The sequence below is a fragment of the Cupriavidus sp. 10L45 genome (assembly GCF_056395225.1).
On record NZ_JBFTJC010000009.1, the window covers coordinates 113,610 to 319,049 of the forward strand.

The 205,440-nt window shown below is 66.2% G+C and carries 198 protein-coding genes, 2 tRNA genes, 1 other RNA gene, 1 pseudogene and 2 riboswitches (1 of these 204 cut by a window edge); of the genes and pseudogenes, 108 read left to right on the plus strand and 94 right to left on the minus strand.

The window, feature by feature from the left end; translation table 11 throughout:
- Positions 1 to 83, minus strand: partial view of a CoA transferase gene (locus AC1DFU_RS17300; RefSeq protein WP_441590596.1) — the 5' end (the start) only. It extends 1,405 nt beyond the left edge of the window; only the first 83 of its 1,488 coding nucleotides appear in the window; it begins with the start codon at positions 81 to 83; the stop codon falls past the left edge of the window.
- A 241-nt stretch (positions 84 to 324) separates the two neighbouring features.
- On the opposite strand from AC1DFU_RS17300, the gene AC1DFU_RS17305 reads away from it, so the two are divergent.
- The 7 genes from AC1DFU_RS17305 to AC1DFU_RS17335 all read left to right on the plus strand — a co-directional run bounded on the left by AC1DFU_RS17305 (position 325) and on the right by AC1DFU_RS17335 (position 4,911).
- Positions 325 to 2,082 carry a glutamine--tRNA ligase/YqeY domain fusion protein gene (locus AC1DFU_RS17305; RefSeq protein WP_441590598.1) on the plus strand — a complete coding sequence of 586 codons (1,758 nt, stop codon included), beginning with the start codon at positions 325 to 327 and terminating at the stop codon, positions 2,080 to 2,082.
- Between the two features lie 2 nt (positions 2,083 to 2,084).
- Positions 2,085 to 2,309 (plus strand): RNA-binding S4 domain-containing protein, encoded by a 225-nt coding sequence (locus tag AC1DFU_RS17310; protein ID WP_092290440.1) that lies wholly within the window; start codon positions 2,085 to 2,087, stop codon positions 2,307 to 2,309.
- Positions 2,310 to 2,347: 38 nt separating this feature from the next.
- A complete protein-coding gene (locus AC1DFU_RS17315) occupies positions 2,348 to 2,734 on the plus strand; it encodes an MAPEG family protein (RefSeq protein WP_092290442.1) in 387 nt (128 codons plus the stop codon).
- A 1-nt stretch (position 2,735) separates the two neighbouring features.
- Positions 2,736 to 3,320: a YceI family protein gene (locus AC1DFU_RS17320; protein ID WP_441590600.1), complete on the plus strand. Its 585-nt coding sequence runs from the start codon at positions 2,736 to 2,738 to the stop codon at positions 3,318 to 3,320.
- Positions 3,321 to 3,497: 177 nt separating this feature from the next.
- Entirely contained in the window at positions 3,498 to 3,806 is a 309-nt protein-coding gene (locus AC1DFU_RS17325; RefSeq protein ID WP_092290446.1) for a hypothetical protein, read from the plus strand.
- A 150-nt stretch (positions 3,807 to 3,956) separates the two neighbouring features.
- Positions 3,957 to 4,505, plus strand: a complete 549-nt coding sequence (locus AC1DFU_RS17330) for a YaeQ family protein (RefSeq protein WP_092290873.1) — start codon at positions 3,957 to 3,959, stop codon at positions 4,503 to 4,505.
- 58 nt (positions 4,506 to 4,563) lie between these two features.
- Positions 4,564 to 4,911 carry an FKBP-type peptidyl-prolyl cis-trans isomerase gene (locus AC1DFU_RS17335; RefSeq protein ID WP_092290448.1) on the plus strand — a complete coding sequence of 116 codons (348 nt, stop codon included), beginning with the start codon at positions 4,564 to 4,566 and terminating at the stop codon, positions 4,909 to 4,911.
- A 78-nt stretch (positions 4,912 to 4,989) separates the two neighbouring features.
- Here the strand turns inward: AC1DFU_RS17335 and AC1DFU_RS17340 are convergent, their stop codons facing one another.
- Positions 4,990 to 5,310, minus strand: coding sequence for a hypothetical protein (locus AC1DFU_RS17340; protein WP_441590603.1), 321 nt, complete (start codon positions 5,308 to 5,310; stop codon positions 4,990 to 4,992).
- 148 nt (positions 5,311 to 5,458) lie between these two features.
- Between AC1DFU_RS17340 and AC1DFU_RS17345 the strand changes: the two genes are divergently transcribed.
- Entirely contained in the window at positions 5,459 to 6,253 is a 795-nt protein-coding gene (locus tag AC1DFU_RS17345) for a gamma-glutamylcyclotransferase (protein ID WP_092290452.1), read from the plus strand.
- A gap of 28 nt (positions 6,254 to 6,281) precedes the next feature.
- A complete protein-coding gene (locus AC1DFU_RS17350; protein WP_092290455.1) occupies positions 6,282 to 7,094 on the plus strand; it encodes an ankyrin repeat domain-containing protein in 813 nt (270 codons plus the stop codon).
- Positions 7,095 to 7,106: 12 nt separating this feature from the next.
- On the opposite strand, the gene AC1DFU_RS17355 is transcribed toward AC1DFU_RS17350, so the two are convergent.
- The gene (locus AC1DFU_RS17355) at positions 7,107 to 8,804 is read right to left on the minus strand and encodes a long-chain fatty acid--CoA ligase (protein ID WP_441590604.1); all 1,698 of its coding nucleotides are present in this window, start codon (positions 8,802 to 8,804) and stop codon (positions 7,107 to 7,109) included.
- Positions 8,805 to 8,995: 191 nt separating this feature from the next.
- Here AC1DFU_RS17355 and trxA point away from each other — a divergent pair, with 191 nt between their 5' ends.
- On the plus strand, positions 8,996 to 9,841 hold the full coding sequence (trxA, locus tag AC1DFU_RS17360) for a thioredoxin (protein ID WP_092290459.1): 846 nt from the start codon (positions 8,996 to 8,998) through the stop codon (positions 9,839 to 9,841).
- Positions 9,842 to 9,859: 18 nt separating this feature from the next.
- Here the strand turns inward: trxA and AC1DFU_RS17365 are convergent, their stop codons facing one another.
- A complete protein-coding gene (locus AC1DFU_RS17365; protein WP_092290461.1) occupies positions 9,860 to 10,318 on the minus strand; it encodes a bacteriohemerythrin in 459 nt (152 codons plus the stop codon).
- Between the two features lie 154 nt (positions 10,319 to 10,472).
- On the opposite strand from AC1DFU_RS17365, the gene AC1DFU_RS17370 reads away from it, so the two are divergent.
- Positions 10,473 to 11,051, plus strand: coding sequence for a P-loop nucleotide/nucleoside kinase family protein (locus tag AC1DFU_RS17370; RefSeq protein WP_092290463.1), 579 nt, complete (start codon positions 10,473 to 10,475; stop codon positions 11,049 to 11,051).
- Positions 11,052 to 11,075: 24 nt separating this feature from the next.
- On the opposite strand, the gene AC1DFU_RS17375 is transcribed toward AC1DFU_RS17370, so the two are convergent.
- Positions 11,076 to 11,960 carry a tRNA threonylcarbamoyladenosine dehydratase gene (locus AC1DFU_RS17375; protein WP_092290465.1) on the minus strand — a complete coding sequence of 295 codons (885 nt, stop codon included), beginning with the start codon at positions 11,958 to 11,960 and terminating at the stop codon, positions 11,076 to 11,078.
- 237 nt (positions 11,961 to 12,197) lie between these two features.
- On the opposite strand from AC1DFU_RS17375, the gene AC1DFU_RS17380 reads away from it, so the two are divergent.
- The 6 genes from AC1DFU_RS17380 to AC1DFU_RS17405 all read left to right on the plus strand — a co-directional run bounded on the left by AC1DFU_RS17380 (position 12,198) and on the right by AC1DFU_RS17405 (position 20,034).
- Positions 12,198 to 14,522, plus strand: a complete 2,325-nt coding sequence (locus AC1DFU_RS17380) for an AsmA family protein (RefSeq protein WP_441590607.1) — start codon at positions 12,198 to 12,200, stop codon at positions 14,520 to 14,522.
- 321 nt (positions 14,523 to 14,843) lie between these two features.
- A complete protein-coding gene (locus tag AC1DFU_RS17385) occupies positions 14,844 to 16,040 on the plus strand; it encodes an MFS transporter (RefSeq protein ID WP_092290470.1) in 1,197 nt (398 codons plus the stop codon).
- A 93-nt stretch (positions 16,041 to 16,133) separates the two neighbouring features.
- On the plus strand, positions 16,134 to 16,772 hold the full coding sequence (pdxH, locus tag AC1DFU_RS17390; protein ID WP_092290875.1) for a pyridoxamine 5'-phosphate oxidase: 639 nt from the start codon (positions 16,134 to 16,136) through the stop codon (positions 16,770 to 16,772).
- Positions 16,773 to 16,920: 148 nt separating this feature from the next.
- A complete protein-coding gene (locus AC1DFU_RS17395; RefSeq protein WP_441590609.1) occupies positions 16,921 to 18,162 on the plus strand; it encodes a class I SAM-dependent methyltransferase in 1,242 nt (413 codons plus the stop codon).
- A gap of 5 nt (positions 18,163 to 18,167) precedes the next feature.
- Positions 18,168 to 19,244, plus strand: a complete 1,077-nt coding sequence (locus AC1DFU_RS17400; RefSeq protein WP_092290474.1) for a DUF72 domain-containing protein — start codon at positions 18,168 to 18,170, stop codon at positions 19,242 to 19,244.
- A gap of 226 nt (positions 19,245 to 19,470) precedes the next feature.
- Positions 19,471 to 20,034: a flavin reductase family protein gene (locus AC1DFU_RS17405; protein WP_092290476.1), complete on the plus strand. Its 564-nt coding sequence runs from the start codon at positions 19,471 to 19,473 to the stop codon at positions 20,032 to 20,034.
- A gap of 19 nt (positions 20,035 to 20,053) precedes the next feature.
- On the opposite strand, the gene AC1DFU_RS17410 is transcribed toward AC1DFU_RS17405, so the two are convergent.
- A complete protein-coding gene (locus tag AC1DFU_RS17410) occupies positions 20,054 to 20,542 on the minus strand; it encodes an Lrp/AsnC family transcriptional regulator (protein WP_092290478.1) in 489 nt (162 codons plus the stop codon).
- Positions 20,543 to 20,699: 157 nt separating this feature from the next.
- Here AC1DFU_RS17410 and kynB point away from each other — a divergent pair, with 157 nt between their 5' ends.
- Genes kynB through kynA form a run of 3 tightly spaced genes read left to right on the plus strand, consistent with a single transcriptional unit; the run spans position 20,700 to position 23,537 of the window.
- Positions 20,700 to 21,356 (plus strand): arylformamidase, encoded by a 657-nt coding sequence (gene kynB / locus AC1DFU_RS17415; protein ID WP_092290480.1) that lies wholly within the window; start codon positions 20,700 to 20,702, stop codon positions 21,354 to 21,356.
- Positions 21,357 to 21,386: 30 nt separating this feature from the next.
- Positions 21,387 to 22,640: a kynureninase gene (gene kynU / locus AC1DFU_RS17420; RefSeq protein ID WP_092290482.1), complete on the plus strand. Its 1,254-nt coding sequence runs from the start codon at positions 21,387 to 21,389 to the stop codon at positions 22,638 to 22,640.
- A gap of 12 nt (positions 22,641 to 22,652) precedes the next feature.
- Positions 22,653 to 23,537 carry a tryptophan 2,3-dioxygenase gene (kynA, locus tag AC1DFU_RS17425; RefSeq protein ID WP_092290484.1) on the plus strand — a complete coding sequence of 295 codons (885 nt, stop codon included), beginning with the start codon at positions 22,653 to 22,655 and terminating at the stop codon, positions 23,535 to 23,537.
- A 12-nt stretch (positions 23,538 to 23,549) separates the two neighbouring features.
- Here the strand turns inward: kynA and AC1DFU_RS17430 are convergent, their stop codons facing one another.
- Positions 23,550 to 24,371, minus strand: coding sequence for an IclR family transcriptional regulator (locus tag AC1DFU_RS17430; protein WP_092290486.1), 822 nt, complete (start codon positions 24,369 to 24,371; stop codon positions 23,550 to 23,552).
- A gap of 190 nt (positions 24,372 to 24,561) precedes the next feature.
- Here AC1DFU_RS17430 and AC1DFU_RS17435 point away from each other — a divergent pair, with 190 nt between their 5' ends.
- Positions 24,562 to 25,755: an acyl-CoA dehydrogenase gene (locus AC1DFU_RS17435; RefSeq protein ID WP_092290488.1), complete on the plus strand. Its 1,194-nt coding sequence runs from the start codon at positions 24,562 to 24,564 to the stop codon at positions 25,753 to 25,755.
- A gap of 79 nt (positions 25,756 to 25,834) precedes the next feature.
- Here the strand turns inward: AC1DFU_RS17435 and AC1DFU_RS17440 are convergent, their stop codons facing one another.
- On the minus strand, positions 25,835 to 26,473 hold the full coding sequence (locus AC1DFU_RS17440) for a peroxiredoxin (RefSeq protein WP_092290490.1): 639 nt from the start codon (positions 26,471 to 26,473) through the stop codon (positions 25,835 to 25,837).
- A 201-nt stretch (positions 26,474 to 26,674) separates the two neighbouring features.
- Here AC1DFU_RS17440 and AC1DFU_RS17445 point away from each other — a divergent pair, with 201 nt between their 5' ends.
- From AC1DFU_RS17445 to AC1DFU_RS17455, 3 genes are all read left to right on the plus strand, one after another.
- Positions 26,675 to 26,992, plus strand: a complete 318-nt coding sequence (locus AC1DFU_RS17445; RefSeq protein WP_313818631.1) for an ElaB/YgaM/YqjD family protein — start codon at positions 26,675 to 26,677, stop codon at positions 26,990 to 26,992.
- Positions 26,993 to 27,137: 145 nt separating this feature from the next.
- Positions 27,138 to 27,515: a phage holin family protein gene (locus tag AC1DFU_RS17450; RefSeq protein ID WP_092290877.1), complete on the plus strand. Its 378-nt coding sequence runs from the start codon at positions 27,138 to 27,140 to the stop codon at positions 27,513 to 27,515.
- Positions 27,512 to 28,027 carry a DUF3318 domain-containing protein gene (locus AC1DFU_RS17455; RefSeq protein ID WP_441590613.1) on the plus strand — a complete coding sequence of 172 codons (516 nt, stop codon included), beginning with the start codon at positions 27,512 to 27,514 and terminating at the stop codon, positions 28,025 to 28,027. Before AC1DFU_RS17450 ends, AC1DFU_RS17455 begins: the two co-directional genes overlap by 4 nt.
- Before the next feature lie 29 nt (positions 28,028 to 28,056).
- Here AC1DFU_RS17455 and AC1DFU_RS17460 read toward each other — a convergent pair whose 3' ends face one another.
- The 12 genes from AC1DFU_RS17460 to ybgC form a co-directional block, all read right to left on the minus strand.
- Positions 28,057 to 30,900, minus strand: a complete 2,844-nt coding sequence (locus AC1DFU_RS17460; protein ID WP_092290498.1) for an EAL domain-containing protein — start codon at positions 30,898 to 30,900, stop codon at positions 28,057 to 28,059.
- 137 nt (positions 30,901 to 31,037) lie between these two features.
- Positions 31,038 to 31,946: a hypothetical protein gene (locus tag AC1DFU_RS17465; RefSeq protein WP_092290500.1), complete on the minus strand. Its 909-nt coding sequence runs from the start codon at positions 31,944 to 31,946 to the stop codon at positions 31,038 to 31,040.
- Between the two features lie 173 nt (positions 31,947 to 32,119).
- A tRNA-Lys gene (locus tag AC1DFU_RS17470) sits at positions 32,120 to 32,195 on the minus strand.
- 50 nt (positions 32,196 to 32,245) lie between these two features.
- Positions 32,246 to 33,361, minus strand: a complete 1,116-nt coding sequence (locus AC1DFU_RS17475) for a YeeE/YedE family protein (RefSeq protein ID WP_441590614.1) — start codon at positions 33,359 to 33,361, stop codon at positions 32,246 to 32,248.
- A gap of 51 nt (positions 33,362 to 33,412) precedes the next feature.
- Positions 33,413 to 34,096, minus strand: coding sequence for a 7-cyano-7-deazaguanine synthase QueC (gene queC, locus AC1DFU_RS17480; RefSeq protein WP_441590616.1), 684 nt, complete (start codon positions 34,094 to 34,096; stop codon positions 33,413 to 33,415).
- Between the two features lie 203 nt (positions 34,097 to 34,299).
- Positions 34,300 to 35,055 (minus strand): tol-pal system protein YbgF, encoded by a 756-nt coding sequence (gene ybgF, locus AC1DFU_RS17485; RefSeq protein WP_092290506.1) that lies wholly within the window; start codon positions 35,053 to 35,055, stop codon positions 34,300 to 34,302.
- Between the two features lie 17 nt (positions 35,056 to 35,072).
- Positions 35,073 to 35,582, minus strand: coding sequence for a peptidoglycan-associated lipoprotein Pal (pal, locus tag AC1DFU_RS17490; protein ID WP_177219835.1), 510 nt, complete (start codon positions 35,580 to 35,582; stop codon positions 35,073 to 35,075).
- A gap of 28 nt (positions 35,583 to 35,610) precedes the next feature.
- Positions 35,611 to 36,978, minus strand: a complete 1,368-nt coding sequence (gene tolB, locus AC1DFU_RS17495; protein WP_092290508.1) for a Tol-Pal system beta propeller repeat protein TolB — start codon at positions 36,976 to 36,978, stop codon at positions 35,611 to 35,613.
- A 205-nt stretch (positions 36,979 to 37,183) separates the two neighbouring features.
- Positions 37,184 to 38,242, minus strand: a complete 1,059-nt coding sequence (gene tolA, locus AC1DFU_RS17500) for a cell envelope integrity protein TolA (protein WP_441590618.1) — start codon at positions 38,240 to 38,242, stop codon at positions 37,184 to 37,186.
- Between the two features lie 15 nt (positions 38,243 to 38,257).
- Positions 38,258 to 38,695, minus strand: coding sequence for a protein TolR (gene tolR / locus AC1DFU_RS17505; protein ID WP_092290512.1), 438 nt, complete (start codon positions 38,693 to 38,695; stop codon positions 38,258 to 38,260).
- Between the two features lie 33 nt (positions 38,696 to 38,728).
- Positions 38,729 to 39,412, minus strand: coding sequence for a protein TolQ (gene tolQ / locus AC1DFU_RS17510; protein WP_177219836.1), 684 nt, complete (start codon positions 39,410 to 39,412; stop codon positions 38,729 to 38,731).
- Positions 39,409 to 39,813, minus strand: coding sequence for a tol-pal system-associated acyl-CoA thioesterase (ybgC, locus tag AC1DFU_RS17515; RefSeq protein ID WP_441590621.1), 405 nt, complete (start codon positions 39,811 to 39,813; stop codon positions 39,409 to 39,411). Before ybgC ends, tolQ begins: the two co-directional genes overlap by 4 nt.
- Positions 39,814 to 40,023: 210 nt before the next feature.
- Positions 40,024 to 40,124: riboswitch (ZMP/ZTP riboswitch) on the plus strand.
- A gap of 182 nt (positions 40,125 to 40,306) precedes the next feature.
- On the opposite strand from ybgC, the gene glyA reads away from it, so the two are divergent.
- From glyA to AC1DFU_RS17595, 16 genes are all read left to right on the plus strand, one after another.
- Positions 40,307 to 41,554 (plus strand): serine hydroxymethyltransferase, encoded by a 1,248-nt coding sequence (gene glyA / locus AC1DFU_RS17520; RefSeq protein ID WP_092290514.1) that lies wholly within the window; start codon positions 40,307 to 40,309, stop codon positions 41,552 to 41,554.
- A gap of 135 nt (positions 41,555 to 41,689) precedes the next feature.
- The gene (nrdR, locus tag AC1DFU_RS17525) at positions 41,690 to 42,157 is read left to right on the plus strand and encodes a transcriptional regulator NrdR (protein WP_092290516.1); all 468 of its coding nucleotides are present in this window, start codon (positions 41,690 to 41,692) and stop codon (positions 42,155 to 42,157) included.
- Between the two features lie 237 nt (positions 42,158 to 42,394).
- A complete protein-coding gene (locus AC1DFU_RS17530; protein WP_441590623.1) occupies positions 42,395 to 42,994 on the plus strand; it encodes a GspH/FimT family pseudopilin in 600 nt (199 codons plus the stop codon).
- A 4-nt stretch (positions 42,995 to 42,998) separates the two neighbouring features.
- Complete coding sequence (gene pilV, locus AC1DFU_RS17535; protein ID WP_092290520.1) at positions 42,999 to 43,550, plus strand: type IV pilus modification protein PilV; 552 nt, start codon at positions 42,999 to 43,001, stop codon at positions 43,548 to 43,550.
- Positions 43,547 to 44,386 (plus strand): PilW family protein, encoded by an 840-nt coding sequence (locus AC1DFU_RS17540; RefSeq protein ID WP_092290885.1) that lies wholly within the window; start codon positions 43,547 to 43,549, stop codon positions 44,384 to 44,386. The genes pilV and AC1DFU_RS17540 overlap by 4 nt, the downstream gene beginning before the upstream one ends.
- A 6-nt stretch (positions 44,387 to 44,392) precedes the next feature.
- Positions 44,393 to 44,986 carry a pilus assembly PilX family protein gene (locus AC1DFU_RS17545; RefSeq protein WP_092290522.1) on the plus strand — a complete coding sequence of 198 codons (594 nt, stop codon included), beginning with the start codon at positions 44,393 to 44,395 and terminating at the stop codon, positions 44,984 to 44,986.
- 46 nt (positions 44,987 to 45,032) lie between these two features.
- Positions 45,033 to 49,754, plus strand: coding sequence for a pilus assembly protein (locus AC1DFU_RS17550; RefSeq protein WP_441590626.1), 4,722 nt, complete (start codon positions 45,033 to 45,035; stop codon positions 49,752 to 49,754).
- Positions 49,755 to 49,789: 35 nt separating this feature from the next.
- The gene (locus AC1DFU_RS17555) at positions 49,790 to 50,236 is read left to right on the plus strand and encodes a type IV pilin protein (protein ID WP_177219838.1); all 447 of its coding nucleotides are present in this window, start codon (positions 49,790 to 49,792) and stop codon (positions 50,234 to 50,236) included.
- A 172-nt stretch (positions 50,237 to 50,408) separates the two neighbouring features.
- Positions 50,409 to 50,813, plus strand: a complete 405-nt coding sequence (locus tag AC1DFU_RS17560) for a type II secretion system protein (protein WP_092290527.1) — start codon at positions 50,409 to 50,411, stop codon at positions 50,811 to 50,813.
- Positions 50,810 to 51,742 (plus strand): PilW family protein, encoded by a 933-nt coding sequence (locus AC1DFU_RS17565; protein ID WP_143093846.1) that lies wholly within the window; start codon positions 50,810 to 50,812, stop codon positions 51,740 to 51,742. Before AC1DFU_RS17560 ends, AC1DFU_RS17565 begins: the two co-directional genes overlap by 4 nt.
- Positions 51,736 to 52,308, plus strand: a complete 573-nt coding sequence (locus tag AC1DFU_RS17570; protein ID WP_441590628.1) for a pilus assembly protein — start codon at positions 51,736 to 51,738, stop codon at positions 52,306 to 52,308. Before AC1DFU_RS17565 ends, AC1DFU_RS17570 begins: the two co-directional genes overlap by 7 nt.
- 29 nt (positions 52,309 to 52,337) lie before the next feature.
- The gene (locus AC1DFU_RS17575) at positions 52,338 to 54,128 is read left to right on the plus strand and encodes a pilus assembly protein (RefSeq protein WP_441590630.1); all 1,791 of its coding nucleotides are present in this window, start codon (positions 52,338 to 52,340) and stop codon (positions 54,126 to 54,128) included.
- Positions 54,125 to 54,601 (plus strand): type IV pilin protein, encoded by a 477-nt coding sequence (locus AC1DFU_RS17580; RefSeq protein WP_441590632.1) that lies wholly within the window; start codon positions 54,125 to 54,127, stop codon positions 54,599 to 54,601. The genes AC1DFU_RS17575 and AC1DFU_RS17580 overlap by 4 nt, the downstream gene beginning before the upstream one ends.
- Position 54,602: 1 nt before the next feature.
- Positions 54,603 to 55,142: a GspH/FimT family pseudopilin gene (locus tag AC1DFU_RS17585; protein WP_441590633.1), complete on the plus strand. Its 540-nt coding sequence runs from the start codon at positions 54,603 to 54,605 to the stop codon at positions 55,140 to 55,142.
- Between the two features lie 40 nt (positions 55,143 to 55,182).
- A complete protein-coding gene (gene ribD / locus AC1DFU_RS17590) occupies positions 55,183 to 56,304 on the plus strand; it encodes a bifunctional diaminohydroxyphosphoribosylaminopyrimidine deaminase/5-amino-6-(5-phosphoribosylamino)uracil reductase RibD (RefSeq protein WP_092290535.1) in 1,122 nt (373 codons plus the stop codon).
- A gap of 42 nt (positions 56,305 to 56,346) precedes the next feature.
- On the plus strand, positions 56,347 to 56,979 hold the full coding sequence (locus tag AC1DFU_RS17595; RefSeq protein WP_092290537.1) for a riboflavin synthase: 633 nt from the start codon (positions 56,347 to 56,349) through the stop codon (positions 56,977 to 56,979).
- On the opposite strand, the gene AC1DFU_RS17600 is transcribed toward AC1DFU_RS17595, so the two are convergent.
- Positions 56,968 to 58,008 (minus strand): CaiB/BaiF CoA transferase family protein, encoded by a 1,041-nt coding sequence (locus tag AC1DFU_RS17600; protein ID WP_441590635.1) that lies wholly within the window; start codon positions 58,006 to 58,008, stop codon positions 56,968 to 56,970. The two genes, AC1DFU_RS17595 and AC1DFU_RS17600, sit on opposite strands and share 12 nt — an antisense overlap.
- Positions 58,009 to 58,252: 244 nt before the next feature.
- On the opposite strand from AC1DFU_RS17600, the gene ribBA reads away from it, so the two are divergent.
- The 4 genes from ribBA (at position 58,253) to AC1DFU_RS17620 (ending at position 61,811) form a co-directional block, all read left to right on the plus strand.
- The gene (gene ribBA, locus AC1DFU_RS17605; protein ID WP_092290541.1) at positions 58,253 to 59,368 is read left to right on the plus strand and encodes a bifunctional 3,4-dihydroxy-2-butanone-4-phosphate synthase/GTP cyclohydrolase II; all 1,116 of its coding nucleotides are present in this window, start codon (positions 58,253 to 58,255) and stop codon (positions 59,366 to 59,368) included.
- An 88-nt stretch (positions 59,369 to 59,456) separates the two neighbouring features.
- Complete coding sequence (gene ribH, locus AC1DFU_RS17610; RefSeq protein WP_092290543.1) at positions 59,457 to 59,960, plus strand: 6,7-dimethyl-8-ribityllumazine synthase; 504 nt, start codon at positions 59,457 to 59,459, stop codon at positions 59,958 to 59,960.
- Positions 59,960 to 60,466, plus strand: a complete 507-nt coding sequence (gene nusB / locus AC1DFU_RS17615) for a transcription antitermination factor NusB (RefSeq protein ID WP_092290545.1) — start codon at positions 59,960 to 59,962, stop codon at positions 60,464 to 60,466. Before ribH ends, nusB begins: the two co-directional genes overlap by 1 nt.
- Positions 60,467 to 60,629: 163 nt before the next feature.
- The gene (locus AC1DFU_RS17620) at positions 60,630 to 61,811 is read left to right on the plus strand and encodes a pyridoxal phosphate-dependent aminotransferase (RefSeq protein WP_441590637.1); all 1,182 of its coding nucleotides are present in this window, start codon (positions 60,630 to 60,632) and stop codon (positions 61,809 to 61,811) included.
- A 91-nt stretch (positions 61,812 to 61,902) separates the two neighbouring features.
- Here AC1DFU_RS17620 and AC1DFU_RS17625 read toward each other — a convergent pair whose 3' ends face one another.
- The gene (locus AC1DFU_RS17625; protein WP_149135414.1) at positions 61,903 to 62,946 is read right to left on the minus strand and encodes a lytic transglycosylase domain-containing protein; all 1,044 of its coding nucleotides are present in this window, start codon (positions 62,944 to 62,946) and stop codon (positions 61,903 to 61,905) included.
- 643 nt (positions 62,947 to 63,589) lie between these two features.
- Here AC1DFU_RS17625 and ubiD point away from each other — a divergent pair.
- Positions 63,590 to 65,140 carry a 4-hydroxy-3-polyprenylbenzoate decarboxylase gene (gene ubiD, locus AC1DFU_RS17630; RefSeq protein ID WP_092290551.1) on the plus strand — a complete coding sequence of 517 codons (1,551 nt, stop codon included), beginning with the start codon at positions 63,590 to 63,592 and terminating at the stop codon, positions 65,138 to 65,140.
- 120 nt (positions 65,141 to 65,260) lie between these two features.
- On the plus strand, positions 65,261 to 67,261 hold the full coding sequence (locus tag AC1DFU_RS17635; RefSeq protein WP_441590640.1) for an acetoacetate--CoA ligase: 2,001 nt from the start codon (positions 65,261 to 65,263) through the stop codon (positions 67,259 to 67,261).
- Between the two features lie 24 nt (positions 67,262 to 67,285).
- On the opposite strand, the gene AC1DFU_RS17640 is transcribed toward AC1DFU_RS17635, so the two are convergent.
- On the minus strand, positions 67,286 to 67,942 hold the full coding sequence (locus AC1DFU_RS17640; RefSeq protein WP_092290555.1) for a glutathione S-transferase family protein: 657 nt from the start codon (positions 67,940 to 67,942) through the stop codon (positions 67,286 to 67,288).
- Positions 67,943 to 68,241: 299 nt separating this feature from the next.
- Here AC1DFU_RS17640 and AC1DFU_RS17645 point away from each other — a divergent pair, with 299 nt between their 5' ends.
- Positions 68,242 to 69,456, plus strand: coding sequence for a polyhydroxyalkanoate depolymerase (locus AC1DFU_RS17645; RefSeq protein WP_092290557.1), 1,215 nt, complete (start codon positions 68,242 to 68,244; stop codon positions 69,454 to 69,456).
- Positions 69,457 to 69,477: 21 nt separating this feature from the next.
- Here AC1DFU_RS17645 and AC1DFU_RS17650 read toward each other — a convergent pair.
- Positions 69,478 to 69,606: pseudogene (locus AC1DFU_RS17650) on the minus strand (cupin domain-containing protein); the annotation flags it as partial.
- 64 nt (positions 69,607 to 69,670) lie between these two features.
- On the opposite strand from AC1DFU_RS17650, the gene AC1DFU_RS17655 reads away from it, so the two are divergent.
- Positions 69,671 to 70,564 (plus strand): aldose epimerase family protein, encoded by an 894-nt coding sequence (locus AC1DFU_RS17655; RefSeq protein ID WP_092290559.1) that lies wholly within the window; start codon positions 69,671 to 69,673, stop codon positions 70,562 to 70,564.
- A gap of 13 nt (positions 70,565 to 70,577) precedes the next feature.
- Here the strand turns inward: AC1DFU_RS17655 and AC1DFU_RS17660 are convergent, their stop codons facing one another.
- A complete protein-coding gene (locus AC1DFU_RS17660) occupies positions 70,578 to 70,967 on the minus strand; it encodes a DUF5594 family protein (RefSeq protein WP_092290561.1) in 390 nt (129 codons plus the stop codon).
- A gap of 155 nt (positions 70,968 to 71,122) precedes the next feature.
- On the opposite strand from AC1DFU_RS17660, the gene AC1DFU_RS17665 reads away from it, so the two are divergent.
- Together AC1DFU_RS17665 and trmB are read left to right on the plus strand one after the other, a co-directional pair.
- Positions 71,123 to 71,197 (plus strand) — tRNA-Gly (locus tag AC1DFU_RS17665).
- Positions 71,198 to 71,273: 76 nt separating this feature from the next.
- A complete protein-coding gene (gene trmB / locus AC1DFU_RS17670) occupies positions 71,274 to 72,041 on the plus strand; it encodes a tRNA (guanosine(46)-N7)-methyltransferase TrmB (protein ID WP_092290563.1) in 768 nt (255 codons plus the stop codon).
- 74 nt (positions 72,042 to 72,115) lie between these two features.
- On the opposite strand, the gene AC1DFU_RS17675 is transcribed toward trmB, so the two are convergent.
- From AC1DFU_RS17675 to AC1DFU_RS17685, 3 genes are all read right to left on the minus strand, one after another.
- Positions 72,116 to 72,997, minus strand: coding sequence for an undecaprenyl-diphosphate phosphatase (locus AC1DFU_RS17675; RefSeq protein ID WP_441590643.1), 882 nt, complete (start codon positions 72,995 to 72,997; stop codon positions 72,116 to 72,118).
- Between the two features lie 80 nt (positions 72,998 to 73,077).
- Positions 73,078 to 73,647 (minus strand): DUF1439 domain-containing protein, encoded by a 570-nt coding sequence (locus AC1DFU_RS17680; RefSeq protein WP_092290567.1) that lies wholly within the window; start codon positions 73,645 to 73,647, stop codon positions 73,078 to 73,080.
- Between the two features lie 39 nt (positions 73,648 to 73,686).
- Positions 73,687 to 73,974 carry a YkgJ family cysteine cluster protein gene (locus AC1DFU_RS17685; protein WP_441590645.1) on the minus strand — a complete coding sequence of 96 codons (288 nt, stop codon included), beginning with the start codon at positions 73,972 to 73,974 and terminating at the stop codon, positions 73,687 to 73,689.
- Between the two features lie 248 nt (positions 73,975 to 74,222).
- On the opposite strand from AC1DFU_RS17685, the gene AC1DFU_RS17690 reads away from it, so the two are divergent.
- The 4 genes from AC1DFU_RS17690 (at position 74,223) to AC1DFU_RS17705 (ending at position 77,735) form a co-directional block, all read left to right on the plus strand.
- The gene (locus AC1DFU_RS17690; protein WP_441590647.1) at positions 74,223 to 74,981 is read left to right on the plus strand and encodes a TetR/AcrR family transcriptional regulator; all 759 of its coding nucleotides are present in this window, start codon (positions 74,223 to 74,225) and stop codon (positions 74,979 to 74,981) included.
- Positions 74,982 to 75,117: 136 nt separating this feature from the next.
- Entirely contained in the window at positions 75,118 to 75,771 is a 654-nt protein-coding gene (locus AC1DFU_RS17695) for a protein-L-isoaspartate O-methyltransferase family protein (RefSeq protein WP_092290573.1), read from the plus strand.
- A 16-nt stretch (positions 75,772 to 75,787) separates the two neighbouring features.
- On the plus strand, positions 75,788 to 76,111 hold the full coding sequence (locus AC1DFU_RS17700; RefSeq protein ID WP_092290575.1) for a rhodanese-like domain-containing protein: 324 nt from the start codon (positions 75,788 to 75,790) through the stop codon (positions 76,109 to 76,111).
- A 136-nt stretch (positions 76,112 to 76,247) separates the two neighbouring features.
- Positions 76,248 to 77,735 (plus strand): TolC family outer membrane protein, encoded by a 1,488-nt coding sequence (locus AC1DFU_RS17705; RefSeq protein WP_441590649.1) that lies wholly within the window; start codon positions 76,248 to 76,250, stop codon positions 77,733 to 77,735.
- Here AC1DFU_RS17705 and AC1DFU_RS17710 read toward each other — a convergent pair.
- The 5 genes from AC1DFU_RS17710 to AC1DFU_RS17730 form a co-directional block, all read right to left on the minus strand.
- Positions 77,719 to 78,843, minus strand: a complete 1,125-nt coding sequence (locus AC1DFU_RS17710; protein WP_441590651.1) for an O-antigen ligase family protein — start codon at positions 78,841 to 78,843, stop codon at positions 77,719 to 77,721. The two genes, AC1DFU_RS17705 and AC1DFU_RS17710, sit on opposite strands and share 17 nt — an antisense overlap.
- 266 nt (positions 78,844 to 79,109) lie before the next feature.
- On the minus strand, positions 79,110 to 79,907 hold the full coding sequence (locus tag AC1DFU_RS17715; RefSeq protein WP_441590753.1) for a DUF4377 domain-containing protein: 798 nt from the start codon (positions 79,905 to 79,907) through the stop codon (positions 79,110 to 79,112).
- Between the two features lie 116 nt (positions 79,908 to 80,023).
- On the minus strand, positions 80,024 to 81,298 hold the full coding sequence (waaA, locus tag AC1DFU_RS17720; protein ID WP_441590653.1) for a lipid IV(A) 3-deoxy-D-manno-octulosonic acid transferase: 1,275 nt from the start codon (positions 81,296 to 81,298) through the stop codon (positions 80,024 to 80,026).
- Positions 81,298 to 82,398 carry a lipopolysaccharide heptosyltransferase I gene (gene waaC, locus AC1DFU_RS17725; RefSeq protein WP_441590655.1) on the minus strand — a complete coding sequence of 367 codons (1,101 nt, stop codon included), beginning with the start codon at positions 82,396 to 82,398 and terminating at the stop codon, positions 81,298 to 81,300. The genes waaA and waaC overlap by 1 nt, the downstream gene beginning before the upstream one ends.
- Positions 82,379 to 83,764: a phosphomannomutase/phosphoglucomutase gene (locus AC1DFU_RS17730; protein ID WP_092290587.1), complete on the minus strand. Its 1,386-nt coding sequence runs from the start codon at positions 83,762 to 83,764 to the stop codon at positions 82,379 to 82,381. Before AC1DFU_RS17730 ends, waaC begins: the two co-directional genes overlap by 20 nt.
- On the opposite strand from AC1DFU_RS17730, the gene AC1DFU_RS17735 reads away from it, so the two are divergent.
- From AC1DFU_RS17735 to AC1DFU_RS17825, 19 genes are all read left to right on the plus strand, one after another.
- Positions 83,763 to 85,106 (plus strand): glycosyltransferase family 4 protein, encoded by a 1,344-nt coding sequence (locus AC1DFU_RS17735; RefSeq protein ID WP_441590657.1) that lies wholly within the window; start codon positions 83,763 to 83,765, stop codon positions 85,104 to 85,106. The genes AC1DFU_RS17730 and AC1DFU_RS17735 overlap by 2 nt on opposite strands.
- Before the next feature lies 1 nt (position 85,107).
- Complete coding sequence (locus AC1DFU_RS17740; RefSeq protein ID WP_441590659.1) at positions 85,108 to 86,436, plus strand: exopolysaccharide biosynthesis polyprenyl glycosylphosphotransferase; 1,329 nt, start codon at positions 85,108 to 85,110, stop codon at positions 86,434 to 86,436.
- Complete coding sequence (locus AC1DFU_RS17745) at positions 86,436 to 87,587, plus strand: glycosyltransferase (protein ID WP_441590661.1); 1,152 nt, start codon at positions 86,436 to 86,438, stop codon at positions 87,585 to 87,587. Before AC1DFU_RS17740 ends, AC1DFU_RS17745 begins: the two co-directional genes overlap by 1 nt.
- Complete coding sequence (locus AC1DFU_RS17750) at positions 87,587 to 88,834, plus strand: lipopolysaccharide biosynthesis protein (RefSeq protein ID WP_092290591.1); 1,248 nt, start codon at positions 87,587 to 87,589, stop codon at positions 88,832 to 88,834. The genes AC1DFU_RS17745 and AC1DFU_RS17750 overlap by 1 nt, the downstream gene beginning before the upstream one ends.
- Positions 88,835 to 88,902: 68 nt before the next feature.
- Entirely contained in the window at positions 88,903 to 89,910 is a 1,008-nt protein-coding gene (locus AC1DFU_RS17755; RefSeq protein ID WP_092290895.1) for a glycosyltransferase family 4 protein, read from the plus strand.
- Positions 89,911 to 90,068: 158 nt separating this feature from the next.
- Positions 90,069 to 90,452: a MarR family EPS-associated transcriptional regulator gene (locus tag AC1DFU_RS17760; RefSeq protein ID WP_092290593.1), complete on the plus strand. Its 384-nt coding sequence runs from the start codon at positions 90,069 to 90,071 to the stop codon at positions 90,450 to 90,452.
- Positions 90,453 to 90,467: 15 nt separating this feature from the next.
- The gene (locus AC1DFU_RS17765) at positions 90,468 to 91,292 is read left to right on the plus strand and encodes a GNAT family N-acetyltransferase (protein WP_092290595.1); all 825 of its coding nucleotides are present in this window, start codon (positions 90,468 to 90,470) and stop codon (positions 91,290 to 91,292) included.
- Between the two features lie 13 nt (positions 91,293 to 91,305).
- A complete protein-coding gene (locus AC1DFU_RS17770) occupies positions 91,306 to 92,391 on the plus strand; it encodes a DegT/DnrJ/EryC1/StrS family aminotransferase (RefSeq protein WP_092290597.1) in 1,086 nt (361 codons plus the stop codon).
- Positions 92,392 to 92,403: 12 nt separating this feature from the next.
- Entirely contained in the window at positions 92,404 to 93,552 is a 1,149-nt protein-coding gene (locus AC1DFU_RS17775; RefSeq protein WP_092290599.1) for a DegT/DnrJ/EryC1/StrS family aminotransferase, read from the plus strand.
- On the plus strand, positions 93,552 to 94,916 hold the full coding sequence (locus tag AC1DFU_RS17780; protein WP_092290601.1) for a lipopolysaccharide biosynthesis protein: 1,365 nt from the start codon (positions 93,552 to 93,554) through the stop codon (positions 94,914 to 94,916). Before AC1DFU_RS17775 ends, AC1DFU_RS17780 begins: the two co-directional genes overlap by 1 nt.
- Positions 94,917 to 94,928: 12 nt before the next feature.
- Positions 94,929 to 95,939 (plus strand): polysaccharide biosynthesis protein, encoded by a 1,011-nt coding sequence (locus tag AC1DFU_RS17785; protein ID WP_092290603.1) that lies wholly within the window; start codon positions 94,929 to 94,931, stop codon positions 95,937 to 95,939.
- Entirely contained in the window at positions 95,939 to 97,117 is a 1,179-nt protein-coding gene (locus AC1DFU_RS17790) for a glycosyltransferase family 2 protein (RefSeq protein WP_092290605.1), read from the plus strand. The genes AC1DFU_RS17785 and AC1DFU_RS17790 overlap by 1 nt, the downstream gene beginning before the upstream one ends.
- Before the next feature lie 64 nt (positions 97,118 to 97,181).
- Entirely contained in the window at positions 97,182 to 98,246 is a 1,065-nt protein-coding gene (locus AC1DFU_RS17795) for an EpsG family protein (protein WP_092290607.1), read from the plus strand.
- A 2-nt stretch (positions 98,247 to 98,248) separates the two neighbouring features.
- Positions 98,249 to 99,058 carry a glycosyltransferase family 2 protein gene (locus AC1DFU_RS17800; protein ID WP_092290609.1) on the plus strand — a complete coding sequence of 270 codons (810 nt, stop codon included), beginning with the start codon at positions 98,249 to 98,251 and terminating at the stop codon, positions 99,056 to 99,058.
- 9 nt (positions 99,059 to 99,067) lie between these two features.
- Positions 99,068 to 100,189, plus strand: a complete 1,122-nt coding sequence (locus AC1DFU_RS17805; RefSeq protein ID WP_441590665.1) for a DUF1972 domain-containing protein — start codon at positions 99,068 to 99,070, stop codon at positions 100,187 to 100,189.
- 24 nt (positions 100,190 to 100,213) lie between these two features.
- Complete coding sequence (locus AC1DFU_RS17810) at positions 100,214 to 101,221, plus strand: glycosyltransferase family 2 protein (protein WP_092290613.1); 1,008 nt, start codon at positions 100,214 to 100,216, stop codon at positions 101,219 to 101,221.
- The gene (locus tag AC1DFU_RS17815; protein ID WP_092290615.1) at positions 101,218 to 101,562 is read left to right on the plus strand and encodes an EamA family transporter; all 345 of its coding nucleotides are present in this window, start codon (positions 101,218 to 101,220) and stop codon (positions 101,560 to 101,562) included. The genes AC1DFU_RS17810 and AC1DFU_RS17815 overlap by 4 nt, the downstream gene beginning before the upstream one ends.
- A complete protein-coding gene (locus tag AC1DFU_RS17820) occupies positions 101,559 to 102,911 on the plus strand; it encodes a hypothetical protein (RefSeq protein WP_441590668.1) in 1,353 nt (450 codons plus the stop codon). Before AC1DFU_RS17815 ends, AC1DFU_RS17820 begins: the two co-directional genes overlap by 4 nt.
- Positions 102,912 to 102,949: 38 nt before the next feature.
- Positions 102,950 to 103,840 carry a methyltransferase domain-containing protein gene (locus AC1DFU_RS17825; RefSeq protein WP_255370679.1) on the plus strand — a complete coding sequence of 297 codons (891 nt, stop codon included), beginning with the start codon at positions 102,950 to 102,952 and terminating at the stop codon, positions 103,838 to 103,840.
- Positions 103,841 to 103,857: 17 nt separating this feature from the next.
- Here the strand turns inward: AC1DFU_RS17825 and AC1DFU_RS17830 are convergent, their stop codons facing one another.
- The 6 genes from AC1DFU_RS17830 to rfbB all read right to left on the minus strand — a co-directional run bounded on the left by AC1DFU_RS17830 (position 103,858) and on the right by rfbB (position 109,374).
- Positions 103,858 to 104,745 carry a GumC domain-containing protein gene (locus AC1DFU_RS17830; RefSeq protein WP_092290621.1) on the minus strand — a complete coding sequence of 296 codons (888 nt, stop codon included), beginning with the start codon at positions 104,743 to 104,745 and terminating at the stop codon, positions 103,858 to 103,860.
- Positions 104,746 to 104,748: 3 nt separating this feature from the next.
- Positions 104,749 to 105,846 carry an MraY family glycosyltransferase gene (locus AC1DFU_RS17835; RefSeq protein ID WP_092290623.1) on the minus strand — a complete coding sequence of 366 codons (1,098 nt, stop codon included), beginning with the start codon at positions 105,844 to 105,846 and terminating at the stop codon, positions 104,749 to 104,751.
- A 121-nt stretch (positions 105,847 to 105,967) separates the two neighbouring features.
- Entirely contained in the window at positions 105,968 to 106,519 is a 552-nt protein-coding gene (gene rfbC / locus AC1DFU_RS17840) for a dTDP-4-dehydrorhamnose 3,5-epimerase (RefSeq protein WP_092290625.1), read from the minus strand.
- Positions 106,516 to 107,394, minus strand: coding sequence for a glucose-1-phosphate thymidylyltransferase RfbA (rfbA, locus tag AC1DFU_RS17845; protein WP_092290627.1), 879 nt, complete (start codon positions 107,392 to 107,394; stop codon positions 106,516 to 106,518). The genes rfbC and rfbA overlap by 4 nt, the downstream gene beginning before the upstream one ends.
- An 8-nt stretch (positions 107,395 to 107,402) precedes the next feature.
- A complete protein-coding gene (gene rfbD / locus AC1DFU_RS17850) occupies positions 107,403 to 108,320 on the minus strand; it encodes a dTDP-4-dehydrorhamnose reductase (protein ID WP_092290629.1) in 918 nt (305 codons plus the stop codon).
- Positions 108,310 to 109,374, minus strand: coding sequence for a dTDP-glucose 4,6-dehydratase (gene rfbB, locus AC1DFU_RS17855; protein ID WP_092290631.1), 1,065 nt, complete (start codon positions 109,372 to 109,374; stop codon positions 108,310 to 108,312). Before rfbB ends, rfbD begins: the two co-directional genes overlap by 11 nt.
- Before the next feature lie 259 nt (positions 109,375 to 109,633).
- Here rfbB and AC1DFU_RS17860 point away from each other — a divergent pair, with 259 nt between their 5' ends.
- Complete coding sequence (locus tag AC1DFU_RS17860; RefSeq protein WP_092290633.1) at positions 109,634 to 110,482, plus strand: symmetrical bis(5'-nucleosyl)-tetraphosphatase; 849 nt, start codon at positions 109,634 to 109,636, stop codon at positions 110,480 to 110,482.
- 65 nt (positions 110,483 to 110,547) lie between these two features.
- Here the strand turns inward: AC1DFU_RS17860 and AC1DFU_RS17865 are convergent, their stop codons facing one another.
- The 9 genes from AC1DFU_RS17865 to AC1DFU_RS17905 form a co-directional block, all read right to left on the minus strand.
- Positions 110,548 to 111,051, minus strand: a complete 504-nt coding sequence (locus AC1DFU_RS17865) for a hypothetical protein (protein ID WP_143093847.1) — start codon at positions 111,049 to 111,051, stop codon at positions 110,548 to 110,550.
- A 66-nt stretch (positions 111,052 to 111,117) separates the two neighbouring features.
- Positions 111,118 to 111,465, minus strand: coding sequence for a hypothetical protein (locus AC1DFU_RS17870; protein ID WP_218158015.1), 348 nt, complete (start codon positions 111,463 to 111,465; stop codon positions 111,118 to 111,120).
- Between the two features lie 246 nt (positions 111,466 to 111,711).
- Entirely contained in the window at positions 111,712 to 112,542 is an 831-nt protein-coding gene (locus AC1DFU_RS17875) for a lysophospholipid acyltransferase family protein (protein WP_092290635.1), read from the minus strand.
- A 45-nt stretch (positions 112,543 to 112,587) separates the two neighbouring features.
- Positions 112,588 to 113,862 carry a dihydroorotase gene (locus AC1DFU_RS17880; RefSeq protein WP_092290637.1) on the minus strand — a complete coding sequence of 425 codons (1,275 nt, stop codon included), beginning with the start codon at positions 113,860 to 113,862 and terminating at the stop codon, positions 112,588 to 112,590.
- Between the two features lie 40 nt (positions 113,863 to 113,902).
- The gene (locus tag AC1DFU_RS17885; RefSeq protein WP_441590672.1) at positions 113,903 to 114,874 is read right to left on the minus strand and encodes an aspartate carbamoyltransferase catalytic subunit; all 972 of its coding nucleotides are present in this window, start codon (positions 114,872 to 114,874) and stop codon (positions 113,903 to 113,905) included.
- A 61-nt stretch (positions 114,875 to 114,935) separates the two neighbouring features.
- The gene (gene pyrR / locus AC1DFU_RS17890) at positions 114,936 to 115,460 is read right to left on the minus strand and encodes a bifunctional pyr operon transcriptional regulator/uracil phosphoribosyltransferase PyrR (RefSeq protein ID WP_092290641.1); all 525 of its coding nucleotides are present in this window, start codon (positions 115,458 to 115,460) and stop codon (positions 114,936 to 114,938) included.
- The gene (gene ruvX / locus AC1DFU_RS17895; RefSeq protein ID WP_092290643.1) at positions 115,457 to 115,894 is read right to left on the minus strand and encodes a Holliday junction resolvase RuvX; all 438 of its coding nucleotides are present in this window, start codon (positions 115,892 to 115,894) and stop codon (positions 115,457 to 115,459) included. Before ruvX ends, pyrR begins: the two co-directional genes overlap by 4 nt.
- Positions 115,887 to 116,459 carry a YqgE/AlgH family protein gene (locus tag AC1DFU_RS17900; RefSeq protein WP_092290645.1) on the minus strand — a complete coding sequence of 191 codons (573 nt, stop codon included), beginning with the start codon at positions 116,457 to 116,459 and terminating at the stop codon, positions 115,887 to 115,889. The genes ruvX and AC1DFU_RS17900 overlap by 8 nt, the downstream gene beginning before the upstream one ends.
- Positions 116,460 to 116,551: 92 nt before the next feature.
- On the minus strand, positions 116,552 to 117,259 hold the full coding sequence (locus AC1DFU_RS17905) for a pseudouridine synthase (protein ID WP_441590675.1): 708 nt from the start codon (positions 117,257 to 117,259) through the stop codon (positions 116,552 to 116,554).
- Positions 117,260 to 117,322: 63 nt separating this feature from the next.
- Between AC1DFU_RS17905 and AC1DFU_RS17910 the strand changes: the two genes are divergently transcribed.
- Positions 117,323 to 118,903, plus strand: coding sequence for a cryptochrome/photolyase family protein (locus tag AC1DFU_RS17910; protein ID WP_441590677.1), 1,581 nt, complete (start codon positions 117,323 to 117,325; stop codon positions 118,901 to 118,903).
- Between the two features lie 9 nt (positions 118,904 to 118,912).
- Here AC1DFU_RS17910 and AC1DFU_RS17915 read toward each other — a convergent pair whose 3' ends face one another.
- From AC1DFU_RS17915 to hemC, 3 genes are read right to left on the minus strand one after another with little or no spacing between them, the layout of a single operon-like run.
- Positions 118,913 to 120,103 (minus strand): heme biosynthesis protein HemY, encoded by a 1,191-nt coding sequence (locus tag AC1DFU_RS17915; RefSeq protein WP_441590679.1) that lies wholly within the window; start codon positions 120,101 to 120,103, stop codon positions 118,913 to 118,915.
- Between the two features lie 2 nt (positions 120,104 to 120,105).
- Complete coding sequence (hemDX, locus tag AC1DFU_RS17920) at positions 120,106 to 122,214, minus strand: fused uroporphyrinogen-III synthase HemD/membrane protein HemX (protein ID WP_441590681.1); 2,109 nt, start codon at positions 122,212 to 122,214, stop codon at positions 120,106 to 120,108.
- A 10-nt stretch (positions 122,215 to 122,224) separates the two neighbouring features.
- Positions 122,225 to 123,220, minus strand: a complete 996-nt coding sequence (gene hemC, locus AC1DFU_RS17925; RefSeq protein ID WP_441590683.1) for a hydroxymethylbilane synthase — start codon at positions 123,218 to 123,220, stop codon at positions 122,225 to 122,227.
- 133 nt (positions 123,221 to 123,353) lie between these two features.
- On the opposite strand from hemC, the gene ppc reads away from it, so the two are divergent.
- A complete protein-coding gene (gene ppc / locus AC1DFU_RS17930) occupies positions 123,354 to 126,380 on the plus strand; it encodes a phosphoenolpyruvate carboxylase (protein ID WP_441590684.1) in 3,027 nt (1,008 codons plus the stop codon).
- Between the two features lie 13 nt (positions 126,381 to 126,393).
- Here the strand turns inward: ppc and AC1DFU_RS17935 are convergent, their stop codons facing one another.
- A complete protein-coding gene (locus tag AC1DFU_RS17935) occupies positions 126,394 to 127,002 on the minus strand; it encodes a ferritin-like domain-containing protein (RefSeq protein WP_092290901.1) in 609 nt (202 codons plus the stop codon).
- Between the two features lie 186 nt (positions 127,003 to 127,188).
- On the opposite strand from AC1DFU_RS17935, the gene AC1DFU_RS17940 reads away from it, so the two are divergent.
- From AC1DFU_RS17940 to AC1DFU_RS17970, 7 genes are all read left to right on the plus strand, one after another.
- Complete coding sequence (locus AC1DFU_RS17940; RefSeq protein ID WP_369823375.1) at positions 127,189 to 127,812, plus strand: sigma-70 family RNA polymerase sigma factor; 624 nt, start codon at positions 127,189 to 127,191, stop codon at positions 127,810 to 127,812.
- A complete protein-coding gene (locus tag AC1DFU_RS17945) occupies positions 127,809 to 128,543 on the plus strand; it encodes an anti-sigma factor (protein WP_092290657.1) in 735 nt (244 codons plus the stop codon). Before AC1DFU_RS17940 ends, AC1DFU_RS17945 begins: the two co-directional genes overlap by 4 nt.
- Before the next feature lie 119 nt (positions 128,544 to 128,662).
- On the plus strand, positions 128,663 to 130,072 hold the full coding sequence (gene argH / locus AC1DFU_RS17950; protein WP_441590686.1) for an argininosuccinate lyase: 1,410 nt from the start codon (positions 128,663 to 128,665) through the stop codon (positions 130,070 to 130,072).
- A 186-nt stretch (positions 130,073 to 130,258) separates the two neighbouring features.
- Positions 130,259 to 130,801, plus strand: a complete 543-nt coding sequence (locus AC1DFU_RS17955) for a TRAP transporter small permease subunit (protein ID WP_092290661.1) — start codon at positions 130,259 to 130,261, stop codon at positions 130,799 to 130,801.
- Positions 130,798 to 132,528 (plus strand): TRAP transporter large permease, encoded by a 1,731-nt coding sequence (locus AC1DFU_RS17960; protein WP_092290663.1) that lies wholly within the window; start codon positions 130,798 to 130,800, stop codon positions 132,526 to 132,528. Before AC1DFU_RS17955 ends, AC1DFU_RS17960 begins: the two co-directional genes overlap by 4 nt.
- Positions 132,529 to 132,805: 277 nt before the next feature.
- A complete protein-coding gene (locus AC1DFU_RS17965) occupies positions 132,806 to 133,396 on the plus strand; it encodes a peptidoglycan recognition protein family protein (RefSeq protein ID WP_092290665.1) in 591 nt (196 codons plus the stop codon).
- Positions 133,390 to 133,794: a hypothetical protein gene (locus AC1DFU_RS17970; RefSeq protein ID WP_092290667.1), complete on the plus strand. Its 405-nt coding sequence runs from the start codon at positions 133,390 to 133,392 to the stop codon at positions 133,792 to 133,794. The genes AC1DFU_RS17965 and AC1DFU_RS17970 overlap by 7 nt, the downstream gene beginning before the upstream one ends.
- Positions 133,795 to 133,877: 83 nt before the next feature.
- On the opposite strand, the gene AC1DFU_RS17975 is transcribed toward AC1DFU_RS17970, so the two are convergent.
- From AC1DFU_RS17975 to apbC, 14 genes are all read right to left on the minus strand, one after another.
- Complete coding sequence (locus AC1DFU_RS17975; RefSeq protein ID WP_092290669.1) at positions 133,878 to 136,142, minus strand: arginine/lysine/ornithine decarboxylase; 2,265 nt, start codon at positions 136,140 to 136,142, stop codon at positions 133,878 to 133,880.
- Between the two features lie 135 nt (positions 136,143 to 136,277).
- Positions 136,278 to 136,844: a dCTP deaminase gene (gene dcd / locus AC1DFU_RS17980; RefSeq protein ID WP_092290905.1), complete on the minus strand. Its 567-nt coding sequence runs from the start codon at positions 136,842 to 136,844 to the stop codon at positions 136,278 to 136,280.
- Positions 136,845 to 136,960: 116 nt separating this feature from the next.
- Positions 136,961 to 137,794, minus strand: coding sequence for a formate dehydrogenase accessory sulfurtransferase FdhD (locus AC1DFU_RS17985; RefSeq protein ID WP_092290671.1), 834 nt, complete (start codon positions 137,792 to 137,794; stop codon positions 136,961 to 136,963).
- Between the two features lie 109 nt (positions 137,795 to 137,903).
- The gene (locus AC1DFU_RS17990; RefSeq protein WP_441590692.1) at positions 137,904 to 138,494 is read right to left on the minus strand and encodes a superoxide dismutase family protein; all 591 of its coding nucleotides are present in this window, start codon (positions 138,492 to 138,494) and stop codon (positions 137,904 to 137,906) included.
- 81 nt (positions 138,495 to 138,575) lie between these two features.
- Positions 138,576 to 139,778, minus strand: a complete 1,203-nt coding sequence (locus AC1DFU_RS17995; RefSeq protein ID WP_092290675.1) for a formate dehydrogenase subunit gamma — start codon at positions 139,776 to 139,778, stop codon at positions 138,576 to 138,578.
- 14 nt (positions 139,779 to 139,792) lie between these two features.
- Positions 139,793 to 140,029, minus strand: a complete 237-nt coding sequence (locus tag AC1DFU_RS18000) for an EexN family lipoprotein (RefSeq protein WP_092290677.1) — start codon at positions 140,027 to 140,029, stop codon at positions 139,793 to 139,795.
- The gene (fdh3B, locus tag AC1DFU_RS18005; RefSeq protein ID WP_092290679.1) at positions 140,026 to 140,703 is read right to left on the minus strand and encodes a formate dehydrogenase FDH3 subunit beta; all 678 of its coding nucleotides are present in this window, start codon (positions 140,701 to 140,703) and stop codon (positions 140,026 to 140,028) included. The genes AC1DFU_RS18000 and fdh3B overlap by 4 nt, the downstream gene beginning before the upstream one ends.
- 21 nt (positions 140,704 to 140,724) lie before the next feature.
- On the minus strand, positions 140,725 to 143,793 hold the full coding sequence (locus AC1DFU_RS18010; protein ID WP_092290681.1) for a molybdopterin-dependent oxidoreductase: 3,069 nt from the start codon (positions 143,791 to 143,793) through the stop codon (positions 140,725 to 140,727).
- Between the two features lie 72 nt (positions 143,794 to 143,865).
- Positions 143,866 to 144,087 (minus strand): formate dehydrogenase, encoded by a 222-nt coding sequence (locus tag AC1DFU_RS18015; protein WP_092290683.1) that lies wholly within the window; start codon positions 144,085 to 144,087, stop codon positions 143,866 to 143,868.
- 174 nt (positions 144,088 to 144,261) lie between these two features.
- The gene (locus AC1DFU_RS18020; protein WP_441590695.1) at positions 144,262 to 144,903 is read right to left on the minus strand and encodes a TorD/DmsD family molecular chaperone; all 642 of its coding nucleotides are present in this window, start codon (positions 144,901 to 144,903) and stop codon (positions 144,262 to 144,264) included.
- Positions 144,904 to 144,947: 44 nt separating this feature from the next.
- Positions 144,948 to 147,089, minus strand: coding sequence for a 4Fe-4S binding protein (locus AC1DFU_RS18025; protein WP_441590697.1), 2,142 nt, complete (start codon positions 147,087 to 147,089; stop codon positions 144,948 to 144,950).
- Positions 147,090 to 147,193: 104 nt separating this feature from the next.
- A complete protein-coding gene (locus AC1DFU_RS18030; RefSeq protein ID WP_441590699.1) occupies positions 147,194 to 147,805 on the minus strand; it encodes a DUF3306 domain-containing protein in 612 nt (203 codons plus the stop codon).
- Between the two features lie 18 nt (positions 147,806 to 147,823).
- Entirely contained in the window at positions 147,824 to 148,369 is a 546-nt protein-coding gene (locus tag AC1DFU_RS18035; RefSeq protein ID WP_092290691.1) for a DUF3305 domain-containing protein, read from the minus strand.
- A gap of 14 nt (positions 148,370 to 148,383) precedes the next feature.
- Entirely contained in the window at positions 148,384 to 149,472 is a 1,089-nt protein-coding gene (gene apbC / locus AC1DFU_RS18040) for an iron-sulfur cluster carrier protein ApbC (protein ID WP_441590701.1), read from the minus strand.
- 375 nt (positions 149,473 to 149,847) lie between these two features.
- Between apbC and AC1DFU_RS18045 the strand changes: the two genes are divergently transcribed.
- Together AC1DFU_RS18045 and metG are read left to right on the plus strand one after the other, a co-directional pair.
- The gene (locus AC1DFU_RS18045; protein WP_092290695.1) at positions 149,848 to 150,483 is read left to right on the plus strand and encodes a YiaD family glycine zipper/OmpA-like lipoprotein; all 636 of its coding nucleotides are present in this window, start codon (positions 149,848 to 149,850) and stop codon (positions 150,481 to 150,483) included.
- 263 nt (positions 150,484 to 150,746) lie between these two features.
- Positions 150,747 to 152,825: a methionine--tRNA ligase gene (gene metG, locus AC1DFU_RS18050; RefSeq protein WP_092290697.1), complete on the plus strand. Its 2,079-nt coding sequence runs from the start codon at positions 150,747 to 150,749 to the stop codon at positions 152,823 to 152,825.
- Positions 152,826 to 152,880: 55 nt separating this feature from the next.
- Here the strand turns inward: metG and bamE are convergent, their stop codons facing one another.
- From bamE to AC1DFU_RS18065, 3 genes are read right to left on the minus strand one after another with little or no spacing between them, the layout of a single operon-like run.
- Positions 152,881 to 153,426, minus strand: a complete 546-nt coding sequence (gene bamE, locus AC1DFU_RS18055) for an outer membrane protein assembly factor BamE domain-containing protein (protein ID WP_092290907.1) — start codon at positions 153,424 to 153,426, stop codon at positions 152,881 to 152,883.
- 44 nt (positions 153,427 to 153,470) lie between these two features.
- Positions 153,471 to 157,619, minus strand: coding sequence for a translocation/assembly module TamB domain-containing protein (locus tag AC1DFU_RS18060; RefSeq protein ID WP_441590703.1), 4,149 nt, complete (start codon positions 157,617 to 157,619; stop codon positions 153,471 to 153,473).
- The gene (locus tag AC1DFU_RS18065) at positions 157,619 to 159,382 is read right to left on the minus strand and encodes an autotransporter assembly complex protein TamA (protein WP_092290699.1); all 1,764 of its coding nucleotides are present in this window, start codon (positions 159,380 to 159,382) and stop codon (positions 157,619 to 157,621) included. The genes AC1DFU_RS18060 and AC1DFU_RS18065 overlap by 1 nt, the downstream gene beginning before the upstream one ends.
- A gap of 342 nt (positions 159,383 to 159,724) precedes the next feature.
- Here AC1DFU_RS18065 and AC1DFU_RS18070 point away from each other — a divergent pair, with 342 nt between their 5' ends.
- From AC1DFU_RS18070 to AC1DFU_RS18090, 5 genes are all read left to right on the plus strand, one after another.
- Positions 159,725 to 159,916 carry a DUF3460 family protein gene (locus AC1DFU_RS18070; protein ID WP_092290701.1) on the plus strand — a complete coding sequence of 64 codons (192 nt, stop codon included), beginning with the start codon at positions 159,725 to 159,727 and terminating at the stop codon, positions 159,914 to 159,916.
- A gap of 53 nt (positions 159,917 to 159,969) precedes the next feature.
- On the plus strand, positions 159,970 to 160,872 hold the full coding sequence (locus tag AC1DFU_RS18075; RefSeq protein WP_092290703.1) for a segregation and condensation protein A: 903 nt from the start codon (positions 159,970 to 159,972) through the stop codon (positions 160,870 to 160,872).
- A gap of 156 nt (positions 160,873 to 161,028) precedes the next feature.
- The gene (gene panC, locus AC1DFU_RS18080; RefSeq protein ID WP_441590705.1) at positions 161,029 to 161,871 is read left to right on the plus strand and encodes a pantoate--beta-alanine ligase; all 843 of its coding nucleotides are present in this window, start codon (positions 161,029 to 161,031) and stop codon (positions 161,869 to 161,871) included.
- Positions 161,872 to 162,000: 129 nt separating this feature from the next.
- A complete protein-coding gene (locus AC1DFU_RS18085) occupies positions 162,001 to 162,354 on the plus strand; it encodes a type II toxin-antitoxin system PrlF family antitoxin (RefSeq protein ID WP_441590707.1) in 354 nt (117 codons plus the stop codon).
- On the plus strand, positions 162,354 to 162,872 hold the full coding sequence (locus AC1DFU_RS18090) for a type II toxin-antitoxin system YhaV family toxin (protein ID WP_092290709.1): 519 nt from the start codon (positions 162,354 to 162,356) through the stop codon (positions 162,870 to 162,872). The genes AC1DFU_RS18085 and AC1DFU_RS18090 overlap by 1 nt, the downstream gene beginning before the upstream one ends.
- An 8-nt stretch (positions 162,873 to 162,880) precedes the next feature.
- On the opposite strand, the gene AC1DFU_RS18095 is transcribed toward AC1DFU_RS18090, so the two are convergent.
- Positions 162,881 to 164,077, minus strand: a complete 1,197-nt coding sequence (locus AC1DFU_RS18095; protein ID WP_441590709.1) for a PepSY-associated TM helix domain-containing protein — start codon at positions 164,075 to 164,077, stop codon at positions 162,881 to 162,883.
- 206 nt (positions 164,078 to 164,283) lie between these two features.
- On the opposite strand from AC1DFU_RS18095, the gene AC1DFU_RS18100 reads away from it, so the two are divergent.
- Positions 164,284 to 164,844 carry a GNAT family N-acetyltransferase gene (locus tag AC1DFU_RS18100; RefSeq protein ID WP_441590711.1) on the plus strand — a complete coding sequence of 187 codons (561 nt, stop codon included), beginning with the start codon at positions 164,284 to 164,286 and terminating at the stop codon, positions 164,842 to 164,844.
- Here the strand turns inward: AC1DFU_RS18100 and AC1DFU_RS18105 are convergent.
- Positions 164,833 to 165,498, minus strand: a complete 666-nt coding sequence (locus AC1DFU_RS18105) for a nucleotide-binding protein (RefSeq protein ID WP_441590713.1) — start codon at positions 165,496 to 165,498, stop codon at positions 164,833 to 164,835. The two genes, AC1DFU_RS18100 and AC1DFU_RS18105, sit on opposite strands and share 12 nt — an antisense overlap.
- 61 nt (positions 165,499 to 165,559) lie before the next feature.
- Positions 165,560 to 167,032 carry a cobyric acid synthase gene (locus AC1DFU_RS18110; RefSeq protein ID WP_441590756.1) on the minus strand — a complete coding sequence of 491 codons (1,473 nt, stop codon included), beginning with the start codon at positions 167,030 to 167,032 and terminating at the stop codon, positions 165,560 to 165,562.
- A 169-nt stretch (positions 167,033 to 167,201) separates the two neighbouring features.
- On the opposite strand from AC1DFU_RS18110, the gene cobU reads away from it, so the two are divergent.
- From cobU to AC1DFU_RS18130, 4 genes are read left to right on the plus strand one after another with little or no spacing between them, the layout of a single operon-like run.
- Complete coding sequence (gene cobU / locus AC1DFU_RS18115) at positions 167,202 to 167,918, plus strand: bifunctional adenosylcobinamide kinase/adenosylcobinamide-phosphate guanylyltransferase (RefSeq protein ID WP_092290717.1); 717 nt, start codon at positions 167,202 to 167,204, stop codon at positions 167,916 to 167,918.
- Between the two features lie 10 nt (positions 167,919 to 167,928).
- Entirely contained in the window at positions 167,929 to 168,897 is a 969-nt protein-coding gene (cbiB, locus tag AC1DFU_RS18120; protein ID WP_441645485.1) for an adenosylcobinamide-phosphate synthase CbiB, read from the plus strand.
- Positions 168,894 to 169,922 carry a threonine-phosphate decarboxylase CobD gene (cobD, locus tag AC1DFU_RS18125; RefSeq protein WP_092290721.1) on the plus strand — a complete coding sequence of 343 codons (1,029 nt, stop codon included), beginning with the start codon at positions 168,894 to 168,896 and terminating at the stop codon, positions 169,920 to 169,922. Before cbiB ends, cobD begins: the two co-directional genes overlap by 4 nt.
- A gap of 1 nt (position 169,923) precedes the next feature.
- The gene (locus tag AC1DFU_RS18130) at positions 169,924 to 170,823 is read left to right on the plus strand and encodes a cobalamin-binding protein (protein WP_144197934.1); all 900 of its coding nucleotides are present in this window, start codon (positions 169,924 to 169,926) and stop codon (positions 170,821 to 170,823) included.
- A gap of 32 nt (positions 170,824 to 170,855) precedes the next feature.
- On the opposite strand, the gene cobC is transcribed toward AC1DFU_RS18130, so the two are convergent.
- From cobC to AC1DFU_RS18165, 7 genes are read right to left on the minus strand one after another with little or no spacing between them, the layout of a single operon-like run.
- Positions 170,856 to 171,452, minus strand: coding sequence for an alpha-ribazole phosphatase family protein (gene cobC / locus AC1DFU_RS18135; protein WP_441590717.1), 597 nt, complete (start codon positions 171,450 to 171,452; stop codon positions 170,856 to 170,858).
- Entirely contained in the window at positions 171,437 to 172,213 is a 777-nt protein-coding gene (locus AC1DFU_RS18140; RefSeq protein ID WP_441590719.1) for an adenosylcobinamide-GDP ribazoletransferase, read from the minus strand. The genes cobC and AC1DFU_RS18140 overlap by 16 nt, the downstream gene beginning before the upstream one ends.
- Positions 172,214 to 172,235: 22 nt before the next feature.
- Positions 172,236 to 173,300, minus strand: a complete 1,065-nt coding sequence (gene cobT, locus AC1DFU_RS18145) for a nicotinate-nucleotide--dimethylbenzimidazole phosphoribosyltransferase (RefSeq protein WP_092290728.1) — start codon at positions 173,298 to 173,300, stop codon at positions 172,236 to 172,238.
- A 19-nt stretch (positions 173,301 to 173,319) separates the two neighbouring features.
- A complete protein-coding gene (gene cobO / locus AC1DFU_RS18150) occupies positions 173,320 to 173,979 on the minus strand; it encodes a cob(I)yrinic acid a,c-diamide adenosyltransferase (protein WP_092290730.1) in 660 nt (219 codons plus the stop codon).
- Positions 173,980 to 174,795 carry an ABC transporter ATP-binding protein gene (locus AC1DFU_RS18155; protein ID WP_441590722.1) on the minus strand — a complete coding sequence of 272 codons (816 nt, stop codon included), beginning with the start codon at positions 174,793 to 174,795 and terminating at the stop codon, positions 173,980 to 173,982.
- Positions 174,792 to 175,799: a FecCD family ABC transporter permease gene (locus tag AC1DFU_RS18160; RefSeq protein WP_092290734.1), complete on the minus strand. Its 1,008-nt coding sequence runs from the start codon at positions 175,797 to 175,799 to the stop codon at positions 174,792 to 174,794. The genes AC1DFU_RS18155 and AC1DFU_RS18160 overlap by 4 nt, the downstream gene beginning before the upstream one ends.
- 36 nt (positions 175,800 to 175,835) lie before the next feature.
- On the minus strand, positions 175,836 to 177,794 hold the full coding sequence (locus AC1DFU_RS18165) for a TonB-dependent receptor plug domain-containing protein (protein ID WP_441590724.1): 1,959 nt from the start codon (positions 177,792 to 177,794) through the stop codon (positions 175,836 to 175,838).
- Positions 177,795 to 177,868: 74 nt separating this feature from the next.
- Positions 177,869 to 178,132, minus strand: a riboswitch (cobalamin riboswitch).
- A 201-nt stretch (positions 178,133 to 178,333) separates the two neighbouring features.
- Here AC1DFU_RS18165 and AC1DFU_RS18170 point away from each other — a divergent pair.
- The 6 genes from AC1DFU_RS18170 (at position 178,334) to AC1DFU_RS18195 (ending at position 181,733) form a co-directional block, all read left to right on the plus strand.
- Positions 178,334 to 178,669, plus strand: a complete 336-nt coding sequence (locus tag AC1DFU_RS18170) for a hypothetical protein (RefSeq protein WP_092290738.1) — start codon at positions 178,334 to 178,336, stop codon at positions 178,667 to 178,669.
- Entirely contained in the window at positions 178,666 to 179,004 is a 339-nt protein-coding gene (locus tag AC1DFU_RS18175) for a cell division protein ZapA (protein ID WP_092290740.1), read from the plus strand. The genes AC1DFU_RS18170 and AC1DFU_RS18175 overlap by 4 nt, the downstream gene beginning before the upstream one ends.
- Positions 179,005 to 179,328: 324 nt before the next feature.
- Positions 179,329 to 179,545, plus strand: a non-coding RNA gene (gene ssrS, locus AC1DFU_RS18180) — 6S RNA.
- Between the two features lie 112 nt (positions 179,546 to 179,657).
- Positions 179,658 to 180,098, plus strand: coding sequence for an EVE domain-containing protein (locus tag AC1DFU_RS18185; protein ID WP_092290742.1), 441 nt, complete (start codon positions 179,658 to 179,660; stop codon positions 180,096 to 180,098).
- Between the two features lie 10 nt (positions 180,099 to 180,108).
- The gene (locus AC1DFU_RS18190; RefSeq protein WP_092290744.1) at positions 180,109 to 180,921 is read left to right on the plus strand and encodes a sulfite exporter TauE/SafE family protein; all 813 of its coding nucleotides are present in this window, start codon (positions 180,109 to 180,111) and stop codon (positions 180,919 to 180,921) included.
- A 119-nt stretch (positions 180,922 to 181,040) separates the two neighbouring features.
- Entirely contained in the window at positions 181,041 to 181,733 is a 693-nt protein-coding gene (locus tag AC1DFU_RS18195) for an SIMPL domain-containing protein (RefSeq protein WP_092290746.1), read from the plus strand.
- Between the two features lie 54 nt (positions 181,734 to 181,787).
- On the opposite strand, the gene AC1DFU_RS18200 is transcribed toward AC1DFU_RS18195, so the two are convergent.
- From AC1DFU_RS18200 to AC1DFU_RS18220, 5 genes are all read right to left on the minus strand, one after another.
- Positions 181,788 to 183,341 carry a malonate--CoA ligase gene (locus tag AC1DFU_RS18200; RefSeq protein ID WP_441590727.1) on the minus strand — a complete coding sequence of 518 codons (1,554 nt, stop codon included), beginning with the start codon at positions 183,339 to 183,341 and terminating at the stop codon, positions 181,788 to 181,790.
- Positions 183,342 to 183,431: 90 nt separating this feature from the next.
- Entirely contained in the window at positions 183,432 to 184,214 is a 783-nt protein-coding gene (locus tag AC1DFU_RS18205) for an enoyl-CoA hydratase/isomerase family protein (RefSeq protein ID WP_441590729.1), read from the minus strand.
- Positions 184,214 to 185,224 (minus strand): Bug family tripartite tricarboxylate transporter substrate binding protein, encoded by a 1,011-nt coding sequence (locus tag AC1DFU_RS18210; protein WP_092290752.1) that lies wholly within the window; start codon positions 185,222 to 185,224, stop codon positions 184,214 to 184,216. The genes AC1DFU_RS18205 and AC1DFU_RS18210 overlap by 1 nt, the downstream gene beginning before the upstream one ends.
- Before the next feature lie 96 nt (positions 185,225 to 185,320).
- A complete protein-coding gene (locus AC1DFU_RS18215) occupies positions 185,321 to 186,772 on the minus strand; it encodes a malonyl-CoA decarboxylase domain-containing protein (protein ID WP_092290754.1) in 1,452 nt (483 codons plus the stop codon).
- Positions 186,769 to 187,494 carry a GntR family transcriptional regulator gene (locus AC1DFU_RS18220; RefSeq protein WP_255370682.1) on the minus strand — a complete coding sequence of 242 codons (726 nt, stop codon included), beginning with the start codon at positions 187,492 to 187,494 and terminating at the stop codon, positions 186,769 to 186,771. Before AC1DFU_RS18220 ends, AC1DFU_RS18215 begins: the two co-directional genes overlap by 4 nt.
- A gap of 770 nt (positions 187,495 to 188,264) precedes the next feature.
- On the opposite strand from AC1DFU_RS18220, the gene AC1DFU_RS18225 reads away from it, so the two are divergent.
- Entirely contained in the window at positions 188,265 to 189,353 is a 1,089-nt protein-coding gene (locus tag AC1DFU_RS18225; RefSeq protein ID WP_441590731.1) for a YjgN family protein, read from the plus strand.
- 20 nt (positions 189,354 to 189,373) lie between these two features.
- A complete protein-coding gene (locus AC1DFU_RS18230) occupies positions 189,374 to 190,393 on the plus strand; it encodes a M48 family metallopeptidase (protein ID WP_441590733.1) in 1,020 nt (339 codons plus the stop codon).
- A 6-nt stretch (positions 190,394 to 190,399) separates the two neighbouring features.
- On the opposite strand, the gene lgt is transcribed toward AC1DFU_RS18230, so the two are convergent.
- Together lgt and AC1DFU_RS18240 are read right to left on the minus strand one after the other, a co-directional pair.
- Positions 190,400 to 191,218 carry a prolipoprotein diacylglyceryl transferase gene (gene lgt / locus AC1DFU_RS18235; RefSeq protein ID WP_441590758.1) on the minus strand — a complete coding sequence of 273 codons (819 nt, stop codon included), beginning with the start codon at positions 191,216 to 191,218 and terminating at the stop codon, positions 190,400 to 190,402.
- A 47-nt stretch (positions 191,219 to 191,265) separates the two neighbouring features.
- Positions 191,266 to 192,243, minus strand: a complete 978-nt coding sequence (locus AC1DFU_RS18240; RefSeq protein ID WP_092290763.1) for a LysR family transcriptional regulator — start codon at positions 192,241 to 192,243, stop codon at positions 191,266 to 191,268.
- Positions 192,244 to 192,408: 165 nt separating this feature from the next.
- Between AC1DFU_RS18240 and ilvD the strand changes: the two genes are divergently transcribed.
- Positions 192,409 to 194,082: a dihydroxy-acid dehydratase gene (ilvD, locus tag AC1DFU_RS18245; RefSeq protein WP_092290765.1), complete on the plus strand. Its 1,674-nt coding sequence runs from the start codon at positions 192,409 to 192,411 to the stop codon at positions 194,080 to 194,082.
- Positions 194,083 to 194,157: 75 nt separating this feature from the next.
- Here ilvD and AC1DFU_RS18250 read toward each other — a convergent pair whose 3' ends face one another.
- From AC1DFU_RS18250 to AC1DFU_RS18260, 3 genes are read right to left on the minus strand one after another with little or no spacing between them, the layout of a single operon-like run.
- Positions 194,158 to 194,667, minus strand: coding sequence for a hypothetical protein (locus AC1DFU_RS18250; protein WP_092290767.1), 510 nt, complete (start codon positions 194,665 to 194,667; stop codon positions 194,158 to 194,160).
- Complete coding sequence (locus AC1DFU_RS18255; RefSeq protein ID WP_092290769.1) at positions 194,664 to 195,101, minus strand: DNA polymerase III subunit chi; 438 nt, start codon at positions 195,099 to 195,101, stop codon at positions 194,664 to 194,666. The genes AC1DFU_RS18250 and AC1DFU_RS18255 overlap by 4 nt, the downstream gene beginning before the upstream one ends.
- Positions 195,102 to 195,122: 21 nt before the next feature.
- A complete protein-coding gene (locus AC1DFU_RS18260; RefSeq protein WP_441590736.1) occupies positions 195,123 to 196,652 on the minus strand; it encodes a leucyl aminopeptidase in 1,530 nt (509 codons plus the stop codon).
- Between the two features lie 163 nt (positions 196,653 to 196,815).
- On the opposite strand from AC1DFU_RS18260, the gene lptF reads away from it, so the two are divergent.
- From lptF to AC1DFU_RS18275, 3 genes are read left to right on the plus strand one after another with little or no spacing between them, the layout of a single operon-like run.
- On the plus strand, positions 196,816 to 197,937 hold the full coding sequence (lptF, locus tag AC1DFU_RS18265; RefSeq protein WP_092290773.1) for an LPS export ABC transporter permease LptF: 1,122 nt from the start codon (positions 196,816 to 196,818) through the stop codon (positions 197,935 to 197,937).
- Positions 197,934 to 199,097: an LPS export ABC transporter permease LptG gene (gene lptG, locus AC1DFU_RS18270; RefSeq protein ID WP_092290775.1), complete on the plus strand. Its 1,164-nt coding sequence runs from the start codon at positions 197,934 to 197,936 to the stop codon at positions 199,095 to 199,097. The genes lptF and lptG overlap by 4 nt, the downstream gene beginning before the upstream one ends.
- A 5-nt stretch (positions 199,098 to 199,102) precedes the next feature.
- On the plus strand, positions 199,103 to 199,507 hold the full coding sequence (locus tag AC1DFU_RS18275; protein WP_369825672.1) for a sirohydrochlorin chelatase: 405 nt from the start codon (positions 199,103 to 199,105) through the stop codon (positions 199,505 to 199,507).
- Between the two features lie 53 nt (positions 199,508 to 199,560).
- Here AC1DFU_RS18275 and cyoD read toward each other — a convergent pair whose 3' ends face one another.
- Genes cyoD through cyoA form a run of 4 tightly spaced genes read right to left on the minus strand, consistent with a single transcriptional unit; the run spans position 199,561 to position 203,559 of the window.
- Entirely contained in the window at positions 199,561 to 199,917 is a 357-nt protein-coding gene (cyoD, locus tag AC1DFU_RS18280; protein ID WP_441590739.1) for a cytochrome o ubiquinol oxidase subunit IV, read from the minus strand.
- Positions 199,917 to 200,582 carry a cytochrome o ubiquinol oxidase subunit III gene (gene cyoC / locus AC1DFU_RS18285; protein WP_092290781.1) on the minus strand — a complete coding sequence of 222 codons (666 nt, stop codon included), beginning with the start codon at positions 200,580 to 200,582 and terminating at the stop codon, positions 199,917 to 199,919. The genes cyoD and cyoC overlap by 1 nt, the downstream gene beginning before the upstream one ends.
- A gap of 2 nt (positions 200,583 to 200,584) precedes the next feature.
- Positions 200,585 to 202,561 (minus strand): cytochrome o ubiquinol oxidase subunit I, encoded by a 1,977-nt coding sequence (gene cyoB, locus AC1DFU_RS18290; RefSeq protein ID WP_092290783.1) that lies wholly within the window; start codon positions 202,559 to 202,561, stop codon positions 200,585 to 200,587.
- 5 nt (positions 202,562 to 202,566) lie between these two features.
- Positions 202,567 to 203,559, minus strand: a complete 993-nt coding sequence (gene cyoA, locus AC1DFU_RS18295) for a ubiquinol oxidase subunit II (RefSeq protein WP_092290785.1) — start codon at positions 203,557 to 203,559, stop codon at positions 202,567 to 202,569.
- 102 nt (positions 203,560 to 203,661) lie between these two features.
- On the opposite strand from cyoA, the gene AC1DFU_RS18300 reads away from it, so the two are divergent.
- Complete coding sequence (locus tag AC1DFU_RS18300; RefSeq protein ID WP_441590742.1) at positions 203,662 to 205,062, plus strand: aminotransferase-like domain-containing protein; 1,401 nt, start codon at positions 203,662 to 203,664, stop codon at positions 205,060 to 205,062.
- 255 nt (positions 205,063 to 205,317) lie between these two features.
- Here AC1DFU_RS18300 and AC1DFU_RS18305 read toward each other — a convergent pair.
- Positions 205,318 to 205,440 (minus strand): IS3 family transposase (locus AC1DFU_RS18305; protein WP_441590760.1); only part of this gene is annotated, 123 nt, incomplete at its 5' end.

Sequence of the window (205,440 nt, forward strand, 5' to 3'; positions counted from 1 at the left end):
GCGTCCGCCGGCAAGGTGGCCGAGGCTGACGAACCGGCCGAAATGGCCGGGACGGACGAATCAGGAGAGGAAGCAGTGTTCATGGGTTGTGTTCCCGCAACATGGCCCAACCTTTTCATGCCACGATGGCGGCATGCGATGACCTGCCGTGGATTCTGCACCACTTGTGGCCACCGCGCTGTGAGCCGATTCTGAAAATAGCGGCGCACCGCCGGGTTGCCCCGCAGGCACGGTAAAATCCCGCCATTCCACCGAACAAGGGGAGCCGGAGCACGTCCCGGGGCCCCACACCATGCCATTGGCCGCGTGCGACGCGGCGCCACCATGAGCCAAGACAACAAGCCTACCGACAAGACCGACAACCCGGCCTCCTCGAACTTCCTGCGCAGCATCATCGACCAGGATCTGGCCGCGGGCACCTACGCCGGGCGGACGGACACCCAGGGCGCCGCGCTGCCGCCGGTCATCACGCGCTTCCCGCCGGAGCCGAACGGCTACCTGCACATCGGCCACGCCAAGAGCATCTGTGTGAACTTCGGCCTGGCGCGCGACTACGCCGGCCAGTGCCACCTGCGCTTCGATGACACCAATCCGGTCAAGGAAGACACCGAGTACGTCGACTCGATCATCGACGCCGTGCACTGGCTCGGCTTCTCGTGGGACGCCAAAGCGCCGGGCGGCAAGCCGCACCTGTACTACGCCAGCGACTACTTCGAGCAACTGTACGCCTTTGCGGAAACGCTGATCGCGCGCGGCGCCGCCTATGTGGACAGCCAGACCGCCGAGCAGATCGCCGCCACGCGTGGCAACTTCTCCGAGCCGGGCAAGCCCTCGCCGTTCCGCGACCGCACGGTGGAAGAGAACCTCGCGCTGTTCCGCGACATGCGCGCCGGCAAGTACGGCGATGGCGAGCACGTACTGCGCGCCAAGATCGACATGACCGCACCGAACATCGTGTTGCGCGACCCGGTGCTCTACCGCATCCGCCACGCCCATCACCACCGTACCGGCGATGCGTGGTGCATCTACCCGATGTACGACTTCACGCACTGCATCTCGGACGCGATCGAGAACATCACGCATTCGCTGTGCACGCTGGAGTTCGAGAACAACCGCCCGCTGTACGACTGGGTGCTCCAGCACCTGCGCGAAGCTGGCGTGTTCCGCGACCCGCTGCCGCACCAGTACGAGTTCGCGCGCCTGAACCTGACCTACGCCATCACCAGCAAGCGCAAGCTCAAGCAGCTGGTGGACGAAAACCGCGTGGACGGCTGGGACGATCCGCGCATGCCCACCATCGTCGGCATCCGCCGCCGGGGCTATACGCCGGAATCGATCCAGCTGTTCTGCGACCGCGTGGGCGTGTCGAAGGCCGATAGCTGGATCGACATGAGCACGCTGGAAGGCGCCGTGCGCGACGACCTTGACGCGCGCGCCCCGCGCAGCGTGGGCGTGCTCGACCCGGTCAAGCTGATCCTGGACAACTACCCGGAAGGCCAGACCGAGGAATGCTCGGCGCCGGTGCACCCCAAGCAGCCCGAACTGGGCCGCCGCGTGTTCCCCATCTCGCGCGAACTGTGGATCGAGCGCGACGACTTTACCGAGACGCCGCCCAAGGGCTACTTCCGGCTGTTCCCGGGTAACAAGGTGCGCCTGCGCTACGGCTACGTGATCGAGTGCACGGGCGTGGACAAGGACGCGGACGGCAATGTGGTGGCCGTGCACGCGAACTACCTGCCGGAAACCAAGAGCGGCACGCCGGGCGCGGACAGCGTCAAGGTCAAGGGCAACATCCACTGGGTCAGCGCGCCGCATGCGGTCGAAGCCGAAGTGCGCCTGTACGACCGCCTGTTCAACGACCCGAACCCCGACGCCGGCGGCAAGAACTTCCTCGAGGCGCTGAACCCGGATTCCAAGAAGGTGGTCAAGGCCTACCTGGAGCCGGGCCTGCGCGACGCCAAGCCGGAAGACCGCTTCCAGTTCGAGCGTCACGGCTACTTCGTGGCAGACCGTACCGATTCGCAGCCGGGCAAGCCCGTCTTCAATCGCACGGTTGGCCTGAAAGATAGCTGGGGCAAGTGACGATGACGACACAAACGATCAAATTTCCGCTCGAGGGCGAGTTCATCGCCCTGAACGACCTGCTGAAGCTGGCCGGCGTCTGTGACAGCGGCGGCGCCGGCAAGGCGCTGGTGGCGGCCGGCGAGGTCTCGGTGGATGGCGCGGCCGAGTCGCGCAAGACCGCCAAGATCCGCGCCGGGCAGGTGGTGACCATGGCCGGCGTGCGCATCAAGGTGGTGGCCGCCTGATATAGAACCCGAGAACCGAAGGGACACAAAGGACCGATATGCCGATTGCGTTCTGGTGTGTGCTGGTGGCGGGATTGCTGCCCGTACTGACGGTGGCCATCGCCAAGGCAGGCGGGCGTGGCGGCTTCGACAACCACGACCCGCGAGGCTGGCTGGAGAAGCAGAGTGGGCGGGCGCGGCGCGCCGACCTCGCCCACCGTAACCACTTCGAGGCCTTCCCGTTCTTCGCGGCCGGCGTGTTGATTGCCACGCACATGAGCGCGCCGCAGGCTCGGATCGACGAACTGGCGGTGGTGTTCGTCGTCGCCCGCATTCTCTATACGGTCTGCTACCTGACCGACCGGGCCACGCTGCGCACGCTGTGCTGGACCATCGGCTTGCTGACGGTGATCGGGCTGTTCCTGCTGCCGGTGTTCGTCCACTGACATGCGGCCCCTGCTGATCGCTGCCCTCGTTGGCGCCCTGGCAGGTGCCAGCCTCCCGGCCTGGGCGGCGCCCGTGAACTACAACGTCGATCCCACCCACACCGCGGTCTACTTCGGCGCGAGCCATTTCGACCGCACCACGGTGCGCGGCCGCTTCAACAAGCTGGATGGCCGCATCGTCTATGACCCGGCCACCGGGGCGGGGTCAATCGACTTCACGGTGGATACCGAGTCGGTCGACACCGGCAATCGCAGCCTCGATGGCGTGCTGCGTTCGCCACAATTCTTCGATGCCCAGAATTTTCCGGTCGCGCGCTTCCAGGGCAACCGGTTCGTCGTGGAAGGCGGCAAGCTCGTGGCCGTGGAGGGTCAGGTGTCGCTGCTGGGCGTGACCCGGCCGCTGCGGCTGGAGGCGGACCGCTTCAGCTGCGGGCGCGTGGTGCTGTTCGGCGTGGGCCGGGACGTCTGCGGCGGAGATTTCCACGCCAGCCTGCCCAGAAGTGCCTTCGGCATGACACGGTTCCTGCCCGACGTCGGCGATACCGTGACGCTCCACATTTCCGTCGAAGCGACGCCCGCGCAGTAGCCCGGGGCGGACGGCAGCGCGCCGCCATCCTGAATAGGGGAAATCGATCGCCGATATCGAGCCCGATGACGACTCCGCGTCACCTTTGCCGGGAAAAATTTCAGTAAAATCAGCGCCTTGCCCGTTCCCATCCTGCCGCGTTCCGCCCCCAGCGTATCCGGCGATTCGCGAGTCGAGATGATCACTATTCACGTCGGAGACGTCGTTGCGGCGTCCCTGGCCGCAGCCGGCGCCTGCCTGGCCTGCAGCGTCCCTGCCCAAACCGTCCGCAAATTCCCGCTCTGGGCCTACCAGACCTATGGCCGTGGCGCCCTGCTGCTGCCGCTGCTAGCCGTCATGGTCGGCACGCTGCTGGTCAGCGTGGCGCTCGAAGGCCAGATCAACAGCAAGGCCGGGCTCGCGCTGGTGGCGGCCGCCGCGTTCCTGGCGCTCGTGCTGGTGTCGGCGGTGCTGCGCTTCTGGGTCAGCCACAAGCGCAAGTCCTGAGCGAAGGCCCGCCCGGGCTCCGCGCGCCAACGCACCTTCGGGCGATGGTTTTCCATCGCCTGCCCACGCGGATCACGTATGATGCGGCCTTCGCGCGCCGTGCCGGATGGCATCCCGTGGCCGGCGCGAGCCCGCATTTCCCGTGATTCCATGGCGCTCAAGTCCACCATCTTCAAGGCCGAACTGTCCGTATCGGACATGGATCGGCCCTACTACGGCAGCCATACGCTGACCATCGCCCAGCATCCGTCCGAGAACGACGCGCGGATGATGGTGCGCCTGCTGGCCTTCGCCTGCGAGGCGTCCGAGTCCCTCACCTTCACGCGCGGCCTCGACGAGCCCGACGAACCCGACCTCTGGGACAAGACGCTGACCGGCGAGATCGCCCACTGGGTGGAACTCGGCCAGCCCGACGAATCCCGGCTGCGGCGCGCCTCGTCCCGCGCGGACCGCGTCACCGTCTATACCTATCAGAGCGCCAGCGCGCGCGAATGGTGGAAGGGCATGGCTGGCAAGGCCAGCAAGCTGCGCAACGTGACCATTTACAATGTGCCGTCGGAAGCCGTGGAGGCACTGGCCGGCATGGCGCAGCGCGCCATGCGCCTGTCCGTGACCATCCAGGACGCCGAGATCTGGGTCAGCGACGACGACCACAACGTGCAGCTGACGCTCGACGTGCTCCAGCGCGCCGCCGGCTGAGCGGGTCGCCGCCCGAGCCCCAGATAACGCTTCATCAACCAAAAACAGGAAGATTGCGATGCAAACCACTCCCTCCGGCCTGCAATTCGAAGACACCGTTGTCGGCGCTGGCGACGAAGCCCGCGCAGGCCAGCACGTGACCGTGCACTACACCGGCTGGCTGTACGAGAACGACCAGGCTGGCCGCAAGTTCGATTCGAGCAAGGACCGCAACGACCCCTTCGTGTTCCCGCTGGGCGCCGGCCACGTGATCCGTGGCTGGGACGAAGGCGTGCAGGGCATGAAGGTGGGTGGCACGCGCCGTCTGGTGATCCCGGCCGACCTGGGCTACGGTGCCCGTGGCGCCGGTGGCGTGATTCCGCCGAACGCCACGCTGCTGTTCGAAGTGGAACTGCTGTCGGTCTGAGCCTCGGCCTGACCTGACCCAATAAAAACGGACGCCTCGGCGTCCGTTTTTACATCGTGGAGTCTGAAACTCGAGGGTTCAGAACCCGATCGCCGCATTCCCCACGTCCACGCGGACCTTGTCGCGGTCCAGCAGCCGGCCGGCGTGCCGTGCGAAGTCCTGTGCCCACTCGGCATTGCCACTGAAACGGTTCTCGCCCGAGAACTTGGCCACGTTCAAGATCTTGTCGATGACGAGCACCTTGCCCACCGGGCTCGAGGCCTGGCAGTCCAGTTCGGCATATTCGCGGTCGAACCAGCGCCACGCGGCCTCCTCGGTCACAGCCGCCAGCTCGGCATCGCCAAGCGCGAAATCGAATTCCTTGCCACTGCCGAACACCACGGTAAGCGTACGCGCCATGACCGGTTCTCCAAGAAGTCAGGCCCTCATTGTAGAGACTTGCCGGCCCGGGGGGCGCATGGCAAACCGTTGCCTGTGACACACACCCCACTCCCCGTCTGTGGCTTCCTTGCGACGGATCAATACGCTTTGGATTATCCTTGCATCCATGGCCATCACCAGACAGGACCTCGAAGCGGACAGGCTGCGCGCATCGCTGTGCAGCACCCCGGTCGCGTCCTCGCTGCTGCCTGAGGCCGATATCGAGCAATCGCTCCATGACACGCTGGCCGCCCGGCCTGACGGCGATGCCATGCACGGCGATGTCTGGCTGTTCGGCTACGGCTCGCTGATCTGGAATCCGATGGTGGTCCACACGGACCGGCGCCTGGCCACCGTGCATGGCTACCATCGCGGCTTCTACCTCTATTCCCGGATCAATCGCGGCACCTGGGACAACCCCGGACTCGTGCTCGGCCTGGACCGGGGCGGCTGCTGCACCGGCATGGTGTTCCGCATCCCGGCCCATGTGATCGAGCAGGAATTCCGCGTGCTCTGGCGCCGCGAGATGCTGACCGGCGCCTATCATCCGCGCTGGCTGCGCGTGAAACTCGACAATGACCCGGACGCCCCGGAGGCCCGCGCGCTGGCCTTTGTGATGAACCGCGAACATCCCGCCTACGCGGGCCGCCTGCCCGATAACCGCGTGGTGGACTGCCTGCGCCACGCCTGCGGCCTGTACGGCCCGGCGCGCGAATATCTCCAGCAGACGCTGCTGGGCCTGGCCACCAACGGCGTGGACGATCCTTACCTGGGCCGCCTCTGGCGCCTGCTGCAGGACAGCGACGTCGCCGATGCCGCGCACCCGGCCGGGGACGACCCGCACCGCCACCGGCCGCCCGTCATGCAGGCCGACGGCACGGACGGCATCGCCGCCGCCGACGCGCCGCACGAAACCGTCTGAGCCACCCAGCGCCCTCGACGCCCTCCCCATGACGCGCTCCCAGACCCGCCCCCGCCGCCAGGCCATCGCCGAAATGCTCGGGTTGTTGGGATTGTTGATGGGCGGCGGCCTGCTCGCCGGCCAGGGCGGCCAGACGCTGGCACGCACCCTGACTGGCATCGGCAACGGCTCCATGCTCGCGCAGGGGCCGCGCTCGCCGCGTCCGGTCGATTCCCCCGCCCTGCCACCGCGCAGCGACGGCATGGCCGCGCTGGACCGCAACCTGATCACCGCCGCCAGCATTGGCGACTCGGAACTCGTCAATCGGCTACTCGCTGCCGGGGCGTCGATGCAGGCCGTGGACGAACGCGGCCGCAGCGCGCTGCTGGCCGCCGTCTACATGCGGCGCAACGAGGTGGCGCGCACGCTGATCATGGCCGGCGCCGATGTGAATCGCAAGGATGGGGAGTCGAACAGCCCGTTCCTGGTGGCGGCTGCCACGGGACAGATCGACATTTTGCGGCTGGCGCTGTCACACGGCGCCGACCCGCGCAGCACCGACCGCTACGACGGCACGGCGCTGATCGCCGCGAGCCAGCACGGCAATGTCGAAATCGTGAAATTGCTACTGAAGGCCGGGCTCAGCGTGGACCACGTGAACCAACTCGGCTGGACTGCGCTGCTCGAGGCCGTGGTGCTCGGCGACGGCAGCGCGCGCTACGAGGAAGTGGTGCAACTGCTGCTCGATGCGGGCGCGGACGCCAACCTCGCCGACCGTGAAGGCGTCACGCCCACCCGCCATGCACGCGAGCGCGGCTACAAGACCATGGTCAGGATGCTGATGCGCGCCCGCGGGCACTGATCGGCAGGCGAATTACGCGCCGGTGCGCGCGTTCTCGCTCTCCTGCAGCTGGCGCCACATCACCTTGCCGGTGCCGGACTTCGGCAATGCATCGACGAACTCGACCACGCGCGGATACTTGTACGCGGCCATGTTCTCCTTCGCCCATTCGATGATGTCTTCCGGCGTGGTATTTCCCTTGGCGGCGGTGCGCAGCACCACTACGGCCTTCACGGTCTCGCCGCGATAGGCGTCGCGCGTGCCGATGATGCACGCCTCCTGCACGGCCGGATGCTTGTAGAGCAGGTTTTCCACCTCGGCCGGCCAGACCTTGAAGCCGGACGCGTTGATCATGCGCTTGAGGCGGTCGGTGATGAAGAAGTAGCCGTCATCGTCCATGCGGCCCAGGTCGCCGGTGCGGAACCAGGTCCGGCCTTCGAACTCGATGAAGGCGTCGCGCGTGGCATCGGGCTTGCCCCAGTAACCCTTGAAGACCTGCGGGCCGCGCACGATGATCTCGCCCACTTCGTTCGGCGGCAGTTCCTGCAGCGTGACGGGGTCGATCACGCGTGCCTCGGTGTTGAAGGTCGGCACGCCCAGGCACTGGAGCTTGGCGCGTTCGGCCGGGTTGCTGTGCGTCGGCGCCATGGTCTCGGAGAGGCCATAGCCCTCCAGGTAGCTGAGGCCGAACTGTTCCTTGAGCCGCTCGGCCACCGCCTGCGGCATGGCCGCGCCGCCGCCGCCGATGTAGCGCAGGCTGGTCATGTCGAAGGCGGCCAGGTTCGGGCTGCCCAGGAAGTCGATCACCATGGTCGGGATGTTGGTCCAGTGCGTGACCTGGTAGCGCGAGATCAGGCGGCCGGCCACTTCGCGGTCCCAGCGCGGCAGCATGACCACGGTGGCGCCGCTGTAGATCGGCCCGTTCATGCCGTACTGCATGCCGGTCACGTGGAACAGCGGCAGGACCGACAGGATCACCGATTCCGCGCCACTGCCCGACCACGTGCCGCCGCCGATCACGTTATGCATGACCGAGCGATGGGTGTGGATGCAGCCCTTGGGGAAGCCCGTGGTGCCCGAGGTGTAGGGCATCACGGCCATGTCGTCCGGGCCGGCGGTGTGCGGGCCCGGCTGCAGGCCGGCGCCGAGCGCCTCGGCCCACGGCGTGGCACCTGCCGGCAGCGGATGCTCGGCGGTGATCCACGCGGGCGGCGCGTCTTCGGGATGTTCGTAGGAGGCCGGCAGCGCGTCCGCGTACTGCGTGGCCAGCACGTGCTGGAGCTGCTGGTCGGCCGGCAGTTCGGCGTTGGCCTGGGCCACGCCGGCGGCGAGATCTGCCGTGCAGATCGCCACGCGCGCCTGGCCATCGCTCACGTAGTGCTTGAACTCCTCGGCACGGTTCATCGGGTTGACGGGCACCACCACCGCGTCGGCACGCAGGATCGCGTAGTAGCTGACGATGAACTGCGGGCAGTTCTGCATATACAGCAGCACGCGGTCGCCCTTCTTCACGCCGGCCTTCTGCTGGAGCCAGCCCGCCAGCGCCGTGGCCTGCGCCTCCAGCGTGCGGAACGTGATGGCATTGCCGAAGTAGCGGATCGCCGGCTTCTCGGCGTAGCGGTGCGCGGAGACTTCGAGGTTGTACCAGAGCGAGGTCTCGGGCAGCACGATCTGCGTGGGCAGACGCTTCGGCCAGAACTGGAAATGCGGGCGCGCGGGCGTGGTGGTCATCTTGTCTCCTGGGTCTTTGCGACCGGCTTTTTGGTTTCGTCAACAGAGGGGCAATATAACTGAACGACCGTTCTATTTTCAAGCGGAGGTTTTCCCGATCGGGGTCGGCCAAAGGTTGCTTTCCGCGGCTTCGCCCTCACAATAGGGAGGTCCGGCCGCTATCCGGCCTCCACCATTCCGAAAGGCAGAACATGAGCGACGTCACCCTGCAGAATTTCGAGGCCGATGTGATCGAACTGTCGCGGCAGGTGCCCGTGCTGGTCGATTTCTGGGCGCCCTGGTGTGGCCCATGCCGCACGCTCGGACCGATGCTGGAGAAGTTGGAAGCCGAATCCGGCGGCAAGTGGAAGCTCGCCAAGGTCAATGTGGACGAGAACCAGGAGCTGGCCGCGCACTTCGGCGTGCGCAGCATTCCCCATGTGGTGGCGATTGCCGATGGGCAGGCCGTAGACCAGTTCGTCGGCGTGCTGCCGGAGTCGGGCCTGCGTGAATTCCTGGACCGCCTGACCCCGAACCCGGGCGAGCARGCGCTGCACGAGGCCCGCGAACTGGTGGCCGCTGGCGATGCCGAGGGGGCGCGCGCCGCCTTCCAGGCCGCGCTGGCCTTCGATCCGGGCGCCGACGATGCACGGCTGGCCTATACCAGCTTCCTGCTCGATCACAACGAGGTCGACGCCGCCGAGGCCGAGTTCTCCCGGCTATCGCCGCGCGCCCCGCAGGAGGAAGGCTACGCCGCCGTGCAGACTCAGTTGGAGGCGCTGCGGCACGTGGACGACCTGCCCGACGCCTCCGCGCTGATCGCCCGCGTGCAGGCCAATCCGGCCGATCTGGGCGCGAAGCTCGACCTGGCGAACGCGCTGATCGCGCGCCGCGAGTACGAGCCCGCCTTGGAACAACTGCTGGAAATCGTGCGCCGCGACCGCGGCTTCGAGGAAGACATCGGACGCAAGACCATGCTGTCGGTGTTCGACCTGCTTGCCGGCCGGCCCGACGTGGTCTCGCGCTGGCGCCGCCAGCTTAGCGCGGCGCTGAACTGAGCTAGGAGCCCCCCGGCTTCAGTCCTGGGGGCCTTCGATCAGCGTGAAGCCGTTGGCCTGCATGTGTTCGACCATCATGGCGTCCATCGACTTCACGTGCTGGTCGAACCAGCCGGACAGCTCACCCACGAGCCGGCGTCCCAGGCTCACCACCCCCTCCTCCGCCACCTTGTCGCGCACGGCCTGCGCAACGGCCAGCACCTGCTGGTGCTCGCCCGCATGGCAATGGCGCGGGCCGAAGCCCATCGCCTCCATCCACTGTTCTTCCTGCGCGAAATGATGGCGCGTATGGTCGATCCACGCGTCATAGGCTTCCAGGAAGCCGGCGTCGTCGGCGCGGGCGGCCGCATCGAGCAATTGGAGGAATTCGGCGTGGGTGGCGTCGGTCACGGGCTCCCCGAGGCGTAGCGCTTCGGGCAGGCCCTCGGACGACAGTCCTTGATAGGGATCTTGCGTGTCGAGTGCGGCGGCGGACATGTGGCGGGCAAGGAGCAAGTCGGTAACGCGGCAAGGATACCGATTTCCCGCCGCGTCGATCTGATTTTCCGCAAATCTACGAGTCGTTATCGGACCGATGCGGGGTATCCTTGCCGTTCGCACCCCCGCTGTGGCCGACGCGCCCCTTCCCGCCATGCCAAGACTGATTTTCTTCTGCGGCCACGCCGGCACCGGCAAGACCTCGCTGTCCCACAAGCTGATCGGCCCGCTGATGCAGGCCACCGGCGAGCCGTTCTGCATCCTCGACAAGGACACGCTCTATGGGCGCTACAGCGCGGCGGCGATGGGCGCCATCACCGGCGACCCGAACGACCGCGACAGCCCAGCCTATCTGGATAACCTGCGCGACCCCGAATACCAGGGCCTGCTCGACACCGCGCGCGAGAACCTGATGCTCGGCATCAGCGTGCTGGTGGTGGGGCCGCTCTCGCGCGAGGTGCGCGCCCACCAGTTGACCGATCCGGATTGGCTGCACATGCCGGCCGGCACGCGCACGGAGGTGGTCTGGGTGCACCTGCCCGAGGACGAGGCGCACGCGCGCATCGTCCGGCGCGGTAATCCCAACGATGCCTACAAGCTCACCCACTGGGAGGCGTATCGGACACGCCGCTTCATGCCGGACCCCGCCGAGTATCCCGAACTGATCTTCTTCGACAACCTGGCCCCGGACGCCGCCGCACTGGACGGCTTGCTGCGCACCCTGGCGAGCTAGCGCTCAGCGCTCAATCCTCAGTCCTCAATCCTCGTCCGCTGCGTCGGTCGCCGGCCGGGCATCGTTGCCGGCCACAATCGCGCCGATCACGGCCGACGCCGCCACGAAGCCGAACACCGCCGTCACCGCCACCGACGAGCCATACCCGGCGCAGGCCAGCCCTTGCGGGGCCTCGCGCGGCGCGGGCGGGGCCTCGTCGATCTCGCAAGCCTGCTGTTCGGGCTCCGGATAGCGCACCGGTTCGTCCGAATACACGGCCAGGATGCCGAACTTCCGCTTCGGGTTGCGCGGGAAGCCGTGCTGGCGGCGCAGGTTGCCGCGCACCTTAGCCAGCAGCGGGTCCTGCACGGTCCGGGAAAGATCCTCGAGCCGCACCCGCGTGGGATCGAGCTGCCCGCCTGCCCCGCCGCACGTGAGGATGCGCGCGCCGCGCCCCGACCCCCGCGTCCAGCCGAGGATGGCGGTCTTGATCTTCACGGCGTCGATGGCGTCGATCACGTAGTCGAAGCCGCTCAGCAGTTCGGCGACGTTCTCCTCAGTCACGAAATCGTCGATCTGCGAGACGCGGCAGCGCGGGTTGATCGCCACGATACGCTCGCCCATCGCCTCCACCTTGGCGCGGCCATAGGCATCGCCCAGCGCATGGATCTGGCGGTTGGTGTTCGACGGGGCGATGTGGTCGAGGTCGATCAGCGTGATGCGGCCCACGGCGTTGCGCGCCAGCGCCTCGGCCGCCCAGCTGCCCACGCCGCCGATGCCGATCACGCAGACGCTGGCCGCCTCCAGCCGGGCCATGCCATCCGGCCCGTATAGCCGCGCCACGCCGCCGAAACGCCGGTGGTAGTCGTCGTCCTCGGGGGTCTCGTGGGTCAGGGGCTCAGGCAGCCCGGAAAGCTCGGCAATGGTCATGACAGGGGGAGGAGCGCGCAAAGCGGAAAAATCGCGAATTTCGCTATTTTATGTCACCCCGGCCGGCCCGGCTGGCGCCAAAAATCGGCGGTCCGGCGACCGCAATGTCAGCGCAAGGCCGACAAGCCGGCGCGGCGCGCTCCCCTAAAATTGGATGTGCAGTGGTTGATCCGCCGCATGGCAGGCCAGGCTTATCCACGCCGGCCCGGCCCTGCGCGCCAACAGGAGTCCGACCTCATGCCCGCCTCGCGCCGACAAAAAATCATTCTCTGGAGCGTGTTCACCCCGCTCGCCCTGATTGCGATCCTGGTCATCGTCATCCTGACTTTCGATTGGAATCGTCTCAAGCCCTGGCTCAACGACAAGGTGTCGCTGGCTATCGGCCGCCCGTTTGCGATCAATGGCGACCTCGTCGTCACCTGGAAGCGCGCGCAGGGCGAGGCCGGCTGGCGCACGCTGGTGCCGTGGCCGCGTCTGTCGGCCCGGGACATTACCGTGGGCAACCCCGACTGGGCCAAAGCGCCCAATATGGCCACCGTGCGGGAGGTCATCTTCATACTGCGCCCGCTGCCGCTGCTGGCGCACCAGATCGCCGTGCCGACCATCGTCGTGGACAGCCCGGCCGTCTGGCTCGAGCGGCTGGCCGACAAGCGCAACAACTGGACCTTCGACACCGGGCCCAAGACCGGCAAGTCGAGCTGGGAACTCGATATTGGCGAGGTCGTGCTGCAGCGCGGCAATCTGGCACTGGCCGATGCCGCCGAGAAGATCGACATGCAGGCCACGCTGGACACCGTGGGCGACCAGGCGCTCTACGACAAGGCCCGCGATGGCGCGCTGGTGCCGCCGACCGATGCATCGGCCGTCGATGCCTCGGCCCCCATCGCCAAGGACAGCAAGGACGCGAAGGACACCAAAGACACCAAGGACACCGCGCCCGACAGCCGCTACGGCATCCGCTGGAAGGCAGTCGGGCATTACAACCAGGCCACCATCAACGCCAGCGGCAAGGCCGGCACGGTACTGAGCCTGCGCGACGTCAACACGCCCTATCCCGTGCAGGCCGATGTGCGCGTGGGCGCCACCCGCGCGGTCATCGAAGGCACGCTGACCAACCCGGCCCACCTGGGCGCGCTCGACGTCAACCTGATGCTGTCCGGCGACAACATGGCCAAGCTCTACGCGCTGACCGGCATCGTGCTGCCCTCCACCCCACCGTATGAAACGCGCGGCCGGCTTGTGGCCACGCTCAAGAAAGGGGCGTCGTCCTATACGTATCGGGACTTCACCGGCAAGGTCGGCGGCAGCGACCTGGGCGGTACGCTCACCTTCGCCCAGCGCTCGCCGCGCCCGCTGCTGTCTGGCGAGCTGGTGTCCAAGCAACTGCTGTTCGCCGACCTCGCGCCGCTGATCGGCGCCGATGCCAAGCCCGGCCAGGCTGCCTCCGAGAGCCCGGTCAAGCAGCCAGCCAACAAGGCGCTGCCGGTGGCGCCGTTCCGCACCGAGCGCTGGGATGAGATCGACGCCGACGTGACGTTCACCGGCAAGCGCATCGTCCGCGACGAAGACCTGCCGATCACCGACCTGAAGACCCACCTGAAGCTGACCGATGGCGTGCTGCTGCTCGACCCGCTCAACTTCGGCGTGGCCGGCGGCAACCTCGTCTCCACGATCCGGCTGGACGGCAAGCGCGAGCCGATGGGCGCCATGGTCGACATGACCGCGCGCCACCTGAAGCTCAAGCAACTGTTCCCGAAGGCGGACTCGATGCGCGCCAGCGTTGGTGAGGTGAATGGCAGCGCCAAGCTGTCCGGCACCGGCAACTCGGTCGCCGCGCTGATGGGTTCGTCGAACGGCGAGGCCAAGCTGCTGGTGGAGAACGGCACGGTCAGCAAGTTCATCCTGGAGGCCATCGGCCTGAACGTGGGCAGCGTGGTGGTTTCCAAGCTGTTCGGCGACAAACCCGTGCAGATCAACTGCGGCGTGAGCGACTTCGCGGTCAAGGACGGCATCGCCCGGGCCCGCACCTTCGTGCTCGACACCCAGGACGCCGTGATCACCACCGATGGCGCGATCGACTTCGGCGAGGAGCGGCTGGCGTTGACCATCCATCCCGATTCCAAGGGCTTGCGGATCATCTCGCTGCGGTCGCCGCTGTATGTGGGCGGCACGTTCAAGAACCCAACGGTGAGCCCGAACATCGCCGTGCTGGCCCTGCGGGCGGGCGGCGCGCTGGCGCTGGCGCTGACCGCGCCGGTGGCGCTGGTGGTGCCCCTGCTGGACCTCTCACCCGGCGGCGACGAAAGCCAGTGCGCCCGCCTGCTGGCCGAGCTGAAGAAGCGCCCGACCGCCCCACCGCCGGGCAAGAGCTATCAGGACCCGGCCACCGGCGGCGCCGGCAAGCAGGCCGCCGGCCCGGCGATTCCCGAGTCGCCGTCGAAGTCGGCCGCCGCGCAGGGCCAGCCGGGCCCGGCGCCGACCGAGCCGCGCAAGCCCACGCCATCGGTCCAGCAGAAGCCGATGCAGCCGTCCAACGACGCGCAGCTTTATCAGGGCGGATAAGGCCCTCCTCACCTCGTCATTCGACGAAATCCGCAACATCCGATCCGTATCTATCGGCCCCGGGTGTTGCGGATTTGCACTTCCCCCCACATGACCATTGTGTCCGGACCCGGGACGGTCGCATAATTAAACGGCCATTTACAAGCAAAGCATTGAACAGAATGGCATGCATCGGTCGTCGCTGCCGGTTCCAGTCCGGTGACGGTGCCCTTGTGAGGTGCGGCCACGGCCGCACTTATTTTTTCTCGCGCACTTTTCGACCCGGACGGAGACCTTGCCGGCGGCGCGATCCACGCAGTTCCCCCCTACCTGCCCCGTCCCATGACGTTGCCTCACGCCGCCGTTCCGCCGATCAGCTGGCTGATCGCCCTGACGGTGTGCAATCACGTGGCGTTCAACGCCAGTCGCGTCGTCGTTTCCCTGTTTGCAATCTCGCTCAAAGCCTCCACGGTCACGCTCGGCATGCTGATGGCGCTCTATGCGCTGCTGCCGATGTTCCTGGCGATCCGCGCCGGGCGCCGTATCGACGAGATCGGCCCACGCCTGCCGATGACGGCGGGCTCGCTGATGGTGGTGGGCGGCACGCTGCTGCCGGCGATCTGGCCGGAAATCGGCGCGCTCTACGTCGCGTGCGCGCTGATCGGCGTCGGCTTCATGCTGGTCCAGGTGGCCATGCAGTTGTTGATCGGGCAGGTCTCCACGCCGGACACGCGGCTGCGCAACTACACCTATCACGCGCTCGGGCTGTCCGTGTCCGGCACGCTCGGCCCGGTGGTGATGGGTTATGTCATCGAACACGCTGGCTTCCGGCCCGCGTTCTGCGTGCTGGTGGTGGTGGCGCTGCTCGGCCAGGCCGGGCTCCAGTACGTGCGGCCGCGCCTGCCGGCCACGGGCGGCAACGCCGGGCGGATCGCGGTGGAGGACGGCAGCCGCCGCTCCACGCTGGACCTGCTCCAGCATCCCGAACTGCGCGCGGTGTTTATCGCCAGCGCGGTGCTCTCGGCCGCGTGGGACCTGCACGCGTTCCTGATCCCGATCCAGGGCTCGCGCATCGGCCTGTCGCCGTCGTCCATCGGCTGGGTGCTCGGCGCGTTCGCCCTCGCCACGCTGGCCATCCGCATTGCCATGCCGCTGGTATCGCGCCATTTGTCTGAATGGAAGATCATTCGGACCGCGCTAATGGTGGGCGCCATGGCCTACCTCGTCTACCCCTTCGTCGCCGAATTCTGGCTGATGTGCGGGCTGGCCTTCGTGCTGGGCCTCGCGCTCGGCAGCGCACAGCCCAATGTGATGAACATCCTCCATACCGCCTCGCCCTCGGGCCGCGCCGGGGAGGCCCTTGGGCTGCGCTCGGCCGTGCTCAACACCAGCCAGGTGGTGTGGCCGCTGACCTTCGGTGTGGTCGGCACGGCGCTCGGCATGTTGCCGATCTTCCTCTCGATGGCGGGCGCGATGGGCATGGCGGGCTATTACTCCCGCAACCAGTCCCGCAAGCCGCGGGTGGCGGAGATCGAATAAAGCTTAAAACAAGCGCGGCGATTTGCGACACCGCAAATGCGCTGCGCGGCGCATTCGCTATACTCGAAGTGCATCTTCCTTCGTGATCGCGACATGACCCAACTAGCCGACCTGCGCCGCAACTACATGCTGAGCGCGCTTTCCGAATCCGACGTGGCCGCCGACCCGATCCGCCAGTTCCAGACCTGGTTCGACGAGGCGCTCCAGGCCAAGCTGCCCGAGCCGAATGCCATGACGCTCGCCACGGTTCACGCCGACGGCCAGCCGTCCGCGCGCATCGTGCTGTTGAAGGGCATGGACGCCAACGGCTTCACGTTCTTCACCAACTACGAGAGCCGCAAGGGGCTCGACCTGCAGGCCAATCCGCGCGCGGCGCTGCTGTTCCACTGGGTACAGCTCGAGCGGCAGGTGCGCGTGGAAGGCATCGTGGAAAAGGTGGATGAGGCCGAGAGCGACGCGTATTACGCCTCGCGCCCGCTTGGCTCCCGGCTGGGCGCGTGGGCGTCCGAGCAAAGCCGCGAGGTGCCCGGCCGCGACGTGCTCGAGGCCCGCGAGGCCGACTTCCGCAGCAAGTTCGGCGAGAACCCGCCGCGCCCCGCGCACTGGGGCGGCTATCGCGTGGCGCCCACCTGGATCGAGTTCTGGCAGGGCCGCCCGTCGCGCCTGCACGACCGCATCGGCTACCGCAAGCAAGACGACGGCAGCTGGAATATCGTGCGGCTGTCGCCCTGAATCCCGCGCCGCGTACTTGTCTGCCTGTTCAGACAAGTACGCGGCAGAAAGCGGCGTCCGGGGACGCGCACTGCACAATCCAAACTTTTGGCGTAAAGTTTTAGGGTCGTACGAGAGGTGTGCCGCAACCAATTCGGGAGGAAGCCGCATGTTTTTCAAACAAGCCCTGGACAAGCAGCTCGACAGCTGGATCGCCGACGTGCGCGAGCACGCCAACCTGCCGGTGAAGCTCCGGCTCTGGAATGGCAAAGAGTACCCGCTCGGCCATTTCGAGAAGCCCGACGTCACCCTGACGGTACGCGAGGCCACCGCCCTGCCGCTGCTGCTGGTACCCAGCCTGGACAACCTCGGCGAGGCGTATGTCCAGGAGAAGATCGACCTCGAAGGCCGCCTGGCCGACATCATCAACGTCGCCTTCGGCTTCTCCGCCGCAGCCGCGCGCAGTGCCGGCGGCGCCCTCGCCCGTGTGGCCGAGCACTTCACCCATACCAAGCAGGAAGACCAGGCGTCGATCCAGTATCACTACGACGTCTCGAACGACTTCTACCGCCTCTGGCTCGATCCGAACATGGTCTATTCGTGCGCGTACTTCGAGCACGGCAATGAAGACCTCGCCACCGCGCAGCTGAAGAAGATCGACCACATCCTGACCAAGATCCGGCTCCAGCCGGACCAGACCCTGCTTGATATCGGCTGCGGCTGGGGCGCGCTGGTGCTGCGCGCCGCGCAGAAGTTCGGCGCGCGCTGCGTGGGCATCACGCTCTCGCAGAACCAGTTCGACCTCGCCACCGAGCGTGTGCGCGCCGCGGGGCTGTCTGACCGCATCGAGATCCGCCTCCAGGACTACCGCGACACCGCCGGCAAGTTCGACCGCATTACCAGCGTCGGCATGTTCGAGCACGTGGGCAAGGCCAACCTGCCGGCCTATTTCGGCCGCATTCGCGACTTGCTGGCGGACGACGGCGTGGCCATGAACCACGGCATCACCTCCACCGACCCGCACAGCGGCGAGGTGCCGATGGACGGCTCGGGCTTCATGGATCGCTACGTGTTCCCGCAGGGGGAGCTGCCGCACATCGGCATGGTGCTCCAGACCCTGCAGCAGGGCGGGCTCGAGGGCTTCGACGTAGAATTGCTGCGCCGGCACTACGCCCAGACGCTGTTCCACTGGGCCAACAACTTCGAGGCCAACGGCGAGACGATCCGGAAGATGGTCGGCGAGAAGAAATACCGCATCTGGCGCATCTACCTGGCCGGTACCGCCCACGCGTTCACGACCGACCAGATGTCGATCTACCAGGTGGTGTGCCACAAGGCGCGCCGCCCGGCCGACACCCTGCCTTGGTCGCGACGCTATATCTATGACGCCACGATCGGCAATGCCGTCTGAATCGATTGAACGATACGCTTGACCTGTTCGGCGATGCACCCGCATCGCCGCTCCCCGCCTCCTCCGAACCCTCGCCAGCCGCCGATCCTGCGGCTGGCGAACTTCCCAAGAAGAAGCCCGCCGGCAAGGTCGTCGCGCCGTGGACGCCCGACGCCGCGCTGGTCGCGCTCGGCCAGCGGCTGCCGCCCAACCTCCATTTCGGCACCTCGTCGTGGTCATATCCGGGCTGGCACGGGCTGGTCTACGATGGCCAGTACACCGAGAGCCTGCTCTCGCGCAAGGGGCTGCGCGCCTGCGGCCAGCATCCGCTGCTGCGCGCGGCGGGGATCGACCGGGGCTTCTACGGGCCGATCCCGCTGACCGACTATATGCAGTATGCGGCACAGGTGCCCGAGGGCTTCCGCTTCCTCGTCAAGGCGCCGGCCAGCGTTTGCGATGCTTGGCTGCGCGGGCCCGATGGCGCCGGGCGGCTGCCGAACGCGGGCTTCCTGAACCCCGAGATCGCGATCCGGGACTGCATCGTGCCGGCCACAGGCGGGCTCGGCCAGCATTGCGGGCCGCTGCTGTTCCAACTGTCGCCGCTGGCGGGCGTGGGCGATGACGGCCCCGCCTTCCTCGCCCGGCTGGACGCCTTCCTGGCCGCGCTGCCGCCGCTGGACCCCACCCTGACCCCGCACGCCTGCTACGCGGTGGAGATCCGCGACGCGGCCCTGCTCACGCCGCGCTACATCCGCCTGCTGCGGGACCGTGGCGTGCGCTTCTGCCTCGCCGCGCGCGACCGCCTGCCGCCCGTGGCCCGCCAGTCCGCCGCGCAGGCGTTGATGGACGAGGGCGCGCCCGGCCCGCTGGTGCTGCGCTGGATGCTGCGCGAAGGCCGCTCCTATGCGATGGCCGAAAAGGCCTACGGCCCGTTCGACAAGATCGTCGAACCTGACCCGGAGACGCGCGACGCCATTGCCGATGTGGTGGCGCGCACGCTGCGCACGGGCCAGCCGGCCTACGTGATCGTCAGCAACAACGCCGAAGGCTGCGCGCCGCTGAGCATCGCGCGGCTGGCCGAGGCCATCGCGGACCGGCTCTGAACGCGTATCGGGCCAGCCGGCGCGAAAGACCCTACCGTCGGGCCAAATGTCCGGACTCCGCTACAATCGGGGGACGATCGGCGCCGGGTTTCGGCCGCCGCGATTCCGGACCGTTTTGTACGAAATCCCACCGACGCGCCCCTGCGCGCGGCGCAAGGTGACATCCGTACAAGGCGTACCGGCTGACGATGCAATGAAAATCATGGATTTGTGTGGAGCCCGAGACATGGGCATGCCTGCCGAGGACGACGACCCCATCACGGGCCGCAAGGCCGCCTCGCCCGACTTCGATTCGCAGCATTTCAAGCGGACGCTGTCGCAGTTCGCCACCGGCGTGACCGTCATCACCACGCGCGCGGCGGGGCATCCGTACGCCAACGGCGCGCCGTTCGTCGGCATCACAGCCAGCTCGTTCAACTCGGTCTCGCTGGACCCGCCGCTGGTGCTCTGGAGCATGGCCAACCGCGCCAACAGCCTGCCGATGTTCCGCGATGGCACGCACTACATCATCAATGTGCTCTGCGCGTCGCAAATGGATCTATGCCAGCGCTTCGCCTCGCTCAAGGGCGACCGCTTCGCCGGCGTGGACTACCGCCTCTCCGAAACCGGCCTGCCGATCCTCGCCAACGCGCTGGCCTGGTTCGAATGCCATAACCGCAGCCGCTACGACGAAGGCGACCACGTGATCTTCGTCGGCGAAGTGGAGCGCTGCGGCCTGCAGGACTGCGGCGGCCAGCCGCTGGTGTTCCAGGGCGGCCAGTTCTCCACGGTCTCGCCACTGGACCGCTAAGCCGGTCCCCTTCCCGTTTCTACGCTTTCCCGCCCTGGTCGGCATGCAACGCCGCCAGCGGCGAGCCATCCGTCTTGATCCGCTGGAGCACAATGTTCGAGCGGATGTCCATCACCCCCGGCGTGCGGTAGAGCCGGTTGACGATGAAGTCCGAGTAGTGCTTCAGGTTGCGCGCCTGCACGCGCAGGATGTAGTTGCTGTCGCCGGTAATCACATAGGCGGTCAGCACTTCCGGCCACGCCTGCACGGCCGCGTTGAAGGTGTCGTGCCAGCCTTCGAGGTCGTGGCGCATCGACACCTGCACGATCGCCTCGATCTCCAGCCCCAGCCGCTCGGCATCGAACCACGCGCGATAGCCGCCAATCACCCCCTGCTCCTCCAGCAAGCGCACGCGCCGCAGGCACGCGGAGGGCGATAACGCCACTTTGTCGGCGAGATCCTGATTACTGATGCGGCCGTTCTCCTGCAGGCAGGTGAGGATGCGCAAATCGATGGGGTCGAGGGTCATTCCGGTCTTTTTCGCAGAATCTGCGAGTTACAGTTAGATCCACACAATTTTATGCGAAACATGCCCGGCCAGACGGGGCATTTCGCAAGCCTCTTCTGGGCGCTTTTGACTATGATGCGGTCATCGAACGACGATCCACACGATCCCGGCCGCCCCCATGCCCCACGCCCCCGATTTTCACGATGCCCGCCGTATTTGGGACATCACCCCGCCCGTCTCACCGGCCACGCCGGTGTGGCCCGGCGACACCCCGTTCCAGCATGATCCCGCCTGGGTGATGGATGGCCAGTGCCCGGTCAATGTCGGCCGGATGACGATGTCGCCCCATACGGGCGCCCATGCGGATGCCCCGCTCCACTACGTGGCCGGTGGCGCGCCGATTGGGGCGGTGCCGCTCGACGCCTACCTCGGCCCGTGCCGCGTGATCGACTGCATCGGCGCCGGCCCGCACGTGTTGCCGCGCCACGTGGAAGCCGCGCTGGCCGGCACGCCGCCGCGCGTGCTGCTGCGCACCTACGCCACGGCGCCGCAGGGCACGTGGGATGCGGGCTTCTGCGCGGTGGCCGCCGAGACGATCGCGCTGCTGGCCCGCCACGGCGTGAAGCTGGTCGGCATCGACACCCCCTCGCTGGACCCCCAGGACTCGAAGACGATGGACGCGCACCACGCCGTGCGCGACCACCGGCTTGCCATTCTCGAAGGCATCGTGCTCGACGACGTGCCGGCGGGTGATTACGAACTGATCGCCCTGCCGCTGCGCCTTGCCACGCTCGATGCCAGCCCGGTACGCGCCATCCTGCGCGCCCTCGCCTGACCTTTTTCAGAATCGTCTGATTTCCAGCCCATGAATTTGACCCGTGAATACTGCGTCGCGCTCGACCGTGACGACCCCCTGCGCGGCCTGCGCGAGCAGTTCGCGCTGCCTGCCGGCGTGATCTATCTCGATGGCAATTCGCTCGGCGCCCGTCCGCGTGCCGCCGCCGCGCGCGCCGCCGAAGTGGTGTCCGCCGAATGGGGCGAGGGCCTGATCCGTAGCTGGAATTCGGCGGGCTGGTTCGATCTGCCGCGCCGGCTCGGCAACCGGCTGGCCCCGCTGATCGGCGCCGGGCACGACGAGGTGGTGGTCACCGACACGACCTCGATCAACCTGTTCAAGGTGCTGGCCGCCGCGCTGCGCGTGCAGCAGCAACGCGACCCGGCACGCCGCGTGATCGTCTCCGAGGCCAGCAACTTCCCGACCGACCTCTACATCGCCCAGGGCTTGGCCGACCTGCTCCAGCAAGGCTACTCGGTGCGCCTGGTGGACAGCCCGGCCGAGATCGAAGCCGCCGTGGGCCCCGACACCGCTGTGCTGATGCTGACGCACGTCAACTACAAGACCGGCGAGATGCTCGACATGGCCGGACTGACCGAACTGGCCCACGCGCGCGGCGCGCTGACGGTGTGGGATCTCGCCCACTCGGCCGGGGCGGTGCCGGTGAACCTGACCGCGGCCGGCGCCGACTACGCCATTGGCTGCACCTACAAGTACCTGAACGGTGGCCCCGGCTCGCCGGCCTTCGTCTGGGTGGCGCCGGCGCTGCGCGACGCGTTCTGGCAGCCGCTGTCCGGCTGGTGGGGCCATCAGGCGCCGTTCGCGATGTCGCCGCAGTACCGCCCCACCGAGGGCATCGGCCGCTTCCTGTGCGGCACGCAGCCGGTGACCTCGCTGGCGATGGTCGAATGCGGGCTGGACATCTTCGCCCAGACCAGCATGACCGCGCTGCGCGCGAAGTCCCTGAAACTGACCGATGCGTTTATCGCGCTAGTGGAGGCGCGTTGCGCCACGCACCCGCTGACCCTGGTCACGCCGCGCGAGCACGCCCGGCGCGGCAGCCAGGTCAGCTTCGCCCATCCGGACGGCTACGCGCTGGTCGCCGCGCTGATCGAACGTGGCGTGATTGGCGACTATCGCGAGCCCGGCATCGCCCGTTTCGGCTTCACGCCGCTCTACACGAGCTTCACGGAAGTCTGGGACGCCGTGGAGATTCTGCGAGACGTGCTCGACAGCGGCGCCTATCGCGACGCGCGCTTCGCCGTGCGGACGGCAGTGACCTGAGCGGAGCGGACCATGAGCGAATTCAAGGGATGTCCGATGGGACACGGCGCATCGGCCAACACCGGCGATGCGGCGGACGACAAGTGGCACGGCGCGCAGATGGACTTCGCGCAGGACATGAGCTACGGCGACTACCTGGGTCTGGACCAGATCCTGAGCGCCCAGCATCCGCGCTCGCCGGACCACAACGAAATGCTGTTCATCGTCCAGCACCAGACCACGGAACTGTGGATGAAGCTGATGCTGCACGAGCTGCGCGCCGCGCGTGATGGCGTGCGCAACGACGAATTGCGCCCGGCCTTCAAGATGCTGGCGCGCGTGTCGCGCATCATGGACCAACTGGTGCAGGCGTGGAACGTGCTGGCGACAATGACGCCGCCCGAGTATTCGGCGATGCGGCCCTACCTGGGCGCGTCATCGGGGTTCCAGTCGTACCAGTATCGCGAGATCGAGTTCATCCTCGGCAACAAGAACGCGGCGCTGCTGCGCCCGCACGCGCACCGGCCCGAGCATCTGGCGCTGGTGGATGCCGCGCTGCACACGCCGTCGATGTATGACGAGGCGATCCGCCTGATGGCGCGGCGCGGGTTCCAGATCGACGCCGAGGTGGTGGAGCGCGACTGGACCCAACCGACGATCTACAACGCGTCCGTGGAGACGGCCTGGCTCGAGGTGTATCGCAATCCGTCCAAATACTGGGAGCTCTACGAGCTGGGCGAGAAGTTCGTCGACCTCGAGGATGCGTTCCGGCAATGGCGTTTCCGCCATGTGACCACGGTGGAGCGCGTGATCGGCTTCAAGCGCGGCACCGGCGGCACCGAGGGCGTCGGCTACCTGCGCAAGATGCTCGACGTGGTGCTGTTCCCGGAACTGTGGAAGCTGCGCACGGACCTTTGAACTTGCGTCCAATCAGCGCGCGCCGGGGTCGGACAGCCGCGCGCCCAGCGCCTGCAGCGCCGGGGCCAGGGTCTCGTGGAACACCTGCTCGGCCACCGTGCCATACGACGCGCTGCAGCTAATCATGTGCAGGTCCTTCTCCCCCACCGGCCGGAACGCCACGGCGCAGGCGTGGATAGCGGGATGCCAGTCCCGGAACGAGGCCGAATAACCCAGCCGCTCAGCCTCGGCCAGCGCGGCGCGCATCGGCGCCTCCTGCTGCTTCCACTGCTCCGGATAGGCCAGTGCGAATTCGCCCAGCACGCGCTCGCGTCGCGCGGCCGGCAGCGCGGCCAGATAGGCGCGCCCCATCGAACTCGACATCAGCGAGAGCCGCGACCCCACGCCGAGGCCGAGCATCACGCCGGCGTCATTTCGTATCGATTCGAGATAGATCACCTCCATCCGCTCGCGCTTGCCGAGCGACACCGACACGCCATACGCCTGCGCGAACGCCAGCATGTGGGGACGCGCCAGCGCCACCACGTCCGAGGCAGATAAATACGAGAAACCGAGCGCCAGCACGCCGGCATCGAGCGCGTATTTACCCAGGCTGTCGTCATAGCGCAGGTAGCCCAGTTGCACCAGCGTGCCGGCCAGCCGGCTGACCGTCGCCTTCGGAAAGCCGGTGCGGCGCACGAAATCCTGATTGCCGAGCATCGCCTCGCCGGTGCGGAAGCAACGGAGCAGTTCCAGGCCGCGCGCCAGCGCCGTCACGAAGTTCGGATCGCTTTCGCGCGCGGGGCGCTCGGTATCGGCGTTTGCCGCCGGGGCGGGCAATGAGGAAGTGGCCAAGGCGTGGCTCCATGAGAAGGATGATCCACCTGGCGTGCGGCAGGGCGGGATCGGGTCCACCCCCTGTTGCACTGCGGATCGGTTCGGCTATACTAGCTCATCGGAACAAGGTTCCGCAATGCGGAACTTCACTACACCTGTTCGAGGGCTGCCCCCGCCCCTCGGCGCGCCACCAAAGAAGGAGACCTCCATGGCTGCCAATGCCGAATTCAACTGGATCGACCCCCTGTTGCTGGATCAGCAACTGACCGACGAAGAACGCATGGTGCGCGATGCCGCCGCCGCGTACTCGCAGGACAAGCTGATGCCGCGTGTGCTCCAGTCCTTCCGCAACGAGAAGACCGACATCGAGATCTTCCGCGAGATGGGCGAACTGGGCCTGCTGGGACCGACCATTCCCGAGCAATACGGCGGCCCGGGCCTGAACTACGTCAGCTACGGCCTGATCGCACGGGAAGTGGAGCGCGTGGATTCCGGCTATCGCTCGATGATGAGCGTGCAGTCGTCGCTGGTGATGGTGCCGATCTATGAATTCGGCACGGAAGCCCAGAAGCAGAAATACCTGCCCAAGCTGGCTACCGGCGAATGGATTGGCTGCTTCGGCCTGACCGAGCCGAATCACGGCTCCGACCCGGGCTCGATGATCACCCGCGCCAAGAAGGTGGACGGCGGCTACGAGCTGTCCGGCGCCAAGATGTGGATCACCAACTCGCCGATCGCCGATGTCTTCGTGGTCTGGGCCAAGCTGGTCGGCGACGACGGCAAGGACGCCATCCGCGGCTTTATCCTCGAAAAAGGCTGGAAGGGCCTGTCCGCGCCGGCCATCCACGGCAAGGTGGGCCTGCGCACGTCGATCACGGGCGAGATCGTGCTCGACCAGGTCTTCGTGCCGGAAGAGAACCTGATGCCGGGCGTGAGCGGCCTCAAGGGCCCGTTCACCTGCCTGAATTCGGCCCGCTACGGCATTGCCTGGGGCGCGCTCGGCGCCGCCGAGTTCTGCTGGCACACCGCCCGCCAGTACACGCTGGACCGCAAGCAGTTCGGCCGCCCGCTGGCCGCCACGCAGCTGGTGCAGAAGAAGCTGGCCGACATGCAGACCGAGATCACGCTGGGCCTGCAAGGCTGCCTGCGCCTGGGCCGCATGAAGGACGAAGGCACGGCCGCCGTGGAAATCACGTCGATCATGAAGCGGAATTCGTGCGGCAAGTCGCTCGACATCGCCCGCGTAGCCCGCGACATGCTCGGCGGCAACGGCATCTCGGACGAATTCGGCGTGATCCGCCATGTGGTCAACCTCGAGGTGGTCAACACCTACGAAGGCACCCACGACATCCACGCGCTGATCCTGGGCCGCGCCCAGACCGGCCTGCAAGCCTTCTTCTGATCGCGTTTTTTCAGCGGAAGACGATGTAAAAAAGCCCGGCAAGCCGGGCTTTTTTACACTTGCCTGCCTGCCGGCCGGCTTACTTGTTCGGCTGGGGCGTCAGGCGCAGGTAGGGGCGAACCGCCTTGTAGCCCTTCGGGAATTTCTGGCGGATGATCTCCTCGTCCTTCAGCGACGGCACGATCACCACGTCGTCGCCGTCCTGCCAGTTGCCCGGCGTGGCCACGCTGTGGTGGTCGGTCAGTTGCAGGGAATCGATGACGCGGAGGATTTCGTTGAAATTTCTACCGGTACTGGCCGGGTAGGTAATGATCAGTCTTACCTTCTTCTTCGGATCGATCACGAACAGCGAACGCACGGTCAGCGTTTCGTTGGCGTTCGGGTGAATCATGTCGTAAAGCTCAGACACTTTGCGGTCCGCATCGGCCAGAATCGGGAAATTCACCGAGGTCGACTGGGTGTCGTTGATATCGCCAATCCAGCCTTTATGGGACTCCACGCTGTCCACGGACAGGGCAATGGCCTTGACATTACGCTTCTCGAACTCGCCTTTCAGCTTGGCGGTCAGCCCCAGCTCGGTGGTGCAGACCGGGGTGTAGTCCGCCGGGTGCGAGAACAGCACGCCCCAGCCGTCGCCCAGCCAATCGTGGAAGCGGATGCGGCCCTCGCTCGATTCTTGCTCGAAGTCCGGGGCGATGTCGCCAAGACGCAGTGCCATTGTTGAAAATCTCCAGGGGGAAGGTTGAAGGAACCAGCTTAGTTGGATTGCGATCCAACCGAAACGAATATAAAGTCACTATAAAATCACTCGAAGTCATAAAGACGGTCGGGTGAGCGGCTTGCCTTGAAACGATGGGTTGCCGCCACATATCCTAAGTGGAAGACAGAAAGCGCCACAAGCGATAGCGAGCAAGGCAAAATGTCACCATTCGAACCAACCGCCCGCAAACAGGAGAAACTGATGAGCGATGTGAAGACCGTTCTGTCCGATGCCGAAGAACTGCTTAAGCAAGCGGCCTCGACCACCGGCGAGAAGGCTGCCGAGTTGCGCGAGCGCGGCATGGGCCTGCTGAAGCAGGCCAAGGAAAAAGCCCAGGATCTGCAGGACGCCGTGGTCACCAAGAGCAAGGCCGCCGCGCGTGCCACCGACGACTACGTGCATGACCACCCGTGGAAGGCCGTGGGCGTGGCGGCCGGCGTGGGCCTGCTGATCGGCCTGCTGCTGAACCGCAAGTAAGACAGGCGCAAGCCGGCCGGCATCCGGGCCCCGCGCCCGCGCCGGCCCGCGCCGAAGGCCCGGGAGGGGCGGCGCCATGCCGCCGCCCGGTCCGCTCATCGAGGATGCCGCCAATCTTGGCGCATCGATTCTTCGCCGGAGCCGCATGAGCGAATCCCCTTCCCCCAAGTTCCTGGACTCCCTGCGCAACCTGACCGGTTCGATGGTGTCGATGGTCCAGACGCGCCTGGAACTTGCCAGCGTGGAACTGGCCGAGGAACGCACCCGGCTGATGAAAGTCGCCCTGCTGGCCTGCTTCGGGCTGGTATTTTTCGGCATGGCGCTAATGACGTTCACGATTCTCGTCGCCATCCTGTTCTGGGAAACCTACCGCTGGCAGGCCATCGGCGCGATCGTCGTGATTTATCTGGTCTGCATGGCCGCCTGCCTGCTTACCGCGCGCCGCATGGTGCGCAACGCCCCGCCGCTGTTCGCGGACACGCTCGCCGAACTCGACAAGGACCGGGAGATGCTGCGCCGATGACCACGCCCGACGACGACTCCATGGAAGAACGCCGCGCCGACCATCCGCGCCCGGTGCGATTCTCACGCGAGGTGCAGCTGCCGCTGGCCGTGCGCAAGGAATTGCTGATCACCCGCGCGGCGCTGGAACGCTACGACGCCGTGCAGGCGCTGCGCCAGGTACGCGGCGGCGCACGCCGCATGACCAACCTGGGCTCCTGGCTGCCACGACTGACCCGGCCCTCGGGCTGGCTCAAGATGCTGGGCGTGACGCGCGAATACCCGATGCTGAGTACCGCCATCACCCTGGCGATGCCGCTGTTGCGCCGGACCGCCATCGGCCGCGTGGCCTGGAAGCTGTCGAAATACGGCATGGTCGCTGGCGCCGGATACTGGGCCTACAAGACCTGGCAGGACACGAAAGCCCCGGCCAGCGCGGCCGAGGTCGTGGCCGCGAAGGCGTTCGATACCGGCTTCCGGGATCCGCTGGTGCCTTCCCCCACGCCGGACGCACCGCCGCCGGCCCAGCCCTGAACCTGCCCTGAACCTGCCCTGAACCTGCCTTAGAGGGTGACGGCGAACCGCTCGGCGCCGTCCACCACCACGGCGTTACCGCGCGCGAAGGGCAGCGGCGCGCCGATCAGCTGCCCCTGGGCGTAGTCCACGCCCAACGCCTGCAGCCGCTCCCGCATGGCTTCCGACTCGACGAATTCGGCGATGGTCTTCTTGCCCATCGCGTGCCCGATCCGCTGGATCACCTCTACCATCACCGCATTGACCGGGTCATCGAGCATCTCGCGTACGAAGCTGCCATCGATCTTCAGGTAAGCCGCTGGAAGGTGTTTCAAATAGGCGAATGACGACATGCCCGCGCCGAAGTCGTCGAGCGCGAAGACGCAGCCCATGCCCTGCAGCTGTTCGATAAAGGCCGCCGCCTGCGCGAGGTTGTTGATCGCCGCCGTTTCCGTGATTTCAAAACAGATGCCAGACAAAGCGATGTCATGGCGGATAGCCTGCTGCCGCACGAAGCCGGGGAAGTGCGCGTCGGCCAGCGAGGCACCGGACATGTTGATGGAGCACATGCCGATCTCGCCAGGCCGCTCGATTTGGAGCCGCGCCAGCGCCGCGAACGCGGTTTCCACGACCCATCGGTCGATCATCGGCATGAGGTTGAAGCGCTCGCACGCTGGCACGAAGGCCATCGGCGGCACCAGCTGGCCCTGCTCGTCCACGAGGCGCAGCAGCACTTCGATATGCCGCCCTGCCGCGCCTGCCGAATCCGATTCGGACGGCTGCAACGGCACGATGTCCTGCGCGTAGAGACAGAAACGCCCCGCGCTCAGCGCCGCGTGCACCCGGCTGACCCACTCCATCTCGCCGTGCCGGGCGCGCACCACACTGTCGTTCGGCAGATACACCTGCACGCGGTTGCGGCCGCCCTCCTTCGCCATGTAGCACGCCGCATCAGCTGCGCTCAGCGCCTCCTCGACCTTGCCGGTACCGGCATCGATTCGTACCAGTCCGATGCTGACACCCAATGAGAAGATTCTCTGCCGATGCGCATAGCGGAACGTGGCGATGGCACGACGCAGGGCCTCGGCCACGCGTTCGCCATCGCCCGCATCGCAGTGTTCCAGCAGCACGCCGAACTCATCGCCGCCAAGCCGCGCCAGCGTATCGCCCTTGCGCAGTTGCTGGCGCATGACGGCGGCCATCTGGCGGATCAGCTCGTCGCCGGCGGCATGGCCGCAGGTGTCATTGACCACCTTGAACTGGTCGAGATCGAGGTACATCAGCGTGTGCGCGGCGCCCTCCTGCCGCACGCGGGCGATGGCGGTGGCCACGCGGCGCTCGAACTCGACGCGGTTGACCAGCCCGGTCAGCGCGTCGTGGCTGGCCTCGTGCGCCAGCTGGGCCGCGTGGGCGCGCTCCATGCTCACGTCGTGCAGCACCAACACCACGCCGATGGCGTGCCCGCCCTTGTCCCGCATCAGCGCCACCGATGGCTTGACCACCACCGGGCCGCCGCCGGCACGCCCCGCCAGCAGCATCACGCACTGGCTCGGCCAGCGGTCTTCCAGCGCGCGCGGCACCAGGTCGGTCACCGGCGTGCAGGTCGATTCGTCCAGCAGCGGGCAAACCTGGGCCAGGAAGCAGCCGGCTGCCTCGGCCTCGGACCAGCCGGTCAGCCCCTCCGCGGCGGGGTTCATCGAATCGATGCGGCCCCAGACATCGGTCGTCACCACCGCCTCGCCGATGGCGCGCAGCGTGACCTGCGCCCGCTCCTTCTCGGCGAACAACTGCGCCTCGAAGCGCTTGCGGTCGGAAATGTCGCTCAGGGAGCCCGCCATCCGCACCGCCTTGCCCACCGGGCTGCGCACCATGCGGCCGCGCGCGCGGACCCACAGGTAGCCGCCCTGCTTGCGGCGCAGGCGGATCTCCACGTCGTACGGCGTGCCCTCGCGCACGTGGCGGGCCAACTGGCGGTCGAACTCGGCGACGTCGGCCGGATGCATCAGGGCCAGCAGGGTTTCGCGTGCGTGCGGCAACTCGTCGGCGCCAAAGCCGAGCATCTCCGCGCAGCGCGGCGAGAAATAGAGTTCGCCATGGTGGGGATGCCAGTCCCAGAGGCCATCGTCGCTGCCCGCCACGGCCAGTTGCAGCCGCTGCTCGCTCTTGGCCAGCGCGGCGCGCAGCTCACGCTCCTTGCGCTGGGTGCGCATCGACAGCCATGAGGCACAGCCCAGCAACAGGATCGTCAGCAGGACGGTGCCGGACAGCAGCACGCCCCGCACACGCCGCGATGCCTGGCCGAGCGTGGCCGAGAACGCAATCTCCATCGGCCCGAGCCGCGCGTCGAGTTCGGCAATCTCGCGTTGAAGCGGCGGCAGGCAGGCCGCTTCGTCCCGCGCGCCGACACATTCTCGCAACTTGTCTGCCACGACGGTCAGACGGGCGATGTCCACGTCGGCGGCGGCCCAGACGGCAATCGCCTGGTCGATTTCGGTCACATTCCGGAAATAGCGGTACAGCCGGATCATCCCGGGGATGTCGTCGGGGTGGTTGCCGCCGACGAGCAGGCCTTCCACGGCGACCTGACGATCGAAATCCGGACGTTTTTCGAGTTCGAGACGCGCCTGCTTGTCGCCGAGGGGCACGGCGATGGCACGCCGGTAGGCGGCGAAGTCGGCAGGGTCGCGCGAGTCGGTGTAGCGCAGCAGATGCATCACCGCATCTTTCTGCCCCTTCGACCACAGGCTCTCGCCCGCCACGAAACCGCGCGCGGCGGACAACATGTCGACGCTGGCCAGACAGAACAATGCGAGCGCCACCACCACGGGCAGGAACGGCCAGATGATGCGCAGAACATGCTCATTGACCGGGAGGGCAGTACCGCCTTGCTGCATAGACACTTCCCGCGCCGGCGTGCGGCGCTCACCCATTGGACGAATGAACCGATGGCCACGCCGGCGTGCAGCGTGCCAAGTGCATTTTCGATGACCGGGAATGGGGCTGTCTCTAACTCAGACTGGTTAATTGGACCCTAGCGGCTGACGAACACCGCCAGCAGCAGGATCGCGTTCAGTACCAGCAGCATGCCGAGCACAATCGCCACGCGGGACATGGCCGGATGATGTCGGGCCACACCGGCCGTGCCCGCGGCTTCCGGCTGGCCCTCCGCCTGCGGCGCCCGTCCGCGGCGCTTCAGGACCCAGTCCAGTCCGACGCTTGCCACCAGCAGCAGCCCTAGCCACAGCAGCCAGGCCCAGGCCATCGCATGCCGGGTGGAGAAGGTGGCGAAAGCGGCGCCGATCTCCTCCTTGGGCAGCGGCGGCCGGGTGTCGTGCACCGATGAAAGCAGCGACGACTGCGGGAGGGCGTCAGGCGCGGTCGCCATCGTCATCGCCAGCACGGGCTCGGCGTCGGGCAACATGGGGGGCGATGCGGCGGCGGAGGGTGCGGCAGGAACGAGGGTCGCCGGCGGAAGCTCCGGGCGGGCCGGGATGGCGAATTCCTGCGCGGGCCGCGCCTGCAGCGGCCTGGCCGGCGGCTGCGCGGGCGGCCGCCCGGCGGACAGCCGGTCGCTGCGGTGGCGCCACCACTCGGCGAACACGGCGTCGAGGCACGGCACGGAAGTACAGGCATCGCGCTTGCGGCGCCACGCCTGCAAGTCGCCCATGCGCAGCGTGCCCGCGCGCAGCTGGCGGCGCTGGTCGTCGTCGATGCGCACGTAGCCCATGTGGAGCATCGCGTATTCGCAGATCATGCGCTGGGCCACGGGGCGGCGGTCCGGCGGGCTGCCGCAGCGCTGGCCGGGCGATACCAGATCGTCGCAGCGCACCGAGGCGGACTGCGGCGCCAGCTGGCAGGCGAAGTCAGACGCCTGCGCGCCGCCCATCGCGACCAGCCCCCACGCCAGTAGCGTGGCCAGGCGAGCCAGAAGCCTGTTCATCGTGTCGTCTCATCGCCATCGAAATGAGGGGTTCGCGCGCTGGCAGAGGCGCGCGGGATGAACCATGGATTGTGGACGCGCGGCGCAGGAGTTCTGTGCGGTGGCGAACGCCGACGGCGGAAAGTCAAAACAAAAAGGGCCTGTGACTTGCGCCACAGGCCCTTCTGCAATGCTGGTGGGTCGTGCGTGACTCGAACACGCGACCAACGGATTAAAAGTCCGCTGCTCTACCGACTGAGCTAACGACCCGCAAAAATCGAATCCGCGATTATAGAGAGCTACCTGTCAGGCGTCAACCCTCAGGCCATGCGCTCCAGTCGCCATATCTGGTACTTGAAGGCCAGCCATGCGCCGACCACGATGCCCGCGAGCGCGATGAACGAGCCCACGGCCAGCGTCGAGACGCCCGAGAGCCCCTGCCCGATCGTGCAGCCCAGTGCCGTCACCCCGCCCGCGCCCATCAGCATGCCGCCCACCATGTGGTTGGCCACATCCTCGGCATTGCCGAAGCCTTCCCAGCGAAACGTGCGCGTGGCCAGCGCGTACACCGCCGCGCCGGCAATCACGCCAATCACACTGACGATGCCGATGGTCAGCACCTTGCTCTTGTCGCTGAACATCATCAGCCAGTCCAGTGTGTAGGCGTACGGCGCCACGAAGCTCAGACTTTCCATCCGGCCGCTATTCGTGCTGACGAACAGTTCCTCGAGCGTGCTCGGGTCTTCCGACACATAGCCAAGATGGCCGGACACGTACCACATGCCGACGATGATCAGCCCCACGCCAAGGCCGCCGAGCACGTTGTCGAAGCTACGGAACCCGCGTCCCGCCAACGCCCACAGCACCAGCACCGCGCCGATCACGCCGCCCAGCACCAGTTGCAGCGTGCCGCGCGCGATGCCACTGCCCTGCGCCACCAGCGACGGCAGGTCCTGCGTGACGGGCAGCGCCACGGCCACCGTGTCGACCGTGTTCACGCGAACCACGCCAAACAGCCCGCGCAGCGTCATATAGGCGGAGAGCCCCAGGAACACAAACACCACCAGCGACTTCAGGTTGCCCGCGCCGATGCGCACCAGCGTCTTGCTGCCGCAGCCGGAGGCCAGCACCATGCCGAAGCCGAACATCAGCCCGCCCACCGCCGCTGACAGCCAGGCCAGCTTCGCGGAGGTGTAGATCGTCTTGGTCGGATCGATCAGGCCGGCCCAGGCCAGCGCGCCGGTGCCGATCATCGCCACGCCGATGGCCATGACCCACATGCGCATGCGGCTCCAGTCGCCGATGTTCACGATGTCCGAGATGGCGCCCATCGTGCAGAAATGCGTGCGCTGGAGAATGGCGCCGAACAGGAAAGTCAGGGCGAACGTGCTCCACAGCACGGTGTGGGAGAGCGCGGGGATGTCGATGTCAGGCATGGTGGACCGGGGGTGACTCGTATTTTTATGATGTGCTGGCGCGGGGATCGATCAGGCAGCGGCCTGGTAGCGCGTGGGGTCGGGCACGCCCGCCGTCTCGAAGCCGGCGCGACGGATGCGGCAGGAGTCGCACACGCCACAGGCGCGGCCTGCGTCGTCGGCCTTGTAGCAGGAGACGGTCAGGCCGTAGTCCACGCCCAGCTTCACGCCCGCGCGGATGATCTCGGCCTTGGTCATGTCGATGATGGGCGCGTGCACGTGGAAGCGGTCGCCCTCCACGCCAGCCTTGGTGGCCAGGTTGGCGAGCGCCTCGTAGGCGGACACATACTCGGGACGGCAGTCAGGATAGCCGGAGTAGTCCACGGCGTTAGCACCGAAGAACAGGTCGCGGCCGCCGATCGCCTCGGCCCAGCCCAGGGCCAGCGACAGCATGATGGTGTTGCGGGCCGGCACGTAGGTAATCGGAATGCCGCCCGTGGCGCCGTCGGTCGGCACGTCGAGGGTATCGTCGGTCAGCGCGGAGCCGCCGAAGCGGCGCAGGTCGAGCTCGATGATCTCGTGACGCTTGGCGCCCAGCGCCGCCGCCACCAGCTTGGCGGCCTCCAGCTCGGACGAATGGCGCTGGCCGTAGCGCATGGACAGCGCGTAGGTTTCAAACCCGGCGGCGTTGGCCATGGCGAGGACGGTGGCGGAGTCGAGTCCGCCGGAAAGCAGGACGATGGCGCGTTTGGTCATGATCGGGGGCGCGGACGGCGCGGAATGGGGGTCGCTGACTGCGAAAGCGCGTATTTTAGCGCGCCGGCGGGCCGCCCCCAATCAGGCTGGACTGATGGCGCCCATCGCCCGGCTTCCTTCCATGGTCGCAAAGCCCCAAAAGAAAAAGCCCGCCAGAATTTCCAGCGGGCTTCCTCCTGCAACGGTACTGCCAGGCAGACCGGTTACTTCAGGGTCTTCAGCCGGTTGCTCGCGGCCTGGGCCCCTTCCGTGCCCGGATACTTGGCCACCACCGTCTCCAGCGTCTTCTTCGCCGCGGCCTTCTGGCCGGACTCGAACTGGTTGTTGGCGATGGCGATCATGGCGTCCGGCGCCTTCGGATGTGAAGGGTTGGCCGACACCATGCTCTGCAGGACCGTCGTCGAGCCCTTGTAGTCACGCTGCGCGTAGAGCGAATTGCCGAGCCAGAACTGCGCCAGCGGCAGGTAGGGGCTTTGCGGATACTTCTTGGCAAACGCCGAGAACGCATTGCCCGCACCCTTGAAATCGCCTGACTGGAACTGCTTCAGCGCCGCGTCGTACTCGGGCTTCTCGGTCGGTTGGGCCATGCCCTCCCGGCCGTCCACGGTCACCTGTTGCGGCTCGAACTTCTTGAGCCGCGCGTCCAGGTCAGCGTAGTAGTCCTTCTGCTGCTTCTGCAGCGTATCCACCGCGTTCTGGAGCACCTCGTTCTGACCGCGCAGGCGGGCCACCTCTTGGCGCAGACCTTCGAGCTGGTTCTGCATGTCGAGCTGGGCCTTGCTGCTCTGGTCGATGCGCTGTGAAGCCGTTGCCTGGAAACCGTTGAACTGGTCCCGCAACGTGATCACGGCGCGGCGCGCCTCGTCGTCGTCGAAGACGCCGGCGTGTGCGGACGTGGCTGCCAGCAAGCCGCCTGAGACGGCTGCCAGCCACAACAGGGTGGATGCGCGAGCATTCATGAAGACTTATCCGTAGATCAGTAGGCGATGTCGGCGCGACGGTTCTCGGCCCACGAGGCTTCGTCGTGACCGGTGGCCTTCGGCTTTTCCTTGCCCAGGCTCACGGCTTCCATCTGCGACTCGGGCACGCCGAGCGACGACAGCGAACGGCGCACGGCCTCGGCACGCTTCTGGCCCAGGGCGAGGTTGTACTCGCTGGTGCCGCGTTCGTCGGTGTTGCCCTGGATCAGGATCTTGCGACCCTTGTTGGCGCCCAGGTACTGCGAGTGGGCCTGCAGCAGGCTCTGGTAGTCGGACTTCACGCTGTAGCTGTCGAAGTCGAAGTACACGCTGCGCTTGGCCAGCGGGCTGTTCGGATCGTTCAGCGGGTCACGCGAGACGTCCACCGGCGCCACGGCGCGCGGGTCGGTGGTCGGCGCAGTGCCGGTACCCGACTTGGCGGTGTCATCCAGCTTCACGCCGGAGCTGCAGGCGCCCAGTGCGAGCAGGGCGGCGAGGGCGAGCGACTTGGTCATCATTTGGGACATGGCAATAACTCCTCTTTTTTCTATTGCACTATTGCATGAAAGGACCCCAGGACGGCTCGCGAACCTCGCCGGACTGGAGAGACAGCACCTGCTTCGTACGGCCATCCGTGGACACCGCCGCCAGCACCGAGCGGCCGCCCACGCGGGTGGCGTAGAGAATGTACTTGCCGTTGGCGGCGAAGCTCGGGGCTTCGTCATTGGACGTATCGGTGAGGGACGTCACGTCACCGTTGGAGAGGTCCTGCAGCTGTAGCTTGAAGCCGCCCGAACGCGAGATGAAGGCCAGGTACTTGCCGTCCGGCGAGAGGCGGGGACTGACGTTGTAGTTGCCCTTGAACGTCACGCGTTGCGCGGCGCCGCCCTCTTCGCCCGAGGCCGGCATGCGGTAGATCTGCGGCGCACCGCCGCGATCGCTCGTGAAGTAGATGCTCCGGCCGTCCGGCGAGAACTGCGGCTCGGTGTCGATGGCGCTGCTGCGCGAGATGCGGCGCAGGCCCGAACCATCGGCATTGACCAGGTACACCTGCGTGTTGCCGTCGCGCGAGAGCGCCAGCGCCAGACGCTGGCCATCCGGCGACCACGACGGCGCGCTGTTGTTGCCCTTCTGGTTCGACACCAGCGTGCGCTTGCCCGTGGCCAGGTCGTGCACGTAGACCACCGGCTTGCGCGCCTCGAAGGAGACGTAGGCCACGCGGCGGCCGTCAGGCGACCATGCCGGCGAGATGATCGGCTCGGTGCTGGTCAGCGCGATCTGCGCGTTCTGGCCGTCCGAATCGGAAATCAGCAGCTGGTAGCGGTTGCCCACCTTCGACACGTACGACAGGCGCGTGGCAAACACGCCGCGCTCGCCGAGCAGCTTCTCGTAGATGTAGTCGGCGATCTTGTGCGCGGTCACGCGCAACTGGTTCTGGCCGACCGTGAAGGCCAGGCCGCCCAGGCTCTGGCCCTTGACCGTGTCGTACAGGCGGAAACGCACCTCGTACTGGCCGTTGCCGGCGGGGGTGACGCTGCCGGCAACGAAGGCATCAGCGCCGCGCGACTTCCAGCTACCCAAATCCACCTGGGCCGATTCGGCCACGGTGGCGCCGCCCGGATCCACGTTGCGGAAGCGGCCGCTGTTGACCAGGTCACTGCGGATGATGGCGGTCAGGTTCTGCGGGGCCTGCGCCTCGCCCTGGAAGTTGGCGGTGGCCACCGGGAACTGGTTCGAGCCAACTCCGGTGATTTCCACATTCAATTGTGCGTGTGCCACGCCGGCCGACATCAGTGCGGCCGCCAGCCAGGCCATCAGCGCGTAGCGGCTTTGCTCACGCGTGGGCTGGGTGGCGGGCGACGATGTGGATTGAGCGTTGTGCCGCCTTGCGGACAGCCAGTTGGGGGCCCAAAGCTTTCGCATGCTGCTCCTCAGTCGATATCAGGATTCATCGGTACGGCGGGCACAGCAACTACAGCAGGACGGGCAACGCGCCGCTTGGCGCATGGCCCGTTCTGCGTGCAATTGCACGCTGCCGGCCGCGTCAGGCAACCGTTCATGGTAGCAATGCGACCTGACGCCATCGATGAAGGTTGCATTATGTTGCAAAACATGGCAGATGAGGTGCCTAGTCCTTCGGCTTGAACGTGATCGTGAAGCTCGAAGGCGCCTTGCCGTTCTCGTCAGTCGGCAGCGGGTCGGAGCGCTGTACCGCACGCAGCACGGCGTTGTCCCAGTCCGCGTTCCCGCTGGACTTGCTCAGGCGGGCGGACAGCAGCGAGCCGTCCGGCGCCAGCGAGACCGACACCACGGCTGCCGGATTGCCGTCCACATCGCCACCGAAGTTGATGTTCGGCTTCACCTTGCGGCGCACGCGGTCGGCGTAGCCCGGCGACGCCTTGCCGCCCGAACCCGCGCCGGAGCCCGCCGCGCTGCCCACGCCACCGCCGCTGGAGGTGGCGTTGCCGCCAGCCAGGGCCTGCAGGCGCGCCAGCTCGCTCTTGCGCTGGGCGTTGGCCGCGGCTTCGCGCTTGGCCTTCGCATCGGCATCCGCCTTCGCACGGGCCTTCTCTTCGGCATCGGCGGCCTTCGCCTTCTGCTCCGCGTCAGCGCGGGCCTTGGCGTCGGACTTGGCCTTCGCGTCGGCGGCTTCCTTGCGGTCGCGCTCGGCTTGCTCCTTGCGATCCAGCTCGGCCTTCTTTTTCGCGTCTTCCTTGCGCTGCGCCTCTTCGCGCTGCTGTTGCTGGCGCAGGTCTTCCTTGCGCTGCTCTTCCTTGCGCTGGACGTCGCGTTTTTCCTGTTCCTTGCGGGCGGCCTCGCGCTCGGCGGCCTCCTCGGCCTGCTTGCGCTTCTGGCGTTCCAGGGCGATGTCCGCGTCTTCCTCTGCCTTGCTGCGTACGGCCGGCTCTGGCTGCGGCGTCGGGCGCGGCAGCTCCACGGGGCGCGGCGGCGGGGCCTGCGTGGTGTCGGGAATTTCGTCCCACAGCTCGGCTTCGGCGCCCACCGGCGTGCTGCTCTGCCAGCGCACGCCGTAGTAGAGCACCAGCCCGAGCAGCAGGTGCATGAACAGGGCCATCACGAACGAGCGCGTGGTGCCGCGCTCCTTCACCGGCTGGTAGGGATAGGCGGCTGCCTGGGCCCGGCGCTGCGGCCGGGCTTGCGGATGACGTGACGAGAGACTGGCCACTGGATGTCGCGGTGCTTACTTGGACTTGACCATCAGGCCCACGCGCTTCACGCCGTCGGCCTTCAGTACGGACATCACGTCGAGCACCGCCTCGTACTTCACGGCACGGTCGGCGGCGATCACCACGGGCTGGTCCGGGTTCTCATTCTGGCGCTGGTGGACGAAATCCAGCAGGCCGCGCTTGTCGAGCTTGCGCTCGAAGGCGTTGCCGGCGTTGTCCTTGCCGCTCGCGGTCAGGGTGCCGTCCTCATGCACGGACACGACGATGGGCGGCGCCTTCTGCTGCGGCGTGGCCTGCGCCACGGAAGGCAGGTCGACCACGGCCGGATTCACGATGGGGGCCGCCACCATGAAGATGACGAGCAGCACGAGCATCACGTCGATGTACGGCACGACGTTGATGTCGGCGCTGGCCCGGCGGCGCGAGCCGCCGCGGCGCTGGATGGCTGCCATGGCTAGTGCTCCGAATGCGATGAATGAGGTGGATTAGCGCGTCTGGCGCTGGAGAATGTTCAGGAACTCTTCCATGAAACTCTCGAAGCGGATGGCCAGACGATCGATCTCCGTTGCATATCGGTTGTAGGCGATCACGGCCGGAATCGCCGCAAACAGACCGATGGCCGTGGCCACAAGGGCTTCGGCAATACCAGGCGCAACGGATGCAAGCGTCGCCTGCTGCACATTCGACAGGCCGCGGAAGGCGTTCATGATCCCCCACACCGTACCGAACAGGCCGATGTACGGRCTGACCGAGCCTACCGATGCCAGGAACGGCAGGTGCGACTCGAGCACATCCATCTCACGCTGGTAGGCGGCGCGCATGGCGCGGCGGGCGGCGTCGAGCAGCGCGCCGGCGTCGTTGCTGCGCTCGCGGGCCTTCAGGAACTCGCCCATGCCGGACTCGAAGATGCGTTCGAGCGCGCCGGTGTTGTGGCGGTTGTTGACGGCGCTGTTATAAAGCGCCTGGAGATCGCCACCGGCCCAGAAGTCGCGCTCGAAGATTTCCGTCTGGCTGCGCGCGGCGCGCAGCGCCAGGTGCTTGCGGAAAATATAGGTCCACGAGAAGAGGGACATCACCAGCAGCAGCGCCATGACGGCCTGTGCCAGCAGGCTGGCGTGCAGCACCAGCGAGATAATCGACAGGTCTTGCGTGACGGTCACCGGATTCATCGAGCGTTTCTTATAGTTGCGAGAACAGGAGCAGGAATCGGGGCCGGACGAAATGTGTCTTTATCGACACATCCCACCCGGATCTTGCCGCTGGCCAGCTGGAGGTCGTCGCGCCACGCTTCTTGGGCGAATTGGACCGAGGCAGGCCCCACCCGTTCAATCACGGTGCGGATTTCCAGCTGGTCGTCCAGCCGGGCGGGCGCATTGTATTCCACAGCAGTACTGCGTACCACGAAGACCACATTGGACGTATCGGCAAGGGCCTGCTGACCGATCCCGAGCGAGCGCAGCCATTCGGTCCGGGCCCGTTCAAAGAATTTCAGGTAGTTGGCGTAGAACACCACGCCGCCRGCATCCGTGTCTTCCCAGTACACGCGCAGCGGCCAGACATAGTTCGGCATGGCCGGCATTGTAACGGACCGCAACGGCCCGCCGCAGGTAAACCCGCAGGAGAAATGCAACAGCAAGTTGCGAGCCAGGCGCCGCGCGGCTTTGCGGGAAGCTGGCCCGATGCACCGCCCGCCACATCCGGCCTGCCCTGCCCCCGCGTTACCCCCTCTGGCACCGCCTTGCGGCGCGGCGCGGCCTCGCGTAAACTCTGCGGCAACCATTCCATCTTGCGCGACTGGCGAAGTCAGTGGGTACTACCACGAGGAAGCGCAAGTTATCTGGCGTGAATCACAAACGCCTGCCGCTCGCCTGGGCAGCGAATGGGAAGCAGGGTGCGCCCTGCACCGGACGACCTCTATATATAGAGGTCACTGGTGCGGGACGCCGATGCCTTCCCCGCGCGCCCTAATCGCGAAGTTCTGCGAAACCCCCGAGATGTATCCCGATTGCCTGTTCGTACCCGAAAAGTGCATCGGCATCCCTTTTTTACAGACGAGTCACGCCATGTTTGAACGCAGCCGTTTCACCATCGAGCAGATCGACCCCGAAGTCTTCGCCGCGATCCAGAAGGAAAACCAGCGCCAGGAAGACCATATCGAGCTGATCGCGTCCGAGAACTACACCTCGCCGGCCGTGATGGCCGCCCAGGGCTCGCAGCTGACCAACAAGTACGCCGAGGGCTATCCCGGCAAGCGCTACTACGGTGGCTGCGAGTACGTGGATGTGGTGGAGCAGCTGGCCATCGACCGCGTGAAGCAGCTCTTCGGCGCTGAAGCCGCCAACGTGCAGCCGAACTCGGGCTCGCAGGCCAACCAGGGCGTGTTCTTCGCCATGCTCAAGCCGGGCGACACCATCATGGGCATGAGCCTGGCCGAAGGCGGTCACCTGACCCACGGCATGGCCCTGAACATGAGCGGCAAGTGGTTCAACGTGGTCAGCTACGGCCTGAACGCCCAGGAAGACATCGACTACGACGCGCTGGAGAAGCTGGCCCACGAGAAGAAGCCGAAGATGATCATCGCCGGCGCCTCGGCCTTCGCCCTGCGCATCGACTTCGAGCGGATCGCCAAGGTGGCCAAGGATGTTGGCGCCTACTTCATGGTGGACATGGCCCACTACGCCGGCCTGATCGCCGCCGGCGTGTACCCGAACCCGGTGCCGCACGCTGACTTCGTGACCACGACCACCCACAAGAGCCTGCGCGGCCCGCGTGGTGGCGTGATCCTGATGAAGGCCGAGCACGAGAAGGCCATCAACTCGGCCATCTTCCCGGGGATCCAGGGCGGCCCGCTGATGCACGTGATCGCTGGCAAGGCCGTCGCCTTCAAGGAAGCGCTGACGCCGGAGTTCAAGGCCTACCAGCAACAGGTGGTGAAGAACGCCGCCGTGCTGGCCGAGACCCTGATCGCGCGCGGCCTGCGCATCGTGTCCGGCAAGACCGAGAGCCACGTGATGCTGGTGGACCTGCGCGCCAAGCAGATCACCGGCAAGGAAGCCGAGAAGATCCTCGGCGACGCCCATATCACGGTGAACAAGAACGCCATCCCGAACGATCCGGAAAAGCCGTTCGTGACCTCGGGCGTGCGCCTGGGCTCGCCGGCCATGACCACGCGCGGCTTCAAGGAAGACGAAGCCCGCCAGGTGGGCAACCTGATCGCCGACGTGCTGGACAACCCGCACGACGAAGCCAATATCGCCAAGGTGCGCGAGCAGGTGTCCGCCCTGACCCGCCGCTTCCCGGTCTACGGCTGATATCCGGCCCACAACCGGCATCGCGCCTATCTATATAGTGCGCGTGACGAACGGCGCTGCCCCGGCAGCGCCGTTTTACCTTTTGCACACCGCGAGCGATAATGCGGCCCGGCATATATCTTCAGGTGGTCCGGCATGAAATGCCCCTTCTGCGGTCATTCCAACACCCAGGTGCTTGACAGTCGCGTCTCCGAGGACGGCGACACGGTGCGCCGCCGCCGGCGTTGCGAAGCCTGCGACCGCCGCTTCACCACCTACGAGCGCATCGAGCTCTTCTTCCCCGCCATCGTCAAGAAGAACGGCTCCCGCGTGGACTACACGCGCGGCAAGCTCAAGGACTCCATGCGGCTGGCCCTGCGCAAGCGGCCGGTGTCCGCCGAGGCCATCGACCAGGCCATTACCCGGATCGAAGAAAAACTGCTGGCGCTGGGCGAGAAAGAGATCGCCAGCAGCCAGGTGGGCGAACTGGTTATGCGCGAATTGCGCAAACTCGACAAAATTGCCTATATCCGCTTTGCTTCCGTTTATCGCAGTTTTGAAGATGTGTCGGAATTTCGCGACGTACTCGACGAGTTTTCCCCGCCTACCCCACGAAAGGGGTAGCTACTTCGTAAAAAAAGCTGTCTAATCTGCACTGACCTCCTTCGGGTAAGGAGGCCGGATGGCGAGCGCGTGCACGGCGTAAACGGGGCCCAACAGAGGCTCCGGCGCAGCAAAACTCCAACGCGCCGCCCGTAGAAAAGCAAAAGAACAGTTCGATTTTTTGGACGGGAGTCACAAATGGGTCAGTCTTTCTGCCTTTGGGCAGTGGGCTCGCTGACGCCTGCTCGGCCTGCGTCCATGCCCGCTGGCATGGGGTCGCCGCAGCATGCCAGACAGCCGCGCAGCCGCGCCCGCATCGGGCATCTCCACCGCTCTCAGACGCGCTTAATCGGCGGTTTCACGCTGATCGAGTTGCTGACTGCCGTGACGATCCTCGGCATCCTCGCGGCGGCGGCCATCCCCAACTTCCGTTCCTTCCTGCATAACAGCCGCATCGCGACGGAATCGTCGAAGTTCTTCACCGAGATCGAAGCGGCCCGCAGCGAAGCGGCACGGCGCAACAGCACCGTCACGATCTGTCCCGTGGGCACTGGCAACGCCTGCTCCGACGACTGGAACCAGCGGCGCGTGATCTTCGCCGATCTCAACGGCGACGGCGTGGTCGATCCTACGGACGACGTGCTGCGTTACAGCGACGAACCGACCCCGACCCTGACCCTGGAAGCCAGCAACCTGGGCGCCACACCCGATTTGGTGCGGTTCCGGTCCTCGGGCGCCTCCACTTCCCCGACGGCCACCTGGCGGTTCTGTGAACGCAACTCCGAACTGCCCGGCCAGACCGTCAGCATGACCGGCAGCGGCCGCCCCCAAACCCAGCAGCAGACGCCCTGCATCTGACGCCATGTCGCCCTCCCCACAGAACGGCCTACCGAGACGTGCCCGCCCGGTTCGACTGCGCACGCCCACGCGCGCGCGCCATGACGGGTTCACGCTGATTGAGTCACTGATCACGATCGTCGTGCTCGCCATCGGCGTATTGGCGCTGGCCATGCTGCAGCTCCGCACGCTGGTCGATGCCCGCACGGCGTCCATGCGCAACATCGCCACCACCATGGCCTACAACATGGCGGACCAGATGCGCAGCAATGAGGTCGCCATGACGGCCGGCGCGTTCGACAAGCCGAATGGCGTACCGAACGCCGATTGCTACGCGGCCAAGGGGTGCACGCCGGCGGCCATGGCCGGGGCCAGCTTCGCGGCCTGGCTGGACGATCTGAAGGAAGCGCTGCCCGCCGCCAGCGGCATGATCTGCATCGACGCTTCCCCCAATGACGGCGACGCCGCGGACCCGCAGTGCCAGAACGTCAACGGTGCGCCCTACGTCATCAAGATCTGGTGGCGCGAGGACGGCCAGGACACCCCCCAACGATTCGTGACCGCCTTCGTGCCATGACTACGTCCATCCGCAAACCGAGGCGCCGCGCGCAGGGTTTCACCCTGGTCGAACTCATGGTCGGCATGGTGATCAGCATGCTGCTGGTCATCGTGGTGATCTCACTCTACCTGGCGCAGCAGCGCTCCTACAACACGCAGGGCGACCTCGCCGAAGTGCAGGAGAACTCGCGCGCCATCGCGCAGTTGCTGCAACGGCAGGGCCGCCAGGCCGGTTATTCCGACTTCACGTTCCTGGACAACAGCTTCGGTGTCAACGAGACGCTCGAAGCCACCAACGATACCGGCGTCAATGCCAGCGACACACTGACCGTGCGCTACTTCGGCTCGTCGCCGCCGGGGGCCGACCCAGCGGCGGTGCCAGGCACGCCCACGGCCCCGACGCCGGACGGCACCATGATCGACTGCGCCGGCAACGATGTGAACGGCAACATCCTGATGACCGAGGTGTTTTCGATCATCAACGACGCGGCCGGCGTGCCCTGGCTCCAGTGCACGGTCAACGGGGCCGCCACGCCGCTGTTCCCCAACGTCGAGGCGTTCCAGATCCTGCTGGGCGAGGATACCGACGGCGACCAGACGGTCAACCGCTTCGTCCGCCCCGGCGCGGCGAACATGGCCAATGTGCGCGCCCTGCGTGTCTCGCTGGTGCTGCGCGGCAAGAGCACCACGAACGCCGCGCCGACCTCGCTGGTCCTGAACCACTTCGGCAAGGCGTATGCCCAGAACGACGCCGCCCCGGCCGGCGATGCCGGCAGCGTCATGAACATGGCCAACGACGGCCGCCTGCGCAAGCACGCCACGTTCTTCATCGCCCTCCGCAACCGCCTGAACTGACACGACATGACGCGAATCCTTCCCCGTCCGCGCGCCCGCCTGCATCGACGCCAGGGGCAGCGCGGCATCTCGCTGGTGCTGGTGCTGCTGTTCCTGATCATCCTCACGCTGGTTGGGCTGGCGGCGAGCATGTCGAGCCTGTCGTCCGAGCGCATGGCGCGCAACACGCGCGACCAGAACATCGCGCTCCAGGCTGCCGAGGCAGCGCTGCGCGATGCCCGCAACGACATCCGCAACATCCGCTTCATCTCCGGCGTCACCGGCGCGGCGCTGACCTGCGACGTCGCCGGCTTCAAGGGCTTCTGCCTGCCCGCCGTGACGGGCAAGCCGGCATGGGACCTGTACCTCGAGGATCCCGCCCGGTCCGTGGAACTCGGCGAAGTGACGCTGCTGACTGCCGACCAGAAGCTGCCGACCGTGGCCGCCGCCGGCTCCAACGGCGTCTCGAGGCAGCCACGCTACCTGATCGAATCGATCCCCGACATCAACGAAGGCAGCCTCGAGGCCGGCAACATCAAGTACGTCTTCCGCGTCAGCGCCATCGGCTACGGGGCCAACCCGAGCACGAAGGTGATGATCCAGGAAGTCGTGCGTTTCTGATACTTCCCGAACCGTGTCGCGCAACCCTCCAACCGCTGGGCGCACCATGAAACCGTTCCTTCTGCACCGACCCGCGAGCCGCCTGCAAGCCGTACTGCTTGCAGCATCGTTCCTGCTCGCCGTGGCCTCCGCCTCGGCGGCACAGCTCAACCTGTCCACCAAGCCCCTCTATGCAGGCGGCGGCGTTTCGCCGATGGTAATGATCGATCTCTCCAAAGATCATTCGCTTCACCAGAAGGCGTACAACGACTACTCCGACCTGGACGGCGACGGCATCCTGGACTCGACGTATAGCTCGCGCATCACCTACGCGGGCTACTTCGACTCCGCCAAGTGCTACAACTACGACAGCAGCAGCATCCAGGGCTTCGTGCCCGCCGCGATGGCTGACAGCGCAAAATACTGCGACGGCACCAAGTGGAGCGGCAACTTCCTGAACTGGGTGTCGATGAGCCGCATCGACGAAGTGCGCAAGATCCTCTACGGCGGCACACGCGCCGTAGACACGGCTACGACCACCGTGCTGGAACGCGCGTTCCTGCCGATGGACGCCCACGCCTGGGCCAAGTACTACGGCGGCACCGACCTGCGCAAACTGGTGCCGGTAGACCTGGAACTGCCTTCCGAGGTGGAGACCCAGACGTCGTCCACCCAGATCACGCTGCGCGCCGACGTGGTGACGCTGACGGTGAGCGACAACTCCAAGATGCAGATCGGCGACCAGATTCGGCTGGTTCCGCGCGGCAGCGCTCCGGCCGGCACATCGCTGACCGGCTGGATCAGCAGCATTGGCAATAGCAACGCCATCACGATGGCAATCTACGCGGACAGCGTGTCCAAGCCGGCCGGCGCAAGCAACAGCTATTCGTCGTGGACCGTGTCCAATCTCACGCGCGGCGGCCTGACCATCTGCAATGTCACCCCGAAAGACAGCAGCAATCTCAACTCACAGGCCAACACGCAGGCCCCGCAATTGCGCGTAGTCAAAGGTAACTATGCCACCTGGGGCGCCAGCGAGAAATGGCAGTGCAACTGGTACAGCGAGGCCAGCAACACCCAAAGCAGCTTTTTGCCTCAGACCAACGGCAAGACTGTCTCCGGCTCCTCGAACGGCAACCGCGCCGCAACATCGGGCATCAACGCGTCGGCCGAGAACCCGTCGCAGTCGGTTCGGGGCACCGGCACGGGGCAGGCGAAGGGCACGTTCAACGCACGCGTGCAGGCCTGCGTAACGGGGATGATTGGTGGCGAATCGTGCAAACAGTACGGCAATGCGTACAAGCCGTACGGGTTGCTGCAGAAGTATGGCGAAACCGGCCAGATGCTGTTCGGGCTGATGACGGGCACCTACGACAAGAACATCTCAGGTGGTGTGCTGCGCCAGAACGTGACGAACTTCTCGACCGAGATCAACCCTGACTCTGGCATCTTTACCTACCGCGCTGCCACCCCGGTCAAGGGCATTGTCTGGAACATCGACAAGCTGCGCCCATACGGCTACAGCTATAGCGATGGGGGTTACACCAGCGCAGACAGCTGCAACTATCAGCAAACCGCCATTCAACCGAGCGGCGGCCAGAACGCCCAGAACAAGCCGGCCAACGAGGGGAATTGCTCCACATGGGGCAATCCGATCTCGGAAATTTATGTCGAGACGCTCCGCTACTTCGCCGGCAAAACTGCGACGACCGATTTCGCGCCGAAGAGCAACGGCAAGGACGCGGCGCTGCAACTGACCACGGCTACGTGGGCCAACCCGATGAACCTGCCGGCGTCGAACCCCAAGCGGGCGCCCTATTGCTCACCGCTCAATGCGCTGGTGTTCAACTCGAGCGTTTCCTCCTACGACAACGACCAATTGGGCGGCCTGAGCGATCTGGCCGGATCGCCGACAATCAGCGACTGGACCAACAAGGTTGGCACCGGGGAAGGCATCGACAACGGCAACTGGTTCGCGGGCGGGGTCAGCGGCGGCATCATCGACAATGTGTGCTCGGCCAAGAAGGTCGGCTCGCTCAGCAACGTGCTCGGGATCTGCCCGGAAGGACCGTCCCAGAAGGGCACGTTCCAGATCGCGGGCGCGGCGCTGTTCGCGCACATGAACCGCATCCGGACGGACCTCGACGTCACTTCCGCCGATGAAACCACTCGCAACGCCGCGCTGAAGGTCTCCACCTACGCCGTGCAGCTGGCGACCAATACGCCCAAGATCAACGTGAACGTCAACGGCAAGACCGTGACGATCATGCCGTCCTACCAGCTGCACCCGACCAACGTTGACCCGAGCACCGGCACGCTGGTTGACTTCAAGGTGATCTCGCAGGACGGCAGCAGCGGCCGCTTCTACGTGAGCTGGGAAGATTCGGTGGCCGGTGGCGACTACGACCAGGACGTCTGGGGTATCTTGAGCTACTCCGTCACCGGCGGCAACATCACGGTGTCGACGAAGGTGGTGTCCGGCTCCTCGAGCAACGGGCAGGGCTTCGGCTACGTAGTGTCCGGCACCGACAAGGACGGCCCGCACTTCCACTCCGGCATCTACGGCTTCAACTACACCGACCCGACCGGCGTCAAAGGCTGCAGCAACTGCAATCTGGGCGATGCGGAAACGAGCGTCACCTACAGCGTAACCGGCAACGCGGGCTCGCAGTTCCTCGACCCGCTCCAGTACGCCGCCAAGTGGGGCGGCTTCAAGGACAGCGACGGCGACAAGACCCCTAACAAACAGACCGAATGGGACGTCCGCCTGTCCAATGGCGACGGCGGCTCGGATGGCCTGCCCGATAACTACTTCTACGCCACCAACCCGGGCGCGCTGAGCGCGGCGCTGGAACGTGCCTTCATCTCGATCCTGGCCACCTCGTCGTCCTCTTCCGTCGCGGCAAGCTCGTCGCGGCTGGACGTCAACACACGGTCCTACCAGGCGCGCTTCAACGGCTCCGACTGGTCAGGCCAGTTGTTCAACTTTGCCTTGAATGCCAAGGGCGAGGCCGTCCTCCCGGCCATCTGGGACGCCGGCCAGACGCTCCGCGGCATCGCACCCACCAACCGCGCGATCCTCACGTACAACAGTGTGGATCCCGATGGCGCGGGCATTCCGTTCCGCTACGACAGCCTGCCCCCCGACTTCCAGACCATCATGAATACGGGCGGCGCGGACGGCACAAAGCGCGTCAACTGGCTGCGCGGAGACAAGAGCAATGAGGGCGATGCCTCGGGCAAGTTCCGCGCCCGCCCCACCACCATCCTGGGCGACATCGTGAACTCCAGCCCGCAGTACGTGGGCCCGCCCAACGCCGGCTACGCGGGTAACGACTACGCCGAGTTCGTGCTGAGCAAGCGGTCCCGCAAGCCAGTACTCTACGTGGGCGCGAACGACGGCATGATGCACGCGTTCTCCGCCAAGGATGAAGACGGCGGCAAGGAGCTGTTCGCCTACGTGCCGTCCCTGGTGTACAGCAAGCTGCCCACCCTGACGAACCTCGACTACGTCCACACCTACACGGTCGACGGGACACCCGCCGTCAAGGATGCGAAGGTCAACAGCAACTGGCGCACCGTGCTGGTCAGCGGCCTCGGCCTCGGCGGCCGTGGGGTGTTCGCGCTCGACGTCACCGATCCGGAGTCGGTCAGCGAGAACACCGCAGGCAGCACCGTGCTGTGGGAGTTCCCGAGCTCGGCCGACGCCGATCTCGGCCACGTGGTGGGCCAGCCGAAAATCGTCAAGATGTCGAATGGCAAGTGGGTGGCGATCTTCGGAAACGGCTACAACAGCACGGCGGGCCGTGGCTCCATCTTCATCGTCTACCTGGACCGCGTGCGGGGCTCGAAGCGCTGGACGCCCGGCACGGACTATCTCAAGCTGACGCTCGACGATGCCACCGCGACGGCGTCCAACGGGATTGCCTCGGTGCTCCCGGCGGACGTCAACGGCGACGGTACCGTGGACTTCCTCTACGCTGGCGACCTGCTCGGCAACCTCTGGAAGTTCGACGTCTCGGACAAGACCGATTCGAAGTGGCAGTCCACGCGCAAGCTGATGTTCACCGCCAAGGACAGTGCCGGCAACCGCCAACCGATCACCGGCCAGCCGGACGTGGCGCGCAACCCGACCGGCGGCTACATGGTGGTGTTCGGCACGGGCCGGTACGTCGACAACAGCGACCCTTCGAACTTCTCGACCCAGTCGCTGTACGGCATCTGGGACCAGAACATTACCGCGCAGGGCACGATCACGCGCAGCATGCTGCAGGAACAGAAGACGCTGTCGGCTGGGGTTTCCAACGGCCTCACCTACCGGATCTCGACCGACACAAAGGTGCAACTGACGCCTGGAGGGGTCCAGGGCTGGTACATGGACCTTCTGGTTGGCCCAACCTACGCCCAACTCGGCGAGCGGGTGGTCACGGACGCCCTGATCCGTGGCAAACGTGTCGTGCTGGTCACGATGACGCCGTCCACCGAGGTCTGCGACAGCGGCGGCTCGAGCTTCATCTACGAAGTCGGCACGTTCAGCGGCGCGCGTCTCAGTGAATCGCCGGTGGACCTGAACGGCGACGGCAAGATCGACCAGAACGATACGGTCAACGGTGTGGTGGTGAGCGGCGTCGGCTCGACGGTGGGTATCACGCCGAAGCCGCCTATCATCGACTGCGGCCCGGGCAAGGAGTGCAAGCTGATGTCCGGCTCGAGCGGCGGCACGCAGACCATCACGGAAAGCGCCGACAAGCCGAGCGGTCGCCTGTCGTGGCGCGAGATCCTGCACTGATGGCGGTGCAACATGAAACAAGACGGAGAACGGCAATGACCCGGACAGGACTGCGGCAGCGCATGCAAGGCTTCACGCTGATCGAACTGATGATCACGGTCATGGTGCTCGGCATCCTGGCCGCCATTGCCTACCCGCAGTACGGGCAGTACGTGACCAAGGCGCGCCGCACCGAAGCCAAGGCCGCCCTGGCACGCGTGCAGGGTGCCCAGGAGCGGTATTTCACGGTGAACAACAAGTATTCGTCGGACCCGGCCCAACTCAAGGTACTGGCTTGCGCCGCCCAGACTACGGGGTCCGGGGATACCTGCGATCAAGGCAGCCATGTGATCACCATCGCCGTGACCGGCGGCGCCGATGCCACCGGCTACACCCTCACGGCCGCGCCAAAGCTGGCCGACGCGCTGTGCGGAACCCTCGGCATCGACAACCTCAATACCAAGACCAAGACGGGCACGGCAAGCCTGGCGGAGTGCTGGTAGCCGTTTCCCCGGCCCGCGCATGACCCGTGCGCGGGCCAAACCGGGTCTCCGGCTTGGCTCTGTTCCGAGTCGACCTCGGACACAAACTTCCACAAAACCTCCACATCCGGACACGTTTTAGGGCCTCGCCCGAGGCTATCGTGGACATCCGTTCTGTTCGAACCGATGCGCCATGTCCCTTGCTCCACCCTCCCCTTCCGGCCGCCGCCCTCAGCGGCGCTCCAGCGGCTACATCCTCCTCGAATCACTGATCTGCCTTGCCGTCATCGGCATCGGCGCCATGCCGCTGGCCGTGCTCGGCCCCTTGTGGCTCCGGCTGGCGGGTGAGCAGGAGAGTCTGGCGCAGACCACGCAGTGGGCGTCGGAGTTCGCCGAAACGGCCGGTGCCGGTTCGATGGTGCCGCCCGGCGGGCGCCACGCGCAGCTGTGTGGCGCGCTCGGCGTCGGGGCCGGCGCTCGGCCGCTCTGCGCGCCCGGTGCGCGCATTGTGCTGGCCGGGCCGGTCCGCATTACGGCGGACGCCTCGCCCGGCATGACGGCACCTCCCGCCCACGTGGCGCTATGGGTAGCGCCATGACGCGTCGCCCTCGCCAGCGTGGGTTCACGCTCACCGGGATGATGGTGGGGATGGTGCTCGGGCTGCTGGCATCCGTACTGGCCATCACCACGTTCCAAGTCGTCCGGCAGGCATACGCCAACGTCGCGGACAGCGTGATGATGGCGGAGCGCGGCCATCGGGCGCTGGGCATCGTCGCTCAACTGGTGCGTCAGGCGGGCTGGATTCCCGGTCGGGCCTCGCTCACCCCAGGGCATCCGGCGCCAACCGCGCCGCTCGAGGGCCACGACGACTGCGGCCAGCCCGCCGTCGATCTATCTGCCCCGTGCGGCACCCGAGGCCGGCATCAGAGCGATGCCCTGCGCCTGCGCTTCTCCGGCAGCAGCAGCGGCGATGCGACCACGCGGCCCGACGGCACCATGACCGACTGTGGCGGGCATGCGCTGGCGGCAACCGCCCAACCGGTCGATGGCGTGCCCACCTCGCATCACGCCGCGATGAACCTGCTGTACATCGGCCTCGGCAGTGATGGCGTGCCGCAGTTGCTGTGCCGCTATCCGCGCCGGCAGGGGCGCCAGATGCAAGCCGTCACTTACACCTCGGGGACGCTCGTCCGTGGCGTGGAGGCCATGCAGCTGCGCTATGGCGTCGACCGGGACGGCGACGGGGAGGCGGACACCTATCTCCGCGCCCGCGACATCCGGGCGCAGGGCGATGCCGGCTGGCATCGCGTGCGCACGGTGCAGATCGCACTGGTGATCCGGGGCGACCGCGCTACCGGGCAGACGACCCGGCCGGAGCCGCTGACCCTGCTGCCCGCGCTGACCCATGGCGACGCCGACGAGGACTTGTCGTTCCCCCCTGCGACCCGGCATGCGGTCCGCCGGCGCGTCTTCACCACCACCTTCCGCCTGCGCAACCCTTCGCCCTGCCTGGAGACCCTATGCTGACCCGCCGCACGCAGGATGGCATCGCCGTTCTCGCTTTCGTCACGACGATGCTGGTGCTCACGGCCAGCGTCTGCGCCGCAGCGATGCACTTCCTCCACGCCGGCCGTCAACTGGCAGGGCTGCAACTGGACCGCGAGATCGCGTTCCGCGCGGCGGAGGCGGCCTTGCTCGATGCGGAGGCGGATCTGCTTGCGGCTGCCGCGTCGCCGCATGCTCGGCTGGCGTCGTGGCCGGACCCGGGCCATTGCGGCGTGGAGGCCCAGCGCGCCATCTGTCGAACGGGCACCGGCCAGCCGGCCTGGTGGCCATGGATCGAGGGCAGCCCACCCGAGAGCGTCCCGGCGCTATCGATTGGTGCGTTCACCGGGGCGCGCCTGCCCGATCTGCCCGAAGGCGTGGCCGGGGCGACGCATCCGCCCCGCTACCTCATCGAAGTCCTCGACCACCACCAGACCCTCCAGACACTGGCCGGCACGGCGCAGTGGCCGCGCTTCCGCATTACCGCGCTCGGCCTTGGCCGCGATCCGTCCGTGCGCGTGCTGCTCCAGACGGAGTTCCAGCCATGATCCGCCTTGTCATGGGGTGCATCGGGATCGTGCTAGGGCTTAGCGGCTGCCCCGGCGCCGTTGCCAGCGAGGCCGGCCGTTTGCCGATGGGCTACCGTGTGGCGCCTGCCGGCTACCCCTGGACCGGGCGCCTCCATGCCATCGGCTTCCGCACCACCGCCGATGCCAACCGGCGTGGGGTACTGCACCTCTGGGAAGCGGGAGAAAGGCTCGACCAGCGCGACACGGACACGCGTCGCCTCTATCTGGGCGGGACGCGGCTGACGCCCTTGCGGTGGCCCGCCATCGATGCGGAGGCCAAGCAACATCTCAACATCGATCCCACAACCGGCCAGCCCGACACCCACGGCGCGGACCGGCTCTCGTGGCTTCGTGGCAACCGCCCCAACCCGCTCATGCGCCCACGCGACACCCGGCTTGCCAGCGCCGCCGGCGCGCGCGTGCACGTGGTGGCGCCACCGGCGTGGCAGCCCATGCAACCGGGCCACACCGCCTTCCGCAACGCACATGCACTGCGGCCAACCACCGTCTGGCTGGGCACGCGCGATGGCATCCTGCACAGCTTCGACGCGATGACGGGCCGGGAACGCGCCGGCTACCTACCGCGCGCCGCACTGGCCGAAGCCGCCGCCCTAACCGCCGTGGGCACGCGGGTGCCGGCCCCGCCGTGCCCAAGGCCCCATAGCGTGGATGCTGACCCAAACGGCCGCTGGCGCACCCTTCTCCTTTGCGCCACACCCGCTACGGCGCGCACGCCCGGCACCGCATTCGTCCTCGACGTATCCACTCCGGACGCCGACACACCCATCCAACTGATCTGGGAAGTGACGGGAAGCGACGCCTTGCCGCTGACCGGCAGTGGCCCGCTACGCGCCGCCATGCTCAGGGTCGACAACGAGCGGCGCTGGTTCGCCGTCGGCATCCTCGCGCCGGGCACGCCGGCGGGTGCACGGGCGGCCTTGGCGCTGCTTCCGCTGGACCGGCCGGCAGGCGCCTGGGCGACCACCGGCCGTGTTCCGCGACTGCCGCTACCTGAACAAGGCTGCGACAGCAAGACGGCCACCACGCAACTCCTCGCCGTCACGGTGCGGAGCGATGCCAGTGGCGCCGCCCGCGCCGCCTACGCCATCGACGATGTAGGCCGCCTCTGGCGGTTCCCCCTCGACGCCCTTGGCGCCGATACGCCACCCGCAACATGCCTGCATCGCCAGACCGCCAGCAGACGTGGCAGTGTCGAACCACCCGTGATCACGTACACCGGTGCTACCCCGCTTATTGTCTACGGCACCGGCAACGCCGTGTCCGCCATTCCGGACCACACCGAAAAGCCAGCCAACCCACGCCAGATCCGCGCAATCCCGAGCGGTAACGGCGTGGTGCTGCGTGCCGTCCCCTCGTCGGACCCACCCGGCACGACAGGATGGACGCTCGCGCTACCCCATCCGGGCGAACAGATCGAGACACTGGACGCCGCCAGCCCTGCCCATCTCGCCTTCACCACGCTGGCACCCGATGGCCGTGCACGGAGCTACCTGATCGACGCCGCTACCGGGGAGTCGGTCACCGTCCTGCAGGCCGATGGCAAACCCGGCGCCGCCATCACAGGGTTGCCGTTCGATCCGGCCTTCGGTGGTCCGTTCGTCAGCCTCTCCCCGGTCATCGAAGGTGCCGCTCCGGCGCCCGGCATCTCCCGGCGCGATGTCCATTCCCTTGCCCTGTGGCAGGTCGATGGCGACGGCGCCTACCTGCAACAACACGCCTACCTGACACGCCGGCGCGGTCGGCTGGGCTGGCGCGAACTGATCCGGACACCGCTATGAGCATCGCCATGACGCACCGACCCTGCCTGCCGCACACCCAAAGCAGCGGCTTCAGCCTCGTCGAGTTGATGATCACCCTGATGATCGTCGTGATCCTCGCCGCCATGGCGCTACCGGCATGGCGGCAGCATTTCCACCGGGCGTGGCGCATGCAGGCACGTGCCGAAGCGGTCACCGCGATGCTGGCGCTCGAGCGGCATGCCCTCAGCGCGTCGACGTTTGCGAGCGCCCTAGACGCAACCGCCCCGGCCGGCCATTGGCCCCACCCCGTGCCCGCGCCGCCCGCCCCGGTCCGGCACTGGCTGACGGCCACCAGTTGCGCCGGACTTGACCTGTCCCGCTGCGTCGAAGTCCGCGCCACGCCCACTTTTGTCGATACGCGCTGCGGCACTCTCGTGCTGCGGAGCACGGGCGAGTGGCTTTCCCTGCTCACCGCGGCGAATCCGCCCGCTCGAACCCCCGAAGGATGCTGAAATGCAACAGGCTGCAATCGCGCATGTCCGCCGGTGCAGCGGCATGACGCTGACCGAACTCCTGATCTCGCTGGCCGTTGCCGCCATCCTCGCGGCCATCGCCCTGCCCGCCCTGCGCCACATGCTGGCCGAGCACACCGTGACCTACGCCGCAGACCGGCTGGCGGCATCGCTGGCCATGGCACGCACTACGGCGGCCAACCGGCGCGTCGAAATCCGGCTCGGGCCCTTGCCGGGCGCCACCACGCTCGATGGCGGATGGCAGCTCGCACCGGTGGCACCCCAGGCGACCACCGGGCCGCCCATCGCCGTGACGGCGCTGGATGCCGCCTGCCTGCGCGTGACCCTGCGCGGCACCGATGGCGCCAAGGGACCGCCTGCGCTCCGCTTGACACCTGTGGGATACTCTCGATCGGAACGCGGCGGTTTCTACGCGGCCACGTTCCATGTGCGATGCCGCGGTGCGCAGCGGCAGGTCAGGCTCGGCGCCCAGGGGCGCATCCGGATCTGCGGCGCCGGCCCCGATGCCGACTGCGACTGATCGCCCTGCTTTCTCACCTAACGGCACAGACTGCCTCGCCATGTTTTCCGACTCCGACCATACCGCCATGGAACTGGCCCTCGCGCTCGCCGCGCGGGGCATGTTCACCACCACGCCCAACCCGCGCGTTGGCTGCGTGCTGATGAAGCATGGCGAGATCATCGGGCAGGGCTATACCCAGCCGGCCGGTCAGGACCATGCCGAGATCCAGGCGATGAAGGACGCCCTCTCGCGCGGCCACGATCCCGCCGGCTCCACCGCCTATGTCACGCTGGAGCCGTGCAGCCACTTCGGCCGCACGCCGCCGTGCGCAGAGGCGCTGGTGCGTGCGGGCATCGCCCGCGTGGTGGCCGCCATGGAAGACCCCAACCCGGCGGTGTCCGGGCGCGGCCTGCAACGGCTGCGCGATGCCGGCATCGACGTACGCTGCGGCCTGCTGGAAAAAGAAGCGCGCGATCTCAACATCGGCTTCGTCTCGCGCATGACGCGCGGCCTGCCGTGGGTGCGCGTGAAAGTGGCCGCTTCCCTCGATGGCGGCACCGCGCTGCATGACGGCACCAGCCAGTGGATCACCGGCAAACCCGCGCGCGACGATGGCCATGCCTGGCGCGCCCGGGCCTGCGCCATCCTCACCGGCATCGGCACCGTGCGGGACGACAATCCCGCGCTGACCGTGCGCGCCATTCCCACGCCGCGCCAGCCGCAGCGCGTGCTGGTGGACTCCCGGCTGGAGGTGTCGCTCGATGCGCAGATCCTGAACCGCGACACCGGGGATTTCGCCAAGCCCGTGCTGGTCTTCTGCGCCGTGGAAGACGCCGCGCGGCAGCGTGCGCTGGAGGCGCGCGGCGCCGAGGTGGTGGTGCTGCCCAATCCGCACGGCAAGGTCGAACTTCGCCGCATGTTGCAGGAACTGGGCAAGCGCGGCATCAACGAATTGCATGTGGAAGCCGGCTTCAAGCTCAACGGATCCCTGATCCGCGAGGGCTGCGCCGACGAGCTGCTGATCTACCTTGCGCCCCGGCTGCTGGGCGATGCGCAGGGCATGTTCAACCTGCCACCGCTGGCCCGGCTCGAGGACGCCGTCGACTTCCATTGGCACGAGGTGCGCCAGATCGGCGACGATCTCCGGCTGATTGCCCGCCGTGGCGACAGCAAGCACTGACATCACCCTGAACAGACAGACCCTACGCATTCCGAGGCAAGCATGTTTACTGGCATTGTGGCGGCCGTTGGCCGCATCGACACCGTCTCCCCGCTGGGCAACGCCGACGCCGGCGTACGCCTGCGCATCGCCGCTGGCGAACTGGACCTGACCGATGTGATCATCGGCGACAGCATCGCCATCCAGGGTGCCTGCATGACCGTCGTGGCCATGCAGGACGGCCAGTTCGACGTAGACGTTTCCCGAGAATCGCTCGACAAGACCGTGGGCCTCGACAAGCCGGGCCGCGTCAATCTCGAGAAGGCACTGCGGCTGGCCGACCGGCTGGGCGGCCATCTCGTGTCCGGTCACGTCGATGGGCTCGGCGATGTCGTGCGCTTTGCCCCGGTGGGCGAATCGCACGAGCTGCGCATCCGCGCCCCGCGCGAGCTGGGCCGCTATCTGGCCTACAAGGGTTCCGTCGTGGTGAACGGCGTCTCGCTGACCGTGAACAGCGTCAGCGACGTGGCCGAAGGCTGCGAGTTCTCGATCAACCTGATCCCGCACACCGTGGAAGTGACCACGCTGAACGAACTCAAGGCTGGCGCGCGCGTCAACCTCGAGATCGACTTGATCGCGCGGTACGTGGAGCGGATGCTGTCCGCCTCGCAGGGCGAGTCCGTCTCACTGCTCTGAAGGCAACGCGTCCGAGAACCTCGGCGCCCCGGCCACGTCGAGCGTGCCGTCCGGGCGTTCGATGAAAATGCCGCGCGCCACGTTGTGCGGATGCCTGGCCGCTTCCGCCACGCTCAGCACGGGCGCGTAGCAGACATCGGTGCCGCCGAGCAGCGCATCCCAGTGGGCACGCGGCTGGCTGCGGAACAAGTCGGCGAATCGCGATTTCAGCGCCGGCCACGTCGTGTGGTCGTACTGCGCAGCGGGATCCACATCGGTCATGCCGAGTTTGGCGAGCAGCAGCGCGTAGAACTGCGGTTCCAGCGCGCCGATGGTGATATGCCCACCGTCCGCGCAGGCATAAACATCGTAAAACGGCGATTGATGGAAGGGGCTTGGCGTGGGGCCGTCGATCTGGCCGTTGTTGCGCACCCATAGCGCGATACCGCCGAGCATGGCCACCATGTCGACGATGGCGCCGTCCACCACGCGCCCCCGGCCGCTGGCGCGCGCATCGACCAGCGCGCAGGCGATGCCGAAGGCGAGGCCCAGCGCCCCGCCGGCGTCGCCCACCACGGTCGGCGGGATGGCGGGCGTCTCGCCGGGCCGCGCGGACAGCGACAGCATGCCCGTGAGCGCCACGTAGTTGAGATCATGTCCGGCCGATTGGGCCAGCGGCCCGGCCTGCCCCCAACCGGTCATGCGGCCATAGACCAGACGCGGGTTGCGCGCGGCGCAGTCGGCGGGGCCGAGTCCCAGCCGCTCCATCACGCCGGGGCGGTTGCCCTCGATCAAGGCATCGGCGCCGGCCACCAGCGCGAGCGCTTCCGCCAGCCCCGCCGGGTTCTTCAGGTCGAGCGGCACGATGGTCTTGCCCCGCCGCAGCGGACTCTCCTTATCGCCACCAAGTTGCGCCGCCACGGCCACTTTCTGCTGGCGCGCGATGACGATGACCTCCGCCCCCATGTCGGCCAGCATCCGGCCCGCCAGCGGACCGGGGCCAATCCCCTCGAACTCAACGACACGAATTCCCATCAGCGGCAAGGTCATGCGGCAGGCTCCCGATACGTATCCAGTGAGTGACATGATAAGCGGGCAGCCGCGTCCGTAACTGTCGTCCGTCACACCGCGGCATATAAGTGCCTGATGCGCCATATTAGAGCCGGCCTAGGGCGGGACCGAACCCGGCCGCTTGGCGTACAATAGCGGGCTTGATTTCGCCGGCTTTGTTGCACCTGCCTCCGGCCCTGCCCGCCTACTGCCACCCGCTGTATTCCCTGACGTTGCCCCAGCCATGACTATCGCCCGTACCGAAGACATCATTGCCGACATTCGCGCCGGCCGCATGGTCATCCTCGTTGACGAGGAAGACCGCGAAAATGAAGGCGACCTGGTCCTGGCGGCCGACTTCGTCACGCCGGAAGCCATCAACTTCATGGCGAAGTACGGGCGCGGCCTGATCTGCCTGACGCTGACCGCCGAACGCTGCCGCCAGTTGGAGCTGTATCCGATGGTGTCGCGCAACGGCACGGTGCACGGCACGAATTTCACGGTGTCGATCGAGGCAGCCGAAGGCGTGACCACCGGCATCTCCGCCGCCGACCGCTCGCGCACCGTGCAGGCTGCCGTGGCCCGCGACGCCAAGGCCAGCGACCTCGTGCAGCCCGGCCACATCTTCCCGCTGACGGCGCAGCCCGGCGGCGTGCTGATCCGCGCCGGCCATACCGAAGCCGGTTGCGACCTCGGCGCCCTGGCCGGCCTGACGCCGGCGGCCGTGATCTGCGAGATCATGAAGGACGACGGCACCATGGCGCGCCTGCCGGATCTGGTCGAGTTCGCGCGCGAGCACGATCTCAAGATCGGCACCATCGCCGACCTGATCCACTACCGCAGCCGCACCGAAAGCATCATCGAGCGCGCGGGCGAGCGCACCATGCAGACGCCGTGGGGCACCTTCCAGGGCGTGATCTACCGCGACAAGCCCACCGGCCGCGCCCACCTGGCGCTGGTCAAGGGCCAGCCGCGCCCGGACACCGAGACGCTGGTGCGCGTGCACGAGCCCCTGTCGGTACTCGACCTGCTGGAATCGGCCCGCACCACGCACTCGTGGAGCCTGCCGGCCGCGCTCGAGGTGCTGCATGGCGCCGAGCAAGGCGTGATGGTGCTGCTGAACGTGGGCGATTCGCCCGAGCAGCTGTTTTCGCAGTTCGCCGCGCTGGACGCCCCGCAAGACCGTCCGCGCCGCAAGCCGGACCTGCGCACCTACGGCATGGGCGCCCAGATCCTGCGCGACCTCGGCGTGGGCAAGATGCGCGTGCTGGGCTCGCCCCAGAAGATGCCGAGCATGACCGGCTACGATCTCGAAGTGACCGGCTGCCAGCCGATGCACGGCGAAGCCAACTGCGACTAAGACGAACGAATTTTCACGAATATCGATGGCGGCCAGCGCCCTTCCGGCGCGGCCAGCCACCCTTCCCCGAACAATTGGAGAACTGACAATGGATCACGGCTTCTACCCCAGCAACCTCGAAGGTGAAGGCCTGCGCATCGGCATCGTGCAGGGTCGCTTCAACGAGCCCGTCTGCGACGAGCTGCGCGAGGCCTGCGTGGCCGAACTCGAAAAACTCGGCGTCGAAGGCGAAGACACGCTGGTCGTGACGGTGCCCGGCGCGCTGGAAATTTCGCTGGCGCTGCAGAAGATGGCCGAAAGCGGCCAGTTCGACGCGCTGATCGCACTCGGCGCCGTGGTGCGCGGCGAGACCTACCACTTCGAGCTGGTCTCGAACGAGTCCGGCGCCGGCATCACGCGCGTGGGCCTGGACTTCAACGTGCCCATCGCCAACGGCATCCTGACCGTGGATACCGACGCGCAGGCGCACGCCCGCACGCGCGAGAAGGGCCGCGACTGCGCCCGCGCCGCCGTGGAAATGGCGAACCTGGTAGTCGCGCTGGACTCCCTGCGCAGCGGCCAGAACGACGAAGATGAAGACGAGGAAGCATGATGAGTGACGCCACCGACACCGGCGACGCCGGCAAGCCGGGCGGCGCCAAGCCGGCCCGCACCGAGCCCAAGGCCCCGCCGAAGAGCGCGCGCCGCCGGTCGCGCGAGCTGGCACTGCAGGGCCTCTATCAATGGCTGCTGAATCGTAACGATATTGGTGCGATTCAAGCCCACCTGCATGACGCGCAAGGCTTCAACAAGGCCGACAGCGAGCACTTCGACGCCCTGCTCAACGGCGCCGTGCGCGAGGAAGCGCGCCTGACCGCCGCGTTCGAACCGTTCCTGGATCGCCCCGTGGCCGAACTGTCGCCCGTGGAGCGCGCCGCGCTGCTGGTTGGCAGCTTCGAACTCGTGCATTGTCTGGACATTCCCTACAAGGTCGTCATCAACGAGGCCGTGGAGCTGACCAAGACCTTCGGCGGCGTGGAAGGCTACAAGTACGTCAATGGCGTGCTGGACAAGCTCGCCGCCCAGGTTCGCGCGCCGGAAGTCGCTGCGCGCCGCTAAGCCTCCCGTCACTGCTGGCTGGCACCAGCCCAGAGCACCCGCCCCGGCGGGTGTTTTTGTTTCGGCGCCATATTTCCGCGCATCGCGTGATCCTTTGGGATCCGCGCCGCGCTGCCTACCCTTACCCTCAAGCCACCCCAGCCCTCTGCCTATCCTGACCGCCATGGACCTCCAGCGCCTTGCCACTGCCTCCCGCCTCGCCAATATCGACGCCTTCCACGTCATGGAACTGGCCAAGCAGGCCGCCGAACTCGAACGGGCCGGGCGCCACATCATCCACATGGGGATTGGCGAGCCGGACTTCACCGCCGCCGCGCCGGTCGTGCATGCCGCGGAGGCGGCCATGCGCCGGGGCGTGACGCAGTACACCGGGGCGCTGGGCATCCACGCGCTGCGCGAGGCCATCGCTGGCTACTACAAGACCGCCTATGGGATCGATATTCCCGAGCGCCGCGTGATCGTGACCGCCGGCGCTTCCGGCGCGCTGCTGCTGGCCTGCGCGGTACTGGTAGAGATTGGCGCCGAAGTGCTGATGCCCGATCCGAGCTACCCCTGCAATCGTCATTTCGTGGCCGCCTTCGACGGCCGGGCGCGCATGGTGCCGAGCGGGCCGGCCGAGCGCTTCCAGCTCACCGCCGCCCAGGTGGCCGCCAACTGGGGGCCGGACACGCGCGGGGTGCTGCTGGCGTCGCCGAGCAATCCCACCGGCACGTCGATCCTGCCGGACGAGCTGCGCGGCATCCTCGCCGAAGTCCGCCGCCGCAACGGCTTCGCCATCCTCGACGAGATCTATCAGGGCCTGTCGTACGATGCCCCGCCGGTGTCCGCGCTGTCGCTGGACGACAACGTGGTCACCGTGAACAGCTTCTCGAAGTATTTCAATATGACGGGATGGCGCCTGGGCTGGCTGGTGGTGCCGGACGCGCTGGTGCCGGCCTTCGAGAAGGTCGCGCAGAACCTGTTCATCTGCGCGTCGGCGGTGGCGCAGCACGCGGCGCTGGCCTGCTTCACGCCCGAGGCGCTGGCGATCTACGACGAGCGCAAGGCGGAATTCCGCCGCCGCCGTGACGCCATCGTGCCGGCGCTGGAGGCGCTGGGGCTGCGCGTGCCGGTGAAGCCGGACGGCGCCTTCTATGTCTATGCCGACTGCCTCCACGTGAACCACCCCCATGCGGGCGATGCCGACAAGCTGACGCAGGCCATTCTGCATGACGCCGGTGTGGTGATGGTGCCCGGCACGGACTTCGGCCCGCATACGGCGCGCGACTACATCCGCATCTCGTACGCAACGGCCATGGAGAACATCGAGGAAGCGATGCAGCGGCTCCACCATTTCCTGCGCTGAGGATCCGGGCCGGCCATCGCTATCTATATAGATACAGCGCAAACGAAAAGAGCACCCCGAGGGGTGCTCTTTTTCTTCCGCAGCCTGACGATCAGGCCGCCTGGGCCGTGGCCGTGGCCGCTTCCAGCTTTTCAGCCGTCGTCGGCTTGGCGTCGACCGGCTTCGCGTCGTTGGCGGGCAGGCCCAGCAACTGGCGCAGGCGGGCGCGCTCGGCCAGCACCTTGGCGCCGTAGCCGCCATCGGTGTTGGTCGTGGCGGCACCCACGTAGTACTTCAGGCCGCCTTCCAGCGAACCGGCACGGGCGATGCAATCCTTCAGCACCAGCGCGCCGATCTTGATGTTGGCGTACGGGTTCAGCGCGGCGGACACACCGCCCACGGCTTCGTACTTGTCCTGATGGACCTTCGTCATGACCTGCATCAGGCCCTGCGCACCCACGCCGCTTTCGGCGTACGGGTTGAAGCTGGACTCGATGGCGATCACGCCGAGGATCAGCAGCGGGTCGATGCCGACCTCGCGGCCCGTCATGTACGCGGCCTTCACCAGTTGCCCGGTGGCCTGCGCCGCCACGCGGTACTTGCGGGCGATGTAGTCCGCCACGGCCGCCTGCTCACGTGCGGAGCCGAGCGCCGTCGTGTTGCGGGCGTCCAGCGCCACGCGCTGCACCGGGATCTGCGCGGCCAGGTGCGCCACCGACGGGACCTTGCCCGCGGCCGACACACTCCACTCGTCCACGCCAGACACCGTCGGCAAGCCGTTGGTGGCATGCGCCAGACGCGCGGCGGCCACGTCGGCCGAGACCGGCGGCACGCCAGTGCTGGCATGGGCCGTGGTAGCCGGCAGGGCGGCGCCGAGCAGTACCGTGGGTGCTTCCTTGCCCGCCAGCGCGCCAGCGAGCGACGTCCGCCATTGCTGGCTGACCGTCAAGGTGACTGCTGCGGCCACAGAAAGCACGCCCAGGCTGTTCAGGGTGTACTTCAAGGTGGTACGGCTGCCGCGCAGCAAGGCGCGACCTGCCACCGGGTGGGCCAGGCGCATTTGCAGCGCGCGGTTCACACCGGGAACCGGTTGTCTGAAGCGGACCTGCAACGCCCGCCCGACACCGGGAAGATGAAGGGTTTTCCAACCGCTCATACTTACCTCCATCCGCTGCCCGCTGCGCGCGTGCCAATTGCCACGCGTGCCCGATCTCAACGTACTCAAGTAAGGATGCTGCGCCACCTAGCAGGGGTGTCCAGCACCTGTTGGCGGGCGCTCCCCATGCGCCCAACGAGAAACAGGGTACGCTCTTGGGGAAACGCACCCTGCCACTAAAAGACTCTCACGCTCCGGCATCCCGCCGGAGGACCCCGCCGCGCACGCTTGCTACACGTATCGCGATCAAGATCAAAGGAGGTGTGGTCACGCTGGCTTTTTTAAAGAGCGCCTCTTGACAGAAGCCTCAAGCCATGTTGCGGCGCAACACCCCACAGAGCAGACCGGATTGTAGGAACCCTTTTATAACCCGTCAAGCATAACGAATGCACAAGTCACTACTTTTAGAAATATGTAACGGCGTTATTTAAGCGGCGGCTACATCACCCGGAGGCTCGGGATCGTAGGACTGGCCTAGGGTTACCCTTCCTTTGAGGACCGGTCTACACCGCAAAAAATTTACATTTCTCGTACGCTTCCGACACGATTTTTTTGCACCGCCGGACGCTGATGTGTATCGTCACACACCTCGCCAGGGAACGCCATGGATTGGCGCAGCGCGGCAACCTTCACAGATTTCACTATGCAATACAAAGACTTGCGCGATTTCATCGGCCAACTGGAGCAGCTTGGCGAGCTGAAACGGATCGCCACGCCGGTCTCGCCCAATCTCGAAATGACGGAGATTTGCGACCGCCTGCTGCGCGCGGAAGGTCCCGCCGTGCTCTTCGAGAAACCGAGCGTGCAATCTCGGAACGATGCAGGCGCGGGCCATGACGCTATCTATAAGGTGCCGGTGCTCGCCAATCTGTTCGGCACGACACGCAGGGTGGCGATGGGCATGGGCGCGAACTCACTCGAGGACTTGCGCGACATCGGCCGCGTGCTCTCGGCGCTCAAGGAACCCGAGCCGCCGCGCGGCCTGCGCGAGGCCGGCAAGCTGTTCACGCTGGCCAAGTCCGTGTGGGACATGGCGCCGAAGCGCGTGAGCAGCCCGTCCTGCCAGGAGATCGTCTGGGAAGGCAACGACGTGGACCTGGGCCGCCTGCCGATCCAGACCTGCTGGCCCGGCGACGCCGCCCCGCTGATCACCTGGGGCCTGGTGGTCACCAAGGGCCCGCACAAGAAGCGCCAGAACCTGGGCATCTACCGCCAGCAGGTCATCAGCCGCAATCAGGTGATCATGCGCTGGCTGGCGCATCGCGGCGGCGCACTGGACTTCCGCGAGCACGCGCTGGCCAACCCCGGCAAGCCCTTCCCGATCGCCGTGGCGCTGGGCGCCGACCCGGCCACCATCCTCGGTGCCGTGACGCCGGTGCCCGACACGCTTTCCGAATACCAGTTCGCCGGCCTGCTGCGCGGCAGCCGCACCGCGCTGGCCGGCTGCCTGACGCCGACCTTGTCCGAATTGTCCGTGCCGGCCTCGGCAGAGATCATCCTCGAAGGCCACATCCAGCCCGATCCGGCCCACCCGTCCGGCTACCAGCATGCGCTGGAGGGGCCCTACGGCGACCACACCGGCTACTACAACGAGCAGGACTGGTTCCCGGTCTTCACGATCGACCGCATCACCATGCGGCGCGACCCGATCTACCACTCCACCTACACCGGCAAGCCGCCCGATGAGCCCGCCGTGCTGGGCGTGGCGCTGAACGAGGTCTTCGTGCCGCTGCTCCAGAAGCAGTTCCCGGAAATCACCGACTTCTACCTGCCGCCCGAGGGGTGCAGCTACCGCATGGCGGTGGTGCGCATGAAGAAGCAGTACGCCGGCCATGCCAAACGGGTGATGTTCGGGGTCTGGAGCTTCCTGCGCCAGTTCATGTATACGAAGTTCATCGTCGTGGTCGATGACGATGTGGACGTGCGCGACTGGAAGGAGGTCATCTGGGCCATCACCACCCGGGTCGATCCGAGCCGCGACACGGTGATGGTCGAGAACACGCCCATCGACTATCTCGACTTCGCCTCGCCGGTCTCCGGCCTGGGCTCGAAGATGGGCATCGACGCCACCGACAAGTGGCCCGGCGAAACCACACGCGAATGGGGCCGGACCATCTCGATGGATCCCGCCGTCAAGGCGCGCGTGGACGAGATGTGGGGCACGCTGTTCGAATCGGGGGGCGCCGCCAGGTGATCTCGGAGACGGTTATCATGTGACCTCGCATCGCGCCGCGCCGGCTGCTGTCAACGCACCAGCGACAAACCCGCGGCGCACCCCAACCCCCCGCGCAGACGGGTCGAGGAGGAGACAGGCATGACCGTGGCATCCGGAAAGCTGATGTGGACGCCGTCCGCCAACTTTGCCGAGAGCAGCCAGCTGGCCGCTTTCATCACATGGCTGCGCCGCGAGCGCGGCCTCGCCTTCGATGACTACGACAGCCTCTGGCGCTGGTCGGTCACCGACATCGAGGCGTTCTGGGACGCCATCCGCGTCTACTTCGACGTCCATTTCGATACCCCCGCCGAGCGTGTGCTGGACCGCCGCACCATGCCCGGTGCGCGCTGGTTCGAAGGCGCCACGCTCAATTACGTCCAGCAGGTCTTCCGCCACGCCGGCACCGGCGAGGCGCGCCAGCGCCCGGCCATCCGCCATGCCGGCGAAGCCCAGCCGCTGGCCGATGTGAACTGGGATGCCCTGGAAGCCCAGGTCGCCTCGCTCGCCCATGCCCTGCGCGCGATGGGCGTGACGCCGGGCGACCGCGTGGCCGGCTACCTGCCCAACGTGCCGGCGACGATCGTCGCCTTCCTGGCCACGGCCAGCGTGGGCGCGGTCTGGTCCGGCTGCGCGCCGGACATGGGCCAGGTGGCCGTGATCGACCGCTTCCGCCAGATCGCCCCCAAGGTGCTGATTGCCGTCGACGGCTACCACTACGGCGGCAAGACCTACGACCGCGCGCCGGTGATCGCCGATCTGGTCGCCGCCCTGCCCTCGCTGACCGACCTCGTGCTGATTCCGGCCATCGGCAGTGAGATCGACACCACCGGCCCGGTCCGCCGCCACGACTGGGCGGACGTGCTGGCGCACGCGGTGCCGCTCCGGATCGAGCCGGTGCCGTTCGACCATCCGCTCTGGATCGTCTACTCGTCCGGCACCACCGGCATGCCCAAGCCGATCGTCCATGGCCACGGCGGCATCGTCATCGAGCAGCTCAAGCTCCTGGCGTTCCACAACAACCTCGGCCCGGACGACGTCTTCCACTGGTACAGCAGCAGCGGCTGGATCATGTGGAACGCGCAGGTGGGCGGCCTGCTGCTCGGCACCACCGTGGCGCTCTACGACGGCAACCCCGCCTGGCCGGACGCCGGCGTGCTGTGGCGTTTCGTCGATGACGCGCGCGTGACGATGTTCGGCGCCGGCGCCGCGTTTTTCACCAACTGCATGAAAGCCGGGCTGGAGCCGGCCGCCTTTGCCGATGTGTCCCGGCTGCGCGGGCTGGGCTCCACCGGCTCGCCGCTGCCCGAAGAGGCCTATGCGTGGATTTATCGCCACGTGCGTGCCGACATCTGGCTCGCGCCGATGTCCGGCGGCACCGACTTCGCCGGCTCGTTCGTGGCGGGCTGTCCGCTGCTACCGGTGTACGCGGGCGAGATGCAGTGCCGCTGCCTGGGCGCCAAGGTGGAAGCCTTCGACGAAGAAGGCCGGGCGGTGATCGACGAGGTGGGCGAGCTGGTCTGTACCGAGCCGATGCCGTCGATGCCGCTCTACCTCTGGGGCGATGCCGACGGCAAGCGCTACCGCGACAGCTACTTCGACACCTATCCGAACGCCTGGCGCCACGGCGACTGGATCCGCATCACGCCGCGCGGGGGCGCCATCATCTACGGCCGCTCGGACGCCACGATCAACCGGCATGGCATCCGCATGGGCACCAGCGAGCTGTACCGCGTGGTGGAGGAACTGCCTGAGGTGCTCGACAGCATGGTGGTCGACCTCGAATACCTGGGCCGCGAGTCGTACATGCCGCTCTTCGTGGTGCTGCGCGAGGGGAGTGTGCTCGATGAGGCGCTGCGCGATACCCTGCGCGCGCGGATTCGCGCCGGGCTGTCATCGCGTCATGTGCCGAATGACATTGTGCAGGTGCCCGGCGTGCCGCGCACGCTGTCCGGCAAGAAGATGGAGGTGCCGATCAAGAAGCTGCTGCTCGGCCATCCGCCGGAGCAGATTGCCAACCGCGACGCGATGGCCAATCCGGACTGCCTGGACTGGTACTTTGCCTACGCGGCCACCTATCTGGCGAGGACGGCGGCCGCCTAGGTCTAGGGGAAGGATCAGAGAGGGTCAGAATTCGACATCGAGTTCGCTGATCTCGTCGGGCTCCTCGCGCGCGGCGCTGATCCACTCCTGCATCTCGGGCATGGCGAGGATGGCCTTGCAGTAGGCCACCGGCTCAGGATCGAGCATCACGCCGTAGGTGACGAAGCGCGTGACCACGGGCGCGTACATCGCGTCCGCCATCGTGCGGCGCTCGCCGAACAGGAATGGGCCGCCGTAGCGGGTCAGGCACTCGGTCCAGATCGCGACGATCCGGTCGATGTCGGCCTGGGCGCGCGACCAGACCTTGAGCCCGGGGAAATGCCCCTTGAGGTTCATCGGCAAGGCGGCGCGCATCGCCGCGAAACCGGAATGCATCTCGCCGCAGATGGCGCGGCAGTGGGCGCGCGCGACGAGATCGTCGGGCAATAGTCCCGCCTTGGGACGAATCTCATTGAGGTATTCGGCGATCGCCAGCGTGTCCCAGACCGTCACGCCCTGATGGCGCAGGCAGGGTACGAGGATCGACGGCGACAGCAGCAGGATTTCGGCACGCGCCGCCGGATCTTCGGGCGACACCAGCACTTCCTCGAACTCCAGGCCCGCGAACCGGGCCAGCAGCCAGCCGCGCAGCGACCAGGACGAATAGGTCTTGCTGCTGATGGTCAGCGTGGTCTTCGCCATCATGCCTCCTCGGCCCCCCGGGGCCAGTGCGCGATGCATCGTTTGCAGTATGGGTGGCGGATGCCGCATCGCCAAGCACCCGCGCGGTGCGCGGCCCGGCACCAGTCCGAGGCCGTATCCCGCCACCGGATGTGGCGCATGGCCTGCGGAAGCGCCCCTTGCCGCACTCCCTCCTTCCTGCTTGTCATGCCACTCGCCACGCGCAAGCGGCGTGCCAAGTTCAATTATCGGTGGCATATATATTGCGGCGCACTACGATTACATCAGGCGAGGCGCCATGCCGCGGAGGAAATCGAGCAATGCTCTATCAGGCCTACCAGACCTACGCGGACATGATGCAGCCGGCCTGCTCCCTGGCCGATATCGCTGCCACGTTGATCGCCGGCTATCCGGGCGCCGACGAATGCGAACCATTGAGATCCGTCCGCGCCGCCTGCGAGGTGCTGGCGCTGGCCCGCCTGACCCACTACCGGCCGCCATTCGCCATCCATAGCGTGCGCGTGAATGGCGGCGAGGTACCGGTGGTCGAGGAAATCGTCACGCGCACGCCGTTTTGCACCCTGCTGCGTTTCCGCCGCGAAGGCGCACCCGCGCAGCCGCGCGTGCTGCTGGTGGCGCCGATGTCCGGCCACTTCGCCACGCTGCTGCGCGGCACGGTGGAAACCATGCTCCGCGACCATGACGTCTACATTACGGACTGGCACAACCCGCGCGACGTCCCGGTGCTGTACGGACGGTTTGGCTTCGATGAATACGTGCAGCACCTGATCACCTTCCTGCACGCGCTGGGCGGCCACACCCACCTGATGGCCGTGTGCCAGCCCACGGTGGCGGCGCTGGCCGCAGTGGCGCTGATGGCCGAGGACGGCGACCCGGCGCAGCCGCCAAGCCTGACGCTGATGGCCGGCCCGATCGACGCGCGCGTGAATCCGACCAAGGTCAACGAGTTGGCCATGAGCCGGCCCATCGAATGGTTCGAATCGACGCTGATCGGCTACGTGCCGTGGCGCTTTCCGGGCGCCACGCGCCGCGTGTATCCGGGCTTCGTGCAGTTGATCGCATTCATGAGCATGAACCGGGAGCGCCACGAGCAGGCCCTGCGCGATCTCTACGACCTGCGCGCACGCGGCGAGCACGACAAGGCCGATGCCATCCAGACCTTCTACGCCGAGTACTTCGCCACGATGGACCTCACGGCCGAGTTCTACCTTGAGACCGTGAGCCTCGTATTCCAGCGATTTCTGCTCGCACAGGGCCTGCTCGACGTGGCCGGCCGGCGCGTGGCCACGCAGGCCATCCGCCGCACCGCGCTACTCACCGTGGAGGGCGAGCGCGACGACATCTGCGCCATCGGCCAGACCATGGCGGCGCAGGAGTTGTGCACGAACGTGCGGCCCTACATGCGGATGCATCACATCCAGACCGGCGTGGGCCACTACGGCGTGTTCAACGGCAAGCACTGGGAGTCGCAGGTCTATCCGCTGGTGCGCGAGACGATCCACATGGCCGATTAGCGAATGCCGAATCGCGAGAATGCCGTGCGTAGCATCGGCAATGCCGAGATCGCGGTAGAGGAAGAAATCTCTCAAACTCTGGTCGACAACAGCCGTGTCGCGCGGGCGCACATGAGAAAAGTCTGTGGGGGACGATGTGGGCCGCCCCAAAGGGATACCGGCGGGAAGTTGCGATACCCTCGGGGTTTTCCGAATTTCTGCGGGAGGCAGGCGCATGGCGCAGGTCGGCATGGAACGTTTTCAAGGGCAGGATCTGGTGCGCATTGGCACGGGTGACAACTACCTGCTGCTGGCGCCGGCGCATGGCGGCCGGCTGGTGCGATGGGTCCATCGCGGCCAGGACATCCTTTACTGGCCAGACGATGCCGACTGGTCCCGCGTGGCCAAGGTGCGCGGCGGCAACCCGCTGCTGTTCCCATTCATCGGCCGGCATTTCGTCGACGGCGAACCAGGGAAATGGCGCGATACCGACGGCGTGGTGCGCGAGCTTCCGCAGCACGGCTTTGCCCGCGACATGGCGTTCGAGGTATCGGATTTCTCCGAGTCTGCGGTGAGCATGACGCTGACATCGTCCGAGGCGACGCAGGCGGGCTATCCGTTCGCCTTTGTCTTCACGGCCACCTACCGGCTCGTGCCCGAAGGGCTGGAGGTCGAGCTAGAAGTCAGGAACACGGGCTCGGCGCCGCTGCCGTGGTACGCCGGCCATCATTTCTACTTCGCGCTGCCTCACACGCAGCGATCGGCAACCCGCCTGTCCCTGCCGCCCGCAGACCGCGTGCGACAGACCCCGGACGGCGGCCTGACCGGAGCCGAACCGGGCGAGCGCACCTATCGACTGGATGACGCCCGGCTGCAGGACACCTTCCACATCCTGCGCGGGCCGGGCACGTTGCGGCTGCAAATGCCGGCGCGCGAGATCGACTTCGTCCTCAATGTCCCGGGGCGCGCGCCATGGCACGCGATCACGACGTGGTCCGAGCGAGAAGATTCTGACTTTTACTGCGTGGAGCCGTGGCTGGGGTTGCCCAACGCGATCGGGCATGGAGAGGGGCTGCGGTGGCTGGCGCCAGGCAAGGCCGAATCGGCCGTCTGCCGGCTGGTCATCTGAGCCCCCGCGCGGGCTAGCGAACCAGATGCTCGAAATCGAGCCCGCCGATCAAGACCGCCGGATCGGCCTGGGTGCGGGTGTTCAGATCGAGCTGGCGGGCATCCTGCCAGGCATCGAGCTTGGCAGGCAGCGCCTCCAGGTAGGCGGCAAAGCGCGTTTCGCCGCCGATCTCGAACAGCCGCTCCACCTCGTAGCCATCCCATGACAGCGTGATGTCCAGCGGATGCGCATAGCGCCCGCCGCCGGCCCGCGCGGCCCCGGAGACCCGCAGGCAGGCCGGCAGATGCGGGCGATCGGCCGGCCGCACCTCGGTCTGAAGCGTGCCGCGAGACAACGCGTGAATGCGCGCGATGATGCGCGGCAGGAATTCGGCATTGAAGCGCTGGGCGGGGGCGAGGTGCACGGCGGATGCGGGGGCTTGGCGTGACGGCTATTCTGCGCCTGCTTTGCACCCCATGCGCGGCCGCCTCGTAATTGTGCGAGTTCCGTTGTAGTGATCGCGCCATCACCCCGCCAGCTTGCGCTCGTCCGCCCTTCCCGCGTAGAATCGCGCTTCTTGCGGGCGTCGTATAATGGCCATTACCTTAGCTTCCCAAGCTAAAGACGTGGGTTCGATTCCCATCGCCCGCTCCACCCCTGATTGAACAAGCCGCCTCTGGCACCCGGTCGATAGTCCGATCGGCACTCCGCCCGGCGGCTTTTTGTTGCCATGCTCCCCCAAGACGCCAGTACCGAACCGAAGCCGGCCGACGACGCCGAGGCCACGTCAGATGCCCCGCGCCAACCCGGCGATGACGTTGCGCATCCACGCCGCATCCGCTCGTTCGTGCGGCGCGCCGGGCGCACCTCCACCGGGCAGCAGCGCGCCATCGACGACCTTGGCCCGCGCTTCATCGTGCCCTATGCGCCCACGCCGCTCGACTGGACGGCCACCTTCGGCCGTTCGGGCCCGGCCATCCTCGAGATCGGCTTCGGCATGGGCGAGACCACCGCGCATATCGCCCAGTTGCGTCCGCAGGACAACTTCCTGGGCTGCGAGGTGCACGAGCCCGGCGTTGGCGCCCTGCTGAAGCTGGCCGGTGAGCGCGGCATTGAGAATGTTCGCATCATGCGACACGATGCGGTCGAGGTCATCGCACACATGCTGACTGAGAATTGTCTCGATGGCGTGCATATCTTCTTCCCCGACCCCTGGCACAAGAAGAAGCACAACAAGCGCCGGCTGGTGCAGCCGCCGCTGGTCAAGCTGCTGGCCAGCCGCCTGAAGCCCGGTGGTTATCTCCACTGCGCCACGGACTGGGAGGAGTATGCCTACCAGATGGTGGAAGTACTGTCGGGCGAACCGGCCCTGGAAAATACCTCGCAGGCCGAGGGCGGTTTTGCCGAGCGGCCCGATTACCGGCCCGTGACCAAATTCGAGAAGCGCGGCGTCCGGCTCGGACACGGCGTCTGGGACGTGGTGTTCCGCAAGCGTTGATCGCTGGGGCACCAGCAGAAACAAAAAAGGCGTGGCCGATAGAGACCACGCCTTTTTTATTTGCTCCGCTTACCTCAAGCGTGCCAGGACACCATCCCGGTCCACGCCGTGGCCAGCACGATAATCCCGAAGACAATCCGGTACCACGCGAATGGCTTGAAATCGTGCGTGGCGACGAAACGCAACAGCCAGCGCACGCACAGGAACGCCGACAGGAACGCGAAGACAAAGCCGATGCCGAAAATCCCCAGGTCGTCGGCGGAGAGCAGCGCGCGCGCCTTGTACAGCTCGTAGACCGTGGCGCCGAAAATCACCGGAATGGCCAGGAAGAACGAGAACTCGGTCGCCACCTGGCGCGACAGGCCAAACAGCATGCCGCCGATAATCGTAGCGCCGGAGCGGGACGTGCCGGGCACCAGCGCGCAGCACTGCGCCAGGCCGACCTTCAGCGCGTCGCGCCAGTTCAGGTCATCCACCGATTCGATGCGCGGCGCCCCGGCCTTGGCTGCTTCCAGCAGCGCATTGCCCTGCGGATGCGAAACCGTACCCCGGCGTGCGTCGCGCCATTCGGCGAGCAAAATCACCACGCCGCCGACGATAAACGCCATGGCCACGCTCATCGGATTGAACAAATGGGCCTTGATCCACTTGCCGAAGATCAGCGCCAGCACGATGGCCGGCACGCTGGCCACAATGACGTTGATCGCAAACCGCTGGGCTTTCGGATCGGAACCCAGGCCGCTGACCACCGCACCAATCCTGCGCCGGAATTCCCAGCACACCGCCAGAATCGCACCGAACTGAATCACGATTTCGAAGATCTTGCCCTTCTCGTCGTTGAAATCGAGCAACTGGCCGGCAAGAATCAGGTGGCCGGTACTGGAGATGGGGAGAAACTCGGTCAGTCCTTCGACGATGCCGAGGATCACGGCTTTCAGGGCAAGTGCGATATCCATGCGGATTCAGGAGAGGTCAGGCGCGGTTCGGTCCGCGCGGGGATGCGCGAACCCTCGGCATTATTATTGGGAAACCGTGTTTACGGACGATTAATCTTGACGTTGATGCCGTCCGGCAGGACCGTGATTGTACCGGGCTCCGCCGGCGCGCCAGCCAGCCGCAACTGCTCCGGCTTGAACGTATACAGCGGGTAGCCCTGCAACAGCTGCTCGGACAGGATCCCGCCCAGCGCATTGAGCTGACGCGAGAACTGTGCCGGCATGCCCTGCACGTCGAACTGGCGCACCTCGGGGTCCTGTAGCACCAGCGAGTGTGACGGCGGGTCGTAGCGCAACGCGCTGTCCAGCGCGAAACGGCCGGTCAGCGGCTGGCGGAAGAACAGCCGGTTGTCGATGGTGGCGTCGAACTGCACGGTCACGCGGTTGCGCGTGGGGTCCAGCGCCAACTGCGGGTTGGCGAGCTGGATATCGAACAACTCCATATAGCGCTTGTTGAACGGAAACTTGCGTTCAAGCGCCGACTGAAGCTGGCTTTGCGAGAACGTGTATTCGTTCATGAACCCGCTGCAGGCCGCCAGCCAGGCGGTGGCGGCAGTTGCCGTGGCGATGCCTGCGGCCGCCAGCCAGCGCCGGCGTGTCATCGCGATCATCGTAGAACCTCCAAAAGACGGGCTGCGGCCTGATGCCAGTCAGGCGGCAACGGTGGATGGCGCGGTCAGCACCTCGAGCCGGGTCAGCCAGTGGAGCGCCGCCTCGCGGGAGTTGCCACACATCTCGGCCGAAGGGCGCAGCCCGCCGCAGAACGCCGGGCGCTCCGACTGGCCGAACACCGCGCAGCGCATGTCGGGCAGCAACTGCGCGCAGGGCTGCCCCGCCGGCTTGCCGTGCGGCATGCCCGGCAGGGGCGACGTGATGGACGGCGCGATGCAGCAGGCGCCGCAACCATCGCGGCAGGAAAAGTCAGACTGGCAGGCCATGCTCAAGGTTCAGGCGCAGATGTCGTCATGCAAGACATCGGGAAAGGTACGCGAAAGGCGTCATTCTGCCTGAGCCGTCCCGTCCAACCTGCAACAAAGCGCAACCTGCGCCGGATGCGTCACAATGCGGGATGGTGCTGGCTTGACCGCTCAAGACCGCTCCTCTACATTACTGACCCACAAGTTATTTAATTTCGATGCGGCGCCGCCACGCGGACGTGCGCCGCCGTCTCGCGTATCCCTGCCCTGTGACCGAACTCTCGCCCAAGAAAGATCCCGACGCGCGCCGGTGGCACCGGCGCAAGGCCGCGCGCCCGCAGGAGCTGGTGGCGGCCGCGCTGGAATTGTTCGTGGAGCGCGGCTACGCCGCGACCCGGCTCGAGGACGTTGCCGCCGCCGCAGGTGTCTCGAAAGGCACTGTTTACCTGTACTTCGCGAACAAGGAAGAGCTGTTCAAGACCGTCGTGCGCGAGAACATGGTGCCGGCGCTGGCCCGGGGAATCGATCTGGTCGAGACCTACGAAGGGTCCACGCCCGAACTGTTGCGCGAGCTGCTGCTGGGCTGGTGGGGCCTGATCGGCGCCACGCGCGCCGCCGGGCTGACCAAGCTGATCATGGCCGAATCGGGCAATTTCCCGGACATCGCCCAGTTTTACCAGGACGAAGTGATGGGCCCCGGCGACGAGTTGTTCGCCCGTGTGCTGGCCCGGGGCGCGGCGCGCGGGGAGTTCCGTGAGACCCCGGCAAACCCCGCCACCACGCTGATCTGCGCCCCGCTGGTCTTCCTGATGCTGTGGCAGCGCGCGTTCAGCCAGGTGGCGGTGCAGGAGATCGATCCGGCGGCGTTCGTGGACCAGTTGATCCAGATGCTGCTGTTCGGCCTGACCACGGGCCCGGCCCGGGACACGCCGCTGCCGGCGAAGTCCGGCCCCTGGGTCTGGGAACAGATCCGGGATGAAATGCTGGCCGCCCAGGCGGCCGAGCGGGCTGACGGCGAGGACAGCTGAGCGCCGGCCCTGTGCCAACGCGCAACAACTGGCCCCGCGCAAGTCGTTGCCAATAATCTGTAAACATCCTGCGGCAGTCCGCAGGGGTAAAATGGCGGGCTCTCCGCAAGCACTGGAATTGGAAGGAAAAGGCAAGATGGATCTCGAAAAAGCCCGCTTCAACATGATCGAACAGCAAATTCGTCCGTGGGACGTGCTGGACCAGGAAATCCTGGACCTGCTGGCCGTGGTCAAGCGCGAGCAGTTCGTGCCGCAGGCATACGCCGCGCTGGCTTTCGTCGACATGGAGATCCCGCTGCCGGCCGGCCAGAACATGCTGGCCCCGCGCGTGGAAGCCCGTCTGCTGCAGGACCTGAACGTGCGCAAGCATGAGAATGTTCTGGAAATCGGCGCCGGCTCCGGCTACATGGCCGCCCTGCTGGCCAACCGCGCCCGCCACGTGCTGACCGTGGAAATCGTGCCCGAGCTGGCCGAACTGGCCCGGCAGAACCTGGCCGCCGCCGGCGTGAGCAACGCCGAAGTGGCCGAAGGCAATGGCGCCGAGGGCTGGGCTGCCGCCGCGCCGTACGATGTGATCTGCGTGTCGGGCTCGGTGCCCGAGATTCCGCAGGCGCTGCTGTCGCAGGTCAAGGTGGGCGGCCGCATCGCGGTCATCGTCGGTGACGCGCCGGTGATGGAAGCGCGCATCATCACGCGCACCTCGGAATCCGGCTACCAGTCGGTGAACCTGTTCGAGACGCTGGTCAAGCCGCTGCAAGGCGCTGCCCAGCCGTCGCGGTTCCAGTTCTGAGCCGCCGGGAGCCGCCATGCAGGTCATTACTGCCCCCGAACTCGCGCAATGGCTGGCTGACGCCGGCCGCGCCAAGCCGGTGCTGCTCGATGTGCGCGAGGATCTCGAGATCCGCACCGCCGCGATGCCCGGCATCACCCACATCCCGATGGGCCAGATCCCGGCCCGCCTCGGCGAACTCGACGATGAAGCGCAGATCGTCTGCATCTGCCACCACGGTGCGCGCAGCATGCAGGTGGCCAGCTTCCTGGAGCGCCAGGGCTACGCCAACGTCTACAACCTGACTGGCGGCATCCACGCGTGGTCCACGCAGGTGGACCCGTCCGTTCCGCAGTATTGAGGGAGGCGGCCCGGGCGATGTCCGGGCCCCGCCGTCACGCTGAATCCCGAAGTCCCGAAGTCGCTCGCCTCAGCAGTATCACCCGTAGACCAACAAGAACGATGGCCGCGCGCGCGCTGGCCGAGCTGGAGATGTCATGAGTTTCGCGCTTCTCGCCGTGCCCGGTGCAGCCAGGAAACCCCTGGCGCTCGCCGTGTCCCTGCTGGCCCTGCTGCATGTTCCGGCCGCTGCGGGGGCGGACCTGCTCCAGGTCTACCGCGATGCGCAAGCCAATGACGCCCAGTTCGCGAGCGCCCGCTCACAACTGCTGGCCACGCGCGAGCGCCTGCCCCAGGCACGCGCCGGCCTGCTGCCGCAGGTGCTTGGCACGGCGGGCGTGCAGCGCACCATGGCCGACTACAGCTCGCCCGTGGACGTCACGCGCTACTTCAACGCCAACACCTGGGCGCTGCAACTGACGCAGCCGCTGTTCCGCTGGGATCGCTGGGAAACGTACAAGCAGGGCGAACTGGCCACGCTGGCCGGCGAAGTCACGTTCCAGCAGGCGCAGCTCGACCTGATCACGCGGGCCTCCCAGGCCTATTTCGACGTGCTGGCCGCGCAGGACAACCTGTACCTGGCCGGCGCCCAGAAGAAGGCCATCGGCGAGCAGCTCGAGCAGGCCAAGCGCAATTTCGAGGTGGGCACGGCCACCATTACCGATGCCAACGACGCCCAGGCGCGGTACGACCTGGCCACGGCCACCGAGATTTCGGCCCGTAGCGCGCTCGAAGTGGCACGCGCGTCGTTGCAGCAGATCACTGGCAAGCCGGTCGACGAATTGATGGGGCTGCGCGCCGAGGCCGCCATTCCGGGCCCGATGCCCGCCGACGTGAACGCCTGGGCCTCGCAGGCGGAGCAGACCAATCTTCAGGTCGGCGTTGCCGGCTACAACCTCGAGACCGCCCAGCGGGAATCGAACAAGGCCCGGGCCGGCCACCTGCCGTCCGTCGACCTCGTCGCGTCGTATGGCTATACCAATGCGCAGGGCACGGCGACCCAGCTCAGCAATGTCGGCAGCCGCTACAACTCGGGCGTGGTGGGCGTGCAACTGAGCATTCCGATCTACGCCGGCGGACAGATCCAGTCGCGCGTGCGGGAGACGCTGGCGCTGGCCGACAAGGCCGCCAGCGACCTCGAATTCGCGCGCCGCACGGCTGCGCAGACTGCGCGGCAGACGTACTCGGGGGTGTCCAACGGGCTGGCCCAGGTCAAGGCGCTCGAAGCGGCCGAACGCTCGGCGCAGAGCGCGGTGGAATCGAACCAGCTGGGCTACGAGGTGGGTGTGCGCATCAATATCGATGTGCTGAATGCCGAGGCGCAACTGTTCTCGACCCGCCGCGACCTGGCCAAGGCCCGCTACGACACGATCATGAACGGGCTGCGCTTGAAGGCATCGACGGCGGTGCTCAGCGAGGAAGACGTCGTGCAGATCAATACGCTGCTGACGTCGGTGCCGGGCACGATGTACAAGCTGCCGGAGAAGGCGCGGGTGGGGTCGGCGCCGCTGCCCGCTCCGGACCGCAAGCGCGCCGAGCAGGGCCGGCGCGAAAGCCCGATTCCGGGGGCTACGCCACGATCCTGACGGCGTGCGACTCGCCCGGTGACGAGGCCGCCTTCGGCTGGCCGGAGGGTGTCGCCGCATTGGAGAGCCGGGTGGCCCAGGCTTCGCGCCCCGCCAGCCCCAGCAGCATGCCAATGGCGCCTGCGTAGAACACCACGTTGGCCTGGTGGGCGGTCGTCACCTGCGTCAGGCCCGAAATCAGCGACGCCATCACGACGGCCAATCCCGCGCCGCCCAGGCTCACTCCCGCATAGTTATTGTCGGCATGGCAGGTGCGCAATGCTCGCCAGAACAGGCCGGCCGGCACCAGAAACAGGGTCAGCGTGGCCAGCACCCCGGGAATACCAGTAGTGGCGGCCGCTTCGACCAGATCATTGTGCGCGTGCTCCAGTCCGCATGCTGCGGACTCCCGCCGCTGCTCGCAGTAGGGGTCCGCGCGAAGAACCCGCGCAAACTGCCCCACGCCGGCGCCCGTCCACGGGTGCTCGACGAAGTACTGCATGCCCACCTTCCACATCATCAGCCGGGCGCCGACCGACGATTCCACGTTGCCCTGCTGGAACTGCTGAACCTCCTTGACCGCCAGATCCACCCGTTTCGCCACCGGGCTGCCCGGAATCTGATACAAGCCGATGAGCAGCGCGGCAATGCCGCCCAGCGCAAACATGAACATCCGTGCGCTAAAGCGACGATAGCGGACCAGCAGTAGCGGGAAGAGCGTGACCAGCATGCCGATCATCGCGCCACGGGTACCGTTCATCACCAGGATGGGCAGCGCGCAGAGGACGTTGAACCACGCCTCGGCATGCACGCGGCGGGAGTCCCCCGGGCGCGCGAACCCCACGAGCGCCAGCGCCGCGACCATATTGGCGAAGGCAATCGCCTGGGTCCACGCGGAAGGCCGGTCCAGGTCCAACTGGATCTTCTGGTAAGTAACGATCAGCAGGGCCAGGAACAGCCCGATGGTGATACCCCGCCACAACAACGCCGGATTCGGCGCGGCGCGAAAGATCACCCAGCAGGCGAGTACGGAAAGCAGGGTGCGGGAGGGATTGTCGATCACATCCCACGGCGTGTTGTGGAGAAACTTCGACACCACATAGACGCCGATGAAGGCGAGCACTGACATCGCCAACGGCCGCAAAATTGTGACGTGTTGCCGCCACGCGCGCCCCATCTCATCCCATCCCAGCAAGGCCAGCACGCCAACCCCGGCCAGAAATACCCCGGCTCCGCGCGGTACACACAGGATCAACACCGGAAACACGAATACCAGGAGGTCCGCCAGGGAGGACACCCAATGTTTGGGGAAAGACATATCAGCTTGTTTGAGACGGCAATACGGCCGGCGTCCGTGCGCTAGAGATAGCCCGGCATTCTAAACGATCGACCAGGTCAACCCCCACGCTTGCGCTCCTCCACGCTCAACAGTTGCCAGCGGATGGCCGACGCGTCGGCTGGCGGATTCGGCACCTGGTACTCGCGCACGCGCAGCTTGTAGCTCACGCCGGATTCGAAGTCCAGCCCCTCGATCGGCCCGTACCATAGCTGCCACGGGGCATCGGGCGCTTCGCGCCAGCGGTAGCACTGCATGCGGCCCACGCCCGAGCACTCCACGCGCTGGGAGTCGATATAGACGATCTTCTCGTGCCCCGCTGCGGCGTCCGCCTTGGCGCCGCGCCGGCCCACGCCTTCCCGTTCGACGAATTGCAACAGATCGCCGTCAGCCGTCTTCCAGATGATCTGGCGCCCCGTGGCGCCGGCGGACGGCTGCGTGCCGACCGTCGTAAAGGGCGAGTGCATGGCCTTCAGCAGCGCGCCCTCCACCTCCATCCGCACGCCCGTGCAGGCCATCCGCGTGCCGGCGATGCGATCGAAGCGGATGCCGGCGCTGGTCTTGCCATAGCCGCCGGTGAAGCGGTTACAGCCGCTGGTGCCGCTCACGGTGCCTTGGGAGGCATCAATGCCGTCATTGAATTCGAAGATGACCGGCTGGCCGTTGTCGCCATGCGGAATGTCACGGACGGTGCCATCGGCGTTCTGCCAGCGGATCAGTTCCCAGCGGCTCGGCCCGCCGGAGCGGGTTTCGTTGAGGCTGGCGCTGGCCGAGGGCTGGTCGGGCGCCGGGCCGGTGGCGCAGCCCGCCACCGCCGCCACGGCGGCCAGCATCAATGTGGCGAAAACACCACGCATGGAGAAGGGATGTTGCATCGATCGAGCTCCTGGTTGCGCATGCCACGATAAAGAGGCGGATGTCGCACTTTTCCTCACTATGCAACCAGTGTAGACGCCCGCGTGGCGCCTGTATGTCAGCGCAACACTGGCGCGACGGCTGCCAAAGTGCGCTGCGTGGCACCCCGATGCAAGCCGGCGAACGTCAGCGCATGGGCACGCATGTCGGCCAGACGCGCTTCGTCGGCCAGCACGGCCGAGGCGGCGGCCATCAGGGCGTCGGCGTCGGCCACGCGCAGGCAGGCGCCGGCGGCGATGGCATCCTCGGTGGCCTGGGCGAAGTTGAACGTGTGCAGGCCCATCAGCACCGGCGTGCCGACGGCGCAGGACTCGATCAGATTCTGTCCGCCGAGCGGGATCAGGCTGCCGCCGATATAGGCAATATCCGAAGCGGCGTAGTACATCGCCATCTCGCCCATGGAGTCGCCGAGCACGATGTCAGCTGTGATCGGTGCGTCAAGGGCGTCCACATCCAGCTGGCTGCGGCGCTGCACGCTGAAGCCGGCACGCGTGGCCAGCGCAGCTACCTCGTCGAACCGCTGCGGATGGCGCGGCACCAGCAGCAGCGCGGGACGCGCCGCGCCGGGCCAGCGCGCGAAGGCCTCCAGGATCAGCGGCTCCTCCCCTTCACGCGTGCTCGCGGCGGCCAGCACGTGGCGGGCGCCGAACGCCCGGCGCAGGGTCTGGCCCCGCATGACGCCGGCCTCCGGCGGCTGCATGTCGAACTTGAGATTGCCAGTCACCTGCACGGCTTTCACGCCGAGCGCGCGATAGCGCTCGGCATCGCCAGCCGTCTGGGCCAGCACCGCCGTGAAATCGTTATATAGCGAGGCCGCCGCGCCGCCGAAGCGCGCCGTCCGTCGATAGCTGCGCGGCGACAGTCGGGCATTGACCAGGAACAGCGGCACACCCACCCGGCGCGTGACGTGGACCAGATTGGGCCAAACCTCGGTCTCCATGATCAGCCCTGCCTCGGGCCGGAAATACGCGAGGAAGCGGCGCACCAGCGCCGGCACGTCGTACGGCAGGTAGCACTGCTGCACGCGTGGGTTGTCGCCATAGAGCTGCTGGCCAGTCTGGCGGCCGGTCGGCGTCATATGGGTCAGCAAAATACGATGGCGGGGATACGCGGCCAGCAAGGCGTCGAGCAGCGGCTGCGCGGCGCGCGTCTCGCCGACGGACACCGCATGAACCCAGAGCCACGGCCCGTTGGCCGGCAGCCCGCCATATCGGCCAAGCCGCTCCCCGATGTGGCGGCGATAGCCAGGTTCCTTGCGCGACCGCCAGACCAGACGCAGCAGCGCCAGTGGGAGGATCACCCCCCACAGCAACGTGTAAACCAGACGAAGCATCAGGCAGGCACTCCGCGTACCCGCGCGGCGGCGGCGTAGACCTCGTCGACGGACGGCACGATGCCGTCGTCGCCCACATTGGCGATGCGGTCGGACCAGTAGCCCTCGGTCTTCCAGCGCCAGGTGGCGGTGTAGATCTCGACAGTGGGCCGGCACAGCGCAGCGGCGATATGCACCAGGCCGGTGTCCACGCCGATGACCACTTCGGCCCGATTGATCAGGCCAAAGCCCTGCATGACCGAGAAGCGCGGCAGCACCTGCGCGCCGGGCATGCCGGCGGCGAGCGCCTCGGCATCGCGGCGTTCGGATTCGCTGCCCCAGGGCAGCAGCACGGTCAGGCCCTCGGCATGCAACTTCTGACCGAGGGCATGCCAGTTCGCCACGGGCCAGCGCTTCTTCGCGCCGGCCGTGGCATGGAAACAGACCGCGTACCGAGGCGGCAGCCCGGCCCAGAGCGGATCATCGACATGCAGCGAGGTCACCGCAGGACCGAAGAAGCGCGGCGGCTCCGGTGGCGTGCCACCCGTGAGCGCGGCACCAAGCAGACGCGAGCGCCGCACCGAATGGGTCTGGCGCGGCACCTTGACTGGCGCGGTATAGAACAGGCGCGATGCCGGCTCGTAGCCGGAACCCTGCGTGGCATTGCCGAGCCCGATCACGGGCGCCCCGGCCGTGCGCGCGGCGGTGCGCGCCACGATGGCGGTCTTCAGCAGGCCCTGGGTCTCCAGCACCGCGTCATAGGGCCGCGCCCGGATCGCGTCGCGCAGCGCGCCGACTTCGGCCCAGGTATCGCCCTGCCAGAACCGCTTGCGCCAGCGCCGCAGCGCGAACGGAATCACGCGGTGGACGTCCGGCAGCAGCCGCACCAGATCGACATAGCCCTCTTCCACCACCCAGTCGATCTCGGCATCGGGCCAGCGCGCGCGCAGGTCGTGGATGAGGGGCATGTTGTGCACCACATCGCCCAGCGACGAGACCTTGACGACCAGGATGCGCGGCGGGGCCGGCAACGCGAACGGCGCGGCCACGGCGAGCGGCGCGGCCTGGTTCGACGTTGCGGCGCCGGCCGGCTGCCCCACTTCAGAACGGGAGCTTTGCATCCGGCTTCTCGGCCAGGATCACGCGCTTGAACTCGGCCTGGATGCGCGCCAGCGCGGCATCGTTATCGGCTTCGAAACGCATGACAACCACCGGCGTGGTGTTGGACGGACGCGCCAGGCCGAAGCCATCGGGGTACTCCACGCGCACGCCGTCGATCGTGATGACTTCGCGCGCGCCCTCGAACTTCGCATTGGCGCGGATCTTGTCGAGCAGCGTGAACGCCTCGCCTTCGGCACACTTCAGTTGCAATTCGGGCGTGCAGTTGGAGTTCGGCAGCGCGTTCAGCACGGCGCTCGGGTCGGCGTGGCGCGACAGGATTTCCAGCAGGCGCGCGCCCGTGTAGAGGCCATCGTCGAAACCGTACCAGCGGTCCTTGAAGAACACGTGGCCGCTCATCTCCCCGGCGATCGGCGCGCCGGTTTCCTTGAGCTTGGCCTTGACCAGCGAATGGCCGGTCTTCCACATCAGCGGCTCGCCGCCGTGGTCGCGAATCCATGGCGCCAGCTTGCCGGTGCACTTGACGTCGTAGATGACCTGCGCGCCCGGGTTGCGCGAGAGGATTTCCTCGGCGAACAGCATCAGCTGGCGGTCCGGAAAGATGACCTCGCCGTCCTTGGTGACCACGCCGAGGCGGTCGCCGTCGCCGTCGAAGGCCAGGCCCAGCTCGCAGTCGGTGTCGCGCAGGCACTGCATCAGGTCCTGCAGGTTCTCGACGTGGGCCGGGTCCGGATGGTGGTTCGGGAAATGGCCGTCGACATCGCAAAACAGCTCGACGACCTCGCAGCCAAGCCCCCGGAACAGGTCGCCGACGAAGGCGCCAGCCACGCCGTTACCGGCGTCCAGGGCGATTTTCATCGGGCGGGCCAGCTTGACGTCGCTGACGATACGGTCGAGGTACTGTTGTCGGATATCGACTAGTTTGTATCCGCCACTGCCCTGCGTGTACTTGGCGGCCTCGATGCGCTGGTGCAGCGCCTGGATCTGGTCGCCGTAGATGGCCTTGCCGCCGAGCACCATCTTGAAACCGTTGTAGTCGGGCGGATTGTGGCTGCCGGTGACCATGATGCCGGACCCGGCGCGGCGGCCATCCAGCTCGATATTGGTGCCGAAGTAGACCATCGGGGTGGCGACCATGCCGAGGTCGATCACATCGACACCGGCAGCGCGCAGCCCTTCCACGAGTCCGCCGAGCAGATCCGGGCCGGACAAGCGCCCGTCACGGCCCACGACGACGGTTTTCTCGCCAAGTTCGACGGCGGCGGAGCCAAAGGACAGGCCGATCTGGCGGGCGACCTCGGGCGTCAACGTCTTGCCGACGATGCCGCGGATGTCATAGGCCTTGAAGATTGAGGGGTCAAGTTTCATGTGGCTTCCCGTGTACGAGTTCATGGTGCGATACCGCCCGGAGACTGGCCTGGGCGGGGCGCGGGCAGGGCGCCAAAAAGGTGTATTTTGCCGGATTGTGCAAACCGCGCCAGTTTATAATCACCGGGCTACCCGCAAACCGTCTGCAAACCGGCATTTCTCGCGCGATTCCGTGCCGCCCATCCAACTCTCTTCCGCGTTCGTGCAGAACTTGCCTCCTTCCCGGCCTCGCGTCGCCTTTGTCATCACCAATTCCGAGATCGGCGGCGCCCAATCGCACGTCGCCGACCTCGTGCGTGCGCTGCGGGGCCGCATCGACGCCACGGTGCTGGCGGGCGGTGAGGGACCACTCTTCGCCACCGCGCAGGCCGCCGGGGCACAGACGGCGCGGCTGGCCCTGCTCGACAACGCCATGTCGCCGCTGCGCGCCCTGAAGACCCTGCGCGAACTGATGGCCGCGCTGCGCCATGCCGCACCCGACCTGATTCACGTGCACAGCGCCAAGGCCGGCGCGCTCGGCAGGCTGGCCGGGTGGCTGCTCGGCATCCCGGTCGTCTACACGGTACACGGTTTCGGATTCAAACCCGCCGCGCCGCTGGCACGCCGGTTGGCATCGCGCGTTGCCGAATGGTGCCTGGCACCGCTGGCCGCGCGCCTGATCTGCGTGGCGGATGCGGAGCGAGAACTGGCGCGCAGCCTGCCGATCCCCGCGTCACGTATCAGCGTGATTCACAACGGTATCCCCGACGACGCCGCGCGGGCGCAGCCGGCAGCGCAGCTCACGCGGATCGTGATGGTGGCGCGACTGGCCGCGCCGAAGCGGCCCGATACGGTCATCCGGGCCTTCGGGCAGGCGAAGCTGGGCGATTGCGAACTCGTGATCGCCGGCGCGGGACCGATGCGCGGCGCCATGCAGACGTTGGCCGACGCCGTCGCGCCCGGCCGGGTACGCCTGCCGGGCAATGTCGCCGACATCCCCGCCCTGCTCGCTTCGGCGCAGGTCTTCGTACTGGCCTCCGACCACGAAGGCTTGCCGCTTTCTGTACTGGAAGCGATGCGGGCAGGCCTGCCGGTGGTGGCGTCGGACTTGCCCGGCATCCGTGAGCAATTTGGCGACATGCCAGACGCGCTGCTCGTGGCTGAGGGCGATGAGGCCACGCTGGCCCGACATCTGTCGATGCTCGCAGGCGACAGCGCGCGCCGCGCCGCCCTCGGCCGGCTGTCTCGCGCCCGATGGGAGCAGGCGTTCGGGATTGGCCCCATGGCGGACGCCACGTGGGCGGTCTATCGGCAGGCGCTTGGTCGGCGGGTGAGCGAGCCCATGCCCACGGAGCGTGCCTGACATGAGCGCCAACAAGGAAGCCGCCCGTCTCGCCGGCACGTCGCGCGCCACGACGGCCAGCCGCGCGTCCGAGACCATCCGCCGCGCCAGCCGCATGCTGTCCTGGGCCGCGCTCGGGCTCGTGCTGTTCGGCCTCAACACGATCGCGGCGGAAACCCTGCACCACGCGGGCATCGTCACCTACGTCTTCACGCGCACGCTGCTCTGGGGCATCGTGCCGTACCTGTGCACGTTCCTGTTGCTGCACCGCTCGCTGCACCTGCCGCCGATCGAGGGCAACAGTCTGGTCGGCATCTCGGCCACGCTGCCGTTTGCCCTACTGCTGTTCGTCTTCGCCGGCTGGCATATCGAGTACTCGCGCGGCGCGCTGCTGCTCGGCTACCTGACCACGCTGGTCTGGAGCGGCATCGGCTACCGGCGCTTCGTCCAGAACTACGTGCCCGTCATCGGCTACACGGACCCGCGCGCGCTGGAACAGCTCGAGGCGATCCTCGCCATGCCCGGCGCCAGCCCGCCGGCACGGATCCGCTTCGATTTCATCCGCTCGATCGAGGATGCCGTGTTTTGTGACGGCCTGATGCTCGACCGCTCGGGCACCGCCGACCCCGAGCGCACGCGCACGCTGGCGCGGCTGAAGATGAGCCACGTCCGCCTGTATTCGGTGGAGCGGATTGGCGAGATGCTGACCGGCCGCGTGGGGCTCGACCATATCGACGAGAACTTCCTGGACGACTACGCGCGCCACTATCTCTACGGCTTTGTGAAGCGTCTGCTCGACATCGCCGCCGTGCTGTGCCTCGTGCCGCTCGCCCTGCCGCTGTCGGCGCTGACCGCGCTGACCATCCGCCTAGAGCAGCCGGGGCCGGTCCTGTTCCGGCAGGCCCGCGCCGGGCGCTTCGGCGAAGCGTTCACGATGCTCAAGTTCCGCAGCATGAGCGTCCAGTCCGACGCCACGGCGCGCTTCGCGGCGCGCCAGGATGCCCGCGTCACGCGCGTGGGCCGCGTGATCCGCAAGTATCGGCTGGACGAACTGCCGCAGTTGTGGAACGTGCTGATGGGCGACATGAGCCTGATCGGCCCGCGCCCCGAGCAGGTGCCGATGGTCGACACCTTCGCCGAGACGATTGCCTACTATCCGTACCGGCACCTCGTGCGCCCCGGGCTGTCCGGCTGGGCACAGGTGCAGCAGGGCTATGTCGGCACCCACGAGGAAACCGTGACCAAGCTGAGCTACGACTTGTACTACGTCAAGCATTGCTCGTTCGCGCTCGATTTGCTGATCGTGGTCAAGACGCTGCGCACGCTGCTGACCGGCTACGGAGCCCGCTGATGGCGCCAGCCGACATGGACACGCAGCGGGCGATGCGGATCCTGCTGATCACGACTGGCCTCAAGGTGGGCGGCGCCGAGCATCAGGTCGTGGCGCTGGCCCGTGCCTTCCTGGCGCTCGGGCACGCGGTGGCGATCCTGAGTCTGTCGCCGGGCCGGGAGTTCGACATACCTGCCGGCGTCGAGGTCTTCGAGCTGAACATGCGGAAGACGCCCGGCGGCATGGCTGCCGCGTTGGCGCAGGCGCGTGCGCTGGTCAAGGCATGGCGGCCCGATGTCATGCATGCCCACATGGTCCACGCCAACCTGTTCGGCCGATTGCTGACGCGCCTTGTCGATAGCCCGCCGCTGGTCTGCACCGCGCACAGCTTCCGCGAAGGCGGCAGCATGCGGATGCTGGCCTACCGGCTGACCGACCGGTGGGCAGCGCTGACCACCCACGTGAGCCAGGACGGCCGCGCCGGCATGATCGCTGCCGGGGGCGTGCGGGACGACCGTATCGTCGTCATGCCCAACGGGATCGATGTCGAACGATTCCGGCCCGATCCGGCGCTGCGCGATGCCACCCGCGCCAGGCTGGGCATCGCGCCCGACGCGCGGGTCGTGCTCAATGTCGGCCGTCTGGCACCGGAGAAGGCCCAGGATCTGCTGATCCGCGCGTTTGGCCAGCTCCCGCCCGCCGTGCCGGCGCACCTGCTGATCGCGGGCGGCGGCGCGCTGGTCGAGGCGCTGGCCAGTCAGATCGTGGCGCAGGGACTCACCTCGTCCGTCACCCTGCTCGGCCCGCGCGACGATATTCCCGCCATGCTCAATGCGGCCGACTTGTTCGTCCTCTCATCGAATATCGAAGGGCTGCCCATGGTGCTGGTGGAGGCGCTGGCGTGCGGATGCCCGGTGGTGTCGACCGACGCGCCCGGCGTGGCCGAAGTCCTGCGCGACCAGGGCGTCATCGTGCCGCGCGGCGACGCCGCAGCGCTTGCCGGTGCAATGGCCGAGGCCCTGCGCGCGGGTCGCGGTACCCCGGCACAGGCGGCGGCCCGGCGCGAGCGCGTGCTGTCCGCGTTTTCGATCGACAGCATCGCCCGACGCTGGCTGGCGCACTACGCCAGCCTGACGCACGGCGCGCGTGCCAACCCGGCGGAGACCGCGTGATGCATCGGCGCATCGCGGGCAATGTGCTGTGGATGCTGGCCGAGCGCGGCCTGCAGGTGGGCATCGGGATTGGCGTGGTGGCCATGCTGGCGCGCGCGCTCGGGCCGGCCGGGTTCGCGCATTTCCAGTACGCCCAGTCGGTGGTGCTGATTGCCGCGTCGCTGGCGCTGGTGTGCGGTGCGGAGGTGGTGGTGCCGCGTCTCGTGGCGACGCCGCCCGACGCCCAGGGCCACATCATCGGCCATGCGTTTGTGCTGCGTCTTGGCGGCGGTGTGGCGGGGTACTTGCTGATGTGTGCGTACCTCGTGCTGACATCGCCCACGCCGGAGGTGTGGCACGCGGCGCTGTGGCTCGGCGTGGCCATCCTGCTACGCGAGCCCTTCGGCGTGGTGAATGCCTGGATGCAGGCTCACACCAACAACCGGCCCGGCACCTTGGCGAGCCTCGCCGCGCTGTCGATCAAGGCCGCGGTGGTCGGCGGGCTGTTCGCTGCGGGCGTTACCGCGGTATCGGGCTACGCCGTGGCGTTTGCGCTTGAAGCCGTCCTGCTTGCCACCTTGCTCGCGGCCTACTACCTGACTCGATCCCCCCGACAGCCCTTGACCTGGCAGGCGAGCCAGGCGCGCGAGTTGTTTTCGGCGGGCGCCTTGTTCTGGGTCAGCTTCATCCTGATGATGGGCGCGCGCCGGGTCGACCAACTCGTGCTCCAGCCGGCGGTGCCGGCGGCGGACTTCGGCGCCTATGCGGCGTGCATGCAACTGCTCGACAATTTCTCGATGCTCGCGACCATCCTCGTGGCGGGCATCGCCCCCAGCTACGTCTATGCGCGCACGGCATTTGCCGATGCCCACGCGAACATCGGCCGGATTGCTGCGGCGCTGGGCGCGCTCGGGCTGGTCGGCGGGCTGGCGATTGCCGCCTGCGCGCCGTGGATCGTCCGCCTGCTCTACGGCAGCGCCTTCGAGGCCACCGTGACGCTGCTACGGGTGGCCGCCGTGGCATCTGCGCTCGTCTTCGCGGACGTCGCCCTGACGCTGCTGGCGGTCTACCTGCGCCGCCCGCGCTGGGTGGCGATGAAGTGGGCGCTGGTGCTGGCGACGACGCTCGCCTTCGATCTGGCGGTCATCCCCCGGTTCGGCAACTGGGGCGCGATTGCGGGCTATGTCCTGGGCAACAGCGTCGCGGTCGTCGTCGGCGTGGCCCTGTGGTGGCGCAATCGCCCGGTTCGCGACATGGCAGCGGCGTGAGCGGCACCGCCCTGCCCTGCGTCTGTTTCCTGACTGGCACGCTGAACGCGTTTGCAGGTGCGGAGCGGATGACAGCGGTGATCGCCAATGCGCTGGCGGAGCGCGGGTACCGGGTGCGCATCCTGAGCCTGTGGGACCGGGCCAGCGTGTTTCCCCTGCACGCGGATGTGCAGCATCATGCACTGTTCGAGCATCGGCCGTCGTTCAAGACAGCGTATCTGTCGACAGTCCTTGGCATCCGGCGCTTTGTGCGGGAACACGGCATTGATGTGCTGATCGAGGTCGACACGATGCTGGCGCTGTTCACGGTGCCGGCCACCGTTCGTATGAACGTCCGCAGGATTGCGTGGGAACACTGCCATTTCGATGAGGATCTGGGAAAGCCGGCGCGCAAGGTTGCACGCGCGCTGGCGGCCCGGACTCATGCGCACATCGTGGTGCTGACGGAGGGCGACGAGCGCCGCTGGCGGGACGCCCTGCGCCCTGGGGCCAAGCTCGTCCATATTCCGAATCCGCTCCCCTTTCCGATTCCCGCCACGCCTGCGCCCCGTGACACGAAAACCGTGCTGGCGGTGGGCCGACTGACGCCCGCCAAGGGCTTCGACGTGTTGATCGAAGCGTGGGGAGCGGTCGCACCGGTCGCACCCGACTGGAACTTGGTGATCATTGGGGAAGGCGAGGAACGCGGCCAGCTCGAAGCGCTGCGCGCTCGCCTGGGGCTTGAGGCACGTATTTCCCTGCCTGGCGTGCTTGCTGACATCACCGGCGCCTATGCGCAAGGTGCCGTCTTCTGCCTGAGTTCGCGCTATGAGGGATTTGGGCTGGTGCTGATCGAAGCCATGGCGTTCGGCCTGCCCATCGTCTCCACTGATTGCGAACAGGGACCACGGGAATTGCTTGGCCCTGACGATGCACTATTGGTACCGGTGGAAGATGCGCCCGCACTTGCCCGGGCGCTCCGCAGCGTGATCGACACGCCCGCGCTGGCGAACCAGCTCGCCGGCCGGGGCAGAGAGAACGCCCGGCACTTCGACATCGCGCACATCACAGACAGCTGGGTCGCGTTGCTTGGCTGACTCACCCTCTGGACCGAAAGGGCAGAGCGAAGTAGAATCGTTCAAGTTCAAACAAACACGCAGTGCACTGCACTTTTAGGCCGTTTTCTCTTGAAACGTGGTGGGAGCGGCATATCGCCACATCCGTTCGCGCCGGGAACAAGCATTGTGTTCATTCCATGACAAGCCGCCAAGCCAAGATACAAGAAGACACGTATTTTCGGATCATGCGCATCTTGCAGGAGAATCCGGACCTGACCCAACGCGAGCTGGCAAAGGAACTCGGCGTCAGTGTCGGCGGCCTGAACTATTGCCTGAAGGCCTTGATGGAGAAAGGCTGGGTCAAGGTGCAGAACTTCAGCCAGTCGAAGAACAAGTTTGGCTACGTCTACATCCTCACCCCGCGCGGTATTGCCGAAAAGGCGGCCCTGACCAGCCGGTTCCTGAAGCGGAAGATGGAGGAATACGAACTCCTGAAAGCCGAGATCGAGGCCCTCCGGGAAGAAGTCGGGAGTGAGGTCGCTAAAGGACAGCAGGCAGAACGGACTGAACCGTCAGAATAGTCGGAGACCCGCAATATGGCCGAAGCAATGCAGCATTCCGTACACGAGGGCGTACCGTCCGTCGCGAGGGCGCTGATCTGGGAAGTGTTTTTCAGGTCCAGGGGGCGCGGTATGGGCCTTCCGTCGCACTACCCGTGGATCGATACCAGCACGGGCGTGACGACCATCCTGATCGGCACGGACCAGCCGGGCGATGAGACGAAGGCGGCCGCCGGATTGGTCATCAAGGAGACCCCCATGGCCGACGGCCGGAAGGTCGGCCTGGTGGGATTGGTCTGCGTCGACGAGGCGTTCCGTGGCAAAGGGCTGGGCCACACGCTGGTTGCCGCTGCGACGGAAGTCGGCAGGGACCGTGCCTTCGACACACTGGTGTTGTGGACCAACAAACCCAACGTCTACGCCAAGCACGGTTTCGCCGTGGATAGCGCAGACCGGTATGGTCCGGTATGGACGCCCGCGCATGAGGGGACGGACCCGCCCTTCTGCCACGATCTGGCCGGCCTGAAGACCGACGATATTTCCGCCCGGGGCATTCCGGCTTTCGCAAAAACCGTGCTGGTATTCAGCAGTGACAACGCCGCGATTACGGTTTTGCCTGCAGTGCAGGGATACACGCTGACGGACTGGGAAGGCGACTGGGAGGGCGTGTTCCGGTTGATCGAACAGATTTTACCGGCCACCTGGAGCCTGAATGCGCCGGCGGATTCCGCCATCCTGGCCGAGCTGCGCAGCCGGGCGTACAAGTCGGATCTCTCACCGGGTTCCTACAGGATGATCCACGAACTCTCGGGCCGGGATCTTCCCCGCCTGCCGTACATCCCTTTGCTCAACCGCATCTGAGGAAACCCTAAGCATGATTCCGATCGTCAAAGTCGCAATGCCGCCGAAATCGGCCCTGATGCCCGCGCTGGAAACCGTGCTGTATAGCGGCATGATCGCGGAAGGGGAATCGGTCTATCAGTTCGAAGCCGAGTTCAACCGGCGGTTTGGCCTGAAGCGATCGCTCGCCATGAGCAGTGGTACTGGCGCGCTGCATTCCGCGCTCACTCTGGCAGGCGTTGGCCCGGGCGACGAGGTGATCTCCACGCCAATGACGGCGGAGCCGACCAATACGACAATCCTCTACACGGGCGCCAAGGTGATATGGGCCGATGTCGATCCAGCGTCCGGCAATATGTGCCCCGACTCGGTCCGCCAATGCGTGACGGACAAGACCAAGGCCATCCTTTGCGTCCACTATGCGGGTTACCCAGTGCGTCTTGCCGAACTGCGGCAAATCGCCAACGAGCGTGGCATTGCCCTGATCGAAGACTGCGCCCACGCCCTGGGCGCGAGCTATCAGGACCAGCCCATCGGGACGATCGGCGATTACGGCATCTACTCTTTCCAGGCGATCAAGCACATGACGACCGTCGACGGCGGTATGCTGACGTTCCAAGATGACGCTCAAATGGAAGCGGCAAAGAAATTCCGCTGGTTCGGCATGCTCAAGGGCGTTCCGCGCACCGAGATCGATATCACAAGTGTTGGCTACAAGTACAACATGAGCAACGTCAATGCGACGATCGGTTTGGTGCAGTTGCAGAACATTACCCCCGTACTCGATCGACACACCGAGAACGGCAAGTACTTCGATGCGCTGTTCGAATCGATCAGCGGCGTGGACTTTGCGCGCTGCGACGCTTCGGCCGAGCCGAGCTATTGGCTCTACACCCTGCTGAGCGATGACAGTGCAAGCCTGGAGAAGGCTCTTAATGGGGCGGGAATTTCGGCATCGAAACTTCATCGGCCCAATAATCTGCACAGCATCTTCGCCGCATCCCGACGGGATTTGCCCGGTCTCGACACGTTCTACAAGCGCCTGCTTCATATTCCCTGCGGCTGGTGGGTGAGCGACGAAGACCGCGCGCGCATCGTCGAGGTAATCCGGAAGGGTTAAGGAGATTATCAAATGAAGCAAATCCCATTGTTCGGGGTGGTACACACCCCCGAAATGGAAGCTGTGGCCCTGGAGGTCCTGCGCTCCGGCCGTATCGCCAGCGGCGATTACGTCGGCAAGTTCGAGAAAGGCCTGGGGGAGATCGTCGGCAATCCGCACGTGGTCACCACACACGACATGACGAACGCGGTATTCCTCGCCCTGCACCTTGCCGGGGTTCGCGCCGGGGACGAAGTCTTGACGACGGCGTTCTCCTGCATGGCGACGAATTCTGCGATTGCGCATGCGGGTGCGACGCCGGTATGGGTCGACGTACGCCCTCGCTCCGTGGAAATGGACGTCGATGATGCCGCGCAAAAGATTACCGCACGCACCAAGGCCATCATCATGTATCACGTGGCGGGCTACCCGGGACCGGCCAGAAAAATGGCCGAGCTGTGCAAGGCGCGTGGCATTGCCTTTATCGAAGACTGCGACAACGCCCTGTGTGCCACCCAGGACGGTGCACACGTGGGCCAGTACAGCGATTTTTCGATCTACTCCTTCTATCCGAATCGCCAGATTAACTGCACCGAAGGCGGCGCGCTTGTCTGCAAATCCGCGGACATGGCCACGAAGGCCCGTCAGTTGCGTCGGTTTGGCATCGATGGTTCGGGGTTCCGTACGCCACAGGGTGAGATCAATCCGCTGGCGGACATTCCCGAAATCGGTTGGGCATATACCATGAACAACCTCTGCGCGGCCCTGGGGGCGGCGCAACTGGCACTGGTCCAGGAAAAGATCGAGAAGGCCCGCGCCAATGTGCGCCGGCTCGGCGCTCGCCTGGACGACGTCAACGGTATCCAACCGATCCTTGCCGCCGATGGGGCCATGCCGGCCTACTGGGTCATGCTCTGCCTAGCCGAAAATCGGGACACGCTACTCCAGAATCTGAAGGACCAAGGCATCTCCGCGTCCATTTTGCACCACCGCAATGACACGTACAGCGGGTTCCATGCGGCGCGGATGGATCCGGGCAGCGAAACGACCTGGCTGCAGGATCATATTATTGCCCTGCCCTGTGGATGGTGGCTCAGTGATGCCGATGTCGATGCAATCGGCAATGCCTGCGCGCGCGCGGCAGCCGAAGCCGCAACGTTATCGCTACCCGGCAAGGTCTGATGAAATTGCTCCGTGCCGCAGTGCTCGATATGGTCATGCTGTATGCCGGCAAAGTGTCGGCAGTCCTCGTCGGGTTTATTTTTCTGCCGTTCTATCGACATCTGCTTGGGGCCGAGCAATTCGGCATTGTTGCGGTCATCCTCTCGCTCCAGGGCTTGCTGATCATGCTCGACCTGGGAATGTCGACGCTGGTCGGCCGCGATATCGCCGTGGCGAATTCCGGACCGAACGAGTTGGTATCGCTGGCCCGTACGGCGGAAATGAGTCTGACGAGCTTTTATCTCCTGCTGCTGCCGGCCGCCATCTGCCTGAAGGCACTCGGTGCCTTCGGCAGTATCAACTGGAGCACGATCGTCGGGACAATCGCGCTGTTCTGGGTACTTGTGCTCCAAAACATGTATTACGGGGCGATGCTGGCCCGTCGCGAGTACGCGGCGGCCAGTACGATCCAGGTTGTGGGCGTGGCCGCTCGCGCATGCGCCACGGCCTATGTACTGGCTGCCGTTTCCAGCACAATGACGGCGTTCATCGTCACCCAACTGGTTTTCGCGGCTGCGCAGGCGCTCGTCACACGCTATCGGTGCTTCGCCTTTTGGGGACGAAGCACATCCGGCGCCCCGCTGCTGAAGCGTCCGACGACCCGCGACGCATGGGCTCTCATCATGAAGGGGCGCTCCCTGGTGCTGTTCTCCGCGGCCGGGGCAGCTGTCACCCAGTTGGACAAGCCTTTGGTTTCTGGCCTGATTTCCGCAAACAGCGTATCGCCCTATTTTCTGGCGACCACTCTGTGCATGGTTCCGCTCTCGCTGTTGGCTGGCCCGATCAGCCAGTATTTCCAGCCGCGCGTCCTGAATCAGGATTTTTCGGGCAAGGACTTCCCGAAACCAACCATCCAAAGATTCGTACTCGGCACAATCCTGATCACCGCCGTGCCATCTCTGGCTCTCTGGTTGGCGCGCGAACCGTTGATCGGCCTTTGGATGGGTCATGGACAGGACAGCGCCACCGTCGCCCATTATGTAAAAATACTTCTACCAGGCTTTGTGGTGGGGGCGTTCGGCTATATTCCTTACACGCTGCTGCTCTATGCGAAGGATTTTCGTTTCCAGGCCGTTGCATCGATTGCCATGAGCGTAGTGACGTTGGCGCTTACCGCGGCGGCTGCGTATAAGCACAGTGTCGAGGGCGTGTGCTACATATACGCCACTTACCACACTACTTCCACGCTCATCAGTTGGGTGCGCGCAATGACGCTGGAAAGGATTCGCGCCGCGGCAACATATTCGGCGGTACTGGCATTACAGCTCTTCGTTCCGCTAATTGGCATTGCGATTCTGGCTCAGTTTTTGATTCAAAGTTACTAAGAGATTCTCACAATGTTCGATAACAAGGTCTTGATGATCACCGGCGGTACCGGGTCGTTCGGCAACACGGTCCTCAATCGCTTCCTCCATTCCTCCGTCAAGGAGATCATCGTCTTCAGCCGCGACGAAAAGAAGCAGGAGGACATGCGGATCGCCATTAACAATCGCAAGGTCAAGTTTCATATCGGCGACGTCCGGAACTATGAAAGCGTCGCCCGTGCGATGGAGGGCGTCGACTATGTCTTTCACGCCGCCGCCCTGAAGCAGGTGCCCTCCTGTGAGTTTTATCCCATGGAGGCAACCCTGACCAACGTGATCGGCACGGAAAACGTGTTGAACGCGGCGATTGCCAACAAGGTGAAGCGCGTGGTCGTGCTCAGCACGGACAAGGCCGTGTATCCGATCAATGCCATGGGGATTTCGAAGGCCATGGCAGAAAAGATCATGGTGGCAAAGTCGCGTACTGTCCGCGAAGGCGGTACGGTGCTCTGCGCTACGCGCTATGGCAACGTCATGGCGTCCCGCGGCTCGGTCATCCCTCTCTTCATCGACAAAATCAAGGCCGGCAAGCCGCTGACCGTGACCGACCCCAAGATGACCCGGTTCCTGATGTCGCTGGAAGACTCGGTTGACCTCGTGCTGCATGCCTTCCAACATGGCACCCAGGGAGATATTTTCGTGCAGAAGGCACCCGCCTCCACGATCGAGGAGCTAGGCCAGGCGCTCAAGGAACTGTTCAGCAGCAATGTGCCGGTGGAAATCATCGGCACCCGGCATGGCGAGAAGCTCTACGAGACGCTGGTATCCCGGGAGGAGATGGCCAAGTCGGAGGATATGGGACGTTATTTCCGAATTCCTGCCGACAATCGCGACCTCAACTACGACAAGTTCATTCTCGAGGGTCATCCCGACGCCAACGACGTTGACGATTACACCTCGCACAATACCGAGCGCCTTAACGTAGAACGCATCAAGCAATTGCTGCTTACGCTTCCTTACGTCCTGGAAGAGGTGACGATCTAATGCGCCCGTTGGTATCAGTCATTATCCCCACCCATGGTCGCCCCGAATGCGCGGTGTCGACGATTCGCGCCGTGCTGGCGGCATCCGAGGAACTCGAAGTTGTTGTTAGCGACACAAGCAGCGAAGATCGCATCACGCAGGCGTTCACCGGGCAAGACATTGCCCGACTCAAGCTCCTGCGGCCTGGTGAGCCGCTCAGTGTCGTCGACAACTTCAATTTCGCGCTGAGCCATGCCAGCGGGGAATACCTCGCCTTCATCGGGGATGATGATCTGGTATCACCGCAAATCGCGGAGATCGCCCACTGGGGCATCGCCAATCGAGTCGATGCTTTCAGCTTTACTTTCCCCATGCTGTATTACTGGCCGACATTTTCCAGTACCACGCGCTGGAAGGCGGAAGGCAGCACGCTGGTGGTGAGCGATTTCGACGGACGTATCACGCCGTTCGACGCCAAGGCAGAACTGTCCGCAGCGCTGCGCAACATGGGCTCGGGCGTTCTGGGCATGCCGCGCGCCTATGCGGGCATGATTTCCCGCCCGCTGGTCGATCGCATTATTGCGACGCACGGCGCATTGTTCGGCGGTGTCAGCCCGGATATATACAGCGCCGCATTGATCTCGCTCGAAAGCAGAAAGAGCTTTCACGTCGACTTTCCCATCGTGGTGCCGGGCGCATGCGCCGGTAGCACCTCGGGCAAAAGCGCCCGTGGCCGTCACGTCGGTGGGCTGCGCGACAATGCCCATATTGGCGCGTTCAAGAACCTCGTCTGGGACGAACGCGTGCCCGAGTATTACAGCGTTCCCACGGTCTGGGGATATTCGCTGCTGAAAGGCATTGAGGACAAGCCGCAGTGGCTGCGCAAAGCCGACTTCTCCATGTTGTATCTGCGTTGCCTGATCAGCGATCCGCAATATAAGGACATGGTGCTGCAATGCCTGAAGCAGCATGCCCGCGCCACCGGCTATATAGCGACCGGGATCGAATTCTTTGGCGCGACCGTGCGCGAGGCAACCCGGATTGGGCGCATACTCGTCAAAAAGCAGATGAATCGGTTCAAGCCGGACAATACCGTAGTGCTGCACGACGTAGCGGACACCGAACAGGCTTTCGAGGTCGCATCGCAGTACATCCAGAAACTTGGCAAGAAACTGGAACTGACGAAGAGCGGTTCATGATGCGTCATGTGCAAAGTCATCGCACAGTCGCCCCCAATTCGATGAAGGCCGGACAGCTTAATCCATGTTTCTGACCGAAATCGTCCTGCTGGCCACGGCATTGGGACTGTCCTCGGGCTTCGGCTTGCGCGCGCTAAAGGTCCAGCAACCGTCGCCATACATAGTCGGTGGCGTGACCGCGGCCGGGTTCGTCATCTTGATGATGTGCTTCCGCAGCCTGAGCTTTGGCGTGGATACGGCCGCCTATGCCGAGATATTCGCCGACTTCTGCAAAGGCGGACTGATCACCGACCGCGAATCCAGCTTTCAGATCGCGACGGAAGTGCTTAATTTCACCATGCTGGGCAGTTGCGACACGGAGTTGCTGCCTGCCGTCTGGATATTCCTGATCGTGTTGCCCGCGCTGTTTTTTCGGGCACCTTGGCGCGTCCGCCTTTGCTATATCTCGGCACTCCTGCTGTCCCTGATCGGCATTGAGCTGTCTACCAACGCCTTGCGGCAGGGCTTGTCCACCGGTCTGATGGTACTTGCCGTATCGCTGACGCCGGTAAGCGCGCTTCTCACGTTGCTGTTCGGTGCCTTCGCCATGGTCTTCCATCCCAGCGCCGGCCTCGTGCTGTTCGGATACCTGCTCTCACGACAGAACTGGAGGGTTTTTCTCAGCCTGATGGCCACCCTGATCCTGCTCACTATCCATTTTCTGAGCAGTTCGGTCGAGTTGCCGTTCGTGTCGCGGTTCCTGTACGAAATCAACAAATATCTCGCGCATCAGGACAGTGAACTGTGGATCCGCATTCTTTCGTTTGCGTGCGTGGTGGCCGCATTGCTAGCGCCCCTGCTGTGCCGGCGAACCGGCGTGACGATGCACACGATCGCGTCTGACCGGCGTTATGCCATTGCGCTTCGGATGGCCCTAGTCTGCACGCCGTTTCTTGCCCTGCCCTACTTTGGGTATCGCTTCATCTACGGCATGTATCCGGTCATTTTGTTCCTTACGCTGAGTCCTTCCCTGGAGCCTCACGTAAAGCCCGGGAAGAAGTTCCTTTCCCTTTGCGCAATGAATATCGTGATTCTGCTCGCCTGGGCAGCTGGCTCGACCTATATGCGCGAGCTCCCCTTTATCGGCTGATCATGCAACTGAATTCATCCGCGCGACCGAGCGGTCTGTCGGTCGTGATTCCCACGCTAAATCGCATTGAAATGGTCGCGCGAGCATGCCAGTCGGTGCGCTCGACCCATCTCGATCGGGTGGAGATCATTGTTATCGATGACGGATCCAACGAAGATCTTCGCCAGCAACTCCCCATGCGCAATGACTGGGGCATTCCGATCCGTTGTTATCGGTTTATGCGCAACCGGGGGCCACAAGCTGCGCGAAACCTGGGGATCCGGCGAGCACGATTCAGCCATATTGCTTTCCTGGATTCCGACGATGCGTTCACGCCGGAGAAGATCGACCTGGTCCTTGAACAGCTGGACAATGGCCCCGTTGACCTGCTTTTTCATGGTGTCCAGGGGATGCCCAAGTATGGTAAGCTGGCCCGCCTCTGGACGGGCTCTCTGAGCCGCTGGCTACCATTTGGCTGGTGGATTGCGCTTCTGAATCCCGTTGTGACGCCAACGCTGGTGATACGGCGTGAACGACGCCTCGGCGTCGTGCGCCTGCGGCACTGCGAAGACTGGTGCTTCCTGCTTCGGTACGTTCAGCCCGATACGCGAATCTGCTTTCTCCAGCAGGAACTCTCCATCGTCTATCGGCCTGTTGGAACCAGCGGTGGCTTGTCCAGTGCAATATGGAAAATGCGCAAGGGCGAGTTCGCGGCCCGCCAGGTCCTCCTAAAATCTCCCTGGCCTTCCGGCCTCCCGCGCTACTGCCTTGGCGGCATGGCGGGGCTCCTTCGAATAACGAGTGACGTCCTGCGCGGACGATATTTTCGCTAAGTCGGGATTATGGCAACTGTTTATCTGATCGGTGTACGGGGCATTCCGAACCGCTATGGCGGCTTCGAAAGACTGGTAGAAGTCCTCGCCCCCCACCTGGCAAACCAGGGACACGATGTGACCGTGTTTTGCAATAACGATCCCCCTGTCAACGAGACGGGCGCAGATGAGGACCGCTGGATGGGCGTCCGGCGTCGATTTATTTCCGTTCGCAGCAGCGGCCCCCTTGGCACCATCGAATATGACTGGAGATCCTTCAAGGACGTGCCGCCGGGCGCGGTCGCTTTGATTTTCGGTTACGGAACCGGTATCTTTCAGCGTTACCTGAAGCAGCACAACGTACCGCACGCGGTCAACATGGATGGCATCGAATGGCGGCGCGAGAAGTGGGGGCGCATCGCCCGCATCTGGCTACGCTGGAATGAACGCGCCGCGGCCCGCCAGGCGGATATCCTGATTGCCGACCATCCCGAGATTCAACGCTATCTGCAGGAAGAGCTTGGCAAGGATTCCACCATGATTGCCTATGGTGTGGATGATGACGCTCTGGAGTCCGGCGATCGAAGCAGCCTCTCGCATCCTCTGCTGAGTCAGTTTCCGGACCAGAGCTTTTCCCTTGTCGTGGCAAGAGCGGAGCCGGAAAACCAGATCCACGTTACGCTCGATGCATTCGAGCGAAGCGGGAAAAAGCATCCGATGGTCGTGCTCGGCAATTTCGAGGTCAACGAGTACGGTCGCCAGCTTCGTGCCAAGCACCCCGACGTTCATTTCGCTGGCGGCGTGTATAACGCACCAGTCCTGAATGAACTGCGACGCCGCAGCTCGCTCTATATTCACGGCCATTCGGTCGGGGGTACCAATCCTTCCCTGATCGAAGCCATGGCTGCAGGGGCGTTGCTGGTCGCTCACGACAACCCATTCAATCGGTGGGTAATGGGTGGTGATGGTTCGGGGCTGTTCTTCAGGGGCGCAGAAGACCTCGCCGTCCACCTCGATAATCCACCCAGTCCGGAAGTCCGTGCGTCGATGATTGCCGCTGCCAAACAGCGCTGCGTGGATCAGTTCCTGTGGCGTCGTATTCTCGGCCAGTATGACGACGTTGTGGCCGGTTTGCTGCAGGCACGCCATTGAACCCGCCCTCCAGGCCGATCTGATATGACTAGCAACCATTTCCCCAGGATCGCGGTTGTGATACCGGCCTACAAGGTACGCAGCCAGATCATGAGCGTCATCGAGAATATCGGTGATCTGGTGACGCACATCTACGTCATAGACGACTGCTGCCCCGACAACTCCGGTGCATTTGTCACCAGCGAATGTAAGGACTCCCGCGTACAGGTGATTCGGCTGCCGAAGAATCTCGGAGTGGGCGGCGCCGTCATGGCCGGCTATCAAGCGGGTATTCAGGACGGCGTGGATGTCATGGTCAAGGTTGACGGTGACGGGCAAATGGATCCCCGATATATCACCAACTTTGTTGAGCCTATCCTGGCGGGCGAGGCGGATTACACGAAGGGAAACCGCTTCTTCAACCTCGACAGCCTGGAGCAGATGCCGAAAGCGCGCCTGATCGGGAACGCCACGCTCTCGTTCATGAGCAAGCTGTCGTCCGGCTATTGGGATCTGTTCGATCCCACGAACGGCTATACAGCAATTCACAGCGAAGTGGCTCGCCATCTGCCAATGAGGAAGATCAGCCATCGTTACTTCTTCGAATCGGACATGCTCTTCCGACTGAATACGCTTCGCGCGGTGGTACTCGATATCCCGATGGACGCGAAGTATGGCGACGAAGTCAGCAATCTGAAGATCGGCAAAGTGGTTGGCGAATTCCTTGTGAAGCATGCGCGAAACTTCGTAAAGCGGGTCTTTTACAACTACTATCTGCGCGATCTTTCGATTGCTTCCCTGGAACTCCCTCTCGGGGTGGCGATGCTTGCATTCGGCTTCATATTCGGCGGAATCGAATGGATGCGGTCGTTCCAGGCTCACGCGCCAGCTTCCGCCGGTACCGTCATGCTTGCCGGGTTGCCCGTGATTGTCGGCCTACAGTTTGTTCTGGCGTTTCTGGCTTATGACATCGCGTCTGTTCCCCGGCGGCCACTCCATCGACGTCGAATCCGGCGCGGCGTGATTGAAAACTCAACTGGAAGGGACCAATGATCCTCACCTATGCAGTCGCACTCGTCTGCACGCTCGGCATGACGTTTGGGCAGATACTGTTCAAGATGAGCGCGAGCGCTTCCCAGGAAACCGGCAGCCTTTTCTCGCTCAAGCCCCTTGCCGTTCTGTTCGCAGCGATGTGCCTTTATGGCGTGACCTCGATCGTCTGGGTGTGGGTGCTTCAACGCATTTCTCTGGGTAAGGTCTACCCCTTCATGGCCCTGGCCTTCGTGTTTGTGCCGCTCGGCACGTATTTTCTCTTCGGTGAGCGATTTCAGCCGCAGTACCTGTTCGGCGTCGTCTTCATTCTAATCGGCGTGATACTGACAACCAGCGCATGACGCCCTTTTCAACGGACACCAACCTGAACTACCGCACCGACATGAGCAAGAAGTACACGGCATTGTCGATCGTCACTACCGCGCTCCTGATAGTGACGATCTGGACCGCATTCGCGCCAGGATTCATGTCCAACGACTCCGTCAGCCAGTATCGCAGTGCCCAGGCGCAAAGCTACGCGGACAACCATCCGGCCATCATGTCCTACGTGTGGCATCTGAGCCTGTCCCTGATACATGGGCCGGAGAGCCTGCTGGTACTGCATTTGATGTTGCTTGTGCTCGGCATCCTCGTCTGGCAAATGGACATGCCCAGCCCCCGCTGGAAGATTTTGATTCCCGCCATCTTCTTTTTGCCGTGGATTCTGAATTTCGCCGGCGTGCTGTGGAAAGACGTCGGCATGGCATTTTCGCTGCTGGTGGCCACGGGTCTGCTGTTCAACCTTCGCCGCAACACCCGGCTGGCGCTGCTAAGCCTGCCTTTCCTGTTTTACGCGTTTGCTGTGAGGCACAACGCCATTCTTGCTACCGCCCCTCTTATCTTTGTTGCCTCGCTGGGTTATCTCCGCAGGCGAAAGATCATTTATGCGGCCGTCATCGCCGTTGTAGTGTCGGCTGCGTTCTGGCTCATCGGTTCTCTGGTCAGCTACGGCTTGCTGAAAGCTGAGCGGCGGCATCTGGAGACATTCTTGATGGGCGACGAAATTGCGATGATCTCCGCCCAGACGGGGCAGAACCTGCTGCCGTGGGTCAAGCATGACGACCTGATGGCCTGCACCCAGCCTCGCATTCTGTACGAACGAGCCTTGTGCTTTATCAGCCGAGGCTACGACCCTGGCGGGAGTCTGGTGACGGAAGTCCCGTATGAGACCACGCACAATCTGTGGAAAGAGACCGTACTCGCACATCCGATACTCTCCGCGAAGATTCGGTGGGATGCCTTCCTGTATTTCATTCGGTCTCCTCAACTCGCACCGGCTTACGTATGGCAGCCAGGAATCATGGAAAATGACCTGGGTATCGCGCTGGCACGGCCAGACAGTGCCCAACGGCTGGAAGCGTACGTCACCGTGAGCCAGAACGGTGTGCTGAGCGAATTCTTCAAGCCCTACCTGTGGCTAATCCTTGCTGCAGTCATGCTGGTACTGTGTGCCCGCATGCGGCCTTCTATTGAAAGGACTCAGGTATTTGCCTTGAACCTTTCCGCGCTGGGCTGTTATGCCAGTTTGCTGGCGGCCGTACCGTCCGTCGATTTTCGTTACGCGTACTGGTGCATCATCGCCACCAATCTATCGATTATCGTTTTCCTGGCCGCAGCCTGGCGCGACCGCAGATCGTCGGCGCATGCCTAACCTGCTTCCGTGACTGCAAATGAATTCCGCGATCTTTCATGACTGTTGATGCAATGCCTTCCCAAACTCGCGATAGCGCGTGCCCGGCGTGTGGCCACAAAACCGAAGCTGGGATCTTATCCTGGCATCGGATCTGCCCCAAATGCCGTTATGAATCCGGCGATCTCCAGCCGAGGATCAACGACGAGGCGACGCAACATTCCATCGATGAAAGGGATCGCGAGGTAGGATTGCGGGAAATCCGGCTGGAAAATTTCAAGGATGTTCTCACGCTGATCAAGGCGAATTCGGTGTCTGAATCGCGCCGATTGCTCGATGTTGGCTGTGCCCACGGATGGTTCCTGGAAGCCGCAGGAGCATCCCGCTATTCGGTGCTCGGCCTGGAGCCCGACGCGAAGGTATTTGCTGCGACAACGGCCAGAGGGCTGCCCGTCCGCGAGGGCTATTTTCCCGACGCGCTACAGCCTCACGAACAGTTCGACGTAATCGTGTTCAACGACGTGTTCGAACACATTCTAGATGTCCACTCGATCGCGGCAGTCTGTCGCCAGCGTCTTGCGCCAGGCGGCCTGCTTGTCCTAAATCTTCCGAGCAGCAAGGGCCTCTTCTATCGGTTGTCAAAGGTGTTTGCCCGCGCGGGATGGATAGGACCCTTTGAGCGGCTGTGGCAGAAGGGATTCCCGTCGCCGCATGTCCACTTCTTTAATGAGACGAATCTGACCAACGTCGTCTCGCGCCATGGATTCAGCCTGGCAAAGAGCACCGAGCTTCCCTCGGTCAGGGCCAAGGGAATGCTGGCACGGATGCGGTTCGATAATACGGCGAGCCCAATCAGCGTATGGATTCAGTACCTGGGAACCATGATGCTTCTCCCACTGACCCGACTTTTTCCCAGCGACGTACTGGTGTGTCTTTACCGGCGCGACTGAGCGCGCCAGGGATGGCCTCACGCCTGGGTCAGACGGCGGCGTGCGTCAATTCCCATACCAATCAGAAGACTGATCACCAGACCGACCACTAGGCCCGCGAGACCGAAGAGCATTTTGCTCGGAAAGACAGCCCGTCGGCTGGTTTCGACCGGCCCTAGCAAATGGGTATTGTAAGTACGCTCCTTGCTCATCAGCTCGCCAAGCGAGTTCTGGCGAAGGCGTAGCGTTCGCAGGCCCTTTTCATTTTCACTGACCATCTCGCTAAGCAGGACATTTTCCGAGAATTTCGCCGCAACACTGGCGTTGCCACGGTTTTGCACGAGCTCATTCAGCATTTCCCGGCGCTTGTCCTCCCTGGCAATACCCTGCTTGACCTCTGCCAAATCTGCATTCAATCGGCTCAGCGACGGGCGCATAAGATCGGCATGGATGCGCATCATCTCTGTGCTGATGCCCTCCGCCGCACGCCTCGCCTCCTCCGGCGAATAGCCCCGCACGCTGAACTGAATCAGATCGGTACCGACCAGCATCGTGGACTTCAAGGAACGTCGTATCAGCACGGCGGCAGCGGGCTCTTCGAGTCCAACCGAAAAACCAAGCCTCTTCAGTACTTCCTCCGTAAACTGCGGGATCCTGAGGCGCTCGAGCGCGCGCAAAGTCGGTTCGATTTGCGTGACAAGCGGTGCATTCCCCCCCTCGTTCGAAACCTGACCAATCTGCAGGACGCCCTTTGCCTCCCATTGGCGGGAAACCAGGAACGTCGTGCCAACACCGATGACCAGCCCCGCCATGCTCAGCACAAGGATCTTCACGGCATGACGCTTGAGAAAGCGCACGACATCCTCGAACGTGATAACGATACCCTCCTCCTCGCTTTTCGGTGCAGGGACAGATTTCATTTCCATAAGCTATCTCTTAATAATCATCCATCGCGGCGACTGGAATCGGACGATCCGCCAGTACAGCCAGACGTACAGAATAATGAACAGGCCGATGAATATCAGCAAAACAATCCGGTTATTCCAGAACAGCGTGGCCGGCAGCACCGCCATGAGGCTCAGCAGCCAAAGATAGGGCGAGGTCATCGAATTCCTGCGCAGCATGTTTCGCTCGTCCTTGCTACCCACGGCCCATCGCATCAGGCGCTGATAGATCAGCGTATGAAGGTGAACGCCGTCTGGGTATCCAGCGGGCACTCCTTTGAGGACCCGACGACGATAGATCGAGAACAAGGTCTCGAAGATCGGATAGATCAGCATCAGGACGGGATACCAGGCAGACACCTGCGGGTTGCGCATGACCAGGAGTATCCCGCATTCCGCCAGTACAAAACCGATGAGATAGGCGCCGCCATCGCCGAGGAAAATATGCCCGGCCGGAAAATTCCAGATGAAGAATCCAAGGATGGCCCCGACCATGGCAAAAGCCACCGTGATGATGAGCGGGTCGCTTACCTGGAAGGACACATAGGCCAGTGAGACAAACATCAGCATCGCCACCATCGAAGCGAGACCGTTGAATCCGTCGATGATGTTGATGGCGTTGGCAACGCCCGCCACTGCAAATACCGTAATAAGACCGGACAGCAGCGGCAGTGCGAGTGCCATGTCGAGATAATGGACATCGATGCGTACGATGCGCGCATCGAGCAGATACGCCGCGAGGACTGCCGAAATCATCGTCGCGATGAGTCTCTCACGAGGGCTCACGCGCTTGGTCAGATCCTCGATAAAGCCGGCCGCGAATGCCGGCGTGGCACTGCAGAGCAACAAGAGATAGGGGAAGCCGAGCGCCTTCGAGTCGCGAAGAAAGAACAACGCAATACTCACCCCAACTAGCGCGAGAGCGATGCCCAGTCCGCCCACCCGTGGCACCGGACGAGCATGAAATTTCTGGACTCCGCTCAAATCCCAGTCCGCCGTGATGTGAGCGTGAACGCTCGAATAGCGTATCACCAACAGCGTAAAGAGAAACGAGAGAACAAAAGCAATCGAAAGTGTCAGCATATAGGAAGCGTTATATCACCACTGTTGGCTGTTGCGATTGATTACTGCCGGGCCAATGTCATCGTTTTACTGGCGCGATGATCATCCCGCCCTGGCCTCGCACAGCAATCACAGCGATGCATTACTCGAACAGATCAGCCTCCACTAGGCGCTTGCCTTCGGCGTCCTTTGCGGCAAGTATGGGATTGCCTTCGATTGGCCATTCAATGCCGACATCCGGATCGTTCCAGATCAGGCTTCGTTCATACTTCGGATGCCAATAGTCCGTAACTTTGTACAGGAACTCTGCTTCATCCGACGTCACGACGAAGCCATGCGCAAACCCCGCAGGAACCCAAAGCTGGCGCTTATTTTCCGCCGACAGGGTCACGCCGACCCACTTTCCGAAATTTGGCGAGCTTCGGCGCATATCCACCGCGACATCGAATACCTCGCCGGATACCACACGAATCAGCTTTCCCTGCGCGTGCTGGATCTGATAGTGCAATCCACGCAGCACATTGCGCGCCGATCGGGAATGGTTGTCCTGAACAAACGTTCCCTGGTACTCCGTCGCCGCTTCGAATGCCTTCTGATTGAACGATTCGAAGAAGAAGCCACGACTGTCGCCAAACACCCGGGGTTCGAGGATGAGAACTTCAGGCAGGCTTGTCGGGATCACGTTCAGGCTCACTTGATGGCCTCCGAAACAATCTGGCGCAAGTATTGCCCATAACCGTTCTTGGACAGYGGTCTGGCCAGCGCTTCCACCTGCTCGGCATTGATCCATTTGCTGCGATACGCAATCTCTTCGGGACAGGCCACCATCAGACCCTGGCGCTTCTGCAGCGTCGCGATAAAGCTTGCTGCCTCCAGAAGTGAATCATGGGTGCCAGTGTCGAGCCAGGCATACCCCCGCCCCATGATCTCGACGTTGAGCTCGCCATTTGCCAGATAGTGCTTGTTCACGTCCGTAATTTCCAGTTCACCACGCGCCGACGGCTTGATATCCGCGGCAATGTCGCAAACCTGGTTGTCGTAGAAATAGAGCCCGGTCACCGCGTAGTTCGAACGCGGCGTATTCGGCTTTTCCTCGAGCGACACGGCGCGAAAATGCTCATCGAATTCGATGACACCATACCGCTCCGGATCATGCACGTGATAGGCGAAAACAGTGGCGCCGCTCTCCTGCGTTGCCGCGTTTTGCAATTGGCGAGCGAGATCGTGACCGAAGAAAATATTGTCCCCAAGAATCAGGGCGGACGGATCATTGCCGACAAAGTCGCGGCCAATAATGAATGCCTGTGCCAGGCCATCCGGCGATGGCTGCACCGCATAGGACAAGTTGATACCCCAACTGCTGCCGTCGCCAAGCATCTCCGCAAATCGGGGCGTATCTTCCGGCGTGGAGATGACGAGAATGTCACGAATCCCCGCCAGCATGAGCGTGGACAGCGGATAGTAGATCATCGGCTTGTCGTAAACAGGCAGTAGCTGTTTCGACACCGAACGGGTAATCGGATAAAGCCGGGTACCGGAGCCGCCGGCCAGGATGATGCCTTTATGCATGTGCGGTATCAGGAGAGAATCTGGTCCAGCAAGTGCCGTACGCCTTGCTGCCATTCCGGAAGATTGAGGTCAAAAGTATCGCGGAGCTTGCGCGTATCCAATCGCGAATTGGCCGGCCGCGGGGCGGGCAGCGGATAGGCCGATGCAGGGATCGCCCCAATGGTATCCGGGTCCACCTTCAGCGCTACGCCCTTGCTCTTCGCATAACGCAGCACTTCCGCCGCGTAGCCATGCCAGGATGTTTCCCCGGATGCCGCGAGGTGATAAACGCCGGCGGGAAACGCTGTGCGGTCACCATGCAGCCAGGCCCGATCGACAATGTGGGCGGTCACGTCGGCAATCAGCGCCGCCGTGGTCGGCGCGCCATACTGATCGGCCACCACGCGCAGGCTGTCGCGTTCGCGCCCGAGCTTGAGCATCGTCTTGGCGAAGTTGCCGCCATGCGCGCCTGCTACCCAGCATGTACGCAGCACGATAGCAACGGCCCCTGCGGCTTCGATCGCCTGCTCGCCCGCGAGCTTGCTCTTGCCATAGACGGACAGCGGACCGACGGCATCGGCTTCGGTATAGGGTGCGTTGCCGATGCCAGCGAACACATAGTCCGTGGAGTAATGCACGAGCAGGCTACCCAACGCACGGGCTTCTTCCGCCAGCACGCACGGCGCCGTGCCGTTGATGGCGAACGCCTGCGCCGTTTCGCTTTCAGCCTTGTCCACAGCCGTGTAGGCAGCCGCATTCACGATCACGTCGGGGCGCACACGGCGAACCACGTCGCGAATCGCATCGGGATTCGACAGATCGCACCCCGCCCGATCCAAGGCCATGACGTTGCCCAGTGGCGCCAGGCTACGTCGCAATTCAAAACCGACTTGGCCGTTGCTTCCTGTTACAAGAATCGTGGGGATACCGCCGGGCTTACGCTGCATATTGCTTCGCCACCCAATTCCGGTATTCGCCCGACATCACGTCCTGCACCCACGCCTGATTATCGAGATACCACTGAACCGTCTTGCGCAGCCCCGTCTCGAAGGTCTCGACCGGCTTCCAGCCGAGTTCGCGCTCGAGCTTGCGCGCGTCAATGGCATAGCGCCGATCGTGACCGGGGCGGTCCTTCACGAAAGCTATCTGGTCGCGATACGACCCCGAAGCCTTTGGCTTGAACTCGTCTAGCAGGTCGCACAGCGTATGCACGACATCGAGATTGGTCTTCTCGTTCCAGCCGCCAACGTTATAGGTCTCACACACTCGGCCACGCGCTAGGACTTCGCGAATGGCGCTGCAATGGTCGCGCACGTACAGCCAGTCGCGCACGTTCTGGCCATCACCGTAGACCGGCAGCGCCTTGCCTGTGAGCGCGTTGGTGATCATCAGCGGGATCAGCTTCTCGGGGAAGTGATACGGGCCGTAGTTGTTGGAGCAGTTCGTCGTCAGGACCGGCAGGCCGTAGGTATGATGGTAGGCGCGCACCAGATGGTCCGACGCGGCCTTCGACGCAGAGTACGGGCTGTTCGGCGCATAGGCCGTGGTCTCCGAGAACTGCGGATCCGCTGGGCCGAGGGAGCCGAATACCTCGTCGGTGGAGATGTGCAGGAATCGGAAGGCGGCCTTTGCCGCATCGTCCAGGCCGCTCCAGTAGCCGCGCACAGCTTCCAGCAACGTGAAGGTACCGACGATATTGGTCCGAATAAACTCGCCCGGGCCGTGAATGGACCGGTCGACATGGGATTCCGCCGCGAAATGCACCACGGCCCGCGGCTTGTATTGGGTCAGCAAACGGTCCAGGGCCGCCCTGTCGCAAATATCGGTCTGCGAGAAGACGTGGCGGCTGTCATCCTTCAACGATGCGAGCGTCTTGAGGTTCCCGGCATACGTCAGCTTGTCGACGTTGACGACGCTGTCCGCGTCCGGCTGTGCAAGCCAGTCGAGCACAAAATTGGCCCCGATGAACCCAGCACCGCCGGTGACAAGAATATGCGACAAACCTGTGCTCCCTTACCCATTCGATATGTTTCGAGTTCCCGACACAGTCGGTTGTCCGCCAGATCCGGTGGGGGATAGCGGTCTTTTTTTAGTCCTCTCGGAAGTGGCGCTATTCTATCTGACCCTGACCTGTATCCTTGGTGTGATACCCAACTTTTTGTAGCGTCTTGTAACGTTCGACCAAATCGATTATGGCTCGACACAAGAATGCTTATTCTGGCACTTTGCGCCCGATCCTCCCATTTGTGGCAAATTTTCGATGCCTGTTAATCCAGCACCCTCAGACACCACATTCGCCATCGGCGACCTTCAGGGCTGCGCGCCGTCCTTGACCTCTCTGTTGGCCCAAATTCCGTCCACCGCCCCGCTTCGCTTCGTCGGCGATCTGATCAACCGGGGCCCGGCTTCGCTCCAAACCCTTCGCATGGTCAAGGACATGGCCCCGCGCGCCGGGACGGTACTGGGCAACCACGACATCCATCTGCTGGCCGTCGCCGCCGGGGCGCGCAAGAATAGCAAGTCAGACACCCTGGATGACATATTGGCCGCTCCGGATTGTGATTCTCTGATCACATGGTTGCGTCATCAGCCGTTGGCGATCCTGGAGAGCGACTTTCTGATCGTCCACGCCGGCGTCCTGCCGCAATGGACCGCGTCGCAGGTAGTCGATCTGGCGGGCGAAGTGGAAGCGGAGTTGCGGGGCCCCAACTGGCAAGACTTTCTCGGCAACGTCTTCGGCAACGCCGCAGACCGCTGGCGAGACGACCTGACCGGCATCCACCGCCACCGCGTGGTCGTGAACGCCCTCACCCGCCTCCGCTTCTGCTCCGCGGACGGGGTCATGGATCTCAAAACCAAGGAAAGCCCAGGCGGCGCGCCAAACGGCGTCATGCCCTGGTTCGATGTGCCCGGCCGCCGTACCGCCGATGTCACCGTCGTCTGCGGTCACTGGTCCACGCTCGGACTGGTCAAGCGGCCCAACCTCATGGCGCTCGATACCGGCTGTGTCTGGGGAGGCAAGCTGACCGCTGCCCGGCTCGCATCCGATCCAGCGGACCGGACCATCGTCCAAGTCGATTGCCCGCAGTATTCTGATCCACTCGCTTAAAAAGATCAGCCCCCGCTCTTGCGGGGGGCTGATCGGAGACCCACTTCGTGGTCAGTGCCTACGACTCAATCGCCAAGTAAGAGCGGGGTGATTGCGGGCACAAGATTGGGGTAACCCGCCTTCACTTTCAAGACGCCGGAGTTCGCGCTATTGCTCCACTTCTCCCCCGTATACACAACTGAATATTCAAGCGTCTGAGCCTTGCTTGGGGCTGTAACGTTGAAACGAGCGATAGTCTCTGAGCCGAGGCCAATCAAATCATTCCAACCCGATGGTCCCACGGCAGTTACCGATCTTGTCACAGCGGTATTGTATTGACTGATCCGATATCGGCCAATTTCCTTGTTCCCCTGATAAAGCAATATATAGGCACCCTGGCCAGAGGCAGATGGGTATATCCATTTCACAAAAAACAGCCCCGAAAGCTTTGCAGCAATCTGAAATTGCTGCCCTGGCTTGACCGTCGATGGCTTTGTCACCTCAAGACTGGTGGCGTAGACCCCAGCCCTGGCGTCGAACATTGAAATCAAGCACGACAACGCCAATAATATCTTTGGAAGGACGCGCATACTGAAAACTCCGGTAGGGCATGACACCCATGGACACTACTGAGTGCAGGACGACTCTACCTTGCACTAGCTGTTATGGAGCAATACGAAGCGCACGTCCTCGCCGTCGACATACCTGGAACATTGCCCCGTTCCTTCGACGCTTACTGCCTTATCCGTACCAACGGCAGTCAACAGCAACGCTAACTGTTGCTTCCCAATATTGGATTTCTCGTCCTTGATCATGAAATAAGTGGAAGCAGAGGCGCAGCCAGGACGATTAGTCGGAGCGCCACTCAAGGCGAAGTACACCAGCCCATCGTCCCGGACATTTATATACGTGATTTTTCCGCTGCTCGATCCCGCAAAAGCGCTGGAAGCGACAACACATGCACCAACAAAACAAGTCGCTTTCTTGAAGAATTCAACCTTCATGTTTAATCCTTTAACTAGATTTAACCGCGAAGTGTTATTACTTCACAACTACCGCAGACAGAATCTACCCTACGGCATGTCGATCAGAGTTGATCTAGTTCAACTTGGAGTAGCTGCACTGAAGGCGGGCTTCTTGAAAGTCAAGGCGACTTAAGCAAAGGAAGGAGACGAGTGCATGCGAATAAAGCCCGCACGATAGAAGGGAGAATGCCTTGGATTTGTGGGTCGATAAAGTACGAATGGAGCCTATTTCATTACTGCGGGGCTCGCGCTCGATTCTTCAGCGAGAACACCAGCCGCAGTCGGGCGCATTTGAAGCGCAAAATCTGCTGCCGCGCTGGGGTTTCCCATGCTCAAGTGAACAACCACTTCCCGCGCCGACTCCGCCAACTCCCGCCGGCTGGCCGACTGCGCCATCAGCTGCGGCCCAAGCGTCAGCCGCGCCTTGATCGGCGGCGACCGCAATATCATGTCGAGCGAGTCCAGCAACGACAAATCGCCGATATACGCCGGCGCTGCCGTCGGCTCGCCGGTGGCTGCGTCCAGATACCGCAATCCCACCGGCTGCACCGGCAGCCCGCCCGCCACTGGGGCCTGCATCAGATTGGCATGGAACGGCAGCACCTCCGTTCCATCTGTCGTCGTCCCCTCCGGGAACACGCACACGAGGTCACCGTCGCGCATCACCTCGGTGATGTGATGGAGTACCCGGTGCGCGTCGCGTTTGCGTCCACGCTCGATGAAGATCGTGCCGGTCTTCTCGCATAGCCAGCCGACGAGTGGCCAGCTACGGATCTCGGACTTCGCCACGAAACGCGCCGGATGCCAGCTATGGATCACATAGATGTCGAGCCAGGAGATGTGATTCGCAACCATCATCGCGCCACGGGGCGCGGGCTGGCCGGGCGCCAAACCCTGCACCTCCACTTCCACGCCACACAGCTTCAGCAGCTTGCGCGACCAGTTGCGGATCAGCCGCTCGCGCATCGCCACACTCGCCCACGGGAACACCGTGGCGCAGATCAGCATGCCGCGCAGCATCAGCAGGATGAGGCGCGTCTTGCGTAACCAGATCATCGTAAGGGCTCTCGGATGATATTGATCGACTAAGATCCGTGCTGATCAGCGCGCTTCGTGCACGATCTGGCCACCAACCAGCGTCATGCGCACGCGCCCTTCCATCTCGTAGCCGAGCCATGGCGAATTCTTGCCCTGGCTCTTCAGCGCGCTACGCTCCACCTTCCACACCTGTTTCGGGTCGAACACGCAGACGTCTGCCGCGCTGCCGGTGGCCAGCGTGCCGGCACCAAGGCCGATCACGCGGGCCGGCTCACTGGTGATACGCGCCAGCGCCTTCACCAGCGGCACCTTGTGCTCGTTGGCCCAGCGCAGCGTCAGCGGCAGCAGCAGTTCCAGGCCGGTGGCGCCGGGTGAGGCCTCGTCGAACGGCAGCAGCTTCTCGTCATCGTCCACTGGGGTATGGTCCGAGCACAGCGCGTCGATGGTGCCATCGGCCAGCGCGGCGATGATGGCATCCCGGTCCCGCGCACTGCGCAGCGGCGGCGAGAAGCGCATCTGGCTATTGAAGAAGCCGATGTCCACGTCCGTCAGCGCCACATGGTGCATGTTCACGTCGCACGACACCCTCAGCCCTTCCTTGCGCGCCTGCCGCACCAGTTCCAGGCCGGCAGCCGACGACAGCCGGCACAGGTGCACGCGCGCGCCCGTGGTGCGCATCAGTTCGAAGATCGTATGCAGGCGCACGGTCTCGGCGATCACCGACACGCCCGAGAGGCCCAGCCGCGACGCCACCGCGCCACTCGCCGCCACCCCGCCGCCGAGGAACGGGTCCTCGGGACGCAGCCACACCGTGTAGCCGAAGGTCTGCGCGTACTGCATCGCGCGCAGCAGCACCTGGGTATTGCGGATCGGCATCTCGGCCTGGCTGAAGCCAACGCAGCCGGCCTCGGTCAACTGGCCCATCTCGGTCAGGATCTCGCCCTTGAGGCCCAGCGTCAGCGCGCCCAGCGGGTAGACGTGGGTCTGGTTGAGCGTGCGGGCGCGGAACTTCAGCATTTCTACGAGGCCCGGCTCGTCCAGCACCGGATCGGTGTCGGGCGGGCAGACCAGGCTGGTCACGCCGCCGGCGGTGGCGGCGGCCACTTCGGATTCCAGCGTCGCCTTGTACTCGTAGCCCGGTTCACGCAGCCGCGCGGAGAGGTCCACCAGCCCCGGGCAGACGATCAGCCCGCGGGCGTCGATGGTCTTGTTGGCGTTGAAGTCGGCGGGGGCGCGGCCCACGCCGACGACCTTGCCGGCGGCGATAAACAGGTCTTGCTCGGCGTCGAGGTTCGCGGCCGGGTCGATCAGGCGGCCACCCTGGATGTGAATCTTCATGTTCTGTCGCTTGGCGTTCGGTTGTTCGGGGGAGCCTGACTCAATCATTGTTGCCGGCGACGATGCCCATCACCGCCATGCGCACGGCGATGCCGAACGTCACCTGGTTCAGGATCACCGATTGCGAGCCATCGGCCACGGCGGAGTCGATCTCCACGCCGCGGTTCATCGGCCCCGGGTGCATGACGATGGCATCGGGCTTGGCCAGCGCCAGCCGCTCCGGCGTCAGCCCGTACGCCTTGAAGTATTCCTGCGCGGACGGCAGCAGCGCGCCGCTCATCCGCTCGTTCTGCAGGCGCAGCATGATCACCACGTCCACGCCCTTCAGGCCCTCTTCCATATTGTGGAAGACGCGAACGCCCATCTGCTCCAGCCCGGACGGCAGCAACGTGCGCGGCCCGATCGCGCGCACTTCCGGCACGCCGAGCGTGGTCAGCGCGTGGATGTCCGAACGCGCCACCCGCGAATGCAGGATGTCGCCGATGATCGCCACCGTCAGGTTGGTGAAATCCCTCTTGAAGTGACGAATCGTGTACATATCCAGCAAACCCTGCGTCGGGTGTGCGTGGCGGCCGTCGCCGGCGTTGATCACGTGGACGTGCGGCGCCACGTGCTCGGCGATCAGGTACGGCGCGCCCGAACTGGCGTGGCGCACGACGAACATGTCGGCGGACATCGCCGAGAGGTTGTTGATCGTGTCCAGAAGCGATTCGCCCTTGCTGGTGGAAGACGCGTTGATGTTCAGGTTCAGCACGTCGGCGGAGAGCCGCTTGGCGGCAATCTCGAACGTGGTGCGCGTCCGCGTGGAGTTCTCGAAGAACAGGTTGAACACGCTCTTGCCGCGCAGCAGCGGCACCTTCTTCACGTCGCGGTCCGAGTCGGAGAGCGAGACGAACTGGCTGGCGGTGTCGAGGATGTGCGTGATCATGTCACGCGACAGCCCCTCGATCGACAACAGGTGCTTCAGCTCGCCATTCTTGGTCAGCTGCGGGTTGCGGAACATCTTGGTCATGGCAGGTCAGGCGCGGGCAGGGTCGGTCTGGGTGGCTTGCGGAGGTGCGGGTCGGGGCCGGTCAGGCACGGGCTTCGGTGGCGAAGGCGAAGCGCGTGGCGGCACCCTCGCCCTGGCGGGACAGCACCAGGGTCTTGTCTTGGGGCAGTTCGATGGTGGCCGCGGCAAAGTCGGCGGCAATCGGCAGGTTGCGCCCGCCGCGGTCGGCCAGCACCACCAGCGCCACACGCCCCGGGCGGCCGTAGTCGAACAATTCGTTCACGGCGGCGCGAATCGTGCGGCCGGTGGCCAGCACGTCGTCAATCAGCAGGATGTTGCGGTCCTGCACGTCGAACGGCAGCGTGGTCGGCTCGGCCTGGCTGTGCAGGCCCTTCTTGGCGTAGTCGTCGCGGTGGAAGGCCACGTTGATCACGCCATGGCTGTCGAGCTTCAGGTCCGCTGCCAGGCGCTCGGCAATCCAGGCGCCGCCGGAGTAGATGCCGGCCACGGACCAGTTGGCGCGCTCGGCCGCCGGCATCAGCGCCTGGGCCTGGTCGCGCAGCGCGTGGTAGAGCGCCTCGGCGTCGGGAGTGGAGGTCTGGGTCATAGCGGAAGCTCGTCGAAATACTGTTGCAGGATGATGCGGGCGGCCTCGGCGTCCAGCGCGCCGCGCTTCGCCCCAGCCATGGCGGCGGCGCGGGAGCTGTAGCGCTCGTCCACGAAGGCCACTGGCAGGTCGAAGCGGCCGTTCAACTGGTTGCCAAAGCGGCGCGCAAGTCGCATGGAGGCTTGTTCGGCATCGTCGGGGCCGGCTTCGGGGTTGACCGGCATGCCCACCACGAACTGCACCGGCGTCCAGTCGCGCACCAGCGCGCTCACGGCCTCGAAGCGGCCTTCCACGGTCACATTGGGAAGAATGGTCAGCGCGCGGGCCTGCCGGGTGATGAAATTACCGAGCGCCACGCCGATTTTTTTCTCGCCATAGTCGAAGGCGAGGACGGTGCCGTCCGGGGGCGTCGCGCGCCCCGCCTGATCAGGCATGCCCCGCCTCGCCCGAGAGCATCGTGAAATCTATGCCCAGCAGGCGCACTGCGGCGGCGAACCGCTCTTCGGGCGGCACGCTGAAAATAATCTCGGGATCGGCCTGGACGGTCAGCCAGCCGTTGCGGCTCAGTTCTTCCTCCAACTGCCCGGCGCCCCAGCCGGCATAGCCCAGCGTGAGCAGGAACCGGTGCGGCCCGCTCCCGTTGGCCACGGCTTCGAGCACGTCCTTGGAGGTGGTCATCTCGAGCCCGCCCGGCACCGCCAGCGACGACACATAGACACCGACCGGATCGTGCAGCACGAAGCCGCGCTCGGTCTGCACCGGGCCGCCGAAGTAGACAGGCTGATGGGCCACAGGCTGGATTTCGAGCTTGAGATCGATCTTGTCGAACAGCGTGGCCATGTCGATGTCGATCGGCCGGTTGATGACCAGGCCGAGCGCGCCGCGTTCGTTGTGCTCGCAAAGGTAGACCACGGAACCCGAAAAAGTCGGGTCGGCCATGCCGGGCATGGCAATCAGGAACTGATTCGTGAGATTGATTGGAGCTTCGGGCGTCGCCATGGCTGCATTTTATCAAATCGCTGCCGGTCGGCCCGAAACTTTCTGCCGGCCTGCGCAGCATCCGTCACCGGAGGGTTCGTCGATGCGGCCCGTCAGTCGGCCGGCTTCAGCGCGGCCAGGTCGTCCGCCGTGAGCCAGCGCCATTCGCCCGGCGCCAGGGCCGGGTCGAGCTGCAGGCGGCCGATGGCACTCCGATGCAGCCCGCTCACATGGTTGCCGGCGGCTGCCACCATGCGTTTCACCTGGTGATACTTGCCCTGGATCAGCGTCAGCCGCAGGCTGTGTTCGCCGGTGATCTCGCAGCCTTCGGCGGCGATCGGGGCCGGTTCGTCGTCGAGTTTCACGCCGGTGCGCAGTGCCTCGGCCTGCGCCTCGGTCACGGGCTCGGCCGTGGTTACCTCGTAGAACTTCGGCACCTTGCGCTTGGGCGAGGTCTGGGCGTGGATGAACTGGCCGTCGTCCGTCAGCAACAGCAGGCCCGTGGTGTCGTGGTCGAGCCGGCCCACGGCCTGCACTTCGCGCTGACGCAGCGGCACCGGCAGCAGGTTGTAGACGCTCTCGTGGTGTCGCGGCCGCTGCGAACACTCATAGCCGGCGGGCTTGTGGAGCATCAGGTAGGCCTTGGTGCAGGCCAGCCACGCCTCGCCATCCACGGTCAGTTGCAGGCCATCCACCTCGAAGCGTGCGCCGGGGTCTTCGCATAGCTCGCCGTTGACCTCGACGAGCCCGGCGGCCACGAGGTCGCCACAATAACGGCGCGTGCCGAAGCCTTGGGATTGCAGAATTCGATCGAGTGTCATGGCCATGGGAATGCTCTGAAATGCGGATGTGATGCCGGGGTATCCATATGTTAGGGTACGACGATGCCAAGATCGTCCCAGCCCCATTCGATGGATGCCGCCGGCCGCGCGCCGTATCGTATCGAACAACGGTTCGAACGCGGCCTGGTCTGGTTCCGGCGCGACCTGCGCGCCGACGACCACGCGGCGCTGCATTATGCCCTTAAGCACTGCCGGCAGGTATGGTGCGTGTTCGTCTTCGACCGCGAGATCCTCGATCCCCTGCTGGAACGGGGGCTCCAGGCCGACCGTCGTGTCGACTTCATCCTGCGCTCACTGGCCCCGCTGCACGCGGCCCTGAGCCAGTGGGGCGGCGGCCTGATCGTGCGCGATGCCAAGGCCCGCGAGGCGATCCCGCAACTCGCAGCCGCCCTCGAGGCCAAGGCGGTCTTCGCCAACCACGACTACGAACCGGCCGCCAACGCCCGCGATGCCGCCGTGCGCGATGCGCTGGCCGCCGATTCCCGCGTGCTGTTCACCTTCAAGGACCAGGTCATCTTCGAGGCCGACGAGGTCCTGAACGGCCAGGGCGCCCCGTTCGCCGTGTTCACGCCCTACAAGAACGCGTGGCTGCGCACGGTGCAGTCATTCGACCTGCGCCCCTATCCTGTGGATAAGTACCGCCACGCACTGGCGCCGGTACCGGCCCCCTATCGCCGGGACCTGCCCACGCTGGCCGACCTGGGCTTCGCGCCGAGCAACCTGCCCGAGATCGCCATGCCCACCGGCTCGGACGGCGCCCACGCGCTGTTCGACGAATTCCTGGACCGGATCGGCGACTACGGCCACCGCCGCGACTTCCCGGCACTGCGCGGGCCGAGCTACCTGTCCGCGCACCTGCGCTTCGGTACGATCTCGATCCGCACCCTCGCCCGCGCCGCCCACGAGACCGTGCTGCGCGGCGGCGCCGCCAGCGCCGGGGCGGCGGTATGGCTCTCGGAACTGATCTGGCGCGACTTCTACTTCATGATCCTGCATCACCACCCGCGCGTGGCCGAAAGCAAGTCGTTCCACCCCGAGTACGACGGCCTGCGCTGGGTCGCCCCGCAGACCGGCGAGCGCTATTTCCAGGCATGGTGCGAGGCGTCCACCGGCTATCCGCTGGTGGATGCGGCGATGCGCCAGATCCGCCAGAGCGGCTATATGCACAACCGGCTGCGGATGGTGACGGCGAGCTTCCTGGTCAAGGATCTGGGCGTGGACTGGCGGCGCGGCGAGCAGTATTTCGCCGATCAGCTCAACGATTTCGACTTCGCGGCCAACAACGGCGGCTGGCAATGGGCGGCGTCCACAGGCTGCGATGCGCAGCCCTACTTCCGCATCTTCAACCCGGTCACGCAATCGGAAAAGTTCGACCCGAACGGTCAGTTCATCCGCAAGTACCTGCCGGAACTGGCCCGGCTGCCAGACAAATACCTCCACGCGCCGTGGACGGCGCCGGAGGCCGTGCTGGCCGAGGCCGGGGTGCGACTGGGTGAGAATTATCCGAGGCCGATCGTGCAGCACGACGTAGCCCGGCAGGAGACGCTGGCGCGCTACGCGGTGGTGAAGACGCCGAAGGCGAAGGCAGCCGCCCGGGCGAAGCTGGCGGAAGAGGAAAGCTGAGCCATCGGCTCAGGCCGCCAGCATCGCACTTTCCCGATAATGCCGTTGGGCGTCCTCGGGACGCTCAGTTTCCTCGAACAGCCGGGCCAGTGCCAGATGGGTACGCACGCGCAGGCGGCGTTGCGATTCCGGGTCGGCGTACTTCAGCGCGCGCTCGAAGTTCGACTGGGCCTTGCCCCAGAGCTGCTCGCCCAGGCACAGCACGCCCAGCGTGTAGTACAAATCCGCATCGGCCGGATGTTCGGCCAGCCATTTCTCGGCCTGCTGGATCTGGGGCAGCGCCTTGCCCGGCTCGGCGCATTCGGCATAGCGCTGCACGAGGCGGCTGTCCCAGTTGACCCGGAGCGCTTCCTCGACAATGCGCCGCGCCTCGTTCTGGCGGCCCAGCGCCGAGAAGTAGCGCGCCGCCGGCTCGGCAATGCGCACCGCGTGCCGCTCATCGGGCGACAGCGAGCGCCAGAAGTGGTACAGCCCTTCCGCGTCATGGCGACGCTCGTCGAGCATCGCCTCCACCGCCAGCTGCTTGAGCCGCAGCGCCAGCACCGGGTGCAGCGCGTTGCGCTTCTCCAGCGAGCGCGCCAGCCGCAATACCTCGGTCCAGTTCTTCAGATGCTGGTGCGCACGCAGCGCAATCCGTTGCACGTGGATCTGCCGCCCGCCCTGCGACTGCAACTGGGCGATGGTTTCCAGCGCGCCCTCGGCGTCACGGGCATCGACTAGCAGTTCGGCCATGGAAACCAACCGCGCCTGAGCGCGCTCGGGGTCCGTGACCTGCGCCATCCAGGCGTCGCGGCGTTCCGATTCCTGCATCCGGTGCGCGGCCCGCGCGCCCACCAGGGCTGCGGTCTGCGCCTGTTCCGGCCACGCCTGGGCATCGCGCGCGGCGCGCTCGGCCCGTGCGAAACGTCCGGCAAACAGGTTTTCGATCGACTCGCGTAGCGCGGCCTGCGCCTTGCTCATGCGGCTGCGTTCGCGGTAAGCGGCAGCGCGGCGCGGCATCTCGGAGAGGTGCCGGAACGTGGTCAGGATCGTCCACACTCCGAAGAACAGCAGCAATAGCAGCGCCAGCGTGAGATTCAGGGACATTTCCACCCGGTACGGCGGGTAGAACAGCACCACGTTGCTGTGGTTGAACTGCGTGAACAGCGCCAGCCCGACGGCGCCGGCGAACAGGACCGCTACCCAGAACAGAAGTCGCATGGCTACTCCTTCTTCAGGGCACGCAGCGCGCCAAGGCTCTCGGCCATGGTCGGCAGCGAGACCGAGACCGCGCTGGCCTGCGCCTGCTTGAGCAGGGTCAGCACGCCCTGCACGCGGCGCGAGCGGGTATCGAAATATCGTGAAATCAGCGCCTGGGCGGCGGCGAGGTCATTGCGGAACACCGGCTCGTTGCGCGACAGCAGCGCCAGCCGCGCGTTGAGCAGGCGCAGCTTCACGTTCTCGCGCAGGAACCAGCCCTGGTCGCCGGAGAGCAGCAGCGCGTTGGCGTCGTCCACCTTGCGGATGCGGATCACCTGCCCCATTTCGGCCAGCACGTAGTGCCAGAGCCGCACGAAGGCGTTGCCGGATTCGGGCGTCGGCTGGGTATTTTGTGATGCTTGCGCCGCGCTGGCGGGCTTGCCGTTCTCGCCGGGCGTGCGGTCGAGCATGCGTTCGCCAGACAGCAGCGGCAGCACGTCGATCTGGTTGATCGACTCATCGAGCTTGATCGCGGCGCCGGTCAGGTCCGTATCCGGCACGGCTTTCATGCGGGCGATGTCGCGCGCCAAGGCCCGGCGCAGCTGGTTGTACTGCGGCTTGTCGGCCCGCGCGAGCCGCGCGTCGGCGCTTTGCAGCGCGGCCAGCGCCACCTGCACGTTGCCGCTGAGCTGGAGTTGCTGGCCGGCGTTGGTCAGCAACTGCTGGATCTCGGCAATTTCCCAGTCGTCACGGTTGCGCATCAGGTCCTGGTAGACCTGCTCGAGCGCCACCTGCTTGTCGCGGGTCTCGACCACCTGGCCGTCCAGCGCGCCGACCTTGGCCTGGAGTTCCTTGACCGTCTCCTGCGCGTTGCGGGACAGCACCCGGGTCTCCTGGACCAGAGCGTCGTTGTTCTGCTGGCGCCGCGCCAGTTCCTGCGTCAGATGTTCCACGCGCAGTTGCAGCCACCAGAAGCCGGCCGCGGTGGCCAGCACGATGACGGCGGCGACGATCCACCACGGGTTCATGCGGCGCGGTGCGAACGCAGCGGTGGGGGCACTGGCGGCAGGAGCCGCAGGCGGCGCGACATGCGGCGGCGGGGCCGATGCCGCAGCGGCTGCGGAGGCTGAAGAAGAGGAGGACGTAGTGTCTGGCGTCACGCGATCAACCTTCGTTGACGGGGAATCTGGAACCGGCGCGCGCGGGGTTGGCGTCGGAGCGACGGCCACCACCGGGGTGTCGGATGAATCTGGGCGGACCAGCGCCTCCGCCGGCCCCGCGTGGGCATCGGCCCACTGCGTGCAGGCGGCCAGCAGGCCGGCGTCGCCGGGCGCGGCGGGCAGCACATGGGCGAAGCCCAGCGCGTTCGCCTGCGCGGCAATTCTCGCATGCGGCGCAATGCACTGCATCTGCTTCAGACGCTCGTGTTCCTGCGGCGACAGGTGCAACCGGGCCAGCGCGTCGAGGTTGCGCACGGCTTCGGAACTGGTCAGCAGCCACGCGCAGGGCGGCGCGCCCGGCTTCAGGTTATCGCGCACGGCCTGCCATTGCATGGACGTGGGCTCCGGCAGCGTGCGGCTGTATGCCTCCACGGCGTCGACGGTGGCGCCGGCATCGCGCAGGCGATCGCCGAGCCAGTCGCGCCCGCCGTTCCCCCGTACGATCAGCACGCGCTGGTTCGAGAACGCGCCGGGCGAGGTGTCGAGTTCGGACCAGAGCGCCTCGGAATCGAAGCGCGCCGGTTCATTGTGGATTTCCGCGTTGCCATGCGCCCCGGCCGGGGCCACCACGCGATAGGCAGGCGCGGCAATGCCGCGTTCGGCCAGCGCCGCCACGCTCGACGGCCCGACCACCGCCACCGGCACCTGGGCCGGCCATTGCGGCAGCGCCGGCGCGTTCTGCACGTTCGCCAGCGCATCGAGCGCGAACGAGACCGCATTGGGGCTGACGAAGACCACCAGCGCATAGTCGGCGAGCCGGGCCAGCGCTGCGCGCAGCGCGGCGTCGTCGGCGGGCGGGCCAATGGCGAGCAATGGGAAGCCGAGCACGTCCAGTCCAGCGGACTGGAGCGCCTCGGTCAGTTGCCGGGACTGCCCGGCAGGTCGCGTAACTACGACGGTCGGGCGGGGCATCGCGCGCGCCTCAGGTCGGACCCGCCGCGGCAAGCGCCGCCAGCACGTCATCGGCACCGCGCGCCAGCAGGTCGCCGGCCACCGATGCGCCGAGCTGCTCGGCCGCCTCCAGCGTGTCCACCGCCCGGGCCGCATGCGCACGTATGTCGCGGCTGCCGTCTGGCAGGGCCACGAAGGCGTCGAGTTGCAGGGCATCGCCACGCCAGCGGGCATGGGCGCCCAGCGGCACCTGGCAGCTACCGCCCAGCCGGCGCGACACGGCGCGCTCGGCCGACACCGCCAGCAGCGTCGGCGTATGGTTCAGCGGCGCCAGCCATGCGGCGAGTTCGGGTCGATCGGAACGGATCTCGATACCCAGTGCGCCCTGCCCGGCCGCCGGCAGCGAGGCCTCTGGCTCGATCAGCGCGCGGATGCGCTCGCCCAGGCCCAGCCGCTTCAACCCGGCCGCAGCCAGGATGATCGCGCCGAATTCACCGGCGTCCAGCTTGCGCAGACGGGTGTCGAGGTTGCCGCGCAGCGGCTTGATGACCAGATGGGGATAGCGGGTGCGTAGCGCGGCTTCGCGGCGCAGGCTAGACGTGCCGACCACGGTGCCGGGCGGCATCTCGTCCAGCGACGCGAAGTGCGACGAGACCAGCGCATCGCGCGGGTCTTCGCGTTCCATCACGGCGGTGAGCGTGAAGCCGGCGGGCAGTTCCATCGGCACATCCTTGAGCGAATGCACGGCCAGGTCGGCGCGGCCCTCGGCCATCGCCACCTCCAGCTCTTTCACGAAGAGCCCTTTGCCGCCCACCTTGGACAAGGACTTGTCGAGAATTTGATCACCCCTTGTCGTCATGCCGAGAATGGACACATCGCACGAGGGATAGTATTGTTGCAACGCAGCACGTACATGTTCAGCCTGCCACATCGCCAGCCGGCTTTCGCGCGAGGCGATCACGAGCTTGTGCGGCATGCTGCGGGATACGGCAGCGGACGAAGAAGACGGAGACGCAGGTGCTTGCATGCGCGCATGTTAGCACGCACCCCGGCGGCCTCAGGCCCCGGAATGCGCCCGAAATCGCTTCGCCGCGTATCGGACATGACCAGGGCGCCTTCAAGGCGACCGGCACCTTATAAAAGACAGAGGAGATGACTGCATGACCCAGCCCGTCGCGCGCCCATCGGGCCGCACCCGTACCACCCCTGCCCGCAAGTCCGCCAAGACCACCGCTGCGCCACGTGAAGCGGAAGGCACTTCCTCCGCCCCCGCGAAGCCGCGCGCCGCCCGTGCCAAGCTGGCCGTGGTGGCCACCAATGGCGCGACGGTCGCCGATGCAGCCATCGCCGCGACCTCCCCCGCGCGCCGTACAGCCGACAAGGACCTGCCGCTGCGCGAGGACATCCGCTTCCTGGGCCGCCTGCTGGGCGACTGCGTGCGCGAGCAGGAAGGCGAGGCGGCGTTCGATCTGGTTGAGACGATTCGCCAGACCGCCGTGCGTTTCCGCCGCGAGAACGACCGCGCCGCCGGTGCCGAGCTGGACCGCCTGCTCAAGCGGCTGTCGCGCGACCAGACCAATCAGGTGGTGCGCGCCTTCAGCTATTTCTCGCACCTGGCCAATATCGCCGAGGACCAGCACCACAACCGCCGTCGCCGCGTGCACGCACTGGCCGGCTCGCCGCCGCAGCCGGGCAGCCTGGCCCGCGCGCTGGAAGCCATCGACGCCGCCGGCGTTACCGGCAAGCAGCTGCGCAAGTTCCTCGACGAAGCGCTGATCGTGCCGGTGCTGACCGCCCACCCGACCGAGGTGCAGCGCAAGAGCATTCTCGACGCCGAGCGCGAAATCGCCCGCCTGCTGGCCGAACGCGACCTGCCGATGACCGCCCGCGAGCGCGACCACAACACGGCGCAACTGCGCGCCCGCGTGACCACGCTGTGGCAGACCCGCATGCTGCGCAACAACCGGCTGATGGTGGTGGACGAGATCGAGAACGCCCTCTCCTATTACCGCACCACCTTCTTGCACGGCATTCCGCGCCTGATGGCCGAGATGGAGGAAGACATCGCCGCCGTCTTCCCGACCAGCAAGAAGGGCAAGGCCGGCACCGCGCCGGCACCGCTCGCCCCGTTCCTGCAGATGGGGTCGTGGATTGGCGGCGACCGCGACGGCAATCCGAATGTGACCGCCGAGACACTCCAACACGCCGCGCGCGAGCAATCGCAACTGATCATGGCGTGGTATCTCGACGAACTGCACGCGCTGGGCGCGGAGTTGTCGATGTCGTCGCTGATGGTGGATGTCAGCCCCGAGCTGATCGCGCTGGCCGATGCTTCGCCGGACCATTCCGACCACCGTTCCGACGAACCGTACCGCCGCGCGCTGATCGGCATGTACGCGCGGCTGGCCGCCACCTCGCAGAAGCTGACCGGCCACGAGGCCCAGCGCCACCCGGTGGCGGACGTCGCCCCGTACGACAATGCCGAGGCCTTCGCCGCCGATGTGCAGGTCGTGATGGATTCCCTGCGCACCCACCATGGCGTGGCGCTGGCCCAGGCGCGCATCGACGCGCTCCAGCGCGCCATCGCCATCTTCGGCTTCCACCTGGCCTCGGTGGATATGCGCCAGGTGTCCGACGTCCACGAGGCCGTGATCGCCGAACTGTTCGCCGCCGCCGGCGTGGAGCGCGACTACGCCGCGCTGCCCGAGGCCCGCAAGCGCGAACTGCTGCTGGCCGAACTGCGCCAGCCGCGGCTGCTGACCATGCCGTGGCACGAATATTCCGAGCAGACGCGCAGCGAGCTGGCGATCTTCGCCATGGCGCGTGACCTGCGCGCCCGCTACGGCAAGCGCGTGGCCCGCAACTACATCATTTCGCATACCGAAACGCTGTCGGATCTGATCGAGGTCATGCTGCTCCAGAAGGAGTCCGGCATGCTGCGCGGCACGCTCGGCAGCAAGACCGATCCGGCGCGCATGGAGCTGATGGTCATCCCGCTGTTCGAAACCATCGAGGACTTGCGCAACGCGGCCGGCATCATGCAGTCGCTGCTGGACCTGCCCGGCTTCGACTCGGTCATCGCCCATCACGGCGTGGAGCAGGAGGTGATGCTCGGCTATTCGGATTCGAACAAGGACGGCGGTTTCCTGACGTCGAACTGGGAGCTGTACAAGGCCGAGCTGGCGCTGGTGAAGCTGTTCGAGGCGCGCCGCGTGAAGCTGCGGCTGTTCCATGGCCGGGGCGGCACCGTGGGGCGCGGGGGCGGCCCGACCTATCAGGCCATCCTGTCGCAGCCACCCGGCACCGTGAACGGCCAGATCCGGCTGACCGAGCAGGGCGAGATCATCAACAGCAAGTTCGCCAATGCCGAAATCGGCCGGCGCAACCTGGAAACCGTGGTGGCGGCCACGCTCGAGGCCTCGCTGCTGCCCACGCAGAATGCGCCGAAGGACCTGGAGTCGTTCGAGGGCGTGATGCAGCAGCTGTCCGACCGCGCCTTCACCGCCTATCGCGACCTGGTCTACGAGACCCCGGGCTTCAAGGACTACTTCTTCGCCACCACGCCGATCACCGAGATCGCCGACCTGAACCTGGGTTCGCGGCCGGCGTCGCGCAAGCTGATGGACAAGAAGAACCGCAAGATCGAGGATCTCCGCGCGATTCCCTGGGGCTTCTCCTGGGGCCAGTGCCGGCTGCTGCTGCCGGGCTGGTTCGGCTTCGGCAGCGCGGTCAAGGCGCTGGTCGATGAGGCGCCGGACGAGAAATCGCGCAAGGCCACGGTGGCCACGCTGCGCCGCATGGTCAAGAGCTGGCCGTTCTTCTCGACGCTGCTCTCGAACATGGACATGGTGCTGGCCAAGACCGACCTTGCGGTGGCGTCGCGCTACGCCCAACTGTGCGAGGACGCCGCGCTGCGCAAGAGCGTGTTCGCGCGCATCAGCGCCGAGTGGCACCTGACCAGCGACATGCTCGCGTTGATCACCGGCCGCCAGGAGCGGCTGGCCGACAACCCGCTGCTGGCACGCTCGATCAAGAACCGCTTTGCCTACCTGGACCCGCTGAACCACTTGCAGGTCGAACTGCTCAAGCGCTACCGGGCAGGCAAGGACGGCGACGACGTGCGCGTGCGGCGCGGCATCCACCTGACCATCAACGGCGTGGCGGCCGGGCTGCGCAACAGCGGCTGATCGACACCGGCATCTAGCCGACGAAGGCCCCGGGCACGGGGTCTTCGCCGAGCGCCGACAGCAGCACGGCCCAGTGCATCGCCTCATCCCCGAGGATGCTGCCGGCGGCCCGGGTCAGTTCCCGGTTGTGGAAATTCGGCAGTACGCCGAGGTAGGCCGCCGTGGCGCCCTTCTCCAGCCCGGCCGCGAAGCGCAGCACGTCGGCCTGCGTCTTGAGTTGTTCGGCGGGAAAGTTGTAGTCCCCGGGCTTCTTCGCCGTCACCGGCGTGCCGCCCAGCTTGCTGACGGTACCCGCCAGCACCTGCGCGTGGGCCTTGTGATGGCCCTGGAACTTCACGGCGGTGTCCAGCACCGGCTTCTGCAGCAAGCCGCTTTCCGCGCCCACCTGATACGCCGCGATGGCCTGGTATTCCAGCCCGAGCGCGACATTGAGGATGTTGATGTCATCGCGGGTGCTGCCCGACTGGGTCTGCGCCCAGGCCGGCATCGATTCGCCCAGCGAAAACACCGCGAGCGAGCCGAGCGCAAACAGCCCGGGGGCCTTCAGCAGGCCGCGCCGGCGGGCATCCGGCAGGGTGACGATGCGCGATGCGGCGGCGGGACGTTCTTCCAGAGTGGCCATGACGGTCTCCTGTTCCTTTTGGGGGGAGGCGCGCCACGGGTTGGCGCACCTGTCCGCATATACGCGGCAGCGCGCCAGACGGATGCAGCCGATGCGGTCCATCGGCTTTCCGTCCTTTCCAGCCTTTCCAGCCCATTCTTCCTATACTCAGGCGGAGCCCCTAGCCCCGCCCCCGTGCCTGCTTCCCTGCCCTCCTCCGCGGATGCCCACGCAAACCCTGCTCCTCCCGAAGCGGCGGCGCAGCCGGACCCTGCCGCGCGGCTGGCGGGCCTGCTGCAGGACATCGCCCTGGGCGACCGCCCGGCGCTGCGCGCGCTCTACGACCTCACCGTGACGAAACTGTTTGGCCTGGCGCTGCGTATTACTAATAGGCGGGATTGGGCGGAGGACGTCGTGCAGGAGAGTTTTGTCAGCATCTGGCATCACGCCGGCGACTATCGCCCCCACGTGGCGGCCCCCATGACCTGGATGGCCGCCATCGTGCGCAACCGGGCGCTGGACTGCCTGCGCCGGCAGGCCGCCGCGCGGGGTGGCCAGCCGGCACAGCCCGATGACGACCTGGAAGCCTGGTTGCCCGACGACCGCGCCGGCCCCGCCGACGCCGCGCTGGCGAGCGAACGCGCGGCGGCACTGGCCCGCTGCCTGCAACGGCTGGAACCGTCGCAGCGGCAGGCCATCGCCCTCGCCTATCTGCGCGACCTGAGCCACACCGAACTGGCGGCCCAGCTACAGGTGCCGCTCGGCACCATCAAGTCGTGGATCCGGCGGGGGCTGGAGCGGCTGCGCACCTGTCTGGAGGGGCTGGCATGAGGCTCACCGGCCATCCTGACCTGCTCGACCGTCTGGCCGCCCAATATGCACTGGGGGTGCTGCGCGGCGGCGCGCGGCGCCGGCTGGAGCGGCTGGCGCACGAGGAGACCGCCGTGCGCGCCGCCATCGAACGCTGGCAGGCACGCCTGACCGGGCTGGCGGAGTTGCAACCGGCGGCCCAGCCAGTCGACAAGGTCTGGTGCGGCATCGAACAACGGCTGGGCTGGCAGGCCGCCCCGCTCAAGGTGAAACCGCCGCCCCCGCGCCACTGGTGGCAGGCCTTCCAGGACGCCCCGGTGCTGCTGCGCATGGCCTCGGCGGCGCTGGCCTTGCTGGCGCTGATGGCCGTGGGGGTGTCGCAATGGCTGGTGAACCAGCGCGAGCAGGCGCCGACGATGTCCGCCGTGGCGATCCTGAACGATGATCAGGCTCGGCCCGCCGTGGTTGTGCTCTGGGATGCCCCCGCCAGCACGGTCACCGTGCGCCGCCTGGATCACCTGAAGCTGGCCGACCAGCAGGTGCTCCAGCTCTGGGCCCTGCCGGAAGGCGGCAAGCCGCAGTCGCTGGGGGTGATCGGCCGGCGCCACGAGGTGCGGCTGGAAGTGAAGCGCGCGCCGCACAGCGTGCCGGCGCTCGCCATCAGCATCGAGCCGCCGGGCGGCTCGCCCAGCCCGGACGGGCCGTCTGGGCCGGTGGTGTTCCAGGGCCGGGTGGTCGCCCAGCCGGCTTGAGGCGAGGTAACGTCCAACGGGCGCGGAATCCGTCCCCGGGGGCGATATAATCGCGGTTTCCCGAATTTCGCCAGCGCCCGCCGCCGTTCGCGGTGCGCGCAACAACTGTCCCCTCGCCCATGACCTCCCAACTTGCCAAGAAAGGCGAAGCCTGGTCCGCCCGCTTCTCCGAACCGATGTCCGACCTGGTGAAGCGCTACACCGCATCGGTCTTCTTCGACAAGCGCCTGGCGCTGTTCGACATCGCCGGGTCGCTGGCCCATGCGGCCATGCTGGCCACGCAAGGCATCATCGCCGAGGCGGACCGCGCCGAGATCGAGCGTGGCATGACGCAGATCCGTGGCGAGATCGAGTCCGGCGCGTTCGAGTGGAAGCTCGACCTCGAGGACGTCCACCTGAATATCGAGGCCCGCCTGACCGCGCTGGTCGGCGACGCCGGCAAGCGCCTGCACACGGGCCGCTCGCGCAATGACCAGGTGGCCACCGACATCCGCCTGTGGCTGCGCAGCGAGATCGACAACATCATCGGCCTGCTGGGCGCCCTGCGCGCCGCGCTGCTGGACCTGGCCGAGCAGAACGCCGACACCATCCTGCCCGGCTTCACCCACCTCCAGGTGGCCCAGCCGGTCACCTTCGGCCACCATCTGCTGGCCTATGTGGAAATGTTCACGCGCGACGCCGAGCGCATGGCCGATTGCCGAAAACGCGTCAACCGGCTGCCGCTGGGCGCCGCCGCGCTGGCCGGCACGAGCTACCCGATCGATCGTGAGTTCGTGGCGTCCCAGCTTGGTTTCGACGGCGTTTGCCGCAATTCGCTCGACGCCGTCTCCGACCGCGACTTCGCGATCGAATTCTGTGCCGCCGCCGCGCTGGTGATGACGCACGTCTCGCGTTTTTCCGAAGAACTGGTGCTGTGGATGAGCCCGCGCGTCGGCTTCATCGACATCGCCGACCGCTTCTGCACGGGCAGCTCGATCATGCCGCAGAAGAAGAACCCGGACGTGCCCGAACTCGCCCGCGGCAAGACCGGCCGCGTGAACGGCCACCTGATCGGCCTGCTGACGCTGATGAAGGGCCAGCCGCTCGCGTACAACAAGGACAACCAGGAAGACAAGGAACCGCTGTTCGACACGGTGGACACCGTGGTGGACACGCTGCGCATCTTTGCCGACATGGTGCCGGGCATCACCGTGAAGCCGGAGGCCATGCGCGCCGCCGCGCTGCAGGGCTACGCCACGGCCACCGACCTGGCCGACTATCTGGTCAAGCGCGGCCTGCCGTTCCGTGACGCCCACGAGGCCGTGGCCCACGCCGTGCGCGCCTGCGACGACCGCCGCTGCGACCTGGCCGACCTCACCGTGGCCGAGCTGCGCGAGGTCTCCGGCCTGGGCGACAAGTCGAGCCTGATCGGTGACGACGTGCACGCCGTCCTGACGCTGGAAGGCTCCGTGGCCGCCCGCGATCACATCGGCGGCACCGCGCCCGCCCAGGTGCGCGCCGCCATCCAGGCCGCCCGCGCCGCGCTCTGAAAACGCACGTGAAGCAGTAAGCTTTCCGTAAGGTTCGGAGAGCCCCGAAACCGCCGTGGCGCAAGCCCCGGCGGTTTTTCTTTGGCGCCCGTGATGTGCACGCGACGCCGGTAGGTACATCCCCCTAGCGCCGATAGAATTTGTTACAGATACACTAATCGCCGCAAAAACCGGGGGAGACAACCCATGTATTACTTGCTTGGTCTGTCACGACAGATCGACAGGTTGAACCAGCACACAGGCAGAGTTGCAAACATCATGATCCTGCTGTCGTGCCTGGTCAGCGCGGGGAACGCCCTGCTGCGCTATGGCTTCAACCTCAGTGACAACTGGCCACTCGAACTGCAGTGGTATATGTTCGCCATCGCCGTGATGTTCGGCACGTCGTACACGTTCCAGCGCAATGAGCACGTGCGCGTGGACCTGATCTACGGCAACGTGTCCGAGCGCGCGCAGCACTGGATCGACATCTTCGGCATCGTCGTGTTCCTGCTGCCCTCCACGATCCTGTTCACGTGGCTCTCGTGGGAATCGCTGTTCCTGCCCTCGTGGCGCATCCTCGAGCAATCGGGCAACTCCGGCGGGCTGCCGCGGTACCCGATCAAGCTGGTGGTGCCCATCGGCTTTGCCCTGCTCACGCTGCAGGGCATTTCCGAGCTGATCAAGCGCTTCGCGGCCCTGAAGGGGCTGGTGCGCATCGAATCGAAATACGAGAGGCCGGTGCAATGATCCCGTTGGAATATATGCCGCCGCTGATGTTCGGCGGCCTGGTGGTATTCATGCTGATCGGGTTCCCGGTCGCATTCTCGCTGTCCGCCGTGGGTCTGGCGTTCGGCTTCCTGGCCATCGAGTGGGGCTACTTCCCCGTCCAGTTCCTGCAGGCGGTGCCGAGCCGGGTGTTCGGCAGCGTGCTGGCCAACGAGTTGCTGCTGGCCATTCCGTTCTTCACCTTCATGGGGGCGATCCTCGAGAAGTGCGGGCTGGCGGAGGACATGCTCGACTCCATGGGCCAGCTCTTCGGCCCCGTGCGCGGCGGGCTGGGCTACTCGGTGATCATCGTCGGCTTCATCCTGGGGGCGATCACCGGCACGGTGGCGGCGCAGGTCATCGCCATGGCCATGATCTCGCTGCCGGTGATGATGCGCTACCGCTACAACATGAAGTACGCCACGGGCGTGCTGGCGGCCTCGGGCACCATCACGCAGTTGGTGCCGCCGTCGCTGGTGCTCGTGGTGCTGGCCGACCAGCTCAAGACCCCGATGGGCAGCGCCGACGTCGGCAGCATGTACCTGGGCGCCTGGGGCCCCTCGGTGGTCCAGATCGCGCTGTTCGCGCTCTACACCTTCGTGATCACCCGCATCAAGCCGGACTGGCTGCCGCCGGTGCCCCCGGAGGCGCGCACGCTGACCGGCTGGGCCCTGTGGCGCAAGTGCCTGCGCGGCATCATCCCGTGCGCGGTGCTGATCTTCCTGGTGCTGGGCACGATCATGCTGGGCATTGCCACACCGACCGAGTCGGGCGCCATGGGCGCGGTGGGTGCGTTGGTGCTGGCCGTGATCCGTGACAAGGGCTTCAACCGGATCGACCGCACGATCTACCGCGTGGGCCTCGCCGCCACGCTGGTCGCGGCTGGGGTCGGCTTCTACGCGTTCGGCTCCCACGCGTTCCGGATACCGCTGGCGCTGGCCTATCTGGTCCTGCTGTGGCTGCTGGTCCGCGCGGGGCAGTTGACCGACCTGCGGCTGCTGATCGTCGATGCCTACCAGTCCACGGCACGCCTGACCGCGATGGTGGTGTTCATCCTGATCGGCTCGACCTGCTTCTCGGTGGTGTTCCAGGGCGTGGACGGCGGCGCCTGGGTGGAGCACCTGTTCACCTCGCTGCCGGGCGGCTGGATCGGCTTCCTGATCGTGGTGAACCTGTTCATCTTCTTCCTGGCGTTCTTCCTCGACTTCTTCGAGATCGCCTTCATCGTGGTGCCGATGCTGGCACCCGTGGCGGTGAAGGTGCTGACGCCGGTGGTGCTCGAATCGATGGGCGGCAACCCCGAAGCGGCCGCCACGGCGGCCCTGGTGTGGTTCGGCGTGATGCTGTGCGTGAACATGCAGACCTCGTTCATGCATCCGCCGTTCGGCTTCGCGCTGTTCTACCTGCGCGGCATCGCCCCGAAGGAAGTGAAAAGCTCGGACATCTACTGGGGCGCCCTGCCCTGGGTCGGCCTGCAGATGGTGATGGTGCTGCTGGTGATGTTCTGGCCGGGCATGGTGACGGGCCTGCTGGACAAGGGCTCGCTCAAGCACAGCAACTCGGCGGAGGTAAGCATCCCGCTTGGCGGAGAGGATGCCAAGCCGGCGGCGCCACCGGGCGGCGCATCGAGCCCGGGCACGCTGGAATTGCCGGCCGCCGAGCCCGCCGAACCAGCCGCACCGCAGTTCGAGTTCGAGAAGAAGAAGTAATACGGCCGAATCGGACTGCACAAGAGCCCCGCGCGATGCGGGGCTTTTTTTCGTCCGTCGTTTGCGCCAAGGGCCGAGTGCCTCCAGATTTTTGGACGTAGTGCTAAAGACGGCAGCGAGTCATTACGGTATTGAACGCATTGGTACCTTGCCACGTCAGGGCCATGACTTCCATGGCTACCGACCTGCGATGGCAAGACAACCGACGAGATCGTGTTTCTGCCGCAGACACGGTACGACAGCAATACCGGTAAGGCGGCCTGATTTAGGAGAGACCATGCTGTTCATATCGAAGGAAGGACACGTTGACTCAGATCGTATCGTTGTACGGATTTATCCTCGGATCGAACGCGGTCCGATGCACAAGGTGAATGGAATTGTGGTGCATCAGACGGCAGCTCCCACGGCCTCCAGCACCTTCAGTTCATATCAGGTCAATGGCGCCAATGGCGCACACTTCCTGATTGATAGGGATGGGACTATCTATCAGACCGCATCGCTGAGAAAAAGAACGAACCACGTCGGCAATATCAAGTCGCGTTGCCTGGAAACCAGGAAATGCTCGCCGGCAGAGTTCAATGCCGCCTACCCATTGAAATGGCGACCTACGCCACTATCGCGGCATGAGCACAGGAAACCCTTCCCCGAACGATATCCCGGCAACACGGATTCGGTTGGCATTGAACTGGTAGGGGCATACATTGAGAAAAACGAAGTGTACGAGTCCGTGACCCCGTCACAGAATGACGCTGTTCGATGGCTCGTAGCAGAACTTTCAGCCACCCTGAAAGTGGCCATGGGCGATGTCTACAGACACCCTCAACTCTCTCGGAAAACCGAGTCCGAAGCGAGCTCCGCAAAATGGTGAGAAACCTGTTGCTCGCGCTGTGCGCGATGTTGTGGCTTGTCATGTCGCCGGTCGCACATGCCCGTGCTGTAAAGGCGGTGACGATAGATGCCGTAGGACTCAGCAGGCTCGAGGAGATGGCGCAAGAATGCAAGAAATTCCGGCCTTCCGTGAAACTGGTAAAACGCTATTTCTCGCGTGCCTATCCAGTAGATGCCATCTACTACTCCAAAAAGTTCTGGTCCCCTTGTTGGGCGTCGGGAACCATCGAGTACGCAGATGGAAATCGCGGGAAATGGCGGCTGAGTTCCGGTGGGGCGGCCTACCTCGAATGGAGTCATTCAGGCGAGGTGATCTTGTATTTCAAGAATAATGGTTGGCAAGATCCCTTTGGGTCCGGCTACGACGAGTCGGTCTAAACAAGAAAAACCGGCGCCAAGGCGCCGGTTTTTTGTCGATCCGTCATGGCGGAACCTCCGAGAGGAATCCGAAACGGACATCCCTACTGCTTCACGCAGTCCACAAAATAAGCCTTCTGTCCGTCCACCTCATCTTCCACCAGACCGTGGATGTCGGTTTCAAATCCCGGGAACAGCTTGTTGAACTCGCGTGCGAACTTCAGGTACTGGACGATGGTCCGGTTGAAGCGCTCGCCCGGGATCAGCAGCGGAATGCCCGGTGGGTACGGCGTCAGCAGGATGGCGGTGACGCGGCCTTCCAGTTCGTCCACGGGCACGCGCTCGATCTCGCGGTGGGCCATCATCGCCCAGGCGTCCGACGGCTTCATGGCCGGTTCCATGTCCGACAGGTACATCTCCGTCGTCACGCGCGCCACGTCGTTGGCCTTGTAGACGCTGTGGATCGCATCGCAAAGGTCGCGCAGGCCCATGCGCTCGTACTGCGGGTACTTGCCGACGAACTCCGGCAGCACGCGCCAGAGCGGCTGGTTCTGGTCGTAATCGTCCTTGAATTGTTGCAATTCGGTGACGAGCGAGTTCCAGCGGCCCTTGGTGATGCCGATGGTGAACATGATGAAGAACGAGTACAGGCCCGTCTTCTCGATGATGATGCCGTGCTCGGCCAGGTACTTGGTGACGATGGCCGCCGGGATGCCGCGCTCGCTGAACTCGCCGTCCACGTCGAGGCCCGGGGTGATCAGCGTGGCCTTGATCGGGTCGAGCAGGTTGAAGCCGTCGGCCAGGTCGCCAAAGCCGTGCCAGCGCTCGTTGGCCTGCAGTATCCAGGCCTCGCGGTCGCCGATGCCGTCTTCGATCAGCGCGTCCGGGCCCCAGACCTTGAACCACCAGTCGCCGTTGTTGCCGGCCTCGTAGTCGCCCTCCACCTTGCGCATGGCGCGGCGGAAGTCCATCGCTTCCTGGATGCTTTCCTCGACCAGCGCGGTGCCGCCCGGGGCTTCCATCATCGCCGCCGCCACATCGCACGAGGCGATGATCGAGTACTGCGGGCTCGTCGAGGTATGCATCAGGTAGGCCTCGTTGAACCGGTAGCGGTCCAGCTTGCGGGTCTCCGAGTCCTGCACCAGGATCTGGGACGCCTGCGACAGCCCGGCCAGCAGCTTGTGCGTGGACTGCGTGGCGAACACCAGCGCGTCCTTGCTGCGCGGCCGGTCACGGCCGATGGCGTGCATGTTGCGGTAGAAGTCGTGGAAGGCGGCGTGCGGCAGCCAGGCTTCGTCGAAGTGCAGCGTGTCGATCTCGCTCGCCAGCATCTCCTTGATCTGCTCGGCGTTGTACAGCACGCCGTCGTAGGTGCCCTGGGTGATCGTCAGGATGCGCGGCTTCTGGTTCTTGGCCTTGCTGGCGAACGGATGGTTGGCGATCTTGCGGCGGATCGTCTCCGGGTCGAATTCGCTCTTCGGGATCGGGCCGATGATGCCGTAGTGGTTGCGCGTCGGCATCAGGAACACCGGAATCGCGCCGGTCATCATGATCGCGTGCAGGATCGACTTGTGGCAGTTGCGGTCCACCACCACGATGTCCCCCGGGGCCACGTTGGCGTGCCAGACCATCTTGTTCGAGGTCGACGTGCCGTTGGTCACGAAGTACATGTGGTCCGAGTTGAAGATCCGCGCGGCGTTGCGCTCGGATGCCGCCACCGGGCCGGTGTGGTCCAGCAGCTGGCCCAGCTCGTCCACGGCGTTGCAGACGTCGGCGCGCAGCATGTTCTCGCCGAAGAACTGGTGGAATACCTGCCCCACCGGGCTCTTCAGGAACGCCACGCCGCCAGAGTGGCCCGGGCAGTGCCACGAGTACGAGCTGTCCTGCGCGTAGGCGATCAGGGCCTTGAAGAACGGCGGCGCCAGGGTGTCAAGGTAGACGCGGGCTTCGCGGATGATGTGACGCGCCACGAACTCGGGCGTGTCCTCGAACATGTGGATGAAGCCGTGCAGCTCGCGCAGGATGTCGTTGGGAATATGGCGCGAGGTGCGCGTCTCGCCATACAGGAAGATCGGCAGGTCCGAATTGCGGCGGCGCACTTCGTTCACGAAGGCGCGCAGCTTCTCGATGGCGGCGGCTTCGGGCTGGTCATCGGCGCGCACGAACTCGTCGTCGTCGATCGAGACAATGAACGACGATGCCCGGCTGGACTGCTGGGCGAACGAGGTCAGGTCGCCGTAGCTGGTCAAGCCCATCACTTCCATGCCTTCGCGCTCGATGGCCTCTGCCAGCGCGCGGATGCCCGAGCCGGAAATGTTCTCGGAGCGGAAGTCTTCGTCGATGATGATGACGGGGAAGCGGAATTTCATCGGTCGATCCTTGATGAGAAGGCTTTGGAAAGACTTGAGCCACATGGCCGCCGGAAGGCTCCCCCGGGCGGCGTCATGTGGCTCTTTCGTCAGAATTGGGCGGCCGTCGGTCCGGACGCCGGCATTGTAATGCGGTCAGGTCTTCGGCAGTGTGACACCGTGCTGGCCCTGATACTTGCCGCCGCGGTCGGCGTACGAGGTCTCGCAGATTTCGTCGCTCTCGAAGAACAACACCTGGGCGCAGCCCTCGCCGGCGTAGATCTTGGCGGGCAGCGGGGTGGTGTTCGAGAACTCCAGCGTCACGTAACCTTCCCACTCCGGCTCGAACGGGGTCACGTTGACGATGATGCCGCAGCGCGCGTACGTGCTCTTGCCCAGGCAGATGGTCAGCACGCTGCGCGGAATGCGGAAGTACTCCATCGTGCGGGCCAGCGCGAACGAGTTCGGCGGGATGATGCAGACATCGCCCTTGAAGTCCACGAAGGACTTCTCGTCGAAGTTCTTCGGGTCGACGATGGTGCTGTTGATATTGGTGAAGATCTTGAACTCGTCCGCGCAGCGGATATCGTAGCCGTAGCTCGAAGTGCCGTAGGAGACGATCTTGCGGCCGTCCTCCTCCCGTACCTGGCCGGGCGCGAACGGCTCGATCATGGCGTGCTGTTCCGCCATGCGGCGGATCCACTTGTCGGATTTGATGCTCATATTGGCTGGCGGAATGGACGATGGGCGGCGCCCGGCCGAGCCGGTGCCGCTGGAATGGGGCGCATTGTACAACCAATCCGCCTGCGAACCGCCTCCGGCGGCCCCCCGACGCGCCTTCAGGCCGGCGCGGCCGCCTCGGGCTGGCTGTGGCGGAACCGCTCCCGCCCGGTATACAACAGGAAATGCTTGCCGGTGCAGCGCGCGAACAGGCTCAGGTTGACCCGCTGGGCCATCTGGTAGCCCATCTGGGTCACCCCGGAGCGCGACAGCAGGAACGGAATGCCCATCTGAGCGCCCTTGATCACCATCTCGGAGGTCAGCCGGCCCGTGGTGTAGAAAACCTTGTCCTCGCCGGTCATGTCTTCCAGCCACATCCGGCCGGCGATGGCGTCCACGGCGTTGTGCCGGCCCACATCCTCCACGAACATCAGCAGCTCGCTGCCCCGGAACAGCGCGCAGCCGTGCACCGAGCCGGCCTGCTTGTAGACCGACTGCTGCAGGCGGATGGTGTCGATGATTGCGTAGAGGGTTTCCTGGGTCAGCGTGGCATCCCCGGGCAGGCGGATGTTGTCGACCTCGTCCAGCAGCGAGCCGAACACCGTGCCCTGCCCGCATCCCGTGGTCACCACGCGGCGCGCGGTGCGTTCCTCGATGCGGTCCACGCCGGTGCGGGTGGTCACGGCAGCCGATTCGGTCTCCCAGTCCACCTGGATCGCGGCGATGTCCTCGATGTCGTCCACCAGCCGCTGGTTGCGCAGGTAGCCCAGCACCAGGTGCTCGGGCGCGCCGCCCAGCGTCATCAGGGTCACCAGCTCGCGCTTGTCGAGGTAGACCGTCAGCGGCCGCTCGCCCGGCAGCCAGGCCGGGCGCACGCGGCCCTGTTCGTCAACGACCTCCACCTCCTCGATCAGCGGGACGGCGGCATGGGTCAACTCGGGGCGCAGGGGCATGGGGGCGGGGGCGGGAAGGTGCCGGCCCGTGGCGGGGGCGCCATCGGGCCGGTTTCAGGGGCGTTTTGTTACTGCGGAACTACCGTTTATAGCCAAAAACTATCGATACTCAGGATGCGGCGACCACGCCACACGCGATCCGGCCGCCAGCGTTGCCGGTCGGCTGGGTGCGATAGTCGTCCGGGTCCTTGTGAACGATCACGGCCTTGCCGATCACGCTGTTCGGGCCCGGGCCGACGGTGACGTCCGGCATCAGGAACTGTACGCGCGCGTTGCCGCTGGCGTCGGCGGTCAGGTTGTTCATGTCGCCGGCATGGTGCTCGGGCATGGTCATCTGGCCGTGCGGTTTGCCGGCAGGGTTGAAATGGCCGCCGGCGCTCATCGCGTCAGGGGCCGAGCAATCGCCCTTCTCGTGGACATGGAAGCCATGCGAGGTGCCCGGAGGCAGGCCCGTGACCGCCACCACCACCATCACGCCGGCCGCCTGCTGGTCGAAGGTGACGCGGCCCGCGGTATTGGTGCCGCTCTTGGACTGCAACGGTGCCGCCGCCTTGGCGCCCACGGCGACCCGTGCCGCCGCCGGCGCGGCAGCCGGGGCCGCGCTGGCGCTGGCCGCATCGCTGCTGGTGCCCGAGGTTCCGCAACCCGCCATCACTGCCACGGCGGTGCCCACTGCCAAACCGCAAAGTACACGTTTCATGCCAAACCCTCCTCTAGAGTTGACTGCCGTGGCGATTGTAACGCCGCCCCGGTCGGGTGCATGGTGCGCTGCGGTAAACCCTCACACTTCGCCGGGACGCGGCCGCACGCGCGGCGTGTCGTCACGGGGCGTGGAGCGCTGGGCGGGAATCTTGCCGGACTGGATGTCGTCGTACCAGATCTCGTGGTGCTCCCGGGCCCAGGCCTCGTCCACGTAGCCATCGCGCATGGCGCGGTAGGCGCCCTCCATGCCGATCGTCCCCATATAGATATGGCCGCAGGCCAGCACGATCATCACCACGGCCGAGACCCCATGGATCACGTGGGCGATCTGCATCGTGGCGCGGTAGTAGTCCAGGCCCGGCACGATCATGTCGAGCACCCAGCCGGAGGCCGAGAGGACCAGCCCGAGCAGCACCATCCCGCCCCAGAACCACATCTTCTCGCCGGCGTTGAAGCGCGCGCTGGGCACGTGGGCGCCGGAGGCGAGCCCGCCGAGCTTGCGCACCCAGACCACGTCGCCACGGTTCGGCACGTTATCACGCACGAACACCACGAAGGTGGCAATGATCGACAGCGTGAACACCGGCCCGGTCAGGTTGTGCAGGTTCTTGAGAATGTAGGTGAGCCAGCCGAACAGCGTGTGGCCCATGATCGGCAGCAGGAAGTGCTTGCCGAACAGGATCACGATGCCCGAGATCGCCAGGATCACGAACGAGATGGCCACGGCCCAGTGCACGAAGCGCTCGGTGGGCGTGAAGCGCTCGATCATGCGGCCCGTGCGCGGGGACTTGAGCGGGATGGTGCGGCGCCAGGCGAAGAAGGCCAGGATGGCCGCCGGCACCAGGATCAGGATCCAGCCGCCCCAGACCGTCAGCACGCCATTGCGGAACAGCCGCCATTTCTGGCCGGTGCGCTGGATCAGCACGCCGGCTTCCTTGGCGGGCAGGCTGCTGTAGTGATGCTGGTCCGAGTTGACCTCGCGCCAGACCGGCGCGTTGTTGCCCGGCTGGGTCACCGAGCGCTCCTGCTGCGAGCGGGCCTCGGCGGCCACGTCGCGCCGGGGCACGTTGAAGATGTTCTCGCTGGCCACGCCCGCGAACGGCTGCACCGGGTGTGTGGCGGGATTGTTGGCGTCCGCCTGGGCCTGCGTCGGGGCCTGCGCCTGCGCCGGAGGCTGCGCGGCAGGCGGCGAGGCCGGCGCCTGGGCCAGCGCCGCGCCCGCCACACCGGCGGCAAGGACCACCCCGGCCAGCAAGGTCTTGAGGGTCTGGATGACGGTCATGGCGCCTCCCCCGCTCATTGGATGCGGTTGTACTCGTTCTGGTACTGGTTGCGCTGATGGATCTGACGCTGCCAGCTGTCCTTGTCGCCCGCCGTCCAGCCCTTGGCCACGAACGGGTCGCCGGGGGCGCCCTGCCAGGCGATGGAATCCGACTTCTTGTGCGTGGCCGAGACGGTCTGCGGCTTCTCGCTGCACGCCGCCAGCAGCGCGACGGTGGCGAGCATCGATACGATCAACGCGGTGCGGGTCATGACGGCTGCCCTCCGCCGGCCGGGGCGCCGGGTGCGGTGCCCTGCGGGGTGCTGGGGGCCGCCGGAGTGCCGTTGGCAGGCGCCTGCGGCTTGCCATAGGCCGTGCCCCAGCCGAACACATCGCCGCCCGTGCCGCGCTTGATCACGCGGTTGCGCAGGATGTCGGCAATCACGTCGCCATCGCCGCCGAGCAGGGCCTTGGTCGAGCACATTTCCGCGCAGAGCGGCAGCTTGCCCTCGGCCAGCCGGTTGCGGCCGTACTTTTCGAATTCTTCCTCGCTGCCGTTCTTCTCCGGGCCGCCGGCGCAGAACGTGCACTTGTCCATCTTGCCGCGCACGCCGAAGGTGCCCTCGCTGGGGAACTGCGGGGCGCCGAACGGGCAGGCGTAGGAGCAGTAGCCGCAGCCGATGCAGACGTCCTTGTCGTGCAGCACCACGCCGTCGTCGGTGCGGTAGAAGCAATCCACCGGGCAGACGGCCATGCAGGGCGCGTCCGAGCAGTGCATGCAGGCCACCGAGATCGACTTCTCGGCGTTGAGAATGCCGTCGTTGATCGTCACCACGCGGCGCCGGTTGACGCCCCAGGGCACCTCGTGCTCGTTCTTGCAGGCAGTGACGCAGCTGTTGCATTCGATGCAGCGCTCGGCGTCACAGATGAATTTCATGCGTGCCATGTGTCTCTCCGCTTCTCAGGCTCAGGCAAACCGCTCGATCTGGCAAACGGTGGTCTTGGTTTCCTGCATCATCGTCACCGAGTCGTAGCCGTAGGTGGTGGCCGTGTTCACGGCCTCCCCCCGGACGATCGGGTACGCGCCATCGGGATAGAACTGCTTGAGATCCTTGCCTTCCCACCAGCCCGAGAAGTGGAACGGGATGAACGCCGTATCCACGCCCACGCGCTCCGTCACCAGCGCGCGCACCTTGAGGCGGGCACCGGTCGGCGTGCGCACCCAGCAATAGTCGCCGTTGCGGATGCCCCGCGCGGACGCTGCCTGCGGGTTGATCTCGACGAAGTTCTCCTGCTGCAGCTCGGCCAGCCACGGGTTGGAGCGGGTTTCCTCGCCGCCACCCTCGTATTCCACCAGCCGGCCCGAAGTCAGGATGATCGGGAATTTCTCGTAGATCTTGTTCTCGATGTTGCGCTGCTGCACCGACTTGTACAGCGTGGGCAGGCGCCAGAAGGCCATCTTGTCGTCGTGGGTCGGGTACTTGGCGACCATGTCCGGCCGCGTGGAGTACAGCGGCTCACGGTGCTGCGGGATCGGGTCGGGGAAGTTCCAGACCACGGCGCGCGCCTTGGCGTTGCCGAACGGATGGCAACCGTGGTTCTTCATCACCACGCGCTGGATCCCGCCCGAGAGGTCGGTCTTCCAGTTCTTGCCCTCGGCGGCCTTCTTCTCGGCGTCGGTCAGGTCGTCCCACCAGCCCAGCTTCTTCAGCAGCACGTGGTCGAACTCGGGGTAGCCGGTGGTGATCTCCGCCCCGGCCGAGCAGGAGCCATCCTCGGCCAGCAGGTTCACCCCGTCGCGCTCCACGCCGAAGTTGGCGCGGAAGTTGCCGCCGCCGTCCATGACGTGCTTCGAGGTGTCATAAAGATTCGGCGATCCCGGGTGCTTGAGTTCGGGCGTGCCGTAGCACGGCCACGGCAGGCCGAAGTAGTCGCCGGTCAGGTCGTAGCCGGTGACCGGGTCCTTGCCGCCCTTGCAGCGCAGCGTCTTCACGTCGAACATCTGCATGTTGCGCATATGCGACTTGAGCCGCTCCGGCGACTGGCCCGTGTAGCCGATGGTCCAGTTGCTGGCGTTGATCTCGCGCAAGATCGATTCGGTCTCGGGCTCCTGCCAGGTACGGCCGGCGCGCTTGACCTCGATCATCTTGTAGTTCTTCGACAGCTCCTTGCCAAAGCCGAGCTTCTCGGCGAAGGCCTGCATGATGGTGTGGTCGGGCATCGACTCGAACAGCGGCTCGATGACCTTCTCGCGCCATTGCAGCGAGCGGTTCGAGGCCGTGCACGACCCCGAGGTCTCGAACTGGGTGGCCGCCGGCAGCAGGTAGACGGCGCGGTTCGGATTGATCTTGTCGCCGTCGGTCGGCGTCATGTTCGCCATGGCGGCCGTGGCGGAGGGGTACGGGTCCACCACCACCAGCAGGTCGAGCTTGTCCAGCGCGCGCTTCATCTCCAGGCCGCGCGTCTGCGAGTTCGGGGCGTGGCCCCAGAAGAACACGCCACGGACGTTGTTGTCCTGGTCGATCAGGTCGCGCTTCTCGGTCACGATGTCGATCCAGCGGGACACCGTGGTGCCGGACTTTTCCATCAGCGTCTGCGAGACGAACTGCTTCTTGATCCATTCGTAATCCACGCCCCACACCGCCGCGTAGTGCTTCCACGCGCCGGTGGCCAGGCCGTAGTAGCCCGGCAGGGAGTCGGGGTTCGGGCCCACGTCGGTGGCACCCTGCACGTTGTCATGGCCACGGAAGATGTTGGCGCCGCCGCCCGACACGCCGATATTGCCCAGCGCCAGCTGCACGATGCAGGAGGCGCGCACGATCGCATTGCCGATGGTGTGCTGGGTCTGGCCCATGCACCAGACCAGCGTGGACGGGCGATTCTTCGCCATGGTCTCGGCCACCAGCTTCACCTGGGCCTCGGGCACGCCGCAGACTTCCTCGACCTTGTCCGGGGTCCACTTGGCCAGGACCTCGGCCTTGACCTTGTCCATGCCGTAGACGCGGTCGTTCAGGTACTTGGGGTCTTCCCAGCCGTTCTGGAAGATGTGATACAGCACGCCGAACAGGAAGGCGATGTCGGTGCCCGAACGGATGCGCACGTAGTGATGCGCCTTGGCCGCCGTGCGGGTGTAGCGCGGGTCCACCACGATCACCTTGCAGCCGTTCTCCTTGGCGTGCAGCAGGTGCAGCATCGACACCGGGTGCGCCTCCGCGGCGTTGGAGCCGATATACAGCGCCGCGCGGGCGTTCTGCATATCGTTGTACGAGTTCGTCATCGCCCCGTAACCCCAGGTGTTCGCCACGCCGGCCACGGTGGTGGAGTGGCAGATGCGCGCCTGGTGGTCGGTATTGTTGGTGCCGAAGAACGACACCCACTTGCGCAGCAGGTACGACTGCTCGTTGCTGTGCTTGGAAGAGCCGACGAAGAACATCGAATCGGGGCCGGTCTCCTGGCGGATGGCCTTCATCTTCGCCGTGATCTCGTCCAGCGCCTGGTCCCAGCTGATCTTCTGGTACTTGCCGTTGACCAGCTTCATCGGGTACTTGAGCCGGTACTCGCCATGGCCGTGCTCGCGCAGCGCGGCACCCTTGGCGCAGTGCGCGCCCATGTTGATCGGGGAGTCGAAGACCGGTTCCTGGCGTATCCAGATGCCGTTCTGCACCACGGCATCCACCGCGCAGCCCACCGAGCAGTGGCCGCACACGGTGCGCCGTACCACGATCTCGCCCTTGCCGGCCCCGGCGCCGGTCTTGCCGTCGTCGGCATCGGCCTTGCGGATCAGCGTCAGTTGCGTGGCGGCCAGCCCGGCACCCACGCCGATGCCCGACCGCTTGAGAAAGCTGCGCCGATCCATCGTCGGCATCGCCCCGGCCAGCCCGGCGGCCAGGCGGGACGCCAGGCGCCCGTTGCCATTGCCATTGCCATGACTATTGCCATGACTGGAAGGATGGGCCTGCGGAGCAGTTGGGTCGGCGAGCCGGTTCGCAACCCGGTCGGTCTGGCCTTGGTCCGCGCGCTTGCGGGTCAGGATCATGTCTTGCCTCGGCGAAAGAGGGGGGACGAGAGACAAGGCGCGCCAGCCGGCACGCCGTGCGGGCGCCCAGGTCTAGATCAGCGTGGTGCGGTAGTACTTGCGGATATGGGCGGAGACCCGGTAGCCCTGGCTGTCGGGCGCGGGATCGGCCGCATCGGCGGTGGTGGGCGGCGCGAGGGCATCGGCCAGCGCCGATTGCCCGCGCGTGGCCACAGCGGCGGCACCGGCAGCGGCAACCACGCCAGCCCCGGCCAGGAAGGTCCGGCGTGCGACCCGGGATTGCTTGTCTTTCATGGGGGCTCCTGTCGGCTTTGCGTGACCGATGGATGATCTATTTATGCCTTGTCTTGCATATTCTAGATTGAAGCGAAATGAAAGACCACACTGTCAATCGGAAAATCCTCAAACTGCGGATAAACCCGATGCTTGCGTTGGCCTTTCACACGGCTTTCACACAATCGCCCTGCCTCAATGCATCTCCAGCGCCACCGCCTCCACGCCGGTGAACGCGCGCAGCAGTTCTGCCGCACTGCGGTAGAACTGCGCCTGCGGGTGCTCGGCCAGCGCGTCGCAGAGTCGCTCCATCCACGGCTGCATATGGCGGGCAAAGAAGCGCTGCTGCTCGCCGGCGTTGCAGACCGCCACATCATCCCCCGCCACCAGGAAGCGCATGACCTCGCACAGTGTGGCGATGTGGTCCTCGGTCTCGCTGATGCCCTCGTGCCGAGCCAGCCCGTAGCGGGCCAGGTCGTCGCGCAGCGCCACCAGCGGGCGTTCGTTCAGGAAGCCGGCCAGGTAATAGGAGCCGTACAGGAAGACCTCCTGCTTGCCCACGCCGACGAACAGGCGCGCGTACTCGTCGGCGGCTTCCTCGGCGGTGGTCGTCGATGCTGCGTCGCACAATGCGTTCCAGGCCTGGCCCAGCACCGTGCGGGCGTCCTCGGCAGTGGCGCGGTTGGCGGCAATGTGGTGGAGCAGCGCGGCATCGGGCGGCTGGAAGAACAGCGTGGCCAGCAGGCCGTAGAGGTCCGCGCGGGCCATGTCTTCGGCGTCAGGCTCGCCGGGGGCCGGCGCGGGCGGGATCAGCTGAATCGGCTGGAAATCGGTCATGTCTTGATAGGTCTGGTCGGCCGCACCCTGCGGGGCGACTGGCGTTACTGGAGCGTGGCCCCGCGCGTCGCGCCGGTGTCTTTTTCGATCATGTCCACCACGCGGCAATCGGCACACATCTTCAGCCGGTCCGCGTTGGCGCCCGCGAAGGCCGGGTGGCCGGCCAGTCGCACCAGCATCGACTGCACCATCTGGGCGGTGCCGAACGGCTTGGCGCAGCGGATGCAATGGAACGGCTGCGTCTCGTTCAGCGTCACCGTGCGGCGGGCGCCCTCGCCCGTCAGCAGGCGCGGCACCAGCGCGATGGCGTCCTCCGGGCAGGTGGTCTCGCACAGCCCGCACTGCACGCAGTTGCGTTCGATAAAGGCCAGCACCGGGCGCTCGGCGTTGTCGCGCAGCGCGTTGGACGGACACGCGCCCACGCAGGCCATGCACAGCGTGCAGCGGCCCGTGTCCACGGTAATGGCGCCCAGCGGCGCGCCGGCGGGCAGCGGCACCACTTCGGCCGGCACCGGGGCATGGCGGGCGAGATGGTCGATGGCGAAGTCGAGCGTCTCGCGCTTGGCCAGCGCCGCGCGGAAGCTGGCCGGCGGCGGCGCGGTCACGCGCGACGGGGGACTGGCGAGCGCGGCGAGGCCGGCATCCAGCCCGCCCACGTCGCCCGCTTCCACGAGCGTCAGCCGCAACCCGCGATAGCCCAGCCCTTCGACAATGGCGCGCGCCACATTCATCTGTTCGACCAGCGCGGCGCGGTACTGCGGGGCCTCGTCGCCGGTCAGCAACACGGCCACGCCGCCCGCGCCCCAGCTCAGCGCCGCCAGCCAGAGTTCGATGCCGGTGGCAGCCGGGTGGAACAGCGGCACGGGAATCACGTTGGGCGGCACGCCGCGCGCCTGCCCGGCCCGGGCCGCGCGGCCCAGCGCCAGGATGGCCGGATTTCCATACTCCTCGCCATGCAGTAGCAGCACGGCATCACGGCCGCCGGCGGCGTTGTAAGTCGAGACCAGCGTGCGCAGCCGCTCGCCAAGCGCCTCGGGGCCGGGATAGGCGTAGCTGATGGCGCCAGTCGGGCAGACCGTGGTGCAGGCGCCGCAGCCCATGCAGAGATTGGGCGTGACCTCGATGGAACCCTTGCCATCGCGCCACCGCGAGCCAATCGCCTGCGTCGAGCAAATGTCGATACATGCGGTGCAGCCGGTGGTCTGGTTACGGCCGTGGGCGCACAGGCTTTCCTTGTAGCGGAAGAACTTGGGCTTCTCGAACTCACCCACCAGTTGTTGCAGTTGCAGCGCGTGGGCATGCTGGCGCGCCACGTCGGCGCCCGCGTGCAGGTAGCCCTGCGGGGGCTGGTGCATGGCGAAGGCCGGGGCGTCGTTGAGGTCGAACACTAGGTCGAAGCGCGCCTCGGTAGTGGCGGCAGGCCGGTCGAAGTCGATCGCCGCCGCCGCGCCGCAGGCCTTCACGCAGTCGCGATGGTCGCGGCAGCGGTCCAGGTCGATCTGGTAGCTGAAGTCGATCGCCCCTTCCGGGCAGGCATCGACGCAGGCGTTGCAGCGCGTGCAGAGGTCGAGGTCGATCGGGTTGCTCTGGCCGGCGCCGGTCCGCCAGCTGGCCGTGAAGTTGCCGAGCCAGCCGGTCAGGCCGGCCAGCGTGCCGCTGTGGACGGGCCACGCGCGGCTGGCGGGCGGCGTCACATCGCTGATCGATGCGCCGGTCAGCAGCACGGTGACTTCGAGGCCGGCCTCGGTGAGCCGGCCCGCCCAGGGCAGCGCCCGCGCGGCCGGGCCCAGTACCAGGACGGCGCCGTGCGAGCGGTAGTCCACCACCGCCACCGGGTCGGGCTCGGGGAGCGCGGCGGCAGCCAGCAGGGCGGCGATCTTGGCGTTGGCGGTGGCCGGGTCACGGCGCGCGCCCTGCGACCACCCGCCGGTCTCGCGGATATTGACGAAGCGCACCGGCGCGGTGACCACACCGCCCTCGCGCGCGGCGCCAGCCACCTCGGTGAACAGCGGACTTTCCTGGGTGCAGGCCACGATGACGTCTTCCGCGCCATCGAGCGCCCGGCGGAAATCGCCGATTTCACGCCGGCACAGCAGGCGGTGGACCTTCAGGGAACCAGAGGCATCGGACAGTGCCGCCCCGTCAAGCGGCATGGTGTCGTTGCAATTGCAGATCAGCGTCGGCATGGGGCAAGACTGCTTGCCGGCCCGGCGCCCTCTTCGTGGTGGAGGATCGTCCGGTCGGCGGATTTGTAGGGGTGGCCCATTCTAGGCCCACACGCGGCGCAGGGCTACGCGCGTTTATCCGCAGGGAGGGGCGGGATGGCGATGTCGGCGGGGGTGTCGGCGGGGAGGTCGGGCGCGGATTGGGCTTGCGCGACCTCGGTTTCCGGGGATTCCTCGGCTTCCAGCGCCTTGGAATCGGCCGCCATCTCGCCCTCCCCCTCCGTTTCCTTTTTCTCTTTCGCTTCCCCTTCCTTTTCCTCTTCCTCGATCGGGTCGAACAACCCGAGCGTCTGCGACTGGGTCATGCGGCGCAGCACATCGAGCGGAATCGGGTCCGGCTTGCCGTAGTCGTCGATATAGGTGTCCAGCCCGTCCATCACATTGAAGTGCGGATCGGCGAACAGGGTCTTCAGCGCGGCGCGCTTGACCGTCTCGTCCACGCCACGCGCCACGAAGCGGGCGATGTTGTCGCCCGGCTGCAGCAGCGCCACGTCGGCCAGGGTGGGCAGCGGCGCGGCTTCCTGGGTGTCGGCAGGTGGCGCAGCGGGGGATTCCGCTAACGCCGCCGGGGTGGCTTCAGGCACCAGCGCCGGCTCGGCGGGCACCGGCTGGCCCTCGCGCACGGCGGTCTTGCGGCGCGACCAGCGCGAGAGGAAGGAGGAATCGGCGTCGCTCATGGCAGGGTCCGGGGCCGGTCAGTACCGCGCGCGGTCTTCCGGCGCCTTGAAGGACTCCGGACGGCGCCGTTTCTTGGGCTCGGGGCGATAGTTTTCCTGCGTGAACGCTTCGAGCCACTCGCGCTGCGCGGGTTCCAGCGGCACGTTCTCCACGCTTTCGCCGGCATCGAGCCAGCGCCCGGCCTCGTTGTAGGAGAGCGTCACCGTCACCGGCACCGCGCGGGTCTCGCCATCGGCATCGGGCTCCTCGGCCATGCGCCACAGCACGAACCAGCACGGCGTGGTCGAGGTCAGGTTCAGGTAGTAGCCCTCGCCCTCGTCGCGATACAGCGTCACGGGATGGCCCGGATAGAGCCAGCGCGCGCCGTGGCTGTCGGCATCGAGCCGCAGCGGCGCGGCGCCGTACTCGCCCAGGTCCGGCAGCACCGCGTCCAGCTCCCACTTCCAGGGCTGCCAACGGTTGGCCAGTGGCACCTTGCGCATCACCACGGCCATGGTGACCCCAGGCCGGCCAGCCGGCGGGGTCTCGGGCGAGACAGGCGATGCGGGAAGGGTTTCGTCCATGGCGGCGGCCGGCCTCAGGTGTTCTGCACCACGATGCTCGGGAACTTGTTCGTCATGTCACGTGCCTTATCAGCCACTTTGATGGCGACCTTGCGCGCCACTTCGCGGTAGATCCCGGCAATCGGACTATCCGGCTCGGCCACCACGGTGGGGCGGCCCGAATCGGCCTGTTCGCGGATCGACAGGTTCAGCGGCAGGCTGCCGAGCAGGTCCACGCCATACTCGCCGCTCATCTTGTCGCCGCCGCCTTCGCCGAAGATATGCTCGACGTGGCCGCAGTTCGGGCAGCAGTAGACCGCCATGTTCTCGACGATGCCGAGGATCGGAATGCCGACCTTCTCGAACATCTTGAGCCCCTTGCGGGCGTCCAGCAGCGCGATGTCCTGCGGCGTGGTCACGATCACGGCGCCGGTCACCGGCACCTTCTGCGACAGGGTCAACTGGATGTCGCCGGTGCCCGGCGGCATGTCGACGATCAGGTAGTCCAGGTCGTGCCAGTTGGTCTGGCGCAGCAGTTGTTCCAGGGCGGACGTGACCATCGGGCCGCGCCACACCATCGGATTGTCCTGCTCGATCAGGAAGCCGATCGAGTTGGCCTGCAGGCCGTGGCCCTCCAGCGGCTCCATGGTCTGGCCGTCGGCCGACTCGGGGCGGCCGTCGATGCCCAGCATCATCGGCAGGCTCGGGCCGTAGATATCGGCATCGAGCATGCCCACGCGGGCGCCCTCGGCGGCCAGCGCCAGTGCCAGGTTCACGGCCGTCGTGGACTTGCCCACCCCGCCCTTGCCCGAGGCCACCGCAATCACGTTCTTCACGCCCGGCAGCAGCTTCACGCCGCGCTGCACCGCGTGGGCCACGATCTTCATGGTCACGGTCACGCTGACGTTGGTCACGCCGGGCAGGGTGCGCAGCGCGCCAATCACGAGCTTGCGGATCGGTTCGATCTGGCTCTTGCCCGGATAGCCCAGTTCCACTTCCACCGAGACATCGCCGCCGTCCACCCGCACGTTGCGGGCGGAGCGCGTGGACACCAGGTCGCGGGCCGTGTTGGGATCGATCACGGTGCGCAGGGCATCGGTTACCTGTTCAATGGTGAGGCTCAAGGCAGACTCCGCTTCTTTATATAGGTCGGTGGGGATTAGGCGCGTAATGTATCAAAGTATGAAGGAGCAGCCAGGGGCGCGATAGCGCCGGGCGAGATCCCCTCCATCGAGTGTGGAATTACAGACATTTACATCTCTGACACCTTTGCCCTTGTGCGGGTGCTGCCATGTCCCTATTGTAGTGCGCCAGTGCCCGGCCACCCGCCTGGGGCAACGCCGGCAAGGCGCCCGGCCCCCATCGTCCTGCTTGTTTTCAAACGCATGATGAAACTTGTGGGCGCTCGATGCGTCAATCCGGCGGATGCAGTTACCATGCGGTATGCCGTTGGCCGAACATTTGTGAAATATCCCAGCATGTCATCAGAAGGAGAAAGCATGAGATTCAAGCTCGTCACCGTCTCGCTCGCCGTTGCCGCAGCCCTGGCCGGTTGCGCCACGGAGCAGCAGACCCATACCGCGGTCGGCACTGGCGTGGGCGCGGCCGTGGGTGCCGGCCTGGGCAACCTGATCGGCGGCAACACCACTGGCACGCTCGTGGGCGCGGCGGTGGGCGGTGCCGTGGGCGGGGCCACCGGCTACAACTGGAATGCCATCCGCGGCAAGCTGAGCAAGGACACGGCGGGCACGGGCACCCAGATCACCGAGCAGCCGGACGGCTCGCTCAAGGTGAATATCCCGAGCCAGGTGACGTTCGATACGGACAGCGCGAGCATCAAGCCGTCGTTCCGCTCGGTGCTCGACCAGGTGTCGCAGACCCTGGGCCAGCACCAGGACGTGGTCGCCAACGTGGTGGGCCATACGGACAGCACCGGCAACCCGAACTACAACATGCAGCTCTCGCAGCGCCGCGCCCAGAGCGTGGCGTCGTACCTGGGTGACCGCGGCGTCGCCCGGAACCGCCTGAGCGCCGAGGGCCGGGGCCAGACGCAGCCCGTGGCGGACAACGCCACCGAGGCTGGCCGGGCCCAAAATCGACGAGTCGAAATTTTCTTGAAACCAATTCAGGGGTGAGCGGGTCATACCGTTCAGATACCGCTTGCCACCGTTGCTGGCTCGCGATGGGTGGCTGACCTCCCGGGCGGTATCTGATTTCTCCTCCTTTTCCGTTGTGGAAAGCTGCGCCGGTACCAACCGGCGCTTTTTTTTTGGTCGAACGGTTTGCAATGCCGATTCCGGACGCGCCGGCGCCCCGCTTGCTAAAATAGCCGCTTTCCGTCCTCGCGCCCGCCCTCCGGCGGCCCGCCGGACCTCATCATCATTCCCCGGCCTCCTTCATGACCGCACGTCGCATCCTCGTCACATCCGCCCTGCCGTACGCCAACGGCCAGATCCACATCGGCCATCTGGTGGAATACATCCAGACCGACATCTGGGTCCGGTTCCAGCGCATGATGGGCAACGAGGTCTATTACGTGGGCGCCGACGACACCCATGGCACGCCGGTCATGCTGCGCGCCGAGAAGGAAGGCATCAGCCCGAAACAGCTGATCGACCGCGTCTGGACCGAGCACAAGCGCGATTTCGACAGCTTCCTGGTCTCTTTCGACAACTACTACAGCACCGACGCCGAGGAAAACCGCCAGCTCTGCGAGAAGATCTACCTGGCCCTGAAGGCCGAGGACCTGATCGCCGAGCGCGAGGTGGAGCAGTTCTACGACCCCGTCAAGAACATGTTCCTGCCGGACCGCTTCATCAAGGGCGAGTGCCCGAAGTGCGGCGCCAAGGACCAATATGGCGATTCATGTGAAGTATGCGGCACAACTTACGTGCCGACCGACCTGAAGAACCCGTATTCGGTGGTCTCCGGTGCCACGCCGGTGCGCAAGACGTCGACGCACTTCTTCTTCAAGCTGTCCGATCCGCGCTGCGAGAGCTTCCTGCGCGAGTGGGTGGCCGACCTGGCTCAGCCGGAAGCCGCCAACAAGATGCAGGAATGGCTGGGCGGCGAAGGCGAGGCCTCCACGCTGAGCGACTGGGACATCTCGCGTGACGCCCCGTACTTCGGCTTCGAGATCCCGGGTGCCCCGGGCAAGTACTTCTACGTCTGGCTGGACGCCCCGATCGGCTACTACGCCAGCTTCAAGAACCTGGCGGAAAAGAAGGGCATCGACTTCGACGCCTGGGTCGGCCCGCACTCCACCGCCGAGCAGTACCACTTCATCGGCAAGGACATCCTGTACTTCCACACGCTGTTCTGGCCGGCCATGCTGCGTTTCTCGGGCTACCGCACGCCGACCAACGTCTTCGCGCACGGCTTCCTGACGGTGGATGGCGCCAAGATGAGCAAGTCGCGCGGCACCTTCATCACCGCGCAGAGCTATATCGACACCGGCATGAACCCGGAATGGCTGCGCTACTACTTCGCGGCGAAGCTCAACGCGAGCATGGAAGACCTGGACCTGAACCTGGACGACTTCGTCGCCCGCGTGAACAGCGACCTGATCGGCAAGTACGTGAACATCGCCAGCCGTGCGGCGGGCTTCCTGGTCAAGCGCTTCGACGGCAAGGTCAACGAGGCCGCGCTCGGCAACCCGCTGCTGGTGCAGCTGCGCCAGGCCGCGCCGCAGCTCGCCGCCTTCTACGAGGGCCGCGAGTACAGCAAGGCACTGCGCCTGGTGATGGAGCTGACCGATGCCGTGAACGGCTTCGTGGACGCCAACAAGCCGTGGGAGCTGGCCAAGGACGAGGCGAAGCGCGATGCGCTGCACGCAGCCTGCTCGGTCTCGCTCGAAGCCTTCCGCCTGCTGACGGTCTACCTGAAGCCCGTGGTGCCGGCCATGGCCGCCGGCGTGGAGCGCTTCCTGAACATCGAGCCGCTGGACTGGCGAGCCATCGACAAGCAACTGTCGGCCGACCGTCCGGTGCAGCCGTACGCCCACCTGATGACCCGCGTCGACACCAAGCAGATCGAGGCGCTGGTGGCTGCCAACCGCGACTCGCTCCAGGCCACCGCCGCCCCGGCTGGCGCTGATGGTGCCCAAGGCGCCCCGGCCGGCATCGAGCCGATCGGCGACACCATCACGATCGATGATTTCGCGAAGATCGACCTGCGCGTGGCGAAGATCGTGGCGTGCGAGAAGGTGGAAGGCTCCAGCAAGCTGCTGCAACTGACGCTGGACGTGGGCGAAGGCAAGACCCGCAACGTGTTCTCGGGCATCCAGTCGGCCTACACGCCGGAGCAGCTGGTGGGCAAGCTGACCGTGATGGTGGCCAACCTGGCGCCGCGCAAGATGAAGTTCGGCATGTCCGAAGGCATGGTGCTGGCAGCCTCGGCGGCCGACGAGAAGGCCAATCCGGGCCTGTACATCCTGGAACCGCACAGCGGCGCGGTACCGGGCATGCGGATCGGCTAAGTTCGCCTACCGTGTGTTCGCTCCCCTCTTCCCAATGGAGAGGGGAGAAAAGACTTCATCCCCCCTGCCGCGACGGGTCGTCGCTGCGTGACGTGGTGGTCACCACGCCCTGGCTGTTGAAGTGGACGTTGAAGAACGCCCGGTCCGCGGGCGACTCCTGCCAGCGATAGCCCCACACCTCCTCCTGCTTCAGCGCGAACGCCTCCACCTTGGTCGGCTTGCCGAGCATGCGCCGGATGCCGTCCTGGCTCATGCCGGGGCGCACGCGCTGGAAGTTCTCGGCCGTCAGCACCTGTTCGATGGTGCGCACGGTGCCGTCCGGCGCGGTGGTCACCATCCACGTGGTCACGCCCTCGGGCCCGCGCGGGTACTCTAGCCGCTTGCCGCCATCGGCCTCCTCCCACACGATCTCGGGCTTGCCGGCCTGGCGGCGCACGTCATCCTCGGTCGATTTGCCGATCTCGATGCCCTTGAATAGCTGGCTGTCCGGCTTCACGCTGTTCCACGTGTCGCGGGCCACGTTGCCGGCCTTTTTCATCGCTTCGTCCACTTTCTGCTGGTCGCAGCCGACCAGCGCAAGCAAGGAGGCAATCAGTCCCATGGTGGCAAGGCGTCTGCGCGACGCGTAAGTGAAGGTCATGGTGGTTATCGCTTGATGGCTTCCACAGGGTCGCCGGCCGGCTCGCTGGCCGACGCGGTGCCAGCGTCGGCAGCCGTGGACCGGCGCGGTGGTTCGGCGGCAAACAGGCTACTCCAGTTATTGAAGCGGCGGTTGAAAAGCACCGACAGCCCGTTGATCGACCCGCCCTTGGCAATCAGCGACCAGCGGCGCGAGAACGCCCAGGTCAGCTTCACCACGTTCGACGCCGACGTCAGGCTCTGCTCGTAGCCCACGGAGATCTGCTCGGTCACGGCCTTGCCGACGCTGACCACCTGCTGGTCGTTCAGGCCCGCCGTGGACGGCCCGATCGAGAATTCGTCGATGCCGAGGTGCGAGACGATGCCCTTCCCCGCCCGGCCGCCGATCATGCCCAGCGCCGCGCCACCGAGCGCGCCGCCGCTCAACTGCCGCTGCTGGCCCGCCCCGGCGCTCTCCGCGCCGTAGCCGAACATCAGCCAAGACAGCTTGTCTTCCTCCGGCACATTCGGCTCCGACACCAGCCGCACGCGCGGAATCCGCACCGTGCCGGTAACCTCCACGCCCGCCTCCACCTCCTGGTTGCGGCGCATGGCGCGGATGTTGATGTTCGGATTGTCGATCGGCCCGTTGAAGTTGATGATGCCGCGCTCGATGTTGAGCTTGCGGCCGAACGCCTCGTACGTGCCATCCACCACGCGCACCGTTCCCGTGGCGCGCATCGGCGCCAGCGGCTCGCTCTTCACGCCGAGCTGGCCCGCGAGCTTGATGTCCGCGCCGGCGCCCCGGAAGCGGAAGTCGTCGCCCAGATCCACGGTGACGTCGATCAGCGGGCTGAAGCGGCTTGCCGGCTGGGACTCGGGCACCACCGGCGTGGCGGCGGTCTTGAGTTCGCGCTGGTCGCTGCGGCGCACCACCACCACGTCGTCGCCGAGCACCGGCGCGCCGGACTTGGGCAGGTCGAACAGGCCACGATCGACGCGGAACTTGCCGCGTATCGCAATCTGTTTGTTCTCGTTGGCGATGCCGGCCTCGCCCGAGACGATCAGCGTGCGCTCGGGGCTGGCAAATAGCTGGAGCTTGTCGGCCACGATCTTGGCGGTGAGGTTCGGGTCGGTCTCGCCCAGCTTGACGTTGCCGGTAGCCACCAGCGTGCCGTCTCCGCCCCGGAATCGCACTTCCTTCATTTCCACCGTGTTCTGGTCGAGCACGATATGGACCACGCCGTCGGTCAGGCGGATACCCTGGTCATACAGCGTCACGGCGATCTCGCTGCCGTCCAGGGTGCCGGTCAGCAGCGGATTGCCGACCGTGCCGCCGAGCCGCATCGCGGCGGCCAGCTTGCCCTCGAACGCGTACTGCGGGCCGGTCAGGGATTCCAGCGACTTCAACCGGGGGATGTCCGCCGACACTGTGCCGGCCAGCGTCGAAGCCGGCCCCACCGTCAGCAGCCCCTGCTCCTGCACCAGCCCTGCCGACGCATCGACGTCGATCTTGCCGATCCGTGCCGCCGTGGTGCCGCCGCGCAACGTGACCCGGTTGCCAACGAACTCGGCGCGCAGCGCGGTCTCGCCCAGCCCCAGCGTGGTCCAGCCCCGCCCGGCGCTGATCGAGGCGTCGCCACTGCGCCGGCGGATCTCGGCAAACCCGGTCGCCGTCTCGGCCAGGTTCAGGTTCCAGCGGCCGTCCAGCACGAGGTCCGAGCGCAGCGGCGGCGGCTCCCCGGTCAGCGTTTGCATCAGTTTCAAGATATTGGCCACCTCGACCCCATCGAGATTGCCCTGCGTGCGGATGCGGCCATGGTCGAACTCGAATCCGTCGATGTTGGCCGTGGCGCGCTCGAACAACAGCCGCGCCTGCCCGAGCCGGATGTGCTGGTCCGCCACCAGCAGCTGCGTCGGCGCCGCCAGCCGCACGATGGTCGTGCCGCGCAAGTCGAGCGTGCGGATGGTGCCGTTCCAGCCCTTGTCACCTTGCCACGCGCCCTGGCCAGCCAGCGTCAGCTGCATCGGCTGGCGGTTCACCGTGCCGGCCGCCTTGGCGTCGAAGGTGTGATTGCCCTGCGTGCCGCTCAGGTTGGCATCGAGCGTATGGACGGTGGCCTGCGGCCCCTGATAGTCGCGCGCGGCGAGTTGCACGGACACGGTGCCGTCCAGGCCGCCGCGCAGTTCGGCATGCCCGCTGGCGCTGGCCACCTTGTGCGGGCCGATCACCAGCGCCTGCGCGCTGTAGTCGCCCACCACCTCGGGACGCTTGAGCGTGCCGGTGACCTCGGCGTCCAGCTTGGCGCGCCCGGCCACGCCGAACTTGAGGCGCTCCAGTTGCGGGGCATCGACATTGACCTTGAGCCGGTCGCCGCGCGCGCCGAAGCTGCCGCGCAGGTTGACCTGATTGCCGGCCATCAGCAGGGACGCCTCGCTGGGCAGCAGCCGCCCGCCCTCAAGCCGGATCTTGCCGGTGCCGGTCATCGGCAGCCCGGCGTACTCGCTCTCGTGCAGACCGAAATCGAGCGCCACCCTGAGCACCTTGGCCAGCGAGCCCGTGGTCGAGAAATCGGCATTGATGCGGCCCGGCGCCACCTTGGCCAGCCGCGCCGGATCGAAATTGGCCAGCTTGCCCTTGAAGCTGAACGGCTGGGTGTCCTTGAGGCCGAGCTTGCCCTCGGCGGTCAGCGTGCCGGCGCCCAGCCCGGCGCGCAGCGCGGACAGCGTCACGGCGTCTTCGTCCACGCGCGCATCGGCAAACAGCTTCAGTTCGCCGCCGGCCAGGTCCAGCGCCACGCTCTGGCGGCCCGGCTCCAGCCGCAGGATCACCGGCCCGGAGAGATTGGTCGGCACCAGCGTTGTATACAGATCGGCCGCGTTGAGCCGGTGCACGTCGAGGTCGAAGCCGCCGCGTCCGTCGTGCAGCGCACCCTGCCCGACGATCTCGGCCTTGCCCGGCAGCGCGATGCGCAGGTCGCGCAGCGTCTGGGCCATCTCGCTGACCTCCACGCGCGCCCGCACGCTGTGCACCGGCAGCCGTTCCTTGTCGATGGGGCCGGGATCGAGGTTGCGCACGGTGACCTCGCCAGCCACGGCCAGCGGGTTGCGCGTGCGCGGCGCCGGCTGTGGCACCGGCGCGGAGGCCGATGCCGCCGAAGCCGCCGCCACCGCACTCGCCGTGGACTGCCCCGGCGCCGGCTGGGCGATCTGCGGCGGCGGTGCCACCGCTTCCACGGGGCGCAGCTCGGCATGCACGGTCAGGTTGGCCTGCGGCGCCGTGGGGCTGAACAGGCGCGGGTTGATCCGGTCCCCATCGATCAGCAGGTGGGTGAACGGCACCTTGCCGAACGGCGTCACGTCGATGCCGGCCCGCGCGCGGATGCGGTCGCCGGTGGCTTCCGCCTCGGCGCGCAGGGCGTCCAGCGCGCCGTTGGCCGTGGCCGATACGGCGAACGATTCGTCCTGCCAATGGCCCTCCAGCAGCGCCTCGGCGGAGAGCGCGAACGGCGCCTGCCCGGCAATCTGGGCGTTGGCCTGCAGCTTGCCGTACGGCGTGACGAGCTTGTCCACCACCACGCGGTGACGCATGCCATCGGAATGGAGCGCGCCGGCAAGATCGGAAAACACCTGCGGCGTGGCCGTTGCGGGCGGGCCCTGCAGCAGCGACAGTTCGGCAATCGTCAGCGTGTCGACGTCGATGGCCAGCGGCAACTCCAGCGACTTGGGCATCTGCGCCGGCCCGGTGTCCGGCGTGGGCGCGGACGGCGGCAGGCGCACGTCGATCTTGCCCAGGCGCAGCCATTCCACATGCAGGCGCGCCGGCGACCACGTCGCACTCCAGCGGCTATCGATCTTGTCGATGCTGACGCGCGTGTCGCCGCTGGCGTAGACCACATCGCGCAGCCGCAGGCCGCTGACGACCGTGCCGCCCTCGAACGTGCCGGCCAGCATGCCGGCGGAGAAGCGCGTGGCCAGCGTCCAGAGCTGGCGCGTGCCGGCCTCGGTGCGCAGCGCCACCACGGCGGTGGCGATGGCGGCGATCAGCAGCGCCAGCAGTACGGCCAGCGTCCAGCCGAGCACTCGCCAGACGCGGCGGCGTATTGGACGGGGGGGGCGCGGCGCGCGCGGTTCATCTTCATTGCGGCGGGGCACGGGTGGCATGTCCATATGCATCAGAACGCCACCCCAAGCGAGATATGCGGCCGGAACTGGTTCTGCTGGATGCCATAGGCGATGTCCAGCTGCACCGGGCCCACCGGACTGCGCCAGCGCGCGCCCACGCCCACGCCGTGATAGAGCTTCACGCCGTGCAGGTCGTTGGTGGCCGTGCCCATGTCCCAGAACGCCGCCACGCCCCATTCGGGCTTGAACCAGTACTGGTATTCCAGGCTGCCGGTGCCCAGGAAGCGCGCCGGCAGCACGCTGGCGCCGTTCGGCGTGCCGATCGACTGGTAGCTGTAGCCGCGGATGGAATCGGTACCGCCCGCGCGGAAGCGCAGCGAGGCCGGAATCAGCGCCGGATCGGCCGAGGTCATATTGGCACCCAGTTCCAGCCGGGCGATGAACAGGTCGCGGTTGCCCACTGGCACGTACTGGCGAATCCGGCCATACATGCGCAGGAAGGTGGCATCGCTCAGGATATTCTTGGCCGCCACCCCGATCTGCGTGCTGATGACGTTGCCCCGGCGCGGGAACACGGGGTTGTCCACGTCGCGGCGGGTCCAGGCGAAGGCCGGCACGAGCGCCTTCGAGATCTGCTCCGGCTGGCCGAACGGCACGAGGTTGTCGTAGTAGAAATCGAGCGACACGGTGGTGTCGTACTTCTCGCGCGAGCGCGAGCGCTTGAGGCCGGCGCGCCAGCTGGTCAGGTCGGTACTCTCGATGTCGATCGTGCGCTCGTAGCTGCTGTAGATGCTGTTGCGGTAGGTATGCGAGTCCGGCGGCATGGCCGCCTCGATAAAGCCGTACTGGCGCTTCTGCTCGATGCGCGCCTGGGTGTCGAGCACCCACGCGCGGTTGAACAGGTTGTAGTACGAGTAGCGGCCTTCCACCTGCGCGCCGGTATCGGTGGTGAAGCCGACACCGGAACTGACGCGGTGCGTCGGATATTCCCGCACGCGCACCTTCACGGGCGCCACCACGGTCTCGTCCTTCGCGGCGGCCTCGGCCGATTCGGCCGGCGTCGGCTCGGCCAGATCCACCTGCACATTGGAGAAGTACGGCTGGTTCTGGATCGCCCGCTGCAACTCCAGCAGCCGCTCTACGCGGTATGGCTCGCCCTCGCGGAGCGGGTTCACGTTGCGGACGATCTGTTCGGGATAGCGGCGCGTGCCCTCCACCTCGAGCGGCCCGAGCACGTAGGCCGGCCCGCTCTCGAAGCGCGCCGACAAATCGGCGGCATGCTCGTCCGGCTCCACCCGCGCGCGCGACGCCGTCTGCTTCGCGCCATAGTAGGTATGGCTTTGCAGGGCGACCAGCGCGTCTTCCTTGGCCTTGTCCCAGTCTGCCTGGCGGAACGGGTCGCCCACGGGCAGGCCCCACTTGGCGCGCATCTCGTTCACCTGCTGCGGGTTCTGCGTGGCGGCCGGGCCGGTCACCTCCAGGTCCACGCGCCGGATCAGCGTGCGCGCACCGGCGTCCACGCTGATATGGACCACGCGGCTGTCGCCCTCGCCGGTCACGGTGGCCTTGGTTTCGGGATCGAACCAGCCCTCGGTGGAGGCGAACTGGCGCACCTGCTCGCCCACAGTTTCCACCATGTAGGCGAACTGGTCTTCGGAAATGTCGGTGCGGGTGGTGTAGCGCGCGAGGTCGAGGTGTTCCTCGAGGATGTCCTTGAGGACCTTGGGGGCCTCGATCTCCACCTTGTAGGCAGCGCGGGCGGCCAGCGCCTCGGACGCCAGCAGCTGGATCAGCAGCCCGGCCAGCCCGAGCATCAGGGCCAGCCCTGCCCGGCGCAGGCGCGCGCGGCAACCGTCCCCGGCTTGGGGGGGCTGTGGGGGGCATTGCAACGCCCGGCTTGCGGCGCTCCTTGTGGCCACGTGACCCAAGTCGATCCTCATCCGTCCGTGTCGATCCGGCAAAGTCGCTATTTGACCACACCCGGCCCCGCGTCCGACGCCGGAATCGCGTCAAATTACACCGGAAACCGGCGCCCGGGGCCGCTTCCCGGTTCGCGCCCCAGACATCGTCCGCCGATTCCTCCTTGCCCGGTCGCCGATACGGTAAAATCGTGCCCCACTATTCCCCCACTCCGCCACCGGGCGGCGAGTTTCATCATGGCCATGTACGAATCGGAAATCACCCAGTTCATCAAGACGCTGAAGCAGGAACGCCCTGCCCTTGAAGCCGAGCAGCGTGAAGGCCGCGCCCTGCTGTGGGACAAGACCCCGATCGACCTCGAGGAACGCGCCCGCGCCAACGACTCGCGCGTGGCCCAGAAGCCGTACGTGTACTCGTCGGGCAACTAAGCCCGATTGAGCCCGATCCCGGCCCGCCCGATCCCGAACCCGACCTGACCCGGATGCATCCGAGCGAGAAAGACGCGCAGGAAAAGCTGACGCTGCCCGTGGAGCTGCCAACCGTGGCCCCTGCCGGCGGTGCGGCCTCGACCAGCCCCGGCGACATGGTCGACGGCATGGCCTTCGCGCGCCTGTACGGCGAGCCGCTGTTCAAGCTGCCGCAGGACCTCTACATCCCGCCCGACGCGCTCGAGATCTTCCTGGAAGCATTCGAAGGGCCGCTGGACCTCTTGCTGTACCTGATCCGCAGGCAGAACTTCAACGTGCTGGACATTCCGATGTCCCAGGTGACGCGTCAGTATCTTCTGTACATCGAGCAGATCCGCAAGACCAACCTCGAGCTGGCTGCCGAATACCTGCTGATGGCCGCGATGCTGATCGAGATCAAGTCGCGCATGCTGCTGCCGGTGAAGAAGGCCGACAGCGACGACGAAGCCGAGGATCCCCGCGCCGAACTGGTCCGCCGCCTGCTCGAATACGAGCAGATGAAGCTGGCCGCGCAGCGGCTGGACACCGTCCCGCAACTCGGCCGCGACTTCCTGCGCTCGCAGGTCTATATCGAGCAGAGCCTGTCGCCGCGTTTCCCGGACGTGGAAACGATTGACCTGCAGTCCGCCTGGGCTGACGTGCTCCGGCGCGCCAAGCTCAACCAGCATCACAAGATCTCGCGCGAGGAACTCTCCGTGCGCGAGCACATGAGCCAGATCCTGCGGCGTTTGCAGCACTCCAGGTTCATGGAGTTCACCGAACTGTTCGACGACGCCATCCGCTCCGGCAAGGGCGTGCCGGTGGTGGTGGTGAACTTCATCGCCATGCTGGAACTGTCCCGCGAGGCCCTCGTCGAGATCACGCAGGCCGAGCCGTTCGCACCAATTTATGTGCGATTGACGTACACGCCGACCTGATTCCCACGGGTCAAGCCGCCGAGGCGGCATTTCGAATGGCGCGGATGCTCTACAATCCGCCGACAACCGGCCATCCCCCGTTTCAGCGATTTCAAGAGCCGGTGCACCCCGGGCACGCACCCGGGCGCTCTCCTACCACGACAGCACACCACGTACATGAAAGTCATTTCCTCTATCCAAGAGCTGCGGGACCAGTTGCGCGGGCAGAATCGCGCGGCGTTTGTCCCCACCATGGGCAACCTGCATGAAGGCCACCTGTCGCTGATGCGCCTGGCCCGCCAGCATGGCGACCCGGTGGTGGCATCGATCTTCGTCAACCGGCTGCAGTTCGGCCCGAACGAGGACTTCGACAAGTACCCGCGCACGCTGCAGGACGACATCGAAAAGCTGCAGAGGGAAGGCGTCTACGTGCTGTTCGCGCCCACCGAGCGCGACATGTACCCGGAGCCGCAGGAATACCGCGTGGAGCCGCCGCACGACCTGGGCGACATCCTCGAAGGCGAGTTCCGCCCCGGCTTCTTCAAGGGCGTGTGCACGGTGGTGATGAAGCTGTTCTCGTGCGCCCAACCGCGCGTAGCCGTGTTCGGCAAGAAGGATTACCAGCAGCTGATGATCGTGCGCCGCATGGTCAAGCAGTTCGCGCTGCCGATCGACATCATCCCGGCGGAAACCATCCGCGCCGAGGACGGGCTCGCGCTGTCGTCGCGCAACCGCTACCTGACCGAGACCGAGCGCGCCGAAGCACCGATGCTCTATAAGTCTCTCCATGAGGTGCGGGATACGGTACTCGCGGGCGACAAGGTCGACCTGCTCCAGGTGGAAGCCGATGCCGTCACCAAGCTGGCCGCGCGCGGCTGGAAGCCCGACTACGTGTCCATCCGCAAACGCGAAAACCTGCAAGCCCCCACCCGCGAGGAATTCGCCGCCGGCGAACCGCTGGTCGTGCTGACCGCCGCCAAACTGGGCGCGACGCGGTTGATCGATAACCTCGAGATTTGAGGTTTCAGCGTCTCGCTGCAAAAAGCCCGTCGCTGCGCGGGCTTTTTTTCGGCCCATCGGTAATGCATTTGCATTGCTCAGGTAATGCACTTGCATTACCATGACGGCATTGTGTTGAGGAGTTCCACCATGCCGCTCGTGTACCACGCGCCCGAGGAGGCCGTTGTCGAGGCGGAATCGTCGCTGACCGACCGATTCCAGACCACCGTGCCCGACGTCATCCGGCGCGCGTTGAAACTTGAGCGCCGCGACAAGATCCGTTACGTGGTGCGGCCAAGTGGCGAAGTCGTCATGCAGCGAGCAACGGGCGCGACGGTATCCCATGACCCGGCACTCGCCCCCTTCCTGGACCTGCTGGAGCGCGACATCGCCCAGCATCCGGAACGCCTGCGTGCGCTGAGCGTGGATCTGCTGGCCCGGATCGACGAACTCACGCGTCAAATCGGGATCGACCTCGACGCCCCGCTGCCGGACGAAGACTGATGGCAGAGCCGCAAACCGAGACCCCGGTCGTCAACGGGTGGCGGTTGTACGCCCATCCGTTGTTCATCGATCAACTGACGTCGCTGACCATCACCGTCGAGGGGCTGGCAAGAAAAGATCCGGAAGGCTATCGGCAGAAGAACGCCGCGAAGCGGCTCAGGGCGATCTTCGAGTTGATGATGAACAGGATTCCGTCCGACCCGTCGAACGCCGAATACCGGCTCGGGGGGACGCTGGGCGACACGCACAAGCACTGGTGCCGCGCGCGGTTCTTCCAGCAGTACCGGCTGTTCTACCGCTTCAACGCGCAGCAGAAGGTCATCGTGTTTGGCTGGGTCAACGACGAGACCACCAAGCGCGCCTACGAAAGCAAGACCGATGCGTACCGCGTGTTCGCGAAGATGCTGGCGAACGGCAATCCGCCCGACGACTGGGACAGCCTGCTGGCCGCGGCGCAACTGGCCGAGCGAGAGCTTGCTGGCCTCGTCACGCCGCTGCGCAGTGTCTCGATGAACTAACCCCCCGCTCACCCCGCCCGCAGCATCCTCTCCCGTTCCCGCGCCAGATGGCGGCGGTGGCCGCTGCGGCGTTTCCACCAGATCAGCACGCCGGTGATGGCGAAGATCAGGGGGATCAGGCCGAAGGCGGTGATGAAGGCGCGGCCCGGGGTGCCGAAGGCTTCGCCGGAGTGCAGCGGGTACAGCCAGGTGATGAGGGTGTCGCCGGACGGCGTTTCCGCAGCCAGCGGGTCGCGGGCGCCGAGGCGCTGGCCCGTGTAAGCGTCCAGCCAGAGGCGCGTGGAGCCGCTGTCGTTACGGACTTCGCCGGGCTGGCGCACGCGCATCTCATAGGAATCGCCCGGCTTGCGGGGCAGGCCGATGCGCGTGACCAGCGCGTTCGGATACTCGCGCTGGGCGGCCGTCATGGCCTGGGCCGGGGTGATCGCGTGCACGCCAGCCGGCGGCGTGGCCGACTGCGGCTTGTCGTTGGGGCTCACCGTCATCACGCTACTGATGATCGGCGTGACCCACTTCGGCAAATTCAGGTACCAGCCCGAGAACGCGATGGTGGCCAGCACCGGCGCCACGAAGATGCCGCCCGCCCGGTGCAGCGTGTAGGTGAAGCGCGACCACGAGCCGCCGTGCGCAATGCGCACCGACTGCTTCAGCCCGCGCGCCGTCAGCTTCGGCAGCCACAGCACGATCCCCACCAGCACCAGGATCAGCAGCATCATGCCGCCCACGCCGGTGATGGTCTTGCCGGTCTCGCCGCTCAGCAGGTAGCGATGCAGGTGGAACAGCGTCGGCATCAGTTGCTGGCGCGACAGCCCCGGAATGCCCCAGAACCGCTCACCCTTCACGGTCAACGTGATCGGATCGATCATCACCTGCCGGGAGCGCCCCAGCCCGGCCTCGGGCCCCTTGAGCGGGTAATAGGCGGTGAACACGCCGTGCTCGTGCGTGGGCAGCATCAGCAGGTTCGGCTTGCCGTACTGCGGGTCGGCCATCAGCTTGGCGGTCACCGTCTCCACCGTGGCCGCACCCACCGGAATCCGCGCCGACGAGGACGCCACGAGCAGGTCCGGGTTGAGCCAGGTGTCCAGTTCCTCGCGCCACGCAATCATGGTGCCGGTCAGGCCCATCAGCACGAACAACAGGCCGAAAGTCAGGCCGATATAGAGATGGAGCTTGAGGAAGACGGTACGAAGACGGCCGGAGACCATGGTGTCAGGGGCGGATTGGGGATTGTAGAGTGCCGCATCAGTCACTAAATAACGTGCCGATTCACCACACCAGAGGCGATCGCTCGGCATCTGTGGGGCAGCCCGCAAATGCAAATGCGAAGAATTCGCGATTCTAACAGTGGCACGTTAAGATCGGTGATCGTGCGGGGGCGTTGCCGTCGTGCGCTGCCCACACCTGCCCTGCCATGTCCGATATCGAACTCGCCCCCGCCACGGCCGCTGACGCGGACCTGCTGGCCGCGCTGCACACCGACAGCTGGCGCCGCGCCTATGGCGGCCTGATTCCCACCGAATACCTCGAAGACCACGCCCCGGCCGAGCGCCTCGCCACCTGGCGCGCGCGCATGCTGGAGGACGCCGAGGCGCCGCTGATCGTCACCATCCTGCGCGTGGACGGCAAGCCGGCCGGCTTCAGTTGCCTGATGCCGCTGGCCGAACCGGGCTACGGCATCTACCTCGACAACCTCCATGTGATGGCCGATTACCAGGGCTTCGGCCTCGGCAAGCGGCTAATGACGCACTGCGCCGCGCGCGTGGCCTACGAATGGCCCGGCAAGCCCCTGTTTCTCTATGTGCTGGATGGCAACGCCCAGGCGCGGGCGTTCTACCAGGCGCTGGGCGGCGAGGAATCGGCGAGTTTCGACGACCCGTTCCCCGGCACCGACCTGATGGTGCCGATCCGCCGGGTGACGTGGGTCGATGTGGACGCGCTGCTGCGACGGCTGACCGGGAGTTCAGGCGGCTGAAGGGGAAGGCGCGGCCGGCTGCATCGCCGAACCCCCATCGAGCCAGTGCAAAATCGGCTGCCACTGCTCCCAATCCCGCGCCACGCGTGACGGCGCCACGTCCCACAGCGTCAGCCCGTGCGCGGCCAGTTGCACGTAGTTCTGCGTATCGCGCAGGTAGCCGAGCACCGGCAAGCCAAGACCTTCGACAAATCGTTGCAATTGCTCGGCCGCGCGCGTGCGCATATCCACGCGCATGCCGATCACGCCGACGGCTACCTCGCCGTGGCGCACGCGCTTTTCATCGGCCAACTTGGTGAGGAAGTCCTGGGTGGCGAGGATGTCGAACATCGACGGCTGCAGCGGCACCACCACGCGGTGCGCCAGCTTCATGACATCGCCGAAGCGCCAGCCGTGCAGGCCGGCCGGGGTGTCCAGCACCACGTGGGTGGTGCCCTTGGGTGGCCGGGCGATGTGATCGCCATTGATTTCCCAGGTGCGGATGGGCGGCGCGGCGGCCGGACGCAGCCCCAGCCAGGCGCGCGAGGACTGCTGGCGATCCGTGTCGCCCAGCATCACGGCATGGCCGTGGCGGGCGAAATAGCCCGCCAGATTGGTGGCCAGCGTGGTCTTGCCCACGCCGCCCTTGGGATTCGCGATCACGACTACCGGCATGAAAAGCTCCAGGAACCGATGGCTGCGATAGTCTACCGGCTCGGCGCCCCGGACTGAATGGTCAGGACTGCCCTGAAAGCGGTCCGAGCAACGCAGCCAGGTCGAGATGGGCGGCCATGGTGTCCGCCAGCCGGTCGATCGATGCCTCCCGCAGCGCGTCGAGGTCCACCCCCTCCGCGTGCCGCAAACCGGCCCAGCGCAACAGCGCGCCGCACGCGGCGGGGTCGTCGAACAGGCCGTGGACGTAGGTCGCCAGCACCTGAGCGTCGTCCGAACGGGCGCCATCGGGCCGCCCGGCCCCATCGCCCGAAATGTTGTCTTCCAGCCACAAAGCGGGCCGATCCAGCGCCGGCCCCTCGGTCACGCCGAGGTGGATCTCGTAGCCGCGTACCGGCGCCGCGTCATCGCCCGCCAGCCGGCCGCCGACCTGCCGCAACTGCTTTTCCGGGGCCAGCGTGGTGTCGAAGTCGAGCCAGCCGAGGCCGTCGCTGCTGCCGGCCGGGCCTTCACGGCCGTCCGGGTCATGAATCCGCCGGCCCAGCATCTGCATGCCGCCGCAGATGCCGATCAGTTTGCCGCCATAGCGCAGATGCCGCGCCAGCGCGTGGTCCCAGCCGTTGGCGCGCAGGAAGGCCAGGTCCGCGCGCACGCTCTTGCTGCCGGGCAGGATCACGAGGTCCGCCGGCGGCACCGGCATGCCCGGGCCGATGAAACGCAGGTCCACGCCGGGATGGGCGCGCAGGGCGTCGAAATCCGTATGGTTCGAGATGCGCGGCAGCACCGGCACGATCACGCGCAGCACGTCGTCGCCATCCCGGGCGGGCTGGGCGTCGATGATCGCGTCCTCGGCATCGAGGTGCAGCCCGTGCAGGTAAGGCAGCACGCCGAACACCGGCTTGCCGGTGCGCGCGGTCAGCCAGTCGAGCCCCGGCTCCAGCAGGCGGATATCCCCCCGGAAGCGGTTGATGATGAAACCGGTCACGCGCGCGCGCTCGGTCTCGGACAGGCAATCGAGCGTACCCACCAGATGGGCAAACACGCCGCCCCGGTCGATATCGGCCACCAGCACCACCGGGCAGTCCACCCGCTCGGCAAACCCCATGTTCGCGATGTCGCGGTCGCGCAGGTTGATTTCGGCGGGGCTGCCGGCGCCCTCCACCAGCACCACTTCGTACGCCTGTTTCAGGCGGTCGTGACTCTCCAGCACGGCGGCCATCGCCTGCGGCTTGTAGGCGTGATAGGCGCGGGCGTCCAGATCCATGCGCGCGCGGCCGTGGATGATGACCTGCGCGCCGATGTCGCTGCTCGGCTTGAGCAGCACCGGGTTCATGTCCGTATGGGGGGCGAGCCCCGCCGCCTGCGCCTGCAACGCCTGCGCGCGGCCGATCTCGCCGCCATCGACGGTCACCGCGCTGTTCAGCGCCATGTTCTGCGGCTTGAACGGCACCACCGCCGCACCGGCGCGCGCCAGCACGCGGCACAGGCCGGCGACGATGGTGCTCTTGCCTGCATCGGAGGTGGTGCCCTGGACCATCAGGGTGCCGCGCAGGGCACGCCCGCCGGCCAGCGGCGCAGCGCTGGAAATAGTTTTCGATTGCATGGCGCGATTATCGCAGCGTCGTTGCCCGGCCGGTGCGCCACGCGCGGTGGCCCTGCAAGTTCCATGCGTGCGGGCACCGCATGCCGCCGCTACAATACGCCGGATGGAAACCAAGGCCATCGCCAAGTCACTCGGCATCACCGGACCCGCCGACCCCGCGTCGGCCGGCGCCGCCGTTGCCAGCACGCCCGAGACGGAGACCGCGCCGCAGCCGCAGGCCGGCACGGCGGTCCCGCGCATGCTCACGCTGGTGCTGGGCGGGGCGCGCTCGGGCAAGAGCCATTTCGCCGAACAGCTCGCCACGGACCACGCCACGCTGACGTGCGGCCCGGTGACCTACATCGCCACCGCGCGCCATGACGCCGAGCCGGCCGACGAGGAAATGGAGCTGCGCATCGCGCTGCACCGCGCCCGCCGCCCGGCCGACTGGGCGCTGGTGGAGGAGCCGGTACACCTAGCCGACGCCCTTTACGCGCACGCGCGCCATGACGGCTGCATCCTCGTCGATTGCGTCACGCTCTGGCTCAACAACCTGATCTTCGACGAGAACCGCGCCTACCCCGAGTACGGCGTGATTACCCCACCGCCCGCCTTCACCGAGGAAATCGACGCGCTGCTCACCGCGCTGCCGATGCTGCCGGGCCACGTGATCCTGGTCTCCAACGAGATCGGCTTCGGCGTGGTGCCCACGGGCGCCATCACCCGTTTCTACGTGGACGAACTGGGCCGCCTGAACCAGAAGCTGGCCGCCGCCGCAGACCGCGTGCGCCTGCTCGTGGCCGGCATTCCGGTTGCGGTCAAGGGCGCCGACCCCGCGTGATCTTCCCACCATGTTGATGATGTCCTGGGCGGCCTGCGTGGCCGCCGCGCTCGCCGGCGTGCTGCTGGACCGCTGGCTGGGCGAGCCGCGCCGCTGGCATCCGCTGGTCGGCTTCGGCCGTCTGGCCGCCGCGCTGGAAGCGCGTCTTAATCGCCCCGCATGTTCCTCACTACGCCAACGCACCGCCGGACTGCTGGCCTGGGCGACGATGGTGCTCGTGCCGGCCGCACTGGCCTGGGGGCTGGTCGCGCTTGCGCAGCAGGCGCACCCGGCGCTGGCCTGGGCGCTGCACGCGGTGGCGCTCTACGCGGCGCTGGGCGCGTGCAGTCTGACGCAGCACATCGCGCCGATTGCCGCCGCGCTGGCGCGCCATGACCTGGTCGATGCCCGCCGGCTGACCGCGCGCATCGTCTCCCGCGACACCACCGATGCCGACGCCGAGGCGCTGGCCCGTGCCGCCTGCGAATCGGCGCTGGAAAACGGCAACGATGCGATCTTCGGCGCGCTGTTCTGGTTCTTTATCGGCGGCGCCCCGGCGGCGATCGTGTTCCGGCTCGCCAATACGCTCGACGCGATGTGGGGCTATCGCACGCCGCGCCTGCTGCATTTCGGCTGGGCCGCCGCGCGGATCGACGATGGCCTCAACCTGATCCCCGCCCGGCTGACCGCGCTGACCTATGCGCTGCTCGGCGCTACCGGGCAGGCGCTGCGCTGCTGGCGCACGCAGGCGCCCGCGTGGTCCAGCCCCAACGCGGGTCCGGTGATGGCGGCCGGCGCCGGCGCGGTGGGCGTGGCGCTCGGTGGCGGCGCGCGCTATCACGGCGAGTGGGAGGAGCGGCCGCCCCTCGGCGTGGGCGAGCGGCCCGGCGCGGCCCATGTCGATGCCTGCCTGCGGCTGGTGCAACGCACACTGTGGCTCTGGCTCGGGCTGGCGATGCTGAGCGTGCCGCTGGCGATGACGATGGGGATGGCCCCATGACCGCCATCGCCCCGATCCGCCATGGCGGCAACCTGCTCGCCGCCGCGCGCCGTTATGGCCGGCCCGTGGCCGAATGGCTCGACCTGTCCACGGGCATCAATCCGGACGGCTACCCGGTGCCGCCGCTGCCCGCCGAGGTCTGGCAACGGCTGCCGCAGGATGACGACGCCCTGGCGGACATCGCCGCGCGCGCCTACGGCGGTGCGCACGCGTTGCCGGTCGCCGGCTCGCAGGCGGCCATCCGCACGCTACCGCGCCTGCTGCGGCCCGGGCGGGTGGGCATTGCCGCGCTCGGGTACAGCGAGTACGCCCCGGCGTTCGCGCTGGCCGGGCACACGGTCGTGCCGCTCGATGAAGCCGATTTCGCCCGGGTCGATCTGGCCGATGACCTCGACCATCTGGTGGTCGTGAATCCGAACAACCCCACCGCACGGCTGCTGCCGGCGCAGACGCTGCGCCACTGGCATCGGCAAGTGGCGGCCCGGCACGGCACGCTGGTCGTGGACGAAGCCTTCATGGATGCGCTGGCCGCGCCGTCGCTGGTGGCGGACGCCGCCGCGCCGGGCCTCGTCGTGCTGCGCTCGCTCGGCAAGTTCTACGGGCTGGCGGGCGTGCGCTGCGGCTTCGTGTTCGCGGCGCCGGACCTGCTCGCGGCACTTGGCGATCAGCTCGGCCACTGGACCGTCTCCGGACCGGCGCGCGCCGTCGCCCAGCATGCCCTCACCGATGCCGATTGGCAGCACGCCGCGCGCGTCAGGCTCGCCGCCGCTGGCCAGCGGCTGGCCATGCTGCTGCGCGAGCACGGGCTGGCCCCGGTGTCGCAGCCGCTGTTCAGCTGGATCCCCGATGCCCGCGCGCCGGCCCTGCACGCGGCGCTGGCGCAGCAAGGCGTGTGGACCCGGCTGTTCGATGCGGCCGGCGGCTGCCCCGCCAGCCTGCGCCTGGGCCTGCCGCCCGATGACGAACCCTGCTGGCGCCGGCTTGACCGCGCGCTGGCCGACGCCACCTCCTCTCTCGCACCCTGACATGACGAAGTCCACCGCCGCGCTGGCCCTGCTTGCCGCGCTCCTGACCTCCACCGCCCACGCGGCCGTTTCGGTCATCGACGATGCCGGCAACACCGTGACGCTGGCCCAGCCCGCGCGCCGCATCGTCTCGCTGGCGCCGCATGTAACGGAGCTGCTCTACGCCGCTGGCGGCGGCGACCGCATCGTCGGCACGGTCTCCTACAGCGACTACCCGCCGCAGGCGCGCGACCTGCCGCGCGTGGGCGACAACAAGGCGCTGGACCTCGAACGGATTGCCGCGCTGAAGCCGGACCTGATCGTGGTCTGGCGCCACGGCAACGCGCAGAAGCAGACCGACCGCCTGCGCGCGCTGGGCCTTCCGCTGTTCTACAGCGAGCCGCGCAAGCTCGAATCGATCCCGGAAAACCTGGAGAAGCTCGGCAAGCTGATGGATACCGGCCCGGTGGCCACGCGCGCCGCCGCGGACTTCCGCCAGCAGGTGGAGACGCTGCGCAAGACCTACGCCAACCGGCCGCCGGTGACGGTCTTCTATCAGGTCTGGCAGCAGCCGCTGATGACGCTGAACGGCCAGCACATGGTCAGCGACATGCTGGCGCTGTGCGGCGGGCGCAACCTGTTCGGGAACGAGCCGCCGCTGGTGCCGACCGTGTCCGTGGAAGCGGTGGTGGCCGGCAACCCCGAGGCGATGATGACGGCGGGCATCGGCGCCACGCGGCCGGACAAGCCGCTGGCGGATTTCTCGATGTGGGAAAAATGGAAGTCGGTGACGGCGGTGGCGCGCAACAACCTGTTCATCATCGACGGTGACCTGGTCAACCGCGCCGGCCCGCGCGTGGTGCAGGGCGCGGCCGAGATCTGCAAGGATCTCGATATCGCGCGCTCGCGCCGGCCGTCCTGACTCAGATTCGTACTCGTTCGACCGAATTCGATCTAGTTCGACAGCCGGTTCCACCAGCCGAGCCGTGCGCCCATGCCATCCGCACCATCCAGATGGAAGCGGCACGTGGCCCCAAAGCCCATTTCCCACCCCAGCGTGCGCGCCAGCGGCAGGCCCAGCCAGTGCGCAGCCAGCATGCGGATGGGGCCGGCGTGGGTCACCACCCAGAGGCAGCCCCCGGCGTCGGCCGGCAGCGATCCGGCCCAGTCCACCACGCGCGCCATGACCTGCGCGGCGCTCTCGCCGCCGTGCGGACGCGCCGCCATCAGGTTGGCCGCCCAGTGATCGAGATCGGCGCGGTCGATGGTCGCCCACTCCCGCCCTTCCCACTGGCCGAAGTCCAGCTCCCGCAGGCGCGGTTCGATTTCCGGATGGATGCGGGTGTCGATGCCGTGGGACAAGGCCGACGCCGTGTCGCGCGCGCGGGCCGCCGGGCTCGTCAGGATGCGGTCCGGCCGCAGACCGTCCAGCGTGGCGACGATCTGCTCGGCGGGCGGTGAGACGGGCAGCGCCAGCGCGAGGTCCAGCGCGCCGTAGCAGATGCCCGGCGCCACTTCCGGCCGGGCGTGGCGGATCAGGACCACGTCCATGCGGCCGCCACGAGGTAGATCGACAGTTCGCCGCATTGCTGCGCCATGCCGAGGCAATCGCCGGTATAGCCGCCCAGCCGGCGCACGAAGTACGCGCCCAGCGCCGCGCGCACGACAACCAGCACGACGATGGCCACGCCCGCGAATGTCGGCCCGAGCAGCGCCAGCGGCGCCACGCCGCAGACCAGCGCGAACAGCAACCCGGCCCCGGCCAGCCGCTGCGCCACCGGCTTGGCCTTGCCCTCCGCGCGCACATAGTCGTGCGTGGCGAGGAAGGAGATGGCCATCGCCCGGCTCGCGCCATGGCCGGCCACCAGCACCGCCAGCAGCACGGCCAGCCCGCCCGCCTCGCCCGTGGCCAGCAGCAATTGCCACTTGAGCAGCAGCGCCATGACGATGGCGATGGCCCCGAAGGCGCCCACGCGCGAGTCGTGCATGATGGCCAGCACGTCCTCGCGCCGATAGCCGCCGCCGAAGGCATCCACGCAATCGGCCAGACCATCCTCATGGAACGCGCCGGTCAGCAGCAGCGTGGCGATCATGCCCAGCGCCACCGCCACGGGCGCGCTCCACAACGCCAGCGCGCCCCAGGTGACCAGCGCGCCGGCCACGCCCACCAGCAGACCCACCAGCGGAAAGTAGCGCGCCGCCGCGTTGAGGTAGTGCGGCTGGAAGCCGACCCAGCCGGCCAGCCGCTGCGGCAACGGCACGCGCGTGAAGTAGCCGAGGGCGGTCAGGAAGAAGCGCAGTTCGTCGGCCATGGTCGGGTTTTCCGGATTCCGATCAGGCCGCGCCGGGGCTCACGCCGGCACCGCTGAACGTCGCCATTTCCTTAAGGAACGCCGCCGCCGACGCCACCAGCGGCCACGCCAGCGCCGCACCGGTGCCTTCGCCCAGGCGCAGGTTCAGGGCCAGCAGCGGTTCGGCGCCGAACTCGGCCAGCAGGGCCTTGTGGCCGCGCTCATCGGAACAATGCGAGAACACGCAGTACTGGAGCACGGTCGGGTCGATCCGTGCCGCCACCAGCAGCGCGGCGGAGGCGATGAAGCCATCGACCAGAATCACCATGCGGCAGGCGGCGGCGGCCAGGTAGGCGCCGGTCATCGCCGCGATCTCGAAGCCGCCGAAGGTGGCCAGCACGTCCAGCGGCGCGGTGACCTCGGCGTGGCGGGCCAGCGCGCGCTCGAGGATCTCGCGCTTGCGGGCCACGCCGGCGTCGTCCAGCCCGGTGCCGCGCCCGGCGCAGTCGGCCAGCGGCAGGCCGGTCAGCCGGCTCATCAGGCAGGCGGCGGCGGAGGTGTTGGCGATACCCATCTCGCCGAAACCGATCACATTGGTGCCCTGCTCCGCATGGCGCAGCACGCGCGCCATGCCGGCCTGGATGGCCGCGCCAGCCTGCGCCGGCGTCATCGCGGCTTCCTCGACGAAATTGCGCGTGCCGTCCGCCACGCGGCAGTTGACCAGACCCGGCGCGGCCGGCAGCGGCGCGCGCACGCCGGCATCCACCACTTCCAGCACCATGCCGTGCTGGCGCGTGAAGACATTGATCGCCGCGCCGCCGCCGAGGAAGTTCAGCACCATCTGGGCCGTGACTTCGGGCGGGAAAGCGCTCACGCCGGCATCGGCCACGCCATGATCGCCGGCAAACACGATGATGGTCGGGCGGGTCAGCACCGGCTGGGTCTCGCCCCGGATCAGGCCGATCTGCATCGCCAGCGACTCCAGCCGGCCCAGCGAGCCGGGCGGCTTGGTCTTGTCGTCGATGGCGGCCTGGAGCGCGGCACGCAGCGAGTCATCGAGCGGGGCGATCGGGGGAAGTTGCAGGGGGGTGTCGGTGAAGGTGGACATCGTCATTTCCGCAGTGTCTTTACATTTCTACGCCGCGCTGGGCCTTGATGCCCTGCTGGAACGCGTGCTTGACCGGGGTCATCTCGGTCACGGTGTCGGCGGCCTCGACCAGCGCCGGCGGCGCGCCGCGGCCGGTAATGACCACGTGCTGCATCGGCGGACGGGCGCGCAGGTCGGCAATGACCTGCTCCACGTCGAGGTAGTGCAGCTTCAGCGCGATATTCAGTTCATCGAACAGGACCAGCCCGATGGCCGGATCCTGCAGCATGCGCCGGGCGATTTCCCAGGCGGCCTCGGCCTTGGCCACGTCGCGCGCGCGGTCCTGGGTCTCCCAGGTGTAGCCCTCGCCCATCACGTGGAACTCGCAGGCTTCCGGAAAACGCTGGAGGAACATCTCCTCGCCGCTCGGGATGGCGCCCTTGATGAACTGCACCACGCCCGTGCGCATGCCGTGGCCCATCGCGCGCACGACCATGCCGAAACCCGAGCTGGACTTGCCCTTGCCGTTGCCGGTGGTGATCACGATCACGCCGCGCTCGGTCTGCGCGGCGGAGATCTTGGCGTCCACCACTTCCTTCTTGCGCGCCATGCGGGCCTTGTGGCGGGCGTCGCGGCCGGCATCGTCTGGGGTGTCGGGCGTTTCCGGGGTGTCCGGCGGGTTGTTGTCGATATCGCTCATTTACGAATTTCCAGTCATCCCATCGGGAATCAGCGCCGTATGGAGGCCGTCGCTGACGCTGACGATGGGGGTGCGCAGCGCGCGGGAGCACTGCGCGGGGGTGAGGACTTCCGGCGCGGAGCCGTGCAGCGCCTGACCGTCTTCGGACATCAGCAGCGCATGCGTGGCGTAGCGGCGCGCCAGGTTGAGATCGTGCAGGATCACGACGGCCGCGTGGCGGCCTGCCGTGGTCAGGCGGCGCAGCAGTTCCAGCACGAGGATCTGGTGGCGCAGGTCGAGGTGGGCCACCGGCTCGTCGAGCAGCAGCAGCGGCGCCTGCTGGGCCATGGCGGCGGCCAGCGACACGCGCTGGCGCTCGCCGCCGGAGAGCGTGAGGACATCGCGCGTGGTCAGGGCGTCGAGGTCGAGTTCGGTCATGACGTCGCGCACCACGCGGTCATCGTCGCCCTGGCCCCAGCCCCAGCCGCTCATGTGCGGATGACGTCCCACGCGCACGGCGTCCTGCACGGCCATCGAGAAGGTGTCGTGCACGGCCTGCGGCAGGTAGGCGCGCTGGCGGGCGAGCGCGGCTGGCGCGGCGCGGGTGACCGGGATGTCGTCGATGCAGACCTCGCCGCCCTCGGGCGCGCGCAGGCCGGCCAGCACGTCCATCAGCGTGGACTTGCCCACGCCATTGGGGCCGACCACGCACCAGAACTCGCCCGGCGCGATGGCCATCGACAGATGCTCCACCAGCACGCGCGACCCGGTGCGCAGGGCGACATCGCGCAGGTGCAGGCTGGGACAAGGCGCGAGCGGCGTAGACCAATGGTTCATCGCGGCCTCCGCAGCAACAGATAAAGGAAGGTCGGCACGCCGAGCAGCGCGGTAATCACGCCCACCGGCAGTTGGGTCGGGGCGATCACGGTACGGGCGATCAGATCCGCCGCCATCAGCAATGTGCCGCCCAGCAGCACCGAGGCCGGCAGCAGCAGCCGCTGGTCGTTGCCCCAGGCCAGCCGCACCATATGCGGCACGACCAGGCCGACGAAGCCGATCGACCCCGCCGTGGTGATCGCCGCCGCGATGGCGAACGAGGCGATCAGGAAGGTGGCCAGCCGTACCCGGCCCACCTGCACGCCCAGCGATTGCGCCACGGTCTCGCCGAGCAGCATCACGTTGAGCGAGCGGGCCATCGGCATGGCCAGCGCCAGCGCCACGGCCAGCGTGGCCAGCGCGGCGCCGTAGCTGGCGGTGCCGCCGAGGTCGCCCGTCAGCCAGAACAGCATGCCGCGCAGCCGCGATTCCGGCGCGATGGCCAGGATCAGCGTGATCAGCGCGCCCCAGCCGGCGGCCAGGATCACGCCGGTCAGCAGCAGGCGGGCGCCCGCCTCGTGGTGGCCGCCCTGCACGCGCGGGTGCAGCAGGTCCCGGCGCGCCAGCGAAGCCACCAGCACCATCGACAGCAGCGCCCCGCCGGCGGCGCCGGCCTGCACGGTCCACAGCGGCAGCATCAGCAGCATCGCCAGTAACGCGCCGGTGGCGGCGCCGCCCGAGACGCCTAATACATAGGGCTCGGCCAGCGGGTTGCGCAGCAGCACCTGCATCAGCGCGCCAGAGAGCGCCAGCAGGCCGCCGCACGCGAACGCGGCGACGGCACGGGGGAGTCGCAATTCCCTGACAATCGCCCCGGCCATGCCGGCATCGGTGGCGGTCAGGGCCTGCCAGAGCTGCGAGGCATCGAGCGATACGCTGCCCAGCGCGAGCGACAGGCCGAACACGGCCAGCCCCGCCAGGGCGAGGACCAGCCAGACGGCTAGCGCGCGGCGCGCCTCAGCCATGGCGGACCCCGCCCGGGCGCGGCGCCTTGCCGGGCCTCATTTCTGGCGCCATCCCAGCGTGACGAACCCCGCCCGGCCCTGCGTGGCGTACGGATAGGCGAGCTGGTAGTTCTTGTCGAACAGGTTTTCCACGCGGGCGGCGACGTACCATTGCTTGTCGATGTTGTAGCGGGCGGTGAGGTTCAAGATACCGTATCCGCCCAGCCGGCGCGAGCCGTTGTCCATCCGCGACGACGACACCAGCCACTCGCCCCCGAATCGGAAATCGCCGAAATTCCGGCCCACATCGAACGACGCATGGCGGCGCGCGCGGCGCAGCAACTGGGTGCCGTTGGTCTCATCGACCGGATTCTGGAAGGTCACGCTGGCGCCGACATCGGTGCCGAGCAGGTTGGCGCGCCAGGACGCCTCCACCCCCTGCACCTTGGCCTTGTTGACGTTCTGCGCCAGGAACAGCCCGTTGGCCTGCTGCGTGGAGACGATCAGGTCGTTGTAGCGGGTCTCGAACGCGGTCACGCGCAGCAACCCGGTGGCGGCAGTCTCCACCTGCACGCCCAGCTCGGCCGACTTCGCGCGCTCGGGCTGGAGGTTCGGCTGGCCGAAGTTCGGGTAATAGAGTTCGTTGAAGGTCGGCGCGCGGAAGGCGTTGCTGACGTTGGCGATCAGCTTGACCGCCTGGGTCAGGTGGAAGCCATAGCCGGCGAAGAAGCTGCCCTGGTTGCCGAAGTCCGAATAATGGTCGTTGCGCGCGTTCAGCTGCAGCTGGTGGCGGCCGATCTTGCCTTCGTAGCCGCCGTAAACCGAGAACACATTGCGGATGGGCGCGTTGTAGGCGCTGGACGACAGTTCCTGCTGGAGGTAGTCGGTCCCGAACAGCAGCGTGTGGTCAGGCGTCAGCGCGTACTCGTTCTGCCAGTTGAACTGGCGCGAGCGCGTGCTGAACAGGCTGTCGAACAGGCCGTTCTTGGTGGTTTCGGCGCGGTCCTCGCTCTGGGCGACCTTGAAATGGGTGCGCCAGTCGGGCAGCAGCTTGCCGTTGACGAAGGCGGACAGCGTGTACAGCTCGCTATCCATGCGCAGGTCGTCGGTCGGCTTGCCGCTGGTGCTGTCGTACGACAACTGGCTGTTGGAGTAGTACGCGGCCACGCCGGCGTCCCAGTCCTGGCTGAACTTGTGCTTCACCTGGCCGGAGACGCTCTTGTTCTCGTACGGGTTGTCGGCCGGATTCGGGCCGATGCCCTGCCGGGCGCGCGTGGGGTTGTCGCGATTCCATTTCGCGGCGTCGATCGACGAATAGCCGTCGGTCTTGAACATCGAGCCGGTGACGTTGAACGAGGTATCGCCCACCTGCCCGCCATAGCCGACGGTGCCCTGGCGCGTATTGTTGCTGCCGTACTCCACCGAAGCGTTAGCCGCCGGGGCCTGGCCGGCGCCGCTCTTGGTGAAGATCTGCACCACGCCGCCGATGGCGTCGGAGCCGTACAGGGCCGAGACGTTGCCGCGCACCACCTCGATATGGTCGATCTGGTCCGGCAGGATATTGCTGAGCTGCGCGGTGCCGCCGCTGGCACCGGCGATGCGCACGCCATCCACCAGGATCAGCACCTGGTTGGAATTGGCGCCGCGCATGAACAGCGTGGTGTTGGCGCCCATGCCGCCCGTGGTGGCGAACTCCACGCCCGCCTGGCCGCGCAGCAGCGAGCGCAGGTCCGGCGCTTGGGTGTTGACGATGTCTTCCTGAGTGACCACCGTGGTGTGCGGCAGCGCCTCGGTCACGGCCTGCGCGGTGCGCGAGGCGGTGACGACCACCGGCGCGAGCGTCTGGCCGGGGGCGGCGCCGCTGGCATCCGGCGCGGCTTGCGCGTGGACCATGGCGGGGTAGAAAGCGGGTACAAGGGCGGGCACGAAGGCGGCGATGGCCGCCAGGATGGCGGGCACGCGCGGGCGGACCGGCGGCTGGGTCGCGGCGGTCTGCCTGTGGAGCGAGGAACGCATGTTGCTGGATGGATGGAAGTACGGCCGGGCCCGTCCCCGCGGGCCTTGTGGCGAAGTGGCGCGCCGCTGTGGAGCGGTGCGCCCGCGTTCAGGCCGGTATCCGGGCTGACGACATCAGGCCGGCCGCCTTCCCGATCGCTGGATCCCCGTCAAATGTCGGGGTGGATCAGTGGCATGCTGGCAGGCCCTTGCGCGGCGCATGGCGCGTGCGCGGTCGCTTACCGTTGCGGGGGCAGCACAGGTTGGCCCAGCGCGCGGCGCGCCCCGGACTCCCTGTTTCCCGTTGAACTGCGGCCCTGTGGGCAGGGTCGCGAGCACCTGGAACGTGCGCGAGTGTAGGCAGTTTCACCGGGGCCGTCAATCTGGCGGACGTGGTGCGGAACCGTCCACTCCGGGGCCGGTTACCCGCACGTTGCGTGACGATCGATGCAACTTCCTGGCGACGCTGCAGTCAGAAACGTCTCGTTGACGACGTGGCCGATCCGGCATCGGCTAGAATCCCGAAACCTGACCCACATTCCATCGGACAGACAGGCACTATGCTCAACGAACTCGAACAACTGGCCGCCAAGATCGGGCGCGTGCTGCATCACGCAGACACCCTGGCGGCGGAAAACCAGCGGCTGCGCGCGGAGATCGACCGCCTGCGGGCCGAGGCGAGCCAGTTGCGCACGGACCGCGAATCCATGGCGGCCGACCGCGAACTGCTCAATATCAAGATCGAGGAAGCCCAGCTGCGCATCCAGTCGATTCTGGACAAGCTGCCCACGGCCAGCGATGCGCGCCAGCTCGACCTGCTGGGCGAAGGCGCCCCGGCCACCGGCTCGGACCCCGATGCCAGCGGCGCGCACCCCGCCCCCGGAGAACACGCATGAGCAATAAGCAAGTCGAAGTGAACATCGCGGGGCAGCCCTACCGCTTCGCCATCGCGCCAGACAACGAAGCCGCGCTGCTGGAGGCGGTGGCGCTGGTGGACAACCAGATGAACAAGCTCAAGGGCAACGTCTCCGCCAAGGGCGTGGAGCGCGTGGCCGTGATGGCGGCCATCAGCATCGCCTCGGACCTGCTGGCCATGCGCCGCAAGCAGGAGGAGGACGGGCAGATTCCCGTGGACGCCGTGCGCGCCCGCATCCGCGAGCTGAACGAGCGCGCCGACGAGGCACTGCGGCAGTACGCGCACGTGGGCACCGACCCGCGCGCGCCGGGCTGACATCGACATCGGACGGATCTGGCCGGACTTGAAATCACACCGCATCGGCCGCACATGACAGGCATGTGAAGCCGATGGCGCAATGTCGGATTTGGCCGATGTCCGGTGTTGAAAATGTAACGGTGCGACATGCCGAACTTGGTATGCCTGACGACGCGGTGTATAGTGTAGCCAGACTGCACAAACGCCTTACCGGTGCAGCATACAGGTCAGGTTATCGCGCCCGACCGCCGTTTTCATCCCATCCTGTTTCGAAACGGCAAACGTCTGACATCACCCCAGCTGCTCGCAGCGTAAGGTGAATATAAAGTCAGACGTTTGACAGTTTCCCTGCCTGGTTCGTGAGGGTCATAACTCCTTGAACCGATATGCATTGCATGGTGCGGGATTATGTCGTGTGGGCGAGCGCGTCACCGCATTCATAGTCTTGGTTCTGCTTGGACTCCCTGAGTGGGTGATGTACCCAAAATGCGACTTCCGCAGCCACTCTGAACCTCACTTGGGTTCAGGATGCCGACCCAGCGGCCGAGGCGGGGACCCCTCAGAAGGCGGTGGTTTTCAGAACCACCGCCTTTTTTCTTTGATCGACGGATACTGGTATCGTGACGCCACCCGCCGCCAAATCGGGCCAACGCGCCCCCCAGTACTGGCTGATGAAGTCCGAGCCGGACGAAGCCAGCATCGACGATCTTGCCAGGCGCGGCACGCTGCCGTGGACGGGCGTGCGCAACTACCAGGCGCGCAACTTCATGCGCGACCAGATGCGCATCGGCGATGGTGTGCTGTTCTACCACTCCTCCTGCCCCGAGCCTGGCATCGCCGGACTGGCCGAGGTCTGCTCCCAGCCCTACCCCGATCCCACGCAGTTCGATCCCAAGAGCGATTACTACGACAAGGCCTCGAAGCCCGATGAGCCGCGCTGGTCGCTCGTGGACGTGCGTTTCGTGCGCAAGAGCGCGCTGGTCCCGCTGCCCGCGCTGCGCGAGCACGAGGCGCTGGCGGACATGGTCGTGCTCCGGCGCGGCAACCGCCTCTCCATCACGCCGGTCACGCCGGCCGAATGGCGCTATATCACCGAACGGCTGATGAAGTGACGGGGCGACCATGAGTCCTGTCCTGATTCCGGGGCTGCTGATCCTCGGCGCCTTCACCGGCTTCTGCGCCGGGCTGCTCGGCGTGGGCGGCGGCATGCTGATGGTGCCCTTCCTGACGCTGTTTTATACAGCCATGCAGGTCTCCGACAGCCACATCGTCCATATGGCCATCGCCACGTCGATGGCGACCATCCTGTTCACCTCGCTCTCCTCCGTGCGCGCCCACCACAAGCGCGGCGCGGTGCGCTGGGGCATTGTGCTGGCGCTGGCGCCGGGCATCCTGGTGGGTGGCCTGATCGGCGGCGGCAAGATCTTCAGCGTGCTCAAGACCGGCTGGCTGTCGCTGCTGTTCGCGGTCTTCGTCGGCTTCTCGGCGCTCCAGATGCTGCGCAGCCGCCGGCCACCGGCCGCGCGCCGGCTACCGGGCACACCGGGCATGGTCGGCGTGGGGTCGGTCATCGGCCTGATCTCGAGCCTGGTGGGCGCCGGCGGCGGCTTCATCTCCGTGCCGTTCATGACCTGGTGCAACGTGCCGATCCACAACGCCGTGGCCACGTCGGCAGCGCTCGGCTTCCCGATTGCGCTCGCCAGCGTGGTCGGCTACGTCTGGGGCGGCTGGGACGTGGGCGGCCTGCCGGCCGGCTCGCTCGGCTATGTGTACCTGCCCGCGCTGGGCATCATCGCCATCGCCAGCGTGCTCACCGCGCCGCTGGGCGCGCGGGCGGCGCACAACATGGACGTCAACGCGCTGCGGCGCGTGTTCGCCGTGCTGTTGGCCTGCCTCGCCTCGTACATGCTCTGGAAGGCGTGGCGGACGTTCTGAGCGCGCCGCTCCCTCCGTATTACACGGCGAAACACCCGGATACAGTCATTGCAGCCGCGCACGGAACGAAGTGCGCGGAAAGGCGTCTGAAAGCCACCACTTTGATCGGGAGAACAACAATGAAACAACTGCTTGCGGCCACTTTGCTGAGTACCACCGCTGTCGTGGCATCGGCCCAGACCCTGCCGCCACCCGCCGGCGTACTGTCGCTGTCCGCCGAGGCGGTCACCGAAGTACCCACGGACGTGGTGCAACTGACGCTGGCCGCGGAACAGGAAGGCGCCGAGCCGTCGGCGATCTCGTCCGCGCTGTCGGCCCGCACGCAGGCCGTGCTGGCGCAGGCCAAGCGCACCTCGGGCGTGGAAGCGCAGTCGGGCGGCTTCACCATCCATCCGAGCACGGACCGCAACGGCCGCATCAGCACGTGGCGCGGGCGCTCGGAAGTGATCCTGAAGTCGAAGGATTTCGCGGCGGTGTCGAAGCTGGCCGGCGAACTGGCCAACCAGATGCAGGTGCAGAACGTCGCCTTCTCGCTCTCGCGCGAGGCACGCCAGGCCACCGAGGCGAAGCTGGCCGAGCAGGCCGTGTCAGCGTTCCGCGACAAGGCCCAGACCAGCACCAAGCTGTTCGGCTATAGCAATTATACGATTCGTGAAGTGTCGATGAACGACAGCGGCGGCGTGGTGCCGCCGACGCCGCGCATGTATGCCGCCAAGGCAATGTCCGCAGACGCCGGCGCGCCGATCCCCATGGAAGGCGGCAAAGCCCATGTGACCGTGTCGGTCAATGGGTCGGTCCAGATGGTGAAGTAAACAGGTAGTTCGGCTTCCCCCTCCCCCAGTTCTACAGGGCGAGGGGGAAATCCATCACAGCGCGGCGAACTGCTCCCGCAGCACGTTCTTCTGCACCTTGCCCATCGTGTTACGCGGCAGCTCGTCCACCACGTGCACGCGCTTGGGCACCTTGAAGTTGGCGATACGGCCACGCAGCGTGCCGATCATCCCCGCCTCGTCGATCTCCGCCCCCGGCTTGCGCACCACCACGGCCACCACGGCCTCGCCAAAATCGGTATGCGGCACGCCGATCACGGCCGATTCCACCACGCCCGGCAGTTCGTCGATAAAGCTCTCGATTTCCTTCGGATAGACGTTGTAGCCGCCCGAGATGATCAGGTCCTTGCTGCGGCCCACGATCGTCAGGTAGTCGTCTGGCACCTTGCGCTCGCCGGCCTGGCTGACGATGGCACCGCCGAAGCGGCCCACGTCGCCGGTCTTGAACCAGCCGTCAGCGGTAAATTCCTCGGCGGTCTTCTCCGGCATGCGCCAGTAGCCCTTGAACACGTTCGGCCCCTTGACCTCCACATTGCCGATCGCGGCCGGCGCGCAGGGGTTGCCCTCGCCATCCATCACGCGCACCGACACGCCCGGCAGCGGCATGCCCACCGTGCCGCCGATGCGCTCGCCGAGCTTGGGATCGTACGGGTTCGAGACCAGCATCACGGTCTCGCTCATGCCGTAGCGCTCCAGGATGGTGTGGCCGGTGCGCTCGCGGAAGCCGTCGAACGTCTCCAGCAGCAGTGGCGCCGAGCCAGACACGAACAGCCGCATGTTGCCGCACACCTCGCGGTTGAAGCGCGGCTCCTGCAGCATGCGCACGTAGTAGGTCGGCACGCCCATCATCACCGTCGCGCGCGGCAGGAAGGCAAGGATCTGCGCCATGTCGAGCTTGGGCGCCCAGATCATCTTGGCGCCGGCCAGCAGCGCGCCGTGGGAAGCTACGAACAGCCCGTGCACGTGGAAAATCGGCAGCATGTGCAGCAGCACGTCGTCGCTGCGCCAGCCCCAGTATTCGTGCAGCGTCTGGGCGTTGGAAGCCAGGTTGCGGTGCGTCAGCATCGCGCCCTTGCTGCGGCCCGTGGTGCCGGAGGTATAGAGGATGGCCGCGAGGTCATCGTCGCCCTTCGTCACGGTCTGGAAGGTGTCCGGCTGGGCGGCCGCGCGGGCCAGCAGCGAGCCGCTGCGGTCGTCGTCCAGCGTGAACACGTGCGCGGTGTTGTGGCGGAACGCCACCTTCGACACCCAACCGAAGTTCTTGCTGCCGCAGACCACCACGGCGGGCTCGGCGTTGCCCACGAAATAGTCGATTTCCGATTCCTGGTACGCGGTGTTCAGCGGCAGGTACACATAGCCCGCGCGCAGCGTGGCCAGGTACAGGAACAGCGCCTCGGGCGATTTCTCCACCTGCACCGCCACGCGCGCGCCGGCCGGCAGCTTCAGCGCGGCGAGCAGGTTGGCGATCTTGGCGGTGGCACGGTCCAGGTCATCCCAGCTGTAGTACAGCCCGTCATGGGTCTCGATGCAGCACGCGCTGCGGTCGACGGGAAAGCGGGATTCGAACAGGGCGAACAGATTGGCGTTCATGGTACGGAATCGAAGGAAATAGGATGCCGGCGAATAAGACGGGATTGCGGTGGCGAAACCGGCACGCGGACGTGCCGGCCGGCCGCCATCTTACTCCCCGGTGAACTCGGGCCGCCGGTGCGCCAGGAAGGCGGCCACGCCCTCGGCGTGATCGCGGCTGCCGGCGTAGGCGAAATGCGCGTCGATCTCGGCCGCCGTGAGCGGCGCGGGATCGGGCGACAGGCGACGGATCGTCGCCTTGTTGATCCGGGCGGCCAGCGGCGCGCCGGCGCAGAGGCGCTGCACGGTGGCGGCTACCTCGTCGTGGAGCGCGGACTCGGCCACCACGCGTGTGAGCAAGCCCTTACGCTCCGCCTCGGCCGCATCGAACACACGGCCTTCCAGCAGGATTTCCAGCGTGACGGCGCGCCCGGCCAGCGCGAGGAGCCCGCCCAACTCGCCGGGCGCCATCGGGAAACCCAGCCGGTTGATTGGCACGCCGAAGCGGCTGCCCGCCGCGGCGATGCGCAGGTCGCAGTGGCAGGCAATTTCCAGCCCGCCGCCCACGCAGACACCCTCGATCATCGCCAGCGTCGGATGCGGGCACGTGGCGATGGCCGCCAGCGCCGGGGCGAGGATCTCCGTGTGGTAGCGGCGCACCGACGCCTCGTCGCGCCGCACGACCGGAAACTCGGCGATGTCGGCGCCGGCGGCAAAATTGCCTTCGGCGCCCCGCACCACCACGCAGCGCAGCGACGTATCCGCCGCCAGCTCCGCGAAGCCCGTGGTCAGCGCCTGCCACATGCTGGTCGAGATCGCGTTGAGCTTGCCCGGATGCGACAGCGTGACCGTGGCCACGGCGCCGTCCCGCGCGAACGTGACGGTGCCGCCCATCAGTCGATCTTGGCGCCGGAGCGCTGCACCACCTCGGCCCAGCGCTTGATTTCGGCATGCTGGAACGTGGCGAACTGGTCAGGCGTGAACGCCGGCGTTTCCGAGCCGTTCTGGAGCCAGATCTGCTTCATTTCCGGCGAGTTCAGTGCCTTGGTGGTCTCGGTGTAGAGCCGGTCGATCACTTCCTTCGGCGTGCCCTTCGGCGCCCAGAGCGCGTACCACGTCGACACCTCGTAGTTTGGCACGCCCGCCTCGGCCGCCGTCGGCACGTTCGGGAAGGCCGGCGAGCGCTTGTTCGCCGCCACCGCCAGCGCCTTGATACGGCCCGCGCGGATGTGTTGCGCCGACGAGCCCAGGCCGTCGAACAGCATGTCCACCTGGCCGGCGATCAAATCCGACAGCGCCGGGCCGGCGCCCTTGTAGGGGATGTGCGTGATGAAGGTCTGCGTCTGCAGCTTGAACAGCTCGCCCGCCAGATGGTGCGACGAGCCATTGCCGGCCGAACCATAGTTCAGCTTGCCCGGATTGGCCTTGGCGTAGGCAATCAGCTCCTTGAGCGTGTTGGCCTGCACCTTGGTCGGATTCACCACCACCACCTGCGGCGGCTGGGCAATCACGGTGACGGGGATGAAGTCCTTCTCGATGTCGTAATCGAGCTTCTTGTAGAACGACGGGGCGATGGCGTGGTGCGCCCCGCCGATGAAGATGGTGTAGCCGTCCGGCGCGGCCTTGGCGGCGATGCTGGCGCCCACGGTGCCGCCCGCGCCACCGCGGTTGTCGATCACGAACTGCTTGCCGAGCTGCTTGGACAACTGGGCGGTCAGCGGACGCGCGAAGGCGTCGGTGCCGCCGCCGGCGGGGAACGGCACGATCACGGTGACCGGCTTGCTCGGCCACGTATCGGCCAGCGCGGCCGGCGCATACATCGACCCTGCCGACGCGGCGGCTACACCCGCCACGACCGCGAACGCACGCGCGCACGCGGTCAGATGGAACTGACGACGTTTCATGTACTGTCTCCTCTCTCTACTTGCTGCGGAAAGTCAATCGAAGTACTACATTCACCCGACAAAAATGCCTGGCGTCATCCGTGCCCGACCCAGGGGTCACAGCAGCTTGCCCACCGCACGGCTCATGCGGGGATTGCCATCGCCAAGGCGTGCCAGATTGTCATCCAGCGCCTCCGGCACGTAAAGATAATTCACCATCATGCCGCACGACTGGGCGCGGCCTTTTCGCGACAGGTCGGCAGCCCAGTTCAGCCGCTCCACGCAGGCGCCATTGCCCAGGTGGAAGCGCGCCACGGGGTCCGCCGGCTGCCCCGGCGCGCCCTCGCGCACGAGGTAGTGGGCGGCCAGCGTCAGCGCGGTATCGCGCACCACGGGGTCCGGCGCGTCGGCGGGCAGCGCGGCCAGCCAGCCGGCGCCATCCGTGGGCGGCGTGCCCTGGCGCTCGGTCCAGCGCGCCAGGCGCTTCTCGCCCAGGATCGTCACGATGGCGTCGCCGTGCTGCTTGCGCAGCCAGTCGGCAAACCCGGGCAGCGGAGACAGCGTGGCGAACTGTTTCAGCTTGGGGAACTCGCGCTGCAATTCCTCGATGACACGCTTCAAGAGGAAATTGCCGAAGCTCACGCCGCGCAGCCCGGCCTGTGTGTTGGAGATCGAATAGAAGATGGCCCACTTGACCCGGCGCAGGTCTTCCAGCGGCGCGGCCTCGTCAAGCAGCGCCTGCACGTTGGCCGCCATCTCGGGCACGAAGGCCACCTCGACGAAGATCAGCGGCTCGCGCGGCATGCGCGGATGGAAGAACGCGTAGCAGCGGCGGTCCGAATCGAGCCGGTTGCGCAGGTCGGTCCAGGAGGCGATTTCGTGCACGGCCTCATAGCGGATCAGCTTTTCCAGCAGGGAGGCGGGCGAGTCCCAGGTGATGGGCTGCAACTCGAGCAGGCCGACATCGAACCAGTTCGAGAACAGCGCTTCCAGGTCTTCGTCGAGCACGCGCAGGCCCGGCACGCGCTTGTGCCAGCGGAGCATGTCCGCGCGCAGTTGGATCAGGAAGTGCAGGCCGCACGCGCTGTTGTCGCTCTTGCCATGGTGCGCGGCCAGCCGCTTGAAGAAGCGGATGCGTGCGTTGGACAGCGCCTGCGACAGGCCGGACGCCGCGCCAGATTGGGAGGCCGATTGCGCGCTGCCCGACTTCGCGCCAGCACCATCGGCACCCGCCGCCACTTCGGCCAGCACCGTCAGCATCGCCTGGCGCACCGGCTCCGGCGCGGCCTCGTACTCGGCCTGCCACGCCTGTGCGGCGGCGTTGGCGGCGCCATCGGTCAGCCGGGCATCGAAACAGGGGCGAAGCTGCTCGCGCTGGCGCTTCATCGCGCGCGTGGAGAGCGCCGGGGCGTCAGCCTCCTCCGCCTTGGCACGCTTGGCCGGGGCGGTTTCCCCTTCGCCCTTGCGGCTCCACCAGCGGCCGAAGCGCGACAACAAGGTATCGCCGACCGGTTCCGTGGCTTCCAGCGGGGCGCTGACTTTCTGTTCGGCGGGATCGAGGGCGCTCATGAGACTCCTGCGGCGAGAACGTTGCGGAGAACGGGTGAGGCGGCGGCTGCGGACTCGGCAGGCTCCGGGGCCGGATCGGCACGATCCAGCGCCCGCAGCGCGCCGCGCTGGCGCAGCACGTGGGTCTTCATCAGCGCCTCGGCCCCTTCCGGGTCGTGCGCCTTGAGCGCGGAAAACACCGACATGTGCTCGGCGCACGATTCGTGAATCCGGCCCGGCAGCTTCAGGCTCTTGTGGCGCGACAGGCGCAGCACCTTGCGCAGGTCGCTGACCACGCCGGACAGCCAGCGGTTGCCGGCCAGGCGCTGGAGCGCCTCGTGGATCTGATAGTTGGTTTCGTAATAGGCGTCGATGTCGCCAGCCTGGGCGTAGCGCGCGAGGTCGGCGTGCAGGCCCTCCAGCGCGTCGAGATCGGCCTGCGTGACGTTGCGCGCGGCCTCGTAGGCGCAGCGGCCTTCGAGCAGCGCCATCAGCGGGAAGATCTCATCGAGATCCTGCTCGGTCAGCGCGTTGACGAAGCAGCCGCGCCGGGGCTCCAGCCGCACCAGCCCTTCGGCCGCGAGCACCTTGAGCGCCTCACGCAACGGCGTGCGCGAGGTGCCGAGCGAGGCGGCCAGCGCCACTTCGTCGATCCATGCGCCGGGCATCAGCGTGTGATCGTCGATCATCGCCCGCAAACGGTCTGCCACTTCGAGGTACAGCGCCTGCCGGATGATTCGCACGATGCCTCCGGTCTCGGGATGCCGGGGAAGACTGCCCACGCGGCGTATGCGCCGCAATAATTCATAATTATGGGGAGCGCCGGCAGCGTGGCAAGCGGTTTCGATGCTGCAATGCGGAAAGCGACAAAAGGCGTGGCGCGCAAACCTCGCCAGCCGTTTCGGAGACATTCGGGGAGTACAAATAGGTGCAGCGGACGACTTCCCCAGGCCTCCCTGCCGGGGAAATCGTCCGCGCCTGAAAGAACCGCCGTCGGACATCTCATCGCTTGCCGGCGTTCGTTGCCGACGTGCGTGGACCAGAGTGATTACCTGGCGCTGGCCCGCGCCTGCCCCCGCTGAAGCGTCCCGTTGGGACGCGGACTTTCCCGTTGCTTTTCTGCTGCGTGGCGTCATCCCGGTCGATGTCCTCCCTCGGTCCATCGCCGCGGGCAGCTTCGCCATGCCACCCGTCTTTTTGTAACAAGTCATAAAGCGAATACCGTGCCATCCTACTTAAGTCATTGATTTTATTGAGGTGGACGATTGACGACTTGTTACATTTCATGGAGCATGTAACAGGATGTTTCTCCGTCGTTACGACTGACCTCGACGCGCCAACACTCTCTGACTCGTCTATTCCGGCGTTTTGTGATGGACAGCCGTCAGCGCAGTGCCACAATGTGTCGCCCGGCGCACGAAAGGCCCGGGCAAATCGGTTGCAAATATGAAACGAGGGCGGTTGGCGCCAGAATGCCGACCCAGGACGCCCCGACGACCAGGGAGGTCAAAACATGGCATGGGATCACAAGGGCGAGCACTTCATCGGTGCGGGATCATCGGATTTTGGGCATACGCCCCCGCCGCCGGCACCGCTTCAGCTCTCGTTTACCGGATCGGGCTCGGAATACTTCCGTATCTGGATCGTCAACGCGCTGCTCACGGTGGTCACGCTCGGCATCTACTCCGCGTGGGCCAAGGTCCGCACGCTCCAGTATTTCTATCGCAACACACGGCTCGATGACGCCGCGTTCGACTATCACGGCAAACCGGGCGCCATCCTCAAGGGCCGCGCCATCGTGCTGGTGCTGGCCATGGTGGTCCAGTTCAGCGGCGTGGTGAGCCCGGTGCTGCCGCTGGTGTTCGCGGTGGTCTTTGCCGCCGTGTGGCCGTACCTGCTGGTGCGCTCGCTGCGCTTCCGCATGGCCAATTCGAGCTATCGCGGACTGCGCTTTGCCTTCACCGGCGGCGACAAGGAAGCCTACAAGGTGTTCCTGCTGTGGCCGATCCTGTCGACGCTGACGCTCGGCCTGCTGGCGCCGCTGGCGCACCAGCGCTTCAAGCAGTACCAGCACAACCACACGCGCTTTGGCACGGCACCGTTCGCGTTCGATGCCACGTCTGGTGACTTCTATGGCGTGTACCTGCGTACCGGCATGGTGACGGCGCTGTTCATGATCGTCGGCGCCGTGCTCAGCGCCATCGCCATCCCGGCCGGGGCCGATACCAAGGGCGGCGTGGCCATCGTGCTCGGTGGGACGGTCGCGTTCACCTACTTCGGCATCATGCTGACCGGCCCCTACTTCACGGCCAAGCTCCAGAACCTGGTCTGGAGCCACACCACGCTGGCCCCGCACCGCTTCGAGAGCCGCGTGGGCGCGGGCCGCATGATCTTCATCACGATTACCAACTGGATCGCCATCGCCCTCACCTGCGGCCTGTTCCTGCCGTTCGCGAAAGTCCGCTCCACCCGCTACCGCGTGGAATCGGTGACGATGTTCGCCGCCGGTCCGCTGGACGCCTGCGTGGCCGGCGAAGCCGAGCAGGTCAGCGCGCTGGGCGACGCCACCGTGGACTGGTACGACATCGACATCGCGCTCTGAGCGCGGCGCGGAGCATCGCCATGGTAGCGGCCCGGTATTTCGACACGCGCTCGTCGCGCGCCCATCCCGTCGTGCTGATCGTGCAGGGCGGGCAGGCCATCCTGCACGATGCCGAGGGCGTGGAGGTGCGCCGTGCGCCGCTGGCCTCGCTGCGGGTGTCCGAGCGCAACAAGCGGGCGCCGCGCCTGGTGACCTTCGATGACGGCGCGTACTGCGAGGTGGCTGACCACGCCACGTTCGAGGCCATGCTGGCCAGCACCGGCCACCGCGAGGGCTGGGTGTCGCGCGCGCAGAACAGCTGGCGGCTTACGGGCCTCGCCCTGCTGGGGATGCTGGCCGTCGTGCTGGGCGCCTATTTCTACCTGCTGCCGCGGAGCGCCGGGGTGCTGGCGTCGACCGTGCCGGCGTCCATCGAGGCGCAACTGGGCCAGGCCACGCTCGACAGCCTCGACCACGGCCTCGTGACGCCAAGCAAGCTGCCCGCCGCCGACCAGCAGCGGATTCGCGACAACTTTGCCGCGCTACGTCGCCCCGACGATCCCGACCACGCCTACCAACTGCTGTTCCGCCACGGCGACCGGCTCGGCGCGAACGCGCTGGCGCTGCCGGGCGGCACCATCGTGGTCACGGACGAACTGGTGGCCCTGATCGGCACCGGTGCCGGCATGATGGGCGTGCTGGCGCACGAGGCCGGCCACGTGGCGCAGCGCCACGGGCTGCAGCAGGTGATCCAGGCATCGGCCGTCGGCGCGCTGGCGGCGTACTTCTTCGGGGATTTTTCGACGGTGCTCGCCACGGTGCCGGCCGCGATGCTGACCATGCGCTATTCGCGTGACCATGAGCGCGAGGCGGACGCCTACGCGGTAGAGGTGATGCGGCGGAACCGCTTGCCGGTCTCCGCCCTTGCCGATGTGCTGGGCAAGCTGGAAGGCGCCCATGGCGGCAAGTCGTCGGACAAGTCCGAGGGCGATGCCAGCTTCTTCTCGACCCACCCGCTCACGCGCGAGCGGATCGAGGCCATCCGGGCCGCCGGGAACTGACGGCGATCAGCGCGCCGCGCCCGCCGCGGCGCCGTTGCCCTGGCGGCGATAGGCCCAGACCATCATCAGCACGCCGGCCAGCACCATCGGCAGGCTAAGCCACTGGCCCATCGAGAAATTCAGCGCCAACAGGCCGAGGAAGGTGTCCGGCTCGCGCGCGAACTCGGCCACGAAGCGGAAGCCGCCGTAGCCAATCAGGAACGCGCCGGACACCGCCCCCATCGGGCGCGGCTTGCGCGAGAACAGCCACAGGATGAGGAACAGCGCCACGCCTTCCAGCGCGAACTGGTACAGCTGCGACGGGTGGCGCGGGATGTTGTCGCCAGCCTGCGGGAAGATCATCCCCCACGGCAGGTCGGTCGGACGGCCCCACAGTTCGCCGTTGATGAAGTTGCCGATGCGGCCGGCAGCCAGCCCGCACGGGATCATCGGCGCGATGAAGTCGGTCACTTCCAGCCAGTGCCGGCGCCGCACCTTGCCGAACACCCACATCGCCACGAGCACGCCGAGGAAGCCGCCGTGGAACGCCATGCCGCCCTCCCAGACCTTGAAGATCTCGAGTGGATGCGTGAGGTAGTAGGTCGGCTTGTAGAACAGCACGTAGCCCAGCCGCCCGCCCAGGATCACGCCGAGCACGCCGTAGAACAGCATGTCGTCGAGGTCGCGCGTGGCCCAGCCGCGCGCGGCGATGTGCGGCTGGCGCACGCGCAGGCGGCCGAACCACAGGAACATGATGAAGCCGGCCAGGTACATCAGACCGTACCAGCGGATGGCCAGCGGGCCCAGGTGAAGCGCGACCGGGTCGAATTGCGGATGAACGAGCATGGCGGAGGAGAGGTATTTATATAGTGTCTGGGGTGATGCCGTCGGGGTCATGCTGCCTTGATACCATCGTCCTGCGACAGGCCGATGGCGGTGGCCAGCCCGGCCGCGATGTCGATGAACGACCGCAGCACCGGCGCCATCCCCGATTGCCCGGCCGAAGGCCCGGCGGCGCCTTCGCGCCAGACCAGGCCGGTCTCGATCAGCGGGCCGGCATCGCGCAGCGTCAGGTAGGACACGCCCGTACGCCGCAGGTTGCACAGCGATGCGGGCACCAGCGCCACGCCCATGCCAGCTGACACCAGGCTCACGATGGTCTGCATCTGGATGGCCTCCTGGGCAATCGCCGGCGTCAGGCCGTCCCGCGCATAGTAGCCCGTAATGATGTCATAAAACGCCGGCGCGCTACGACGCGGGAAGATGATCAGCGGCTCGTGCGCGGCGTCGCGCAGGGCGATTTCGGTCGGCGCAGGGGCATCGGCGGCGAGGCTGGCGGGCCGCCAGCCATCGGGCACGGCCAGCACCAGCGGCTCGCGCACCAGCGGCAGGTACGAGAGCCCGTGCGGCATCACGGCCAGTTGCGGACGGATGACAAGACCCGCGTCGATCGCGCCCTCGGCCAGCGCCTCCAGCTGGACGTCGCTGGTGGCTTCGCGCAGTTGCAGTTGCACCTCGGGGTGCCGAGCGCGGAAATGCCGCAGCAGCTCGGGCAGGATGCCGTAGTCGGCCGTGCTGACGAAGGCCAGCGCCAGCGAGCCCACCTCGCCCCGCGCCAGCCGCTGGGCCAGCCCGGGCAGCGCGGCGGCATCGGCCAGCACGCGGCGCACCTCGGGCAGCCACTGCTGGCCGGTGGGCGTCAGCATCACGGACCGGCGCGTGCGCGCGAACAGCTGCACGCCGATCTCCTCCTCCAGCGACTGGATCTGCTGCGAGAGCGGCGGCTGGGTCATGGCCAGCCGCCTTGCCGCGCGGCCGAAATGTAGCTCTTCCGCCACTGTCACGAAGTACCGCAGTTGCCGCAGGTCCACGCACGCTCCCGTTCGTCGCTGTGATAGGTTTTTCGACTCAATACAGGTCAAATAATATATTTGACATGATACTACGCAGGCGGCATCCTTCAGGCCACAAACACGGCAGGCCGTGGCATCGACCACGTCCGAGCCCGCCGCAAACTCCCCGGAGAGACCCCCACCATGGCATTCAACAAACGCTCGAAGCACATCACGCAAGGCGTGGCGCGCTCCCCCAATCGTTCGATGTACTACGCGCTCGGCTACCAGAAGGAAGACTTCGACAAGCCGATGGTGGGCATCGCCAATGGCCACTCGACCATCACCCCCTGCAACGCCGGCCTGCAGCGCCTGGCCGATGCGGCCGTGGACGCCATCAAGGCGTCCGACGCCAACCCGCAGATCTTCGGCACGCCGACCATCTCGGACGGCATGTCGATGGGCACCGAGGGCATGAAGTACTCGCTGATCTCGCGCGAAGTGATCGCTGACTGCATCGAGACCGCGGCCCAGGGCCAGTGGATGGACGGCGTGGTCGTGATCGGCGGTTGCGACAAGAACATGCCGGGCGGCATGATCGCGCTGGCGCGCACCAACGTGCCGGGCATCTACGTCTACGGTGGCACCATCAAGCCGGGCAACTGGAAGGGACGCGACCTGACCATCGTGTCGTCGTTCGAAGCCGTGGGCGAGTTCACCGCCGGCCGCATGAGCCAGGAAGACTTCGAGGGCGTGGAAAAGAACGCCTGCCCGTCCACCGGCTCCTGCGGCGGCATGTACACGGCCAACACCATGAGCTCGTCGTTCGAGGCGCTGGGCATGTCCCTGCTGTACTCGTCGACGATGGCCAACCCGGACCAGGAAAAGGTCGACAGCGCCGCGGAATCGGCGCGCGTGCTGGTCGAGGCGATCAAGAAGGACATCAAGCCGCGCGACATCATCACGCGCAAGTCGATCGAGAACGCCGTGACGCTGATCATGGCCACGGGCGGCTCGACCAACGCGGTGCTGCACTACCTGGCCATCGCGCACTCGGCCGAGGTGGAGTGGACCATCGACGACTTCGAGCGCATCCGCCGCCGCGTGCCGGTGATCTGCAACCTGAAGCCGTCGGGCCAGTACGTGGCCACCGACCTGCACCGCGCGGGCGGCATTCCGCAGGTGATGAAGCTGCTGCTGAACGCCGGCCTGCTGCATGGCGACTGCCTGACCATCACCGGCCGCACGCTGGCCGAGGAACTGGAAGGCGTGCCCGACCAGCCGCGCGCGGACCAGGACGTGATCCTGCCGCTCGACAAGGCGCTGTACGCGCAGGGCCACCTGGCCATCCTGAAGGGCAACCTGGCCGAAGAAGGCGCGGTCGCCAAGATCACCGGCCTGAAGAACCCGGTCATCACCGGCCCGGCGCGCGTGTTCGAGGACGAGCAAAGCGCGATGGACGCCATCCTGGCCGACAAGATCAACGCCGGCGACATCCTCGTGCTGCGCTATCTGGGCCCGAAGGGCGGCCCGGGCATGCCGGAAATGCTGGCGCCGACCTCGGCCATCATCGGCAAGGGGCTGGGCGAATCGGTGGGCTTCATCACCGACGGCCGGTTCTCGGGCGGTACCTGGGGCATGGTGGTCGGTCACGTGGCGCCCGAGGCGTTCGTGGGCGGCACCATCGCACTGGTGAAGGAAGGCGATTCAATCACGATCGACGCGCACCAGCTGAAGCTGGAGCTGAACGTATCCGATGAGGAACTGGCCAAGCGCCGCGCCACGTGGCAGCAGCCGGCGCCGCGCTACACGCGTGGCGTGCTGGCGAAGTTCTCGAAACTGGCCTCGACGGCCAGCAAGGGCGCCGTGACGGACTGACCCTGCCTGGGTCCCCGTCTCCCCTCTTCCGCCTGCGGGAGAGGGGAAAACTCTCTGCTTTCCCTGCTTTCTCTGCTACATCCCGCCCGGATCGCGCTCGATCTCCTCGAGCGTCGCATCCAGCCATTCCACCAGCCTCGCCTCCAACGCCTGCGTCAGCTCGCTGGCCAGTTGCGCGGTCAGCGGCGCCAGCCGCGATTGCAGCGTGGCTTCGGTATGGGCTTCCACCACCTGCGGCCACTCGGTGCGGAAACGCATCATCACGCGCGTCAGCAGTTCCGAGCGCACCGCGCGCAGGTCATCCTCACCCGGCAGAAAGGGCACCGGGTCGATCATCGGCGCTTCCGGATCGTCCTCCACCCCACCCTCGGTATCGCCGACTGACGACACCAGCCCTGACTCAGGCATGTTTGCCGTGTCGATGACCGTGCTGGCGGGCGTGTTGATCGACATGGAGGCATGCCCCGGCGGCGGCGCGAAGGCGGTCTCCGGCAGGTCGGGCAGGTCCACGACCTCGGTCAGCAACGGCACGCTGTCGTTCGGGCCCAGCCGCGGAATCACCCGCGAGGTGGTACGTTCACTCATGCGGATTCTCCCTTGGCGGACTGGCCAATGTCGTGGTGCGTGAGCGGATAGCCGCGCTCACGATAGAAGCGGTAACGGTCGCGCCCGGCGGCACGTTCGGCCTCGCCGGCCCCCACGACCTCGATCAGCCGCTCGAAGCTGGCGAACTGCGCCGGCGCCTCGGGCGACAGGTTGACGAGGATCTGGTGGTGCGGCACGCCCTCGAGCGTGGCGGCCAGGATGATCGGCGTCACCGCCGCGTTGGGGCTGTCCAGCCCGCAATGCGGCAGGAAGTCGAGCGGCGAGAACGTCCACAGCCGCGCATCGAGCTGCGTCAGCTGCTGTGCCGTGCCGTATACCACCACCTTCTGGCCCGCGCCGTACGCCTTGCGAACCAGGCGGCAGACGTAGGCCAGCGTGTCCGGCACGTTGCTGTGGAAGTCGATGCGCGTCATCCCGGCTACCTTTCCGTCGATTTACGACGCGCGATCCATCAGGAACTGCGTCAGCAGCGGTACCGGACGACCGGTGGCGCCCTTGGCCGCCCCGCTCTTCCAGGCCGTGCCGGCGATGTCCAGGTGGGCCCAGTCGTACTTTTCCGTGTAGCGCGCCAGGAAACAGGCCGCCGTGACGCTGCCCGCCGGGCGGCCGCCGATATTGGCCATGTCGGCGAAGTTCGACTTGAGCTGGTCCTGGTAGTCATCGTCCAGCGGCATGCGCCAGGCGGTGTCCATGGCCTTGCGGCCGGCGTCCAGCAGCTGGTCGGCCAGCAGGTCGTTGCGCGCGAAGAGGCCGCTGTTCACGTGGCCGAGCGCGATGATGCAGGCGCCGGTCAGCGTGGCCACGTCCACCACGGCGGCGGGCTTGAAGCGTTCCACATAGGTCAGCGCATCGCACAGGATCAGGCGGCCTTCGGCGTCCGTATTCAGGATCTCGATGGTCTGGCCGGACATGCTCGTCACCACGTCGCCCGGCTTGGTGGCGATGCCGCTGGGCATGTTCTCGCAGGTCGGGACCACGGCCACGACGTTGACTTTCAGGCCCATTTCGGCCACGGCCTGGATCGTGCCGAGCACCGAGGCGGCGCCGCACATGTCGTACTTCATCTCATCCATGCCCTCGCCCGGCTTCAGCGAGATGCCGCCGGTATCGAAGGTGATGCCCTTGCCCACCAGCACCACCGGGGCCTGCTTGGCGGCGGCGCCGTCGTAGCGCAGCACGATGAACTGCGGCGGCTCGACGCTGCCCTTGGTCACGGCCAGGAAGGCGCCCATGTTCAGGGCCTCGATCTGCTTGCGGCCCAGGATCTCGGCCTTGAGCTTGTGGCGCTTGGCCATGGCCCGGGCGGTATTGGCCAGGTAGGTCGGGGTGCAGATGTTGGACGGCAGGTTGCCGAGGTCGCGGGTCAGCTCCATGCCGTTGGCGATGGCGGTACCGCGCACCACGGCCTGGGTGGCCTGCTTGGCGTCGGCGGCATCCACGGCCAGCACGATCTTGCGCAGCGACGACTTGTCCGTGCCCACGCCCTTGGGCGGGCGCTTGAGTTCCGGATGGCGCTCCAGCAGGCGGTAGCCGGCGTCACGCACCAGGGTGATGGTGGTGATCACGGCCCAGGCCACGTCGCGCTGGGCCGGCGGCTGCTGGGCCAGGCACCAGAGGGCGGATGCGGCCCGCGTGCCGGACAGCGCACGCACGGCGGTGCGCACGGCCTCCACGAAAGCCTTGTCCGAGAACTCGGCTTCCTTGCCCAGGCCCACCAGCAGTACGCGGGCGGCGCCAATCCCGGCCACTTCGTGCAGCATCAGCTGGGTGCCGCGCTTGCCCTCGAAGTCGCCCTGCTTCACCAGACGCGCCACCAGCCCCTTGGTGGCGACATCCAGTGCCTTGGCCACACCAGCCAGGCTCTGGCCCTCGAACAGGCCAACCACCAGGCAGTCGGTCTTCGTGGCCAGGAAACCATTTTGGCCGGCTTTGCTCCAATCCAGGGCTTTTGTGCTAAATTCCATCGCGCTTCCTTCAGGGGCTCGTCGAAAAGAAAGGCCCCATTATCCGCGATTTTCATCCGCGATCTGCCGCCGCCGATCCGCCACGCTGACAGCCCGCGGTCCTGCCAGTCCCTCGGCCCCCGGTACATCGCCCGCTCCGGCCGGCAGCCGGAAGCGATTCCGCATGATCTTTCAACAAGCCCTGCGACGCGAGCTCGCCTACACCGCCGGCGCGGTGTTCCTGGTGATGCTGACTTTCATGCTCACGTCGCTCGTGATCCGCATCCTGGGGATGGCCGCCAATGGCAAGGCCAGCCCCAACGACGTGCTGATGCTGATCGGCCTGGCCACCATCGGCTATTTGTCGATCCTGCTGTCGGCCACGCTGTTCATCTCCACGCTGATCGTCCTGACCCGCTGGTACAAGGACTCCGAGATGGTGGTGTGGTTCTCGGCCGGCATCTCCCTGCGCGACCTGATCAAGCCGGTGCTCCAGTTCGCCGCGCCGTTCTTCGTCATGGCGTTGCTGCTGGGCATGTTCGCGTGGCCGTGGGCCAACCAGCAGAGCAGCCTGTTCCGCGACCGCTTCCAGCAGCGCGGCGTGCTGTCGATGATCGCCTCGGGCCGCTTCATCGAGCCGGCCAACGGCAATTACGTGCTGTTCATCGAGGGCATCGACGCGGACATGAAGTACGCGCGCAACGTCTTCGTGGCCAATGCCGAGGCGGGCAAGATCGGCGTGGCGTTGTCCCACCAGGGCCAGTTCCAGACCATGCCGAACGGCGACCGCCTGGTGGTGATGGAACACGGCCGGCGCTACGCCGGCACGCCGGGCCAGCTCGACTACCGCATCCTGGAATTCGACCGCTATGCCGTCAAGGTGGACAACAAGCCACCCGAGAGCGAGAGCGACATCCCGCCCAAGTCCCGCGACACGATCGACCTGATCCGCAATCCCACCCGTGAGAACCTGGGCGAACTGCTCTGGCGTGTCTCGCTGCCGATCCTCGCCTTCAATTTCGTGATGATCGCCATTCCGCTCGCGTACGTGAACCCGCGCCTGGGCCGCTATACGCCGCTCGTCTTCGCCGTGCTGATCTACCTGACCTACAGCAACATGATCAACCTGGCGCAGGCCTGGGTGCGCTCCGGGACGCTTTCCTTCTGGATGGCGCTCTGGCCGATCCACGTGCTGGCCTTCCTGGGCGCCGTGGGCATGTTCCGATACCGGCAGAACCGCAGCCTGGGCGGCTGGCGCGCCGTGTTCGGCATGCGCCGCAAGGCGCCCAAGGGGAGCCAGGCATGAGGATCCTCCAGGTCTACGAGCGGTATTTCGGCCGCCTGATCTATGGCGTGTTCGCGTTCATCCTGTTCGCGGTGCTGTCGCTGTTCGTCTTCTTCGACTTGCTCAATGAGCTGGAGAGCGTGCAAGGCGGCTACACCTCGCTGGTGGCGTTCTTCCACGTCATGCTGGAAGCGCCCACCCGGGTGTACGAGGTGCTGCCGATCGCGGTGCTGATCAGCGCGATCTACGTCTTCTCGCAACTGGCCAGCCAGTCGGAATACACGATCTTCCGCGTGGCCGGCCTGAACACGCGGCAGGCGTTGTTCTCGCTGTTCAAGCTGGCCGTGCCGCTGGCCGTCGTCACCTTCATCTTCGGCGAATTCATCGGCCCCGCGGCTGAGCAATACGCCCAGAAGGTGAAACTGGAGGCGATTGGCGCCACGGTGTCGGCGGGCTTCCGCTCCGGGGTCTGGGTCAAGGATCGCGACAAGGACACCACGCCCGAGGGCGCCGGCGGCGAGGTCACCCGCTTCGTCAATGTGCAGGGGCTGAAGCCGGACCAGACCATCAACGGCATCACCATCTACGAATTCGACCAGCAATACCGCCTGCGCGTGATCCGCGTGGCCAAGGAAGGCCGCTACCAGGGCGGTCAGGCGTGGCAGCTCAATGACGTCAACGAAACCCGTTTCATCGAGCTGCCCCACCCCGACGGCGCCAAGGGCGACGCCCTGGCGCCGGACTTCCGCGCCGAGCAGGCCAAGTTCCCGAACATGGTGATGCACTCGGAGCTGACGCCGCAGATCCTGTCGGTGCTGCTGGTCACCCCGGAGCGGATGTCCACGCTCGACCTGTTCCGCTACATCCGCCACCTGCGCGACAACAAGCAGGACACGCAGCGCTATGAAATCGCCTTCTGGAAGAAGGTGGTCTATCCGCTGACGCTGTTCGTGATGGTGGCGCTGGCGCTGCCGTTCGCGTACCTGCACGCGCGCGCCGGCGCGGTGGGCGTGAAGGTGTTCGGCGGCATCATGCTGGGGCTGTCGTTCCACTTGTCGAACACACTGTTCTCGCACGTCGGCCTGCTGCACACCTGGCCGCCGATCGTCTCGGCGCTCGTCCCCGGCACGCTCTACCTGGCCCTGGCGCTGAGCGCCCTGCGCTGGGTGGACCGGCATTGACGGCCGTGGCCACCACCGGCCTGGTCCTCTTCGCCCACGGCGCGCGCGACGCGCGCTGGCGCGAGCCCTTCGACCGGCTGCAGGCCAAGCTGTCTGCCCTGCTGCCGGACACCGCCGTGCGGCTGGCCTTCCTCGAACTGATGGAACCGTCGCTGCCCGTGGCGCTGGCCGAACTGGCCGGCGTTGGCGTGGCGGAAGTCACTGTCGTACCGGTGTTCTTCGGCCAGGGCGGCCACATCCGCCGCGACCTGCCGGCGCTGATCGACCAATGCCGGGCGCAATTTCCGGCGATGCGGATTGGCTGCGCCACGGCGGTGGGCGAGGCCGAAAGCGTGCTGGACGCGATTGCGGCGTACTGCGTGGGGGCGGTGGCAACAACACCATCGCGGCAATCGCCGATAGGGGAATGATCTGAAGACACGTCCATCAGCCATCACCGATGGACGTGCCAATTGCCTGCAATCTATCGGCTGCCGCCAACAGGCACCGACTGCATCGGCATCATGTTCAGGTTGGCGTTGTGCATGACCCACAACGACCCCGATACGACAATGGCGATCAGGAACACGGTACACGCAAAGATGGCCGTGTTGCCCCGCTGGCCCTTGCGCGGGCCCAGGTGCAGGAAGAACACCAGCTGCACCAGCAACTGGACGATACACAGCGTCACGATCATCAGCAGCCCCGCGCGCGGCGGCAACAGCTCGCCCATCACCGCACCGAACGAGATGAACGTCAGCACCAGCGAGAGCACGTAGCCGGTCAGGTGGCTGCGCAGGCTGCCATGGTCATCCTCATGCGCATGTCGTTGGTTGGCCATCACAGGAACTCCCGCAAGTAGACGATGGTGAAAACGCCGATCCAGACCAGGTCCAGGAAGTGCCAGAACAGGCTCAGGCAGGCCAGGCGACGACGCACGATGTCATCGAGACCGAACACCTGCACCTGGTTGACCATCACGATGATCCAGAGCAGCCCGGCGCTGACGTGCAGGCCGTGCGTACCCACGAGCATGAAGAACGCCGACAGATAGGCGCTGCGGTTCGGGCCTGCGCCCTCGTGCAGCAGTTCGTGAAACTCGAAGATCTCCATGCAGACGAAGGCGGCACCGAGCGCGAACGTCAGCACCATCCAGCGGATGACTTCGTTGGGGTTGCCCTTGCCGTTCCGTACCTTCTGCATCGCCACGCCGAAGGTGAGGCTGCTGGTCAGCAGCAGCACCGTTTCGCCGAGCACGAAGCGCAGATCGAACAGTTCGCGTCCGGTCGGGCCGCCGGCCGTGCCGTTGACGAGCACGCCAAATGTCGCGAACAGCGAGGCGAAGATCAGGCAGTCGCTCATCAGGTACAGCCAGAAGCCAAGCGTTAGGCTGCCTTGCGCCTGTTCGGCGTGATGCGCGTGATCGTCATCGTGCGCATGCGCGGCGTGGGTCTCGTGGTGCGGTGCCTGCGCGGCGTCTGCGCGCAGTTTCAAGGTCGTCGTCATGATCAGTTGGCCCCCTTCAGTTGCGCAAAGCGGGCGCGCTCGATGCGCTCCACTTCGGCGGCCGGGACGTAGTAGTCCACATCGCGGTCATAGGCGCGGGCGATGAACGTGCAGATCATCGCGGCCAGGCCAAAGCCCGCCATCCACCAGATGTGCCAGACCAGGCCAAAGCAGAGCACCAGCCCGAACACCGAGACGATGAAGCCCGCTGACGTGTTGCGCGGCATGTGGATGTCTTCGTACGCGGCAGGCGCCACGTAGGCGCGGCCCGCTTCCTTGTCATCCCAATGCTGTTCCAGCGACGTGATGTGCGGGACGTGCGCGAAGTTGTAGAACGGCGCTGGCGAGGCAGTAGCCCACTCCAGGCTCCGGCCGTCCCATGGATCGCCGGACAGGTCGCGGTTCTTGTTCCGGTCGCGCACGCTGACGAACAGCTGCCACAGGATCGCCAGGATGCCGCAGCCGATGACCACCGCCCCCACCAGGGCAACGATCAGGTAGGGCTGCCAATCGGGATTCTCATAGTGGTTCATGCGGCGCGTCATGCCTTGCAGGCCCAGCGCGTACAGCGGCATGAACGCCAGGTAGAAGCCAATCAGCCAGCACCAGAACGCGACCTTGCCCCAGAACTCGTTCAGCGTGAAGCCGAACACTTTCGGGAACCAGAACGTCATGGCCGCCAGGCAGCCAAACACCACGCCGCCGATGATCACGTTGTGGAAGTGGGCAATCAGGAACAGGCTGTTGTGCAGCACGAAGTCCGCGCCCGGCACGGCCAGCAGCACGCCGGTCATGCCGCCCACGGCAAACGTCACCATGAAGCCAATCGTCCACAGCGTCGACGAATGGAAGCGGATGCGTCCGCGGTACATCGTGAACAGCCAGTTGAACAGCTTCACGCCGGTCGGAATCGAGATGATCGACGTCATGATGCCGAAGAAGGCATTGACGCTGGCGCCCGAGCCCATGGTGAAGAAGTGGTGCAGCCAGACGAAGAACGACAGGACACCGATGGACGATGTGGCGTACACCATCGACGTGTAGCCGAACAGCGGCTTGCGCGAGAACGTGGCGATGATCTCCGAGAACGCGCCAAAGCAAGGCAGGATCAGCACGTAGACCTCGGGGTGGCCCCAGATCCAGATCAGGTTCACGTACATCATCGCGTTGCCGCCAAGCTCGCTGGTAAAGAAGTGCATGTCCAGGTAGCGGTCGGCGGCCAGCAGCGCCAGCGTGGCGGTCAGCACCGGGAAGATGGCGACAATCAGGATGTTGGTGATCAGCGCGGTCCACGTGAACACCGGCATCTTCATCAGGTTCAGGCCCGGTGCGCGCATGCGCAGGATCGTGACGATGAAGTTGATGCCGGTCAGCGTGGTGCCCAGCCCCGATATCTGCAGTGACCAGATGTAGTAGTCGACGCCTACCGTGGGGCTGTAGCCGAGCCCGCTCAAGGGCGGATAAGCGACCCACCCGGTGGCCGCGAAATCGCCGACGAACATCGACATCATGACCAGCACCGCGCCCATCGCCGACATCCAGAAACTCAGCGAGTTGACGAACGGGAACGCCACGTCGCGCGCGCCGAGTTGCAGCGGCACGATCACGTTCATCAAGCCGAGGATGAACGGCGTCGCCACGAAGAAGATCATGATCACGCCATGCGCGGTAAAGATCTGGTCGTAGTGATGCGGAGGCAGGTAGCCGGTTGCCTCGCCCACGGCGATGGCCTGCTGGGTGCGCATCATGATGGCATCCGCAAAGCCGCGCAGCAGCATGACCAGCGCCAGGATGATGTACATCACGCCGATGCGCTTGTGGTCGACGGAGCAGATCCACTCTTTCCAGAGGTAGGACCATTTGTTGTAGTACGTGATGGCGCCCAACAGCGCGGCGCCGCCCAGCAGCACCATCACCAGCGTGCCCATGATGATGGGCTCGTGCAGGGGGATGGCGTCGAGAGAGAGTTTTCCAAGCATGATGATTAGCGCTCCAGGGTCTGCTGCTGCGCCGGGAGCGGCGGCATGTTGGCGCCGGCAATGGCGCTGATGGTCACCGGGCTGTCAGCGCGGCAGATGTCGCCATTGCTGGCCATGTACTGGTCCACCACGCCCTGGAACAGGCGCGGATCGACCTTGGCGTAGAGCGTGACGGGGTCCTTGCTGCTGGGTTGCTCCAGCTTGCGGTAGGTCTGTTCGTCAAGCATGTGGCCCGATGCCCGGGCGCGCTCGATCCACGCATCAAACTCGGCCCGCGACGTGGCGACGGTGCGGAAATGCATGTCCGAGAAACCGGCGCCGCTATACGCCGCGGACCGGCCATCGAACACGCCAGGCTTGTCGGCAATCAGATGCAGCTTCGTCTGCATGCCGGCCATGGCGTAGACCATGCTGCCCAGGCGCGGGATGAACAGCGCGTTCATGGTCGATTCGGCCGTGATGCGGAAGTTGATCGGCGTCCCCACTGGCACGGGTAGCTCGTTCAGCGACGCCACGCCGTATTGCGGATAGATGAACAGCCACTTCCAGTCGAGCGCCACCACGTCCACTTCCAGCGGCGCCACCTTCGATTCGATCGGGCGGAACGGGTCGAGCTTGTGCGTGGTGTCCCAGATGATGATGCCGAGCAGCGCCACGATCACGCACGGAATCCCCCACACCACCACTTCAATGCGGGTCGAATGCGACCAGCGCGGCGCGTACTCGGCCTTGGTATTGCCTTCGCGGTACCGCCACGCAAACACCAGCGTAAGGATGATCACGGGGATCACCACCATCAGCATCAACGCCGTGGCCAGCACGATCAGGTCCCGCGTTTGCACGCCGATGGACCCGCTGGGGTCAAGCAGATCCCACGAACAACCGGCCAGGCTTAGCGGTAGCGCGGCGAGGGTCAGCCAACGCCAGAGAACAGGAGAAAGGAAACGGGGAGACTTTCGCCGACGGACGCCCCGCGTATCGGCCACACGCACATGCATAACAACCACCTTCGCAAGAAAAACGGGTTATCCGGTTTTGTATGGATTTACCCGAACCGCGAGGCATGCTAATGTAAGACAACGCCCATACAAGAGATTTCTATGCCGAATCAACACTCGAACGAGGCACCCGCCCGGCTCGACTGGGCCCGGCCACTTCGAGAAGGAAGCGGATCGCGATACCTTCAGATCGCCGACCTGATCGAGACGGCGATGCAAGGCGGGAGTCTTACCCCGGGCGACCGCCTGCCCTCGCAGCGACAGCTCGCGTCCCTGTTCGGCGTCGACCTGACGACCGTGACCCGTGGCCTGAACGAGGCGGCCCGACGCGGTCTTACCGTCGCCCGTGGCTCTCAAGGGACGTTCATTGCGCTACCGGCTTACGAGTTGTCCCAGGCCGTGGATCTCAGCATGAACGTGCCACCTCCGGCGCCCGGCATCGATGTCGGCGAGATGCTGCGACGGGGAATTGGGCAACTCACCCTGCGCGCGGATCCGGCACTGTTGATGACCTACCACCTGGGTGGCGGCACGACAACCGACCGGTCTGCCGGCGCGCGTTGGCTAGCGCCGATGCTGGGCTCGGTCGCCGAGGACGACGTCGTGGCATGCCCCGGTGCGCAGACGGCGTTGGCAGCCCTGATCATGGCTGGCACGGAACAAGGCGGCGCGATTGCCGCCGAGCCCTTGATTTATCCCGGGGTCCGGGCCGCCGCATCGCAACTCGGCAGGCGCATCGTCACGATTGCGGTCGATGGCGACGGCATGCGCCCAGACAGCCTGGAAGCGGCATGTCAGACGGAAGGGGTCCGGCTGGTCTACCTCAATCCAACGCTACAGAACCCGACGACGCATACGATGCCCGAGGCACGACGCCGAGACATCGCCCGTGTCGCGGAGCGGCAGGGCATCCTGATTATCGAAGACGACCCCTACTGGCTGCTCACACCTGATGCGCCCCCACCTATCGCTACCCTGGCGCCGCAGCAGACCGCCTATGTCTCGACGCTCTCGAAGTGTCTGAGCCCGGGGCTGCGGACCGCGTATGTGGTCGTGAAGGATCCGACCGTTCAGAACGCGATGCTGACCGCGCTCCGGGCCATCACGCTGATGGCGTCGCCGCTGGCGACGGCGCTCGCCACGCAGTGGATCCTCGATGGTGCCGCGAAGACGCTCCTTGACGGCATTCGGACGGAGGCTGACGCGCGGCAGCAAATCGCCAGACAATGGCTGGCGGGCTTCGATGCCAACCCTGCCTTGGGCATTCATATCTGGCATCCACTGCCGAGCTACTGGACATCGGCAGACTTCACCCGGACCGCGCGTTCCGAAGATCTTCGCGTGACCGGCGCCGACGCTTTTGCGGACGGCACGTCCGTGCCAGGTGCCATCCGGATTTCACTCGGTGGGGTCGCCGAACGCGGGCAGTTGTCGCTTGCGCTCAAGAAGCTGTCAGGGCTTCTCGCGCGAAGGCCGGCGCGCGACACATTTCAGGTCATTTGAGACGTCGGCTCAGTCCGCTCAAACCGTTCCAGCCTCCGATCGTGAGTCCGCCTGGCTCAGCGCCTGACGGACAAACCAGTTCGATGGCTGAGCCTACCGCAATCCATACAACTACATAGTTTGTATGCATTCAAGCCAATGATAATCCGTATATTCTGCGTCGATGTACGGATTTGCAAACCGGATTCGTGATCGGCGATGAACCAAAAAAAGCCAGAGCATTGAACTAACCCCCAGAAGTTGGACGGTTGATGGCTAGGCCGGAAAGGGCTGAGTCCTGTATTGCACGGGACTCAGCCCTTTTAGTTTGAGCTTGATGCGGTCATGATTGTAGTAGTGAATGTATTGGCGCAGTCCATCCTGCAGTTGCTCGATGCT

Bases quoted from the DNA above. Each gene is read 5' to 3' on its own strand.
- AC1DFU_RS17875 (WP_092290635.1), bottom strand. From the start codon at position 112,542: ATGATCTGGTTACGCAAGACGCGCCTCATCCTGCTGATGCTGCGCGGC.
- AC1DFU_RS17785 (WP_092290603.1), top strand. From the start codon at position 94,929: ATGTTCGATAACAAGGTCTTGATGATCACCGGCGGTACCGGGTCGTTC.
- AC1DFU_RS17600 (WP_441590635.1), bottom strand. From the start codon at position 58,008: ATGACCTTGCCGCTGATGGGAATTCGTGTCGTTGAGTTCGAGGGGATT.
- ilvD (WP_092290765.1), top strand. From the start codon at position 192,409: ATGGCATTCAACAAACGCTCGAAGCACATCACGCAAGGCGTGGCGCGC.
- tolR (WP_092290512.1), bottom strand. From the start codon at position 38,695: ATGGCAGCCATCCAGCGCCGCGGCGGCTCGCGCCGCCGGGCCAGCGCC.
- ribBA (WP_092290541.1), top strand. From the start codon at position 58,253: ATGACTATCGCCCGTACCGAAGACATCATTGCCGACATTCGCGCCGGC.
- cobC (WP_441590717.1), bottom strand. From the start codon at position 171,452: ATGGACGTGGTCCTGATCCGCCACGCCCGGCCGGAAGTGGCGCCGGGC.
- cyoD (WP_441590739.1), bottom strand. From the start codon at position 199,917: ATGGCCAACCAACGACATGCGCATGAGGATGACCATGGCAGCCTGCGC.
- AC1DFU_RS17375 (WP_092290465.1), bottom strand. From the start codon at position 11,960: ATGACCATTGCCGAGCTTTCCGGGCTGCCTGAGCCCCTGACCCACGAG.
- AC1DFU_RS17835 (WP_092290623.1), bottom strand. From the start codon at position 105,846: ATGCTGACACTTTCGATTGCTTTTGTTCTCTCGTTTCTCTTTACGCTG.
- AC1DFU_RS17370 (WP_092290463.1), top strand. From the start codon at position 10,473: ATGCCAAGACTGATTTTCTTCTGCGGCCACGCCGGCACCGGCAAGACC.
- AC1DFU_RS17870 (WP_218158015.1), bottom strand. From the start codon at position 111,465: ATGAAGGTTGAATTCTTCAAGAAAGCGACTTGTTTTGTTGGTGCATGT.
- AC1DFU_RS17685 (WP_441590645.1), bottom strand. From the start codon at position 73,974: ATGGCCTGCCAGTCTGACTTTTCCTGCCGCGATGGTTGCGGCGCCTGC.
- AC1DFU_RS18065 (WP_092290699.1), bottom strand. From the start codon at position 159,382: ATGCTCGGGCTGGCCGGGCTGCTGATCCAGCTGCTGGCGTCCGAGGCG.
- AC1DFU_RS17325 (WP_092290446.1), top strand. From the start codon at position 3,498: ATGATCACTATTCACGTCGGAGACGTCGTTGCGGCGTCCCTGGCCGCA.
- AC1DFU_RS17440 (WP_092290490.1), bottom strand. From the start codon at position 26,473: ATGGCACTGCGTCTTGGCGACATCGCCCCGGACTTCGAGCAAGAATCG.
- AC1DFU_RS17995 (WP_092290675.1), bottom strand. From the start codon at position 139,778: ATGACCGTCATCCAGACCCTCAAGACCTTGCTGGCCGGGGTGGTCCTT.
- argH (WP_441590686.1), top strand. From the start codon at position 128,663: ATGACCTCCCAACTTGCCAAGAAAGGCGAAGCCTGGTCCGCCCGCTTC.
- tolB (WP_092290508.1), bottom strand. From the start codon at position 36,978: ATGCGAAAGCTTTGGGCCCCCAACTGGCTGTCCGCAAGGCGGCACAAC.
- lptF (WP_092290773.1), top strand. From the start codon at position 196,816: ATGATCTTTCAACAAGCCCTGCGACGCGAGCTCGCCTACACCGCCGGC.
- AC1DFU_RS17315 (WP_092290442.1), top strand. From the start codon at position 2,348: ATGCCGATTGCGTTCTGGTGTGTGCTGGTGGCGGGATTGCTGCCCGTA.
- AC1DFU_RS18105 (WP_441590713.1), bottom strand. From the start codon at position 165,498: ATGCCGGTAGTCGTGATCGCGAATCCCAAGGGCGGCGTGGGCAAGACC.
- AC1DFU_RS17810 (WP_092290613.1), top strand. From the start codon at position 100,214: ATGACTAGCAACCATTTCCCCAGGATCGCGGTTGTGATACCGGCCTAC.
- AC1DFU_RS17985 (WP_092290671.1), bottom strand. From the start codon at position 137,794: ATGCCCCTGCGCCCCGAGTTGACCCATGCCGCCGTCCCGCTGATCGAG.
- ybgF (WP_092290506.1), bottom strand. From the start codon at position 35,055: ATGAATGCTCGCGCATCCACCCTGTTGTGGCTGGCAGCCGTCTCAGGC.
- trmB (WP_092290563.1), top strand. From the start codon at position 71,274: ATGCTCCCCCAAGACGCCAGTACCGAACCGAAGCCGGCCGACGACGCC.
- AC1DFU_RS17700 (WP_092290575.1), top strand. From the start codon at position 75,788: ATGCAGGTCATTACTGCCCCCGAACTCGCGCAATGGCTGGCTGACGCC.
- AC1DFU_RS17695 (WP_092290573.1), top strand. From the start codon at position 75,118: ATGGATCTCGAAAAAGCCCGCTTCAACATGATCGAACAGCAAATTCGT.
- AC1DFU_RS17780 (WP_092290601.1), top strand. From the start codon at position 93,552: ATGAAATTGCTCCGTGCCGCAGTGCTCGATATGGTCATGCTGTATGCC.
- AC1DFU_RS17405 (WP_092290476.1), top strand. From the start codon at position 19,471: ATGGGCATGCCTGCCGAGGACGACGACCCCATCACGGGCCGCAAGGCC.
- AC1DFU_RS18025 (WP_441590697.1), bottom strand. From the start codon at position 147,089: ATGCCGACGCTGATCTGCAATTGCAACGACACCATGCCGCTTGACGGG.
- cyoC (WP_092290781.1), bottom strand. From the start codon at position 200,582: ATGACGACGACCTTGAAACTGCGCGCAGACGCCGCGCAGGCACCGCAC.
- AC1DFU_RS17760 (WP_092290593.1), top strand. From the start codon at position 90,069: ATGACAAGCCGCCAAGCCAAGATACAAGAAGACACGTATTTTCGGATC.
- AC1DFU_RS17645 (WP_092290557.1), top strand. From the start codon at position 68,242: ATGCTCTATCAGGCCTACCAGACCTACGCGGACATGATGCAGCCGGCC.
- AC1DFU_RS17385 (WP_092290470.1), top strand. From the start codon at position 14,844: ATGACGTTGCCTCACGCCGCCGTTCCGCCGATCAGCTGGCTGATCGCC.
- AC1DFU_RS17805 (WP_441590665.1), top strand. From the start codon at position 99,068: ATGGCAACTGTTTATCTGATCGGTGTACGGGGCATTCCGAACCGCTAT.
- rfbD (WP_092290629.1), bottom strand. From the start codon at position 108,320: ATGCAGCGTAAGCCCGGCGGTATCCCCACGATTCTTGTAACAGGAAGC.
- AC1DFU_RS17975 (WP_092290669.1), bottom strand. From the start codon at position 136,142: ATGAAATTCCGCTTCCCCGTCATCATCATCGACGAAGACTTCCGCTCC.
- AC1DFU_RS17350 (WP_092290455.1), top strand. From the start codon at position 6,282: ATGACGCGCTCCCAGACCCGCCCCCGCCGCCAGGCCATCGCCGAAATG.
- AC1DFU_RS18190 (WP_092290744.1), top strand. From the start codon at position 180,109: ATGAGTCCTGTCCTGATTCCGGGGCTGCTGATCCTCGGCGCCTTCACC.
- AC1DFU_RS18175 (WP_092290740.1), top strand. From the start codon at position 178,666: ATGAGCAATAAGCAAGTCGAAGTGAACATCGCGGGGCAGCCCTACCGC.
- AC1DFU_RS18075 (WP_092290703.1), top strand. From the start codon at position 159,970: ATGCATCCGAGCGAGAAAGACGCGCAGGAAAAGCTGACGCTGCCCGTG.
- AC1DFU_RS18045 (WP_092290695.1), top strand. From the start codon at position 149,848: ATGAGATTCAAGCTCGTCACCGTCTCGCTCGCCGTTGCCGCAGCCCTG.
- pilV (WP_092290520.1), top strand. From the start codon at position 42,999: ATGTCGCCCTCCCCACAGAACGGCCTACCGAGACGTGCCCGCCCGGTT.
- AC1DFU_RS17625 (WP_149135414.1), bottom strand. From the start codon at position 62,946: ATGAGCGGTTGGAAAACCCTTCATCTTCCCGGTGTCGGGCGGGCGTTG.
- AC1DFU_RS17345 (WP_092290452.1), top strand. From the start codon at position 5,459: ATGGCCATCACCAGACAGGACCTCGAAGCGGACAGGCTGCGCGCATCG.
- AC1DFU_RS18110 (WP_441590756.1), bottom strand. From the start codon at position 167,032: ATGGTCCAGGGCACCACCTCCGATGCAGGCAAGAGCACCATCGTCGCC.
- cyoB (WP_092290783.1), bottom strand. From the start codon at position 202,561: ATGCTTGGAAAACTCTCTCTCGACGCCATCCCCCTGCACGAGCCCATC.
- AC1DFU_RS17620 (WP_441590637.1), top strand. From the start codon at position 60,630: ATGGACCTCCAGCGCCTTGCCACTGCCTCCCGCCTCGCCAATATCGAC.
- AC1DFU_RS17365 (WP_092290461.1), bottom strand. From the start codon at position 10,318: ATGTCCGCCGCCGCACTCGACACGCAAGATCCCTATCAAGGACTGTCG.
- AC1DFU_RS18060 (WP_441590703.1), bottom strand. From the start codon at position 157,619: ATGCATATGGACATGCCACCCGTGCCCCGCCGCAATGAAGATGAACCG.
- AC1DFU_RS17465 (WP_092290500.1), bottom strand. From the start codon at position 31,946: ATGAACAGGCTTCTGGCTCGCCTGGCCACGCTACTGGCGTGGGGGCTG.
- AC1DFU_RS18090 (WP_092290709.1), top strand. From the start codon at position 162,354: ATGGCAGAGCCGCAAACCGAGACCCCGGTCGTCAACGGGTGGCGGTTG.
- AC1DFU_RS17735 (WP_441590657.1), top strand. From the start codon at position 83,763: ATGTGGCTTCCCGTGTACGAGTTCATGGTGCGATACCGCCCGGAGACT.
- waaA (WP_441590653.1), bottom strand. From the start codon at position 81,298: ATGCTTCGTCTGGTTTACACGTTGCTGTGGGGGGTGATCCTCCCACTG.
- AC1DFU_RS17585 (WP_441590633.1), top strand. From the start codon at position 54,603: ATGCAACAGGCTGCAATCGCGCATGTCCGCCGGTGCAGCGGCATGACG.
- ubiD (WP_092290551.1), top strand. From the start codon at position 63,590: ATGCAATACAAAGACTTGCGCGATTTCATCGGCCAACTGGAGCAGCTT.
- AC1DFU_RS17790 (WP_092290605.1), top strand. From the start codon at position 95,939: ATGCGCCCGTTGGTATCAGTCATTATCCCCACCCATGGTCGCCCCGAA.
- AC1DFU_RS17550 (WP_441590626.1), top strand. From the start codon at position 45,033: ATGAAACCGTTCCTTCTGCACCGACCCGCGAGCCGCCTGCAAGCCGTA.
- AC1DFU_RS17395 (WP_441590609.1), top strand. From the start codon at position 16,921: ATGTTTTTCAAACAAGCCCTGGACAAGCAGCTCGACAGCTGGATCGCC.
- AC1DFU_RS17990 (WP_441590692.1), bottom strand. From the start codon at position 138,494: ATGAAACGTGTACTTTGCGGTTTGGCAGTGGGCACCGCCGTGGCAGTG.
- AC1DFU_RS18205 (WP_441590729.1), bottom strand. From the start codon at position 184,214: ATGGGCGGCACCGTCACGTTCGCGCGGGACGGCGCCGTGGCCACGGTC.
- AC1DFU_RS18095 (WP_441590709.1), bottom strand. From the start codon at position 164,077: ATGGTCTCCGGCCGTCTTCGTACCGTCTTCCTCAAGCTCCATCTCTAT.
- AC1DFU_RS17765 (WP_092290595.1), top strand. From the start codon at position 90,468: ATGGCCGAAGCAATGCAGCATTCCGTACACGAGGGCGTACCGTCCGTC.
- AC1DFU_RS17580 (WP_441590632.1), top strand. From the start codon at position 54,125: ATGAGCATCGCCATGACGCACCGACCCTGCCTGCCGCACACCCAAAGC.
- AC1DFU_RS17380 (WP_441590607.1), top strand. From the start codon at position 12,198: ATGCCCGCCTCGCGCCGACAAAAAATCATTCTCTGGAGCGTGTTCACC.
- AC1DFU_RS17965 (WP_092290665.1), top strand. From the start codon at position 132,806: ATGCTGTTCATATCGAAGGAAGGACACGTTGACTCAGATCGTATCGTT.
- AC1DFU_RS18085 (WP_441590707.1), top strand. From the start codon at position 162,001: ATGCCGCTCGTGTACCACGCGCCCGAGGAGGCCGTTGTCGAGGCGGAA.
- kynU (WP_092290482.1), top strand. From the start codon at position 21,387: ATGAATTTGACCCGTGAATACTGCGTCGCGCTCGACCGTGACGACCCC.
- AC1DFU_RS17435 (WP_092290488.1), top strand. From the start codon at position 24,562: ATGGCTGCCAATGCCGAATTCAACTGGATCGACCCCCTGTTGCTGGAT.
- nrdR (WP_092290516.1), top strand. From the start codon at position 41,690: ATGAAATGCCCCTTCTGCGGTCATTCCAACACCCAGGTGCTTGACAGT.
- AC1DFU_RS17740 (WP_441590659.1), top strand. From the start codon at position 85,108: ATGAGCGCCAACAAGGAAGCCGCCCGTCTCGCCGGCACGTCGCGCGCC.
- AC1DFU_RS18010 (WP_092290681.1), bottom strand. From the start codon at position 143,793: ATGATCCTGACCCGCAAGCGCGCGGACCAAGGCCAGACCGACCGGGTT.
- AC1DFU_RS17750 (WP_092290591.1), top strand. From the start codon at position 87,587: ATGCATCGGCGCATCGCGGGCAATGTGCTGTGGATGCTGGCCGAGCGC.
- AC1DFU_RS17545 (WP_092290522.1), top strand. From the start codon at position 44,393: ATGACGCGAATCCTTCCCCGTCCGCGCGCCCGCCTGCATCGACGCCAG.
- AC1DFU_RS17635 (WP_441590640.1), top strand. From the start codon at position 65,261: ATGACCGTGGCATCCGGAAAGCTGATGTGGACGCCGTCCGCCAACTTT.
- AC1DFU_RS18035 (WP_092290691.1), bottom strand. From the start codon at position 148,369: ATGGACGAAACCCTTCCCGCATCGCCTGTCTCGCCCGAGACCCCGCCG.
- AC1DFU_RS17935 (WP_092290901.1), bottom strand. From the start codon at position 127,002: ATGGCCACTCTGGAAGAACGTCCCGCCGCCGCATCGCGCATCGTCACC.
- pyrR (WP_092290641.1), bottom strand. From the start codon at position 115,460: ATGACCCAGACCTCCACTCCCGACGCCGAGGCGCTCTACCACGCGCTG.
- AC1DFU_RS17305 (WP_441590598.1), top strand. From the start codon at position 325: ATGAGCCAAGACAACAAGCCTACCGACAAGACCGACAACCCGGCCTCC.
- AC1DFU_RS17830 (WP_092290621.1), bottom strand. From the start codon at position 104,745: ATGGAAATGAAATCTGTCCCTGCACCGAAAAGCGAGGAGGAGGGTATC.
- glyA (WP_092290514.1), top strand. From the start codon at position 40,307: ATGTTTGAACGCAGCCGTTTCACCATCGAGCAGATCGACCCCGAAGTC.
- AC1DFU_RS17820 (WP_441590668.1), top strand. From the start codon at position 101,559: ATGACGCCCTTTTCAACGGACACCAACCTGAACTACCGCACCGACATG.
- AC1DFU_RS18300 (WP_441590742.1), top strand. From the start codon at position 203,662: ATGCCGAATCAACACTCGAACGAGGCACCCGCCCGGCTCGACTGGGCC.
- lgt (WP_441590758.1), bottom strand. From the start codon at position 191,218: ATGCTCGTTCATCCGCAATTCGACCCGGTCGCGCTTCACCTGGGCCCG.
- AC1DFU_RS18260 (WP_441590736.1), bottom strand. From the start codon at position 196,652: ATGGAATTTAGCACAAAAGCCCTGGATTGGAGCAAAGCCGGCCAAAAT.
- AC1DFU_RS18165 (WP_441590724.1), bottom strand. From the start codon at position 177,794: ATGCGTTCCTCGCTCCACAGGCAGACCGCCGCGACCCAGCCGCCGGTC.
- AC1DFU_RS17565 (WP_143093846.1), top strand. From the start codon at position 50,810: ATGACGCGTCGCCCTCGCCAGCGTGGGTTCACGCTCACCGGGATGATG.
- kynA (WP_092290484.1), top strand. From the start codon at position 22,653: ATGAGCGAATTCAAGGGATGTCCGATGGGACACGGCGCATCGGCCAAC.
- AC1DFU_RS18015 (WP_092290683.1), bottom strand. From the start codon at position 144,087: ATGAAAGACAAGCAATCCCGGGTCGCACGCCGGACCTTCCTGGCCGGG.
- AC1DFU_RS17755 (WP_092290895.1), top strand. From the start codon at position 88,903: ATGACAGCGGTGATCGCCAATGCGCTGGCGGAGCGCGGGTACCGGGTG.
- hemDX (WP_441590681.1), bottom strand. From the start codon at position 122,214: ATGCCCCGCCCGACCGTCGTAGTTACGCGACCTGCCGGGCAGTCCCGG.
- AC1DFU_RS17540 (WP_092290885.1), top strand. From the start codon at position 43,547: ATGACTACGTCCATCCGCAAACCGAGGCGCCGCGCGCAGGGTTTCACC.
- AC1DFU_RS17860 (WP_092290633.1), top strand. From the start codon at position 109,634: ATGCCTGTTAATCCAGCACCCTCAGACACCACATTCGCCATCGGCGAC.
- lptG (WP_092290775.1), top strand. From the start codon at position 197,934: ATGAGGATCCTCCAGGTCTACGAGCGGTATTTCGGCCGCCTGATCTAT.
- AC1DFU_RS18210 (WP_092290752.1), bottom strand. From the start codon at position 185,224: ATGAAACGTCGTCAGTTCCATCTGACCGCGTGCGCGCGTGCGTTCGCG.
- cobT (WP_092290728.1), bottom strand. From the start codon at position 173,300: ATGTCCACCTTCACCGACACCCCCCTGCAACTTCCCCCGATCGCCCCG.
- AC1DFU_RS17885 (WP_441590672.1), bottom strand. From the start codon at position 114,874: ATGACCAAGATGTTCCGCAACCCGCAGCTGACCAAGAATGGCGAGCTG.
- AC1DFU_RS17655 (WP_092290559.1), top strand. From the start codon at position 69,671: ATGGCGCAGGTCGGCATGGAACGTTTTCAAGGGCAGGATCTGGTGCGC.
- AC1DFU_RS17825 (WP_255370679.1), top strand. From the start codon at position 102,950: ATGACTGTTGATGCAATGCCTTCCCAAACTCGCGATAGCGCGTGCCCG.
- AC1DFU_RS17730 (WP_092290587.1), bottom strand. From the start codon at position 83,764: ATGAAACTTGACCCCTCAATCTTCAAGGCCTATGACATCCGCGGCATC.
- AC1DFU_RS17355 (WP_441590604.1), bottom strand. From the start codon at position 8,804: ATGACCACCACGCCCGCGCGCCCGCATTTCCAGTTCTGGCCGAAGCGT.
- AC1DFU_RS17905 (WP_441590675.1), bottom strand. From the start codon at position 117,259: ATGACACTCGATCGAATTCTGCAATCCCAAGGCTTCGGCACGCGCCGT.
- pdxH (WP_092290875.1), top strand. From the start codon at position 16,134: ATGACCCAACTAGCCGACCTGCGCCGCAACTACATGCTGAGCGCGCTT.
- AC1DFU_RS18155 (WP_441590722.1), bottom strand. From the start codon at position 174,795: ATGAACCATTGGTCTACGCCGCTCGCGCCTTGTCCCAGCCTGCACCTG.
- ppc (WP_441590684.1), top strand. From the start codon at position 123,354: ATGACCCAGCCCGTCGCGCGCCCATCGGGCCGCACCCGTACCACCCCT.
- ribD (WP_092290535.1), top strand. From the start codon at position 55,183: ATGTTTTCCGACTCCGACCATACCGCCATGGAACTGGCCCTCGCGCTC.
- cyoA (WP_092290785.1), bottom strand. From the start codon at position 203,559: ATGCATGTGCGTGTGGCCGATACGCGGGGCGTCCGTCGGCGAAAGTCT.
- AC1DFU_RS17915 (WP_441590679.1), bottom strand. From the start codon at position 120,103: ATGCGACTTCTGTTCTGGGTAGCGGTCCTGTTCGCCGGCGCCGTCGGG.
- AC1DFU_RS17410 (WP_092290478.1), bottom strand. From the start codon at position 20,542: ATGACCCTCGACCCCATCGATTTGCGCATCCTCACCTGCCTGCAGGAG.
- AC1DFU_RS17770 (WP_092290597.1), top strand. From the start codon at position 91,306: ATGATTCCGATCGTCAAAGTCGCAATGCCGCCGAAATCGGCCCTGATG.
- AC1DFU_RS17900 (WP_092290645.1), bottom strand. From the start codon at position 116,459: ATGGCGACGCCCGAAGCTCCAATCAATCTCACGAATCAGTTCCTGATT.
- AC1DFU_RS17955 (WP_092290661.1), top strand. From the start codon at position 130,259: ATGTATTACTTGCTTGGTCTGTCACGACAGATCGACAGGTTGAACCAG.
- AC1DFU_RS17680 (WP_092290567.1), bottom strand. From the start codon at position 73,647: ATGATCGCGATGACACGCCGGCGCTGGCTGGCGGCCGCAGGCATCGCC.
- AC1DFU_RS17675 (WP_441590643.1), bottom strand. From the start codon at position 72,997: ATGGATATCGCACTTGCCCTGAAAGCCGTGATCCTCGGCATCGTCGAA.
- AC1DFU_RS17960 (WP_092290663.1), top strand. From the start codon at position 130,798: ATGATCCCGTTGGAATATATGCCGCCGCTGATGTTCGGCGGCCTGGTG.
- AC1DFU_RS17815 (WP_092290615.1), top strand. From the start codon at position 101,218: ATGATCCTCACCTATGCAGTCGCACTCGTCTGCACGCTCGGCATGACG.
- AC1DFU_RS18130 (WP_144197934.1), top strand. From the start codon at position 169,924: ATGACGAAGTCCACCGCCGCGCTGGCCCTGCTTGCCGCGCTCCTGACC.
- AC1DFU_RS18185 (WP_092290742.1), top strand. From the start codon at position 179,658: ATGAAGTCCGAGCCGGACGAAGCCAGCATCGACGATCTTGCCAGGCGC.
- AC1DFU_RS17640 (WP_092290555.1), bottom strand. From the start codon at position 67,942: ATGGCGAAGACCACGCTGACCATCAGCAGCAAGACCTATTCGTCCTGG.
- AC1DFU_RS17715 (WP_441590753.1), bottom strand. From the start codon at position 79,907: ATGCGTGGTGTTTTCGCCACATTGATGCTGGCCGCCGTGGCGGCGGTG.
- AC1DFU_RS18230 (WP_441590733.1), top strand. From the start codon at position 189,374: ATGGTAGCGGCCCGGTATTTCGACACGCGCTCGTCGCGCGCCCATCCC.
- AC1DFU_RS18070 (WP_092290701.1), top strand. From the start codon at position 159,725: ATGGCCATGTACGAATCGGAAATCACCCAGTTCATCAAGACGCTGAAG.
- cbiB (WP_441645485.1), top strand. From the start codon at position 167,929: ATGTTGATGATGTCCTGGGCGGCCTGCGTGGCCGCCGCGCTCGCCGGC.
- AC1DFU_RS17795 (WP_092290607.1), top strand. From the start codon at position 97,182: ATGTTTCTGACCGAAATCGTCCTGCTGGCCACGGCATTGGGACTGTCC.
- AC1DFU_RS17710 (WP_441590651.1), bottom strand. From the start codon at position 78,843: ATGTCAGTGCTCGCCTTCATCGGCGTCTATGTGGTGTCGAAGTTTCTC.
- AC1DFU_RS18255 (WP_092290769.1), bottom strand. From the start codon at position 195,101: ATGACGCGCATCGACTTCCACAGCAACGTGCCGGACACGCTGGCCTAC.
- pal (WP_177219835.1), bottom strand. From the start codon at position 35,582: ATGTCCCAAATGATGACCAAGTCGCTCGCCCTCGCCGCCCTGCTCGCA.
- cobD (WP_092290721.1), top strand. From the start codon at position 168,894: ATGACCGCCATCGCCCCGATCCGCCATGGCGGCAACCTGCTCGCCGCC.
- bamE (WP_092290907.1), bottom strand. From the start codon at position 153,426: ATGGGACTGATTGCCTCCTTGCTTGCGCTGGTCGGCTGCGACCAGCAG.
- AC1DFU_RS17335 (WP_092290448.1), top strand. From the start codon at position 4,564: ATGCAAACCACTCCCTCCGGCCTGCAATTCGAAGACACCGTTGTCGGC.
- AC1DFU_RS17555 (WP_177219838.1), top strand. From the start codon at position 49,790: ATGACCCGGACAGGACTGCGGCAGCGCATGCAAGGCTTCACGCTGATC.
- AC1DFU_RS17880 (WP_092290637.1), bottom strand. From the start codon at position 113,862: ATGAAGATTCACATCCAGGGTGGCCGCCTGATCGACCCGGCCGCGAAC.
- AC1DFU_RS18170 (WP_092290738.1), top strand. From the start codon at position 178,334: ATGCTCAACGAACTCGAACAACTGGCCGCCAAGATCGGGCGCGTGCTG.
- kynB (WP_092290480.1), top strand. From the start codon at position 20,700: ATGCCCCACGCCCCCGATTTTCACGATGCCCGCCGTATTTGGGACATC.
- dcd (WP_092290905.1), bottom strand. From the start codon at position 136,844: ATGAGCATCAAATCCGACAAGTGGATCCGCCGCATGGCGGAACAGCAC.
- ruvX (WP_092290643.1), bottom strand. From the start codon at position 115,894: ATGCCTGATCAGGCGGGGCGCGCGACGCCCCCGGACGGCACCGTCCTC.
- AC1DFU_RS17570 (WP_441590628.1), top strand. From the start codon at position 51,736: ATGCTGACCCGCCGCACGCAGGATGGCATCGCCGTTCTCGCTTTCGTC.
- AC1DFU_RS17450 (WP_092290877.1), top strand. From the start codon at position 27,138: ATGAGCGAATCCCCTTCCCCCAAGTTCCTGGACTCCCTGCGCAACCTG.
- AC1DFU_RS18215 (WP_092290754.1), bottom strand. From the start codon at position 186,772: ATGAGCGCCCTCGATCCCGCCGAACAGAAAGTCAGCGCCCCGCTGGAA.
- AC1DFU_RS18195 (WP_092290746.1), top strand. From the start codon at position 181,041: ATGAAACAACTGCTTGCGGCCACTTTGCTGAGTACCACCGCTGTCGTG.
- AC1DFU_RS18030 (WP_441590699.1), bottom strand. From the start codon at position 147,805: ATGAGCGACGCCGATTCCTCCTTCCTCTCGCGCTGGTCGCGCCGCAAG.
- AC1DFU_RS17455 (WP_441590613.1), top strand. From the start codon at position 27,512: ATGACCACGCCCGACGACGACTCCATGGAAGAACGCCGCGCCGACCAT.
- AC1DFU_RS17560 (WP_092290527.1), top strand. From the start codon at position 50,409: ATGTCCCTTGCTCCACCCTCCCCTTCCGGCCGCCGCCCTCAGCGGCGC.
- AC1DFU_RS17530 (WP_441590623.1), top strand. From the start codon at position 42,395: ATGCCCGCTGGCATGGGGTCGCCGCAGCATGCCAGACAGCCGCGCAGC.
- AC1DFU_RS17310 (WP_092290440.1), top strand. From the start codon at position 2,085: ATGACGACACAAACGATCAAATTTCCGCTCGAGGGCGAGTTCATCGCC.
- waaC (WP_441590655.1), bottom strand. From the start codon at position 82,398: ATGCAAAGCTCCCGTTCTGAAGTGGGGCAGCCGGCCGGCGCCGCAACG.
- AC1DFU_RS17475 (WP_441590614.1), bottom strand. From the start codon at position 33,361: ATGCCTGACATCGACATCCCCGCGCTCTCCCACACCGTGCTGTGGAGC.
- nusB (WP_092290545.1), top strand. From the start codon at position 59,960: ATGAGTGACGCCACCGACACCGGCGACGCCGGCAAGCCGGGCGGCGCC.
- AC1DFU_RS18200 (WP_441590727.1), bottom strand. From the start codon at position 183,341: ATGAACGCCAATCTGTTCGCCCTGTTCGAATCCCGCTTTCCCGTCGAC.
- AC1DFU_RS17445 (WP_313818631.1), top strand. From the start codon at position 26,675: ATGTCACCATTCGAACCAACCGCCCGCAAACAGGAGAAACTGATGAGC.
- AC1DFU_RS17340 (WP_441590603.1), bottom strand. From the start codon at position 5,310: ATGGCGCGTACGCTTACCGTGGTGTTCGGCAGTGGCAAGGAATTCGAT.
- AC1DFU_RS17945 (WP_092290657.1), top strand. From the start codon at position 127,809: ATGAGGCTCACCGGCCATCCTGACCTGCTCGACCGTCTGGCCGCCCAA.
- AC1DFU_RS17705 (WP_441590649.1), top strand. From the start codon at position 76,248: ATGAGTTTCGCGCTTCTCGCCGTGCCCGGTGCAGCCAGGAAACCCCTG.
- AC1DFU_RS17775 (WP_092290599.1), top strand. From the start codon at position 92,404: ATGAAGCAAATCCCATTGTTCGGGGTGGTACACACCCCCGAAATGGAA.
- AC1DFU_RS18100 (WP_441590711.1), top strand. From the start codon at position 164,284: ATGTCCGATATCGAACTCGCCCCCGCCACGGCCGCTGACGCGGACCTG.
- AC1DFU_RS17460 (WP_092290498.1), bottom strand. From the start codon at position 30,900: ATGCAGCAAGGCGGTACTGCCCTCCCGGTCAATGAGCATGTTCTGCGC.
- AC1DFU_RS18000 (WP_092290677.1), bottom strand. From the start codon at position 140,029: ATGACCCGCACCGCGTTGATCGTATCGATGCTCGCCACCGTCGCGCTG.
- hemC (WP_441590683.1), bottom strand. From the start codon at position 123,220: ATGCAAGCACCTGCGTCTCCGTCTTCTTCGTCCGCTGCCGTATCCCGC.
- AC1DFU_RS17330 (WP_092290873.1), top strand. From the start codon at position 3,957: ATGGCGCTCAAGTCCACCATCTTCAAGGCCGAACTGTCCGTATCGGAC.
- cobU (WP_092290717.1), top strand. From the start codon at position 167,202: ATGGAAACCAAGGCCATCGCCAAGTCACTCGGCATCACCGGACCCGCC.
- AC1DFU_RS18020 (WP_441590695.1), bottom strand. From the start codon at position 144,903: ATGACCGATTTCCAGCCGATTCAGCTGATCCCGCCCGCGCCGGCCCCC.
- AC1DFU_RS17865 (WP_143093847.1), bottom strand. From the start codon at position 111,051: ATGCGCGTCCTTCCAAAGATATTATTGGCGTTGTCGTGCTTGATTTCA.
- AC1DFU_RS18225 (WP_441590731.1), top strand. From the start codon at position 188,265: ATGGCATGGGATCACAAGGGCGAGCACTTCATCGGTGCGGGATCATCG.
- AC1DFU_RS17745 (WP_441590661.1), top strand. From the start codon at position 86,436: ATGGCGCCAGCCGACATGGACACGCAGCGGGCGATGCGGATCCTGCTG.
- fdh3B (WP_092290679.1), bottom strand. From the start codon at position 140,703: ATGGCACGCATGAAATTCATCTGTGACGCCGAGCGCTGCATCGAATGC.
- AC1DFU_RS18250 (WP_092290767.1), bottom strand. From the start codon at position 194,667: ATGAGTGAACGTACCACCTCGCGGGTGATTCCGCGGCTGGGCCCGAAC.
- AC1DFU_RS17595 (WP_092290537.1), top strand. From the start codon at position 56,347: ATGTTTACTGGCATTGTGGCGGCCGTTGGCCGCATCGACACCGTCTCC.
- queC (WP_441590616.1), bottom strand. From the start codon at position 34,096: ATGACCAAACGCGCCATCGTCCTGCTTTCCGGCGGACTCGACTCCGCC.
- ribH (WP_092290543.1), top strand. From the start codon at position 59,457: ATGGATCACGGCTTCTACCCCAGCAACCTCGAAGGTGAAGGCCTGCGC.
- panC (WP_441590705.1), top strand. From the start codon at position 161,029: ATGAAAGTCATTTCCTCTATCCAAGAGCTGCGGGACCAGTTGCGCGGG.
- AC1DFU_RS17800 (WP_092290609.1), top strand. From the start codon at position 98,249: ATGCAACTGAATTCATCCGCGCGACCGAGCGGTCTGTCGGTCGTGATT.
- AC1DFU_RS17910 (WP_441590677.1), top strand. From the start codon at position 117,323: ATGCCAAGATCGTCCCAGCCCCATTCGATGGATGCCGCCGGCCGCGCG.
- AC1DFU_RS17970 (WP_092290667.1), top strand. From the start codon at position 133,390: ATGGTGAGAAACCTGTTGCTCGCGCTGTGCGCGATGTTGTGGCTTGTC.
- metG (WP_092290697.1), top strand. From the start codon at position 150,747: ATGACCGCACGTCGCATCCTCGTCACATCCGCCCTGCCGTACGCCAAC.
- AC1DFU_RS18160 (WP_092290734.1), bottom strand. From the start codon at position 175,799: ATGGCTGAGGCGCGCCGCGCGCTAGCCGTCTGGCTGGTCCTCGCCCTG.
- AC1DFU_RS18140 (WP_441590719.1), bottom strand. From the start codon at position 172,213: ATGGCCGACGAACTGCGCTTCTTCCTGACCGCCCTCGGCTACTTCACG.
- cobO (WP_092290730.1), bottom strand. From the start codon at position 173,979: ATGAGCGATATCGACAACAACCCGCCGGACACCCCGGAAACGCCCGAC.
- AC1DFU_RS17320 (WP_441590600.1), top strand. From the start codon at position 2,736: ATGCGGCCCCTGCTGATCGCTGCCCTCGTTGGCGCCCTGGCAGGTGCC.